Consider the following 215,993-nt stretch of genomic DNA (forward strand, 5'->3'; position numbering starts at 1 on the left):
CGTAGCTGACGATACCGGCGACCTTGTCGTTCCACTCCCGGTACACGTAGTCGAGAGCGGTGATGGTGGGGTCGTCGCATGAGGCGTTGCACCGGATCTTCCAGAAGGATCCGGGGTTGCTGACGCATGCGTTGCAGCGGGTTCTGGGGGTGCCGTTTCCGGAGACGCGGGAGTTCGCCGCGATGAACGTGGACCTGACGGAGATCGAGCCGGTCGAGCGTCGGGTGGACACGTTGCTGCGGGCGGAGACGGACGAGGGGACGTATCTCCTGGTCGTGGAGTCGCAGGGGGAGGTGGACGTCCGTAAGCGGGGGAGCTGGCCGTACTACCTGTCGTACTTGTACGAGAAGTACCGGTGTGAGCCGGTGCTGATCGTGATCACCCAGAACAGCGCGACCGCGAAGTGGGCGGCGCAGCCGATCCAGCTCGGCTTGCGGGGGTGGGAGTCGCTGACGGTGCGTCCGCTGGTGCTGGGGCCGGACAACGTGCCGGTGATCGCGGATGAGCGGGAGGCGGTGCGGGACGTACCCCTTGCGGTGCTATCGGCCATGACACACGGGCGGGGGCGGCAGGCCCCGGCCATACTGGAGTCGCTGGCAGCCGCCCTGAAGACCATCGACCGCGACAGTGCCGCGGTGTTCGTGCAGTTCGTCGACTCGTGCCTGGTCGATCCCCAGGCGAAGCAGATGTGGAGGGACCTGATGACGGCGATCCAGTACTTCTGGCGGCACCCGCTGGCGGAGCAGGTGCGCGAGGAAGGGCGCGAGGAGGGGCGCGAGGAGGGGCGTGTCCAGCAGTATGCCGAGATGGTTCTGAGGGTTCTGGAGTGGCGGGGCGTCCCGGTGAGCGACTCCGTGCGAGAGCGGGTAGACGCCTGTACGGAGCTGGATCAGCTTGAGGTCTGGGCCCAGCGCGCAGTGCACGTCACGGACGCCGCGAAGCTGTTCGCGGAGGAGTGAACGTCGGGGCCGCCCGCTTGCTGTGCAGGGTCGTGCCTCCGCGAGCCGCGTCAAGGGCGCTGCGCGTCGCCTTCGGCGATGAACCTTCGGGCCACCCTTGACCCGGCTCGCTCCGGCACGGGTGAGAGGCGATCGGGCGGCCTGGGAAGGCGGGGCCCGGCCGGGGTCGCGAGCGCCGGGCGCTGCGCGCTCGCCGGCGGACGCGGGCGTGGCCTCGTATGGGTGCGGCGCGTGGCGGGGTCGGTGATGGGCGGCGAAGGGTGGATGTGTGCCGTCGGGGGAGCGGTGGGTGGCACGGATCCTCCGATCGAAGGACCGTGGGCAGAGGGGGCGGGCGGGTGCGGTGACAGGTGTCCCCTCGTCCCGCCTGGGAAGTCGGGGGGTACAGCCTGCCGCGTACGGTCGCGGCGTGGACGGAGGGCGGCTTTGCGTGCGTACCGTCGGAGTGGAGGAAGAGCTTCTTCTCGTAGATCCGGAGTCGGGTGAGCCCAAGGCGTCGGCCCCGGCCGTGCTGGCGCGGGCCTCGCTGGTGGATCCGGGGCAGGACGTGTTCGAGAAGGAGCTCTACGGGCAGATGCTGGAGTTCGCCACCCATCCGCAGTCGGACATGGCGGAGTTGGGGGAGGAGATCATCCGGTGTCGCAAGGAGGCCGCCCGGCTCGCCGGGGAGCTGGGGTGTGCCGTCGTCGCGCTCGCCACTTCGCCGCTGCCCGTAAGCCCCTCCATCAGCGTGAACCCGCGCTACCAGTGGTTGGCCGAGCAGTACGGCATCGCCACCCGGGAGCAGCTGGTGTGCGGATGCCATGTGCACGTTGCCGTGGAGTCCGACGAGGAGGGCGTGGAGGTTCTCGACCGGGTACGGCCGTGGCTGCCGGTGCTCGTCGCGATCAGCGGGAACTCGCCCTTCTGGCAGGGCACCGACACCGGCTACTCCAGCTACCGCAGCCGGGTGTGGTCGCGCTGGCCGTCCTCCGGTCCGACCGAGCTGTTCCGCTCCGCCGAGCGCTACCACCGGCTGGTGGCGGACATGGTGGCCACCGGCGTCATCCTGGACGAGGGGATGGTCTACTTCGACGCCCGGCTGGCCCGGCGCTACCCGACCGTGGAGATCCGGGTCGCCGACGTCTGCCTGCGCGCCGGGACCGCCGTGCTCGTGGCCACCCTCGCCCGTGCGCTGGTGGAGACGGCCGCGCGGGAGTGGCGGGCCGGGCGGGAGCCCGTCGACCACGGGGTGGGGCTGCAGCGGCTGGCCACCTGGCGGGCCGCACGGTCGGGGCTCGGCGGCGAACTGCTCGATCCCGGCACCCTGCGGCCCCGGGCGGCCCCGGCCGTACTGGAGTCACTGCTCGCGCACACCCGGGACGCCCTCGTCGGCAGCGGGGACCTGGCGGCCGTGGAAGAGGCCGTCGGGCGGCTGCTGCGGCGCGGCAACGGCGCCGACGAGCAGCGGGAGCTGCTGGAGGGCGCCGGGAGCCTGCGGGGCGTCGTCACCGGGTGCGTGCTCCGTACCCAGGAGTGACGCCCCGCGTCCCCGCACCTCGCCGATGCCCCGCCCGTGCCCGCTCAGCCCGGCTTGCGGGCCAGGACGAACGCCCGGGGCATCTTCTCCGACCCCAGCGGTTCCCGGATCAGGGTCGCCGCCACCTCCAGGCCCGCCTTGGCGAGCATGTCGCCGACCGCGTACGCGGGGCGCCAGTAGTAGCGCAGGTCGATCTCGTGGCCGAAGCGTTCCGTGAGGTGGAGGCCGGGCGTCTCGCCCTTCTGGAAGGACAGCAGCACGTGGCCGCCGGGGACCAGGACGCGGTGGAAGCCGGCGAAGGTCGCCGGGAGGTGGTCGTCGGGGATGTGGATGATCGAGTACAGGGCGAGGATCCCGCCGAGGGTCTCGTCGGGCAGGTCCAGCGAGGTCATGGAGCCCCGGTGGAAGCGGACGGCGGGGTGGGCCTCGCGGGCCAGGGCGACCATGGCGGGCGAGAGGTCGATGCCGAAGGTCTGGACGCCCAGGTCGTTCAGGTGGGCCGTGATGTCGCCGGGGCCGCTGCCCAGGTCGGCCACGGGGGCGGTGCCGTTCGCCTTCACCAGCGCGGCGAAGGCGGCGATCATGGACATGTCTACAGGTAGGTCGGGTATGCCGGGGAAGGCGGCGGAGTAGTCCTTGGCGATCGTGTCGTAGGACGTACGGGTGGTCTGTATGAAGTCGGTCGTCTCCGGGTCCGTCACGGTCGCGCACGCTACCGGCCGGGCGGGGACCGTGTGGCGAAGTCGCGGTTGTGGCCCGGTCCCGTTTCGGTGGGTGGACAGGACGCGCGTGATCGTCGCCAGGCGTGGTATGCGTGGAAGAGGAAACATACGTGTTACCCAGCCACGTCCGAGGTCATGCGTCCGAGGTCAGATTTTCTTCCCCTAACGGGCTGAACTTTTGTTGATCTCGGGTCAGTTGACCCTTCGGGCGTCCTACCCTTCAGAGGGTGAACCAATTGATGTCCCTAGAGACCGAGGCCGACCTCCCCGGGGATGTGCTCCCCGGCGTGCTCAGCGAGGAACTGCACGCCGAACTCGTCGCCTTCCGCCGCGACCTGCACATGCACCCCGAGCTAGGAAACCAGGAGTTCCGCACCACGGCCGCCATCAAGGAGCGGCTGGAGAAGGCCGGCCTCCGGCCGCGCGTCCTCCCGGCGGGGACCGGACTCGTCTGTGACATCGGGCCGGTCGGGGACGGGCTTCCGGTGCTCGCCCTGCGGGCCGACATCGACGCCCTGCCCATCCCGGACATGAAGACCGAGTGCTCGTACCGGTCCACCGTGCCGGACCGGGCGCACGCGTGCGGGCACGACGTGCATACGACCGTGGTGCTGGGCGCCGGTCTGGTTCTCGCCGAGCTGCACGAGCGGGGGCAGCTGCCGCGGCCGGTACGGCTGCTCTTCCAGCCCGCCGAGGAGGTGCTGCCCGGCGGCGCCGCCGACGCCATCGAGGCCGGGGTGCTGGACGGGGTCGGGCGGATCATCGCCGTGCATTGCGACCCCCGGGTGGACGTGGGGCGGATCGGGCTCAGGACCGGCGCCATCACCAGCGCCTGCGACCGGGTCGAGGTGGCGCTGGACGGCCCCGGCGGGCACACCGCACGGCCGCATCTGACGACCGACCTGGTCACCGCCGCCGCCCGGGTGGCCGTCGACGTGCCGGCGCTCATCGGGCGGCGCGTGGACAGCCGGAGCGGGCTCGCCGTGACCTGGGGCCGGATCGAGTGCGGGCACGCACCCAACGTGATCCCCCAGCACGCAGAGCTGTCCGGGACCGTGCGCTGCCTGGACCTGGAGGCCTGGCGGCAGGCCCCGGACGTCGTGCACGCGGCGATCGACGAGGTCGCCACCATGCACCGCGCCAAGTCCGAGATCAACTACGTGCGCGGGGTGCCGCCGGTCGTCAACGACCCGGTGATCACCGAACTGCTGCGGGACGCGATGACCGCCCGGCGCGGCACCGAATCCATCGAGACCACCGAGCAGAGCCTCGGCGGCGAGGACTTCTCCTGGTACCTGGAGCGCGTGCCGGGCGCCCTGGCGCGGCTCGGGGTCCGCACGCCGGGCGAGCGGACCGTGCGCGACCTGCACCAGGGTGACTTCGACGCCGACGAGCGGGCCATCACCGTCGGGGTGGAGCTGTTCACGGCCGCCGCCCTGATCGACGCGACCATGTAGTCGTATCGGCGGCTGTCGTATCAGACGGCGGGAGAAACGGTCAGCTTCCCCGCACGTCGCGCAAGTCCCCCAGGGGGGCGAAGGGGTGCCCGGTCGGTACCCCTTCGCCCCCTTGTGTCACCCCGCCGTAACCGGCGGCCGCCGCTTGTAACCCGGAGTCGGCACGGTTCGATAACGGCCCGGAGAAACCCCGTTCCCCTCCCCTTCTACGCGCGTTACTGTGCGCCGAAATCGCCACCGAGGGTGGACGGTTGGGGAAGCGGGCCGGTGACGGTGCCGTGGGGACGAAGGGGTGCTTGCTGTGCGTACTATCTCGGGTCGGAGGACTCGGTTCTCCCAAGCTGCGGTGACCGTTGCCGTCATCGCCCTCGCGGCCGCCGGGTGCGGCAAGTCCAGCTCGGACAGTGGTGCGACCAGCGCCAACTCGTCCGGCAAGTACAACGGCAAGGGCATAGGCCTCGCCTACGACATCGGCGGCAAGGGCGACCAGTCCTTCAACGACGCCGCCTTCGCCGGCTTCGAGAAGGCCGAGAAGGAGTTCGGCATCGGCGGCCGGGACATCGAGCCGCAGGACGGCGAGTCCGACGCCGACAAGGTGCAGCGCCTCGACACGCTCGCCAAGGCCGGCTACAACCCGATCATCGGGGTCGGCTACTCCTACGCGCCCGCCGTCAAGGAGGTCGCCGCCAAGTACCCGAACATCACCTTCGGCATGATCGACGACTCGACGATCCAGGCGAAGAACGTCGTCGACATGGTGTTCGCCGCCGAGCAGTCCTCGTACCTGGCCGGTGTCGCGGCCGCCTCCGCGACCAAGAAGGACCACATCGGGTTCATCGGCGGCGTGGACATCCCGCTGATCCACACCTTCGAGGCCGGGTTCGACCAGGGTGCCAAGTCGGTCAACCCGAAGATCAAGATCGAGTCGCAGTACCTGACGCAGACCGCGGCCGAGGGCGGCTTCTCCAGCCCGGACAAGGGCAAGACCGCCGCTCAGGGCCAGATCGACGCCGGTGCGGACGTGATCTACCACGCGGCCGGCCTGTCCGGTCAGGGCGTGATCGAGGCCGCCGCCTCCGACAAGGTCTGGGCGATCGGCGTCGACTCCGACCAGTACGCGCAGGACGCCCTCGCGAAGTACAAGGACTACATCCTCGGCTCGGCGCTGAAGAACGTCGGCGGCGCCGTGTACGACCTGGTCAAGTCGGTCTACGAGGGCAAGCCGGAGAGCGGTGTCGTCAACGGCACCCTCAAGACCGGTGGCGTCGGCTTCGCGGACACCAACCCGAAGTACAAGGCCATGACCAAGGTCGTCGCCGCGGTCGACAAGGCCAAGCAGGACATCATCGACGGCAAGGTCACCGTCAACACGAAGTAATGCGACATATATAAGTCGCCGGGTGAGCGGCCGTACCGATGGGTACGGCCGCCCGCGCGTCGTTGCAGTCAGTACGCCCCTTGCCTCCTGCAAGGGGCGTATTGCTGTCCGTAGCCTTGGCCGTGACTGTGGCCACAGCTAGATAACGGACCGGACATTGGGGGTTTTCCGTCTGGTCTACGCGCGTTACGCTGCCGCGGAACCAGCGCCTGGTTTGGGCGCTTGCACGAAGGAGTCTCGTTCCATGCGCCGGGTGTCCCGAATCGCCGTTGCGGGCGTTGCAACCGCAGCTCTTGCCGTCACCGTCTCAGCGTGCGGCAGCTCGTCCAGCTCGTCCAGCTCGTCCACCGGCAAGGCCGGCGCGTCCAAGGGTGTCGGTCTCGCGTACGACGTCGGCGGCAAGGGCGACCAGTCCTTCAACGACGCCGCGTACGCCGGCTTCGAGAAGGCCAACAAGGAGTTCGGCGTCACCGGCCGGGACATCGAGCCGCAGGACGGCGAGTCGGACGCGGACAAGGTCCAGCGGCTGGAGACCCTGGCCAAGTCCGGCTACAACCCCGTGATCGGCGTCGGCTTCGCCTACGCGCCCGCGGTCAAGGAAGCCGCCGCGAAGTTCCCGAAGGTCACCTTCGGCATCATCGACGACAACCAGGACCAGGCGAGCAACGTCGCGGACATGGTCTTCCACGAGGAGCAGTCCTCGTACCTGGCCGGTGTCACCGCCGCGCTGACCACCAAGTCGAACACCGTCGGCTTCATCGGCGGCGTGGACGTCCCGCTGATCCACAAGTTCGAGGCGGGCTTCGAGCAGGGTGTCAAGGACACCAAGAAGAACATCACGGTCAAGGCCCAGTACCTGACCCAGACCGCCCAGGAGGGTGGCTTCTCCAGCCCCGACAAGGGCGAGGCCGCCGCCGAGGGCCAGATCGGCGGCGGTGCCGACGTGGTCTACGCCGCCGCCGGCCTCTCCGGCCAGGGCGTCATCAAGGCCGCCGCCGCGCACAAGGTGTGGGCGATCGGTGTCGACTCCGACCAGTACAACCAGGCCGCGCTGTCGAAGTACAAGAACTACATCCTGACCTCGGCCCTGAAGAACGTCGAGGGCGCGGTGTACGACCTCGCCAAGTCGGTCATCAAGGACAAGAAGCCGCTGTCCGGCGAGATCCGCGGCTCCCTGACCAACGGTGGCGTCGGCCTGGCCGACTCCAACCCGGTCTTCAAGAACAACGCCGCCCTGCAGGCTGCGCTCAAGAAGGCCGAGGCCGGCATCAAGGACGGTTCGATCACGGTCAAGACCTCCTGACCCAGGGGGCATGACCTTGTCGTAGGCATGGTCAAAAGAACGCTGTAATGGCAGCGTTACGGCCACGGAACGGGGTGCGGGAAGGATGTCCTTCCCGTGCCTCTGCCGTAGGTCCAGGACTCCGGGGATCCGGGCGGGAGCCCGGGCGCGGGTCCGGGTGGTCGGTCGGTGGTCCCGGGCGTGGGTCCGGGGTGCCGGCCGATGGTCCCGGGCGCGGGTCCGGGAGACCGGCCGGTGGTTCCGGGCCGTGGTGCAGGGGGATCCGGCGGGATCCCGGACGCGGGTCCGAGAGTTCGGTCAGGAATCTCGGGTGCGGGTCGGGGAGACCGGTCGGTGATCCAGGTGCGCGGGCCGGGAGATCCTCGGGAGATCCCGGGGGACCGGCGGCAGGGGCAACCCCCGTTCGCGCGGCAGAATGCTCGGAACGGATCGAGAGTCGAAAAAGCTCGGTCAGGTCCGGGCACTATTTAAAGCAGGGGCGCTACGCGCGTAGAGCGACCCCTTTTCCGAGGAGAGTGCGCCATCGACGCGTCCAGCAGCCCTCCGCTCACCGCAGAGACGACAGCCGCGGTCGAGCTGGCGGGGATCACCAAGCGATTCCCGGGTGTCGTAGCCAACCACGACATCCACCTGTCCGTCCGCAAGGGCACCGTCCATGCCCTGGTCGGCGAGAACGGGGCCGGCAAGTCGACCCTGATGAAGATCCTCTACGGCATGCAGAAGCCGGACGAGGGCACCATCGCGATCGACGGCGAGCAGGTCTCCTTCTCGTCCCCGGCCGACGCCATCGCGCGCGGCATCGGCATGGTCCACCAGCACTTCATGCTGGCGGACAACCTGACGGTCCTCGAGAACGTCGTGCTCGGCAGCGAGAAGCTGTACGGCATCGGCGGCAACGCCCGGAAGAAGATCAAGGAGATCTCCGACCGGTACGGCCTCGGCATCCGCCCGGACGCCCTGGTCGAGGACCTCGGCGTCGCCGACCGGCAGCGCGTGGAGATCCTCAAGGTCCTCTTCCGCGGCGCCACGACCCTGATCCTCGACGAGCCCACCGCGGTCCTCGTCCCGCAGGAGGTCGACGCACTCTTCGACAACCTGCGCGAGCTGAAGTCCGAGGGCCTCTCGGTCATCTTCATCTCCCACAAGCTCGGCGAGGTGCTGTCCGTCGCCGACGACATCACCGTCATCCGGCGCGGTACCACGGTCGGCACGGCGATCCCGTCCGAGACCACCCCGCGCCAGCTCGCCGAGCTGATGGTCGGCAGCGAGCTGCCCACCCCGGAGACCGCCGAGTCCACGGTCACCGACCAGGCCGTCGTCACGGTGAAGAACCTCACCGTCTACGCCAGCGGCCCCTCCCTCGGCGAGGTCGGCGCGCAGCCCGAGACCGCCACGGTGGGCTCGTCCGGCGCCACCGCCCGCGGCGACGTCCTCGACGAGGCCACCACCCCCGGCGCCGCCAAGCGCGTCCTCGACGACGTCACCTTCACCATCCACGCAGGCGAGGTCATGGGCATCGCCGGCGTCGAGGGCAACGGCCAGACCGAGCTGATCGACGCGCTCATCGGCACCCGGCACGCCGACTCCGGTGCGATCGAGTTCCTCGGCGAGGACATCACCGGCTGGCAGACCCGCAAGCGGCGCGAGTCCGGCGTCGGCTACATCCCCGAGGACCGCCACCGCCAGGGCCTGCTCCTGGAGTCCCCGCTCTGGGAGAACCGCATCCTCGGCCACGTCACCGAGAAGCCCAACGCGAAGGGCTTCTGGCTGGACATCAAGGGCGCCCAGGCCGACACCCGCCGGATCGTCGAGGAGTACGACGTCCGCACTCCCGGCATCGACGTCACCGCCGCCTCCCTCTCCGGCGGCAACCAGCAGAAGCTGATCGTCGGCCGCGAGATGAGCCACAACCCGAAGTTCCTGATCGCCGCCCACCCCACCCGCGGTGTGGACGTCGGCGCCCAGGCGCAGATCTGGGACCGCATCCGGGAGGCCCGCCGCGAGGGCCTGGCGGTGCTGCTGATCTCCGCCGACCTGGACGAGCTGATCGGCCTGTCGGACACCCTGCGGGTGATCTTCGACGGAAAGCTGGTCGCGGACGCCGACCCGGCCACCATCACCCCGGAGGAGCTGGGCTCCGCCATGACGGGTGCCGCGTCCGGCCACCTGGAACACGTAGAGACCACCGACGAAGGCGCCGACGGTCCGGAGGACGAGGCCCGATGAAGAAGTTCGACAAGGAGCGGGTGCTCCTCGCGCTGGCCGGCCCGGTCATCGCGCTCGTCCTGGCGATCGCCCTGACCTCGATCGTGCTGCTGGCCTCGAACCGCAACCCGTTCGAGCCGTACGTGCTGATGCTCCAGCAGCTGCCGTACTCGGACATCCAGGTCCTGATCATCAACCAGGCGGCGATGTACTACATCGCGGCCATCGCGGTCGCCCTCGGCTTCCGGATGAACCTGTTCAACATCGGCGTCGACGGCCAGTACCGCCTCGCCGCCGTGATGACGGCCGTGGTCGGCGCCAACGTGGGCCTGCCCGCCTTCCTCCAGATCCCGATGCTGCTCCTGGTCGCCATGCTCACCGGCGCCTTCTGGGCCGGTATCGCGGGCGTCCTCAAGGTCACCCGGGGGGTCAGCGAGGTCGTCGCCACGATCATGCTGAACGCGATCGCCACCAGCGTCATCGGCTACGTCACCCTCTCCAACGTGTGGGGTGTCCAGGTCGGCAACAACATGACGACCGGCGTGATGAAGAAGTCCGGCTGGTTCCCCGGCATCAACCTGGGCTCCGACGTCGGCGAGATCTACGGCATGGTCTTCGTCGCCATCGCCCTCGGTATCGGCTACTGGGTCGTCCTCAACCGGACCCGCTTCGGCTTCGACCTGCGCGCCACCGGCGCCTCCGAGTCCGCCGCGGCCGCCTCCGGCGTCGACGCCAAGCGCATGGTCCTCGTCTCCATGCTGATCTCCGGCGCCGTCTCCGGCCTCGCGGGCCTCCCGCTGCTGCTCGGCGACTCCCACACCTACAGCCTCGACTTCCCGGCCGGCCTCGGCTTCACCGCCATCGGCATCGCCCTGCTCGGCCGCAACAACCCGGGCGGCATCGCCTTCGCCGCGCTGCTGTGGGCCTTCCTCGACAAGGCCTCGCCCGCCCTCGACTACGCGACCCCGGTGGCGTACGAGAAGGAGATCGCCACGATCATGCAGGGCCTGATCGTCTTCTCCGTCGTCATCTCCTACGAAGCCGTACGGCAGTGGGGTCTGCGCCGCCAGCAGCGCCAGGTCGGCGCGGAGCTCGCCGCGGCCGCCGCCCAGAACACCAAGAAGGAGGTGGCGGCCTGATGTCCACCGCGACCATCGCCAAGCCGCAGGCGACCAAGCCCGGCAAGGGCGGCCGCCGAATGTCGCTCCCGGTACTCCTGCTGGTCATCGCCGGCGTACTGATCCTGACCTCGGCCGTGCGCCTGATCACCGGCGCCGACGGCATCACCTCGACCGGCCAGATGTCCACCGCGCTGCGCCTCGCCGTCCCGATCGGCCTCGCCGGCCTCGGCGGTCTGTGGGCCGAGCGCGCGGGCGTCGTCAACATCGGCCTCGAAGGCATGATGATCCTCGGCACCTGGTTCGGCGCCTGGGCCGGCTACCAGTGGGGCCCCTGGACCGGCGTCGTCTTCGGCATCCTCGGCGGCGCGCTCGGCGCCCTGCTGCACGCCGTCGCCACCGTCACCTTCAACGTCAACCACATCGTCTCCGGTGTGGCCCTGAACATCCTCGCCCTGGGCGCCACCCGCTACCTCTCGAAGTTCACCTTCGAGAACGCCGAGGGCGGCTCCTCCAAGCAGTCCCCGCCGATCGACTCGCTCGGCACGTTCAGCGTCCCGGGCCTGTCCGACTGGCTGGACACGCTCAACCAGAAGCACTGGTTCTTCATCTCCGACATCGCGGGCCTGGTCGGCGGGCTGCTGACCGACCTCTCCCCGCTGACGGTGATCGCGGTGGCCCTCGTACCGATCACGTGGTGGGTCCTGTGGCGCACCGCCTTCGGCCTGCGGCTGCGCTCCTGCGGCGAGAACCCGGTGGCGGCGGAGTCCCTGGGTGTCAACGTCTACAAGTACAAGTACATCGCGGTGATCATCAGCGGCGGCTTCGCGGGCCTCGGCGGCGCGTTCCTCTCCATCGTCGCCTCGAACGTCTACCTGGACGGCCAGACCGCCGGCCGCGGTTACATCGGTCTCGCCGCGATGATCTTCGGCAACTGGATGCCGGGCGGCCTCGCCCTCGGCGCCGGCCTGTTCGGCTACACCGACAGCCTCAACCTGCGCGGCGGCACGGTGAACGTCCACGCGCTGATCCTGCTGCTCGCGATCCTGCTGGTGTTCGGCGCCGCCTACCTGGCCTGGAAGAAGAAGTACGTCCCGGCGGCGATCACCATCGTGATCTCGGTCCTGATGTTCGTCTGGTACGCCACCACCGACGACGTCCCGCGTCAGCTCGTGACCGCGACCCCGTACATCGTCACCCTGCTGGTGCTCTCGCTCTCCGCGCAGTCCCTGCGGATGCCGAAGGCGGACGGCCTGCCGTACCGGAAGGGACAGGGCAAGTGACCGCCGAGGCCGCCGGCTTCGACTGGGAGGCCCTGCGGGCCGAGGCGCGGGAGGCCATGTCCCACGCCTACGCCCCGTACTCCGGCTACCCGGTCGGGGTCGCCGCCCTGGTGGACGACGGCCGTACGGTCTCCGGCTGCAACGTGGAGAACGCGTCGTACGGCCTCGGCCTGTGCGCCGAGTGCGGACTGGTCTCCGAGCTGCAGCGCACGGGCGGCGGCCGGCTCACGCACTTCACCTGCGTGGACGGCACGGGCGCCCTCCTCGTCCCGTGCGGCCGCTGCCGCCAGCTGCTCTACGAGTTCGGCGGCCCGGACCTCCTCCTGGACACCCCGGAGGGCGTCCTGCCCCTCTCCGAGATGCTGCCCCAGGCCTTCGGCCCGGCCCATCTCACCAAGTAACTCCCGTGCGGCCCCTCCGGGTTCGGAGGGGCCGCACGCTTCGCACTTCTTCGAAGGGAACGCCATGGCCACCATGGACGCCGTCTCCGTCATCCGCACCAAGCGCGACCGCGGTGAACTCAGCGACCAGCAGATCGACTGGGTCATCGACGCGTACACGCGCGGCGAGGTCGCCGACGAGCAGATGTCGTCGCTCGCGATGGCCATCCTCCTCAACGGCATGAACCGCCGCGAGATCGCCCGCTGGACCGCCGCGATGATCGCGTCCGGCGAGCGCATGGACTTCTCCTCCCTGTCCCGTCCGACGGCCGACAAGCACTCCACGGGCGGCGTCGGCGACAAGATCACGCTGCCGCTGGCCCCCCTCGTGGCGGCCTGCGGCGCGGCCGTCCCCCAGCTCTCCGGCCGGGGCCTCGGCCACACCGGCGGCACCCTGGACAAGCTGGAGTCGATCCCCGGCTGGCGCGCCCTGCTCTCCAACGAGGAGATGCTGTCGGTGCTGGACGGCACCGGCGCGGTGATCTGCGCGGCGGGCGACGGCCTGGCCCCCGCCGACAAGAAGCTGTACGCGCTGCGCGACGTCACCGGCACGGTCGAGGCGATCCCGCTGATCGCCTCCTCGATCATGTCGAAGAAGATCGCCGAGGGCACCGGTTCCCTGGTCCTCGACGTGAAGGTCGGCACCGGCGCCTTCATGAAGACCATCGAGGACGCCCGCGAGCTGGCCTCGACCATGGTGGGCCTCGGCACCGACCACGGCGTGAAGACGGTCGCGCTCCTCACGGACATGTCCACCCCCCTCGGTCTCACGGCCGGCAACGCCCTGGAGGTCCGCGAGTCGGTGGAGGTCCTGGCCGGCGGCGGCCCCGCCGATGTCGTCGAACTGACCCTCGCGCTCGCCCGCGAGATGCTCGACGCGGCCGGTGTCCGCGATGCCGACCCGGCGAAGGCACTGGCCGACGGCTCGGCGATGGACGTCTGGCGCCGGATGATCGCGGCCCAGGGCGGCGACCCGGACGCGGCACTCCCGGTGGCGAAGGAACAGCACGTCGTGAAGGCCACCGAGTCGGGCGTCCTGACCCGCCTGGACGCCTACGACATCGGCGTCGCCGCCTGGCGCCTGGGCGCCGGCCGTGCCCGCAAGGAGGACCCGGTGCAGGCGGGCGCGGGCGTCGAACTCCACGCCAAGCCCGGCGACACGGTCACCGCGGGCCAGCCCCTCCTGACCCTGCACACGGACACCCCGGAGCGCTTCGAGTACGCGCTCCAGGCGGTCGAGGGGTCGTACGACATCGGGGCGGCGGGTACGGCCTTCGCGGCGTCGCCCGTCGTGCTGGAACGTATCGCCTGACCAGGGGATTGCTCGATCGGGTGAACGGGATCGGTGGACCTGCGCCGGTCCCGTTCGGCATGCTGGGATCGGTGACGCAACCGAAGGAGACCGTCGTGAGCGCACTCACCGTCAGCCAGGACCCCGACCAGAACTGGGACGACCTCGTCCGGTACTGGGAGGAGATGGAGTGGCCCGAGGGCAGCAAGGTGGAGATCATCGAGGGGATCATCACCGTGTCACCTGCTCCCGCCTCCCGCCACAACGTGATCGCGGAGCGCGTCCAGCGCCGCCTCTACAGCGTGGTTCCCGACGACTTGGGGATCTACCAGACACTGGCCATCGCGGTGCCGTCGCGTCTGGGGATGCTCATCCCGGACCTGGTGGTGGCGCCGGTGCAGGGCTGTGTGGAGGCGGACTCCCACATCCCCGCTGCTCTCGCCGAACTCGTCGTCGAGGTCACCTCACGGTCCAACGCCCGGCACGACCGCGTCAGCAAGCCCGCCGCCTACGCCACCGCAGGCATCCCGCTCTACCTCCTGATCGACCGCTGGGCCCCCGGCGGACCCACCGCGACGCTCTACGGTGAGCCGAAGGGCGACGTCTACCGGGTGCTCAGCGCCGTCAAGTTCGGTGACCCCATCGCCCTGCCGGAGCCGTTCGGCGTCACGATCGACACCGGCGAGTTCCCCGTCGACTGACCGGCCCGTCAGCCCAGCAGTGCCGCGACCGCGATCAGTACCGGTACCGACAGGACCGTCGACAGCAGGATCGAGTCCCGGGCCAGTTGCTCGCCGACCCGGTAGGTGCTGGCGTACGTGTACAGGTTCTGCGCGGCCGGCAGCGCGGATGTCACCGTCACGTCCAGCAGGGGCGCGCCGTGCAGGTCGAAGACGGCCGACGCCAGGGCCCAGGCGGCCAGAGGCTGGCCCACCGCCTTCAGGGCCACCGACAGGAACACCGGATGGCGGTCGCGGCCCCGGCCGGGGAGCGTGCTGCCCCGCAGGGAGATGCCGAAGGCGAGCAGGACCGCCGGGACGGACATGTTGCCGATCAGGGTCAGCGGGTCCATGACCGGGCCGGGGACGTGGATGCCGAGACCCGAGACCGCGACGCCGGACAGGGAGCCCACGGCTATCGGGTTGCGGAGCGGGGTCAGCAGGCGGCGCCACCAGGAGCCCTTCTCGCCCGCGCCCGAGAGGTCGAGGACCGTCAGGGCGACCGGGGTGAGGAGCACCACCTGGAAGAGCAGCACCGGGGCCACCAGGGACGCGTCGCCCAGCACGTACACCGCGATCGGGATGCCGAGGTTGCCGGAGTTCACGTAGCTGGAGCACAGGGCGCCGATCGTCGTGCGGCCCACACCCCAGCCCCGTACGACACCCACCGCCACGAACGCGCCCGCCGCCGCGGCCGTGCTCAGGGCCGTCACCAGCAGGCGGCTGGAGAAGATCACCGCCAGGTCGGCCTTGGCGAGCGTGGTGAAGAGCAGGGCGGGGGAGGCCACGTGGAAGGCGAGCTTGGTGAGGACCTCGCGGCCGTTCGCCCCCAGGTGGCCGCCGCGGCCGAGGGCGTAGCCGACGGCGATGACGATCGCTATGACCGCGAAACCGCTCAGCACCCCTTGCACGGGACCCCCATGGCGTGCGCGAGGCCGTCGGGTATCCGGGAGGGTGCGGGTCTGTGGGGCATACACCTAACCCTCTGGTGTGGGTCAGGTGCAGGTCAACTTTGTGATCCTTGTGATCTGCGCGGCCGCGCGGGGACGCACCGTACCCACCGATGAGTTGTCAGGCCGTCGCCGGTCTACCGCCTCGTGGATGCCGTGACCCCCGCCGTGCTCGTGCTGTCGGGCCCCGTCGCCAGGGACGAGGTGCCGGGGCTCTGTGACGACGTGCGTGAGCTGCTCGGGGCGGGCGGGGCCGGGCCCGGCAGCCGCGTCGTCGTCTGCGATGTGGGCGGTCTCGGGCCGCCGGGTCTGGCGGCCGTCGACCTGCTGGCCCGGCTGGAGCTGACGGCCCGGCGGGCCGGAGGGCGGATCCGGCTCCGCGACCCCGACCCCGCCCTACGCTCCCTCCTCCGGTTCGTCGGACTCCGCATCCAGATGGAGGGGAAGGTCGAAGAGCGGGAACCAGCGCTTGGTGTCGAGGAAGAAATGGAACCCGGTCAGCCGGCCGTCCGAGATCTCCAGGACCTGGACGGACCAGGGGCTCCAGCCGCCGGTGTCCGGGTCGGGCTTGTACTGGGCGAACCCGGGCAGGCCGTTGACCCGGACCGGGAACAGCCGTGAGCCCTCGCAGGCGGAGCCGATGGTGGTCATGAAGCCGGTGATGTCGTCGTGGCCGGTGAGCCACAGGTCGAACGGCGGCATCGTCATGATGGCGTCCTCATGGAGGAGCGCCGTCAGTGCCGTCATGTCGTAGCCCTCGAAGGCGGCGACATAGCGCTCCAGGAGCTTCTGCTGCTCCTCGTCGAGCGGGTCGGAGACCTCGGCGGCGGCGCCCGACTGCCGCTGCTCGGCCAGGGTGGCGCGGGCCCGCTGCAACGCGCTGTTGACCGACGCGACGGTGGTGCCGAGCAGCTCGGCCACCTCGGTGGCCCGCCAGGCCAGCACCTCGCGCAGGATCAGCACCGCCCGCTGCTTGGGCGGCAGTTGCTGGAGCGCGGCCATGAAGGCCAGCCGGATCGACTCCTTGGCCACGGCCGCCTCCGCCGGGTCGTCCACGGTCGGCAGCACGCGCGCGTCCGGCACCGGCTCCAGCCAGGTGTTGTCGGGCCGGGGGGAGAGCGCCGCCTGGGCCAGCGGCGTCGACTCGCTGAGGTCCATCGGCCGGGCCCTCTTGTTGCCCGCGTTGAGCATGTCCAGGCACACGTTCGTCGCGATCCGGTACAGCCAGGACCGCAGGCTGGAGCGGCCCTCGAACTTCTCGTAGCTCCGCCAGGCCCGCACCAGGGTGTCCTGCACCGCGTCCTCGGCCTCGAACGACGAGCCGAGCATGCGGTAGCAGTACCCGGTCAGCTCGGTCCGGTGCTTCTCCAGTGCGACGTCCAGCTCCGCCGTCGCCGTGCCGTCGGTCATCTTCCGTCCACCCACCCCTGTGGCCGTTCCTGTTCGCGCGCCGTTGCGCTCCAGCACTTCGGAAGGTAGCGCAGGGGACTGACAATGGCCCCCGGAGTGGGGAAACGTGCAGGTGAGATAGGGTGCGCCCACGAACTCGGGTGATGCGGTTCGTGAGCGGGTGCGGCGCCGTCGTGGCTGGTCGCGCAGTTCCTCCCCCAGCCTTCGGCCGGGGGTACCCCCAGCGCCCCTTTCGGGGCGCTTCAGTGAGCGTTGGCCAGGACCTGGCGGCGGGCTGCCATCGAGCCCAGGACCGTGAGGGTCACGACGCCCAGGATCGCGAGCAGTCCCACGCCGACCGTCCCTGCCCACCCGCTCGCGTGGAAGGCCAGCGCGCCCACCGTGCTGCCGGCGCTGGAGCCGATGTAGTACGCGGACTGGTAGAGGGCGGAGGCCTGGGCCCTGCCGTGGGTGGCCGTCTTGCTGACCGCGGAGGAGGCGACCGCGTGGCCCGCGAAGAAGCCCGCGGTGATGAGGACCAGGCCCAGCAGGACCAGGGGGACCGAGTCGGCCAGGGAGAGGACGAGGCCGCTGGCCGTCGTGCCGCCGGCCAGGTAGAGGGCCCCGCGGCGGCCCAGGCGGCCGACCAGGCGGCCCGCCGTCGACGCGGACACCGTTCCGACCAGGTACACCAGGAAGATCGAGCCGATGATGCCCTGCGGGAGCGAGAACGGCTCCTGGGTCAGGCGGTAGCCGATCACCGTGTAGACGCCGCCGAAGACGGTCATGAAGAGCGCGCCGATCGCGTACAGGCGGCGCAGCAGCGGGTCGGCCAGATGGTCGCGGACCGTGCCGAGCAGCCGGCGCGGGTGCAGCGAGCCCGCCTTGAAGTGCCGCGGCGCGGGGAGGAGCAGCCGGAAGGCGACGGCGCAGCCGACCGCGATCACTCCGATCGTGCCCACGGCCACCCGCCAGCCCCACTCCTGCGCGACCCAGCCGGTGATGACCCGGCCGCTCATCCCGCCCACGCTGTTGCCCGCGACGAAGAGACCTATCGCCGTGACCAGCGCCTTCGGCCGGACCTCCTCGGCCAGATAGGCCTGCGCGGACGCCGGCAGACCGGCCAGCGCCGCGCCCTGGACGCCACGGAGCACGATCAGCACACCGAGGGAGGGCGCGAAGGGCACCAGCAGCCCTACGGTCACCGCGACCGCCAGCGAGGCCGTCATGACCGTACGGCGTCCGAACCGCTCGGAGAGGGCGCTCATCGGGATGACGAACAGCGCCAGACCGCCGGTCGCCGCCGCCACCGTCCAGCTCGCGTCGCTCGCGGAGACGCCGTAGCCGTCCGAGATCAGCGGGAGCAGGGCCTGCGTGGAGTAGAGGAGGGCGAAGGTCGCGACACCGGCGAGGAAGAGCGCGAAGCTCATCCGGCGGTAGCCGGGACCGCCCGGGGTCAGACGGGAGTCGGAGACGGCGGCGGGGACGGACGGGACGGCGCCCACGGTGATGGACGCCCCGGTACTGGCGGGAGACATGCTTCGAACGTACGGACCCCTCGTTGATCCGTCCAATGCACGGAATCGCCATAATCGTTCCCATGGAGCATCAACAGAGGTCAGCGAAGCGGCTGTCACCGGACAGTGACACAGAAGACATGACGATGTTGCTGGCCCCACGCCTCGCGTACTTCGCCGGCGTGGCCCGCACCGAGCACGTCACCAGGGCCGCGCAGGAACTGAACGTCCCCCAGTCCACCCTCTCCCGCGCGATGGCCCGCCTGGAACAGGACCTGGGCGTCGACCTCTTCACCCGGCACGGCCGCACCGTCTCCCTCACCCCCGCCGGCCGCACCTTCCTCACCTCGGTCGAGCGCGCCCTCGGCGAGGTCCGGCGAGCCGCCGACGAGGTACGCGCCGACGCCGACCCCACCACGGGCAAGGTCGCCTTCGGATTCCTGCACACGATGGGCGCGGAGACCGTCCCCGGCCTCCTCCACGCCTTCCGCGCCGACCACCCCCGCATCCGTTTCAGCCTCGTCCAGAACTACGGCGAGGCGATGATCGAGAAGCTGCGGGCGGGCGAGCTGGACCTGTGCCTGACGTCCCCGGTGCCGGACGCGCCCGACCTGGTGGCCCGCCGCCTGGACGAACAGAAACTGCGGCTGGTGGTACCGGTGGACCACCCCCTGGCCACCCGCAGGCGCATCCGTCTCGCCGAGGCCGCCGACGAGACGTTCGTGACCCTGGAACCGGGTTACGGCCTCCGCCGCATCACCGACGACCTGTGCAAGGAGGCGGGCTTCAGGCCGAGGATCGCCTTCGAGGGAGAGGAGGCGGAGACGCTGAGGGGCCTGGTGGCCGCCGGGTTGGGGGTGGCGTTGCTCCCGCCGCCCGCCTTTCCCCGCCCGGGGGTCGTGGAACTGACGGTCACCGCCCCGAGGGCAGCGAGAGAAATCGGCGTGGCCTGGCTGGACGGCCACCCGGACACCCCACCGGTAGCAGCCTTCAAGAAGTTCCTGCTGTCGAGAAGGGGCAACCTGCTCCCCACCTAGGGACAGCGCGCCCCATAGGGGCGCTGGGGGTACCCCCGGCCGAAGGCTGGGGGAGGAACTGCGCGACCAGCCACCACGCACCCGCACCCCGAACACCACCGGACCCTCCACCCCCTACCGTCTCAACGACTTGCCGAACCCCGCGGCCAACGGCATCCGCAACCCGATCGGCGGCGGCGCAGCAAGCGCATCCTCCACCGGCCGCGACACCGCATGCCCGTACAGCGCCCCCATCACGAAGTCCGAAGCGAGCGCGAGGACTTCGTCCCGGTGCTGGTGCAACCCGTGGCCGTCCGAGTGCACCTCGAACCGGCACACCTCCCGGTTCGCCTTCTTCGCCCGCGCCGCCAGCCGGAACGACAGCTCCGGATCGGACCGTTCGTCGTTCGTGCCGTGCACGATCAGCACTCGCCGGCCCACCAGCTGCCGAACCGGTTCCTCGGGCGCCGCCACGTCTGCCTCGGGCAGCCAAGGGGCGAGGGAGACCACGGAGTTGACGGCCTCGTGCCCGCCCGCGTGCAGCGCGGCCCGGCCGCCCATTCCCACGCCCAGCAGACACACCGGAACGTCGCCGTACCGCCGTACCACCTCGTCGGCCGCCCAGCCGGCGTCCCCGGCGAGATGCGCCTCGCTGCCGTTCCACCCGCGGTAGCGGTAGTGGACGACGTGCGCGGCCAGCCCCTCGTCCCGGCCGTCCCGGGCGAGCCGGCGGCCGAGCGCGCGGACGAAGGCCGTCGCCCATACGAGGGACGGCCGTCGCGCGGAGACCTCCTCCCCGTCGGGGAGGAGCAGGACCGCGCCGCTCACCGTCGTCGGCTCCTGGCCGACTGCCCTGCTCAGGCTGGCCGTTCGGACCGGCGTCGCTTGCTGTGCCATGACAGAACAGTGTCAGAAGAGGCGGTGTACGCGACCCGTCCGTGCGGTCACCATTGCGTATCGACGGAAGCGGAAATCTCCGAGTACCGAGCGATCTACGCGCGTAGGAGTTACAGTGCGGAAATGACGAGCCAGAGCACCGCGAACACCCCGACGCCGGAGCAGATCCGCCGGGCGCCGAAGGTTCTGCTGCACGACCACCTCGACGGCGGCCTGCGTCCGGGCACCGTCGCCGACCTCGCCCGGGAGACCGGGTACCCGGGCCTCCCCGAGACCGACCCGGACAAGCTCGGCATCTGGTTCCGCGAGGCCGCCGACTCCGGTTCGCTGGAGCGGTACCTGGAGACGTTCTCGCACACGGTCGGCGTCATGCAGACCCGGGACGCCCTGGTCCGGGTCGCCCGCGAGTGCGCGGAGGACCTCGCCGAGGACGGCGTCGTCTACGCCGAGGTGCGGTACGCCCCCGAGCAGCACCTGGAGCAGGGGCTCTCCCTCGAAGAGGTCGTCGAGGCCGTCAACGAGGGCTTCCGGCAGGGCGAGGCCCTCGCCCGGGAGAACGGCCGGCGGATCCGGGTCGGCGCCCTGCTCACCGCCATGCGGCACGCGGCCCGCTCCCTGGAGATCGCCGAGCTCGCCAACCGCTACCGGGACCTGGGCGTCGTCGGCTTCGACATCGCCGGCGCCGAGGCGGGCTACCCGCCCACCCGGCACCTCGACGCCTTCGAGTACCTCAAGCGCGAGAACAACCACTTCACCATCCACGCCGGCGAGGCTTTCGGGCTGCCGTCCATCTGGCAGGCGTTGCAGTGGTGCGGCGCCGACCGGCTCGGGCACGGGGTGCGGATCATCGACGACATCCAGATCCACGAGGACGGCACGGTCAAGCTCGGCCGGCTGGCGTCGTACGTCCGCGACAAGCGGATCCCGCTGGAGCTGTGCCCCAGCTCCAACCTCCAGACCGGCGCCGCCGACTCCTACACCGGGCACCCGATCGGGCTGCTGCGCCGGCTGCACTTCCGGGCCACCGTGAACACCGACAACCGGCTGATGTCCGGGACCAGCATGAGCCGGGAATTCGAGCATCTCGTCGAGGCGTTCGGTTACACGCTCGACGACATGCAGTGGTTCTCCGTCAATGCGATGAAATCAGCGTTCATTCCTTTCGATGAACGACTCGCCATGATCAATGACGTCGTGAAGCCCGGTTATGCGGAGTTGAAATCCGAATGGCTGTTCCGGCAGACCGCCTCCACCAGCGGTTCTGCTGATCCGGAGAGCTGATCGGGCATCCCGGTGGGGCACGGAATGCGGACGGTCCTTCACCGGTCGTCCGTATTTCGGTGTTTGCGGCGCGCGGTCCGGCATGTTTACGGTCGGGGACCGCTCAGCGTGTTATCGATCCCCGTCTCCCCATTCCAAGGACGCATTGACGATGAAGCAGTCTGCTGCCAAGACCCTCGGTGTCGCCGCCCTCGGTGCCGCCTTCGCCGCTGTCGGCGCGGGCGCGGCCAACGCGGCCCCGGCCGTCCCGGACTCCTCCCAGGCCCTGGACACCGTCACCAAGACGCTGCCGGCCGAGAACGTCTCCAAGGCGCTGCCGGGTGCCGGTGAGGCCGTGGCGCAGGGGCAGAGCGCCCTCGGTGCGGGACTGAACGCCGTCCAGCCGGCCGCCAAGCAGGTGCTCGCCGGCGGCCCGACCAAGCCCGTCGCCGGCCTCCTCGGCGGACTGCCCGTCCGGGGCCTGCCCACGCACGGCCTGCCGGTGAACGGGATTCCGCTCGGCTGACCTCTCCCCAGTCGATCGGCAACGCCGTTGGGGCGCCCCGGAAACGTCCGGAGCGCCCCAACGGCGTTTTCGTACCGCCCGGTCACCAGGCGGTGGAGGCCTTCTCCTCCGAGGGGAGGAGGATCCACAGCGCGATGTAGAGCAGGAACTGCGGGCCCGGCAGCAGGCAGGACAGCAGGAAGATCACCCGCATCGTGGTCGCTGAGGTGCCGAAGCGCCGGGCCAGCGCGGCGCACACTCCGCCGATCATGCGGCCATGGGTGGGGCGGGCGAGGCTGGACATCTGCGGCTCCTTCGTGAGCGTCCGGTGCGAGGCGGCCCCTCCGGCCCCTCGTCCACCTCCAACGCTACGGAGACGAACCGGGGCGAAGCGTCGCTCTACGGGGCGATCCCGACCCTGGGAATCGTCGGGGTACGACCCTGAGCCGCTTCCTCCTGGGGGAGGGCGGCGGGCCGCTGCCGCTCACCCCGCCGGCGGAGCCGGGCGCGGGCCGCAGGCACCACCGCGAGATGCGCGATCACCACACCCGCCGTGTTGAGCAGTATCGAGTCGACGTCCACCACCCGGCCGGGCACCCCGGTCTGCAGCAGGGCTATGCCCGTCGAGATCAGCGCGCCCGCGGCGGCCGAACTGATCAGGGAGGCGAGCGGGGAGACCCGGAGCTTCCCGTGCGTCATCGGCAGCAGCACACCCAGTGGCGCGAGCAATGCGAGCCCCTCGCCGATCCGGTGCGCCGCCTCGCGCCGGCCGAGCGCCAGGTCGGCTCGGATACCGGCGAGGGGGTGCAGGTTGGCGGGCATCACCCAGGGCACGTCCAGCGGCCGCAGCATCAGCCAGGCGACGAACACGAGGTGTGCGGCAAGGAGGACACCCCCTGCCACACGGACGCGGATCGCGGCGCTGCCGCCGATGGAGCCTTGACGCTGCACGCCCCCGTAGACGCGCCCGCGCACACGATCGGTTCCGGATACAGCGGTGAGGCCTCGGACACACGCCCGCGACGACGCGCCCCCGAAGGGGCGCGGGGAACTGCGCGAGCGACCGTCCACCACCCGCACCCGCTTCACGGCCTCAAGTGGAACCCCGTGAGGCGCTCCATCGAAAGTGCCGCGACATGCCGTCGGTCGACTCCGGCGCCGTCGTGGCTGGTCGCGCGGTTCCTCCCCCAGCCTTCGGCCGGGGGTACCCCAGCGCCCCTCACGCGGAGGCAACCTCAGTGGACGGCGGCCGGTTCCCGCTCGGCGCATTACGCACCGCGTCCGTGCACTCGTACCGCCGCAACGGCTCCCTCCCCGGCCCGCCGAGGATCACCGACCCGTCCCCCTCCGCGGCCGCCGAGTCGGACAGCGTGCACACGATCTGGGCGAGCGCGTACGACGTCAGCTGCGGCGGCGAGGTGCTCAGCCGCAGCGTGTCGTCCGGATCCCCGGCCCGCGGCCCCGAGACGCTCATCCCGCCGCGCACGTACGTCGTGTAGCCCGCCTCCTTCTCGGCGGCCGACGGCGTCTCGGCGAGCTGGTCGAGGAGCCCCTGGGCGACGATCACCCGCCGCTTGGCGTCCGCCGACCCGTCCGGCACCCGCACCTGGCGGTCGACGGTCACCAGCGACGAACCGCACAGCAGGAACACCTGCACCGGCACCCCGTGCTCGTCCTGCGCGGACAGGTCCGGCTGGGTCATCGAGCACGGCACCCGCGAGGGCGCCCCGCCGAAGTCGGTCGGCACCTCGGTGGCCCGGATCCCGCACCCGGAGAGCGCCAGCGCCAGCCCGGCGACGGCCAGCAGCGGCCCGCCGTGCCGTCGTACCGCCAGTCTTCGTACGTGCATCAGGCGTCCTTCTCCCCGGCATCCCCGGCATCCCCGGCCTTGCCGGTGTCCCCGGCGTCCTTGCTCTCCTCCGTCAGCCGTGAGGCGTCCCGGGCCAGCCGGAGCGTGAACACCGCGCCGCCCTCCGGGGAGTTCGCGGCGGTGATCGAGCCGCCGTGGATGCGGGCGTTCTCCGTCGCGATGGACAGCCCCAGGCCGCTGCCCTCGGAGCGCGGCCGGGAGGCGCTGGCCTTGTAGAAACGGTCGAAGACGTGCGGCAGGACGTCCTCGGGGATGCCCGGCCCGTGGTCCCGTACGGCGATGACCAGATCCTCGCCCTCGATCCGCACCGACACCCGCACCGGCGAACCGCCGTGCTTGAGCGCGTTGCCGATCAGGTTGGCGAGGATGACGTCGAGGCGGCGCGGGTCGAGGCGGGCGTGGATGCCGCGCTCGGCGTCCAGTTCCACCGCGTCCAGCCAGGCGCGGGCGTCGATGCAGGCGGTGATCTGGTCGGCGATGTCGACGTCGTCGAGGACGAGACGGGCCGTTCCCGCGTCGAAGCGGGTGACCTCCATCAGGTTCTCGACGAGGTCGTTGAGGCGGCGCGTCTCGCTGACGACCAGGCGGACGGCGGGCTCGATCATCGGGTCCATCGACCCGGACTCCGCCTCCAGCTCCTCCTCCAGGATCTCCGTCACGGCGGTGATCGCGGTGAGCGGGGTGCGCAGCTCATGGCTCATGTCCGCCACGAACCGCCGCGACGCGTCGTCCCGCGCGGCCATGTCGTCGACCCGCTTCTCCAGTGCCTCCGCCGCGTCGTTGAACGTCCGGGAGAGATCCGCGAGTTCGTCCGTCCCCGACACCCGCAGCCGGGTGTCCAGCTTGCCCTCGCCGAGCCGCCGGGCGGCGACCCCGAGCCGGTGCACCGGCTTGAGCACGGTCGTGGCGGCGGCCTGCGCCAGCAGCGCCGAGCCGATCAGCGCCAGCCCGGTCGCGATCCCCAGCGACCACGCCAGCGAGTTGAGGTCCTTCGCCTCCGGCTCCAGGGACTTCATCATGTAGCCGGTCGGCCCGCCGCCGATCAGCCGCGTCCCGGCGACGAGATACGGCGTGCCGTGGTCGACGACCCGCTGCCAGTACAGGTGGTACGCCGACTTGTTGCTGTCGGTCACCTTCTGCTGCTTGTCGACGGCCTTGCGCAGCGAGGCCGGCACGTCGTCCAGCGCGAACGCGCTGAGCCCGTCCGAACTGCCGTACACCGTCTTGCCGCCGGTGTCCTCGCCGACCAGCAGCACACTGAACCGCTGGCTGCTGTTGGCCATCTGCCCGGCCGTGCGCTGCAGTTCGTCCTGCGTCGGGTGCACGGGCAGCGCACCCGCCCGGTTCTGCATCTCCTGCTGGAAGTCGCGCAGCACCGCGTCCTGGGTACGGGTGAGCACGGCCTCGCGGTTGAGCCAGTACGCGATGCCGGACGCGGACACGGCGGCGGTCAGCGCGACGAGCCCGAAGACGACGACGAGCCGCAGCCGCAGACTGGTGAAGCGCAGCCGGGACATGGCTCCCTTGCGATCCGCGGCCCAGCCGCGGAAACCCCCCTGCACGTCCGTCACTGAGGGGCGTCCAGGCGGTAGCCGACACCACGCACGGTACGGATCAGGGTCGGGGACGAGGGCACGTCCTCCACCTTGGCGCGCAGCCGCTGCACACACGCGTCCACCAGCCGGGAGTCACCGAGGTAGTCGTGCTCCCAGACCAGCCGCAGCAACTGCTGCCGGGACAGCGCCTGCCCCGGCCGCCGGCTCAGTTCGAGCAGCAGCCGCAGCTCGGTCGGCGTCAGCTGCAGATCCTCGCCGTTCTTCGTCACGGTCATCGCGCTGCGGTCGATGACGACGTTGCCGAAGGTCGCCGAGTCGGTGGACTCCCGCTCCCCGCGCCGCAGCACGGCCCGGATCCGGGCGTCGAGCACCCGCCCCTGGACCGGCTTGACGACGTAGTCGTCGGCGCCGGACTCCAGCCCGACCACCACATCGATGTCATCGCTGCGCGCGGTCAGCAGAATGATCGGCAGCTGGTCCGTGCGCCGGATCCGCCGGCACACCTCGAAACCGTCGATGCCGGGCAGCATGACATCGAGGACGATCAGATCGGGCCGCTGCTCGCGCAACAGCTTCAGACCGTCCTCACCGGTCGCAGCGGTGGCCACCCGGTGCCCCTGGCGCGTCAGAGAGAGCTCCAGGGCCGTACGGATGGCGTCGTCGTCCTCGATCAGCAACAGGGAAGGCACGGGCTCATTCTGGCCCATGCGGGCCCTGTCGTACGACCTGTGCGGCGCGCAGCTCCCCGCAAACCTCCGTACCGCCACCACCTGTGCACCTTCTGTGGACGCTCTGTGCCTGACCCCTGTGACAGGTCTGTGACAGTCGGCGGATACGGCCGTGAAGGTGGCCCGGCAGTCTTTTCGGCACAGGCAAGCGAGTGAACGCGGCGAGCGGCCTGAGCAAGCCGAACTACCGGAAGTCCACGACGGGGGGCGCGAGATGAACACGCTGATCAGCCACAGCACCAGCGCAGTGATCACGCGTCTGCACGACGTGAACCGGGGTTCCGAGAAGTCCGGTGCCGTGAGCGGGCGGGGGTGCGCTCGCGGCACCGGACGTCAGCACACCGGTTACATGACGGTGGTTGACAGCTTCACGGGGGAAGCACGCGGGGGATCCGCCTACAGGGAGGACACGGGGGAGCGCCGCTCGCTGACCGAGGCGGAGTTCACCGCCTACGTCCAGGAGCGCCGCGCCTCCCTGTACGCGACCGCCTACCACCTGACCGGCGACCGCTACGAGGCCGAGGACCTGCTGCAGAGCGCGCTGTTCTCGACGTACCGGGCGTGGGACCGGATCAGCGACAAGGCGGCCGTGGGCGGTTACCTGCGCCGCACCATGACCAACCTGCACATCAGCGCCTGGCGGCGCCGCAAGCTCAACGAGTACCCGACCGAGGAACTGCCGGAGACGCCCGGCGACACGGACGCGATGAGCGGCACCGAGCTGCGCGCGGTCCTGTGGCAGGCGCTGTCCCGGCTCCCCGAACTCCAGCGCACCATGCTGGTCCTGCGCTACTACGAGGGCCGCACGGACCCGGAGATCGCGGAGATCCTCGACATCAGTGTCGGCACGGTGAAGTCCAGCATCTGGCGGTCGCTCCGCCGGCTGCGCGAGGACGAGGTCCTCAGCTTCGGCCGTGACGAGGAAGACGCCTTCGGGGAGCTTGTCGCCTGAAGGTAAGGGGATCCGGGGGGATCCTGACGGGGGAGAGAACCGGGGGTACCGGGGCCTGGGGGAGGGTCCGGGGGGACCCGCGGGGAACACGGGGGAAACCAGGTCCGGGGGGACCTGGGGAGAACGGGTCCGGGGGGACCCGGGGGGAAGCACGGGGGAGCTCCGCCACGGGGGACACGGGGGTGTTCGGCGGAGCGACGGGGGAAGCGGGACTGGAGGGCCGGGGGGTCCATCCAGTCCCGCTTTTTTCTGCCCTTACGCCGGTGTCTGTGTCCGGTCCCGGCTCTGCCGGCCCACCGCGGCCGCCGCCATCCGGCCCAGTGCCTCGTCCCGGTCGCACGGATGCGCGCCCAGCGCCACCTGGCGGGCGACGATCGTGCGCTCCGCCCGCATCAGCCGCCAGCCGCGCCGCAGCAGGAACGGCACGGACTTGCGGCCCTCCTTGAGGTCCCGCAGGAACCGGCGGCGGAACGTCTTCACCGGGCCCCGGCTCAGGCAGAGCGCGTCGGCCAGCAGGCCCAGTTCGCGGCAGCGCTCCACGATCTCGGCGGCGAAGATGCCCTCCGCGATGAAGAGCGGGGTGCGGCCGATGTCGAGCGTCTCCGCGCCGGTGCGGGCGCTCAGTGCTATGTCATATACCGGTACGGGCGCCGCCCCCGTCGCACACAGCCGGCCGATCGCCTCGACCGCGACCTCCGCGTCCCAGGACTCCGGGTGGTCCCAGTCGATGTCCGAACTCCCCGCCACCAGCGGCAGAGTGGGGTCGTCGCCCTCCTTGTAGAAGTCGTCGAGGCGCAGGACGGGAAGCCCGGAACGGGCGGCGACCAGTGACTTGCCCGAGCCGGAGGGGCCGCACAGCAGCACGACGCGGGCGGGGGACGGGGGATGAATGCTCACGGAACACCAGTTTGACGCATGGGGGGCCTCCTGCCGACCCCGCGGGTCGGCTTTGGAGCGTGAGTCACACCTCAACTACCCTGTGTGCCGACACGATTACCTTGCGTACCAGAAGGTGGCACCAGCGATGTCCCGACACGCGTCCTCTCCGACCCCGACCGCCCGGCGCGCCCTGACCGCCCTTGCCACGGCAGGTGTGGCGCTCGGCGCGGGCGCCGCGACGGCCGCCGCGGCCACCCAGCCCGCGGTGGACGTGGTCCGGACCAGCCCCACCTCGCTGGGCCACATCGACCCGCAGGCGGGCGTGCGGGCGCTGGGCGCCATGTTGCCGTACGTCACGGGGTCGGTGGCGGCCCTGAAGCCGAACCCCCTCGCGGGCACGGGTGTCGACCCGCTGGACAACGGGGTGGGGACCCGGGTCGCCGACTTCAAGCCGCTGACGTCGAAGATGGTGACGGGGCCGGTGGCACAGGCGCCGTCGATCGGGGCGGTGCCGGTGGTGGGGCAGGTTCTGGGGAGCTGAGTGCGGAGGGGAACTGCGGGCCCGGCTGTGGCTGGTCGCGCAGTTCCTCCCCCGGCCTTCGGCCGGGGGTTACCCCCAGCGCCCCTTTCGGGGCGCTTCGGTGAACGTCAGTAGGACGAGCCAGACGCGCCCAGCGCCCCCGTCGGGTGCCACACCGTCTTCGTCTCCAGGAACGCCGTGAGGCGCTCGGTTCCCGGGGTCTCGGTGTAATCCACAGGCTGTGGACGCAGGACGCGCTTGAGGTTGTCGGCCGCCGCGATCTCCAGCTCCTTCGCCAGCACCTCGTCGGCGCCCGCGAGGTCGATCGCGTTGACGTCCTGGTGCGCGGCCAGCGGCGCGGCGATCTCCGCGGTACGGCCGGAGAGGACGTTGACGACTCCGCCGGGGACGTCGGAGGTGGCGAGCACCTCGGCGAGGGAGAGGGCCGGGAGCGGCGCCTTCTCACTGGCGACGACGACCGCGGTGTTGCCGGTCGCGATCACGGGGGCGACCACCGACACCAGCCCCAGGAGCGACGACTCCTGCGGGGCCAGGACGGCCACCACGCCCGTCGGCTCGGGGGAGGAGAGGTTGAAGAACGGGCCCGCGACCGGGTTGCCGCCGCCGACCACCTGGGCGATCTTGTCAGTCCAGCCCGCGTACCAGACCCAGCGGTCGATGGTCGCGTCCACGACCGCGGCCGCCTTGGACTTGCCGAGGCCCTCCGCGTCGGCGACCTCGCGCACGAACTGGTCCCGGCGGCCCTCCAGCATCTCCGCGACGCGGTAGAGGACCTGGCCCCGGTTGTAGGCGGTGGCGCCCGCCCAGCCGCCGAACGCCTTGCGGGCGGCGACGACCGCGTCCCGGGCGTCCTTGCGGCTGGACTGCGGTGCGTTGGCCAGCCAGTTGCCCTTCGAGTCCGTCACCTCGTACACCCGGCCGCTCTCGGAACGCGGGAACTTCCCGCCGACGTACAGCTTGTAGGTCTTGAAGACAGACAGGCGATCAGACATCGAGGTATGCCTCCAGGCCGTGGCGGCCGCCCTCGCGGCCGAAGCCCGACTCCTTGTACCCGCCGAACGGCGAGGTCGGGTCGAACTTGTTGAACGTGTTGGACCAGACGACACCGGCGCGCAGCTTGTTCGCGACGGCCAGGATCCGCGACCCCTTCTCGGTCCAGATGCCGGCCGAGAGGCCGTACTGCGTGTTGTTGGCCTTGGCGACCGCCTCGTCGGGCGTCCGGAAGGTCAGGACCGACAGGACGGGGCCGAAGATCTCGTCGCGGGCGATGGTGTGCGCCTGGGTGACGTTCGTGAAGAGCGTCGGAGCGAACCAGTAGCCGGAGGAGGGGAGTTCGCAGGCCGGGGACCAGCGCTCGGCGCCCTCCGCCTCGCCCTGGTCGGCGAGGGCGGTGATGCGGGCCAGCTGCTCGGCGGAGTTGATCGCGCCGATGTCGGTGTTCTTGTCCAGCGGGTCGCCGAGGCGGAGCGTGGACAGGCGGCGCTTGAGGGAGTCGAGCAGTTCGTCGTGGATCGACTCCTGGACGAGGAGCCGGGAGCCCGCGCAGCAGACCTGGCCCTGGTTGAAGAAGATGCCGGTGACGATGCCTTCGACGGCCTGGTCGATGGGAGCGTCGTCGAAGACGATGTTGGCGCCCTTGCCGCCCAGTTCGAGGGTGAGCTTCTTGCGGGTGCCCGCGACCGTGCGCGCGATCTCCTTGCCGACGGCGGTGGAGCCGGTGAAGGCGACCTTGTTCACGTCGGGGTGGGCGACGAGCGCGGCGCCCGCGTCGCCGTAGCCGGGGAGGATGTTGACGACGCCCTTGGGCAGGCCCGCCTGGCGGCAGATGTCCGCGAAGAAGAGCGCGGAGAGCGGGGTCGTCTCGGCGGGCTTGAGGACCACCGTGTTGCCGGTGGCGAGCGCCGGGGCGATCTTCCACGCCAGCATCAGGAGCGGGAAGTTCCAGGGGATGACCTGGCCGGCCACGCCGAGCGGCTGCGGGTTCGCGCCGTAGCCCGCGTGGTCGAGCTTGTCGGCCCAGCCCGCGTAGTAGAAGAAGTGCGCGGCGACCAGGGGGAGGTCGGCGTCGCGCGTCTCCTTGATCGGCTTGCCGTTGTCCAGCGTCTCCAGGACGGCCAGCTCACGGCTGCGCTCCTGGATGATGCGGGCGATGCGGAAGAGGTACTTGGCGCGCTCGGAGCCCGGCAGTGCCGACCACTTCTCGAACGCCTTGCGGGCGGCCTTCACGGCCCGGTCCACGTCCTCGGCGCCGGCCCGCGCGACCTCGGCCAGCACCTCCTCGGTGCTGGGGCTGACGGTCTTGAAGACCTTGCCGTCGGCCGCGTCCGTGAACTCGCCGTCGATGAAGAGGCCGTAGGAGGGCGCGATGTCGACGACGGAGCGGGACTCGGGCGCCGGTGCGTACTCGAAAGTCATGAGGGATCAGTCCACCGTCACGTAGTCGGGGCCGGAGTAGCGGCCGGTGGCCAGCTTCTGACGCTGCATCAGCAGGTCGTTCAGGAGCGAGGAGGCGCCGAAGCGGAACCAGTGGTTGTCCAGCCAGTCCTCGCCCGCGGTCTCGTTCACCAGGACGAGGAACTTGATCGCGTCCTTGCTGGTGCGGATCCCCCCGGCGGGCTTGACCCCGACCTGGACGCCGGTCTGCGCCCGGAAGTCGCGCACGGCCTCCAGCATGAGGAGGGTGTTCGCCGGGGTGGCGTTGACGGCGACCTTGCCGGTGGACGTCTTGATGAAGTCGGCGCCCGCGAGCATGCCCAGCCAGGACGCCCGGCGGATGTTGTCGTACGTCGACAGCTCGCCGGTCTCGAAGATGACCTTGAGACGGGCCGTGGTTCCGCAGGCTTCGCGTACGGCGGTGATCTCGTCGTAGACCTTCAGGTAGTTCCCCGCGAGGAACGCGCCGCGGTCGATGACCATGTCGATCTCGTCGGCGCCCGCGGCCACGGCCTCCCGCACGTCGGCGAGCTTGACGTCGAGCGCGGCGCGGCCGGCCGGGAAGGCGGTGGCGACGGAGGCGACCTTGACGGACGAGCCGGCGACGGCCTCCTTCGCGGTGGCCACCATGTCGGGGTAGACGCAGACGGCGGCCGTGGCGGGGGTCGTCCGGTCCGTCGGGTCCGGGTGGACCGCCTTGGCGCCGAGCGCCCGGACCTTGCCCGGGGTGTCCGCGCCTTCCAGCGTCGTCAGGTCGACCATCGAGATGGCGAGGTCGATGGCGTACGCCTTCGCGGTGGTCTTGATCGAACGGGTGCCGAGCGAGGCGGCACGCGCCTCCAGGCCGACCGCGTCGACGCCGGGCAGCCCGTGAAGGAAGCGGCGCAGCGTGCTGTCGGACGCGGTGACGTCAGCAAGTGCGTGGGGTGCGGTGGTGGGCATGGTCACCAGCCGAGCATATCTACGCGCGTAGCGGCTGTACACCCCGAGGGACCGGTTCTTCTTGAGGCAGGGTGGCGTCCACGCCCTGAGGAGCGCGGGGAACTGCGCGAGCGACCACATGCGACCCGCACTCGCGTACGGCGATGCCGCCCCCACGGCGCCCCCGCGCACGCCTGAGGCAGAATCGGCGCTATGACCACGCCCCTCGTCAAGGACCGCATCTACCGCTCGCCCCAGGCGCTGATCGGCGGCGTACTGCTCCTCGTCATCGTCGGCTGGCTCGGCATCGACGCACTGTTCCGGGGCCACGGCCGCACCCCCTGGCTGGCCCTTGCCGCGCTCATCCTCGTCGTGCCGCTGATCGTGGCCTTCACCCTGCGCCCCGCGGTGTTCGCGGGGGAGGACCGGTTGCGGGTACGGAACCCGTTCCGGGTGGTCACGCTGCCGTGGGGAGAGATCGCCTCCCTGCGGTCCGGCTACTCGAACGAGGTGGTCGTCAAGTCCGGCGCGAAGTACCAGCTGTGGGCGATCCCGGTGTCCCTGCGGGGCCGCAAGAAGGCGGCGCGCCGGCAGGCGAAGTCGGCGGCGGACGCGCGGCGCGGGCGCACGGGGGGCGGGACTGGCTTCGGAGGTGCCGGGCGTGGGCTCGGTGGTTTCGACGGGTTCGGCGGATTCGGCGGTGCCGGGGGGCGGGCCGAGCCCGACCATGAGGCCGGGCCGATGCGGGCGGAGACCGACAAGGTCATGGACGACCTGCGCGAGATGCTGGAGAGCAGGGGGCCTGCGGAGTCGGCGCAGGGCGAGATCGCGGTGCGGTGGGCGTACGAGGTGGCTGCGCCGGCGGTGGCGGGGGCGGTGCTGCTCGGGATCCTGCTGGCGATGGGCTGAGCCGCGCCTGGCCGGCCTGGGGGGCGGCCTGTGCCCGTTGCGGTGGTCTGTGCCCGTTGCAGGGGTCTGTGCCTGCGCGGCGGCGCGTCGGCACCGGAGGCCTGTGGCGGCCGCGTCGCACCCCACCACGTCGGGCAACCGCGATCCGGACCGGCCTCGCGCAGCGCACTCAACTCTTGTCCCGGCGACTCGGCCGGTCAGGCCGACGGCACCGCACGCTCCCGTGGCGCGGCCGCCGGAGCGTTCTCCGGAGCGGCCTCGGCCGAGCGAGGGCCCGCAGGCTCTGGGGTGACGGTGACATGACGGCGGCGTCCGGCGGCCGCGCGCCCCGCCCGGGAGGCAGCGCCAGATCGCAGGGCAGCCCCCGGGGCGGCGGGCCGGCCCCCGCACGTCGCGGCTGCGCGGGCAGGCGATGGCGGCCCGGAACGCGGGCGGCCGTTCGCCGACGAGCCGCGGGAGAACGGGGAACCAAGTGCCCTCGGCATGCCGGATGTCCTCACCGCGGCCGCGGCCGCCGCCGGTCTTGACGAGCTCTGTTGCGACGGACTCCGTTCCGTGTACGGCGTCTACGGGTGCGTGCGCAGCCCGTCGAGGAGGAGCGCGAGATGATCCCGCTGTGCCTGGACGAGGGTGTCGGCACGGTCGTCTGGTCGCCGTTGGCTCGCGGCCGTCTCGCCCGCGCGTGGGACGACGCCCGCTCGACAGTGCGCTCCGAGACCGACGGAGCGTACGCGGACATGCTCTACTCGCCCGCGGAGGAAACCTCCAACCGCGCGCTCGTCGACGCGGTCGGGCGGGTGGCGGACGCCCGCGGCGTCACCCGTGCGCAGGTCGCGCTCGCCTGGCTGCGACGTCAGCCGGTCGTCACCGCACCGCTGGTCGGCGCCGGCTCGATCCGGCAGATCGACGAGGCCGTGGCTTCCCTCGACGTCGAACTCACCGACGACGAGGTGCGCGCCCTGGAGGCCCCGTACACGCCGCGGCACGACTGGCAGGGCGTCTCGGACGAGGCCGAGCTGGAGGCCATCCGCCGGCGCGTCCCCGGAATGGCTCTCGCATGAACCACGTCGCGACGCCTCTTGACGCACGAGTCGTGAGCTGAGGAGACACAGATGGCACGGGTACTGGTCACCGGAGGCACCGGATTCATCGGGGCTGGTGCGTCCTGGCACTGCTCGATGCCGGGTACGCCGTACGCACCACGGTCCGCGACCTGCGGCGCGAGCCGGACCTGCGCTCCCGGCTCCACGCGGCCACGCCGTTCGACGACGGCCGTCTCACGGTCGTACGCGCCGACCTCGAACACCCCGACGGCTGGGACGACGCCGTGGCGGACTGCGACTTCGTCCTTCATGTCGCCTCGCCGACCCTGCGCCGTACGCCGGCGAACGACGACGAGCTGGTGGTGCCGGCACGGGAGGGCGTCCTGCGGGTGCTGCGCGCCGCCCGCGACGCCCAAGGTGCGCCGGGTCGTCCTGACGAGCGCCTTCGGTGCTGTCGGGATCGGGCACCCGCCGCGCTCGACCCCGTTCACCGAGGAGGACTGGACCGACGTCGACAGCGACATCCCGTCCTACCAGCGGTCCAAGACGCTCGCCGAGCGCGCCGCCTGGCAGTTCGTCGCGGACGAGGGCGGCGGTATGGAGCTGGCAGCGGTTCACCCCGTGGGGGCCCTCGGGCCGCTGCTCGGCCCGGACGACCCGCCGTCCCTGCGAGTCGTGCGCAGAATGCTCGAGGGGCGGGTTCCCGCGTGTCCCCCCTTCGGTATGGGCTTCGTCGACGTGCGCGACGTCGCGGATCTGCACCTGCGCGCGATGACCGATCCGGCGGCCGCCGGCGAGCGTTTCCTCGCGGTCGCCGGGCACAGCCTGCGCGTCGTCGAGACCGCGCGGATTCTGCGTGACCGCCTGGGTGAGCGCGCGGCGAAGGTCCCCACCCGTGAACTCCCCGTGTGGCTCGCGCGCGCACTGGGCGTCGTGAACCCGGAACTGCGACTGCTCAGGCACCAGCTCGGCAGGGATCTCGACGCCACCAGTGCCAAGGCGGAGCGGCTGCTCGGGCGGCGGGCGCGTCCCGTCGAGGACACCGTCGCGGAGACCGCCGAGAGCCTCCTCGCCCACGGCATCGGGACCTGACCCGCTCGTGACCGGTCGCTGCGGCAGCGCTTCCGGCGGGCTGTCGTGCACGCCCGGCCGTGGCGCCGCAACGCCCTGCTGAGCATCATCGGCGGCACCGTCGTCAGCGTGGCCCTGGCGAGCACCGTCTTCGCCGGCTGACCCCTACAGTGGACCGTACAGTCCACTCTGCGGAGGTCGGCCCATGGGCAAGGAACTGACGGCCAAGGGGAAGGCCACCCGGCGCCGGATCGTCGAGGGGGCCGCCGAAGTACTGCGGGAACAGGGCGTCGGCTCCGTGACCCTCGACGACGTCATGGCACGGACCGGCACCAGCAAGAGCCAGCTCTTCCACTACTTCCCGGACGGCAAGGACGAACTGCTGCTCGCCGTCGCGCGGTTCGAGGCTGAGCAGGTGCTGGAGGACCAGCAGCCGTATCTGGGCCGCCTCGACTCCTGGGAGGACTGGCAGCGGTGGCGGGACGTGGTGATCGTCCGCTACGAGGCACAGGGTGACACCTGCCCGCTCGGGTCGCTGTTCCTCCAGGTCGGGCGCTCGACGCCGGGCGCGCGGGCGATCGTCGTCGAGCTGATGCGGCAGTGGCAGGAGAGCCTGGCGGCGGGCATCCGCGCGGTGCGGGCGAACTGCGGCCCCGAGGCCGACGTGGACGTCGACGCGCGGGCGGCCGCCCTGCTCGCCGCGATCCAGGGTGGCGTGTCCATCCTCCTGGCGACGGGACGGTCCGCCCACCTGCGGGCCGCCCTCGACCAGGGGATCGCGGACCTGCGGCGCGACCTGGACCCCGCCCCGGCGGCTACGTCGCGATGACCGCCGCGGTCGTACGGCCGCCGTCCACGTCGAGCACGATCCCGTGCACGAACGACGATTCGTCGGCCGCCAGGTACACCGCCGCGCTCGCGATCTCCGCCGGCGTGCCCATCCGGCCCGCCGGCGTCCCCTTCATCATGACCTCGGCGACACCGAGGTCCTCGGCGTCCGCCGCCAGCACCACACCCGGCGAGATCGCGTTCACCCGCACCCCCCGTGGTCCGAACTCCGCCGCCCAGGCCCTGGTCAGCGTCTCCATGGCCCCCTTCGTGGAGCTGTACAGCGCGCCGACGGGCACGCCCAGCCGTACGATCCAGGACCCCAGGTTGACGATCGCCCCGCCCCCGGCCTCCGCCATCGCGGGCGCGACGGCCGCCGTCAGGAAGAACGGGGCCTTGACGTTGACCGCGTAGACCTGGTCGAAGGTCTTCTCGTCGGTGGCGGGGGTCGCGTCGCCGGGGTAGATGCCCGCGTTGTTGACGAGCACGTCGATACGACCCCCCAGAACCCGCGTCGCCTCCTCGGCGAGCGCCCGCGAGGCAGCGGCGCTGCCGTCCAGGTCGGCCCGCACGAAGTCGGCACGTCCGCCGAGGGCGCGAATCCCGTCCACCACCTCCGCCCCCCGCCCGGCACTCCGCCCCGAGACGACGACATGCGCCCCCTCGACGGCGAACGCCTCCGCGATCGCCCGTCCGATGTTGCTGGTCGCCCCGGTCACCAGCGCGGTCTTTCCCGCCAGTCGCATCCCCATGATCAACCCTCCGTGTCAGTCGGTTCGCGGTCAGATGCGGACCACTGTGCGCCGAGGAAAATGGACCGGCAAGTCCAGAAAGTGCATGCCGGGTGCGTCGGGAGGGAATCCGGGCGCGGTAGGTGTTCTCTCGTGCTTGCCGGGCGAGGTTCTCCCAGCCCTTGGCCGAGGCGGCGTCGGCGAAACGGACCTCCCAGTGGCCGTCCGGCGCCGGTGGTGCGGCGCGGTCGCCGCGGCCCGCGGTCACGTGACGTCCCGAGGATCGTGGGCGGGGCCGTAGTCCTCGCCGTGATCCCTGGTCAGCGCCGCCAGCAGATCGGGGTCGGAGTGGATCTCGGTGGTGGCTGCCAGGCGATGAGCAACTGGGCGACGGAGGCGCTGTTGCCGACCGAGTCGGCGGCGCGCATGGTGTCGACCAGTTCGACGGCGAAGGCGTGGAGATCGGCTCGGGCAGGAAGCGGACCCGGACCTCCGTCGATCCGGCATGAAGGATCTTGTGATGCGCGGCGGTACGTTGTGCCGATGTCTGATTCCCCGCCACCCGGCGGTGCCGTTCTCGACGCTGACGAACTGACCGTCCGCTGGGCGGACCCGTGGCGGCCGGAACAGGTCGCGGCCCGCCTGGATGGGGTCGGCGTGCCCTGGTGTGTCGCGGCTGGGTGGGCTCTGGACCTTTTCCGTGGCGAGCGGTCGAGGCCGCACGGCGATCTGGAGATCGCCATTCCGGCGGCCGGGTTCGCGGAGGTGCGGGACCGCTTCCCCGAGTACGTCTTCGACGCGGTGGGCTCGGGACGGGTCTGGGCGGCGGCGGGAGGCGAGGTGCTCGCGGCAACGCACCAGACATGGGTGCGGGATCCGACGAGCGGGCGGTTCCTCTTCGACGTCTTCCGTGAGCCGCACGAGGGCGGGACCTGGATCTGCAGGCGGGACGAGAGCCTGCGGCTGCCGTACGACGCGGTCATCGAGAGGACCGCGGACGGCATCCCCTACCTGGTCCCGGAGTTGGTGCTGCTGTTCAAGGCGAAGGAGCCCCGGCCCAAGGATCAGGCGGACTTCGACGGGGTTCTGCCGCTGCTGAGTCCGGCGCGGCGGGACGTTCTGGGCGCGTGGCTGACGCGCACACATCCCGGCCACCCGTGGCTGGCGAGACTGACGGGGTAATGACGCGGAGCAGTCGCGGGGCGTGACACCGACGGGCCTGTGCGCTCCGCCTGGCGGGTCCGGTCCGGTCCGTGCCGCCGCCCGTTCCCTGACGAGCAGGCCGGATCACTCCGGAGCGGAGCTCACCCTCGATGCTCCGTCTTCGCCGGTGGCGGACAGGGGTCGCCGGTGACCCCAGGTCCTACCGGCGCGGCTCCGGCCGCAGGACGAGGTCGAGCAGCCCCGGGAAGCGGGCGTCGAACTCCGTTCGCCGCAGGCGGTTGACTCGGCGCGGACCCTCGTCGCGCTGTTCGACGAGGCCGGCCGCCCGCAGGACGGAGAAGTGGTGGCTGAGGGCGGCCTTGCCGACGGGGACGTCGAAGCTGCCGCAGGTGCGGGACCACTCGGCGCTGGCGGCCAGCTCCCTGACGAGCGTGAGACGTACGGGGTCGGCGAGGGCGGCGAGCGCGGTGAGGACGGGTACCTCGTCGGGGTGGGTGTGCTCGGGGGCGGCCCGGTGGCTCGTGCCGGTCATGCCGTCCTCCTCGTCGCCGTTTCCGCTTGCCGAGTGTTCGATGAAAACCATACACTCCCGAGTGTTCGATTCATGTTGAACACTCGCTGAGGGGTGTGTGCCATGCGCGCGGTCGAGGTGCAGGAGTACGGCGGTCCGGAGGTCCTGAAGGCGGTCGAGGCGGAGGTCCCCGAGCCGGGCCCCGGTGAGGTGAGCATCGACGTGGCGTACGTGGGCGTGAACTTCGCCGACCTCAAGGCGCGTTCGGAGGGCTACCGCGTGCCGGGGCTGCCGTTCCGTCCGGGGCTGGAGGTCTCGGGCCGGGTCAGGGCCCTCGGCGCCGGGGTCACGGACCTCGTCGTCGGCCAGGAGGTGGCCGCGCTGACGCAGGGCGGCGCCTACGCGGACGTGGTCGTGACGGAGGCGGCGACGGTCTTCGCGCTGCCGGCGGGGGCGGACCTGCGCACCGGAGCCACGCTCCCGTCCGTCCTGCCGACGGCATACGCCCTCGTCCACACCGTCGGGCGCCTCCAGCCCGGCGAGACCGTCCTCGTGCAGGGCGCGGCGGGCGGGGTCGGCACGGCGGCCGGGCAACTGGCGAAGGCGGCGGGCGCGGCCGCGGTGTACGGCGTGGTGTCGAGCGCGGCGAAGGCGGCGTACGCGCGCGACCACGGCTACGACGAGGTCTTCGTCGGCGACTTCGAGGAGCAGGTCCGGGAGGCCACCGGCGGCCGGGGCGTCGACCTCGCCCTCGACCCCGTCGGCGGCAGGACGCTGCGCGCGAGCCTGGCGTCCCTGGCCCGCTTCGGCCGCCTGGTCTCCTACGGCAACGCGAGCGGCGAACCGGCCTGGACGGCGGGCCAGCCGGAGCTGTATCCGCGGGGCCTGTCGGTCGCCGGTTTCTCCATCCTGACGCTGGCGCAGACGGCGCCCGACGTGCTGCGGGAGCTGTCCGCCCGGGCCTTCGCGAAGGCGGCGGACGGCACCGTGACCCTGCCGGTCACGGCCGAGTTCGCCCTGGAGGAGGCGGCGGAGGCGCACCGCCTGATGGGTGCCCGGACAAGTACCGGGAAGCTCCTGCTGCGGGTCGCGGGCTAGGGCGGACAAGGCGTACGACTGCAACAACCGGGCCTACCTGCGAAAGCGCCGCATCCAGGCGACCATTCCGGTCCCAGCCGACCGAGTGGCTGTGACCAGCGCGGACCTCCGTGCCCACCTGCGCCACCTCTTCCCCTACCTGCCCCGGCGGCCCGGCTACGACAAGTGGCTGCGCAAGGCCGCCGGTCCGATGCGAAGCGTCAACCGGATCCCGGCCACCACCACCTCGGTGTGGAGCGACGACGTACGGGTCGTCTAGCTGTCGATGTCGAGCGCCGTGCCGTACAGGCGGTCCACCTTCAACCGGATGACTACCCGGCGCTCGGCAACCAGCTGCTCCAGGAACGCACCTTCATCTTCTGGCTTCGCTGCTTGCGGGATCATCCCGAGGAGTTCCCGCCCGACTGCGTCGCCGGGAAAGGCGGTGCTCTCGGAGACCTCGGCCTCGCCTTCAGCGACAGCGAACGACCACACGTCGCCACCTTGCACATGAAGCGCCGCACGCGGGTTACGCCGCAGATGCCCGACCTTGACCCGGTCGGCCGTCGTCGAGAACCGCACCATGCGCGCTTCGGGATCCCAGCTGTACAGCATGGTGGTCAGGTGGGGATGGCCACCGCGCTTAACGGTGGCGAGTGTGCCGAACTGCTCCTTGCCAAGCAGGGTGGAGAGGGCGTCGTCGGACAGTCGGCGAGGTGCTGGTCCTTGAGTCATGACGTGATCAACCTCCTTGGCCGCCACGGCATTTCATGGACGTGACCCCAAGACCGCGTTCACGAAAGACCCCAGGCGCTCCGCCGGCATTGCCAGGGGGGCGTCGTTCGGCCGCGGCGCCGTCCTGGCTGGTGGCGCCCACGCAGCGGAGGCTGCACGTCCCATACGGCCCCGCGCCCCTTCGGGGGAGCTGCCGAGCGGCAGCAGACCCCACCCGACCTGCTTGGCGGGCCAACGGGTTGACGGCGTACGGCATCGCCGGCTGTCGAAGATCGGGGCCGGAACCGTGTGGCCGAGCACCCGGACCGCTGACCGGGGACGGTGGTTCGGCTGCTGGTGAACGCGGGTACGGGGGCAGGCCCCGTCCGCATATCCTCCGGCCATGGTTGATCGACGATCGGTCGACATCAACAAGGCCCGGTTGGCCTGCCGGACGTCGGGTCCTTCGGATGCTCCGCCGCTCGTCCTCTTGCACGCGCTGGGCGAGGATGCCACCGATTGGGAGGCAGTGCTGCCCGTCCTCGCCCGGAACCGGAGGGCGTATGCCCTCGATCTTCGCGGTCACGGCCGGAGCGACTGGCCGGGGAACTACTCGCTCGAACTCATGCGGGCCGACGTGCTCCGGTTCCTGGATGCCCGGGGACTTGGACCGGTGGATCTGATCGGGCACTCGATGGGCGGGGTCGTGGCCTACCTGCTCGCGGCGGACCATCCGCGGCGGGTGAGCCGGCTCGTCCTGGAGGACGTGCCGGTCCCTCGTCCCCGGAAGCCGGCCACCCCGGCCAGGCCGGACGGCGCCCTGACCTTCGACTGGGAGATGGTTCTGGCCGTCAGGCGCCAGATCGACCAGCCCGATCCCAGATGGCTGGAGGGGCTCGGCCGGATCACCGCGGAGACCCTCGTGCTCGCGGGCGGCCCACAGAGCCATGTCCCCCAGGACGGCGTCGCCGAACTCGCCCGCCGCATCCCCGGCGGCCGACTGGTCGCCATCCCGGTCGGACATCTGATCCACCGCGCAGCGCCGGAGGCGTTCACCGCAGCGGTCTCGGCGTTCCTGGAGGAACCCCTGCGTCCCCCTGCCGAGCATGAGGGCGGGCACGGGCCATGACGTGCGCGCGGGACAGGCGGGCCCTGGATCTGCGGGCAGGACGAGAGCCTTGGTGGCGGCGCCGTGAACGGGCGTTTCGGGTGACGGGGTGGCGGTGGCCGGGTGCCGGTCGGGTCGGCGGGGTGCTGGCGGCGGGGGTGCTGGTCGCGGGGGCGGGCGGCCGGGTGCCGGGCCCGGATCTGTCCCGGCGGGTGCCGGTCACCCCGTCCCGGGGGCCCACCGCCCCGGTCTCCGCCTCCGCGGCCGCGACGCCCAAGGCCGTCGCGGGTGCCGCCGGTACCACCATCCGGATCGGTACCTGGTCCGCGGGCGTGATCCGCGGCGGGCAGGACGAGGTGGACGCCTGCCGGGACGCCGTGCGGTGGGCAGGATCCGACATCGGCGCCGCGGACGGCTACGAGATGCGGACCGTCGTGATCGTCGGCCACGACTACTGCGGCTTCGACCCGTTCGCCCCCCTCCGCGTCGGCGCCCGGGTCACCATCGGCACCCCGCGCGGCACCTGGTCCTACACCGTGTACGCCACCTGCGTCACCCCGGGCCGCGGTGCCCCGGCCGCCGGGCTCTACCGGGGCGACCTCACCCTCCAGTCGTGCGTGGGGCCGGACACGGGGTTCAGCCACCTCGTACGGGACCGACCGGTCACGGTGCACTCGGCCACACCAGCAGCATGTACGCCCCGCAGTACGCCGAGCCCGCGACGGCCGCCGTCAGGGCGAGCACGCGTACGCGTGTCGAGGCGCGGGCGAGATACCCGGCCACCGGCAGCAGCAGCGGGAAGCCGGGGAGGAGGAAGCGGGCGCGCGGGAAGTAGACGCCGCCGCTGGCCACCACGATCAGCAGCAGGACCGCGGTGAAGACGAGCAGCGGGAGCGGTTGCCTGTCCCACACCGCGAGCCCGAACAGCACCACGGAGGCCAGCATCGTCAGGCTCACCACGACCAGGAACAGCTCCGGGCGCGAGACCTGCCCGAACAGGTGCCGCAGCCAGCGCAGGGTCTCCGCGCCGCCGTCCAGTTCGTTGTGCCACATCCGCTGTACGGCGAAGTAGCCGTCCCAGCGGTGGAGTCTGACGCCCACCCAGCCGACGTACGCGCACCAGCCGAGGGGGGCCACCAGGGCCGCCGTCAGGGCGCGGGGCGAGAAGCGGGTGCGGAGGGAGAGCAGGGCGGTCACGGTGACGGCGGCGGCCACGGCGATGCCGGTCGGCCGGGTCAGGCCGGCGAGGACCGAGCCGGCCGCCGCGTACAGCCAGCGCCCGGTCAGCACCGCGTACAGCGCCCATGCGGCGAACGCCGTGAAGAGGGATTCGGTGTAGCCCATCCACTGGACCAGACCCACCGGGTACGCCGCCCACAGCACGGTGAGCAGGATGCCGACCCGGCGGCCGGCCAGCCGGTCGCCCACCGCGAACACGCCCCAGGCCGCGAAGAGCGAGGCCAGCCACGAGAGGGCCAGGCCGGTGCTGGCCCGGGTGCCCGGGGTCAGGACCGCGACGGCCTTGACCAGGAGCGGGTACAACGGGAAGAACGCCAGGTTGTTGTGGTCGTACGCGGTGCCGAGCAGGTGGGTGTACCCGTGGTCCGCGATGCCCAGGTACCAGCGGGAGTCCCACTGCGTCGCCAGTATCGGCCACACGCCGTGGTGGCGCCGGTGCGCCCAGACGGCGAGGAACACCAGGCCGGTGAGGCGTACGGCGAGATACGCGGTGAGTGCGGGAGCCGCCCGGCGCAGGGCGTGGCGGGGCACGGCCGTGGTGGGGAGGTGGGGTCGTCGGGTGCCCGGGATGTGCCCGCGGGGGGCGGTGTCGGGGGCGGTCGAGGACACGGCGGCGGCTCCAGTACGACGGCTGCGGCGGGCGGTACCGGACGGGCGGTACCGGATCACCGTTCCCCGGGAGCCGGGGCGGGGCGCGGTGGGTGGGTCGGTCGCCGTGGCGAAATCACCCGTAGGGGTGCCCCTGGCCAAGAGGCACCCCTACGGCGTCAGATGCCTGCTGCTGTGGAGAGGTCCCGCTTGATCGCGGCCAGGGTCCGGGTGGCCTGCGCGCGGGCCGCGGGGAGGGCGGAGTGGTCCGCCACGGGGACCACTACCTCCAGGTAGCACTTCAGCTTCGGCTCGGTGCCGCTCGGGCGGACGACGACCCGGGCGCCGGTGAGGGTGTAGCGGAGACCGTCGGTGGGGGGCAGCCTGTCCGTGCCCCGGGTGAGGTCCTCGGCCTTGGTGACCGGGAGGCCGGCGAGTTCGGTCGGGGGGTGCTCGCGGAGTGTCCGCATGGCCTGTGCGATGACGGAGAGGTCCTCGACGCGGACCGAGAGCTGGTCGGTCGCGTGCAGGCCGTGCTCCACGGCGAGGTCGTCGAGGAGGTCGAGGAGGGTGCGGCCCTCCTCTTTGAGGACGGAGGCCAGTTCGGTGATCAGGAGGGCCGCGGTGATGCCGTCCTTGTCGCGGACGCCGTCGGGGTCGACGCAGTAGCCGAGGGCCTCCTCGTAGCCGTAGCGCAGGCCGTCGACGCGGGCGATCCACTTGAAGCCGGTGAGGGTCTCCTCGTAGGGGAGGTCCGCCTTCTCGGCGATGCGGCCGAGGAGCGAGGAGGAGACGATCGACTCGGCGAAGACGCCGGTGGCGCCGCGGCGGACCAGGTGGGCGGCGAGGAGGCAGCCGACCTCGTCGCCGCGGAGCATGCGCCACTCGCCGTCGTCCTTGACGGCCGCGGCGCAGCGGTCGGCGTCGGGGTCGTTGGCGATGATCAGGTCGGGGTCGGTCTCGCGGGCCTTCGCGAAGGCGAGGTCCATCGCGCCGGGCTCTTCCGGGTTGGGGAAGGCGACGGTCGGGAAGTCCGGGTCCGGGTCGGCCTGCTCGGGGACGAGGGTGGGGGCGGGGAAACCGGCGCGGGCGAAGGCGGCGAGGAGGGTGTCCTTGCCGACGCCGTGCATGGCCGTGTAGACCGTGCGGGCGGTGCGGGGGGTGGTGGGGGAGAGGACGGCGTCCGTACGGGCCAGGTAGGCCTCCAGGACCGTGTCGTCGAGGGTTTCCCAGCCGGTGTCGGGGCGGGGGACGTCGTGGAGGCTTGTGATGGCGTCGATTTCGGCTGCGATCTCCGCGTCGGCGGGCGGGACGATCTGGGAGCCGTCGCCGAGGTAGACCTTGTAGCCGTTGTCGCGGGGCGGGTTGTGGCTGGCGGTGACCTCCACACCGGCGACCGCGCCGAGGTGCCGTATGGCGAACGCGAGGACGGGGGTGGGGAGGGGGCGGGGGAGTACGACGGCCTTGAGGCCGGCGCCCGTCATGACCGCGGCGGTGTCGCGGGCGAAGTCGGCGGACTTGTGGCGGGCGTCGTAGCCGATGACGACGGTGCCGGTGCCCTGGCCGTGGTTCCTCAGGTACGCGGCGAGGCCGGCGGCGGCGCGGATGACGACGGCGCGGTTCATGCGCATCGGGCCGGCGCCGAGCTCGCCGCGGAGGCCTGCGGTGCCGAACTGGAGGGTGCCGCTGAAGCGGGCCGACAGTTCGGTGAGGTCACCGGAGTCGATGAGCTTGGCGAGCTCGTCGCGGGTCTCCGGGTCGGGGTCCTCGGTCTGCCAGGCTCGGGCCCGGGCGATGAGATCGTCGTGCACGGTCGTCGTCCAACCTCTCGTGGTGTGCCTGCGGCGCATCCGCGGCTTCGGTGGGGGTGCGCGTAGCGCCTACGGGTGGTGGTGGGTCGGGGCCGGGGCGGGAAGTCCCCGTCCTCGGACCGGCGGTGCTGTCTCTCGTGCCGTGCGGGTCGACCGACGCCGGCCACTGCGGGCGGGAACTCCCCGCCCCGTCCCCTCCCCGCCGTGGGCGGCTGCAACCCGCCGGGGGCCGGGGACGGCACCTGTCTGGCGGGGGTGGCAGCAGCGTCCCGTCCGCTTTTCGGCGGGGGTGGCTGCAGGGTCCCGTCCGCTTTTCGGCGGGGGTGAGTGCAGCGCCCCGTAAGGGGCGCGGCGAACTTCGAGGGGCCACGACGGGCCTGTGGACGCGGTCGGACCGTGCGTGGCAACCCGGATGGCGTCCTCAGAGCCTGCCCAGCACCTGGGCGAGCAGCTCGCCCATGCGTGCCGCCGAGTCGCGGCCCGCCTGGAGGACCTCCTCGTGGTTCAGGGGCTCGCCCGTCATGCCCGCGGCGAGGTTGGTGACGAGGGAGATGCCGAGGACCTCGGCGCCCGCCTCGCGCGCAGCGATCGCCTCCAGGACCGTCGACATGCCCACCAGGTCCGCCCCGATCACGCGGGCCATGCGGATCTCGGCCGGCGTCTCGTAGTGCGGGCCGGGGAACTGCGCGTAGACGCCCTCTTCGAGGCTGGGGTCGATCTCCTTGCACAGGGCGCGCAGGCGGGGGGAGTAGAGGTCGGTGAGGTCGACGAAGTTGGCGCCGATGATGGGGGAGGTCGCCGTCAGGTTGATGTGGTCGCTGATGAGGACCGGCTGGCCGGGGCGCATGCCCTCGCGCAGGCCGCCGCAGCCGTTGGTGAGGATGATCGTCTTGCAGCCCGCGGCCACGGCGGTGCGGACGCCGTGGGCGACGGCGGCGACGCCCCGGCCCTCGTAGTAGTGCGTGCGGCCCAGGAAGACCAGCGCGCGCTTGTCACCGGAGGAGTACGAGCGGATCTTGCCGCCGTGTCCCGCTACGGCCGGCGGCGGGAAGCCGGGCAGCTCGGTGACCTGGAACTCGGCGTCGGGAGCGCCCAGGGCGTCGACGGCCGGCGCCCAGCCGGAGCCCATCACGAGGGCGACGTCGTGGGTGTCGGCGCCCGTGAGTTCGCGCAGGCGGGCGGCGGCCGCGTCGGCGGCGGCGTGGGGGTCGCCCTGGATGTCGTCCGGAAGAAGAGATGCGTTCACGCCGACGAGAGTAGCCGGTCCGGGCCTACGCGCGTAGATGACGGAGCTCATGGGATTGCGATCGTTGTCTTGTCGTTTCCGACGAGGGGCGTGACGCAGGGCAACTTTTGTGGTTGCTGTGAGGGGTCTGTGTGGCTTTCGGCGTGCGGTCACTCGTCGGTGACGAGGACGTCCTTGTCGTTGAAGACCTCGACGATGAAGATCAGCAGGCGGCCACGGCTGACCGTGTACTCCACGAGGACGTTCTGGGTGAGACGGATGGTCCGGTCGTCCCCCGTGGAGCTTATGGGGCGGGACACGGAGAGGAAGGGGTCGCGTGCGAGGAGGGCGATGCCCTTGTCGAACGCGATGCGCTGACGGTCCTCCAGCCGGTCGCGGGCGGCCGCGGCCTGCACGGTGTAGTAGACGTCGTACGTGGTGGGGGACATCTGCTCTCCCGTTGGTGCGTCGGTCACACAAGTGTAGGGACGCGGCGTCTCAGCAGGGTCGCTTGCGCAGCTCCATCACGTAATCGTGTGGGGCGCCCGCGGATTCCGCTGCGTCGGCGATCTCGCCCAGGTAACGGGCCGAGGGCAGGCCGCCCTCGTAGCCGTCGAGGACGTAGAGCCAGGCGGTCTCCTCGCCCTCCAGGGTGTGCACGCGTGCGCGTGCGCGGCGGTAGATGCCCAGGCCGACGCCCTCCCAGCGGTCCATGGACTCCTCGTCCATCGGGGCGATGTCGTAGAGACCGACGAAGACCTGGGACATCGGGTCCTCGACGATCGTCGCCAGGGCGCCCTCCCAGCCCATCTGCTCGCCGCCGAAGGTCAGCCGCCATCCGTTCAGCCACCCGGTGGCGCGCAGGGGCGAGTGCGGGGCGCGGCGGGACATCAGCCGCGCGTCGAGATTGCCGGCGTACGCGGCGTAGAGCGACGACATGGAGAGAGGGTACGGCAGGCGTCACGGGTGTCACTCCCGTCCCGGGAGGCGCCGGGCGCGGCCCCCCGGGCAGTAGCACCTTGAAGCGTGCGGGACAATGGAGTACGTGACTCGGATCGTGATCATCGGTGGCGGACCCGGCGGCTATGAAGCGGCGCTGGTGGCCGCGCAGCTCGGCGCGGAGGTGACCGTCGTCGACTGCGACGGTCTGGGCGGAGCGTCGGTGCTGACCGACTGCGTGCCGTCGAAGACCCTTATCGCTACGGCCGAGGTCATGACGACCTTCGACTCGTCGTACGAGGAGCTGGGGATCATCGTCGCCGATGACACCCCGCCGCTGGAGCAGGCGGCGCGGGTGGTGGGCGTCGATCTGGGGAAGGTCAACCGGCGTGTGAAGCGGCTGGCGCTGGCGCAGTCGCACGACATCACGGCCTCGGTGACGCGTGCGGGTGCGCGGGTCATGCGCGGGCGTGGGCGGCTGGAGGGCATGCAGGCCCTGGACGGGTCGCGCAAGGTCGTCGTCAGCGCTGCGGACGGCAGTGAGGAGACTCTTGTCGCGGACGCGGTGCTGATCGCGACCGGCGGGCATCCGCGGGAGGTGCCCGACGCCCTGCCCGACGGCGAGCGGATTCTGAACTGGACGCAGGTGTACGACCTGACCGAGCTGCCCGAAGAGCTGATCGTGGTCGGGTCGGGTGTGACCGGTGCCGAGTTCGCCGGTGCGTACCAGGCGCTCGGGTCGCGGGTCACGCTGGTGTCCTCGCGGGACCGGGTGCTGCCGGGTGAGGACCCGGACGCGGCCGCCGTCCTGGAGGACGTGTTCCGGCGCCGTGGCATGAACGTCATGGCGCGGTCGCGGGCGGCCGCGGCCAAGCGGGTCGGGGACCGGGTCGAGGTGACGCTCGCGGACGGGCGGGTCATCAGCGGTTCGCACTGTCTGATGGCCGTCGGTGCCATTCCGAACAGTGCGGGGCTGGGCTTGGAGGAGGCCGGCGTCAAGCTGCGCGACTCCGGGCACATCTGGACCGACAAGGTGTCCCGGACGACGGCTCCGGGGGTGTACGCCGCCGGTGACGTGACGGGTGTGTTCGCGCTGGCGTCGGTGGCCGCCATGCAGGGGCGGATCGCCATGTACCACTTCCTGGGCGACGCGGTGGCCCCGCTGAACCTGAAGACCGTGTCGTCGAACGTCTTCACCGACCCGGAGATCGCGACGGTCGGGTACACGCAGGCCGATGTGGACGCCGGCAAGATCGACGCCCGGGTCGTGAAGCTGCCGTTGCTGCGCAACCCGCGCGCGAAGATGCAGGGCATCCGGGACGGCTTCGTGAAGATGTTCTGCCGGCCGGGCACCGGGATCGTGGTGGGCGGTGTGGTCGTCTCGCCGCGGGCCTCGGAGCTGATCCATCCGATCTCGATCGCCGTCGACAACAATCTGACGGTCGAACAGATCGCGAACGCGTTCACCGTGTATCCCTCCCTTTCGGGGTCGATCGCCGAGGTGGCGCGGCAGCTGCACACCCGGAAGACCGGCAGCGAACTCTGACGGCCGGAACCGACTCCCCGCTGGTCACGGGGAGTTGTCGGGCATGCGTACGGCATAGTCGGGCGGGGTAGGCCCTATACCACTCCTGACCCTGCTGTGCGAACAACTTCTGCTATTCGGCGCAAACTGCTGAAAGCAGACGGTCGTTGGGGTTACTGTCAGTTTCGTGTTCGCTGCAGAACGTCGCCAATTGATCCTCGAAATGGTGCGAGCGAACGGGGCCGTGTCGCTCCGTGAGCTCGCCCGCGTCGTCCAGACCTCCGAAGTGACCGTACGGCGGGACGTGCGCGCACTGGAGGCAGAAGGACTCCTCGACCGCCGGCACGGCGGTGCGGTACTGCCGGGCGGGTTCACGCGGGAGTCCGGCTTTCCGCAGAAATCTCATCTCGCGACCGCCGAGAAGACGGCCATCGCCGATCTCGCCGCGGGCCTCGTCGAAGAGGGCGAGGCCATCGTGGTCGGGGCGGGTACCACCACGCAGGAGCTCGCCCGCCGGCTGGCGAGAGTGCCCGGCCTGACCGTCGTCACCAACTCGCTGCTGGTGGCGCAGGCGCTGGCCCACGCCAACCGGGTCGAGGTCGTGATGACCGGCGGGACCCTGCGGGGCTCCAACTACGCGCTCGTCGGCTCCGGTGCGGAGCAGTCCCTGCAGGGGCTGCGCGTGTCGAAGGCCTTCCTGTCGGGGAGCGGCCTGACGGCCGAGCGGGGGCTGTCCACGTCCAACATGCTGTCGGCGTCCGTCGACCGGGCGCTGGTGCAGGCCGCCGCGGAGGTCGTCATCCTCGCCGACCACACCAAGCTCGGTACGGACACGATGTTCCAGACCGTGCCGACCGATGTCATCACCCGGCTGGTCACCGACGAGCCGCCGCCCCACGACGACCGTGCGGTCACCGAGCTGCAGGCCCTTGCCGACCAGGGGGTGCAGATCGCCGTGGCCGGGGCGTCGGGAAACCCGGGGGGTGATCAGGTCCCGGCGCGGCAGCAGCATCAACAGCGTCGGGACGTCGCCCTGCCGGGGCCGCGGCGGAGTCAGGGGCCGGGGGCGGGGTTGCGGTCGGCTTCGATGCTCCAGGGAGAGCCGCCGACGGGGGGCGAGCGGGGGCGGGTTGCCGATATGCGGCGGCGGTGAGGGTGCCTGGTCGCCGTAGGGGTGGGGCTCGTGGGCGGGTGCGGGGCCCATATGGCTGGTCGCGCCCACGCGGCGGAGCCGCATATCAATACAGCCCCGCGCCCCTGGGTTTCTCAGGTTTGAGTCCCTTCAGGGTCAGGGTCAGCAGTCTGTCCGCCAACTGCGGGTCTTCCGGTGACTCCTCCGCTGCCAGGGCGATGGCGTGGGTGAGTTGGAGCAGGTCGGTGATCTGTACGTCGGCCCGTACCGTGCCCGCTTTCTGAGCTCGGGTCAGCAGGGCTGCTCCCGCCTCGCGCATCGGGGTGCCGCAGCGGGACAGGGCCGAGGCCGGTGAGGCCGACATCAGGGCCCTCGACAGGCCCCGGTACGCCGCTGCGTGGACGACCACCTCGTGGAGCCAGGTCAGCAGGGCCTGGCAGGGGTCGGGAGCGGTCTGCAACTCGCGGGCTCTGGCCAGGAGTTCACTCACCGCGTCCTCGAAGACCGCGCTCATCAGGGCGCCCCGGGTCGGGAAGTGGCGGTAGAGGGTGCCGATGCCCACGCCCGCCCGGCGGGCCACGTCCTCCAGCGAGGCGTCCGTGCCGTGCTCGGCGAACACGGTGCGGGCCTCGGCCAGCAGCCGGTCGTGGTTTCGGCGGGCGTCGGCGCGCATGGGGCGTTCCACGTTCCAGAAAGTCGGGTGCCCGGCGAACGGGTGACGTTCGCCGGGCGGTGTGGTGCGGGGTGGCGTCAGTCCTTGATCTCGCAGATCACGGCGCCGGAGGTGAGGGAGGCGCCGACCTCGGCCGCGAGGCCCTTGACGGTGCCGGCCTTGTGGGCGTTGAGGGGCTGCTCCATCTTCATCGCCTCGAGTACGACGATCAGGTCGCCCTCCTTGACCTCCTGGCCCTCCTCGACCGCGACCTTGACGATCGTGCCCTGCATGGGCGAGGCGAGGGTGTCGCCGGAGGCGGCCGGGCCGGACTTCTTGGCGGCGCGGCGCTTCGGCTTGGCGCCGGCGGCGAGGCCGGTGCGGGCCAGGGTCATACCCAGGGACGCCGGGAGGGAGACCTCCAGGCGCTTGCCGCCGACCTCGACGACGACCGTCTCGCGGCCGGCCTCCTCCTCGGCCTCGGCGTCGGCCGGGGCGGTGAAGGGCTTGATCTCGTTGACGAACTCGGTCTCGATCCAGCGGGTGTGGACCGTGAAGGGGTCCTCGGAGCCGGTCAGCTCGGGGGCGAACGCCGGGTCACGGACGACGACGCGGTGGAACGGGATCGCCGTGGCCATGCCCTCGACCTGGAACTCGTCCAGCGCGCGGGCGGCCCGCTGCAGGGCCTCCGCACGGGTGCGGCCGGTGACGATCAGCTTGGCCAGGAGAGAGTCCCAGGCGGGGCCGATGACCGAGCCGGCCTCCACTCCCGCGTCCAGGCGGACACCGGGGCCGGTGGGGGCGTCGAAGCGGGTGACGGTGCCGGGGGCGGGCAGGAAGTTGCGGCCCGGGTCCTCGCCGTTGATGCGGAACTCGAAGGAGTGGCCGCGCAGCTCGGGGTCGTCGTAGCCGAGGGCCTCGCCGTCGGCGATGCGGAACATCTCGCGGACCAGGTCGATGCCGGCGACCTCCTCGGTCACCGGGTGCTCGACCTGGAGGCGGGTGTTGACCTCCAGGAAGGAGATCGTGCCGTCCTGGCCGACCAGGAACTCGCAGGTGCCCGCGCCGACGTAGCCGGCCTCCTTCAGGATGGCCTTGGAGGCGCGGTACAGCTCGGCGACCTGGGCCTCGGAGAGGAACGGCGCGGGGGCCTCCTCGACCAGCTTCTGGTGGCGGCGCTGGAGCGAGCAGTCACGGGTGGAGACGACGACCACGTTGCCGTGGGTGTCGGCCAGGCACTGGGTCTCCACGTGCCGGGGGCGGTCCAGGTAGCGCTCCACGAAGCACTCGCCGCGGCCGAAGGCGGCCACCGCCTCACGGACGGCGGAGTCGTACAGCTCCGGGACCTCTTCGAGGGTGCGGGCGACCTTCAGGCCGCGTCCGCCGCCGCCGAAGGCCGCCTTGATGGCGATCGGCAGGCCGTGCTCCTCGGCGAACGCCACGACCTCGTCGGCGCCCGAGACCGGGTCCGGGGTGCCGGCCACCAGGGGCGCGCCGGCGCGCTGGGCGATGTGCCGGGCGGCCACCTTGTCGCCGAGGTCGCGGATGGCCTGCGGCGGCGGTCCGATCCAGGTCAGGCCCGCGTCCAGGACCGCCTGCGCGAACTCCGCGTTCTCGGAGAGGAAGCCGTAGCCCGGGTGGACGGCGTCCGCGCCTGCTTCGCGGGCGGCGTTGAGCACCTTCTGGATGTCCAGGTAGCTGGTGGCGGGGGTGTCACCGCCCAGGGCGAACGCCTCATCCGCGGCGCGGACATGCAGAGCGTCCCGGTCCGGGTCCGCGTAGACGGCCACGCTCGCGATCCCGGCGTCCCGGCAGGCCCGGGCCACGCGGACAGCGATTTCGCCACGGTTGGCGATGAGCACCTTGCGCACGATTGAGGCTCCCTCCTTGAAACAAGCCGAGTTTAGGGACTGCCGACACGGCACTTCGACCCGTCCCCAATGGTGACCTTGCCCACACGGAGCGTGATGCGAAGCTCACCCGACCCGGGAAATCCCTTGTCGCACCTCGGTACGCAGGGCTCCTTCGGGAAACCCTAGCCCCGTCATGTGGTCAAGGTCTCTGTGAGAGCGTGCCGCGCCCCACAACGTTTCTTTGTTGAGTCCCTACGAATGGCCCAACGTTTCTTTGCTGCCGACCGAACCCTTGTCCCCGGGTTTACCCGTTAGTAGCGTTCGCGATGTCTTGAACGAACTTCAAGTAACACCGGCTTGGTCGAGCCGAGATCGAAAGTGGGTGGGGCCGGTGGTGCGCAGACCGGTGGCGTGGGTCGTGGCGGTCATACTCTTCGCCGAGGCAGTGGGCATCGCGGCACTCAACTGGTTCATGGGAGTGGTGGTCGACCGTCAGGACATGTCCCTGGCCGGTCTCGACCCGGACCGGATGTCGATGTCCGCGAAGGCCGGTGCCGTGGTCTTCGGCCTCTACTTCGCGCTGTGTGGCCTGGTGGCCCTGCTGGTCGCCGTCCGCAACCGGCCGCCCGCCGGCCTCGGCCGGGTGCTGCTGATCAGTGTCGCGGTCGTGCATGCCCTCCTGGGCGCCGTGTCGTGGGGGCTGATCGGGTGGCGGGCCTTCCTGTTCATGGTGGTCGTCCTCGCGCTCGTCGTGCTGCTGCTGATGACGTACGACCGGGTGGACGGGGCCGGTGGGGCCGGGGCGGAGGCCGACGGCGGGGACGAGGGCGGTGCGGGACCCGCGAGCGACCCGGAGCCGGAGCCGGGAGCAGGATCGGGAGCGGAGGCGAAGGGCGACACGCCGCCCGCGGGGCCGTTCACTCCGCCGGCGCCCACAACTCCGTGATGCCGACGCCGAGCTCCGCCAGCAGCCGGCGGACCAGGGGGAGGCTGATGCCGATCACGTTGCCGTGGTCGCCGTCGATGCCCTCGACGAACGGCGCGCTGCGGCCGTCCAGGGTGAACGCTCCCGCCACGTAGAGGGGTTCGCCGGTGGCGACGTACGCGGCGATCTCCTCGTCGGTGGGCTCGCCGAACCGCACGACCGTGGACGCGGTCGCCGACACCCAGCGCTTGCTCGCCGTGTCCCAGACGCAGTGCCCGGTCTGCAGGGTGCCGGCCCGGCCGCGCATCGACTTCCAGCGGGCGGTGGCCTCCTCGGCGTCCGCCGGCTTGCCGAGGGCCTGGCCGTCCAGGTCCAGCACCGAGTCGCAGCCGATCACGATCGCGCCCTGGACGTCGGGGCGGGCAGCGACGACGGAGGCCTTCGCCTCCGCGAGGGCGAGGGCCAGCTCGGCGGGGGTGGGGGCGGTGACGGCGTCCTCGTCGACGCCGCTGACGATCACCTCGGGGGCGAGACCCGCCTGGCGCAGGAGGTTCAGCCGGGCGGGGGACTGGGAGGCGAGGACGAGTCTGCGCATGGGGGCAGCGTATCGGTGAGGGCCGACAGAGGGTCGCTCACCTCACGCCGAGCACGATCATCAGGACGACCATCACCAGGGCCAGGAAGACGCCGAGCCGCCGGAGGGTGTTCTGCATGTCCTGCAGGTCCTTCGGCGGCTCGTCTTCGGGGTCCGACCACAGCATGTCACCAGCGTGAGGCTTGGCCGACCTCGGGCGCCTGAGTAGGGGTACTCAGATTGGGGCCCGGGGTTCCGCTTGGGTGCGCGGTTCCTCCCCCAGCCTTCGGCCGGGGGTACCCCCAGCGCCCCTGCTCTTTTGCCGTCAGCTCGGCCAGTAGGTGCGGGTCCATGCGCTCGGGCTCGGGGACGGGACCCGGTGTTGGGCGATGCGGCCCGGGTCGGACCAGGCGCTCGTTGCCGGTGGGGTGCGGGGCGGGACGGCTGCCAGGGCCGCCGCGCGGGCCCGCACCACCGCCAGGGCGGCGGCCAGTTCCTCCGGGGTCGGGTTGCCCCGTATGACCTTGATCGTCACAGCGGCTCCTTACAGGGGGATGTTGCCGTGCTTCTTCGGGGGCAGGGACTCGCGCTTGGTGCGGAGCTGGCGCAGGCCGCGTACGACGTGGCGGCGGGTGTCCGACGGCATGATGACGGCGTCGATGTAGCCGCGTTCGGCCGCCGTGTAGGGGTTGAGGAGGGTGTCCTCGTACTCCCGGATGAGCTGCGCCCGGGTGGCCTCTACGTCGTCCGCCTCCGCGATGGTGCGGCGGTGCAGGATGTTGACGGCGCCCTGGGCGCCCATGACGGCGATCTGGGCGGTGGGCCAGGCGAGGTTGAGGTCGGCGCCCAGGTGCTTGGAGCCCATGACGTCGTAGGCGCCGCCGAAGGCCTTGCGGGTGATCACGGTGATCAGGGGGACGGTGGCCTCGGCGTAGGCGTAGATCAGCTTGGCACCGCGGCGGATGATGCCGTCGTGCTCCTGGTCGACGCCGGGCAGGAAGCCGGGGACGTCGACGAAGGTGATGACCGGGACGTTGAAGGCGTCGCAGGTGCGGACGAAGCGGGAGGCCTTCTCGCTCGCCTTGATGTCCAGGCAGCCGGCGAACTGCATGGGCTGGTTGGCGACGATGCCGACCGGGTGGCCCTCCACGCGGCCGAAGCCGGTGACGATGTTCGGGGCGAACAGGGCCTGCGTCTCGAAGAACTCGCCGTCGTCGAGGACGTGTTCGATCACCGTGTGGATGTCGTACGGCTGGTTCGCGCTGTCCGGGACCAGGGTGTCCAGCTCGCGGTCCTCGTCGGTGACCGTGAGGTCGGCCTCCTCGGGGAAGACCGGGGGCTCGGAGAGGTTGTTGGACGGCAGGTACGACAGCAGCTGCTTGACGTACTCGACGGCGTCCTTCTCGTCGCCGGCCATGTGGTGGGCCACGCCGGAGACGGAGTTGTGGGTCCGGGCGCCGCCCAGCTCCTCGAAGCCGACGTCCTCGCCGGTGACCGTCTTGATGACGTCCGGTCCGGTGATGAACATGTGGGACGTCTGGTCGACCATGACCGTGAAGTCGGTGATGGCCGGGGAGTACACGGCACCGCCGGCGCAGGGGCCGACGACGAGCGAGATCTGCGGGATCACGCCGCTGGCGTGGGTGTTGCGGCGGAAGATCTCGCCGTACGCGCCGAGGGAGGCGACCCCCTCCTGGATCCTGGCCCCGCCGGAGTCGTTGATGCCGATGACCGGGCAGCCGGTCTTCAGGGCGAAGTCCATGACCTTCACGATCTTCTGGCCGTAGACCTCGCCGAGGGCGCCGCCGAAGACGGTGAAGTCCTGCGAGAAGACGGCGACGGGGCGGCCGTCGACCGTGCCGTACCCGGTGACGACGCCGTCCCCGTAGGGGCGGTTCTTCTCCAGGCCGAAGTTGGTGGAGCGGTGCCGGGCGAACTCGTCCAGCTCGATGAAGGAGCCCTCGTCGAGGAGCAGCTCGATCCGCTCACGGGCCGTCAGCTTGCCCTTGGCGTGCTGCTTTTCTACGGCGCGCTCCGAACCGGCGTGTGTCGCTTCGTGGACACGGCGCTGGAGATCCGCGAGCTTCCCCGCGGTCGTGTGAATGTCGATCTCTTCCGGCTCGGACATCGGGATGCGGCTCCCTGCCTGCTCAAAAGGGGGGACGGTTACTCATCCGTAGAGTAGTGGGGCGCATACCAAACGGCAGTGCGGCGTACAACACACCTAGGGTGGCTTGCATGACGCCGCGAGACGCAGCAGATGCGAACAACAGTCGTTGGTCCGACCTGGACCGTCCACCGCTGAACGGGGCGGGGCTGCGCAGGGCCCTGGTGCGGGACGGCGGCCACGGGGGCCTCTACTCCGACATCGAGGTCGTGGACAGCACCGGGTCCACCAATTCCGACCTCGTGGCCCGGGCCGTGTCGAAGGGCGCCGACGAGGGCGCGGTCCTCGTCGCCGAGGAGCAGACGGCGGGCCGGGGCCGGCTGGACCGGCAGTGGACGGCGCCGGCCCGCTCGGGGCTGTTCTTCTCGGTGCTGCTGAAGCCGGCCGAGGTGCCGGTGGCCCGCTGGGGCTGGCTGCCGCTGCTGACGGGGGTGGCGGTGGCGACGGGGCTGGCGCGGGGCGCGGGCGTCGACACGGCGCTCAAGTGGCCGAACGACCTCCTGGTCACCGTCGGTGAGGAGGAGCGCAAGGCCGGGGGCATTCTCGCGGAGCGGGCCGGCGAGGACGGGGTGGTGGTCGGCGTCGGCATCAACGTCACGCTCCGCGCGGCGGAGCTGCCGGTGCCGCAGGCCGGTTCGCTGGCCCTGGCCGGGGCGGTGAGCACGGACCGGGAGACGCTGCTGAGGGCCGTCCTGCGGTCCCTGGAGGACTGGTACGGGCGCTGGCGCGCGGCAGGCGGCGATCCGGCCGTGAGCGGGCTCCAGGAGGCGTACGCGGCGGGCTGCGCGACGCTGGGCCGGTCGGTGCGGGCGGAGCTGCCCGGGGACCGGTCGCTGGTCGGCGAGGCGGTGGCGATCGACGGCGACGGGAGACTGGTGATCGCCACGAAGGAAGGGGTTCAGGAGCCGGTGGGGGCGGGGGACATCGTGCACCTGCGGCCTGCGTGAGGGCGGGGGTGGGGACGCTTACCGGCGCTTGCCGGGTGCTGCCCGCGCCCACCCGTGCCGCCCTGGGGGCACCTCCCAGGCCCTTAAGGCACTGGGGGAGGCACGACTGCCCGCGGCTGGGGAGATGCGGCGGGCGAAGCGCCCCGTAAGGGGCGCTGGGGGTACCCCCGGCCGAAGGCTGGGGGAGGAACTGCGCGGCCGGCCCCCACCCACCCGCACCAGGAAATCGACCCCTCACCACCCCGATGTCGGCTTTCCTCACGAAGTGAGCTACCGCACAGCTGCCGTAGAGTTGAGGCCGGTCGGTATGCGACCGCGGTAGATCGGAAGGGCAGCAGGCGTGACCGTCGACGACACGGGCTCCGGCGAGGGCGCGGACGCCGCCGACTCCGGCGAGGACCCCCTCGCGCTGCGTCTCGAAGGCCTGATCCTCGGGGCCGAGCGCCGCTACACCCCCTTCCAGGCGGCCCGCAGCGCCGGCGTCTCCATGGAGCTGGCGTCGCGGTTCTGGCGGGCGATGGGCTTCGCGGACATCGGGCAGGCCAAGGCGCTGACGGAGGCCGACGTGCTGGCCCTGCGCCGGCTCGCCGGCCTCGTCGAGGCGGGGCTGCTCAGCGAGGCCATGGCCGTGCAGGTGGCGCGGTCCACGGGGCAGACCACCGCCCGTCTGGCGGAGTGGCAGATGGATTCCTTCCTGGAGGGCCTGACCGAGCCGCCCGAGCCGGGCATGACCCGTACCGAGGTGACGTACCCGATCGTCGAACTGCTCCTGCCCGAGCTGGAGGAGTTCCTCGTCTACGTCTGGCGCCGCCAGCTCGCCGCGTCGGCCGGCCGGGTCGTGCAGGCCACCGACGACGAGGAGATGGTCGACCGCCGCCTCGCCGTCGGCTTCGCCGACCTCGTGGGGTTCACCCGGCTGACCCGGCGCATGGAGGAGGAGGAACTCGGCGAACTGGTCGAGGCCTTCGAGACCACCGCCGCCGACCTGGTGGCGGCCCGCGGCGGCCGCCTCATCAAGACCCTCGGCGACGAGGTCCTGTACGTCGCCGACGACGCGGGTATCGCCGCCGACATCGCGCTGCGCCTGGTCGAGACCATGGCGAACGACGAGACGATGCCGGAGCTGCGGGTCGGCATGGCCTTCGGCACCGTGACCACCCGAATGGGTGATGTCTTCGGTACGACCGTGAACCTCGCCTCCCGTCTCACCTCCATAGCCCCGCGCGACGCCGTGCTCGTCGACAGCGCGTTCGCCGAGGAGCTGATCCGGGTCGGGGAGGCGCCGGCCTCGGAGGCGGCCGCCGCGGAGGAGGCGGCGACCGCCGAGAAGGAGGGCGAGGAGCCCCCGACGTACCGCTTCGCGCTGCAGCCGATGTGGCAGCGTCCGGTGCGTGGCCTGGGGGTCGTGGAACCCTGGCTGCTCACGCGCCGGGACGGGGAGCCGTAGCCGCGAGCGGGTCCACGCACAGGCCGACGACCGGCAGGCAGACCCCGCTGCCGGGCTGATGCGCGCTGGGCGTCGGCGTCGGCGTGGGCGAGGGGCTCGCGGCCGGTGGCGGCGGAGTGCCCGTCGGCCGGGTCGGGGCCGTCGGGATGGTGGTCGGCACCGTCCCGGTCCCGGTGCCGGGCAGTGCGGTGGGCGAGGCGGAGGACGGTGACGCGGCGGCCGTACGCGATGCGGTGGCCGTCGGTGCCGTGCTCTCGCCGCCCATGACGGTGGCCGCCGAGGGCGTAGCCCTGAGGACCGTACCGACGGTGGCGGCCGCGTTCGCGGAGCGGTCCGTGGCCTCGGCGGTCGGATCGAGGCGGGGCTCCGCCTCCGCCGTGCCGGGTGCGCCGACACCGCCGCCGTCCGACGTGATCCGTACGAGGCTCAGCGCACCGGCGGCCAGCGCCAGCCCTCCGGCGGCGAACAGCAGCTTGCGGGGCCGGGGCTTGCGGTGCCGTCCCCGGCGACTGGCTGCCGGCATTCCTGTCATGAGGTTCCCTCCCCGCTGCGCGCCCCCCGATGCGCCGTGGCGAGCGCACGTTATGCGCTCTCGTGGGGCGTGCGCCGGGAGTCTCCCGGGATGTCACTCGAACGAGGGTGTCCGCGACGGGTCGGTGCCCCTTTCCTCCGGCCTGCCCCGGCTGCGATGATCGGGGAGTTAACAGGCGTTAACCCGTAGCCGGGTCGAGCGGAGGGTGACTGACATGAGCGAGGAGCGGTACGGGGAGTTCGTGCTGGTACGGCGGCACGGGCACGTCGCGGAACTCGTGCTGGACCGGCCCAAGGCGATGAACGCGGTGTCGACGGCGATGGCCCGCTCGGTCATCGCCGCGTGCGCCGCGCTGGCCGCCGACCGGGACGCCCGGGTGGTCGTGCTGACCTCCTCGCACGAGCGGGCGTTCTGTGTCGGCGCCGACCTGAAGGAGCGCAACGCGATGAGCGACGCGGAGCTGCTCCGGTCGCGGCCGCTGTCCCGTGGGGCGTACACCGGCGTGCTGGAGCTGCCGATGCCGACGATCGCCGCCGTGCACGGCTACGCGCTCGGCGGGGGCTTCGAACTGGCCCTGTCCTGCGACGTGATCGTGGCCGACGCTACGGCCGTGGTGGGCCTGCCCGAGGTGTCGGTGGGCGTGATCCCGGGCGGCGGCGGTACGCAGCTGCTGCCGCGTCGGGTGGGGGCGGCGCGGGCGGCCGAGCTGGTCTTCTCGGCGCGGCGGGTGGAGGCGCCGGAGGCGCGTGCGCTGGGTCTGGTCGACGAGCTGGTGGAGGCGGGGCGGGACGGCGAGGCGGCGCTGGAGCTGGCGGCGCGGATGGCGGCGAACTCGCCGGTGGGGCTACGGGCGGCGAAGCGGGCGTTGCGGCTGGGGCACGGGCTCGATCTGCGGACGGGGCTGGAGGTCGAGGACGCGGCGTGGCGGACGGTGGCGTTCTCGGGGGACCGGGCGGAGGGCGTGGCGGCGTTCAACGAGAAGCGTCCGCCGCAGTGGCCGGGGGAGTGAGGTGCGGGTGGGCCGGGGCGGGGGGTGGGGACGCTTACCGGCGCTTGCAGGGTGCCGCTGCGCCCACCCGTGCCGCCCTGCGGCACGCCTGCCCGCAGCTATGTGGCTGACGCGACTGGAGCGCCCCGCGAGGGGCGCTGGGGGTACCCCCGGCCGAAGGCTGGGGGAGGAACTGCGCGATCAGCCCCCACCGGCCCGCGGTCCGTGACGGCGCCCCACCCGGCAGCACCTGTTCGCCTTACCAATGTCCCGAATAAGCCAAATCATCCCTAACCTGGAGTAATGGGTGAGGACAACCGGCTGGCAGCCGTCGTCGCGCTGGCTCAGGGCATGGCCGCGGCTCACACCCCACGTGAGTGCTGGCACGCCGCCGCGGCCGGCGCCTGCCGTGCGCTCGACGGCAGCTTCGCCGCGCTCTCCGTCTGGGAGCGCGAGCTCGGCCGGCTCCGGGTCCTCGTGAACGTCGGGGAGCGCGCCCCGGACGAGGAGGAGTTCCCGGAGGCCGAGGCCTATCCGGTGCACCAGTTCCCGGAGATCACCGAGTTCCTCCACGAGCGCTGGGCGGGCGGCGGCGGCCCCAACGCCTGGGTAGAGACGGCCGAGGGCCCCGCCGCCGGCCGCCCCGGTTACTCCCACCAGCGCGTCGCCGCCCTGCGCCGCCGGGGCCGAGGCTGCTGCCTGGTCGCCCCGATCGTGCTGCACGGCAGGGCCTGGGGTGAGCTGTACGTGGCCCGCGCCGTCCGCACCCCCGTCTTCGGCCGCGCCGACGCCGACTTCGCCACCGTCCTCGCCTCCGTCGTCGCCGCCGGGATCGCGCAGACCGAGCGGCTGGAGGAGGCGCGCCGGCTCGCGTACACCGACGCCCTCACCGGGCTCGCCAACCGCCGCGCCGTCGACGTACGGCTCGACGAGGCGATCGAGCAGCACCGCGCGGAAGGGGCCGTGGTCAGCCTCGTCGTCTGCGATCTCAACGGGCTGAAGAAGGTCAACGACACCTGCGGGCACGCCGTAGGCGACCGTCTCCTGGAGCGCTTCGGCTCGGTGCTGTCGCTGTGCGGGGCGATGCTTCCGGGTGCGCTGGCCGCGCGGCTCGGCGGGGACGAGTTCTGTCTGCTCGCGGTCGGCCCGCCGGCCGACGACGTGGTCAAGGCGGCCGGTGAACTCTGCAGCCGGGCGGGGGAGTTGGAGCTGGGCGAGGGGGTCGCGTGCGGGATCGCCTCGACCGCCGACCCGATCGGGCCGGTGCGCTCGGGGCGCCGGCTGTTCCGGCTCGCCGACGCGGCCCAGTACCGGGCCAAGGCGCTGCGCGCCGACCGGCCGGTGGTGGCCGGGCGGGAGGGCCCGGACGATCCCGTGGTGCGGCTGGCCGACGCGCCGCCTCCGGAGCGGGCCGAGCGGCGGAGCTTCCGCGGGCGTCGGGGGGTGTGACGTACAGGCTGTGACGCAGGGACTGTGACGTAGAAGTAAGGGGCAACCCCGTACCCCAGTAGTGACAGCTCCCGCATTCACTGCGTACGCTCCTGAATATGGATATGCACACTGTGGTGGTGGGGACGTCCGGTGTCACCGCGTCCGACGTTCTCGCCGTGGCGCGCGGCGGCGCCCGGATCGAACTCTCCGCGGAGGCGGTCGCGGCGCTCGCGGCGGCCCGCGAGATCGTGGACGCGCTGGCGGCCAAGCCGGAGCCGGTCTACGGCGTCAGCACCGGCTTCGGCGCCCTGGCGACCCGGCACATCAGTCCGGAGCTGCGGGCCCAGTTGCAGCGCAACATCGTCCGTTCGCACGCGGCCGGCATGGGGCCGCGGGTGGAGCGCGAGGTCGTACGGGCCCTGATGTTCCTGCGGCTGAAGACCGTCTGCTCCGGACACACCGGTGTGCGTCCCGAGGTCGCCCAGACCATGGCCGACGTCCTGAACGCCGGAATCACCCCGGTCGTGCACGAGTACGGCTCCCTGGGCTGCTCCGGGGACCTGGCCCCGCTCTCGCACTGCGCCCTCACGCTCATGGGCGAGGGCGACGCCGAAGGCCCCGACGGGGTCGTCCGGCCCGCCGGTGAGCTGCTCGCCGAGCACGGGATCGCCCCCGTGGAACTGCGTGAGAAGGAGGGCCTGGCCCTCCTCAACGGTACCGACGGCATGCTCGGCATGCTGGTCATGGCCCTCGCCGACCTGGACATGCTCTACAAGTCGGCCGATGTCACGGCCGCGTTGAGCCTTGAGGCGCTGCTCGGTACGGACAAGGTGCTCGCGCCCGAGCTGCACGCCATCCGGCCGCATCCGGGACAGGGCGACAGCGCCGCCAACATGCTCGCCGTGCTCCAGGGTTCCCAGCTCACCGGGCACCATCAGGACGACGCGCCGCGCGTCCAGGACGCGTACTCGGTGCGGTGCGCTCCGCAGGTCGCCGGGGCCGGGCGGGACACGCTCGCGCATGCGCGGCTGGTGGCCGAGCGGGAGCTGGCGTCGGCCGTCGACAACCCGGTCGTGCTCCCCGACGGCCGGGTGGAGTCGAACGGCAACTTCCATGGCGCGCCGGTCGCCTACGTCCTCGACTTCCTCGCCATCGCGGTGGCCGACCTCGGGTCCATCGCCGAGCGGCGGACGGACCGGTTGCTGGACAAGAACCGCAGCCACGGGCTGCCGCCGTTCCTGGCGGACGACGCGGGCGTCGACTCGGGGCTGATGATCGCCCAGTACACGCAGGCGGCGCTGGTCAGCGAGCTGAAGCGGCTGGCCGTTCCGGCGTCGGCCGACTCGATCCCGTCCTCGGCGATGCAGGAGGACCACGTGTCGATGGGGTGGTCGGCCGCGCGCAAGCTGCGGACGGCCGTGGGCAATCTGACGCGGATCATCGCCGTCGAGCTGTATGCGGCCACCCGGGCCGTCGAGTTGCGGGAGGGGCCGGCGCCGGCGCCGGCGTCCCGGGCCGTGATCGACGCGGTGCGCTCCGCGGGGGTGCAGGGGCCTGGGCCCGACCGGTTCCTCGCGCCGGATCTGGCCGCGGCGGAGGAGTTCGTGCGGGGCGGGGGCGTTGTCGCGGCGGCGGAGAAGGTGACCGGGGCGCTGCGGTAGTCGTCTGGCCGCGGGCGGGTGGGGGCTGGTCGCGCAGTTCCCCGCACCCCCAAGACTGCGCAGTTCCCCACGCCCCCAAAGGGGGCGTGGGGAACTGCGCGATCTACGTCAGCTTCGCCGACTGGGCCTTGATCACCGCCGGTGGGACCGTGTACGTCTTGCCGGTCATCATCGCGCCGATGTTCATCGTGAAGTACGTGGCGACCGTGTTGCCGTAGCGGACCACCTCCGCGTGCAGCGGCCCCTTGTCGCCGTCCATGTCGGTGGTGGCGGTGAAGGCGATCGACTCGTCGCCCGATCCGGACGCCTTGGCCGGCGTGACCTTCGTGACCTTCTGTTCGTCGCCGGAGGTGCCGCCCGTGAAGCCCGTGGTGCAGTTCTCGAGGGCGGTCGAGAGGGCCCGCAGGGCCTGCTGCGCGCCGTCGCCGTCGTACGACGACAGGTCGAGGGAGGTGATGTCGAGGTTCAGGGAGTCCTTGAGCGCGCTCTCGAACTTGCCGTCGGCCATGTCGTCGAGGGAGGTCGCGTCGTCGGTGGGGTCCTTCTTGTCCTCGCGTACCGTGCGGCCGATCTCGGACACCGGGTCGGCCGGGGCGAGGCCGGTGAGGACGTAGGCGAGCGGGCGGCACTTCTCGTCGCTGGACCTGACGGTGCTCCGGGTCGCGGCCTCGCCGATCGCGTTGACCTTGTAGCCGTCCACCTCGCCCTGCGCGAGGATCCGCTGCTTCAACTCCGCGGTGCCCAGCGCCTTGACGGTGGACGCCTTGTGCGCGGTGTCCGAGGCGTCCGTGGAACTCCCGTCGGAGCAGCCCGTGATGAGGGCGAGGGACAGCACGCCGCCTACGGCGAGGGCGCAGGTCCGCACGCCCGGTGATCTCTTCATGAGAGGACTGTGAGTCCCCGGTCAAGGAGTGGTCAAGTTGTTTAGAACTCCAGGCGTTCCCGGCGGACCGAATAGACCACGAAGCCCGCGCCGACGGCGAGGAAAAGGGTGCCGCCGATGACGTACGGGGTGGTGTCCGGGCTGCCGGTGTCGGCGAGGTGGGTGGCGTCCCCGGTCGCCTCGGACGTGGCCTCGGACAGCGCCCTCGCCTGCTGGGTGACCCGGGTCGCCGTACTCTCCGACGTGCCGGTTCTCGTCTGGGCGTCCTGCGACGCGTGGGCGGACGGAACGAACCACAGAGCGCACAGGAGCGTGCCTGCGGCGGTGGCGGTCAGCAACGGGCGGCGAGCGGATGACACGGAATATCGATCCCCTTGTGACGCTGGCGAATTGGCCGTGTGGGCAGATGTTAGTGAAAATCGCGGGTCACGGGAAAGTCACGGGAGGTTTCGGTCGTACGCTCCCGCCATGAGCACTCCAGAGACATCACGTTTTGTGCGGCTTCGGGTGGAGCTGGTCCTCGAGGTGGAGGACACCGCCGGACTCACCAAGGCCGCGCTGCGCCGGATCGCCGGGGATCCCGACCTGCCCGGTGAGGAGCGGACCCAGGCCGAGGCCGCTGTGACGGAAGACACCGCCGAGGCGCTCGCCTATCTCGTGGATCCGTTCGACCTGGTCAGCGAGGTGCCCGGGGTCGAGCTCCAGCAGGCCTCCTGGTCCAGCGAGCGGATTTCCTACGATCCTGATTCGCCGGACTGGGATCTCGACGAGGATGATGACGAGGGCGACGACGAAGAGGGCGGCATCGGCTGAGTGATCCGGGGAACCGGTGACCCCGGGCGGCAACCGCCGTCCGGGGTTTCGTCGTCCCAGGGGGCGCGCGGACCGGTCTCTCCCGCACCGGCCGCCCCTGTGGGCGTGTTGTGCCCCACAGATCCGAAGAATGTGGAACGGGACGGCGCGGCCGCAGCGTTGGGACTTCCTGACGGGGACTCTCGGTGTGTTCGCGGACTCGGCAACGATGGAGAAGCGTGTGATGACGGACAGTAAGCGGCGCAAGGGCCTGGTGGCCGCGTCCGCACTGCTCGGCGGTGTACTGGTGCTCACGGCGTGTTCCGGCAGCGACGACAAGGCGTCCGGCGGCGGCCAGAGCTCGCAGGCCCAGGCGGACGAGGCCGCGGCCAAGAAGTCGTCGAAGGCCGACATCACCATCACGCCCAAGGACGGCTCGTCCAACGCGTCGATCAACAACTCCGCGGCCGTCACCGTCAGCAAGGGCACGCTCACCGGCGTCACCATGACCACAGCCGACGGCACGGCGGTCGCCGGCGCGCTGTCCGCGGACAAGACCAGCTGGAAGCCCTCCGCCCAGCTGGAGCGGTCCACGACCTACAAGGTCGCCGCCGAGGCCAAGGACTCCGCCGGCCTGGTCGCGCACGAGAACGCGTCCTTCACCACGGTCTCCCCGGCCAACAGCTTCATAGGCACCTTCACCCCCGAGGACGGCTCGACCGTCGGCGTCGGCATGCCCGTGTCGATCAACTTCGACAAGCAGATAACGAACAAGGCCGCCGTCCAGAAGGGCGTCACGGTCACCTCCAGCAGCGGCCAGGAGGTCGCCTGCCACTGGTTCTCCACCCAGCGCATGGACTGCCGCCCCGAGGACTACTGGAAGGAGAACTCCACCGTCACGCTGAAGCTGGCCCTCGACGGTGTCGAGGGCGCCTCCGGTGTCTACGGCGTCCAGCAGAAGACGGTCACCTTCCACATCGGCCGCAACCAGGTCTCCTACGTCGACGCCCAGACCAAGGAGATGAAGGTCACCCAGGACGGCAAGACCGTCAAGACCATCCCGATCTCCGCCGGTTCGCCCGACAACAAGACGTACAACGGCATCATGGTGATGTCCGAGAAGTTCAAGGAGACGCGCATGAACGGCGCGACCGTGGGCTTCACCGACAGCGACGGCAAGGGCGAGTACGACATCAAGGACGTGCCGCACGCCATCCGGCTCACCAGCTCCGGCACCTTCCTGCACGGCAACTACTGGGGCGCCAAGTCCATCTTCGGCGCCGTGAACACCAGCCACGGCTGCGTGGGCCTGTCCGACACCAAGGGCGCCAACGACACCAGCACGCCGGCCTACTGGATGTACAGCCACTCGATCATCGGTGACGTCGTGGTCGTCTCCCACACCGGTGACAAGACCGTGTCCCCCGACAACGGCCTCAACGGCTGGAACATGAACTGGGCCGACTGGAAGGCCGGTTCGGCCGTCTGAGTCGCCCGGGAGCTGCAGGGAGGGCGGCCGTCCCGCGGGGACGGCCGCCCTCGGCGTTCGCGGGGACTACTCGGCCGGTGCGTCGAACCAGCCGCGGCGCTGGGCCTCGGCGCCCGCGGCGAAGCGGGTCTCGGCGGCGAGTTCCTCCATGAACTCGCTGATCCGGCGGCGCACGGTGCGCGGGGTGAGCCCGAGGCGCCGGGCGATCGACTCGTCCTTGAGGCCCTGCCGCATCAGCGCCGCGATCTCGTGGCGCTGTCCCTCCCGGTCCCCGTTGCCGGAGGAGCCGGAGAGCGTGAGCGGCCGGGCCTCGCGCCACAGCAGCTCGAAGTAGTGGCGCAGCGCGTCCACCGCGACCGGCGAGGTCAGGTGCAGGGCCGCGCTGGAGCCGGTCGGGGTGAGCGCGAGCAGGGCCTGGGCGCCGTCGGTGACCTTCAGCTTCATCTGCAGCCGCGGCAGCAGCCGTATCTCCTCTCCGGCCGCGGCGCAGCGCTCGATGATCCCGGCGCCCACGGGATCGCTCAGGAAGGCGGCCTCGTAGATGCTGCGGTGCCGTACGCCCCGGGCGATGGAGGCGGCCGTGGGCGGCTGCGCGGAGCCCTCCGACAGGGGCAGGTCGTAGCGGAACGTCTCCAGCGTCAGGTGCTCCGCCGTGGCCGCCGTGCCGATGGTGTTGGACAGGGCCGCGATGTCGTCGGAGTCGGTGAGCACCCGGGCGAGCCGGTGCGAGGTGGCCTCCTGGGCCTGTCGGTGCGCGAGCCGGCGGATGTGCGCGGCCTCGCGCTGGGAGCGGGCGACGATGTCGTACTGGGCGTTGAGTTCGTGCTGTTTGTGGGCCAACGCCGCTTCCAGGGCCGGTACCGGGGCCGCCGCCGCGAGGACCGGCGGGTCGTGCGGCAGGACGTGCGCGAGACCCAGGTCCAGCAGGCGGGCGGCGCTTCCCGGGCCGCCGAGCCGCCGGTCGGCGTCCGCCAATGGAACCGGACCGTCCGTTTCGGCCAGGGTCCGGTAGCTCGCGGCGATGTCCGAACCCGTGAGCGCCGTCAGGGTGCTGACGGTCTGGTCGAGGAGCTCCGAGGCCGTGGTGGAGAAGCCGTCCGATCTGTCAATGAGTCGCGCGTCTCCGGGTGGCCTGCTGTCCACATCTTCCTCCCCGTTTGCTTCATTGAATTCTGTACGTCCAGGTAGGGTCCGCACCGACCCCCCGAATCTGCCGGATCGTAGTGCGAAATGCCGGACGGGCGGTGTCCTCGCAGGTCGGTGCGGTGCGGCCGGCGGGCCGGCGGCCGCAGCCCCGGACCGGAAGCCCGGCGTCCGGGCGGTGCCCGAGCGGATGGACAGGGGCCGGCGGGCGGGGAGTTGGCCGCTTGTGTCCAATCGGCCACAACTTCCCCTGGCCTTCGAAGGCCGGCGCCCTGTGGACTCGCCACTGCGCAGAAGTCCGTGTGAACGCGTGTGAACACACGACGGGGGATGTCCGAGTATGTACAGCAGCAGCACGATCGTGGCCGAAAGTGCACCGAAGGCGGCGCCGCTGCGGTCGCCCGGCACTGGTCTCCAGTGTCTTCGGTACTGCCCACCCATGTGACGTCTTCTCCCGCGAGACCCCGGTCCTCGCGTATGCGAACTCCTCGCGAATGTGAACCGCCGCGCCTCCCTCCGCACCGGTGACCGATGCCCTGCCGTCAGGCGGCCGGCCGTCCGGGCGAGGGCCACCGGCCGTGGACCGCCGATGTTCCCGGCTGCCTCAGCGCCCGTCTTTCCGCATGTGGACGCCAACGGAGACACCGACCATGACCAGCACGTCATCGCTTCGCCCTGTCCGCACGGCGGACGAAGAGCTGTGGCCGGCCTTACGCAAGGCCGGTTCCGCAGGGATCTCGCCCGCGGGCTCACAGGGCCTGAGGGCGCTCCTCGACCGGCCCGCGGAGGCGGTCGTGGCCGTCGACTTCGACGGCACCCTCGCCCCGATCGTCACCGACCCCGCCACCGCCCGCCCACTGCCGCAGGCCCTCGCGGCCCTAGTCACCCTCGCCCGGCACGGGGTGCGCGTGGTGATCGCGACCGGCCGCCCGGCCGGTTACGTGGTGGCCGCGGCCGCCCTGCGCACCGGTACCGGCGCACCCCGGATCACGGTGCTCGGCCACTACGGCCTGCAGCGCTGGGACTCGGCGACGGGCCGGCTGCGCACCCCCGCACCGCACCCGGCGATCGACCGGCTGCGCCGGCAACTGCCCCCGCTGCTGGCCCGGCACGGCGTCGGCGCCCGTATCGAGGACAAGGCGCACAGCATCGGCGTGCACACCCGCGGCTGTCCGGACCCCGGCGCCGCCCTGCGGCTCCTGGAACCCCCGGTCCGGGCGCTGGCCGACGGCCTCGGGCTGCGGGTGGAGGCGGGCCGCCTGGTCCTGGAGGTACGGCCGCACGGCGTCGACAAGGCCACGGCCCTGACCGGCTTCCTCGCCGAACGGCCCGCGCACGCCGTGCTGTACGCCGGTGACGACCTCGCCGACCTCCCGGTCCTGCGGCTGCTGACCGGACGCCGGGCACAGGGGCTGCCCGCCGTCACCGTCTACAGCGCGCCCGCCCTTCCCGCCGAGGCCGTCCCGGAGCTGCGGGACCACTGCGACCTGCGGGTGCCCGGTCCCGCCGGGGTGGCCACGCTGCTCGCCGTCCTCGGCCGAGGGCTCGTGGACCGCCGGCCATGACCACATCCCCACCCCCCACCCGGCCGGACCCGGTGCTGTCCCAGGTGCAGAGCGTGCCGGTCGCCGCACTGGCGCCCGCCGACTCGCCCCGGTCCGAGGACGTGGACCTGGCCTACGCCAGATCCCTCATGGAGATCGGCGAACTGCCCCCGATCCTGGTGAACCGCCGCACCCTGCGGGTCGTCGACGGCATGCACCGGCTCACCGCGGCGCTGCTGGCCGGCCGCCCCGAGATCGAGGTGCGGTTCTTCGACGGCGACGAGCGGGAGACGTTCGTGGCCTCCGTGCGGGCGAACCTGCACCACGGGCGGCGACTCAACCAGCAGGAGCGTTCCGCGGCCGCCCGCCGCGTCCTGGCCGCCTACCCGGAGTGGTCGAACCGCGCGATCGCGCAGGCCACCGGGCTGTCCACGAAGACCGTCGCGACCCTGCGGACGCGTTCATCCGGGGACGGGCCCCAGTTGAACACCCGGGTGGGACGGGACGGCCGGGCCCGTCCCGTGGACCCCTCCGCGGGACGGGAACGCGCCGCCGCGTATCTGCGCGCGCATCCGGACGCGTCACTGCGCCGGATCGCCTCCGCCGCCGGGGTGTCGGTGGGCACCGCCCGGGACGTGCGGGCCCGGGTGGAGCGGGGCGAGGACCCGGTCCCGGCGCGGCGGACCGCCGCGTCCGGGGGACCCGCGCCACTGGCCGCGGTCGCTCCCGCCGACGTCCCGGCCCGCCCGGCCCTGCGCCGCGTCCGCGCCAAGGACCCGCTCGCCGCGCTCGCCCGCGATCCCTCGATCCGCTTCTCGGACCCCGGCCGGCTCCTGCTGCGGATGCTCGACAACCGTGCGCTCCTCGGCGCCGAGGGCGCCGTACTGGCGGACGCCGTGCCCGGTCACTGCCGAGCCGCGCTGATCGCCGCCGTCCACCAGCACATCGACCTGTGGCTGGCCTTCGCCGGCCTCCTCGAACAGACCGGCTGACCCTCCCCATCCCGTCAGGGCGGCCCGCGGACTCCTGCGGGCCGCCCTTCTCCGTCGCCCGGGAGGCTGCGGCGGGGGCCCGGGTGCCCGCGCCTTGCGGAGGCCGTCGCGGGCCGGCCGTTTCCGCCGCCGGAGCTGTGCCGTGGGCCGCCCGGCCCTGCCGTCGCCCCGTGCTGTGCCGCAGGGCGCCGCCACGGCTGCCTCTGATCTTCGTCGGCCCGCGCCCCTTTGCCGTTCCTTTCCCGCCCCTTGCCGTCCCCGCGTGCCGCTCTTTGCCGGGCGCGGACGGGGGCCGGAACCGCCGTTCGGCGCGTGCTCGTACCGTCCGGTTTCCCGTATTGCACACGTGTTCGCGCTGCCTACGCTCCCAGCGACTTCAAGGAGGTGGGTATGGACCACAACCACGACGGCGGGGAGTTCTTCGCCCTGCTCGACGGGAAACCCGTGTCGGCGCAGACGGCCGACTGGCTGGGCCGGGTCGACGCGATCGCCCCCGTCATCGAGAAGTGGCGCGAGGAGGGCGAGCGGCAGCGGTTCTCGCCGCTCCCGGTGTTCGAGGCGCTGCGCGACGCGGGCTTCCCCCGGATGCTGGTCTCCCGTGAACTGGGCGGCTCCCAGGTGCCGTTGGAGACCGGGTCGCAGGCGCTGCAGGCGCTGGCCCGGCTGGACCCGGCGGTCGGCTGGCAGATGGGGGTGCAGGCGGCCATCGGGCGGCTCTCGGACTACCTGCCGGAGCCGCAGGCCCGCGAACTGTTCCTGGACCAGGACGCGTTGGTGGTCGGCTCGGTCAACCCGACGGGCACGGCCGAGGCGGTCGACGGCGGGTACCGTCTCTCCGGCCGCTGGGGCTTCGCCAGCGGTTCGGCGCACGCCGCCTGGCTGGTGTGCGCGGCCCGCGTCACCGTCGGCGGCACACCCCGCACGACGGACCGGGGCGGCCCGGAGATCCGGATGCTGTTCGTCCCGAAGACCGCCGTACGGATGCTGGACAACTGGCACACGCTCGGCCTGCGCGGCACCGGCAGCGAGGACTACGAGGTCGACGACGTGTTCGTCGCCGAGCAGTACACCGTGGACCAGCGGGACATGTTCGCCGCACCGCCGGCCCGCCCCTCCCGCGGCTACGGCATCAGCTACTACGACTTCGGGCTGTTCGGCTCGTCGTCGACCGTGCTGGGCGCGGCCCGCGGTGCGCTGCGCGAGTTCCAGCGGCTCGCCCTGACCAAGCGGCCGGCCGCCGGCACGAGCACGCTGGCCGCCGGTCACACCGTCCAGGACCGGTACGCCCGCGCCGAGGCGAAGGTGCGGGCCGCGCGGCTGCTGCTCGCGGACGCCGGCTGGCACGCCGAGCGGTACGGCGAGACCGGCGGCGACGCGCTGAGCGCCACGGTCCGGCTGACCGCGGCGACCGTGGCCGAGCTCAGCTGCGCGGCGATCACCTCGCTGTTCACCGTGGCGGGCACCTCCTCGCTGTACGCGAGCAGCCTGCTCGAACGCTACTTCCGCGACGCGCACTCGGCCGCGAAGCACATCACCCTCTCGCCCACCAACGTCGAGATGGCGGGCCAGTACCTGCTGGGCGGCGGCCTCGCCATGCGCCGCTGAACCGCCCCGGTACCGGCCCCACTTCCCCAACCGCGACCTGCCCGGAAGGACAACCATGCAGACCATGAAGGCCCTCCAGCTCCTCGCCCCGCGCCAGACCGTGCTCGCCGACGTGCCGCGCCCGGCGGCGCCCGCCGACGGCCTGCTGCTGCGCACCCGCTGCGTGTCGATCTGCTCGACCGACATCTCCTTCTTCGAAGGGCACCTGTTCCCCTCCGAGTACCCGGTGATCCTGGGGCACGAATACCTCGGCGAAGTCGTCGAGAAGGGGCCGGAGTTCAGCCGCTCCGACATCGCGGTCGGCGACCGGATCGTCTACTGGGGACAGACCGACTTCGGCGGCTTCGCCGAGTACCGGACGCTGCGCCCGGTCTTCTCCGGCGAGGTCAAGGAGGACGTGTTCTGGGCCGACCGCAACTTCAACGACGACCTGCGGGCCGCCGCGGTGAAGATCCCCGACGCCCTCGACGACCTCCAGGCCTCCTTCATCGAGCCGACCACCGGCGCGCTCCGCTCCATCCTGGGCAACCCGCCGAAGATCGGCGACAAGGTGCTCATCATGGGCACCGGCCCGATCGGCATCATCGCCGGCAGCGTCATCAAGCGCCTGTTCGCCCCGAACCAGGTGGTGTCCGTCGACGCCAACCCGATGCGCAACCAGCACGCCACGGAACACTTCTCCGAGCGTGCCTACCTGCCCGAGGAGCTCATCGCGGAGGTCGCCGAGAACACCTTCGACTACGTCTTCGACGCGCTGCCCACCGTGCGCGTCGACGACGAGGAGAAGGACCCCCGCCGGGTGGCGATGCGCCGGCTGAAGCCCAAGGGCCGGTACGTGCTGTACGGGGCCTCTCAGGAGATGCAGAAGTTCGACACCTGGCTGATGCTCGCCAAGGGCATCAACATCAGCGCCTCGCCCTTCGACGTCACCGCGTTCCCGATGCACCACTCCGCGAACGTGATCCAGACGGCCATGCAGATGCTGCTGTCCGGCATCGTCGACGGCAGGCGCCTGCTCTCCACCGTGCACAGCTTCCGGGACTACGACGGCCTCGTCGAGATCTTCAAGAACTACCGCAGCACCACCGACCTCAAGACGATCGTCGACTTCCGCGCGGACGCTCCGCTTTAGGGGCCGCTATCCGTCTGCGGGTTCGTTGTGGCTGGTCGCGCAGTTCCTCCCCCAGCCTTCGGCCGGGGGTGCCCCCCGCGCCCCTTCGGGGCGCGGCTCCACCGCGCCGTCACCCCATACAGAAGGGAAAGCAGGAGTGGACACGCCCAGGACCAGCCAGCCCCTCGCATCCGTGGCGTCCGACGCGGACTTCGTCGTCGTCGCCAACCGTCTCCCGGTCCACCTGGACAGCCAGGGCCCGGACGGGCCGCGCTGGCGGCGCAGCCCGGGCGGACTCGTCAGTGCCCTGGAGCCCATCCTGCGCGCCCGCCGGGGCGCCTGGGCGGGCTGGGCCGGGACCACCGTCGGCGGCGCCCCCGCGGACCTGCCCGACCAGGACGTCCGGCTGCACGCGGTCCCGCTGGACGAGACCGAGTACCGGGAGTACTACGAGGGCTTCTCGAACACCACGCTGTGGCCGCTCTTCCACGACGTGGTGGTGCCGCCCGACTTCGACCGCGGCTGGTGGCAGAGCTACCAGCGGGTCAACCAGCGCTTCGCCCGGCACGCGGCGGCCCTCGCCGCCCCGGGGGCGACCGTCTGGGTCCAGGACTACCAGCTGATGCTCGTCCCCCAACTGCTGCGCGCCCTGCGGCCCGACGTACGCATCGGCTTCTTCCTGCACATCCCCTTCCCGCCGCCCGAACTCTTCCTCCAGCTGCCCTGGCGCGGCCAGATCGTCGACGGCCTGCTCGGCGCCGACCTGATCGGTTTCCAACTCCCGGGCGGCGCCCAGAACTTCCTGCACCTGGTGCGCCGGCTGCGGCGGGCGGAGAGCGTCGGACACGCACCCCGCTCGTCCGTTCTCGGCACCGTCCTGGTGGGCGACCGCGAGGTCCGCGTCGGCGCCTTCCCGATCTCGGTCGACGCGGCCGGCCTGGAGGAACTGGCCGCCGGCGAGACCGTAAAGGTGCGGGCCCGGCAGATCCGCCGGCAGCTGGGCGAGGACCGCAGGATCATGCTGGGTGTCGACCGCCTCGACTACACCAAGGGCATCGACCAGCGGCTGCGCGCCTTCGAGGGACTCCTCGCCGACGGCCGGGCCACCGCACGGGACACCGTCCTCGTCCAGATCGCCACCCCGAGCCGGGAACGCGTCGAGCACTACCGGCGCCAGCGCGCCCGCATCGAGGCCCGGGTCGGGCACATCAACGGCACGTTCGGGCAGGTCGGCCAGGTCCCGGTGCACTACCTGCACACCACCGTCGACCGCACCGAACTCGCCGCCCTCTACCGGGCCGCCGACGTCATGCTGGTGACACCGCTGCGCGACGGCATGAACCTGGTCGCCAAGGAGTTCGTCGCCGCCCGCCCCGACCTGGGCGGGGCGCTGGTGCTCAGCGAGTTCGCGGGCGCCGCGCAGGAGCTCACCCGGGCCCTGCTGGTCAATCCGCACCACCGGCACGAACTCCAGGACGTCATGGCCACCGCCCTCACCCTGGACCCGGCGGACGGTCGGCGCCGCATGCAGGACCTGCGGCGGCACCTGAGCGAGCGGGACGTCCACCACTGGGCCCGCTCCTTCCTCACCGCCCTGGGCGGCGCCGGACACGGCGCGCTCCTCCCGGAACCCGGCGACCCGGCACCCCGTGCGAGCGTCGCCTGACGCCCTTCGACGAGAGGACGTATCCATCATGACCCGACCGACGCCCCGCGTCCGCAAGGCCGTCGTCCCGGCCGCCGGGCTCGGCACCCGCTTCCTGCCCGCGACCAAGGCCACCCCGAAGGAGATGCTGCCCCTCGTCGACAAGCCCGCCATCCAGTACGTCGTGGAGGAGGCCGTCGCCGCCGGTCTCGACGACGTCCTCATGGTCACCGGACGCGGCAAGCGGGCCCTGGAGGACCACTTCGACCGCAACGCCGAACTCGAGGCCGTCCTGTCCGGCAAGGGCGACACGGCCCGGCTCGACCTGGTGCGCGCCGCGACCGACCTCGCCACCGTCCACTACGTACGCCAGGGCGACCCCAGGGGCCTCGGGCACGCCGTGCTCTGCGCGGCCCCGCACGTCGGCGACGAGCCCTTCGCGGTGCTCCTCGGCGACGACCTGATCGACCCCGCCGACCCCCTCCTGCCGTTCATGACCGGACTGCGGGACGAACTGGGCGGCAGTGTCATCGCCCTGCTCGATGTCGGCGCCGACCACATCCACCGCTACGGCTGCGCCGCCGTCGAGCCCGGCGACCGGCACGGCGTCGTCCGCGTCACCGACCTGGTCGAGAAGCCCGAGCCGGGCCGGGCGCCCAGCACCCTCGCCGTCATCGGCCGTTACGTCCTCGACCCGGCCGTCTTCGAGGTGCTGGCCAAGACCGGCCCCGGGCGCGGCGGCGAGATCCAGCTCACCGACGCCCTGCGCACCATGGCGCGCGATCCGCGGATCGGCGGCCCGGTGCACGCGGTGGTCTTCACCGGCCGCCGCTACGACACCGGTGACCGCGGCGAGTACCTGCGCGCCACCGTCCGGCTGGCCTGCCGCCGCGAGGACATCGGCCCGGAGTTCCGTGCCTGGCTGCGGCACTTCACGGCGGCGGAACTCGCCGGCCCGCCGACCGCACCCCCGCCGTCGCACCGTTCGTGACCACGCCCGAGGAGGCGCCGTATCCCATGTCCGTCGCTGCCGAAGAAGCCGCCGAAGAAGCCGCCGAAGAAGTCGCCGAAAACGCTGCCGAGAACGCCGCCGAAGAGCTCGGCTTCACGCGCGCCATGGCCCGGGTCCCCGGCCCGGTGGTCGTCACCACCACGGTCGACGACAGCGGACGCCGCTGGGGGTTCACCGCGAGTTCCTTCGTCTCCCTCTCCCTCGACCCGCCCCTGGTGACGGTGAGCCTGGACAAGAAGGCCAGTACGCACCCCGCGTTCGCCGTCGCCGGTCACTTCATGGTCAACGTCCTGGCGCACGACCAGTCGGAGATCGCCCGGCGGTTCGCGACCTCGGGCGTGGACCGGTTCGCCGCGGGCGACACCGAGCCCCTGGAACGCGGACTGCCCGGCATCCCCCGGGCGGTGGTCCGGCTGGCCTGCCGGATGCACGAGGTCGTGGACGGCGGCGACCACAGCATGCTGGTCGGCCGGGTCCTGGACTGCGTCACCTCCCACGAGCGGGAGGCGCTGGTCTACGTCGACCGGGGCTTCGTACGCCCCGCCGCACCGGAAGCCGCCCGTGCCCGCTGACCCCGGACCGGACCCGGGCCCCGGGGCGAGCCCGTCCCGGCCGCGGCTCGCCGTCCTGGGCACGGCCCACCCGCACCTGGCCGACCACCTCCGCGCACTCGCCGGCCGCGCGGAGGTGGTCGCCGTACACGAAGGGCGCCTGCCCTGGGGCGGGGCCGGTCCGCATCCCGGGCTGCGCGGGGTGCCCGTCGTATCCGATGCCGCGGCCGCGCTCGCCGGCGCGCAGCTCGCCCTGGTCTGCGCCACGACCGCCGAGCACCCCGAACTGCTCACGGCCGTCGCCCGGGCCGGTCTGCCGGTCCTGGTGGAGAAGCCCCTGGCCGCCGGCCTCGCCGGGACGCAGGAGCTGGCGGACCGGCTCGCGGCGGCCGGTACGGCGGTGACGACGGCGATGTTCCTGCGCTGCGCCCTCGCGCTGCGCCGGGCCCGGTCGCTGCTGGCGGAGGGGCGGCTCGGGCGGCTGGTGGCGTGCGACGCGTGGTTCACCCATCCCGGCCTGCTGGACGGGCTGTTCACCGATGCCGGGGCGGCCTGGATGCGGGACGCGCGGTGGGGTGCCCGGGGCGCCTTCGCGGATCTCGGGGTGCACCTCGTGGACCTGCTGCGCTGGCTGCGGCCCGAGGCCGGCCTCCGGGTCCGCGGCGCCGTCCTGCACCCGCCGCCGGACGGCCTGCCGGGCGACGCGGGCGGCACGGCCCTGCTGGACTGGGGCGCGGTACCGGCCGCCCTGCACGCGGGGTGGCTGTCGCGCCCCGGGGGCGTCCGGCTGCGCCTGGAGGGAACCCGGGGCACGCTCCAGGTGGCGGGCGGCGAGCTGACGCTGGCCACCGCGGACGGCACGCTCACGGAGGCCCACCGGCCACCGGCGGCCGGCGACGCCATGACCGCGTTCCTGACGGGCGCCGGGGAGTTGGCCGACGTGGCGGACGCTGTGGCCTGCGCCCGCGTCCTGGAGGAGATCGCCGGGGCGGCCGTACGCGGGTGAGTGCTCTGCCGGAAGGGCGCCCCCGAAGGGGCGCCGGGGGGACCCCGGCCGAAGGCTGGGGGGGAGGAACTGCGCGACCAGCCACGACGGCGTTGCAGTCGACCGACGGCATGTCGCGGCCTGCCGCTCAGGGCGTTGCCGCGTGCCTGGTGCGCCAGGTCTGCTTCTTGGCCTGGTTGCCGCAGGTCTCCATCGAGCACCAGCGGCGGTTCCCGGGGCGGGACGTGTCGAGGAACCAGGCGGCGCAGTGCGGTCCGGAGCAGGACCGTACCCGGTCCAGCGCGGGCGAGGTGGCCAGCGCGAGCGCGTCGCGGGCGATGTCGGCGAGGACCGCGCCCACCGGATCCGCGGCGCTCCAGGTCACCGTGCCGTCCGCGGCGAGCACCGGAACCGGGGGAGCTGCGGCGGCGGCGCGGTTGAGCAACTCCCGCTCCCCGGGCGGGCAGCCGGCCGGGCCGGCGGACGAGCGGGCCGCGGTCAGCAGCGCGTGCACCGCCTCCCGTACCGCCCGCGCCTCGTGCAGCACGTCCGGTGCCGGGGCCGGGACGGCGGCGCCGTCGGGATAGGGGCCCAGCTGGGCGACCCAGGCGGTCAGGGCCTCGGGGGTGTCCAGCTCCTCGGTGGCGCCGTCCATGCCGCGCAGCCTGAGCGTGCGCATGAAGTCCAGGCAGATCCGGCCCGCGCCGCTGCGGAAGCGGGGGGCCGTGGGCGCGGGTGTGTCGGGCATGAGAACCACCCTACTGCGGAACCGGTTTTACTGGTACCGTCGAAGAACCGGTTAAAGCGGTTCTTGGTGGAGCCTCCGAACCCTCCGGCTCCGCCCCTCTTCCTTGCTTTCTCTGTCTCTCCCTGTCTCTGTCCCCTTCCTCGCCAGAGGTGTGTCGTGTCCGCTGGGCCTCCTTCCCCCTCGTCGCCGACGCTGAGCCGGCGCCTGATCCTGCTGCTCTCCGTCGCCTGCGGCGTCGCGGTGGCCAACATCTACTTCCCGCAGGCGATCAGCCCGCTCATCGCCGACGACCTGCACGTCTCCCCGGAGTCCGCGGCCGTCGTGGTCACCTGCGCCCAGCTCGGCTACGCGGCCGGCATCTTCCTCCTGGTCCCGCTCGGTGACCGGCTGCGCCACCGCGGCCTGGTCACCACCCTGCTGCTGGTGACCTGCGCCGGGCTGGTGCTGGCGGGCACCGCCACCTCCCTGCCGGTCCTCGCCGTCGCCAGCGCGCTGGTCGGCCTGACCACCGTGGTCCCGCAGATCCTCATCCCCATGGCGGCCGGCCTGACCGCACCGGAGCGCCGCGGCGCGGTCACCGGCACCCTGCTGTCGGGCCTGATCGGCGGCATCCTGCTGGCCCGCACCTTCTCCGGCACCCTCGGTGAGTGGCTCGGCTGGCGCGCCCCCTACCTGGTCGCCGCCGGCCTGGTGCTCGTCCTCACCCTGGCCCTGGCCGCCGCGCTCCCCAGCACCACACCGAGCACCGACCAGCCCTACCCGGCCCTGCTCGCGGCCTCCCTGCACCTGCTGCGCACCGAGCCGCAGCTGCGCCGCTCGGCCCTCAACCAGGTGCTGGTGTTCGCCGCGTTCAGCGCCGCGTGGACCGCCCTCGCGCTGTACATCACCGGCCCCGCCTACCACCTCGGCACCCCGGCGGTCGGCGTGCTCGCCCTGGTGGGCGCGGCTAGCATGTTCGCCACCCCGGTCGCCGGACGCCGCACCGACCGCCAGGGCCCCGACGCCGTGAACCTCGTCTGCATGGCGGGTGCCATCGCCGCCGGCGCGCTGCTGCTGACCGGCCACCTCGGCGGTGCCGCCGGCCTGGTCGGCCTGGGCGCCGGGATGCTCCTGCTCGACGTGGCCATGCAGTCCGGCCAGGTCGCCAACCAGGCACGCATCTTCGCGCTCCGCCCCGAGGCCCGCGCCCGCCTCAACACCGCCTACATGACCTGCGCGTTCCTCGGCGGCAGCGCCGGCTCCTGGCTGGGCGTGCGGGCGTACTCCGCCTTCGGCTGGAACGGCGTCTGCGGCCTGGTCATGCTCCTGGCCGGTCTCGCCCTCCTCCGGCACGTCCTGCGCGCCCGCCCCGCCGCGGCCCCGGCGCCGGAGCAGGTCACCGCCTCCGACTCCACCTCCGCCCCGGCGGCCCGCTGACGCACCCGTCCGCCCGGTCACCCCGCAGTCACCCAGTCACCGCACACACAAGGAGCTGTCATGCCCGATAACCTCCGCCGGAAAAGCACCACCTGGGGCCTGACCACGCCCCCGGCCGGCACCGCCCGGGACCGGCAGGCGGTCGCCCGGTGAGCGAGTGGGACTACGTCATCGTCGGGGCCGGCTCCGCCGGCTGCGTGCTCGCCGACCGGCTCAGCGCGGACGGCACCGCCCGGGTGCTCCTCGTCGAGGCCGGCACCGGGACCGCCGGGGACCGCCCCGAGGTGCAGGTGCCGATCCTCTTCCCGCGGCTGTTCGGCGGCGACCTGGACTGGAACTTCAGCACGGTGCCCCAGTCCGGCCTCGCCGACCGCGCGATACCGATCCCGCGCGGGAAGGCGGTCGGCGGCTCCTCGGTGATCAACGCCCAGCTCTGGACCCGCGGCCACCGCGCGGACTACGACGGCTGGGCGCGGGCGGGACTCGACGGCTTGGGCCACGACGACCTGCAGCCCTACTTCGACCGGGCCGAGCAGCGGATCAGCCTCTCCGGGCTGCGCTATCCGCTGCCCGTGACCCCGGCGTTCGTCGACGCCTGCGCGCGCCTCGGGTACACCCCGGCCGCCGAGGTCCAGGAGGGCTACGCCCTGGCCCGCGCGACCCACCGCGACGGCCTGCGGCACAGCTCTGCCGACGCCTACCTCACGCCGGCCCGGGAGCGGGCCAACCTGACCGTCCTCGCGGACACGCTGGTGCACCGCGTGCTGTTCGAGGGCACGCGGGCCGTCGGGATCGAGGTCGAGGGGGAGTCGGGCACCGAGACCCTGCGCGCCGGACGCGAGGTCGTCCTCTCGGCCGGCGCCGTCGGCAGCCCGCACCTGCTCCTGCGGTCCGGAGTGGGCCCCGCGGCGGAACTCGCCCGCCACGGCATCCCCGTGGTGCGGGACCTGCCGGGGGTGGGCCGCGACCTGACGGACCATCTGCTGGTCCCGCTGGCCTTCGAGGCCCAGGGCTTCTGGTCGCCCGGTTCGGGCACCTCGCCGGAGCAGATCGACCAGTACCTGCGCGACCGCCACGGCTCGCTGGACTCGATCATCTCCGAGGCGCTGCTGTTCCTGCGCACCCGGGACGAACTCGACGCCCCCGACGTCGAGATCGTCCACCTGGTGGTGCCGCTGGGCGAGCACCAGCGGCCCGCGGCGCACGGCATGGCCCTGGGCGTCATCCTCATGCGCCCGCACAGCCGCGGCACCGTCACCCTGCGCAGCGCCGACCCGTACGACGCCCCGCTGATCGACCCGGGCTACCTGACCGACGAGGCGGGGGAGGACCTGGGGACCCTGGTGGCCGGCGTGCGCGCGGCCCAGCGGATCCTGCGCCAGCCGGACCTGGCGCAGTGGCTGGGCAAGCCGCTCACGGACGGCGCGCTCTCCGAGGACCTCGACGACATCACCGCGTACATCCGCGCCACCGGTGGCAGCATCCATCACCTGGTGAGCACCTGCCGGATGGGCACGGACGAACGCGCCGTCGTCGACCCGGCGTTCGCGGTCCGGGGTGTGAGCGGTCTGCGGGTGGTGGACGCGGCGGCGATGCCGAGCCTGGTGAGGGCGCACACCCACGCCCCGGTGACCGTGCTCGCCGAACGCGCCGCGGACGTACTCCTCGGCGAGCGCTGAGGAAAGAGCCGCCAGCGACCCCGGCCGGTGACTCCCCCGCCCGGCCGGGGTTTCCGCGCGCCCGCCCCGCCGGGGTGTCGGGGCCCGGCGCTGACAGCCGGGTGCGGGGTCGTTCCTGGCCTCCGTACAGCCTTCTCATGCATCTCTTATTTAGGCCTTATCGAGCCATCACGGTGCGTCCCTACCTTGCGGGTCATGTTCTTCACCTACCTGAGGCGCGAACTGCGCCGCCGCAGAAAGGCGGCTCTCGTCGTCGCCTCCGGCCTCGCGCTGGGCATCGCACTGGTCATCGTGGTCAACTCCGTGTCCAACGGCATGGGGAAGGCACAGGACAAGGTCCTCCAGTCGCTGTACGGCCTGGGTACGGACATGACGGTCACCAAGGCCGCGTCGGCGACCACGAGCGCCTCCCAGCGGCCCCGCTTCAACTTCGACGCGCAGAACAACGGTTCGTCGAGCACGCAGAGCAGTGACCGTGTCATGGTGCAGGGCTTCACCACCCTCGCCTCCACCACCGTCACCAAGGTCGGCGGCCAGAAGGGCGTCGCGACCGCGGTCGGCGGGCTGAACCTCAACGTGGTAAAGATCAGCGGCCAGTTCACGCGGGGTCAGTTCCAGCAGAACCAGGGCTCCGGCGGCAACGGCGGCAACGGCGGCGGCTTCGGCGGCGGCGGCAACGGCCAGCCGCAGGGCGAGGTCAAGGGCGGTGGCGCCAACTTCGACGTCAACTCGTACACGGTCTACGGCACCGACGTCACCCAGACCGAGGTCGGCCCGCTGACCTCGTCGAAGATCACCAGCGGCCGTACCTTCAAGACCACCGAGACGGACGCCAAGGTCCTGGTCGCCGACTCGGCGTACGCCAAGGAGAAGAAGTACAAGGTCGGTTCGACCGTCACCATCAACAAGGTCAAGTTCACCATCATCGGCATCGCGACGGCCGACAGCGGTGACGCGGCGGCCAACCTGTACATGCCGCTGAAGCAGGCGCAGACACTCGCCGACGAGAAGAACAAGGTCACCACGATCTACGTCAAGGCGACCGACTCCAAGCAGATCTCCTCGGTCAAGAAGACCATCCAGAGCAACGTCTCGGGTACGACGGTCACCACCTCCGCCGACCTCGCGGACACCGTCTCCGGATCGCTGTCCACGGCGTCCTCGCTCGCCACCAACGTCGGCAAGTGGCTGTCCATCGCGGTGCTCGTGGCCGCGTTCCTGGTCGCCGGCCTGCTCACCTCCTCGGCGGTCTCCCGCCGCGTCCGTGAGTTCGGCACGCTGAAGGCGCTGGGCTGGAAGTCCGGCCGGGTCACCCGGCAGGTCATCGGCGAGGCCATGGTCAACGGCCTGGTCGGCGGTGCGCTCGGGATCGCGCTCGGCCTGGTCGGCGCGTACGTCGTCACCTCGATCAGCCCCACCCTGGAGGCGTCCCTCGGCGGCGGCGGTGGCAACGCGGGTGGCGGCCCCGGTGGTGGCGGCGGCTTCGGCGGCGGTCCCGGCCGGCAGACCGCGAAGACCCTGGAGGTCGCCCTCACGGCACCGGTCAGCGTGACGACGATCGTCCTCGCGGTGGGCCTCGCGGTGGCCGGCGGCCTGATCGCGGGCGCGTTCGGCGGCTGGCGCGCGTCCAGGCTGCGGCCGGCGGATGCACTTCGGCGCGTCGAGTAGCCGACGCCGGCTGGGGCGGGGGGCGGGGTGGGGACGCTCACCGGCGCTTGCCCGGTGCCTCCCCCAGCCTTCGGCCGGGGGGACCCCCAGCGCCCACCCGTGCCGCCCCAGCGGCACGACTGCCCGCGGCTGGGAAGAAGCGCCGGCTGCAGCGCCCCTTCAGGGGCGCGGGGAACTGCGCGAGCGACCCCCACCGGCCCGCAGCCGACAACCGACCGCCCCACCCCGAAAACCCTCCAGGAGCCACCATGTACGAACTCAGAAACGTCACCAAGCTCTACACCCGGGGCAAGGACACCGTCCGCGCCCTCGACGGCATCGATCTCACCATCGCCGACGGCGACCGCCTGGTCATCCAGGGCCCCACCGGCGGCGGCAAGTCCACCCTCCTGCAGATGCTGGGAGGACTCGACCGCCCCTCCTCCGGCGAAGTCGTCCTCGACGGCACCGACTTGGCGAAGCTCTCCGAGACGAAGCTGACCCGGGTCCGCAGCGAGAACATCGGTTTCGTCTTCCAGTCGTTCAACCTGATCCCGACGCTCACCGCCCAGGAGAACGTCGAGACCGCCCTCGTCCCGCTCGGCGTCAAGACCAAGGAACGGCGCGAACGCGCCGCCGAGGCGCTGACGTCGGTCGGTCTCGGCGAGCGCCTCGGCCACCTGCCCTCCGAGCTGTCCGGCGGCCAGCAGCAGCGCGTCGCCATCGCCCGGGCCCTCGTCAAGCACCCCAAGGTGCTGCTCGCCGACGAGCCCACCGGCAACCTCGACGAGGGCATGCGCGACGAGATCATGGACGTACTGGAGCGCATGTGGAAGGAGCACGGTCTGACCTTCATCATGGTCACCCACGACTCCGCCATCGCGAAGAAGGCCCCGCGCCTCGCGACCATCCGCAAGGGCAAGATCACCGTCAAGGAGAACGCCGGCGCATAACACCGGCGCGCCGCGCCCAACCGCGCGGTTGTGTAACGGTGTTCACCCCGGCGCGTAACAGTTGTCCCGCACTCTTCTTACCGGTCTCTCATCTATTGAGCCCGCTGATCGCCCCCCGGCATACTCCGTATTCCGGGGGGTTGACGTATGTGCGTACGAGACTGCCCCCGGCCGGGTGAACGGGGAATTCGCCCGGTACACCGTCTCCTGGGGGAGTCTTGCGCAGACAAGTGAAAAGAGCCGCCGCGGCCACGGTGGCCACAGCGGCGGCCGTCGCGCTCGCCGCGGGCATGACCAGCCCGGCATCGGCGAAGCCGGAATCGCGCGCCGCTTCGGCAGCGGCCGCCTCTTCGCTCACCGCCAAGCACCACGTCACCCTGATCACCGGCGACCGGGTCGCCCTCGACGCCAAGGGCCGGGTCGTCGGCCTGGAGCGGGCCAAGGGGCGCCAGCACATACCCTTCCGGATCAGCAAGGTCGACGGGCACACCCTCGTCGTCCCCGGTGACGCCGTCCAGCTGGTGGCCTCCGGCAAGCTGGACCAACGGCTGTTCGACGTCACCGAGTTGAACAAGGCCGCGACCCGCAGGGCGCAGAAGAACGGCCTGAAGGTCATCGTCGGGTACCAGGGCGCGGCCACCGCGACCAAGGCCGACGTCCGGGACGCCGGCACGCTGCGGCACAGCCTGAAGACGCTGAACGCGGACGCCGTGCAGACCCCGGCCAAGGAGACGCCCGAGCTGTGGGACGCGGTCACCAACGGCGACAAGGCCGCCTCCGGCATCGCGCACGTCTGGCTCGACGGCGTCCGCAAGGCCAGCCTGGACAAGTCCGTGCCGCAGATCGGCGCGCCCACGGCATGGAAGGCCGGTTACAACGGCAAGGGCGTCAAGATCGCCGTGCTCGACACCGGTGTCGACACCACCCACCCGGACCTCAAGGACCAGGTGATCGAGTCCAAGAACTTCAGCGCGGCAGCCGACGCCTCCGACCACTTCGGCCACGGCACGCACGTCGCGTCCATCGCGGCGGGCACCGGTGCCAAGTCGCACGGCAAGTACACGGGTGTCGCGCCCGGCGCGAAGATTCTCAACGGCAAGGTCCTGGACGACACCGGCTCCGGTGACGACTCCGGCATCCTCGCCGGCATGGAGTGGGCGGCGGCCGAGGGCGCCGACGTCGTCAACCTCAGCCTGGGCGGCTTCGACACCCCGGAGATCGACCCGCTCGAAGCCGAGGTCAACAAGCTCTCCGAGCAGAAGGGGATCCTGTTCGCGATCGCCGCGGGCAACGAGGGCCCCGAGTCGATCGGTTCGCCGGGCAGCGCCGCCGACGCGCTCACCGTCGGCGCCGTCGACGGCAACGACAAGCTCGCCGACTTCTCCTCCACCGGCCCCGCCGCCGACGGCTCCATCAAGCCGGACGTCACCGCGCCCGGCGTCGACATCACCGCGGCTGCGGCCAAGGGCAGCGTCATCGACCAGGAGGTCGGCGAGAACCCGCCCGGCTACCTGACCATCTCCGGCACGTCGATGGCGACCCCGCACGTCGCGGGCGCCGCCGCGATCCTCAAGCAGGAGCACCCCGACTGGGGCTACCAGGAGCTGAAGGCGGCCCTGGCCGGCTCCGCGAAGGGCGGCACGTACACGCCGTTCCAGCAGGGTTCGGGCCGGATCGCCGTCGACAAGGCCATCAAGCAGACCGTGCTCGCCGACCCCGTGTCGGTGAACTTCGGTGTGCAGCAGTGGCCGCACACCGACGACACCCCGGTCACCAAGCAGCTGACCTACCGCAACCTGGGCACCAAGGACGTCACCCTCAGCCTCGCGGCGACCGCCACCGACCCCAAGGGCGCGGCGGCCCCGGCCGGCTTCTTCAAGCTCGGCGCGACCAAGGTGACCGTCCCGGCGGGCGGCAAGGCCTCCGTCGACGTCACCGTCGACACGAAGCTGGGCGGCACCCTCGACGGCGCCTACTCGGCGTACGTCACGGCGACCGGCGGCGGCCAGAGCATCCGCACGGCGGCCGCGGTCCAGCGCGAGGTGCAGTCGTACAACGTCACCGTCAAGCACATCGGACGCGACGGCAACCCGACCGGTGTCTACAGCACCGACCTCGTGAACTACTCGGGCCTCGGCGACGGCCGCGACTACGTCGTGCCGGCCGACAACTCCGGGACCGCCACCATCCGGGTGCCCAAGGGCACGTACCTGCTCGACGCCTGGATCGCCAAGGACTTCACCACCTTCGACGGCGGTCTCGACTGGCTGGTCAACCCGAAGCTGAGCGTCACCAAGGACCTCACGCTCACCATCGACGCCCGCACCACCAGGTCCGCCGACATCACGGTGCCGGACGCGCAGGCCACCCCGCACTCGGCGACCGTCGACTACATGTACGACCCGGCCGGCATCGGGTTCGGGGTCGGCTTCGACACCTTCGACAAGATCCGGCTCGCCCCGCTGGGTGGCGAGGTCAGCGGTCTGACCCAGACCTGGAGCGGTCAGTTCACCAGGGGCGCCGGCGAGGAGTACGACGTCGCCACCAGCGCCCAGGTCAAGAAGGTCCAGGGCGACAAGGTCCGGCACTTCAAGACCGGTGAGCTCGCCACGGTCACGAACGCCGTCGGCGCCTCCGCGCCGAACAAGACCGGCTCGGTCGCCCCGTGGGGCGTGGTCGGCGAGGACGTCGTGATGGGTGACGCGGTGGAGCAGAAGCTGCCCACCACCCGCACCTTCCACATCTCCACCGTGGACCACGCCCAGTGGGCCTTCGACGTCACGCAGTTCTCCGGCCACGACGCCCAGGGCGTGCCGATCGCCGACGCCTTCTACACGCTGGGCGACCCGAAGACCTACAGGGCCGGCCAGACCTACCGCAACACCTTCAACAGGGCCGTCTTCGGCCCGCACCTGAGCCGCGAGTACGGCCTGTTCCGTGACGGCAACCAGATCTTCGGCGTGGTCCCGCTGTTCTCCGACAGCGCCAGGCACGCCGGGTCCTCCGACTTCCTGTCGGTGAACACCACCCTGTACCGCAACGGCACCAAGGTGGGCTCCAACAAGGACCCGCTGTTCGGCGACGGCGTGTTCACGGTGCCGTCCGCGAACGCCGAGTACAGGCTGACCACCTCGGTCACCCGCTCGGCCAAGGTCGCCGCCGCCTCCACCCGGATCGACGCGAGCTGGACCTTCCACTCGAAGAAGCCGGCCGGCAACACCGCGCCGGCCCAGCTCCCGGCCTCCACCGTGCACTTCGGTGCCGCCACCGGCGCGGACAGCCGTGTCGAGGCGGGCAAGAAGGTCACCTTCCCGGTCACCGTCGAGGGCGCGGCCGCCGGCCGCAACCTGAAGTCCCTCACGGTCTACGTGTCCTACGACCACGGCCGGAACTGGCGGAAGGTGACGGTCAGCCACGGCAAGGTCACCGTCAAGAACCCGGCCAAGGGCAAGGCCGTCTCGTTCCGCGCCACGATCGTCGACAAGAAGGGCAACAAGTCGATGATCTCGATCTACGACGCGTACTACGGCAAGTGAGCCGTGACCGCTGAGTAGACACCCCAGCGAGCGGCCCGTCGGAAGCGCGGCTTCCGGCGGGCCGTTCTCCATGCCGTGGATGCCGTCGGTCAGGGGGCGGGGGCGACCCGGGTGGCGTCCGTGCCCCAGCTGGCCAGCAGGCGCAGCGCCTCGGCCGACGCCGAGCCCGGTTCCGCGTGGTACGTGACCAGGGTCTGGTCCTGGTCGCCCGCCATGCGGAACGACTCGTAGTTCAGGGACAGCTCACCCACCAGCGGATGGTTCATCCGCTTCACCCCGTACGACTTCTCCTTGACGTCGTGGGTCGCCCACAGCCGGCGGAACTCCTCGCTCTTGACCGAGAGCTCGCCGACCAGCGCGGAGAGCCGGGGGTCGTCCGGGTAGCAGCCCGCGTCCATCCGCAGCTGGCACACGATGTCGATCGCCTTCTGCTCCCACTCGACGAAGAGCTCACGGTAGTCGGGCCGCAGGAACGTCAGCCGGGCCCAGTTGCGCTCCGCCGCCGGCAGCTCCGCCCAGTCGCCGAAGAGCGCCGCCGCCATCCGGTTCCACGCCAGGATCTCCGAGCGCCGCCCCACGATGTACGCGGGCACGCCCTCCATCGACTCCAGCAGCTGCCCCAGCGACGCCCGCACCTGCTGCGGCCGCGCCGACGCCTTCTTCTTGTGCTGCTTGCCCTTGGCGAGGTGGGTGAGATGCGCGTGCTCGGCGTCGGTGAGCCGCAGCGCGCGGGCGATCGAGTCCAGCACCTCCGCCGAGACGTTCCGCCCGTTGCCCTGTTCCAGGCGCGTGTAGTACGCCACCGACACCCCGGCCAGCTGCGCCAGCTCCTCGCGCCTGAGCCCCGGCACCCTGCGGTGCCGCCCGAAGTCCGGCAGCCCCACGTCGGAGGGGCTCAGCCGGGCCCGCCGGGTGCGCAGGAACTCGCTGAGCTCGGCACGCCGGTCCAGGGACGGGGAGGCGGTGGCGGGGCCGGCTGCGGAGGGGAGGGGCTGGTCTTCCATACATCCAGTATTCACGGTCGTACGCACCCGAACCTGATCCCGCCAGTGGTAGGCACGGCAGACGTACGCAGAGGCGGGGGCTGGGTGACGGACGTAGCGTGGAGGAGCCTGGAAACGTGCCCGGGACGGAAGAAGGCGACCGGGTGCGAAGACACCTCTAGGAGAACCCCCCTCATGACCACTGTTGCTGCTTACGCCGCGCCCGCCGCCAAGGCACCGCTGGAGCGGACCACGATCGAGCGGCGCGCGGTCGGCGAGTTCGACGTCCTCATCGACATCGAGTTCGCCGGTATCTGCCACTCCGACATCCACCAGGCCCGCGAGGGCTGGGGTACGGCGATCTTCCCGATGGTGCCCGGTCACGAGATCGCGGGCGTCGTCTCCGAGGTCGGCCCGGGTGTCACCAAGTACGCGGTGGGGGACCGCGTGGGCGTCGGCTGCATGGTCGACTCCTGCCGCGAGTGCGACAACTGCAAGGCCGGTCTCCAGCAGTACTGCACCGGCGGCGGCCCCACCTTCACGTACAACGGCGTCGGCAAGGACGGGCAGCCGACCTACGGCGGCTACTCGCAGAAGGTCGTCGTCGACGAGAACTACGTCGTCCGCATCCCCGACGGCCTCCCCCTCGACGTCGCGGCCCCCCTCCTCTGCGCCGGCATCACCACTTACTCGCCCCTGAAGCACTGGAACGCCGGTCCCGGCAAGAAGGTCGCGGTCGTCGGCCTCGGCGGCCTGGGCCACATGGGCGTGAAGATCGCCGCCGCCCTGGGCGCCGAGGTCACCGTCCTCTCCCAGTCCCTGCGCAAGAAGGACGACGGCCTGAAGCTGGGCGCCACGCACTACCACGCGACCAGCGACCCGAAGACCTTCCAGGACCTCAAGGGCACCTTCGACATCATCCTCAACACGGTGTCGGCCCCGCTCGACTTCGACGCCTACCTCTCGCTGCTGAAGACCGACGGCGCCATGGTGAACGTCGGCATCCCCGAGGAGCCGGTGCACATCCTGCTCTCCTCCGTCTTCGGCAACCGCCGCAGCCTGAGCAGCTCCGGCATCGGCGGCATCCCGGAGACCCAGGAGATGCTCGACTTCTGCGCCGAGCACAACCTGGGCGCCGAGATCGAGCTGATCAGCGCCGACCAGATCAACGAGGCGTACGACCGGGTCGTGAACAGCGACGTCCGCTACCGCTTCGTGATCGACACGGCGACGATCTGAGTTACCGCCGCTGCCTCCGGCCGAGGAGCCAGAGCAGATAGGGGCCGCCGACCAGGGAGGTCAGCGCACCCACCGGGATCTCCAGCGGGGGGACCAGGGTGCGCGCCACCAGGTCGGCGGTCACCAGCACGAGCGCGCCCGTCAGCGCCGAGCAGACCAGCGGCAGCTGGGGGGTGCGGGTGAGCCGCCTCGCCAGCTGCGGCGCGGTCAGCGCGACGAACCCGATGGGCCCCGCGGCACCGGTCGCGGCGGCGGCGAGCACGACGCCGAGGGCGGTGAGGCCGAGCCGGGCCCGGTCCACGCGGAGGCCGAGGGCGGCGGCGGTGTCGGGGTCGAGCCCGAGCGGCCGCGCCGCCCGGCTCGCCCACACCAGCCCCGGCAGGGCGAGGAGGAGTACGACGGCGAGCGGCCCGGCCTGCTCCCACCCCCGCCCGTTCAGACTGCCGGTCAGCCACAGCTTGACCTGCTCGGCCGCGTCCAGCTCGCTGTCGGTGAGATACAGCTGGACGACGGCGGACAGGGCGACGCCGATACCGACGCCGGTGAGCACGAAGCGGCTGGGCTGCATGCCGTGGCGCCAGGCGAGCGCGTAGACCAGGGCGGCGGCGGTCAGCCCGCCGCCGACGGCGACGACGGGCATCGCGGCGGGCGAGGCGACGGCACCGGTGGCCAGCGCGAGCACGGTCGCGGCGGCGGCGCCGTGGCCCACCCCGATGACGTCGGGGCTGGCCAGCGGGTTCCGCGTGACGGTCTGCACGAGGGCCCCGGCGAGGCCGAGCGAGCCGCCGACGAGGGCGCCGAGCACGATGCGGGGGACGCGCAGCTCGTTGACGACGAGGCCGTAGGGGGTCTGCTCGCCGCGGAGGGTGCGCCAGACGCCGGCGGGGGAGATGTAGGTCTGACCGAGGCAGGCGGAGGCGGTCATGGCGACGGCGAGGAGGGCGAGCAGGGCGAGGGCGACGAGAATCGAACGCTTCTGAAGGACGAGGGAAAGGCGGGGGTGGGGCCGTAGCACCACGACTGCAGGCCGGTGGGGGCTGATCGCGCAGTTCCCCGCGCCCCTTGCGGGGCGCTGCACCGCCGCGTCTCTCCTGCCGCGGCACCCGCAGACAGCGTCGCAGCTGCTCAGCTGGGGCGATGGGGGTCCCCCCGCGCGAGCGAAGCCGAGCGTGGGGGAGGGTGGGCGCAGCGGCGCCCTGCCAGCGCCGGTAGGTGCAACCCCCCGCCCCCGGCCCCGATCCCGGGTGCGGCTCACGTCACGGCCCCTTTCCTCCGTACCAGGGCCACCAGCACCGGCACCCCCACCAACGCCGTCATCACCCCGGCCGGCACCTCCGCAGGAGCCCGCACCACCCGGCCCACCACATCGGCGCCCACCAGCAGCCCCGCCCCGAGCAGCGCCGACAGCGGCAGCACGCGCCCGTACCCCCCGCCCCTGACCAGCCGCCGCGCCAGATGCGGTACCACCAGCCCGACGAACGCGATCGGCCCGGCCGCGGCCACCGCCGCGGCCGTCAGCAGCGTCGCGCCCAGCGCGGCGCACCCCCGGACCACCTGCACCCGGTGCCCCAGCGCCCGCGCCGCCTCGTCGCCGAGCGCCAGCGCGTCCAGCCCCCGGGCGCAGGACAGCACCAGCACGGTGCCCACCGCCAGGAACGGCAGCATCCGTACGACCGTCCCCGCGTCCCGCCCGCTCAGCGCCCCCACCTGCCAGAACCGGAACTGGTCGAGCGTCGCCGAGCTGGAGGTGAGGACGACGGTCGTCGCGCCCGCGGTCATCGCGGACAGGGCGGTGCCGGCGAGCGCCAGCTTCACCGGGGAGGCCCCGCCCCGCCCGCGCGCCGCGACCCCGTACACCAGGCACGCGGCGGCGACGGCGCCGGTGAAGGCGTACCAGACGTAGGCCCCGAAGCCGTACCCGGAGCCGCCGAGGACGATGGCGAGCACGACCCCGGCCGCCGCCCCCTGACTCAGGCCCAGGATGCCTGGATCGGCGAGCGGGTTGCGGGTGACCGCCTGGAGCGTGGCCCCGGCGAGGCCGAGCGCGGCGCCCGCGGTGAGGCCGACCTCGGTGCGGGGCAGGCGGAGGGAGCGGACCACGAGCGCGTCGGGGGAGGACCCGCCGTGCAGCAGGGCGTCGAGGACGGTCGCCGGCGGTACGGCACGCGTGCCGACGGCGAGGCTGAGCACGGCGACGACGGCCACCGCGAGGGCGGCCGTCGGCCAGAGCAGGGCGCGGCGCACTTAACGCAGGTGCTCGGCGAGCTGCCGTACGACCAGACGCGCGGCCGTGGGGCCGGCGTTGAGGTACCAGGGGTCGTCGTCGACCTGGACGGCGTGCCCGGCCCTGACCGCCTTCATCGACTTCCACAGCGGCCCGGCGAGCACGGCCGCCGCGTCCGTCTTCGCCGCGTCGCCCTGCACGGAGTAGAAGATCCAGTCGCCGTCGGCGGTGTCGACCTTCTCCGCGCTGATGTCCAGCGAAATGGCGTTGAACTGCTGGGACCTGGGGCGGGAGAGGCCCATGTCGACGGCTATCGAGCCGGTGAAGGAGGAGACGCCGAACATCCGGGTGCGGTCGGGCGTGAAGCGGACCATGGACACGGTGGCCGAGCCGTCGAGGGCGGAACCGCTCTCCTTCGCGTTGCCGACGATGCCGTCGAGGAGTTCCTGCGCCTTCTGCCCCTCGCCGACCGCGTCCCCGACGAGCAGCAGGTCCCGCTTCCAGTTGATGCCGTTGCCGGCCGTGACGACGGTCGGGGCGATCTTCGACAGCTGGGGGTAGAGGTCGCCGAGCGAGTCGTTGACCAGGATCAGGTCGGGCCTGGCGGCGGCCAGGGACTCCAGGTTGGGGGACTGGCGGGTGCCCGCGTCGGTCATCGCGGCGAGCTTCTTCCTGTACTGCGGGAAGGCGTCGGCGAGGTAGCCGGGGACCAGTCCGGCATTCTCGGCGCGGGTGCCTGCGGTCGGGACGATGCCGAGGGTGAGCAGGTCGTCGAGCTGCCCGGTGCTGAGCACCGCGATCCGCTTCGGCTGTGCCTCGATGGTGGTGCTGCCCTCGAAGTGGGTGACCGTGCGCGGGAAGACGCCGTCGGTGTCGGTGTCGGAGCCCATCCCGTCGGCGAGGGCACTCGGCGCGGCGGAGGGGCCCGCGGAGGCGCCGGCGACCTTGTTCACGGTTCCGTCGCCGTGGGCGGCGGCAGCGGCATCGTCGTCACCGCCGGACGACGAGCAGCCGGCCAGCAGGCCGCCCACCACGGTCACGGCGGACACCGCCAGGACGGCCCTCAACCTCAACGCACGCACGACTGACTCTCCCGATCAATGACTAAGGTGAGCCTTACCTTAGCTGGTGTCGGGGGTACGTTGGACGGGAGGAGGTCCCACGATGACCGTGAACCTGAACCACACCATCGTCGCCGCGCACGACAGGCACGCCTCGGCGAAGTTCCTCGCCGACATCCTCGGTCTCGAAGTCGGCCCGGACTACGGCCCGTTCGCCCCGGTCGCGCTGCCCAACGGCGTCACCCTCGACTACATGGACACCCCCGGGGACATCCCGCCGCAGCACTACGCCTTCCTGGTCTCCGAGGACGACTTCGACCAGATCTTCACCCGGGTCCGGGAAGCCGGCCTCAGCTACTGGGCCGACCCGCACCACAGCCGTCCCGGCGAGGTCAACACCAACGACGGTGGCCGCGGCACCTACTTCGACGACCCCGACGGCCACCGCCTGGAGATCCTCACCCGCCCCTACGGCAGCGGCGGCTGACCCCGGGCGCCGGTCGTCAGGCCCGGAGCCCCTTGAGGCCGTCCTGGGCGGCCATGACCAGCTCGATGCCCCGGTTGTCGGCGGCGGGCTCGCGCATCTGGTTCGTCACGTACGCCATCGCCAGCCGCTCGTCGGGGTCGACCCAGACCAGCGCGCCGCCCCAGCCGCCCCAGCCGAGGGCGCTGCCGAAGAGGCCGTAGCCGAGGCCGTACCGGGCCGGCATGCCGAGGACGCGGTCCTCGCCCTCGAACTGGAGCTCCCGGGCCCGCTCGCACCCCTCGGGGGACAGCACCCGCACCCCGCCGACGGTTCCGCCGCAGGCGAGCAGGGACTGGACGAGGGCGACCGAGCGGGCGTTGCCGTAGCCGCTCGCCGCGGGGATCTGCGCGCGGCGCCAGGCAAGGCTGTTGCCGTCCCGGACGCGGAGAGCGGTGGCGGTGGTGGGGGCGGCGGGGGTCGCGTCGCGGCTCGCCGCACTCGCCGTGTAGTCCTCGTCCCGGCCCGGCGGCGGCACGGTCAGCGCCACCCGCGGGTCGTGCTCGGGGCCGAGGCCGAGGTGGAAGTCGGCGCCGAGCGGCCCGGCCACCTCCGCGGCGAAGAACTCGCCCACGCTCCGCCCGGTGATCCGGCGCAGCACCTCACCCACGAGGAACCCCTGGGTGAGCGAGTGGTACCCGGCCGCGGTCCCCGGCTCCCACTGCGGGGCCTGCCCGGCGAGCCGGGCCGTGGCGGTCGTCCAGTCGTACAGCTCCTCGGCCGGTCCCACCCAGTCGGGCAGCCCGGCGGTGTGCGACAGCACCTGCCGCACCAGCACGTTCTGCTTGCCGGCCGCGGCGAACTCGGGCCAGTAGCGGGCGACCGGCGCGTCCGGATCCAGCGCGCCCCGGTCGATCAGGACGAGCGCGCACAGCGCGGTCATCGTCTTGGTCACGGAGAACACGTTGACGATCGTGTCCCGCTCCCACGCCCGGGTCCGTCCGGCGTCGGCGAACCCGGCCCACACGTCCACCACCGGCTTCCCGTCCACGAAGACGGCCACGGCGCCGCCCACGTCGCCTTCGTCGACGAATCCGGCGAGTGTGGAGGGCACGGCGGTGAACAATTCGTCGTACGAGCCCTGGATGTCGGCCATGCACGCCATTGAGCCCGCAGAAGCGCGCCCCGGCAACCGAATATCGGCGCAGCGGAGCGCCCCGCAGGGGCGCTGGGGGTGCCCCCGGCCGAACGCTGGGGGAGGAACTGCGCGACCAGCCGCGATGGCGCCGCAGTCGACAGACGGCACACCGCGGCACTCCCGGCAGAGCGCTCGGCGCATCAGCCCGACGCACATGGCCGCCCCGCCCGCGTCACCCGCGCGGAGCGCCGCCCCCGGAGCCCGGACCTTCGGTCAGGTCCGGCCGGCCCTCGGCATCTGCTGCCTCGCCTGCCTCAGGAGGTGCTTGCGCAAGGCCCCGCCGGAGACGACCTTCGACGAAGACCCGGCCCCGGCCCCCGCCCCGGAAACGGCGACGGACCAGGCGCGGGACACGGAATCGCCGGGAACCCTGACGCGTTGAGGGGGATGGACATCGGAGGCCGCCGGTGTGCGAGCCGAGGAGCCCGGGTGATCGGGCCGACGAGTATTGGAGGGGTCGCGATGACTGTGCAGACGCAGAGGGCCGTGCTGGCGGGCGGATGTTTCTGGGGGATGCAGGACCTGATCCGCAAGCAGCCGGGAGTGACGGCGACCCGGGTCGGCTACACCGGAGGTGACGTGGCGAACGCGACGTACCGCAACCACGGCACGCACGCGGAGGCCATCGAGATCCTCTTCGACCCCGAGAAGACCGACTACCGCGCTCTCCTGGAGTTCTTCTTCCAGATCCACGACCCGAGCACCAGGAACCGCCAGGGCAACGACATCGGCCTCAGCTACCGCTCGGCGATCTACTACGTCGATGACGAGCAGAAGCGGATCGCCGAGGACACGATCGCGGACGTGGACGCCTCCGGGCTGTGGCCGGGCAAGGTCGTCACCGAGGTGGAGCCGGTCGGCCCCTTCTGGGAGGCCGAGCCCGAGCACCAGGACTACCTGGAGCGCTACCCGAACGGCTACACCTGCCACTTCCCGCGCCCGGGCTGGAAGCTGCCCGTCCGCGCGGAGGGCTGACGACGGGACGGCCCGGCACGCCGCGGAAGCCTTTGCCCGAGGCTTCGCGTGGCGCCGGGCCGTGTCCGACGTGCGTCCCGCGGTCCGGCGTCACGCGTCCCGGCAGGCCCTGGCTCTGAACTGCGCCAGGGAGAGGGTGACGGCGGATTCGTCGCCGTCGTCCGAGACGTCGTCGTACAGGACCTTTCCCGGGGCGAGCCGGTCCCGGTCGGCCAGGGTGAAGGAGACGCTGCTCGACGACCAGGAGTTGTCCTCGGTCCAGCCGTACAGGGCATAGGTGGTCCCGGCGGTGAGCGGAGTGAGCGCACGGGTCGTGGTCCAGCCGGCGGCAGGCGCATCGAGGGGCCAGGTGACGAGACCGGCCTCGAGGTGGCGGTCGGACGTCCATGAACCGACCGTCACCGTCTTGTCGGTGTCGTCGCTGTCCACGTAGAGGGTCGCGCCGTCGATCCGATGCCCGCAGATCATCATGACGCCGAGCAGATGCCCGTCGCCGGTCACGGAGATGCCGGCGACGGCGTCGACGGGAACCGTGCACCCGTTCGTCGCGGCCAGCGCCGCGCCCGCCACGAAGGCGCCGACGAAGCGCCGGAACACCGGCCGTGAAGTGGTCGTCCGCACCAGCCCCCCTGCCCGGAGGGCGCGCACGGGCCCCCTGCCTCCGGATGGTAGGGGCGAGCGCCGTCGGGCGGCGGCGTCGCTGCCCACCCGATGCGCGCTCGTTGTCGCCCCGTAGCCGCCCGGCCGCGCCGGCCCGGCACGGCGCCACCGGCACTTCTGGTTGACCCGGCACGTGGACCGGCGGCATCGAGCGATGAGTTCCGCTCCGAGGAGAGGTCTTCCTGCGCGGACGTGCTCGGCCGAGCACGGTGACCGATGAGGAGACTCCAGCGTGAGCGGCATCGTGGTCCAGAAGATCGTCCGGCCCGAGCGCGTGGTGTCGGGCCCGTGGCCGGAGGTGATCGCCTCGAATCTCGACTACCACCGGGCGACCTTCCTGTGGAAGTGCGAGGGCCTCTCGGACGAACAACTGCGGCTGCGTCCCGTGCGGTCGTCGGCGTTGACCCTGCTGGGGCTCATGCGCCATCTGCAGGGGGTCGAGCGTGCCTGGTTCCAGCGGACGCTGGCCGGCGCGACGCCCCGCTTCTTTCCCTACCGGACCTACGTCACCGCTGACGGCGGCGAGTGGTACGACGAGTCGGACGCCACGCCGGCCAGGGACGTCTACGCCGACTACCTCACGGCGTGCGAGGAGTCGCGGCAGGTGTTCGCGACGGTGACCGCCGATCTGGCGCGCATCGTGCCGAACCCGGAATTCGGTGACACCGACGTGCGGTTCGTCCTGGCGCACGTGATCGAAGAGTACGCCCGCCACGTCGGCCATGCGGATCTCCTCCGCGAGGCCGTCGACGGCGCCACCGGCGAGTAGCCGACGGACCTGTTCGGTTTGCGGCGAGTTGTCTTGGTTGCGCAGTGGGGCCGTTGCCAAGCCTTGGGCACACTCAACTCCAGTGAGGTCGTCGTGTACCAAGAGCCCCCTCTTCCCGGTCCCCCGCGCCGACGTGTCAGGGGATCCGTCCGCGCCGTCGCGGCCACCGCTCTCGTGACGCTCACCGCCGCGACAGGCGCCCCCGCCGCGGGCGCCAGGACCGCGCCGGACCCGGCAGCCGTGGTCCGCGAGTGGAACTCCGTCGCCACCGACACGATCAAGGCCGACCTCGGCGCGCGCCCCTCCGGGCAGGCAGCGATCTGGGAGGGGTTCGTCTCCGTCGCCGTCTACAACGCGGTGGTCGGGATCGAAGGCGGCTACGCCCTGTACACATGGCACGAGCGCGGTCCGGCCAGGGCATCCTCCGCGGCGGCCGCCGCCACCGCGGCCCACGACGTGCCGCTCACCTGCTTCCGTGCCTTCAGGCAGCGGCTCGACACCGCCTACGCGGACTCGCTCGCCGCTCTCCCGGCCGGTCGGGCCAGAGACCGGGGCGTCGACTACGGGAAGCGCGCCGCCGCCCGCATCATCGAACTCCGGGAAGGCGACGGAAGGTTCGCGGACGTTCCGTTCACCGCTTCCCCGGCACCGGGGGTCTGGCGGCCCACCCCGCCCGCGTTCCAGCCCTTCATCGACACCTGGCTCGCAAGGCTCCGCCCCCTCCCGCTCACCTCCCCGCGGCAGACCGAGACCGCCCTCTTCTTCAGCGGCAACCTGGTCGAACAGGTTCAGGCAGCCGTACGGGACCACGCCGCCCGGCACCGGCTCGGCATCGCCGAGACGGCCCGGCTGTTCGCCGCGGTCAACGCGTCGGCGACCGACGCCGTCGTCACGGCATGGGACGCCAAGTTCCACTACGGCTCCTGGCGGCCGATCACCGCCATCCGCCTCGCCGCCACCGACGGCAACCCCGCGACGACGGCGGACCCGGCCTGGGAGCCGCTGCTCCCCACCCCGCCGCACCCGGACTACATCGCCGGTCACACGACCGTCGCCGCTGCCGTGGCACGCGCCCCGACCGGCGTCCTCGGCACCCCGCGCATCGACCTCCGCGTCCCCTCCGACGTCACCGGCACCACGCGGTTCTACGGGTCCGCAGGCGACCTCGACCGGGACGTCGTCGACGCCCGGGTGTGGGGCGGCGTCCACACCCGCACCGCGGACGTGGCCGCTGAACCGCGGGGCCGCGAGGCTTGACGACCCACGTCGGGCCTCGCTCACGGACCGCCGCTCGCGGCACCGCTCTCCTGCGCTTCGAGAAGTCCCTCACCGTGCTCGACCGCCGGCGCGCAAGTGCCGTCATCGGGCCGTCGACCAGGCTCTGCCCCAACTCGGTCAGCACCTTGTCCCTGCTGCCGCGTCGGAACGGCCCGAGGCGAAGCGCCGTCAGCCGCGTGTTGCGTCGGACGCCGCACACGGACCGGAGCAGGGACCGGTCGTCAGGCGCTCAGCCGCTCCCGGTCGCCCATCACCACGACCGGGTGAAGGCGGGGATCGAGGGTGTGCAGCAGGGCCTTCATTCCGGACTCGGGAACGGTGACACAGGCGGACGTGCCGTCGCCGTGGTCCAGGTGCAGCCATATGCCGCCGCCCTTCTCCACTCCGTCGGGACGACTCCAGTCGAACGGGGGGACACCCGTGAGCCGGTTGTAGTCGATGGCGATGACGTAGTCGAAGTCGTGGACGTGCTCGTCGCCGTCCTCGATCATGGTGGCGAAGGCATTGTCGTCGTACCAGTAACGCAGGCGGCTGCCCGGATCCTTGAGCGACCCTCCCGCATCCGTCAGGGAGAACACGCCGACGGGGCTGCGCTCGTCGTCCATGCGATGGTCGGTCGTCCAGCCCAGTCTGCCGTTGTGCGCGGGCCAACTGCCGGTGCGTTTCCAGGCGGTGCCCTGTTTCTCGTAGAGCACGACGGTGCTCTCGGCGGAGTCCGTGTCGTCGCCGTAGACGACCACGGCCTGGCGGGCGTCTGCCGGTACGCGCTTGCCCATGCGGCTCCCGACGCCCGGAAGACGCGGGCCCGCTTCCGGGCCGGCGGAGCCGGGCGCGGCCGGGTTGTTGACACCAGGGGCACCGACGTGACTCCTGCGCCCGTCGGCTCCCGAGCACGCCGCAGTGCCGGCCAGCAGCACACCGCAGGCAAGGGCCGCAGGTATGGCATGACGCGCACCGCCACGCCGCGCCGGGGGAGAACAGGGCCGTATCTCGGCAGATGTCCGCATGAGCAGGATCCTGTGCCGCGCTGCCCCGGCACGCACTTCGAAGACGGCATCCGGCGTAGCGGCCGGGCGGCGGAGTGGCCGGCCGGTGTTGCCGAGGACGGTGCCGGCTGCAGTGCGGAAGTCCTTCACGGCCTGGTGGAAGGCGCGTTCTCGTGCGGTGCTCGTCCACGTCACGCAGGTCGGGAACCTCCGGCCGGAGTGGGTCCGACACCGGGTCCATGGCGATGTCCCGGTCGTGCAGGGCACCCAGGTAGTTCACGTAGGCGTCCCTGCGGTGCTGTCGGCGCCAGTGGCCGAACTGATTCTGTCCTTCGCCTACGGACCGTCAGAAGCCGAATCCGCGTCTGCACGCCGCCCGCCCAGGGCCGGCCGTGGTGCTGGAGGCCGCGGGTCATGCGGGTGGCAGGGGCTGCTCCGTCCAGACGGTCTTGCCGTCGTGGGTGTAGCGCGTGCCCCACCGTTCGGTGAGCTGTGCGACCAGGAAGAGCCCGCGTCCGCCCTCGTCCGTGCTGAGGGCCCGCCGGAGGTGGGGCGACGTGTGGCTGGTGTCGGACACCTCGCAGATCAGGCTGTGCGTGCGGATGAGGCGCAGGGTGGCGGGGCCGGTCGCGTACCGGTAGGCGTTGGTGACGAGCTCGCTGGCGACCAGCTCGGTGGTGAAGGCCAGTTCGGGCAGCCCCCATTCGGTCAGTTTCGCCGCGGTCAGCTCCCTGGCCCGGGCAGCGGCGGTCGCTTCCAGGGGCAGCTGCCATGAGGCGGCGTTCTCCGGCCGCAGCACCCGGGTGCGGGCGATGAGCAGCGCGATGTCGTCGTTGGGCCGGTGGTTTTTGGGCAGCAGCGCCTCGACCACGGTGTGGCAGGTCTGTTCCAGCGGTTCGGTGACGTAGGTGAGACACGCGTGCAGGTTCTTCAGCGCGGCGTCGACGTCGCCGTTGCGCGCCTCCAGCAGACCGTTCGTGTACAGCGTGAGCAGGCTGCCCTCCGGGAGGTGGAGATCGTACGTCTCGAACGGCAGGCCGCCCAGGCCCAGCGGCGGCCCCGCAGGCAGTTCGAGCACCGTCACCTCGCCGTCCGGGGTGGACACCAACGGCGCCGGGTGGCCGGCGCGCGCCAGGGAGCAGCGCTGGGAGACGGGGTCGTAGACCGCGTAGAGGCAGGTGGCCCCGAGCACCTGCTCGATCGCCGCGTGGTTGCCTTCGGCGTTCGCCTCCAGCTCGGCGGCGAGCAGGCTGACCAGATCGTCCAGGCGCGCCACCACCTCGTCCGGTTCCAGGTCCAGGCTGGCCAGGGTACGGGCCGAGGCCCGCAGACGGCCCATCGAGGCTGCGGCGTGGATCCCGTGGCCGACCACGTCTCCCACGACGAGCGCCACCCGGGCCCCCGACAACGGGATCACGTCGAACCAGTCGCCCCCGATCCCCGGCTCACCGCTGGCGGGGAGGTACCGGCAGGCCACTTCCACGGCCGGCAGGTCGGACGCCACGCTGGGCAGCAGACTGCGCTGAAGAGTCAGAGCGGCGCTCTGCTGCTGGGTGAAGCGGCGCGCGTTGTCGATGCACACGGCCGCACGCGAGGTCAGCTCCTGGGCCACCGCGGCATCGTCGTCCTCGAAGGGCTCCGAATGGCGCGACCGCCACAGGCTCACCACGCCGAGGACGAGGCCGCGCGCGACCAGGGGCACCGCGATCAGCGAATGGACGCCGAGACCGGAGGCGATCTCGATCCGCCGCCGGTCCATGGCGTACCACTCGGGGCGGAGGGAGAGCAGCCCTTCGAGGATCGGGCGACGCTCGGCCAGGCACCGCGCCTGCGGGGACTCCGGGAGCAGCGGGACCACTTCGCCCTCCTGGTACGGGACCCGGTGTTCCGGTGGGGCGAGGGCGGCGCGGAGCAGCGGACCTGCCACACCCGCAACGGGTTCGTCACCGAGTGTCACCGGTTCGAGGAGGTCCACCGAGCAGTGGTCGGCCAGGCCGCGGACAGCCACCCCGGCCAGTTCCCGCGCGGTCTGTATCACGTCCAGCGAGGTTCCGATCAGGTTGCTCGCCTCGTTCAGCAGGGCGAGCCTGCGTTGCGCCCGGTGGCGGTCGGTGACGTCCTGGATCGTCTCCGCCACCCCGAGAACCCGGCCCGAGGAGTCCTCCATCCGGAATGCCGAGACGGACACGATCCGTTCCCGGCCGGGATCGTGGCGTGCCCGGGCGGACTGCTCCGTGAAGATCAACGGCTCGCCGGTCTCCAGGACGTGCCGTACCCGCTCGTCGGCCGGACCCGCGTCCTCGTCGACCATGAACTCACGGGGATGACGGCCCACCGGCGCCGAGGCCGGGACGCCGCTCGCCTTCTCGATCGCACGGTTGACCCGGATCACCGCCCTGTCCGGGCCGTAGGTGACGAGACCGATGGGGGAGCGGCGGTACAGGCCGTCCAGCAGCGCACGGTCCCGCTGCCAGGCGATGACCTCCGCGGCCGGCGCACCGACCAGGAGCCACTCCGAACCGCCCCCTTCGCGGGTGATCTCACGGGCCCGGAAACCCATCTGCACACGGTGTCCGTCGCGGTGCCGGACGGGCAGGACGCCGAACCAGCCCCCCGCCTTCACGGCGTCCAGGACGACGGACCGCACGACACGCAGGTCGACGGCGTCCACCAGGACGTCCTGCCACGCCCGGCCGAGAACCTTCCCGGCCGGATAGCCCAGCAACTCCTGCGCACGTGCGCTCCAGCCGACCACGGTGCCCCGATCGTCGAGCACGGCCGAGGCCCCGCGCCCGAGGGCGAACGGGTCCTCGGGGCTCTCGCTGAAATGCGTCGAGGGCGTCCCCATGACCACCACCTTGCCTCCGTGCCTTCGATGGTCCTCCCCGAGGTCTCCGCCCGCGACTCCCTGCCCGACGCGCCGGACCCCGTACGTGGCGGCCGGGCCAGCACGGCCTCACATCCGGGACCTCAGCACGTCGACCTCACAGCCCGGCGCGAAGGGGTCGAAGCCGTGCCCGGCCAGCCAGCGGACCACCAGCAGGCTCCGCACCGACCACCATGCGCGGATCACGTCGAGGTCGATGTCGGTGCCGTAACCGGCGACGACGTCGTCAAGGTGCTCCTCGTGTCCGAGCGTGAAGGTGGCGAGGTCGTACAGGGCATCGCCCTGGCCCGCCTCGGACCAGTCGATGATGCCCGTGACCTCGTCGCCGTCGACGAAGACGTGCGCGATCTGCAGGTCGCCGTGCGTGAACGCCGGAGTCCACGGCCGGAGCGCGGCCTCGGCGACCTGGCGGTTGCGGGTGACCAGGTCGGCGGGCAGGACACCGTTCCGCACGAGCAGCTCGCACTCCTCGTCGAGTTCCGCCGCCAGCGCGACGGTGCTCCGGCCGGCCCGGCCCTGCCGGGACGGCAGCGGCGCGTCGTGCAGCTTCCGGATGGCGGCGCCCGCCGCGGCCCACGCCGCCGGCGACCCGGTCGACGGGCCGCCCAGGCGCCCGAGCGTCGTCCCCGGGAGTGCGGCCATCGCGAGCACGGGCGGCTTGCGCCACAGGACCTCCGGGGTCGGGACCGGCGCGAGGGACATCGCCTCGACCTCGACGTCGACGCGGGCCTGATCGGCGTCCACCTTCAGGAACACGTCGCCGACGCGCAGCGTCGCGCGCTCGGAGTGGGCGACGACGACCTCGACCTCATCCATGGGCGACCAGTATCCCGGGGACGTTCACGTACGTCGCCGGGTTTGTCGCGTGCGACGACGCGGCGCTGGTCGCGCGCCGTCGCGCCGTCGCACCGTCGCGCCGACCGGAGACCGGTGCTGGACGGTGCTGTGCGGCACCGCTTCGGCGGCCTTCGCGGACAGCGGTCCGTCCGCGGCGTCAGAGCCGGCTGTACGTGTCGATGTCCTCGGTGAACTCCTCGATCGCGTGCGGGGTGAGGGTCGGCCGGGTGTCACCGATGGCGGTCATGTAGTCCTCGGTGGTGGCCGCTCGCCCCTGGCGGTGCGTGACCTCGTGTTCGAACGCCGCCTGTGCACCCTTGCGGGCGGCGAATTCGATGTCGGCCGGGGTGAACAGCTCACTGGCCGCGACCAGTTGGCCGAGATCCACCGAGTCGCCCGAGGACCTGAGATAGCGGGCCCAGATCGCCGCGCGGGCGGTGGGGTCCGGCGGGCCGATGGGGATGACGTAGTCGAACCGGCCCGGCCGCAGGAACGCCGCGTCGAGGGAGCGCACCGAGTTGGTGGCGCAGGCCAGCAGCCGCGCGTCGTGCTCGCGGAAGAGGGGGATGAGCTTGAGCAGTTCGTTGGTCACTCCGTGCCCGGGGTCGACGGCCTTCCCGGAGCGCACGCCGGCGATCTCCTCGACCTCGTCGATGAAGAGCAGCACGGAGTCCAGTTCCGCCAGGTCCGCAAAGGCCTCCCGCAGCGCCACGGCCAGCCCCTCGCTCGTGTCGGCCGCGAGCCGGGAGGGGAAGAGCTCCACGAACGGCCAGCCGAGCCGCGAGGCCACCGCCTTGGCGAAACTGGTCTTTCCGGTGCCGGGCGGGCCGAACAGGATGATCGACTTGGGCGGTACGACGCCGTAGCGGTCCGCCAGCGCCGGCTCGGTCAGCGGCAGTACGACACGGCGTTCGACGATCTGCTTCTCCCGCTCCATGCCGGCCATGGCGTCCCAGAGGCCCTCGGGCAGCATGCGGCCGCCCAGCGCGGCCATGACGTCGGCGTTGGCGGTGCCGGGCGGCTCGAGCTTCTCGTAGTAGGTCAGGTCGGCGCGGGACCGGTAGCCGGAGTTCTCCAGAGCCTTCGTACCGGCGGCGCCGGGCGGCAGCAGGGCACTGACGTGGCGCACGCCCAGTGCCCGCAGGCGCCGTTCCAGCTCGGTGAGGAGCGCGCTGCCGATCCCGCGCTCCCGCCATCGGGCGGCGAGCGCCACCAGCAGGATCCATCCCCGCTTGTCGTGGGCCTGTGCCACGGCCATGCCCACCAGTTGGCCACCGACCACCGCGACCACCGCCGTCTGACCGGCCTTGGCCGCGGCCATCACCTCGGAGACCGGAAACACCCGATGTTCGTCGGCCTGGCGGCTCTGGTCCCAGATCTGAATGGCCTGGTCGAGATCGTCGTCGTGATAGTCACGCAGATGCCAAGCGGGCATGGTCACCACCTCACCCGGCGCGGAGCTCCCATTTTCCCCCATGGTGTGATTTATGGCGAGCCTCGCGCGGGGTCGGCGAGCGCGCGGTCAGAACCAGTGCAGGCAGTGCGGCGGGCGGTCGGCGCGGAAGAGGGAGTCGGCGAGGGCGGCCGCGCCCGGGTGGTGGGCTCGGATGTGTCCGGCGCGTACGAGCGTGCTCGGGGCGGTGCCGCCGAGGTAGAGGGAGCCCAGGTCGCGCACGTCCAGGGACAGGTCGGGTTTCCGGTCCGTGGGGACGCAGCCGGCCTTGCCGTCCCGGACGGTCAGCAGGTGACGGCCGTGTTCGCCGAGGAACGGGTCGTCGACGTCGAGGACGAGCTCGCCGTCGGTGAACCAGCCGCGCGCGGTCAGAGCCCGCGGGACGTCCAGCAGCCGTATCCAGAGCCAGTCGGTGTCGCCGCTCACCTCGCCGGCGCGGAAGTCCGCGAACTGCCAGCGCAGCGGGTGCTCGGGCGGGACGTGCTTGAACACGACCTGAGACACCAGGTCGTGTCCGAGTACGAACCGGGCCAGGGCCGTGAAGACGGCGTCGTCGGTGGCGATGGTCTCGTCGACCGTCAGGGTGCCGGACTCGAGCGAGTAGCTGGCGTACCCGTCCGGGACACCGTCGGCGTCCCGGTGGACGGCGAGGTAGCGCGGCGCCGGTGAGATCGGGGGCTGCCCCGCGCGCAGGGCCCACCAGCGGTGCGGCCGGGACAGCGCCCCGGGCTGGGCGCGGCGGTACCGGTCGTAGACCTCCTCCAGAATCTCGCCGCATTCGGCACGACGCAGCACCTCGACCGAGCCGTTGCCCGTGCCCGTGCCCGTGCCCGTGCCCGTGCCCGTGCCGGTCGCCGGTGCGGCGGCCACTGTGTGCGCCCGGGGAACGGCGAGGGCGGCCCGGTGACGCGGCACCGTCAGCCGCGCCGTGTACGTCGCCGGTCCGTAGCCGAACCTGCCGTAGATCGGGGCCTCGGAGGCCAGCAGCACGGAGAGGAACTCCCCGTCGGCCCGCAGACCGGCGAGCTGTCGCCGCATCATCGCGCTGAGCACGCCCCGGCGCCGGTGCGAGGGCAGGACGCCGACCGCGGTCACCCCGGCGGCCGGGACGAGGGTCCCACCGGGCAGGGTGAGCTCGAAGGAGTGCGTGGCGGCGGTACCGACCGGCCGCCCGTCCGCCGTCCGGGCGAGCAGACAGCGGTCCGTCTCCAGCGCCGACCACCAGAGCCCGCCGCCCTCGACCGGGGGTTCCGGGAAGAGCCCGAACGCGGCATGGACCGTGTCGACGAAGACGTCGAGATCCTCGTCGGTCGTGGGACGGATCTCCATCGTTGCCCCTGCCTCCTCGGGATACCGGCACCACGACTCGTGGTGTCCGGCCACAGTGCAGCGCCGACCCGTGGCCGGGGCAAGCGAATTACGGCCGGGCGGGCCGGCGAACCCGTGCCGCCGTGCGCCCCATCGGCTGCCGTTTCCCGCCTGCTGCCTGCCGGGCCGGTCCGTCACCCAGGAGGTGGGCAAGTGACCCGTCTCCAGCGGGATACGGGCGTTCCTGTGGCAGCAGTCGGGCCGCGGAGGTCAGGTCGCCACTGCTGACGAGGGCGTGGATCTCGTGGGCGAGCGGGGTCACGTCGCGGACGGCCACCGTCCACTCGTCCGCGTAGCGCCGCACGGCCTCACCGGAGAGCCCCCGTTGCAACGACCGGTACGGCAGGGGCTGGAGCCGCAGGTCCCGTTCGGGGTCCCACTGCACGCGAGCAGGCGCCCGCTTCAACTGACGCCGCCAGCCGGCTCGGTCGGGATGCACCCCGTGGACGCGGCCGGACAGACACGCGCTGCGCAGCGCCCACTCGAATCCGTCACGGCGGATCTCGACGGCCAGAACGGTCTCCTGCCCCTCCTTCGTGGCCCAGCCACAGCGGTACGTCATCCACAGGAACGACGGCTTGATCCACGTCATCCTGTCCCGCTTCCACCCGTCGGTGAAGCGGCCCTCGCGGACAGCGGGCCGTCCGATCTCCGGCGAGTACGCCTGGTAGACGGTGGTCGTGGATTCGGCGTAGTCCGCACGGATCCGGCGTAGCGGTTCTTCCATGGCGTACGGCGTGAGGTCCGCCCGATCGGGCGGCTACCGAATTTCGGCTGACGTCGGCCGCGGCGGTGGGCGCCCGCACCTCCGACCGGCCGCAGGCCTTCGTCCTGGTTGCACAGGGGCGGCGGGGACTTGGGCGGGGCCTCGATTCCGCGAGGCCCACGACTGGATCAGACGGTGAGGACGAGCTTGCCCTGGAGGTGACCGCCGTCGAGCAGCCGGTGTGCGTCGGCGACGCGCTCGAAAGGGAACGTCTCCTGCACGTGGACCCGGAGCCTGCCCTGTTCGACGAGTTCGACGAGACCTCGCAGGGCGACCGGATCGGGGTCGACCGCGATGCCGCTGAAGCGCATGCCGGCCGCCTCGTACCTCGCGATGAGCTCCGCATCCTCCTCGGCGACCGCCGTCACCAGGTGACCGCCCGGGCGAAGCACGTCGAGCGACCGCTCGACGGTGTCGCCGCCGATCGTGTCGAGCACGACGTCGATGTCGCGGACCGCCTCGGTGAAGTCGACCGTCGTGTAGTCGATGATCTCGTCGGCGCCGAACCCCTCGACGAACTCCCGCTTGTTCCCGGCGGCGGTCGTGATCACGTGCGCGCCGAGCGCCTTCGCGATCTGGATCGCGACGTGGCCGACCCCGCCACCACCGCCGTGGACCAGGACGCGGTCGCCCTCGGTCACGCCGCCGAGGTCGACGAGGCCCTGCCACGCCGTCAGCCCGACGACCGGCAGCGCCGACGCCTCGACGTGCGAGAGCGACGCCGGCTTGCGCACCAGGTGCACCGCCGGTGCCGACACGACCTCGGCGTACGCGTTCGCCGCGCGCGGGAACCGCGGCATCCCGAACACCTCGTCGCCGGGCCTGAACCGCCACGACTGCGACGCCTCCTCGACCACACCGCTGATGTCCCAGCCGAGGACGAACGGCGGCCGGCCGAGCAGCGGGAACTCGCCGGCGCGCAGGCGCGCCTCCAGCGGGTTCAGCCCGATCGCCTTGACGCGGACGAGAACCTCGGTCGGAAGGGGCCGCGGCTCGGGTGCGTCCACGACGGTGAGCACCTCGGGACCGCCGAGCGACTTCTGGGTGATGACTCGCATGACTCTCCTGGCTCTGGAAGGGGGAGAGCACCCAAGCTAGGTTTCCGACAGGAACCGGCAGGTACCTCCGGCGCGGGTACCTTTGGCGCCATGAGCGGTTTCGGTCCCGGCGATCCGTTCCTCGCCGACTGCCCTGCGCGACTGGCGGTCGAGCTCATCGCCGACAAGTGGACGGTGGTCGTGCTCTACGGCCTCAGCAAGGGCCCGGTGCGCCACGGCGAGCTGATCGACCTGATCGGCGGCATCTCCCGCAAGATGCTCACCCAGACGCTCCGACGGCTCCAGGCACACGGGCTCATCCGCCGCCACGCCTACGCCGAGGCGCCGCCCCGCGTCGAGTACGAGCTCACCCCGCTCGGGGCGACGCTGATCGATCCGATCCACATGCTGACCGAGTGGGCGAGGACGAACGGCGATGCGGTGCTCGACGCGCTCGACGCCGCCCCTGAGCCGGTCGCCCCTCGCGACTGACGCCCCGCTAGGGCACCGAGAAGCCGTGTCGACGTGGGCCGCTCTCCTGGCGAGTCATCAGCCGGGCCGGCAGCACGGAGCTTGGGCCACGCATCAAGGCCTGCGGAGGGGAGCCGCACCGACCCAGCGGTGATAGGCATCCATGTCGACGTTGCTGCCGCACACGATGGTGACTACGTGTCGGCCGACGAAACGGTCGCGGTTTTCCAGGATCGCCGCGATGCCGAGAGCGGCTGACGGTTCGACGACGAGACCGGCGTGGTCGAGCAGCATGCGCATACCGGCGGTGATTGATGCCTCCTGGACCAGGAGGGCGTCGTCAGCGACCAGGAGGAGGTCGTCCAGGACGGCCGGGATCGGATGTCGGCCGGCGACTCCGTCGGCGATGGTGTCGGTCGAGTCGGTCGTGACGATGCGCCGCCGGCGCCACGAGTGTGTCAGCGCCGGCGCGCCGAGCGGCTGGACACAGATCACCTCCACTTCGGGGGTCAGGGCCTTCAGCACGTGTCCTACGCCGGTTGCCAGCGCCCCGCCGCCGAGAGCGATCAGGACGGCGTCGAACGACGGCGCGGCGTCCACCAGTTCCAGGCCTATGGTGGCCGCGCCCTCGCAGGTCTCGATGTCCAGGCTGTCCTCGACCAGCCGGATGCCGTCGCGGCGTGCGATGGCTGCCGCTCGCTCGCGAGCCATCTCGTGGTCGCCGTCCACCAGCTCCAGCCCGGCGCCCAGCGCGCGGATGCGATCGAGCTTGGCCACCGTCGCGGAGCGGGACGCCACCACGGTGACGTCGAGCTGTCGGCCGCGACCGGACCAGGCCAGAGCCTGACCGAGGTTGCCTGCGCTGGCGCACACCACGGCTTGCGATCCTTGCTCGGCGAGCAGGGTCGCGACGACCTCGGTGCCCCGGGCCTTGAAGCTGCGGACCGGGTTCGCCGTTTCGAGCTTGATGCTCACCATGCACCCGAGGCCGGGCTCCAGCGCCTCGCAGCGGTACAGCGGAGTGTCGAGAAACAGCGGGTCGATCACCCGGCGAGCCGCCCGGATCCGAGCAGTGTCGAGGCGCGTCTCCTGCATGACACAGCAGCGTAGCGCCGTCGACGCGGCCCCCTTCGGGCGAAGGGCCGGCACCGGGAGTGCGGGACGGGCGCGGCGAGCGGGATCCGCTCGTGACCCGTCAGGGCGTCCGACGGATGACAGAGTCCGGCATGCGCCGGGGGAGCGATCCGTCGGCGTGGAAGCCGCGCACCGGTCTGCGTGTACTCCCCGGCCCGGCCGGGTGGCAGGCGGTCGTCGATGACCGAGTCGACGGCGGCAACGAGCCGACATTCATGGCGACTTTCGGTTGCCAGGCAACCTGCGTCGACTTCTTACCCTTTTCACAGATGGCACACAAGCACCTCCTTCCGTGCCTGCAAGACGTGCACGACTCGTCCCGACCAGACGCAGAAAGAGCACCCATGACCAGACACCACCCCAATGCCTTACGGCGTTCGGCGGTCATCGCCGCTGCCGCCCTCACCGTCGGCGCCGCCGCAACCCTCGCCGCGCCCGGCGCGGGAGCGGCGACACCGGCGGGCACGCCGAAGCTCGCACTGATCGCCGCTACCCCCTCGGTGACCGTCGACCGATGGGAAGGCGAGCCGGGGATCTACCTGGACCTCGGCACCTACATCACGGTCGACGGGGGACCGTTCGAGCTTCGGGTGACGCGCAAGTCCTACAACGACCCTGTCGTCGCCTCGCAGGTGATCCGCTCCGGCGGCCGGACGGTGACCAAGACCCTGCCGACGGGCCTGGTGAAGGACTTCTCGGGCCTGCCGGGCTTCCTCAAGGTCAGCATCAGCGACGAGTCGGGCGCGAAGAAGCTCGACACCACGCAGTCGTTCTGCCCGAACAACCGGGCGGGCCGGATCCGGCCGGATGCCCCGGCCACCTCGAAGTACCCCGACGGTTGCTCCGACAACCCGTTCGCGCTCGGAGGTGTGTGGGGTGTCGAGAAGGGCTGGGCGGCCGCCACGTCCCAGGGCTTCCGTGGGGACAACCCGATCGACCTGCCGGCCGGCGTCTACACCGCGAAGGTGTCGGTGGCGAAGAAGTACCGCGACCTGTTCGGAATACCGGACAAGACGCAGACCATCAAGGTGACGGTCCGCCAGCAGGATTCCGGCGGGGGCCAGGGTCTGACCGGCGCCAAGCGCGGGCGGAAGAGCGCGTCGAAGATCGCGAAGCCGGCGGCCAAACGCCCGGTCGGCAAGGCGGCCGTCGCCGCCGACATGCCCAAGCCCGACCTGCGTGCCCTTCCCGCGTACGGTATCGCGATCACCGACGGGGGCGAGGGCGGAGAGGGTGCCGTCGCCGGCAAGGACTACCTGGCCTTCAGCGCCACCGTCTGGAACGGTGGCCCCTCGCCGCTGGTCGTGGACGGGTTCCGCAAGCCCGGCGCGGAGAAGATGGACGCGTACCAGTACTTCTACGACGCCAAGGGCAAGCAGGTCGGGTACACGCCCACCGGCACCATGGAGTGGGACCCGCGGGAGGGCCACCAGCACTGGCACTTCAGCGACTTCGCCAGCTACCGGCTGCTCGGCGCGGACAAGAAGGAGATCGTCCGCAGCGGCAAGGAGGCGTTCTGCCTGGCCAACACCGACGCCATCGACTACACGGTGAAGAACGCCAACTGGCACCCGTACAACACCGACCTCGCCACCGCCTGCGGTGAGGAAACCGCCGTCTCGGTGCGCGAGGTGCTCGACGTCGGCAACGGCGACACCTACAGCCAGTACCGGCCCGGTCAGTCCTTCGACGTCTCGGACCTGCCGAACGGCACCTACTACATCCAGGTCATCGCCAACCCCGACAACCGGCTCAAGGAGCAGAGCACGGCCAACAACGTCACGTACCGCAAGGTCGTCCTCGGCGGCACGCCGGGCGCCCGCACGGTGACCGTGCCGAAGTACGGCCTCATCGACGCTCCCTGATCACCTGGCGGGCGGGGGCAGCCGCCTCCGCCCGCTCACCGGCAGGACGCCGGACGCCGGTCGTACGGCACGACGTCGCGCGTCCCGCCGGTGCCCTCAGAGACCAGCCGGGTTGCGGGGCAGCCAGGCACGGTGGGCGTCGCGTAGGCGGTCTCGTTCTTCGGGGCACGCCGCGATGACGTCAGCGCCGCCGTCGTACGGATGGTGGATGCGGGTGAGTCCGCTGTCGGTGATGATCACTCCGCTGAGTACGTCGTCTGCCACTTCGCGGAGGATGTCGTCGACCGTGCCCGGCCGCCAGGGGCGGCGGTCGGCGTAGAGGTGCGTGTAGCTGTGGAGCTCGGGGTCGGGATCGTCGTCGTACGCGAGCGTCATCCAACGGATGCCTTCGGGGTGCACCTCGTGCCGCTCCGGCGGGAGTTCCGGTCCGTCCGGTTCCCAGGACCACGCCACGGTGAGGACGTAGACGTCGGTGCCCTCGAAGAGTTCGTCCAGGACCGAGTTGTACCGGTGGAGGACGATGGCGTACTCGTCCTCGCTCCCCGGGTAGCGCCTCGAGTCCGGCAGGCTGTGGAAGCGCACCCAACGGTCGCTGTACGCAGTGCGCAGTTCGTGGGCGACGGGAGGCCCCTTGGGGAACTGGTGCTGCCACAGTGCGGACAGGCGGATCAGGCCGTCATCCCCGTAGATGGGCAAGGGATGCGTCCTCAACGGGATAGGGGTGTTCCTGGGGCAGCAGTCGGTTGGCCGAGTCCAGGTCACCGCTGCGGACGAGGGCGTGGATCTCGTGGGCGAGTGGTGTGACGTCCCTGATGGCGACCGTCCACTCGTCCGCGTAGCGTCGTGCAGCCTCACCGGAAAGGCCGAGCTGCAGAGATCGGTACGGCCGGGGTTGCAGGTGCAGATCCCGCTCGGGGTCCCACTGCACGCGAGCGGGCGCCCGCTTCAACTGACGCTGCCAGGCGGCTCGGTCGGCATGCACCCCGCGGGCGTAGCTCGACAGACACGCGTTGCGCAGCGCCCAGTCGAAACCGTCACGGCTGATCTCGACGGCCAGCACAACCTCCTGCCCCTCCTTGGCGCCCCAGCCACAGCGGTACATCATCCACAGGAACGACGGCTTGATCCACGTCATCCTGTCGCGCTTCCACAGGGCGGGAAAACGGCCCTCGCGAACGGCGGGCAGGCCGATTTCCGGCGAGTACGCCTGGTAGACGGTGACCGTGGAGTCCGTATGGGCCGCACGGATCCCGCGTTGCGGTTGTTCCATGCCGTACAGCGTGGGGTCGGCCGGCTCGGGCGGCCACTGATTTTGTCGGGCACGGCGCCTCCCCCGCCTGTATCGAACGGGACGCATAGCGAGAGGCCGGCCACCGCCGGCGTTGACGTGTCGTGACGAGAGTGGCGGCCACGAGGAGAGACGGGGACTGCCGCACAGACGGGCCATGCCAACCGTGCGGCGATCGCGGCAGCAGTGAGTTGGAGCAGCACGAGCAGGCTCGTGACGGTACGGCTACGAGTTCCGCAGCGAAGCGCGGGACGGGTGCGACGCGGTCGTCGTCCGGTCTTTCCAAGTTCGCGCCCACAAGCTCCGGAGGGCCCGATCGCAAGGCGGCGGAGGCACCGGACGTGCAACTGTTCGGGACCGTCAGGAGTCTAGCGACGAAGAAAGTTCACCTGGGAAAAACCGTCCGTTTGCCCGCGTTCCGACAGAGGGTTCTCTCCATGCCGATGCCCCCGCACAACCGTCGCGCCTCCCGTGCCGCTGTTGCCGCCCTCGGCGCTGCCGGCCTGATCGCGCTGGCCGCGGCTCCCGCCGCCTTCGCGGATGGGACCGCGCCCGAACTGGTCGTCGGAGGCATCGAGCCGATCGGCGGTGTGAAACCGGGGAGCACCTTCGATCTGCCGGTCACCGTGGCGAACAAGGGCACCGGAGCCGCCGAGAACGTGTGGGTCTACTACGCCGTCACCCGGGGACTCGACTTCGCGGAGGTTCCCTCCAACTGCCGAGCGCAGTACGTCCGGTCCTACGACGAGATGCCCGAGTTGTGGACCGTGGTGTGCGGGTTCGATCAGGCGGTGGAGCCGGGCGTCGTCTATACGCCCGACAGGCCTCTCCGTGTCAAGGCACGGGACCGCGCGCTCAACGACGAACTGTGGCTGCGGGTCGGGGAAAACGATCCGGGGGTGGACGAGAACGGCACCGCGCCGGTGGCGGGAACCGCGCCGGCGGTGAAACTGGTCGAAAGACAGGCGGGGGGGAGGGGTCCGCGCGAGTCGTCCATGTGCCCGTCACCTCCGTCAACACGGCCGACTTCCAGGTGACGGGGGCCGCTTTGAAGGGGAGCGTCGGCGAAACGGTGCCGATGAAGGTGGAGTTCACCAACGCCGGACCCGCCTGGGTCATGGGCAAGCTGGGGGTCACGCCGGTCAGCGTCATTGTCACGCCGCCCGCCGGAACGTCGGTCGTCAAGACCGCCACGTTCTGCAGGGCCAAGGGTGAGACGTACCGGTGCGGCATGCTTTCGGGGGCTCTCAACGAGGGCGGCCAACAGGCCTACACCTTCAAGCTGAGGATCGACAAGCGCGTGGCGCACGCCAAGGGCACGGTGGCGCTGAGCACCGAGGCGCGGCCTTTCGACCCCGACAAGGCCAACGACAAGGCCGACATCACGCTGGACGTCATCGGTGGAGGGCCGACCGGCTCGACGGGTGGCTCGACCAGTGGCTCGGGCGGATCGACCAGTGGCTCGGGCGGATCGGTCGGTGGGTCGGGCGGATCTGCCGGCGGGTCGTCGTCGACCGGCAACGACGGGGGCACGGCGAACGGCGGCCACCTGGCGGAGACCGGGTCCTCGGCGCTGCCGATCACGGGCGTGGCCGCCGCGGCGGTGGTCACGGGTGCGGGCATGCTCGTCATCGTGCGCCGCCGCCGGGCCCAGAGCCCGAGCTGACGACCGTCCGACGCGAGCGGTGGTACCTGCCCCGGGCCGCCGGTCCGGGACCTCCGCGCTGCACTGATCGGCGGCGCCTCAGGCGGTCCCCGGATCCGAGCCGACCGAGGAAGGCGCCCGTTCAACCCGGATCTTCTCGTTCTCACATGGACGGATGGCTGACGCCGCCGACGCCAGCCATATGGCGCTCCACCGACGTCCTCAGGCCCTCAAGTGCTTACGGAGACGTTGTCAGTGGCCCCGCGTACCGTGCGGTGCGTTGGGCCGGACGGAGATCGTGAGGGACTCGCGGCCATGGGGGGTGGGTATAGAAGGTCCCCGGCACCCAGCTCGGGACTGGAACGGGATCCGTGTCCCCACCCCCCACCTCACCCACGGCGTGGCTGTCGCTTGTGGCGCTGTTCCGTACTTGATCCTTCGAACAGCCTGTCCACCGCCCGGGGTCGATCAGGGGCAGCATGCGCGGTCTACTCCGCAGTGGCCTCCGGGACAGGGGCAATGCCCGTGGGGCACGAGGCGCCCCAGTTCGTTCCGAGTGGGTCACTTAGCTTGACCCCCGTCCCGCCCAGCCCGCAGTAGCCCGCCGGGTTCTTGTCGAGATATTGCTGGTGGTAAGCCTCGGCCGGGTAGAAGGGGCGGTCGGCGGCGGGGAGGATTTCTGTGGTGATGGTGCCGTAGCCGGAGTTGGTGAGGACCTGCTGGTAGGTCTTGCGGCTTGCTTCGGCCGCCGCGGTCTGTTCGGGGGTGTGGGGGTAGATCGCCGAGCGGTACTGGGTGCCGACGTCGTTGCCCTGGCGGAAGCCCTGCGTGGGGTTGTGGGACTCCCAGAAGGTCTTCAGGAGGCGGTCGTACGAGATCAGCTTCGGGTCGTGGACCACCCGTACGACCTCGGTGTGGCCGGTGAGGCCCGAGCAGACCTCTTCGTAGACGGGGTTCTCGGTGTGGCCGCCCTGGTAGCCGACGAGCGTCGTCCACACGCCCGCCGGGAGCTGCCAGAACTTCCGTTCGGCGCCCCAGAAGCAGCCGAGGCCGAAGTCGGCGACCTCCAGGCCCTCGGGGTAGGGGCCGAGGAGGGGGTTGCCCAGCACGGTGTGGCGGTCGGGGACGTCGAACACAGGCGCGGGCCGGCCCTTGAGCGCCTGTTCGGGGGTGGGCAGCTGGGGTGTGCGGCCGAAGAACATGGGGTCTCCCTGGCGGGCGGAGCGGGGCGGGGGCTTGTGTCGGTGACAGGGACAACGTGGTGGGTGCCGTCTGGATTCCGGGCCGCCCGCGGCCGGGTCAGGCCGGCTGTGGGGTCGGTGGCAGCAGCGCCCGCAGCGGGCCGGTGTCGGGGTGGTCGGCCAGCGCGGCGGCGACCGCGGCGTGCAGCGTGGCTTCCGTGCCCGCCTCGCCGTCGAGGTCGGACGCGGAACCGGGCAGCCGTACCACGGCCGGGCGTGACCAGGAGAACTCCCAGTGCAGCAGCGACCGCGCGCTGAACTCGGCCAGCACCATGCTCTGGAGCGCGTCGCGCAGCACCGGCCGTACGGACTCCCGGAACGCCGGGTCCTGCGCTGTCGCCACCTGCTCGGACAGCGGCAGCCGCTGTGCCAGCTGCCACAGTTGACCGTCGTCGATCAGCCGGAGCAGCGCGGGCAGCGTCGGCCGGTCCTCGGTGTGGGAGGCGAGCGCGCGGTGCAGCGGGGTGTCGAGCGAGGCCAGTCCCGCGGCCATCGACGAGCTCAGCAGCTGCTCCCACTCCCCGGCCCGCTCGAACTGCCGCACCTCGTCGGTCAGCACCGCGTCCTCCAGCGCGGCCAGGGTGCGGGCCGGGTCTGCGAGCAGGGCGAGGGCCGGGCCGCCGTCGTCCGCGCCGCGGCCGTCCGCGGGCAGTTCCTCGATCCGCCGCACCCGGTCGGCGATGGGCGGATGCGAGTCGTACGGCGATACGGGCTCCGTCGGCAGCTTCGCCCGCAGCCCCGCCAGTTCCGTCTCGCGGGCCGTCAGCATCCGGCCGAAGCCGCCGAAGAACTGCCCGCGCGGCGGCAGTTGCCGGGCCGGCAGGCCGAGCGTCGCGTACGCGTCGAGGTAGAAGCCGTGGGCGGCGGACAGGACCGGGATCTCACGGAGCGCCGACGCCGTCGCGTCCCGGCCGGCGATCCGGGCGGCGGCCAGGTCGGCGGCGTACTCCTGCGCGCGGGCCGTCGACAGTGTGGCCCGCATGTAGAGCTTCGCGTACGCCGTGTAGACCGCCGCCATCAGCCGGTACGTGAAACCGGAGCCGGCGGTGTCGATCTTCTTGGCCTGTCTGCCCTTCGCGGTGCGCCTCGCGGCGGCCTTCTCCTGCCGGGCGCGTTCGGCGGCCTCCTTGCCGTCGGCGCGCGCGTGGAAGTGCTCGACGGTCCGCGCGATCTGTACCCGGCCGCGCACGGCGAGCGCCGACAGCCGGGTGTCTCCGCCGGTGAAGTGGCCGTACTCGTGGGCGAGTACGGCTCTCAGCCGGGCCTCGGTCAGCCCGGTGAGCAGCGGCACGCCCAGGTAGAGGCGGCGGGGTCCGGGGCGCAGGCCGAGCAGCCGAGGCTCCTCGCTGACCGCCGCGTTGACGTCGCCGGTGAGCACGACGGCGTCCGGAGCGCGGGTGCCCGTGGCCGCCGCGAGCTCCCGCACCAGGGCCCACAGCCGGGGCTCGCCGGCCTCCGTGACCGGGAGGCCGGGCGGGCCCTCGCCCTTGGGGGTGCGGAGCATGAACATGCCTCGGACGACCGGGACCGCCAGCAGCAGGGAGACGATCACGATCTTCCCGGCGAAGGCGTCGGGCGCCCACTTCACCGCTGCCACGTCGACCACGGCCGCCACCGCCAGGAGGACGAGGCTCAGCAGATAGAAACCGCAGAGCAGAACAAGGGCGCGCAGCGCCCGCAGAGTTGCGCCCATCGGGCAGATCCCCCCACAGGACCCCGGGGAACGGGGCCGACTACGACCAACGGAAAACGAACGGGAGTATGCAGGCGATGCGACGGTGCCTCGCACGGGTGGTGCGGAGTGGGGGGACGCCGGAGTATGCCGTACCGCAGGTCAGGACGGCAATTCAGGCGCCCTGAGGTTCCGCGCCCCAAGGGGGCGCGGGGCCGCGTCCGACGTGCGGCTGCCGCCGCGTGGGCGCGAGCGACCCCCACCGGCCCGCGCCCGGCAGACGACCGTTTCTCTTGTCGGCGCCCTCAGCTGTGCAGCGTCGCCGGGCTGCCGCCGTTCGCCTCGTAGCCCGCCACCGCCAGTGCGCGGAAGAGTGCGAACTCGCCGGCCGGGTTCGCCGACAGCGTCCAGGGCAGGGCCCCGACATGGCCGTCGACGCGTATCAGCTCGCCCATGGCCTCCGCCCACCGCTCCGAGCGGACCAGGAAGAAGACCAGCAGGTGACGGACGTGCGCGAGCATCGGGTCGTCCTGGCGGGCCGAGTGCACCGCGTGCAGGGCGCCGTGCACGGCCTTGGTGACGACCTCGCTCTGGTAGAAGCTCGCCACCAGGTTCACCTCGGGCAGGTGCTCGAAGACCGCGAACAGCGGCATCGCGGCCAGCAGCGAGCCCTGCGGGGCGCGGGCGGCGGCGGCCTCGGCGAAGGAGTACGCCAGCTCGCGCGAGCCGTGCCACTTCTCGCACCAGTAGTGCAGCGCCGCCAGGTGCGCCCCCATGTGCGTCGGAGCGCGGTCCAGGATCTTCAGCCACAGCTGCTCGAACTCCGGCTGCGGGTAGTTCAGCCCGCGTGCCACCGACAGCTCGATGATGTACGGCACCGGGTCGCCGGGGGAGAGCAGTGCCGCCTGCCCACAGGCGTCCCTGGCCTCCTCCATGATGATCCGGAAGTCGTCGGTGCCGGGCGTCGACGTCCGCCAGGCCTGCTGCACCAGGAACTCCGCGTGGACGGCCGCGCCGCCGGCGTCCTTGGGCTGCTCGGCCCGCCAGACACGGAGCCACTGGCCGCCCGGCGTCTCGCTGACCCCGCCCGGCCGCTCCTTGAGCTCCAGCGCCGCCGCACCGGCGAAGGCCTGCACGCGCTGCCAGCGCGGCTCGCCCGCGATCTCCGTGCCCGCGAGCAGCTGCGAGGCCGCCCGGTAGTCCTGGGTGCGCTGCACGACGTCCAGGACGTCCAGCAGGTCCTGGTCGGGGCCGGGCATGCGGATGTCCAGCTCCTCCTCGCGCACGAAGCCGTAGTCCGCCGGGTCGGCGGCGTCCGGGTGGCTCGGGTGGACCTGCTCGATCATGCCGCGCCGCCGCCGCAGGACGGGGAGCAGCGCGAAGCTCAGCAGGAGCAGCGCCATCAGGGCCCAGAGAATCGCCATGCGTCAAGCGAACCAGACGGCGCCGACAATTGGCCAACCGGTGCCCTGACCTGTGGACAACCGACGGCCCGGCCTGTGGACAACGCGCGGGGTCCGTCGGAGCACTAGGCTCGTCAACCATGAGCGACAGGCACCACATCAGTCAGCACTTCGAGACGCTCGCCATCCACGCGGGCAACACGGCGGACCCCCTCACCGGTGCGGTCGTACCGCCGATCTACCAGGTCTCGACCTACAAGCAGGACGGCGTCGGCGGCCTGCGCGGCGGCTACGAGTACAGCCGTAGCGCCAACCCGACCAGGACCGCCCTGGAGGAGAACCTCGCAGCCCTGGAAGGCGGGCGGCGCGGGCTCGCGTTCGCGTCCGGGCTGGCGGCCGAGGACGCCCTGCTGCGCACGCTGCTCAGCCCCGGCGACCACGTGGTCATCCCGAACGACGCCTACGGGGGCACGTTCCGGCTGTTCGCGAAGGTCGTCTCCCGGTGGGGCGTGGAGTGGTCCGTCGCCGACACCAGCGACCCGTCCGCCGTGCGGGCCGCGATCACCCCGAAGACCAAGGCGGTCTGGGTGGAGACCCCCTCCAACCCGCTGCTCGGCATCACCGACATCGCCGCCGTCGCCCAGGTCGCCCACGACGCGGGCGCCCGGCTCGTCGTCGACAACACCTTCGCCACGCCCTACCTCCAACAGCCGCTCTCGCTCGGCGCGGACGTCGTCGTGCACTCGCTGACGAAGTACATGGGCGGTCACTCGGACGTGGTCGGCGGCGCGCTGATCGTGTCGGACCAGGCGCTCGGCGAGGAGCTGGCCTACCACCAGAACGCGATGGGCGCGGTCGCCGGGCCGTTCGACTCGTGGCTGGTGCTGCGCGGCACCAAGACGCTCGCGGTGCGCATGGACCGGCACAGCGAGAACGCCACGAAGATCGCCGACATGCTGAGCCGGCACGCGCGCGTGACGCGGGTCCTGTACCCGGGCCTGCCCGAGCACCCGGGGCACGAGACCGCCGCCAAGCAGATGAAGGCGTTCGGCGGCATGGTGTCCTTCCAGGTCACGGGCGGCGAGGAGGCGGCCGTCGAGGTCTGCAACCGCGCGAAGGTGTTCACGCTCGGCGAGTCCCTGGGCGGCGTCGAGTCCCTGATCGAGCACCCGGGACGCATGACCCACGCCTCGGCGGCCGGCTCCGCCCTTGAGGTGCCCGCCGACCTGGTGCGGCTGTCCGTGGGCATCGAGAACGTCGACGACCTGCTCGAAGACCTCCAGCAGGCCCTCGGCTGATCGTTTCACCAGTCGACGATGGGTGGAGTCGTCGTGGACGGCGGCTCCACCCACGGATGTACCGTCGCCGCCCAGACCGTGAACGCCACGGCCGCCGCGCACAGCAGCAGCCACAGCAGGCGGCGGGCCCTGCGCCGGCGCCGCAGCATCCGGCCGCCCCGGCGCAGCACCTCGCCGTAGAGGTCGGGCGGCACCGGGGGCGGTGTCCGTTCCATGGCCCGCCGGGCCGCGGCCTCGCGTTCGACACGGTTCACGACGGTGCCACCTTCGCCCCCAGCACCGCGGGCGCCGCCTTGCGCGGCGGATGCAGCAGGGTGGCCGTCGCCCGCTCGCAGAGGGCGTGCACGCGCTCCGTGGGCAGGCCGAGCAGCGCCGCCGTCTGCTCCTCGGCGACCCCCTCGTACAGCCGCAGCACCAGGATCAGGCGCTCCCGGGGCGTGAGCCCGGCCAGGGCGCTGCCGGGGTGCGGGCGGGTGCGGCTGAGCGGGCCGCCGTACTGGTGCCAGGCGGAATTCGCGAAGCGCAGGGCGAGGTACTGGCGGGCCCGGTCGTACGGGTCCTCGCCGCGCAGCCGGTCCCAGCACGCGTACGTGTGCGCGAGCGCGAAGGTCAGCAGGCGCCGCGCGCGGGGGTTGGCGTCCGGCGCCTCGGCGGTCAGCAGGGTGGCGGCATGCAGCAGCCGTCCTGCCGCGCCCGCGACGAACGCCTCGAACTCCCGGGCCCGGCGGGCGTCCTGCAGCGCCTGCCGATCACGCACCGTCCCTCCCCGACTGTGGGGGCCCGGACACGGGTACGCCGGGGCCCGGTCTCATATGAGGCCAGGGTCGGGCCCACGGTCAAGAGCCGCGCGTCACGCGCGCGTGACGGATACGGCGGATGCCTGCGGGAAGCCCAGGCGGTGTCCGTGCCCGGCCGACCGCTCGGAAGGCCGACGGTCGGAAGGCCGGCCGGCGGTCAGGAGGCCGGCGGGGTGTCCGAGCCCGGCGGCACAGCCATCCGCGCGGACAGCGCGCTGTTGAAGCGGGTGAGCAGGGCGCAGAACGTCTCGCGCTCCGCCGGCTCCCAGTCCTGCGTCAGCTCCGCCATCAACTGGCGCCGCGACGAACGCACTTCCTCCAGCCGCGACAGCCCGCGCGGGGACAGCTGGAGCACCACGGCCCGGCCGTCCTCGGGGTGCGAGGTGCGCTTGACGAGCCCGGTGTCGACCAGCGGAGCCACCTGCCGGGTGACCGTGGACGAGTCGATGCCCATGCTCGCGGCGAGCGCCTTGACCCCCATGGGGCCTTCCTTGTCGAGGCGGTTGAGCAGCAGGTACGCGGCGCGGTCCATGGAGTTGCGCACCTGACCGACGCCGCCGAGCCGGGTCTGTTCGGCACGTCGGGCGAACACCGCCACCTCGTGCTGCAGCGTGTCGAGAAGACCGCTGTCACCGACGGTCGTCATGTCCATCGACATTTCAGGTGTTGTGGGCATGGCGGGGGGCTCACTTCATGAAGAGTGCTGTGGTGGGGGACAGAGTACGCGGACAGGGGGCGAGCCGTACCGGCGCTGCGCAAACCGGTCTCGGAGGTTGGTCACACCCGCGCCTTCGGCCTGTGAACTGCGAGACTTGAGTCATGAGCTACAGCACGGCTGACTCCTTGCGCCCCGTCACCCTCGACGACGTGCGCGGCGCCCAGAAGATGCTCACGGGCGTGGCGCGGACGACCGCGATGGAGGGCAGCAGGCACCTGTCCCAGCTGGTCGGCTCGCCGGTGCACCTCAAGTGCGAGAACCTCCAGCGGACCGGTTCGTTCAAGCTGCGCGGCGCCTACGTCCGGATCGCAGGGCTGCTGCCCGAGGAGCGCGCCGCCGGGGTGGTCGCCGCGAGCGCCGGGAACCACGCGCAGGGCGTGGCGCTGGCCTCGTCGCTGCTCGGCGTGCACTCGACGGTGTTCATGCCCGACGGCGCCCCGCTGCCCAAGATCAGCGCGACCCGGGAGTACGGCGCGGAGGTGCGGCTGCACGGCCAGGTGGTCGACGAGACGCTGGCCGCCGCCCAGGAGTACGCGGCCGAGACCGGCGCGGTGTTCATCCACCCCTTCGACCACCCGGACATCATCGCCGGCCAGGGCACGGTGGGGCTGGAGATCCTGGACCAGTGCCCCGAGGTCGGCACGATCGTCGTCGGGATCGGCGGCGGCGGGCTCGCGGCCGGGATCGCGGTCGCGGTGAAGGCGGTCAGGCCGGACGTGCGGATCGTGGGCGTCCAGGCGGCGGGCGCGGCCGCGTATCCGCCCTCGCTGGCGGCCGGGCACCCGGTCACGGTGGCGAACCCGGCGACGATGGCCGACGGCATCAGGGTCGGACGGCCCGGTGACGTGCCGTTCGCGCTCGTCGAGGAGCTGGTCGACGAGGTCCGCACGGTCACCGAGGACCAGCTGTCCGCCGCGCTGCTGCTCTGCCTGGAGCGGGCCAAGATGGTCGTGGAACCGGCCGGGGCCAGCCCGGTCGCGGCGCTGCTGGGCGAGCCGGAAGCCTTCGCCGGACCGGTCGTCGCCGTGCTGTCCGGCGGCAACGTCGACCCGGTGCTGCTGCAGCGGGTACTGCGGCACGGCATGGCCGCGCAGGGCCGCTACCTGGCCGTACGGCTGCGGCTGACCGACCGGCCGGGCGCGCTCGCCACCCTGCTCGGGGTGCTGTCGGCGGTCGACGCGAACGTCCTCGACGTGAGCCACGTCCGCACCGACCCCCGCCTCGGGCTCGCGGAGGCGGAGGTCGAACTCCACCTGGAGACCAAGGGGCCGGCCCACTGCACCGAGGTCGGCCAGTCCCTGCGCGAGGCCGGTTACACGGTCATCGACTGAGGGCGTCGGCCGTTCCCAGCGGGAAAAGTCCAGGTCAGTGCCTGTTCATTCACTCGTTCGGGAAAATCCGTCGACGAACGCGATACATCGCGTTATGGTGTGTCGCGTGGCCACCGCTGCCCCCGCCCGCCGTCGCGCCGGTGGAAAACCATAGGCGGACCGAGGGCCGCATACCTAGCCTTTTGCGCACCATCCCCGACGACGTGGAGACCCACATGCCAGGCGCCATCTATGCCGAAGGTCTGGTCAAGACCTTCGGCGACGTAAGGGCTTTGGACGGCGTCGACCTCGATGTCCCCGAAGGCACGGTCCTCGGACTGCTCGGGCCGAACGGCGCGGGCAAGACGACGGCCGTCCGCTGCCTGACGACCCTGCTCCGCCCCGACAGCGGCAAGGCCGTCGTCGCGGGCATGGACGTACTCAAGCAGCCGGACGCCGTACGCCGCTCCATCGGCCTGTCCGGACAGTTCGCGGCGGTCGACGAGTACCTCACCGGCCGCGAGAACCTCCAGATGGTCGGCCAGCTGTACCAGATGCGGGCCAGGCAGGCCAAGGCCCGCGCCGTCGAGCTGCTGGAGCAGTTCCACCTCACCGAGGCCGCCGACCGCCCCACCAAGACCTACTCCGGCGGCATGCGCCGCCGCCTCGACCTCGCCGCCGCCCTCGTCGTCTCCCCGCCGGTGATGTTCATGGACGAGCCGACCACCGGCCTCGACCCGCGCAACCGCCAGCAGTTGTGGGAGGTCATCAAGCAACTGGTCTCCGGCGGCACGACCCTGCTGCTCACCACCCAGTACCTGGAAGAGGCCGACCACCTCGCCCATGACATCGCGGTCGTCGACCACGGCAAGGTCATCGCCCAGGGCACCTCCGACGAGCTCAAGGCCCGCACCGGCGGCGAGCGCGTCGAGGTCGTGGTGCACGAGCGCGAGCACATCCGGACCGCCGCGGAGGTGCTGGCGGGGTTCGGCAAGGGCGACACCACCGTCGAGGAGCACACCCGCAAGCTCACCGTCCCCGTCACCGGCGGCGCCAAACTGCTCGCCGAGGTCATCCGCGAGCTGGACTCCCGCGGCATCGAGATCGACGACATCGCCCTGCGCCGCCCCACCCTCGACGACGTCTTCCTGTCCCTGACCGGACACGTGGCCGAGGACAAGCCCGAGGGCAACGGCGAGCAGGGCACAAAGAAGAACACCCGCAAGGAGGCCGTGAAGTGAGCGCCGTGAACGACTCCATGGTCGTAGCCCGCAGGAACTTGATTCGCATGGGGCGGATTCCCGAGATGCTCATCTTCGGGCTGATCCAGCCGATCATGTTCGTGGTGCTGTTCACCTACGTGTTCGGCGGCTCGATCACGGTCGGCTCGTCCACCTCGACCCAGGCCTACCGTGAGTTCCTGATGGCCGGCATCTTCGCCCAGACCGTCACCTTCGCCACAGCGGGCGCCGGCGCGGGTATCGCCGACGACATGCACAAGGGCCTCATCGACCGCTTCCGCTCCCTGCCGATGGCCCGCGGCGCGGTCCTGACCGGACGCACCCTCGCCGACCTGGTGCAGACGGCGCTCACCCTCGTCGTCCTGGCGGTCGTCGCCCTGATAGTCGGCTGGCGCACGCACGAGAACATCGGCAAGGTGCTCGCCGGCTTCGGCCTGCTTCTGCTGCTCGGGTACGCGTTCTCGTGGATCGGCGCGCTCATCGGACTGTCCGTGCGCACGCCCGAAGCGGCAACCTCGGGCGGCCTGATCTGGTTGTTTCCGCTGACCTTCATCTCGAACGCGTTCGTGGATGCGAACCACTTGCCGACGTTCCTGCGTCACATCGCCGAGTGGAACCCGTTCAGCGCCACCGTGCAGGCGTGCCGCGAGCTGTTCGGCAACCTTCCGCCGGGCTTCAACGCGTCCGACGCCTGGCCCATGCAACACCCGGTCTGGGCCTCGCTGATCTGGTCGGTCGTGATCATCGCCGTCTTCCGCGCGCTGGCGGTCCGCAAGTACCGCCGGGCGGCCGGTTGATCTCGCCTCTTGCGGACAGGCACGACGAAGCCCCCACGGAGAGGTGGGGGCTTCGTCGCGTCCGCGCCGAGTCGGCGGTCGTCGGCGCCAGGGCGCCGCTCGATCACAGCCCCTGTGGCTGGGCGGGGCCGGCTGACGGGGCGTCTCGTCGGCGCACGAGCAGGCCTGCGGGCCGCCACAGGGCGAAGGCCAGGCCGAGGCCGAGCGGAATCTGCAGGAACCGCTGGATCACCGGAGGCCCGGGCTTGTCCCCCCGCCTGAGCGGGGCATCGCCCTGCGGATCGACGGTCACCGTGTAAGTGCCGCCCACCACCCACTTCCAGCCCATGAGCCCGTTCTCCTCGAACGGAGCCAGCGGCGGGCCGTCGATGACGGTGACCGTGTAGCGGTGGACGCCCGGATCCATGCCGTCGCCGGCGGACCACTGAATCTGCCGGACCCTGACGTGTTCGGTACGCCCGTGCTGGTGCAGTGCCTGCTGGTCCAGCTCCAGGATCTGCAGGATCAGCACCCCGAAGAGGCACACCGCACACAGCATCCACCGGAGGTCCAAGTACCAGCACGTGCTGAGGAACACGCAGCCGAGGAGGATCGCCAGCGCGCACAGCAAGTCGATCCACTCGGCGTGCGTGACGAAGGCTGTGCGCACGATCAGACGCACGATCGCCCACAGCACCCACACTGCGCCGGTGCTTGCGGCGCCCACCAGTACCCGCCGGCCCACGCCTGCCCGCCCTGTGCGTACTTCCTCCACGCTCAACCTCACCCCTGGTCTCGATGGAACCGCCGGCCGGGTGGTGCACGCACTCCAACGTATGGATTGTTCAACGATCCTTCAATAGGATTGTTCAATTCTCGGCCGTCTGCTTCGCGGACGCGGAGGGGTAACCAACCGGAGGGCTGCAGGAGATGAGCTGGCATCAGTTCGAACAGATCGACGACAACGGGCGGATCCTGTTCAGCGACGACCCCGCGCTGCGGCTCGAGGGCATCGTGACGGGTCTGGACACCGCGGAAGGCACAGTCACCCTCGATCACGCACAGACACGTCACATGCCCGTTGCCCTCTTCGAGTTCAGGCATGCCCTGGGTGTGGGCGACTTCGGGTACGTCGTGCCAAAGGGAGCCTCGCGCGACGGGATACCCGAGGAACCGCAGATCGAAGGCGCCATCCTGTTCGGCATGAGGCGCCTGGCGCCCGAGTTCTCCGACCTGCGCTCGATCCCCGGATGGGAGCTGCACGAGATACCCGATGAACAGCCAAAACTGGCGCAGCGCCTCGGATACACCTACTCCCGGCTGGAACTGCGGACGCCCGACGGTGAGATCTACTCCCGGACCTGGGTCCCGCACGACCCCGAGTGGGCGGCCGCCGCCCTGCGTCACGGCTACGTCGTGTGCCTGTGCGGCGTGGAACTGGGGATCCGCGCACCGTATGCGATGACCGAGGCGCAGCACACCGCGAGCATGCGCTACGAGGCCTTCCGCCGCGGATGCGCGGTGGGTCTGACAGTGGGCGGATTCGTCGCCTACGTCGGCCACCGCTGACGCGCAACACCGAGCCGGCGCGCTTCGCGTACGGACTGGGCCGCGACGCGGCGTTTGAGCGGGCCCCGCGGACGACGCGGTTCACCTGGTACGGGATGCCGGCGGCGGCGCCCCGCCTCGCCGGTGGTGATCGCCGCGAGCGGGATGCCGTGTGCAGCCACGGCGCACGGCGCGTAAGACCCCCGGCGTCCCGCGGACGCCGGGGGCAGGTGTCCGGCCGGTCAGCCCGAGTAGGGCTCGGCCTTCAGGATCTTCACCGAGGCCTTCTTGCCGTTCGGCAGCTCGTACTCCGCGTCCTCGCCCACCTTGTGGCCGATCACACCGGTGCCCAGGGGGGACTGCGGGGAGTAGGTCTCGACGTCGGCGCTGGCGTACTCGCGGGAGGCGAGGAGGAAGGTCATGGTGTCGTCCTCGTCGCCGTCGAAGGCGATGGTCACCACCATGCCGGGCGCGACGGCGCCGTCCGTGGACGCCGGGGCCTCGCCGACCTTGGCGTTCTCGAGAAGCTGGGTCAGCTGGCGCACACGGAGCTCCTGCTTGCCCTGCTCCTCCTTGGCCGCGTGGTACCCGCCGTTCTCGCGCAGGTCGCCCTCCTCGCGCGCGGCCGCGATCTTGGCGGCGATCTCCGTGCGCGCAGGACCAGACAGGTACTCCAGCTCGGCCCTGAGCTGGTTGTACGCCTCCTGGGTCAGCCAGGTGACGTTCTCGCTGGTCTGGGTCACAGGTGCTCCTCGTCGGTACTGGGAATACAAAGCATCGCCCTACCCGGAAGCATGTTCCTTCATGGAAGGGCGAAACCACGAGCCTAACAATTCAACGGCGGAAGGGGGAGGACATAAGCCATCAGAATTACGTCAGCGCAGGTCGGCGCCTACGTATTCCGGCTGATGTCAGTCGGCGTGGCAGCCGAGCAGCTCCGCCGTGGTGCCCCGGGCCGTCGTACGGAGCGTGACCACCCGGTCGATCTCGGTCGCGGACCCGGTGAAGTGGAAGTCCGCCCGGCCCACCTCGGAGCCGTCCGCCGCCTGGGAGCGCAGCGTGCAGTAACCGGAGGAGCCGGAGTCCTTGTGGACCTCCAGATGCACCTGGACCGCGTGGTCCGAGGCGTCGAAGGTGACGACCTGGGCGCTGATCTTGTTCTGTACGACATAGTGGTAGGCCCAGTAACCGACCAGGACCAGCAGCAGGGCGCCCAGCAGCGCACCGGCGACCCTGAGCTTGCGGTCGGCGCGCTCGTCCGAGGAAGTGCCGTACCGGCCCTCGGGCAGCCGCGTGCTCGCGGTACTCATGATCGTCCTCCGGACCCCGGAATTATTCGCCCTCCGATTCGGTCACTATAGAAGCCGCCGATTGCCCCCGAGCTACCGGGGCGCCGACTTACCAAGGATTGAGTCTTGACTGACCAGCTGCGACTGATGGCCGTCCACGCCCACCCCGACGACGAGTCGAGCAAGGGCGCGGCCACCATGGCGAAGTACGTGTCCGAGGGGGTGGACGTGCTGGTCGTGACCTGCACGGGCGGGGAGCGCGGCTCCATCCTCAATCCCAAGCTGCAGGGCGACAAGTACATCGAGGAGCACATCCACGAGGTACGAAAGAAGGAGATGGACGAGGCCCGCGAGATCCTCGGCGTCAAGCAGGAGTGGCTCGGCTTCGTCGACTCGGGTCTGCCCGAGGGCGACCCGCTGCCCCCGCTGCCCGAGGGCTGCTTCGCCCTGGAGGACGTCGACAAGGCGGCCGGCGAGCTGGTGCGCAGCATCCGCGCGTTCCGCCCGCAGGCGATCACCACCTACGACGAGAACGGCGGCTACCCGCACCCCGACCACATCATGACCCACAAGATCACGATGGTGGCCTTCGAGGGCGCGGCCGACGCCGAGAAGTACCCCGAGGCCGAGTTCGGACCGGTCTTCCAGCCGCAGAAGCTCTACTACAACCAGGGCTTCAACCGCCCGCGCACCGAGGCGCTGCACAACGCCATGCTGGAGCGCGGCCTGGAGTCGCCGTACGGGGACTGGCTGAAGCGGTGGAACGAGTTCGAGCGCACCGAGCGCACCCTGACCACGCACATCCCGTGCGCGGACTTCTTCGAGATCCGCGACAAGGCGCTGATCGCGCACGCCACGCAGATCGACCCGGACGGCGGCTGGTTCAAGGTGCCGATGGACCTCCAGAAGGAGGTCTGGCCGACCGAGGAGTACGAGCTGGCGAAGTCGCTCGTCGATACCTCCCTCCCCGAGGACGACCTCTTTGCGGGCATCCGCGACAATGCCTGACATGAGCGCAAGCCTGGCACTGACGCACCTCGTCCCCCTCGCCAAGGAGGTCGACGAGAACAAGGTCACCCCCGGAGTTCTCGGCTTCATCGTCTTCGCGGTGATGGCCCTGGCGGTCTGGGGCCTGATGAAGTCCATGAACAAGCACATGCAGAAGGTCGACTTCAAGGAGCCCGCCCAGAGCGGGGCGGACTCCAAGGCGCCGGCGGCCGACCCCAAGGGCTGACCGGCGTCACGTCCCGGCCGGCACCGGCACGCCCATCACCTCGCGGGCGTGCCGGCTGGGCACCATGCCCAGACGCCAGGCCTGCCAGCCCGACTCCAGCTGTACCCCGCGCTCCAGGAGCAGGCCGTACGCCGTCACGTACTCGGCCAGCTTCTCGTCGCGCAGCGGGTGCCCGCCGCGGGCGAGCTGGGCCAGCTCCTCCTGGGTGACGGCGGTGCCCACCTCCACCCCGCCGGGCGCGGCGTACGGAAGCAGGGTGCAGCGCAGGAAGCGGGCCCAGTCCTCACCGCGCCGGTCGCCGTACGACGTGAACAGGGCGACCGCCTCGTCGCACAGGGCGAGCGCCTGCTGGGTGCGGGTGTTGCCGGCGTCGACGACGGCCAGCTCCAGGCAGGTCCAGGCCTCGCCGTGGACCACGCCGATGCGCTGGAAGTCGGCGCGGGCGTCGACCAGGAGCTGGCGGGCGAAGCCCGAGTTGCGCAGCGAGCCGGTCTGGGCCGCACGCTGGTCGCGGGTGACCCGGGCCGAGTGGTGGCGGGCGCAGGCCAGGCCGTAGACGTCCCGCATCCGGGAGAACATCGTCCGTGAGCGCTCCAGCTCGCGGACCGCCCGGTCCAGGGCGCCGGTCTCCTCCAGGGCCAGGCCCAGGTAGTACGCCGTCCAGGCCTCGCCGCGCGCGTCCTCGTTCTCCCGGTGCCGGGCGGCCGCCGCCCGCAGTCCGTCGGCCGCCGGGGACGCGTCGCCGGCCACCAGCCGGGCCCGCGCCAGCTGGGTCAGCGCCCAGGCCTCGCCACGGGCGTCCCGGGTACGGCCGTAACGGTCCAGCGCGGCCCGGAGCTCCCGCTCCGCCCGCGGTACGTCGCCCATGCGCAGCGCCAGCTGGCCGAGCTGGAAGTGCGCCCAGGCCTCGCCGTGCACCGAGCCGCCCTCCCGGTGCAGGACCAGCGAGCGGGTGAGCAGGTCGAGGGACTCCGGCAGTCTCGCCCGGTCGCGTTGCACGGCCGCCAGCGCGTGCATCGTCCACGCCCGGTCGGTCGCCAGCTCGGGCGCCGCCTGCAGGTCGAGGGCCTCCTGGAGCTTGGCCGCCGCCTCGGCGAGGTTGCCCTGGTGGTGCAGGGTGATCCCGAGCGAGCACAGCGCGCGGGCCGCACCGGCGTCGTGATGCGCCTCCAGGTAGAGGTCGACGACGGAGGTCAGGGTGGTGCGGGCCTTGTCCAGTTCGCCCAGCTGACGGGCCGCGATACCGGTACGCCACTGCACCGACCGGACCAGCAGACCCTGGTCCACGGACTGCGCCAGCTCGCTGATCTCACCGAGCCGGTAGAGGTCGCCGCGCAGCAGGCAGTAGTCGCACAGCGCGCCCAGCAGGTTCTGCACGGCCGCCTGGTCGACGCCCTCGGAGTGCCGCAGCGCCGCCGTGATGAAGCTCGACTCGTCGTCCAGCCAGCGCAGCGCCTCGTCGAGCGAGGTGAAGCCGTGCGGGCTGAACCGGTCCGAGCGGGTCGACATGTTGCCGTCGACCAGCCGCAGCACCGAGTCGGCCAGCTCGGCGTAGTTCACGATCAGCCGCTCCTGCGCCGCCGTGCGGTCGGCCGGGGTCTCCTCGTCGAGGAGACGGGCCTGGGCGAAGGAACGGACCAGGTCGTGCAGGCGGTAGCGGCTGCCGCGGACGTGGTCGATCAGGCCGGCCCGGGTGAGCGCGACCAGGTGGCGAGTGGCCTCGGCCTCGTCGGCGCCCAGGAGGGCGGCCGCGGCCGCCGCGCCCATCGAGGCCCGGCCCGCCAGCGCCAGCCTCCTCAGCAGCCGCCGCCCGGTCTCCGACTGGTCGGTGTACCGCAGCCACAGCACCCGCTCCACCGGGCCGACCGGACCGTACGCGCCCAGGTCCGTGGCCAGTTGGAGCGGTGAACGCGAGCCAAGCGACGAACCCGCCACCCGCAGCGCCAGCGGCAGCCCGCCGCACAACTCCCGGATCCGGTCCGCGGACTGCGCGTCGTACGGCCCCGACGCGTCCTCGGCCGCCGCGTCCAGCAGCTCCTCCGCGCCGGCCGCGTCCAGCGCCGTCACCGGCAGCTGATGCACCCAGGCCGGCAGGTCGGCGGGCAGGTCGAGCTGGTCCCGGGCGGTGACCAGGACCAGGCTGTCGGAACGCTCCGGCACCAGCGTGCGCACCTGCTCCGGATCCGAGGCGTCGTCCAGCACGATCGTCACCGGGAGCCCCGTGAGGTGCTGGTGGTACAGCTCGCTCAGCCGCTTGACCTGCTGGTCGGCGGAGGAACGCTCACGGAACAGCAGCTGCTCGCGCGGTGCGCCCAGCCGGTTGAGCAGATGCAGCAGGGCGTCCCGGGTGGGCAGCGGCGGCTCCTCCCGGCTGGCGCCGCGCAGGTCCACGACGACCGCGCCCCGGAAGAGGTCCTTCAGCTCGTGGGTGGCCCGGACCGCGAGGGCGGTACGGCCGGAGCCGGGCTCCCCGTGCAGGACCACGACGGTCGGCCGGGTCTCCGTGGCCGCCCGAGCCGCCTGCGCCCACTGCCGGATCCGCGCCAGCTCCTGCTGCCGGCCGGCGAACGGGCCGTCGGCGTCGGGGAGCTGGCCGAACGACTGCTGCAGCACCGTACGCCTGCGGGCCGCCGCGCTCTTGTCCGCGCCGCGCAGCACCGGGCCCTGCTTCTTCGGTCCCGTGGAGGCGCTGAGCACCCGCTGCTGGTCGAGGAACGGCCGGATGCCCCGCACCTCCAGCGCGGTCAGCCACTGCAGCCGCAGCTGCTCGGGGCCGCCGGGCTGACCGGCCGCGCCGGCGTGGTGATGAGCGGCGGGCAGATGGGAGCCGGCGACCTTGACGACCGTGGCGGCCGCCCCGACCACCCCGACGGCCACGCCCGCGCCGAGCGCCGTGGCCGCCCCGGTGCCCAGGGAGAGGTCGGCGACGGTGGCCGCGACCGCCGCGACGGCCGCGACCAGCAGGGGGGTTCCCGAGCCCTCCTTGGCGTAGCGCCGGCCGAAGCTCGGCCGGATGGCCTCCGTCTCGTCGAGGGCGTGGGTGTACGCCGCGTACTCCTCGGCGGCCGTCCGTTCCATCTCCGCCAGCCCGCCGCGCGCCCGGGACAGCAGCACCTGCCCGTCGACGCGCCCGCCCGAACGGCGGACCTCCTCCTCCACGGCCCGCACCAGCAGCCGATCGGCTTCCGCCCGATGGGCGTCCCGCATGTCCCGTCCCCCTCCAGCGGCAACTCCTTTGTCCACAAGTGTCCTTGCGAAGAGGCGCGATGGCGAGGGGGCGACGATCAGACGGCCGGTGAGGGTTCCGTGGTGGCCCCCTGATACGGAGGTCTTCGCGTCGGCACGCGGACAGCAGCAGGGCCACAGCTCTGCCGACCGGCGACATAACCCTCATGGAGCGAGGGAATACCCGTCGCGGAAGTCGGCGGGCGCCGACCGCGGAGAACGCGGCCCGGCCGAAGCTTCGACGAGCTCCCCAACTGCCTCAAGACCGAATCCGGCAACTGGATCGAGGACGGTGACGTATGGCACAGAAGGCGCCCAGACCCGGGCGGCGGATCCAGCTCTACACGACAGACACCTTTCCGCTGGCCGGGTATCGCATCGTCGGTGCCTGGTTCATCTGGATGAGGAAGAGCGGGGTGGAGGACGCCCTGAACGCGCTTGCGCACAACGCCATGATCGAAGGCGCGGATGCGGTCATCGGGGTCCGTATCATGGTGAGCCCTGCCACGGGCTTCTCGGACGCCTGCGTCGTCTACGGCACCGCCGTGGCCGTCGAGCGGACATAGCGGCGTCCGGATCGCCGAACTACCGGGCGGCCGGCCCGGGCTGGGCGGCCAGCCGGCCCCATCCCTTGGAGAGGGCCAGGTACACGCAGGCCGCCGCCAGGCCTGCCTCCGCCACCGCGCTCGCCAGCGCCACGAGCAACTCGGTGCCCACCGCCGACGTCGTTATGTCGAACCAGGCGTCCAGCACCGCGACCGATGCCGTCGCGGATGCCGTGAGCCGGGCCCGGGCGTCGCCCCGCAGACCCAGAACCGCCGTCGCCGCGCACCCCGCCGCCATCAGGACGTCCAGCCCGATCCACGCCACCGCCCAGTTGTGCACCTCGGTCTTGGTGGGCAGCGTCAGCGCCAGCACCACCATCCACGGCACGAGCAGCACGGAGGACGATCCGAGCAGGATCAGTGCCCACCGCTTCAGCCGCCTCATCCGCTTCGCCTCTCGGGTCTGCACCACCGTCAACCGTTCCAACACCTGATCCCCCTCGCCTTGTTCCGGATGCGTGGCTGTGGAACCTGTGAATCGCTCGGGTCCTCCGGCATTGCCGGGCCATGGCTTCACGCTAGACTGCAGAGAGAATTCTGCAAAGGAAATTCGGCAGACATCGGGGAAGAGTCGGGGAGGCTCAGGGATGTCTCAGGGTTCTCAGGGTTACGGTGACCGCATGACCGACGGCACGCCCCACAGGGCCGGAGCATCCGAGCCCGCCGCCCCCGCCGAGAAGCCCGCCGCCCCCAGCGGGACGCCCGCCGAGCTGACCAGCCTGGAGCGCACCGCCCTCTACAAGTCCCTCGGCAACCCCCTGCGCCGCCGGATCCTCGACTACCTCGGCCGGCACGGCGAGGCGAACTCCACCGTGCTCGCCCGCGAACTCGGCGAGAGTTCCGGCACCACCAGCTACCACCTGCGCAAACTTGCCGACCAGAAGCTCATCGAGGAGATCCCCGAGAAGTCGGGCGGCCGGGAACGCTGGTGGCGGAGCCTGCCCTTCAGTCACACCACGCCCGACCCGGCCACCATGACGACGGAGGAGTACGCCGCGGCCGAGCACCTCGCCCTCCTGAAGATCGAGGTCGACACCAGGCTTTTCCGCCGCGCCCACGAGGAGTACCGCGGCCCGCAGGGCTGGGCCCAGGTGCAGCGCACCGGCACCTGGATGACGAAGACCGACCTCCACGACTTCGTCCGCGCCTACCAGGAACTCCTCGACCGCTACAGCCACCCCGACGACGCCGTCCCCGAGGGGGCGCGCCGGGTGAACCTGCGCTTCTACGCGGCTCCCGACCCCGTGGGAGAGTGGGAAAGTGAACCGACTGGCCCATGAGACGTCCCCCTACCTCCTGCAGCACGCCGACAACCCCGTCGACTGGTGGCCCTGGTCGGCCGAAGCCTTCGAGGCCGCGCGGGCCGTGAACAGACCCGTCCTGCTGAGCGTCGGGTACAGCTCCTGCCACTGGTGCCACGTCATGGCCCACGAGTCCTTCGAGGACCAGGCCACCGCCGACTACCTCAACGAGCACTTCGTCAGCATCAAGGTCGACCGCGAGGAGCGGCCGGACGTCGACGCCGTCTACATGGAGGCCGTGCAGGCCGCCACCGGGCAGGGCGGCTGGCCCATGACCGTCTTCCTCACCCCCGACGCCGAGCCCTTCTACTTCGGCACCTACTTCCCGCCCGCCCCCCGGCACGGCATGCCCTCCTTCCGGCAGGTGCTGGAGGGGGTCCGGGCCGCCTGGGCCGACCGGCGGGACGAGGTCGCCGAGGTGGCCGGGAAGATCGTCCGGGACCTCGCCCAGCGGGAGCTCGGGCACCAGGGCGGCCGGCCGCCCGGTGAGCAGGAACTCGCCCAGGCGCTGCTCGGGCTCACCCGTGAGTACGACCCGCAGCGCGGCGGATTCGGCGGCGCCCCCAAGTTCCCGCCGTCCATGGTGATCGAGTTCCTGCTCCGGCACCACGCCCGCACCGGTTCCGAGGGCGCGCTGCAGATGGCCGTGGACACCTGTGAGCGGATGGCCCGGGGCGGCCTCTACGACCAGCTCGGCGGCGGCTTCGCCCGTTACTCCGTCGACCGCGACTGGGTCGTGCCGCACTTCGAGAAGATGCTGTACGACAACGCCCTGCTCTGCCGGGTGTACGCCCACCTGTGGCGGACCACCGGGTCCGAGCAGGCCCGCCGGGTCGCCCTGGAGACCGCCGACTTCATGGTCCGCGAACTGCGCACCGCCGAGGGCGGGTTCGCCTCCGCGCTCGATGCCGACAGCGACGACGGGAGCGGGCGGCACGTCGAGGGCGCGTACTACGTGTGGACGCCCGCCCAGCTCCGCGAGGTCCTGGGCGAGGACGACGCGGACCTGGCCGCCCGGTACTTCGGGGTCACCGCGGAGGGCACCTTCGAGGAGGGGCAGTCCGTGCTGCAACTCCCGCAGCAGGAGGGCGTGTTCGACGCCGAGCGGATCGAGTCCGTCAAGCGGCGCCTGCTGGCCGCACGGGCCGGACGCCCGGCCCCGGGCCGGGACGACAAGGTCGTCGCCGCGTGGAACGGCCTCGCGGTCGCCGCACTCGCCGAGACCGGCGCCTACTTCGACCGCCCCGACCTGGTCGAGGCCGCCGTCGGCGCCGCCGATCTCCTCGTACGGCTCCACCTCGACGACCGCGCGCGGCTCGCCCGCACCAGCCGGGACGGCAGGGTCGGCGCCAACGCGGGCGTGCTGGAGGACTACGGCGATGTGGCCGAGGGCTTCCTCGCGCTCGCGTCCGTGACCGGAGAGGGCGTCTGGCTGGAGTTCGCGGGACTCCTCCTCGACCATGTCCTGGCCCGCTTCACCGACCAGGAGAGCCCGGAGACCGGCGCCCTCTACGACACCGCCGCCGACGCCGAACAGCTGATCCGCCGGCCGCAGGACCCGACCGACAACGCCACGCCCTCCGGCTGGACGGCAGCGGCCGGTGCCCTGCTCGGGTACGCGGCCCACACCGGTGCCGAACCTCATCGGACCGCGGCGGAAAGGGCGTTGGGGATCGTCGGGACGCTCGGACCGCGCGTGCCGCGCTTCGTCGGGTGGGGGCTCGCCGTCGCCGAGGCCCTGCTGGACGGGCCGCGCGAGGTCGCGGTCGTCGGACCGGAGGCGACGGACGACCGGACGACCGCCTTGCACCGTACGGCACTTCTGGGCACCGCACCCGGTGCCGTCGTGGCCGTGGGGACTCCGGAGAGCGACGAGTTCCCGCTGCTCGCGGGGCGGCCGCTCGTCGGTGGGGAGGCGGCCGCGTACGTGTGCCGCAACTTCACGTGTGACGCGCCGACCGGCGACCCGGAGCGGCTGCGGGCGGCACTCGGGGGCTGAGGTTCGCCGAAATCCGTGGGTGCGTTGTCGGCTGCCGGTGAGTGGGGGCTGGTCGCGCAGTTCCTCCCCCAGCCTTCGGCCGGGGGCACCCCCAGCGCCCCTACGGGGCGCCAGAGCGCGCTTTCCGGCCGTTGGGCCGAAACATGCCATTTATCAGCCGAGTTCACGCTCTTCACATCATCCTCATAGGATCCCCCCATCGCCGTGACGGGTGTGACCCGCCGTCATGGTTGGGGTGGGGTGGGTGTGAAGACTCTGTAAGTGAAGTTCGAGCTTTGTGCGATCGCTGTTCACCCACGAGCCCCTAGCATCGCTGGAGCAGTGCCCGGTTCTGTCGCATTTCGGACCGTGGCAGTCATGTCATGTGGGGGGAGAGCGCAACTTTGTCCGAGTTCTTCGACCAGGTCTGGTCGTGGATCGTCGAGGCTGTGGGGGAAACTTCATGGCGAGAGCTGATGCCGCTGGGGCTGGCCGGACTGTTCGTCTGGGCCCTGTGGTTGTACCGAGCGGTGCTCTCCCGGTTCGCCAAGCCAGTCGTCAACAACTTCCGTACCAGCGTCTCCGTGGTGGTCCCGGCCTACCGGGAGGACCCGGAGATCCTGCTGGAGTGCCTGGAGACCTGGCTCGCCCAGGATCCGGCCGAGATCATCATCGTCCCTGACGTCGAGGACCACGAGGTACTGCACCGGCTGTCGCTGGTCGAGGACCCCCGGGTCCGGGTGCTCGCCTTCGAGCACAGGGGGAAACGTTCCGCCCTGGGGGTCGGCATACGGGCCGCCACGAGTGAGGTCCTCGTCCTGGTGGACTCCGACACCCGCTGGGAGCCGGGGCTGCTGGACGCCGTGCAGATGCCGTTCGAGGACCCCACGGTCGGCGGGGTGGGCACCCAGCAGAACGTCTACCAGCGCACCACCAGCGTCTGGCGCCGTATCGCCGACTGGCTGGTCAACCTCCGTTACTACGACTACGTTCCGGCCATGGGCCGGGCCGGTGCCGTGGCCTGTCTGTCCGGCCGTACCGCCGCCTACCGCCGCGAGGCGGTCCTGCCGGTGCTGGAGAACCTGGAGAACGAGTTCTTCCTCGGCCGCCGCTGTGTGGCGGGCGACGACGGCCGGCTCACCTGGCTGGTGCTCGCCTCCGGCTACAAGACCGTGCACCAGTCCTCCGCGCGGGCGGTCTCCATGTTCCCGTCGTCCTTCCGGGCCTTCGTGAAGCAGCGCGTCCGGTGGAGCCGCAACTCCTACCGGTGCTACCTGACCGCGCTGTACAAGGGCTGGCTGTGGCGGGTCCCGCTGGTCACCAAGATCACGGTGCTGCAGATCCTGCTGACCCCGGTGACCATGGGCATGGCCCTCGGCTACCTGCTGACGAGCCGGCTGGACCTCAGTGCCCGCGGTGTCGTCCTCACGCTGATCTGGCTGCTGCTGGGCCGGGCCGTCCGCGGCTACTCGCACCTGCGCAGGCACCCGCAGGAGATCTTCCTGCTGCCGCTGACGGCGCTCGTGGTCATCATGATCTCGCTGCCGATCAAGCTGTACGCATTCGTCACCATGAACAAGCAGGGCTGGCTCACGCGCACCAGCAGCAGTATCGGAGGCGAGGGCCAGAGCGCGGCCACGCTCTCCGGAACCGCCGGCGGCGGCCAGAGCCACTCCGCCCTCCAGCCCGAGGTGATCTGACGCCATGGCCACCCCCCTCATGACGCAACCCCTGACGAAGAGAAGACCCGGCCCCGGCACCCGGCTGCGCCGGGCCGGTGCCAGGACGGCGGCCTTGCTCGGCGCCTTCGCGGTGGCGGCGACGCTGCTGCTCGGCGCCTCGGCCACGGCCCACGCCGACGGGGACGCCGACAAGAAGCAGAAACTGGCCGCCGAGGACGCCGAGACCCAGGCCGCGCTGGTCGCCGACGAGGACCACCGCCTCAATCAGGTACGGGCGTTCACCTCGGTGGCCCCCCTGCAGAGCACCAAGTGGACCGTGCCGTACCGGCTGGACACCGACAACGGGTACACCCTGGTCCTCACCGAGCGCAGCAACGCCTACACCATCGCCGACCTGCTGAAACTCGCTCCGCAGACCTTCGTGCGGCGCAAGGACGGCTCGTATCTGCTGACCGAGAACATCTACCTGAACGTCGGCGCCAAGCTGAAGCTGTCCAACCCCGGCGGCCTCACCCTGCGGATGGCCAGCAACCGCACCGGCTTCGTCTCCATCGTCTCCTTCGGCGGCGAACTGACCCTCCAGGGCACCGCCCAGGCGCCGCTGACCATCACCAGCTGGGACCCGCAGGCCAACAAGGCCGACAGCGACGTCCGGGACGGCCGCGCCTACATCCGCACCATCGGCGGCCAGTTCGAGATGACGCACGCCAAACTCGCGAACCTCGGGTTCTGGAGCGGCCGCACCGGAGGGCTCAGCCTCACCGGCACCGACCGGCCGAACACCGGCTCGCTGGAGGACACCGGCCAGGTGCACGGAAAGACCGCGCGCGAACGGGCCGACCAGCAGGGCGACCAGGACAAGCAGGACTCCACCAGCGGTGACGTCATGGCCATGCCCTCGGGTGAACTGACCACTCCCGACGCCCGGTTCTCGACCGGCGGTCTCTCCTACGTCTCCGGGTCGATCACCCACTCGACCATCACCGGCAACGCCTTCGGGATCTTCATCTCCAGCGCGACGGGGATCGAGATCAGCGACACGACCGTGGCGAACAGCCTGGAGGACGGGGTGGTCATGCACCGGTTCGTCTCCAGCTCGCTCGTGCAGCGCACCGTCGCCAAGGACAACGGCGGCGACGGCTTCATCCTCTCCCGGGCCACCCAGCAGGTGCGGGTCAGCGGCTGCACCGCCGAGGGCAACGGCGGCAACGGCTACACGCTCAGCGGCAAGCCCCTCGCCGACGGCCCCTCCGCCTCCGGGCAGGCCGTCGACAGCTACGGCTCCAATTCGGTCGCCAACAGCGTGGCCAAGGACAACGGCCGCTACGGCGTCGAGGTGCTGGGCGGTTTCGACGTCGGCGTGCAGAACAACCGCATCGAGGGCGGGGACATGGGCATCGTGGCCCGCCTGGCGGCGGACAAGGTGTCCATCACCGGCAACCGCCTGACCGGCCAGAACCGACAGGGCATCTCGGTACGCGACGGGGTCACCGGCGCCACGGTCACCGGCAACATCATCGACGGGCCGCAGACCGGCGTGTACGTCCGCGACTCGGCCGCCGAGATACGCGGCAACACCGTCCAGGACGCCACCAACCACGGGGTCAGCCTGGTCGGCGGTGTGGACGGCACGACGGTCTCCTACAACGTGATCGGCGGGGTCGGCCCCAGCGCGCTGGACTCCATCCGCTCCCACGGCGGTGCCGACATCAAGGAGAACCAGACCTTCGCCTGGTACGACACCAGCTCCTTCTGGGTCAGGGTCAAGCACTACGCGAGCCCGATGACGCTGCTGTGGACGGCCATCCTGCTCCTCATCCTGTTCTCGGCCGCCATGGGTCGGCGCAGGCGGCGCGCGAGCGGGCGCGGCGCGGGCATCGTGCACCCGTACTCCGACAAGGCACCGCTGCCCTCCCCGCCGCCGGACGAGATCGCCGTGGCGGGCCGCAGCCGGGAGCCGGTGATGAGCGAATGAGCGACGACACCACCCGACAAGCGCCCGCGCCCGGTGACGGCGGTCCGGGCGACGGCGGCACGGGCGGCAGCGGTCCGGGCGATGGCGGCGGCTCCGCGGCGGGCGAGTCCGCCGTGGAGCGGGCGCGCCGGATCTGGCTGGCCGGCGGGCCGCCGCTGTGGGTGGCCTCGGCCGCCCTGGTGATCTCGGTGGTGGCGCTGATCGTGGCGGGCGTCTCGGCAGGCGGTGACCGGCCCGTCGTGTACGGGGCCGGCCCCAGCGCCGGTCCCACCATCCCGGTCGCCGAACCCACGGACGACGGGGACGACACCGGCGACCCCGGTGCCACGGCCTCCGGTCCGGCGCCGGGCGACACGGCGGCCACCGACGGACCGGCCACCCCCACCGCGACCGGCTCGGCCGCGGCCGTGGCCTCAGGACCGGTGAAGTGCCCGGCCGCCACCGTCACCGTCAGCGACGCCAAGTCCCTGAAGGACGCGCTGGACCAGGCGCAGCCCGGTGACGTCATCAAGATGGCGGACGGGGTCTACTCGGACCGCTTCACCGCCACCACCCCCGGTACGGCGGACCGGCCGATCTTCCTGTGCGGCGGCCCCGGCGCGGTGATCGACGCCGGCGACGTCGACGGCGGCTACGCCTTCCACCTCGACGGCGCCAGCCACTGGCGGCTGATCGGCTTCACCGTGCGCAACGGCCAGAAGGGGGTCATGGCCGACAAGGTCCAGGGCAGCGTCATCCAGGGCCTGACCGTCGAGAACATCGGCGACGAGGGCATCCACCTGCGCGACTTCAGCTCCGGCAACGTGGTCGAGGACAACACCGTCCGCGCCACGGGCAAGCGCAAGGAGCAGTTCGGCGAGGGCATCTACGTCGGGTCCGCCGAGTCCAACTGGTGCAGCATCACCGACTGCAAGCCCGACAAGAGCGACGACAACGTGATCCGCGGCAACCACGTCAGCGACACCACCGCGGAGTCCGTCGACATCAAGGAGGGCACCACCGGGGGCTCCCTCATCGGCAACACCTTCGACGGCGCCGCCCTCAGCGGGGGCCACAACGACTCCTGGGTCGACGTCAAGGGCAACGACTGGCTGATCAAGGACAACGTCGGCAGCCACTCGCGTGAGGACGGCTTCCAGACCCACCGGATCCTCGACGGCTGGGGCACCGGAAACGTGTTCCAGGACAACAGCGCACAGGTGGACGGCCCCGGTTACGGCTTCCACTTCGCGCCCGTCGAGAACAACAAGGTCACCTGCGACAACAAGGTCACCGACGCGGCGAAGGGCCTCGCCAACGTCGCCTGCTCCTCCTGACGTGACGGGGCCCGGCCCGCACCCGGGCCCCGTACGGCCGCGGTTCCCTCTCCTTCACCCACTTCACCCAAGCGCGTCCTCGGCATGCGCGCTTTCGGCCCGGAAACCCCCTCGGAGGCATCATGGAAACTCTTCCCGCCGCCATCCACGGCACCGTCGGCTCCGACGCTCCCCGTCTCACGGTCATCGGCACCGGCTACCTGGGCGCCACGCACGCCGTGTGCATGGCGGCGCTCGGCTACGAGGTGCTCGGCGTCGACGTGGACCCCGGCAAGATCGAGCTGCTGAGAGCCGGGGAGGTGCCGTTCTTCGAGCCAGGACTGCCCGAACTCCTGGTCAAGGCCCAGGAATCCGGCCGGCTGCACTTCACGACCAGCCTCGCCGAGGCCGCGGAGTTCGGCGACATCCACTTCGTCTGCGTCGGCACCCCACAGCAGCCCGGCTCCTACGCCGCGGACCTGACCTACGTGGAGGGTGCGGTGACCGAGCTGGCCCGGCACCTGAACCGCCGCGCCCTGGTGGTCGGGAAGTCGACGGTGCCGGTGGGCACCGCGGCCCGCCTCGCGGAGCTGGTCCGCACCACCGCCCCGGCCGGGGACGCCGTGGAGCTGGCCTGGAACCCGGAGTTCCTGCGGGAGGGCTTCGCCGTGGAGGACACCCTGCACCCCGACCGGCTGGTGTTCGGCACCGAGTCCGCGTGGGCGGAGCAGCAGCTGCGCGCCGCGTTCGCGCCCGTCATCGCCCAGGGCACCCCGGTGGTGGTCGCCGACCTGCCGACCGCCGAACTGGTCAAGGTCGCCGCCAACTCCTTCCTGGCCACGAAGATCTCGTACATCAACGCCATGGCGGAAGTCTGCGAGGCCACCGGCGCCGACGTGCACCGGCTGGCGGAGGCGCTGGCCTACGACGACCGGATCGGCGGCCGGTTCCTGAAGCCCGGTCTCGGCTTCGGCGGCGGCTGCCTGCCCAAGGACATCAGGGCGTTCATCCACCGCGCCGAGGAACTGGACGTCGCCCAGGCGGTCGCCTTCCTGCGCGAGGTGGACGCGATCAACCAGCGCCGCCGGGCCCGCACCGTCGACCTGGTGCGCGAGCTGGTCGGCGGCGATCTCGCCGGGACGAAGGTGGCCGCGCTCGGGGCGGCCTTCAAGCCCAACTCCGACGACATCCGGGACGCCCCGGCGCTGGACGTCGCCGCCACCCTGCACCGGGCCGGCGCCCGGGTGACGGTCTACGACCCGGTGGCGATGGACAACGCCCGCCGTGTCCACCCCGAGCTGGCGTACGGGACCGACGCGCTGCAGGCCGCCACGGGCGCCGACGTCGTGGTCCTGCTCACCGAGTGGACGCAGTTCCGGGAGATCGACCCGGAGGCCATGGGTGCCGTGGTGAACCGCCGCCGGGTCGTGGACGGCCGGCACGCCCTCGACCCCGCCCAGTGGCGCGCGGCCGGCTGGGAGTACCGGGCGCTGGGCCGCAACTGACCGCGGGGCCCGGCCGGTTCAGGTACGGGCTCAGGCGAACTCGGCGAGGGCGCGTGCCACGATGGCCTCCAGCTGCTGGTGGTGCGCGCCCTTCCAGTACGCGCGGCCGCACTCCGCGCACTGCGCGAAGACGTCGTACGACTTCTGCGTCCCGCCCTTCAGCTGGTCCGCCACCTCGTCCTTCGTCGCTTCCCTGAGCAGGCCGTTGCAGGCGGTGCAGCGGGTCCAGGGGCGCAGGTCGGGGGCGAACCGGTCGAGGACGTCGTGGAGCTGGTCGTCGGGGCCGGTGCTGTAGACGTAGCCGCCCGCCCAGAGTTCGCGGCGGCGCAGCAGGCCCCGGTCGCGGCTCAGCAGCACGCGCTTCTCGGCCGCCGAGCGGGCGGCGAGGGCCGGGTCGCCGATGTCCGTCGACTCGTACGCGGTGTCCACGCCGAGGAGACGCAGGCGGCGGGCGAGGGTGCCGAGGTGGACGTCGAGGAGGAAGCGGAGCGGGGCGCCGGGGACGTGCTGGGGGCGGGTGACCGGGCGTACGGTGACCCGCTCGCCGTGCGCGGGGACGTGGGCCACGGGGACCTCGCGGCCGTCCACCACCAGGGCGCCCACCTCGGTCAGGGGGACGCCCAGGGACTCGATGACGTGGCCGAGGGTCGAGACGCCGTCGACGGTGAGGGGGTGGACGCCGACACGGCGGGCGTGCGGGACGAACAGGGCCAGCTCGGGGGCGACTTCGACGTGGATCTGGGCAGCGTTCACCTGGTCAGGATGGCACGGGGGACGGCCGTGACCTCAGTGGTTTTCCGGGGGCAGGCCGTGCTCGATGACGTTCAGGGCGCGGTCGACGAGGGCGTCGAAGTCGTCCTCGTGTCCGTTCTCCGCCCAGTACATGGAGGCCTCCATGAGCCCGCCGATGATCGACATCGCGTAGACCCGGACCTCCAGGCTCTGCGGGTCCCGGCCGGTGCGTTCGCCGATGGCCTGGCAGAGCATGCGGCCGGTCTCCGACATGCTCTCCATCATCCGGGAACGTACCGCCGGGACCTCGGTCATCAGCCTGGTGCGGAGCCGGGAGACCCGGAGGGGTTCCTTCATGCCCAGCTGGACCGCCCGGTGCATCACATAGCGGAGGGAGTCCGGCCACGGCTCGTCGGCGGGCCGGGCCCGGAGCTCCTCCTGGACCAGCGGGTCGTACTCGTCCGTGAGGACGATGTCCTCCTTGGTCGGGAAGTACCGGAAGACCGTCGACGGCGACACCTCGGCCCGCTCGGCGATCTGCTCGATCGTCGTCGCGTCGTACCCCTGCTCCTCGACCAGCGCGTACGTCGCGGACCGGATCGCCTCGCGCGTCTTGATCTTCTTGCGTTCGCGCAGGCCGAGCCGGGGGTTGTCGGCGGGGGAGAGGGGGGTACGTGCGGCCGTCATGCCGGTCATTGTCCGGCATCGGCGGTGGTGGGGGCCACGGCCGGGGACTCGTTCCCTTCGCTGCGGCGCTCGGTGGGGGTGCTGGGCAGGAACGCGGCGGCCAGCAGGGCGGTGGCGAGCGCGGCGATGCCGCACACCAGCAGGACCAGGCCCATGCCGTGGACGTACGAGGCGTTCGCGGAGGCGGCGAGGTGGGCGGAGCCCGTCTTCCCGGCGACCAGGTGGGCGGCGACCACCGACTCGCCGGCGGTGTGGCCGAGCGGGGCGGGCAGCCCGCCGACGTCGAGGCGGTCGCGGAAGGCACCGGCCAGCAGGCTGCCGAGCAGGGCGATGCCGATCGCGCCGCCGACCTGGCGCGTCGTCATCAGCAGCCCGGAGCCGCTGCCCGCCCGGTCCGCGGGCAGGGCGCCGAGGGCGCCGTCCATGGAGGGGACCACCGAGAAGCCGAAGCCGAGGCCGGCGATGGACAGCCACAGCGCGGTGAAGCCGTAGCCGTCGCTCACCGAGGTACGGCTGCCGAGCAGGGCCGCGAAGGCGAGCACGACCAGGCCCGCGGCGACCACGGCGCGGGCGCCGAAGCGGGCGACGACCGGCTGGGCGGCGCGGGCCGCGATGATCAGGCCGCCCATCATGGGCAGCAGCCGCAGGCCGGTGCCGAAGGCGTCGTGGCCGAGGACCGCCTGAAGGTACTGCGGGAGCACGAACAGCAGGCCGGACAGCACGAACATCACGAGCGTCGCGGCGAGGGTGTTGAGCAGGAAGCCGCGGTGGGTCAGGAGCCCCATGTCGAGCATCGGGCGGTGGGCCCGGCGTTCGCGCAGCACCAGGGCGGTGACGAGGACGGCGGCGACCGCGAACAGGGCCAGCACCAGCGGGTCGCCCCAGCCGCGGTCGGGGGCCTCGATGATCGCGTAGACCAGGGCGCCGAGGCCGATCGCGGTGAGCGCGGTGGAGAGGCTGTCGACCTTGGGGGAGGCGGGGTCGCTGGTCTCGGGGAGCAGGAAGACGCAGGCGGCGACGCCGATGGCGGCCATCGGCACGTTGATCAGGAAGACCGAGCCCCACCAGAAGTGGTTGAGCAGGAAGCCGCCGATGATCGGGCCGAGCGGCAGGCCGAGCGCCGAGGCGGCCGAGACGATGCCGACGGCCCGGGTGCGCTCGGCGGGCCCGAACAGCGAGGGCAGCACCGACATCGCGAGCGGCATCACCAGCGCCGCGCCGATGCCCATGGCGGCGCGGGCGGCGATCACCCAGTTCACGTCGCCGGCCAGCGAGCCCATCACCGAGCCGGCCAGGAAGATCAGCAGGCCCACGACGAGCATCCGGCGGCGGCCGAAGCGGTCGCCGAGGAGTCCGGCGGGGAGCATCAGCGACGCGAAGACGATGACGTACGCGTCCGCCATCCACTGCTGCTGGCTGGTGGTGGCGCCGAGCTCACCGGCCATCGTCGGGAGGGCAACGTTGAGGATCGTCGTGTCGAAGCCGAGCACCAGCATGCTCGCGACCAGGGCACCGAGGGCCCACCAGCGGCGGGGGTTCTGCTGCGTCTCATCGACATGAGTGACAGTGGCCATGAAATGAGAGTAGCTCTCAAAAACTGGTAGCTGTCAATGGTGAGTCGATGTCGTAATGTCGAAGAGGGCATGAAAAAAGTGGCCACGGCCCGGGAGCCGTGGCCACTCGGAGGAGCGGCGGTGGGGGCTACGCGTGCTGGTAGGCCACCAGGGAGATGCCGACGTAGTGCACGACGAACGCGGCCAGCGTGAGCGAGTGGAACACCTCGTGGAAGCCGAAGTACCGAGGTGACGGGTTCGGGCGCTTGATGCCGTAGATCACGCCGCCCGCGCTGTACAGCAGGCCGCCGACGACCACCAGGACCAGGACCGCGATACCGCCGGTGCGCATGAAGTCGGGCAGGAAGAAGACCGCCGCCCAGCCCATCGCTATGTAGCAGGGTGTGTACAGCCAGCGCGGCGCGCCGACCCAGAAGACCCGGAAGACGATGCCCGCGGCCGCCGCGCCCCAGATGCCCCACAGCAGCCACTGCCCCTTCGCTCCGGGCAGCAGCAGCATGGTCAGGGGCGTGTAGGTGCCCGCGATGATCAGGAAGATGTTGGCGTGATCGAGTCTGCGCAGGATGCCGTCCATGCGCGGGCTCCAGTCGCCCCGGTGGTAGAGCGCGCTGACGCCGAACAGCAGGCACGCCGTCAGGACGTAGATCCCGCAGGCGATCCGGCCGCGCGGCGAGTCGGCGAGAGCGGTGAGGACGAGGCCCGCGATGAGTACGGCCGGGAACATGCCCAGGTGCAGCCAGCCGCGCAGCTTGGGCTTGACCTGTTGCGACAGGGAGGAGAGCGCGGCGGAACCGCGGCCGGCGGCCGGCGGTTCCGTGGGCGCGTCGGGGACGGACGCAGTCATGAGGGGCATCGTACCTACGGAACCGTAAGTTACGGATCAGTCTCGCTCGATGGTCGCGCCGGAGTGGCCATCGTCTCACGGCGCCTCGATCGCGCCCACAGGGGTGGGCAAAAAGACCTTGAGGCGAACTCAATATGGACGCAAAGAAACGCAGGTGGGCGCAGAAACCGTGGCCTTCCTCACGTCGCTCATCTGTGACTCCCTCTGGACAGATGGGTGATCGAGTCGGAGGATCAAATGAGTGCGGTCGACACCGGATGAGCGGCTACGAAGCATCCGGGTCGCAGCCCCCACGGGGCAGCAAGGTCTGAAACAGGGCCACAAGATCAAAAATCCCTCATTTAGGAGCAATCGTGGCGCGCGACATCGCGGCTCCCACCGTCATCCCCACCAAACATCAGGAACTGGTCTCGTGGGTCAACGAGATCGCCGAACTGACGCAGCCGGACAGCGTGGTCTGGTGTGACGGATCCGAGGCCGAGTACGAGCGACTGTGCGAGGAGCTCGTGGCGAAGGGCACCTTCAAGAAGCTCGACCCGATCAAGCGCCCCCACTCCTACTACGCGGCCTCCGACCCGACCGACGTCGCCCGGGTCGAGGACCGCACGTTCATCTGCTCCGAGCGGGAGCAGGACGCCGGCCCGACCAACCACTGGAAGGCACCCGCCGAGATGCGGGAGATCTTCTCGGGCGAGAAGGGCCTGTTCCGCGGCTCGATGAAGGGCCGGACGATGTACGTCGTCCCGTTCTGCATGGGCCCCCTCGGCTCGCCGCTGTCCGCCCTCGGCGTCGAGATCACGGACTCGGCGTACGTCGCCGTCTCCATGCGCACGATGACGCGCATGGGCCAGGCCGTCCTCGACGAGCTGGGTGAAGACGGCTTCTTCGTCAAGGCCGTCCACACCCTCGGCGCCCCGCTCGCGGAGGGCGAGGCCGACGTCCCCTGGCCGTGCAACCAGACCAAGTACATCTCGCACTTCCCCGAGTCGCGCGAGATCTGGTCCTACGGTTCCGGCTACGGCGGCAACGCCCTGCTCGGCAAGAAGTGCTACGCCCTGCGCATCGCCTCCGTCATGGCGCGCGACGAGGGCTGGCTCGCCGAGCACATGCTGATCCTCAAGCTCACGCCCCCGCAGGGCGAGTCGAAGTACGTCGCCGCAGCCTTCCCGAGCGCCTGCGGCAAGACGAACCTCGCCATGCTGGAGCCCACCGTCTCCGGCTGGACCGTCGAGACGATCGGCGACGACATCGCCTGGATGCGGTTCGGCGAGGACGGCCGCCTCTACGCGATCAACCCCGAGGCCGGCTTCTTCGGCGTCGCGCCCGGCACCGGTGAGCACACCAACGCCAACGCGATGAAGACGCTGTGGGGCAACGCGGTCTTCACCAACGTCGCGCTGACGGACGACGACGACATCTGGTGGGAGGGCATGACGGAGGAACTCCCGGCCCACCTCACCGACTGGAAGGGCAACGACTGGACGCCGGGCTCCGAGACCCCGGCCGCCCACCCCAACGCCCGCTTCACCGTCCCCGCCGCCCAGTGCCCGATCATCGCGCCGGAGTGGGAGGACCCCAAGGGCGTGCCGATCTCGGCGATCCTCTTCGGCGGCCGCCGCGCCACCGCCGTACCGCTGGTGACCGAGTCCTTCGACTGGAACCACGGCGTCTTCCTCGGTGCCAACGTGGCCTCCGAGAAGACCGCCGCCGCCGAGGGCAAGGTCGGCGAGCTGCGCCGCGACCCGTTCGCGATGCTGCCGTTCTGCGGCTACAACATGGGCGACTACATGGCCCACTGGATTGATGTGGCCAAGGACAAGGACCAGTCCAAGCTGCCGAAGATCTACTACGTCAACTGGTTCCGCAAGAACGGCGAGGGCAAGTTCGTCTGGCCCGGCTTCGGCGAGAACTCCCGCGTCCTGAAGTGGATCGTGGAGCGGCTGGACGGCAAGGCGGACGGCGTGGAGACGCCGATCGGCGTGCTGCCGACCCGGGACGCCCTCGACACCAACGGGCTCGACCTCGACGACAGCGACCTCGACTTCCTGCTGACCGTCGACAAGGAGGTCTGGCGGGAGGAGGCGGCGCTCGTCCCCGACCACCTGAACACCTTCGGCGAGCACACGCCGAAGGAGCTGTGGGCCGAGTACCGGGCGCTGGTGGAGCGGCTGGGCTGAGTCCCCGAGTTGAAGACTCCGCGGCCGGTACGGGTGTGCCCTGACCAGCGATCGTCACGACCGGCCGCGGTGTGAACCGGCGAGGCCGCGCACAACGGCGTGTGCGGCTCCTGGGCCTGCCGTCGTCCGCCTCCGTCCGCCCCGACGGACGCGGGGACGGCAGGCCTTCGCCCGTGCGGGTGGGCCCCCGGTCGCCCGCCGGGGTGATTTCCTGCGGCCGGTGAGCGCAAGACGGCTCGTGGCGAGCCGACTGGTGGACCGGCGTCGGAACGCTGTCGCCCATGCTCACACCTCAGGTTCGATCGTTCACACCTGGTGTTCGATCGCTCACGGTCCGGGCCGGAACCGTGGCAGCGACCCTGCTGGCGCTGCTCCTGGCCCTGCCCGGTACCGCGGTCGCCGCCCCCGGCGACCTGGACACCGCCTTCGCCGGCGACGGCACGGTCCTCACCGACTTCGGCGGCAACGACTCCGCCGCCGACGTGGCGGTGCAGTCCGACGGCCGGATCGTCTCCGTCGGCACCACCTTCGACAGCTCCGGCTCGGAGGGCGACTTCGCGCTGACCCGCCACAACGCCGACGGTTCCCTGGACACCACCTTCGGCGGCGACGGCAGGGTGACGACCGCCGTCAACAACCTGCCGTCGAACGAGGGCCTCCAGTGGAGCGAGGCGCACGCCGTGGCCGTGCAGCCCGACGACGGCAACATCGTGGTGGCGGGCAGCAGTTGGCGAGGGCCCGAGAACTGCTGCTGGTTCACGCTGGTCCGGTACAGGGCGAGCGACGGCTCGCTGGACACGAGTTTCGGCAACGGCGACGGCCGGGTCTTCACCGACTTCGGCGTCCCCGAAGAGGCCACGGACGTGGTGGCGCTGCCCGGCGGCAAGATCGTCGCGGCGGGCTCCGTCGGCGGCGAGGCCGCGGTGGCCCGCTACAACGCCGACGGCTCCCTGGACACCACCTTCGGCGGGGACGGCATGGTGACCACCGACCTGGCGCCGTCCCTGCAGGAGGGCGGCGACCTGCGCGCCCTGGCCGTACAGCCCGACGGCAAGATCGTGGTCGCGGGCGAGGTCGGGTCCACCCGCTTCGACTTCGTGCTCGTCCGCTACAACACAGACGGCAGCCTCGACACCGGATTCGGCACCAACGGCATCCAGCGCACCGACTTCGGCGACTACGACTCCGCGGAGGCGCTCGCGGTCCAGCCCGACGGCAAGATCGTCACGGCCGGTTCGAGCGGCGGCCGGGCCGCACTGGCCCGCTACAACACCAACGGCACCCTGGACCCGGGCTTCGACGGCAACGGCCTGGTCCTCACTCCCGGCGGCGGCGCCGAGGACATGAAGCTGCAGGGCGACGGGCGGATCGTCGTCGCCGGCAGCGGGCCGGGCGGCTTCAACGTCCTGCGGTACAACACCGACGGCGGCCTGGACAGCGGCTTCGGCAACGGCGGCCGGGTGGCCACGAGCTTCGGCGGCAGCGACGCCGCCCACGGCGTGGCCCTCCAGTCCGACGGCAGGATCGTGGCCGCCGGGCAGGGCGGACCGGACGACGACTTCGCCCTGGCCCGCTACCTGGGCGGAGGCGGCAGCACGCCACCGCCCCCGCCGCCGCCCAGCGCGGACCTCTCCGTCACCAAGACCGGCCCCGCCACCGTCACCATCGGCGACCGGGCCACCTACACCGTCCGCGCGGCCAACGCGACCGCCTCCACCGCGTCCGCCACCGGCGTCACACTGACCGACTCCCTCTCCGGAGCGGGCGCGACGCTGATCTCCGCCACGCCCTCCCAGGGCAGCTGCACCACCACCGCGACCGGCGCCACCTGCGCCCTCGGCACCCTGGCCCCGGGCGCGAGCGCCACGGTCACGGTCGTCGCCGAACCCCGCGCAACCGGCACGCTCACGAACACCGCCAGGGCCGCGGCCGCCCAGACCGACCCCGCCACGGGCAACAACACCGCCACGGCGACCGGCACCGTCAACAACTCCCGGGGCTGCACGATCATCGGCACCAGCGGGGCCGACACCCTCAACGGCACGATCGGCAACGACGTGATCTGCGGCCTGGGCGGCAACGACACCCTCAACGGGAACGGCGGCACCGACACCGTCTACGGCGACTACGGCAACGACACCATCGACGGCGGCGCCGGCAACGACACACTGTACGGCGGCCCGGGCAACGACACGGTGAACGGGTCCGCCGGCAACGACCGGGTGATCACCACCGACGGTGTGTCAGGCAACGACACGGCCAACGGCGGCCTCGGCTTCGACACCTGCACCACCGACCCGGGCGACGGCCGCATCAGCTGTCCCTGAGCACCCGCTCCGGCCCCCGCGCACCGCGGGGGCCGGGATGGGTCGTCGTTCACCTGCTGCGCCGTCGTGGCTGGTCGCGCAGTTTCCCGCGCCCCTTCGGGGCGCTCAGTTGCTCCGGTCCTCCAGGTACCGGGTGTGCGTCTCCTGGCGCCTGGCCTCCGTGTCCCGCAGCCCGGCCGCCAACTGCTCGGCCTCCTCCTTGAGAAGGCCGAGCTGGCGCTCCAGATGCCGTTCCGGCGGCTCCTGCCCGGGTGTCAGACGCGTCCACCACCGTGTGCGTACGAAGCTGTCGACCGCCTCCGGGATGTCCTGCCGGACCGTTCGCGAGAGGACGTGGACGCCCTCCGGGTCCTGGGCCAGGAGTTCGGCGGCCCAGCCGGGGTCCAGCAACGCCGTCAGCAGGTCGGTCAGTTCGGCGAGACGGGTCTCCGTCGTGGCCGGCAGGCCGACCTCCGCCAGGTAGGTCTCCAGTCTGCGGAAGTCGGCCCGTACCTCCTCCAGCTGGGCGGAGGGCGTCGGGAAGTCCGGCAGCGCGGGGCGCTCCGGCGGGGCGATCAGCGCGCCCGCGCCGTACAGGCCCGCCACCACCACCGGCCAGTACGGGCCGGCCACGCCCGTGAACGTCAGGACCAGGCCGAGCAGACCGCCCGCCGAACCGGTGAGGTTCTTGCGGGACTCCAGGTAGGCGAGGGCCTTATTGGTAGCCACGGATCTCCTCGAAGGCGCCGTCCAGGGAGCCCTGTCGGGCGTCGAAGAGACGGCCGCCGGTCAGGGCGGCGATGTGCTGGAGTTCGGCATGGGAGGAGTCGCCGAAGAGGATGGGGAAGACGGGGATCTGCTGCCGGTCGGCGGAGAGCTTGTTGTAGAAGTCGTCGAAATCACCGGCCTTGGCGCCCGTGGTGTTCTCGCCGTCGGTCATCAGCACGATCGACGTGAAGGTCTCCTGGGAGGGGTTCAGCTGCGCGTACGCCTTCTCCAGGGAGGTGTAGATCGCCGTGTTGCCGTCGGCGTGCAGGGCGTCGGTGTCCTTGCGGATCGCGGCGAGGTCGGCCTTGTCGTCGACCACGTGGGTGCTGACGCTCTTCACGTCCGAGCCGAACGGCATCAGGGTGACCTCCTCGCGGTTGCGGAAGTCGCCGGTCAGGCCGGTCAGGGCCGCCTTCAGGCGGGAGAGGCGGTCGCCCTCCATCGAGCCCGAGGTGTCCAGGACGTAGACCGTGCGGGAGGGCCGGCGCAGGTCGTTCTCGTACGCCGAGATGAGTCCGTCGGCCACCGACTTGGTGCCGGGGAAGGGGAGTTCGCGGCGGCGGCCGGTGTCCAGGCCGGCGGCCGGGGCGACGGAGGCCACGACCGGGCGGCGGTGGGTGGTGTCCGTGATGAGCTTCTGTACGGCCGGGGTGCGCAGGTCCTCGGTCACCCTGCGGACGTCCTCGCGGGTGGCGGAGGAGGTCGAGGCCAGGGAGGAGAACGGGTAGTCGGCGGTGACCACGCCGTCCTTCGGGCGGATCACGGTGAGACCGGAGATGCCCTGGAGCACGGACTCGTAGTTGAGCAGGGCGTCCACGTTGCCGCGCCGCTTGTAGGCCGAGGCCAGCCAGCCGGAGGAGCCCGAGGTCAGGGTCTGGCCCTGGAAGAACCTCTTCAGCCGGGGAGTCGCCTTGGTGACGTCGTCGTCCGTGAGCGCCGACTGGGCGCCGGAGAGCGCGGAGGCCACCGAGACCAGCGTGGCGAAGCCGGAGTTGGAGCGGGCGGGATCCGTCATGCCGTACGTCAGCCTGCCGGCTTCCACGGCCTGCTCGACCTGGGACCAGGTGACGTCGGCCGGTTTCCAGCCCAGCGACCGCACGGTGGCCGTCTTCACGCCGATCGCGACCGGGCTGGACATGATCGACGTCTCGGAGACGACCTTCTTCGCCGCCTCCGGGCGCAGCCGCAGGTAGTCGTCGGAGGACAGCCAGAGCGCGTCGTACCTGCCGTCCGTCTTCCCCCCGGCCAGCAGGTCGATGGCGTCCAGGGTGCCCATGTAGGTGGGCCGGACGGTGACCCCGGTGTCCTTGCGGACGCGGTCGAAGACGGCGGTCATGTCGCTGAGTTCGGAGGAGGCGAGGACCCGCAGAGTGCCGGGCTTCGGGGCCGTGGAGTCGTCGCCGTGGTCCTCGGAGGTGCAGCCGGCCAGGACGACGGCCGCCGTCGCGAGGAGGGCGAGGAGCGGGCGTCTGCTCATGCGAGGCCGCCCTCCAGCGCGCTCTTCGACCGGCTGCGCTCCAGGTAGGCGCTCGCCTGGTGGAGTTCGTCCGTGAGGGACTGCACGGTGGTCGCCATCGCCTCGGTCGCCTGCACCTTGTAGGTGTCGATGGCGTCGAGGGTCCGGTAGATCTGCTGGAACGCGGCGCGCAGCGTCTCGGCGCCCACGGCCGGGTCGGCGGCGATGCGCTGGATCTCCCCGCTCTGGGTCGCGAGCATCTCGGCGTTGCCCCGGATCAGCTCCTCGGTCGTCCCGCGCAACGCGTTGACCTGCTCGATCACCTTCTTCTGGTTGTCGAGCGCGGAGGCCAGCATCACCGAGATCCGCAGTGCGGAGACGGTGGTGGTGGCGGCGCGCTCGACGCCCTTGATCAGCTCGTCGTTGTTGCGCCGTACGACGTCCATCGCGAGGTAGCCCTGCGCGGACACCGCGAGCTGGGTGAGCAGGTCCTGGTGCTTCTGCCGGACCGGGAAGAGCACGTCCGCCCTTACCGCGTCGGCCTCCTGGGGGTCCGGGATCCGGGCGACGTGCTGCTCGACGGCGGTGTCCAGGGCCTGGGTGAGGACCACGTACTCCTGGAGCTTGCCCATGGTCTCCCAGAGCCGCACCCGCTCCGTCTGCAACGCCGCGTTGTCCCGCCGCAGTTCGTCCTGGCCGCCGCGCAGCGACCCCACGATCTTGTTCAGCGTCCCCTGCGCGGAGGCGTACTTGGCGACGTGGTCGCGGAGCTTGTTGCCGCCGGGCAGCCTGGAGAGGAACTTGCGGCCCTTGCTCGCGGGCAGGTCGCGCGGGTCCAGGTCCTCGACGACCCGGCGGAGTTCGACCAGTGAGCCGGCCACCTTGGCCTGGGCGTCACCGCCCTTGTCGGGCAGGCTGCGGACGGCACGCTCCAGCATGCGGTTGGACTGCGAGGCGGCGGAGCGCATCTCGCCGGCGCCGAGGCCGGTGATCTCGCCGACCTTGCTCGCGAACTCCGGTGAGCGGGCGTCCAGGGCGGCGAGGTCCCGGACGTAGTCGGAGGCCTTGCGGGCCATGTCCGTACGGACGCCGTCGTCGACGGGCACCAGCCCGCCGGCCTTCTCCCGCGGCACGGGCGCGACCGCCTCGGGCGGGGTCAGCGTGAAGACGTCCTCACCGCTCAGCGTGGGCGGGTGCTCGCCGCCGCTCGGCCTCATCTTGTCGAAGTTGCTCACAGGGTCCCCCCGTCAGCCGCGCGCCCGGCGGGCCATCTCGTGCAGCACCGCGGAGGTGGGCACGGGCGCCTGCCGGACGCCGGTCAGTGTCTGGTTGAGGTAGGCGGCGCGGTCGGCGGTGTCCTTGACGAACTCGGCGGAGTCGCCCTGGGGCCGGAAGCCGTGCTTGACGGCGAGCCTGCGCAGCGTCGGGTCGGTGCTGAGGAGTTCGCCGAGCTGCCGGCCGGCGTCGTCGAGCGGCACGATGGTGTGGTCGCTGTTGACCGTGGTGTCCGGGTAGAGGACGACGAGGTCGTCGGCGCCGTGCCGCTCCGCGAGCAGCGACACCACCTGCGACTCGTACAGGCACACCAGCGGGTTGCCGGCGCCGCTGATGAAGTCCCTGAACACCGAGTCACTGCTGGGCTGTTGCGCCCCCTGCACGCTGACCAGCTTGTGCAGCAGCGGCGCGGTCCTCGCGACGTCGGCGTCGCTCGCCACCACCCTCCCCCCGTTGGCTGCATAGGAGGCGGCGGCGAGGTACAGCGCGCCGGAGTTGGAGGTCTCCGGGTCCGTACTGGTGATGTACAGCGTCCCGGTCAGCTCCCCGTGGGCCTTCGCCCCCTTGAGCTGCTGCCAGGTCCGGTCGTGCCGGGCGGCGTCCAGGTACGCGGCCATCTTCAGGGTCCCCTTGCCCTTGCCGTCGAGCACGGCGAGCCCGTTGGCGGCCAGCACCTCGGCCGCGCTGCGGTGGGCGACCACGACGAGGGGCGAGTAGAAGGGGCGGGGGAGGGGCTGGCGGGCGTGGTACTTCGCGGCCAGCGTGTCGGCGGGTGCCGAGCTGGACGGGAAGGCGAAGTCGTAGCCCTTCAGGTCCAGATCCTCCATGGCCCAGGATCCGGACGCCTCCGTCTTCACGGTGTAGCCCTTGGCGGCGAGGGCCTTCACCACATCGGGATCGGCGAAGAAGTCCGACTTCTCCGAACCGATCACACCGCGCACGGTCTTCGTTGCCGTGCCCTTGTCATCCCCATGCCGGCCTGCGACGACGGCAGCCACCACGCCACCGATCAGCAGCACCGCGAGGACGATTCCCGCGATACGTCTCACGAGGGGGAGAGTGCTCCCGGAATCCCTCAGTCCTGGGTGGAACGGGTGAACGAGGGGTGAAGGGGGCGCCCCGGAACGAAACCGGAGCGCCGAAGTCCGCCGGGCGCCGTCAGGCGGGGGCGTTCCCGGCCTTGCCGTAACGGCGGAAGGCGGAGGTCTCCACCTGCCAGGGGCCGAAGGGCACCAGGTCGCCGTAGATGTACGGGTCCATGCGCTGGTAGCGGTTCCCGCACGGCTCGGAGTGGACCTCGATCGTGCCCTTCCGGGGGTCGACGATCATGTAGTGGGCGATGCCCATGGCCGGGTATTCGCTGATCTTTTCGACGTAGTCGCTGTCCGGGTTGGACGGTGACACGATCTCGACGATTGCCAGCACGTGGGAGGCGTCCACGGCGAGCCCCTCCTCGTCGAGTACGTCCTCAGGGATGACGACGGCGTCGGGGCGGCGCATGCGGGCGAGGGCCGGGTGCTCGACCTCGGGGCCGGGGATGCAGCCGTAGCCGGGGTGAGTGGTGAGGAGCTGCTGGTCCAGTTGCTTGCAGATGCGACGGATGGTGCCCTCATGCCGTTTCGACGGACACATCATGGCCAGTATCGGGCCGGACGGTCCGATCTCGACGCTCCAGGTCCCTTCGAGCTGCTCCGCGTAGGCCCCGAGTTGCTCGGCGATCGCGCGCATCTTTGGGTAGTCCATGCCCATGACCTCAGCGTACTGAGATATGGCAACCCGGTCCGCGCGTCGCTGCGGGAGCGCGCGGACCGGGGCCGTTCGGGGGTGGGTCAGCCGGCCGTGGTGAGTTCCGTGGCCGCCGCGTGGGCGTCCATGCGTTCCGCCGCGAGGATCGCCGCCGCGGTGTCCGCGCGGGACGCCGCGACCAGCAGGGCGCGGCCGGCGACGGCATGCGCGCGCTCGTGGAGCGCGGCCGGATCCTGGGCCGCCGTCAGCGACGCGCGGACCGGCGTACGCCCGCCCCGCAGCCGGGCCACCTGCTCGGCCAGCCGGGTCGCGGCGGTGTCGAGGTCGGTGGACGGCGCGAGTGCGCGCAGCTCGTCGGTGACGGCGAGCAGCGCGGCGAGGTGTCCCGCGAGCTGGATGTCCAGCTCCTCCTCGCGCGTCCGGTGGGGGAAGTCGGAAGAGGGGCCGGCCATCGTGCTGTGGACCGACTTGGTGCGGATCGGCTCGTACATGGGAGATGGCCTCCTGTGCTCTGACAGGAAGCCATCCTAGCTTAGATTTCGTCTAAAGTTGACCCGGGTCACGGACGGTGGTCCGGCGGCTGCCTACGGCTGGCCGTACCCGTCCAGGAACCGGCCGATCCGGGTGATCGCGTCCCGCAGGTCGCCGACCGTCGGCAGGGTCACCACCCGGAAGTGGTCCGGCTCCGGCCAGTTGAAGCCGGTGCCCTGGACGACCATGATCTTCTCCTGCCGCAGCAGGTCGAGGACCATCTGCCGGTCGTCCTTGATCTTGAAGACCTGGGGGTCGAGGCGCGGGAAGAGGTACAGCGCGCCCTTGGGGCGGACGCAGCTCACGCCCGGGATCTGGGTGAGCAGGTCGTACGCGAGGTCCACCTGCTCCTTCAGCCGCCCGCCCGGCAGCACGAGGTCGTTGATCGTCTGGCGTCCGCTGAGCGCGGCCACGACTCCGTGCTGACCGGGCATGTTCGCGCACAGCCGCATGTTCGCGAGGATCGTGAGGCCCTCGATGTAGGACTCGGCATGCGCCCGGGGCCCGGAGACGGACATCCAGCCGACCCGGTAGCCGGCCACCCGGTACGCCTTGGACATGCCGTTGAAGGTGAGCGTGAGGAGATCCGGCGCGACGGCGGCGGTCGGGGTGTGCGTGGTGTCGTCGTAGAGGATCTTGTCGTAGATCTCGTCCGAGCAGACGAGCAGGTTGTGGCGCCGGGCGATGTCGGTCAGCCCGCGCAGCATCGCCTCGTCGTACACCGCGCCCGTCGGGTTGTTCGGGTTGATGATGACGATCGCCTTGGTGCGGTCGGTGACCTTGCGCTCGACGTCGGCGAGGTCGGGCATCCAGTCCGACTGCTCGTCGCAGCGGTAGTGCACGGCCGTGCCGCCGGAGAGGGAGACGGCCGCGGTCCACAGGGGGTAGTCGGGGGCGGGGACGAGGACCTCGTCCCCGTCGTCCAGGAGGCCCTGCATCGCCATCACGATCAGCTCGGAGACGCCGTTGCCGATGAAGACGTGCTCCACGTCGGTCTCGATGCCGATGGTCTGGTTGTGCATGACGACCGCCCGCCGGGCCGCCAGCAGGCCCTTCGCGTCGCCGTAGCCGTGTGCCGAGGAGACGTTCCGGAGGATGTCCTCCAGGATCTCCGGCGGGCACTCGAAGCCGAAGGCGGCCGGGTTGCCGGTGTTGAGCTTGAGGATGCGGTGTCCGGCCGCCTCGAGCCGCATCGCCTCCTCGAGGACCGGACCCCGGATCTCGTAACAGACATTGGCGAGCTTGGTCGACTGGATCACCTGCATGCCGGTGAGCTTACGGGGAGGTAACGCCCGCCGACCCGTGTTTTCCACCACTTGAGATGCAGGTGGGGGGCGTCCGGGGGCCGTCGGAGCCGGGACGGGGCCCGGCGTTTTGGCCTGTTATCGCCGGTAGCTGTCTCAAAGGCCCATCCCCTCCCTACAATCCGCGTCCATGCCGAGACCTGCCGAGGACGAGACCGGGGCGCCCAGCGTCTACCGACCCGAGGGCGAACCTGCCCCCGCCTACGAGGGGTACCGGGACCCGGCGGCCGCGCACGGCTGGCTCAACGCGTACGACGAGACGCGCGAGCTGCCGAAGATCGCGTCGGCCGCGTCGGCCGCGCCGGGTCCGGGCCGGGCGGAGCGGCGGCGGGAGGCGCGCGGGGCGGGCGGCCGGCGCGGCACGTACGTGGTGGCCGCGGTGGGAGCGGCGGGCGCCGCGTCCGTGCTCGCACTGATCGTCGGCCTCCCCTTCTCATCTTCCTCCTCGTCGCCCGCCGACGGCACACCGGGTGGGCAGAACCGTACGAAGCACACGACGGGCGACTCGTCGGCCGCGGCGGCACCCGAGCAGAGCTCGCGCACCGCGTCCGTCACCTCGCCGGCATCGGCCGCACCGGCCGCCACATCCACCACGACGTCCCCGTCGGCCGGGTCCACCGCGTCCGTGAGCGACGCCCCCGGCGCCTCCCCGAGCGCCACCGCGGCCGGCGGGACGGGCGCGACGCCGTCGCCGACAGCCACGACCGGCACCCCCACGCAGACTCCGACGGGTGGCGGGCACGGTTGGGGACACGGGAGGGGCGGCGGCAGATCCCATTAGGGGACGGCCCCCGGGGCTGGACGCTGCCTGTGCCCAAGTCGTCGCCCACATGGGTAGGTTGGCCCCTCCGGCGGAAGGGGTCGTATGGAATTCTCGCTGCTCAACGACGAACCCGTCAGCGGATCGGACGGGGATCTGCTCGGCGCCGGACGGGCTGCCCGCCAGCTGGCGAAGCTGCTGCACGACTCCCGGTCGGCCACCCCGCTGACACTCGCCGTGGACGCCGGCTGGGGCATGGGCAAGAGCAGTCTGATGCGGCTGGTCGAGGCGGAACTGCGGCAGAAGGACGTCGAGACCGTCTGGTACAACGCCTGGACCTCCACCGGCGCCGACGCCCTCGAAGGGCTCATCAAGACCGTCCTGATGGGCCTGGACAAGCGGGTGATGCGGCGCGCGGTGTCCAGGCTCACCGAGCGGAAGACGCTCCTCACAGCCCTGCGGGCGGGGCTGGCCGTGGCGGGTGCCCCGTTCGGGATGGCGGGGCTGGTCGACCGGTTCTGGCAGGAGCTGTCCGTCGACGCGAACACCCGCAACGCCATGCGGGAGGCGCTGCGCACCCTCGCCACCGAGTGGGCGGACGCGGCTCCGCACCGGCCCCGGCGCATGCTCGTCGTCTTCGTCGACGATCTCGACCGCTGCTCGGAGGAGACGGTCCTCGCGGTGTGCGAGGCGGTGAAGGTCTATCTGGACGTGCCGGGCCTCGCCTTCGTCATCGGCTGCGACCGGTCGGCGCTCGGACCGTCGGGGCTGCTGCGCGATCTCGGGCCGGCCGGTTCGGCGTTCATGGAGAAGATCTTCCAGACGAGCTACCGGCTGCCGGTGGCGGCCGGCGAGCACCTGGAGGCGTATGTCCGGCACTGTGCCGAGCGTTCGGGGCTGCGTGAGCTGCTGGACGACGGCCTGGTGCGGCTGATCGCAGCCCGCTCGGCCCGCAATCCGCGCCGGATCAAGAGGCTCATCAACGGCTTCGGCCTCGAGTGCGCGCTCAACCCGGTGTGGGCGAGGTTCGCGCCGGAGGCCGTCGTCCGGACGCTTCTGCTGCAGCACCTGTACGCGGACTTCTACCGCCTGCTCGTCTCCGGTGACGGCACGTACGCGCACGCGGCCCGGGAGTTCCTGGAGTACCGCACGGCCCGGAGGGTGCTGAGCCGGTGGGCCCCCGCGGACGAGGAGGCGTGGCACACGACGGTGGCGTCGGTGACCGGGCACGGGCTCGCGGCGCCGGAGACCGGGGCCCCGGACACCTGGGAGGCCGTGCTGGCCCGGCTGGAGGAGGAGCTGCCCACGGCGTTTCCGGAGCTGGCGCAGGACCGGGGCTTCGTGCACCTCGTCGAGGAGTGGATGCGGCTGCCGCAGGCGGACGAACTGGTGAGGCATCTGCAGGAGGGCGCCGCGGCACCGGTCGCCGGGCGCAGGGACGAGGATCCGCGGCCCGGCCCGGAGGAGGGGCCGGACGAGTACCGGGGCGTCAGCGTCCTGTGGGTGGACGACTACCCGGAACAGAACGCGACCTACGTGCGCCATCTCCGGGCGCACGGAGCGGACGTCCTGGTGGCCCGGAGCGGCCCGACAGCCGACCGGATCCTCTCCACCCACCCCGTCGACCTGGTGATATCCGATGTCACGCGCGGCACGGAACGGGGCGCGGGGTTCGCCGACCTGGCGGCCTGGCGGGGCAGGGGCCTCTTCGACGGCCCCGTCGTGTTCTTCGTCGGCCGCGTCACCCCCGCCCGCGAGCAGCGCAGCCGCGAACTCGGCGCGCGCATCACGTCCGGCTCCTCGGTTCTCTTCGAGCACATCGACGCCGCCTGCGCGGAAATCCGCCAACACCGTTCTTGAAACAGCTCCTTGCCCGCGCGGCCGCTTGCGTTGAGAATGTGCATGACAAACAGCGGGTGGCCGGAAGATCTCCGGTCACCCTCGTCGTATAGAGGGGACCCCCACATGAACAAGCCTCTCGTCGCCGCGCTCGCCTCCCTGGCCATCACCGGGATCGGCACGGCTCCGGCGGTCGCCGCGCCGCAGACGGCAAAGGCCGCGGCGGTGACCGTCAACTTCGCGGGCACCGTCTCGCTCAGCAACTGCTCCGGCTCCGTCATCCGCTTCCCGAACTCCGCGGACAGCGACCCGGCGCTGGTCCTCACCAACGGCCACTGCCTGGAGACCGGCTTCCCGGAGCCCGGCGAGGTCATCACCGGCCAGTCCTCCAGCCGCACCTTCGGCCTGCTGAACTCCTCCGGCACCAAGGTCGCCACGCTCCGCGCCAACCAGGTCGTCTACTCGACCATGACCGACACCGACATCACGATCTACCGCACCACCACGACGTACGCGGCGATCAAGAGCTCCTACGGCATCAGCCCGCTCACCGTCAACGCGAGCCACCCGGTCGCCGGCACCGCCATCAAGGTCGTCTCCGGCTACTGGAAGACGATCTACAGCTGCAACATCGACGGGTTCGTGTACCGGCTCAAGGAGGGCGACTGGACCTGGAAGGACTCGGTCCGCTACACCTCCGCGTGCAACACGATCGGGGGGACGTCGGGGTCGCCGGTGATCGACACCAGCACGGGCCAGGTCGTCGCCGTCAACAACACGGGCAACGAGGACGGGGAGCGGTGCACCGTCGACAACCCGTGCGAGGTGGACGAGAGCGGGAACGTGACGGTTCGGCAGGGGATCAACTACGCCGAGGAGACGTACATCATTCCGGCGTGCTTCACGACGGGGAACGTGCTGAACCTGAGTGCGAGTGGGTGCACCCTGCCCAAGCCGTAGCGCTCCGCTGAGGGCACCGTCTTCGGGTGCGGCGCCGTGGGGGCTGGTCGCGCAGTTCCTCCCCCAGGCTTCGGCCGGGGGTACCCCCAGCGCCCCTAGGTGAGTTGGGGTGTACGCCGGATCGAACGTCCCGCCAGTTCATCCGTCCTGCGGCCGTCCTCGATCACGAAACGGCCGTCGATCAGCACGTGCGGGATGCCCGTCGGGAGGCGGCGCGGGGCTTCGAACGTCGAGCCCGCCGCGACCGTCCGCGGGTCGAAGAGGACGAGGTCGGCACGGTAGCCCTCGCGTACGAGGCCGCGGTCCGGCAGGCGGAGCCGGGCCGCGGGGCGGGCGGTGAGGTGGGCGACGCACTCCTCCAGGGAGAGCACGCCCAGCTCCCGTACGTAGTGGCCGAGGTAGTGCGGGAACGTGCCGTAGGCGCGGGGGTGGGGTTTCGTGCCCTGGAGGATGCCGTCCGAGCCGCCGGTGTGGACCGGGTGGCGCATGATCGTGCGGACGTTCTCCTCGTGGCCGACATGCTGGAGGATCGTGGTGCCCAGGTGGTCGGTGAGGAGGAGGCGGCGGGCCGTCGTCCAGGGGGACTCCCCGCGGGCGTCCGCCGACTCCTGGACCGTCCGGCCGACGTGGTCCGCCAGCGCGGGGTCGCCCACGCCCGAGATCTCGATCGTGTCCCACTCGATGGGCACGCCGTGGCAGCCGTCGGAGCCGACGGCCTCCAGGTGGTGGCGGATGCGGCCGGCCGTCTCGTCGTCGGAGAGGCGGGCGAGGGCCGCCGCCGGGCCGCCCTCGTTGGCCCAGCTCGGCAGCATCGCCGCGAGGGTCGTGCTGCCCGGGGTGTAGGGGTAGGTGTCGAGGGTGATGTCGGCGCCGGCGGCGAGGGCCTCGTCGAGGAGGGCCAGCAGTTCGGGCGCCCGGCCCTTGTTCACGCCGAAGTTCATGGTGGCGTGGGCCAGATGGAGCGGGCAGTCCGCCGCCCGGGCGAGGGCCACCATCTCCGCGTACGCCTCCAGCGCGCCCGCGCCGTACGAGCGGTGGTGCGGGCAGTAGTAGCCGCCGTACTCCGCCACCACCCGGCACAGCTCCGTCAGTTCGCCGTCCGGCGCGTACATGCCGGGGGTGTAGGTGAGGCCGGAGGACAGGCCGACCGCGCCCTGGGCCATGCCCTCGGCCACCAGCCGGCGCATGTGGTCCAGCTCGGCCGGGGTCGCCGCGCGGTCCTCCCAGCCGACCGCGAGCGCACGGACCGTGCCCTGGGGGATGAGATAGGCCGCGTTGACGGCGATGCCGCGGTCGAGGCGGTCCAGGTACTCGCCCACCGACCGCCAGTCGACGTCGATGTCCTCGCCGGAGCCGTTCCAGCCGGCGATCGCGCTGCGGACCTCCGCCAGCGTGCGGTCGTCGACCGGGGCGTACGAAAGGCCGTCCTGGCCCAGCACTTCCAGGGTCACCCCCTGCGCGGCCTTCGCACTGTGGTCGGGGTCGCGCAGCAGGGCCAGGTCGCTGTGGGCGTGCATGTCGACGAAGCCGGGGGAGAGGACCAGGCCCTCCGCGTCCAGCTCGCGCATCGCACGCGGGCGCTGGCAGCCCGCCGCCGCTGCCTCCTTGACGATCGACACGATCCGGCCGCCGTCGATCACCACGTCGGCGCGGTAGGAGGGTTCCCCGCTCCCGTCGACGACGTCCGCGTCCCGGATGACGAGCTGCTCCACGGCCCCTCCTAGAAGAACGTACGGATGTAGTCGACGACCGTCCCGTCCGCCTCGGCCACCGGGATCAGCTGCCACTTGTCGAACGACGTGCACGGGTGGGAGAGACCGAGGCCCACCCAGTCCCCGACCTCCAGGTCCGCCTCGGGACCGGTGCTCAGCCAGGCGTGCTGGTCGGACAGGCCGGTGACCGAGACGCCGGTCGCCGGGCGCTCGGTGGCCGCCCGGCGGATCACCTGGGCGACGGGGAGGTCGAGGTCGTAGGCCGCGTCCCGCTTGCCCGCGTTGGCGAAGGCCTGCTCCGGGGAGGGGCGGGAGACGACCTGCGCCCAGAGCCGGAAGGCGGGCTCCAGGGCGCCCTCCTCGGGGACCCGGTTGAAGGGGGTGACGTCCCGGTAGCGGCCGTCGTCGTGCGAGACGTACGCACCCGAGCGCAGCAACTTCAGTACGGGCGCCGATAGTTCGGGAACGCCGGCGAAGACGTCCGCGACCGCGTCGAACCAGGCGCTGCCGCCCGCGCTCACCACGATCTCTGTCAGGCCCGCGAACCGGCCCGCCTTGTCGAACTCGACGGCGAGGGCGACCAGCCGGCACAGATAGGCGTGCACCCGGTCCGGGTCGGCCTGCGGGACCTCGCCCTCGTACCCGGCCACCCCGACCAGCCGCAGCGTCCGCGTCCCGGCCACCGCGTCCGCGACCGCCGCGCACTCCGCCTCGGTACGGACGCCGGTACGGGCGCCCTCCCCGGCCGCGAGTTCGACCACGACGTCCACGGGGCGGCCGGTCCCGCGCAGCGCAGCGTCCATCAGCTCGACCCCGCGCACGGAGTCGACGTAACAGACGAAACGGAAGTCGGCGTCGCGCTCCAGTTCGGCGGCGATCCAGCGGAGCGCCGGGGCGTCCACGAGCTCGTTCGCGAGGAAGACCCGGCGGGTGCCGAACGCCCGCGCCACCCGCACCTGGTGCGGCACGGCGAGGGTGATGCCCCACGCCCCGCGCTCGGTCTGCCGCCTGAACAGCTGCGGGGCCATGGAGGTCTTGCCGTGCGGCGCGAAGGCGAGACCGTGCCGTTCGGTGTACGACTCCATCAGCGCGAGGTTGTGCTCCAGGCGCTCGGCGGAGAGGGCCAGCACCGGGGTCGCGAACCCGTCCTCGAAGAGGTTGCGGCGCTGGGCGGCCAGTTCGCCGACGGTGAGGCCCTCGGCGTCCGGCGGGAGGCCCTTGAAACGGTGGTCGACGCGTTCCTCCGCGAGCCGGGCGAGCGCTTCGGTGCCGGTGTCGAGGGACACGGAGCCTCCATGATCAGGTGGGTTGCATCATGTGCAACGTCCATTGCGTATATCGCTTACCGCTGTCTAACATCCACGCCAACGCCGGGTCAATCAGCCCGTAGCGACCCTTCCCCGACGACGAGGAGCCACGACCATCGTGAAGGCCACCGGCGCCGTTGACGCCGTGGACGTCGTCGCGCTCGGCGAGTCCATGGTCACGTTTCTGCCCACCCGGCCGGGGCGCCTCGCGGACGTGCCCTCCTTCGACCGCGCGATCGGCGGCGCGGAGTCCAACGTGGCCTGCGCGCTGGCCGCCGCCGGGCACGCCGTGCGCTGGGTCAGCCGGGTCGGCGCGGACGGGTTCGGCGACCACCTGCTGGAGACCGTCGCCTCGTACGGCGTGGACGTCTCCTACGTGGGCCGGGATCCGGCGCGGCCGACGGGGGTCTACTTCCGCACGGCGGGGGACCGGGCGACGGACGCGCACGAGGTCGCGTACTACCGGGCGGGGTCGGCGGCGTCGGCGATGTCGGCGGCGACGGTGGACTCGGCGGCGGTGCGCGCCGGGCGGATCCTGCACCTGTCGGGGATCACGGCCGCGTTGTCGGAGGGCTGCCTGGGGCTGCTGCGCGAGCTGACGGCTCCCGCCGGGGAACGGCCGACGCTGGTGTCGTTCGACGTGAACTACCGGCCGGGGCTGTGGACCGAGTCCGCGGACGCGGGGGTGCTGCTCGACCTCGCGCGGCGCGCGGACCTGGTGTTCGTGGGCGAGGACGAGGCGGAGCAGGCGTGGGGGGTGACGGGAGGGCCGTCGGCTGTCCGGGAGTTGCTGCCCGAGCCGGAGGCGCTGGTGGTGAAGCAAGGGGCGAAGGGGGCGACGGCCTTCGTGTCGGCCGCGGCCCGGTGGGGGCTGGTCGCGCAGTTCCCCGCGCCCCTGAAGGGGCGCTGCAGCCAGCGCTCCTCTCCAGCCGCGGGCAGTCGAGCCGCTGGGGCGATGGGGGTCCCCCCGCTCGAGCGAAGCCGAGAGTGGGGGAGGGTGGGCGCGGGCGGCACCCTGCCGGCGCCGGTAAGCGTCCCCACCCCCACCCCCGGCACCTTCGAACCCGCCCCCGCCGTCGACGTCGTGGCAACCGTCGGCGCCGGTGACGCCTTCGCCGCCGGTTTCCTCTCCGGCATCCTGCGCGGCCTGCCGGTCGGGCAGACGCTCAGGCTCAGCCACCTGTTCGCCGCCGCCGCCCTCACCACCCCCGCCGACCTCGCCCCGCCCCCCGCCCGCGACACCACCGACCGGCTGACCGCCCTGGACGCCGGTGCGTGGGAGAGACTTCGACTCGGCCCCGGCTGGACCGAAGCCGACGCGGCCGAAGAGGAGGTACGCACCCCATGAGCCAGACCGTCGACCGAGCGCTCAGCATCCTGCCGCTGCTCGCCGAGGGCCCCGCCGACCTCGGCCAGGTCGCCGACCGCCTCGGTGTGCACAAGTCCACCGCACTGCGGCTGCTGCGCACCCTCCACGAACACGGGCTCGTCTACCGCCAGTCCGACCAGCGCTACCGCCTCGGCGCCCGCCTCTTCGCCCTCGCCCAGGAGGCGATGGAGAACCTCGACGTCCGCGAGATCGCCCACCCCCACCTGGCCCGCCTCAACACGGCCTGCGGACACACCGTGCACCTCGCCGTGTTCGAGGAGGGCGAGGTCCTCTACATCGACAAGGTCGAGAGCCGCTACCCGGTGCGCATGTACTCGCGGATCGGCAAGCCCGTCGCCATCACCGTCGCCGCCGTCGCCAAACTGCTCCTCGCCGACCTGCCCGAGCCCGAGCGGCGGGCCCTCGCAGACAAGCTCGACTACCCCATGTACACGGCCCGTTCGACGCCGAACGCGGAGGCGTTCCTCAGGGAACTGGCCAAGGTGCGCGAACAGGGCTGGGCCACCGACCTCGGCGGCCACGAGGAGTCCATCAACTGCGTCGCGGCCCCCGTCCGCGGCGCCGACGGGCGCGTCGTCGCCGCGATGTCGGTCTCCGCGCCCAACGTCGTCGTCACCGCCGACGAACTCCTCACCCTGCTCCCGCAGGTGCGCCGTACGGCGGACGCGATCAGCGGCGAGTACTCAGGCAGAACACCGATCACGGAAGCCGGCACCAGATGACCGAGAAGATCGCGCTCACCCCCACGACCCACACCACCCCGCCCGCGAAGTTCTCGCACGGCGTCCGCAAGGGCAACATCCTCCAGGTCGCCGGCCAGGTCGGCTTCCTGCCGGCCGAGGAGGGCAAGCCTCCGACCCCGGCCGGCCCCACGCTGCGCGAGCAGACCCTCCAGACCCTCGCCAACGTCAAGGCGATCCTGGAGGAGGGCGGCGCCTCCTGGGACGACGTCATGATGATCCGCGTCTATCTGACGGACGTGGACCACTTCGCCGAGATGAACGGCATCTACAACACCTACTTCGAGGAGCAGGGCCTCACCGCCCCGCCCGCCGCCCGCACGACCGTGTACGTCGGTCTGCCCGCCGGCCTCCTCATCGAGATCGACGCCCTCGCCGTCATCGGCTGACGGGTTCCGTCAACTCCCGCACGTCCTGCACGGCATGGCACCCGCACCGGGTGCCGTGCCGCGCTCCCCCCTGCCCGAAAGCACGATGCACCTACCCAGAGGACCCCCACATGCCCTTCCCCCTAGCGGCGTCCACCCCCACCACCCCGCCCCACACCGGAGGCCTGCTCCTCCTCCTCGACGGCACCGCCGGCCTCCTCACCGTCGCCGCCGTCGGCATCGCCCTGCTCCTCTTCCTCATCATCAAGGCGCGGCTCCAGCCCTTCGTGGCCCTCCTCGCCGTCTCCATAGCCGTCGGCCTGCTCGCCGGTCTCTCGGTCACCGAACTCTTCGGCACCGTCCAGCGCTCGGACGCCGTCTCCACCGTCGAGTCCGGCATGGGCGGCATCCTCGGCCATGTCGCGATCATCATCGGCCTCGGCACCATGCTCGGCGCGATCCTCGAAGTCAGCGGCGGTGCCGAGGTATTGGCGACGCGGCTCCTCAACCTCTTCGGGGAGCAGCGGGCCCCGCTCGCCATGGGCCTCACCGGCCTGATCTTCGGCATCCCCGTCTTCTTCGACGTCGGCATCTTCGTCCTGGCCCCCCTCGTCTACGCGGCGGCCAAGCTCCCCCAAGACTCCGACAAGCTCCGTCCCGGGGGGACCCCCATCGGCAAGTCGATCCTCCTGTACTGCCTCCCCCTCCTCGCCGGCCTCTCCATGACCCACGCCTTCCTGCCGCCGCACCCCGGCCCGGTGGCCGCCGCCGCGCTGCTGCACGTCCAGCTCGGCTGGGTCATCCTCATGGGCGTGGTCTGCGGCATCCCGGCGGTGCTGGCCGCATGGGCGTACTCGGCGTGGATCGGCAGGCGGATCTTCGTCGCCGTACCGCAGGACATGGTCGAGGCGGCCGAGGAGGCCAGGCAGGCGGTGGTGGCGGAGCAGCGGGCGGCCGGAGTGGAGCCCCGGGAGAAGCCGGTTCCGCTGGGCACGGTTCTCGCCATCATCGGTACGCCGCTCGTCCTCATCCTCGCCGCGACCTTCTCCTCCATCGCCCTGGACCCCTCCACCGGCCGCTCGGTGCTGGAGTTCTTCGGCACGCCGATGGTCGCCCTCACCATCGCCCTGGTCCTCGCCTACTACCTGCTCGGCATCCGGCGCGGCTGGTCCCGCAAGTCCCTGGAGACCGTGTCGACCGCGTCCCTCAAGCCGGTCGGCAACATCCTGCTGGTGGTCGGCGCGGGCGGGATCTTCGGCGCCGTACTGAAGGCGAGCGGCGTCGCCCAGGCCCTCTCCGACACCTTCAACGGCGTCGGCCTCCCGGTGATCGTCCTGTCGTACCTGATCTCGGTGGTCCTGCGGGTCGCCCAGGGTTCGGCGACGGTGGCGATCGTGACGACAGCCGGCATCGTCGCCCCACTCCTCACCGAGGGCCACCATTCCCAGGCCTTCGTCGCCCTCGTGATCATGGCCATCTCGGCCGGCTCCATCTTCGCCTCGCACGTCAACGACGGCGGATTCTGGATGGTCGCCAAGTATTTCGGCATCAGTGAGCGGGACACCCTGAAGACCTGGACCGTGCTGGAGACGGTGCTGTCGGTGGTGGGCTTCGCGGTGGCGGGCGTGCTCAGCGTCTTCGTGTAGGCGTCTGATAACGAAGTCCGGGGCTGGCTGTGTCCGGCACAGGTTCTTGGACCATACTGCCCGCTGTGGAGCAGCGCATAGGAGCCAACAGCCAGCCCCTGGAGGGCGCCGGATTCGACCCGGCCTTCATCCCCGGGCTCACCTCACCCGCGTCCGCCGAGCCCGCGGACGCGAAGCCCGCGGACGCGAAGGCCGAGGACGCCCGGCCGGAGGAGCCCGCGGAGGCGGAGGCGGCGGCGGAACCCGCGGCCGCGGCCGATGCCGAGGTGACGGCGGACGAGTCCGCCGCGGACGCCGACGACGCGGAGACCTCCGAGGGCCCCTCCTTCGAGGCCGCCGACCGGCGTGCCCGGATAGTGGCCGACCACCAGGGCGTGCGCCTCAGCCTCGACGAGGAGAACTGCGAGTTCCGCTGGGACGAGATCGGTGCGATCGAGACCGAGGCGCCGCGCTTCGGCAAGCGGTTCACGATCACCGTCCACACGCCGGAGCGCCGCTGGTACCCCATCGAGATCGAGGCGACGTCCCGCTCCCGCTTCAAGGAGTGGGAGGAGCAACTGGACGCGGTCCTCGACGCGTACTTCGACGACGGTACGGAAGACGAAGACGCCCCCGAGGCGGAAGCGGGGGCGGAGGCCGAGGACAAGGCCGCCGACGAGACCGTGAGCGAGACCGAGGACAAGGCCAAGGCCGAGGGCAAGGCACTCGGCCAGGAGTAGTCCCCTCCGTGCCCGATCGAACCGCTCCGGCCCCGGCGGCTGCCCCACGGCCGGAGCGGCTCCGGCCGGCTAGCTGCAGTACTGCGATTCCTTCCCGATCGACCGGTACATACAGTCCGCGTTCTCCAGCAGTTGGAACACCGCGTCCCGGTTCCGGGAGGTCTCCCGCTCGATCACCTCGTCGGGCGGGTAGAAGCCGCCCCCGGAGCTGGACGTCGGGTACATCTCGAAGGTGTAGTCGAAGATCTTCTGGGTGCCCCACAGATAGTCGTCGATCGAGCCGTCGGTGATGTACAGGTCGCTCGACTGTTCCGGCGTGTAGCCGTTGCTCGCCGCCATCTTCTGCCCGACCGCCTTGAACGCGGCCGCGTCGTCCGCGGTCATCCCGGTGGCGGTGTCGGCCGTCGTGTAGCCGAACGGCCACAGCACCAGCTCGCTGTACGTGTGGAAGTCGATCCCCGCCTTGATCTGCTGCTTGCCGCCGACCACCCGGCTGCGCACGAAGTCGGCGACCACCTTGACCTCGGGTGCCGACTCCGCGGACGCACCGCGGTACGTCTCGGACGACGTCGAGCCCGACGAACCGCCGCAGCACCCCCACTTGTAGTTCCAGTTCCGGTTCAGGTCCGTACCGACGTACGAGGAACCGGAGTTGGGCTGCCGGTTCTTGCGCCACGACCGGTACGAGCCGGTGGCGATGTCGTACTCGCCGCCGTCGGGGTTGAGGTCGGGGACGATCCAGATCTCCCGGCTGTTGACGATGTTCGTGACCCGGGAGTCCGATCCGTATCCGGCGCCCAGCTCCCGCAGCAGGTACAGCGCCATCTCCACCGTGAGGTGCTCGCGCGCGTGCTGGTGGAAGGTGAGCAGGACCTCGGGTTCGTTCTCGTCCGTCGCCACGTTGTCGCTGACCTTGATCGCGACGATGTCCCGGCCCTGGTACGACTTGCCGATCACCTGCTTGCTCATGATCGAGGGGTAGGCGGCGAGCCGCTGGTCGATCTCGGCGTTCGCCTCGGCGTAGTTGTGGTACTTCGCGTCGGCCGTCGGGAAGTCGAACAGGCGCAGCCGGTCGGCGGCCGAGGACCGGTCCGGGGCCGCGCCGAGGGGCGTGACATCGTAGCCGAGGCGCTTCAGTGCGGCGATCTGCGCGGCCCGTCCGGAGACGACCACCGTCTCCTCGTCCGCCTCGTCCACGGTGACGCCGGTCCGCTGGATCGCCGCGCGGGTCACGGGGGTGGTGCTCTGGTGGATCTCGTACTGCCGGACGCCGTCGGCCGAGGGGACGGCCGGGCGGGCGCTGTCGGCGGTCGCGTGGGTCACCGTCGCCGACACGGGGGCCGCGAGGGCGAGGGCCAGCAGGGCGCCCAGCGTGGCGGTCCGTCTGCCGCCGCGGGCACCGGAGCCGCGTATGCGAAGTCGCATGAAGTCTCCTGGGGGAGGTGGGGGTGGTTCAGTGCGACGTGCCTGTGAAACTGCTGTGCGGGTGCCGCTCATCGTCTGCGAATGGCATGAACAGGTCAAGATTGTAAAATCGGCCACGCAAATCAGCCGCGCAGTGTACGCCCGCCGCCGCCCCCGCAGGCCACCCGCGACGAAGTGCACCCTCCCGCGTGACGTCCATGTGCGTTTCCCCGGTGCCCCGGGAGAACGTGGGCGAATCAGCGCCGCGCGGGGGCGAACAGGCCGCGGGCCGCAAACTGTTGGCCAAGCCGCGCCTCGTCGCGCCCAGCGTCCCCGGCGGCGTCGGCTACGTCGGGACAGGGGGCATGCGAGCGGGCGTACGGCCGGGGCGGGCGTTCGGCCTCGCAGAGATCGTGGCCCACGCCCTTGACGAGCAACCCCAGCCAGATCGCCGCCCGGGTGACCGCCCGGCGCTGACGCACAGGAGACCTGATGAGCAGCAGTACGAACGGGCGCCCCGGCGCGGCCCAGGGGCACTTCGACCACCGGATGGCCGTGTTCGGCTCGGACGACGCGTTCCTCGCCGCCGCCCTGCCCTTCCTCGCCGAGGGCCTCGCCGCCGCCGACGAGCCCCCGCCCGTCGCCATCGCCGCCCCCGCCCGGCTGGCCGCCCTGCGGGACACGCTCGGCACCGATGCCAAGAAGGTCGGCTTCATCGACCACGCCGACTGGTACACCGGCACCGCCGCCAACGCCGTGGCCCAGGGCGCCGGTTTCCTCGCCGCCCACGCCGGACCCGGTGGCCGTATCCATCTCCTCATGGAGCCCGACTGGGCGGGCCGCGCTGGCCGTTCGGCGCGGGAGAGCACCGAGTGGATCCGCTACGAGTCCCTCGCCAACCTCCTCTTCGCCCCCTTCGGCACCACGGCGCTGTGCGCGTACGACACCCGGACGGCGGGCCCGGCAGTCGTCGACGCGGCCCGCCGCGCCCACCCGGGTACGGGGGTATATGAGCAACCACCCGTGCTCGTACGCGAGTTGGACGCTGTACCGCTGCCGCCACCCCCGCTGTCGGCCGCCCGGTTGCCGGCTCCGGAGGCTGTGCACGCCTGGTCGGCCGGGCTCGGGCTGCCCGCGGCGGACGCCGAGTTGTTCACCCGGGCGGTCGTGGAGGCCGCGACCGCCCACGGGCCGGTGGCCGAGATCCTCGCCTGGGGCGAGGCCCCGGCCTGCCTGATCGAGCTACGGCTGTGCCGGGCCGTGGACGATCCGCTCGCCGGGTTCGTGCCGCCGCCGAGCGCAGAGCCGGCGCCGGGGCAGGGGCTGTGGCTGACCCGCCAGGTGTGCGCGTACGTCGATGTCCGGGACGGGGCGCCGGGAGACGGGGCGAAGATCCGCGTCCAGTACGCGTGACCGAGGCGCCGGTTCCGGCTCGCCCCGCAGGCTCGCACGGCGTGCTGCGCTGCGAGGTCGCCGACGAGGATCACCGCCCTCCGAGGTTGCTGGACGCGGGCCTCTGGAGGGCGGCAGAGGGATGTACCTTTTGACATCCTCCACCTCTTTAAAAGAGGGGGATTCCAACCCAGGCGGGTTGAGGTTCACGGGCGCTCGAACGGCCGGTGGCCGCTGTCACCCCTCCGGCACCGGCTGATCGCCGGGGGCGGGGGATCCCGCCCTGTCCTGCCGCGACGTTGATGGCTGCGTTTTCGTCGGCGTTGCAGGTGAAGCCGCAGGACACGCAGACGAAGTCGGCTTGGCTCTTGCGCGACTTCTTCTCGATCCACCCGCATGCACTGCACCGCAGAGAGGTAAAGGGTGCCGGGACGTCCTCGACCCGGCCGGGGGCCTTGTGCTCGGTGCGTTGCCGCAGCAGGCCCCAGCCCTGGGCGAGGATGCTCCGGTTCAGCCCGGCTTTCTGGCGGACGTTCCTGCCGGGCCGCTCCGCGGTTCCCTTCGCGGAGCGGGTCATGTTCTTGATGTTCAGCTTCTCGAACCGGATCACGTCGTAGGTGCGGGCGAGCATGGTGCTGGTCTTCTCGCACCAGTCCTTGCGCCGGTTCACCTCGCGTGCCTTGAGGCTGGCGACCTTCGCGTACGCGGCGGCCTTGCGAGCGCTGCCCTTCGGGGCCCGAGCTGCGCGGCGCTCGTGCTTGCGGATCTGTGCCTGCTCCTTGGCCGTGAGCTGAGGGCAGTTCAGCTTCCGCCCGTCCGACAGGGCCGCCGTGATCCTCACGCCCCGGTCGATACCGATGACCTCACCCGTGCCTGGCGCGTCGACCGGCTCGGGGATGACCGCGAACGCGATATGCCACTGACCGCTGCGGCAGGTGACGCGAAACGTCTTCGCAGCGGGAAGCCCCGCGCCCTTGCCCTTGACGCTGAGGCGGAAGCGGACCCAGCCGCAGCCGGGGACCTTGACCTGCGTTGAGCTTTTGCACGACCACCAAGCGGCCCATGACCTGTTTACCGGTCTTCTGGTTCAGCTTCGGGCTGCCGTCCGGCTCGTACTCGGGTACGCGGTCGGTGCCGATGACGCGGAAGCCCTCGTGCTGGTACTTCCTGCGCCAGGTCGGCTCGCCAAAGCCGGACGTGAAGCGGGCGTTCCTGGCTGCGGCGAAGTCTTTCAGCGCCTGCTGCTGCACGTCCGCGTTCCCGGCGGCCAGCCACTCATTGTCACGCCGGGCCTCGGTGAGCTGGCGGCACTGCTCCGCAAAACCCGGCGCGGACCTGCGGCCCGGCTTCCAGTGCGCGTGCTGCTCGACAGCCAGGTTCCAGACGTACCGGGCATGCGCGCAGTGGCCGAGCATGACGCCCGCCTGCTCGCTTGTCGGATACATCCGAAACCGTGCCATGCCGCGAACCTAGCCCGCGCGTTCCCCACCCGCGCACACCAACGATCAACATCACCCGAGTGAGTGACCGCTCCCGGCTGCCGCCCCGGCTGGCCACCAGCCACCGGATCTCCCCCCGTCACTACCGCCTGTGCGTGGCCACCCTCAGCGCCATGGACGGCGACGCCGAATCGCCCTGACGGCGATTCGGCTTCCTCTGCCCCGCTTAGCGGGAGCGGGCATTCACCCCGGTACTGAAGCACCGGGCACCCTGCCCCAGAGCAAGGTGGATGCGCTGTCCCGGCGCTGGGGCTGCCACCAGGACGGGCCGGGCAAGACCGTGTGGTTCGAGCTCGGTACCTGCGGGTGCGACGGCTGCGGTCGGCGACAGCCGTAGCGCCCCACAGCCCGGACTCCGGCGGCCTGCCCAGCCGCCGGAGTCGACCCACCCGGTGTTACGGCAGTGCGTGCACGTGGGCGCCCACCGAGGACGACCACGCGTTCCCGGCGGCCGCGTCCCAGTTCGTCGACCAGGTCATCGCACCCCGCAGGCCGGGGTAGGCCGTCGACGGCTTGAAGGAGCCGCAGTTGGTGAGCTTGGTCAGGCAGTCGAGAGCGTTGTTGACGACGGTGGGCGACACGTAGCCGCTGCCCGCCGCGCTGGTCGACGCCGGCAGGCCGAGGCCCACCTGGGACGGCGACAGACCGCCCTGGAGCTGGATGCAGGCGAGCGCGGTCAGGAAGTCCACCGAGCCCTGGCTGTACACCTTGCCGTCGCAGCCCAGCATCGAACCGCTGTTGTAGTACTGCATGTTGACGACCGTGAGGATGTCCTTGATGTTCAGGGCCGTCTGGAAGTACCCGTTGGACGTCGACTGCATGTCGATCGTCTGCGGGGCCATCGTGATGATCAGGGAGGAGCCCGCCTTCGACGACAGCGAGCGCAGCGCCTGGCTCATGTAGGTGGCGTTGATGCCGTTCTCCAGGTCGATGTCGACGCCGTCGAAGCCGTACGTCTGCATCAGCGAATAGACGGAGTTGGCGAAGTTCGTCGCGGACGCCGAGTCGCTCACCGAGATCGTGCCGTTCTGGCCGCCGATCGAGATGATGACCTTCTTGCCGGCCGCCTGCTTGGCCTTGATGTCGGCCTTGAACTGGTCGACCGTGTACCCGCCGAGCCCGGCGGAGTCGAGGGTGAAGCTCACCGCGCCCGGTGTGCTGGTCGCGTCCGCGAAGGCGACGGCGATGATGTCGTACGAGGACGGCACGTCCGAGATCTTCTGGACGGTGGCGCCGTTGTTGAAGTTCTGCCAGTAGCCCGTCACCGCGTGCTTGGGCAGCGAGCCGCCGCCCCCCGTGCCGGTCGCGGTGGTCGTCGCCGTCACCGCCGACGACTTCGCCGACTCACCGGCCGAGTTGGTCGCGGTGACCTGGAAGGAGTACGACGTCGAGGCCGCGAGCCCGGTGATCGTCGCCGACGCGCCGGTGACCGCCGAGACCTTGGTGCCGTTCTGGTAGACGTTGTAGCCGGTCGCGCCCGACACCGCGCCCCAGGACAGCGACGCGGAGGACGACGTCGTACCGGAGACCGCGAGGCCGGCCGGGGTCGCCGGGACGGTCGGGGCCGGGTCGGAGCCGCCCCCGCCGTCGGGGCCGTAGACCGAGACGTCGTCGGCGTAGTAGGCGGGCTGGCCGTACCAGCCGTGCGTCCAGACCGTCACCGAGGTGGTCGAGGCGCCGGTGGTGAAGGTCGTCGACAGCTGCGTCCAGGACGTGTTCGGGGTCCAGGTCGACACGTCCGTGGTGCCGGTGCCGGTCACACCGAGGTAGGTGTAGGAGCCCTGCACCCAGGCGCTCAGTGTGTAGGTCGAGTTGGCCTTCACCGCCACCGTCTGGCTGCACTGGGCGTAGTCCTGCCCGGCCGGGGTCGCCTTCAGCGCGGCGGCGCCGGAGTGCACGGGGGAGGAGACCGTCGTCCCGCTGCCCGCGGAGCAGGTCCAGTTGGCGAGGCCCGACTCGAAGCCGGGGTTCTTCGCGTTGTTGACGTCGGCGGCGGAGGCCGGCGCGGAGGCCAGGCCCGCCATCGCGAGTGCCGTGGCGAGGGTGGCCACGGCCGACCAGGTGCGGATGCGTCGCTGTCCGGCATGCCGGGACACGAGCCGGGGGATGAGTCTGGGCATGACAAACAAGGTGGTCCAGACCAATTCACGTGTCAATAGGTCCAGACCAAATTCAAAGGTCCGCGGAAGCCCCGCAGGGCTGAACGAGCCCCGGTCATATGCACAACCTGTCCCGTTTTGGCGTCACTTGTGTGGTCACGGATCCCAGACAGCTGCACAAACGCTGTTCTCCGGTCACAGGCGCGTGGTTACAGTGCTGAGGAAGTCACGCAATGAAGTCGTCCCGGCTCATTGGAGTAACACCGGTGGGCCGCCGGGTGTGAAGAGCGGGGAGCTGCGCGTGCCAACTGCCATTGCCGTGACCAGTGCCGACATGGCGCTGCCCGTCCAGGACGAGCGGACCATGCCCGCGGTCGTCCTCCGGGACCTCGACCAGCGGCCCCTCGACGACACCCTCGCCGAGTTCGTGGCCCTCATCGAGCAGTACGGACACGTGGTCGTCGTCTACTCGGACGCCGTGCCGGAGGCCGTGGTCCGGCGCCTGCACACCCTCCGCTCCCTCCTGGAGAGCGACCGGATCGCGCTGTTCCGCCCCGATCTGCCGCCGCTCGGCATCGCCGTCCTGGCCCGGCAGTTGCGGCAGCTGGCCTCCTGCGACCTCAGCCCCGGCGTGCTCGCGTCGGCCGGCCGGCTGCTCACCCACTACATCCACTCCGGCGCCGTCCTCGGCTCCGTCGCCAAGCTGGACCGCGTCCCGGTCGGGCTCAGGGCGCACGCCAAGTCCTGGATGCCCGGCACCCAGTTCGGGGTCGTCGCCCACCCCGAACCGCAACTGGTCCGGATCGCCCCGGATGCCGTGCTGAACGGCCCCGAGTTCAGCACCTGGATGCTGGTCGCCAAGGGGCAGCTGCAGTCCGACTGGATCGGCGGCCTCGCCAAGGCCTGGGGCGCGCACGGCCTGCGCGAGACCCCGCTGCCCGCCGAGTCGTCCGTGTGGTGGGGCACCGGCCGGATGGTCGAGTTCACCAGCTACCTCGCCGACCTGTCGGTCCTCTACCAACTGGTCACCTCGGTACGGCAGACCAGCTGCCACTGGTGCGGCATCGACGTCATCGGCGACCGCTGTGTCTTCTGCTCCGCCACCCCGCCCGACTACGACCCGCCGGCGCCCCGCGCGCTGGAACAGCGCACGCCCGCCTGACACCGCGGGCCGGCCCGCACCACCCACCGCTCGGCTCCCTCGCTTCCCCCACTTCCCCCGCTTCCCCGATGAGGTCGCACGGTCCATGAACTCCCGTCAGCGCCGCGGCGTGATACTCCTGATCCTGTCGGTGATCTGCGCGCTCGCCGCGTTCGCCGGCGTGCTCTCGGTCATCGACAACGCGAAGTCCGAGGTCGGCCCCAAGGTCACCGCGTACGAACTCCGGTCCGACGTCACGCCGTACACCACGCTGAGCCCGAACCAGTTCAAGAAGATCTCGCTGCCCAAGCGGTGGCTGTCCGCCAACGCGGTCACCAGCCTCAGCCAGATCCAGAACAAGATCGCGGTCACCACGCTGAAGAAGGGCTCGCTGCTCCAGACCGACATGATCGTCGACCAGCCCGAGCTGAAGCCGGGCGAGCAGGAGGTCGCCATCATGATCGACGCGGCCACCGGGGTGGCCGGCAAGATCACCCCGGGCTCCCGGGTCAACGTCTACGCCACCTTCGAGGGCAAGCAGCAGAGCGACCCCGACGAGTCGAAGATCATCGTGACCGACGCCCGGGTCCTGGACGTCGGCGCCCAGCTCAGCTACGTGGACCCGGACAACAGGAACCAGCAGCCCACCGACGCCGTCCCCATCACCTTCGCGCTGTCCACGCTCGACGCCCAGCGCCTCACCTACGCGGAGTCCTTCGCCCAGCGGGTCCGGCTCGCCCTGGTCGCGCCCGGTACGACGACCACCGTGCCGGACAAGGACCGCACCTACGAACTCGCGACGGACAAGTGAGAGGCGCCCTCCATGCCCATCAGGATCCTCCCCGCCGTCGGTGACGCGGACGCCGTCCGCTCCCTGGTCTCCCTGCTCAGCCAGCTCCCGGACGCCGAACCCCTGCCCCCTGTCGTCGACTCCACCGGGCTGGTCGACGCCCTCGCCCGGTCCGCCGCGGAGTCCGTCGACGAACTTCCCGAGGTCGTCGTCGTCCACGAACGCATCGGCCCCGTCCCGGCCCTCGAACTGATCCGCGAGGTCGCCCTGCGCTTCCCCGCCGTGGGCGTCGTCCTGGTCACCACCGACACCAGCCCCGGCCTGTTCGCCGCCGCCATGGACTCCGGCGCCCGCGGCCTGGTCGGCCTCCCGCTGAGCTACGAGGAGCTGGCCGGCCGCGTCCAGGCCGTCGCCCAGTGGTCCACGGGCGTACGACGCCATCTCGGTCACGGCGCCGACGTCTTCGCCGGCGTCGGCGGCACCGTCGTCACCGTCAGCGGCGCGAAGGGCGGCACCGGCGCGACCCTCGTCGCGGTCCAGATCGCCCTCGCCGCGCAGGCCTCCGGCCACTCCACCGCCCTCGTCGACCTCGACCTCCAGACCGGCGACGTCGCCTCCTACCTGGACGTCCAGTTCCGCCGCTCGGTCGCCGACCTCGCCGCGGTCAACGACATCTCCCCGCGGGTCATGGCCGAGGCCGTCTTCCGCCACGACTCCGGGCTGGCCCTGCTGCTGGCTCCGGCCGAGGGCGAACGCGGCGAGGAGGTCACCGACCGCGCCGCCCGCCAGATCCTCAGCGCCCTGCGCTCCCGCTACGAGGTGGTGATCGTCGACTGCGGCGCGCAGCTCGGCGGGGCGGGTGCGGCGGCCGTGGAGACCGCCGACCTGGCGCTCCTGGTGACCACGCCGGACGTGGTCGCCGTCCGGGCGGCCAAGCGGACGGTACGGATGTGGGACCGGCTGCAGATCCGCAAGGCCGAGGAGACGACGGTGGTGGTCAACCGGTACACGCGCGGTACGGAGATCCAGCCGGCGCTGATCGGCCGCATCACCGGGACGGCCATGGCGGGGACGCCGATTCCCGCCAATTTCAAGGAGCTGCAGGGCGCGGTGGACGCGGGGCGGATGCACGAGCTGGACTCACGGAGCACGGTGAAGCAGGCGCTGTGGGGGCTGGCCGGGGAGCTGGGCCTGGTGCGGACGGGGGAGGGGGCGCCGCCGCCACGCCGGTCCGGGGGACGCGCGCGGGGCGGGGAGCGGGCGGCGGTGGGGTTCCGGCGCCGGAGGGAACTTCCATGAGGGGCCGTCGGTCGGGTGCGGGTGCGTGGGGGCGGGCCGCGCAGTTCCCCGCGCCCCTGAAGGGGCGCTCACGGTGGCGCCCTGCTTTGAGGGGCGCGGGGAACTGCGCGAACGACCCCCACCGGGTCGCACCCGACCGACGACCTGGCGACCACGGCCAGGTCTCCATAGAGCTCCTCGGCATGACCCCGGTCATCATCCTCACCCTGGTGCTCATGTGGCAGGCCGTCCTCGTGGGATACGCCTTCACCCTCGCGGGGAACGCTGCCGACGAGGGCGTACGGGCGGGCACGGCCGTCCCCCGGGGGGAACGCTCCGGCGTCTGCGAGCGCGCCGCGCTGGAGGACCTCTCCGACGCCTGGCGGGAGGGGGCCACGGTGGAGTGCGGCGGCACCGGCACGGTGACCGCGGACGTCTCCCTGCGCGTCCCGGTCCTCTTCCCCGGCTCGATCGACTTCCCCGTCACCGTCCACGGCCACGCCGGCACCGTGGAGGAGGTGAAGAACTGAGATGCACCCCCGTCTTCCCCGTCGCCGGCACCGCGACCGCGGCCAGGTCGCCGTCGAGTACCTCGGCTTCCTCCCGATCCTCCTGATCGTCGGCCTGGCCGGCATCCAGCTCGGCGCCGTCGCCTACGCCGCCGAGCAGGCCGGGACGGCGGCGCGGGCGGGGGCACGCGCGGCCTCGCTGCGGCAGGACGTCGGCGCCGCCTGCGCCGCCGCGGTCAGCCTCAGCGTGACCTGCGCGACCTCCGGCGGCGGAGACTCGGTCACCGTCACCGCCACGGTCCACATCCCGAAGATCGTCTGGGGCCTGGGCAACGCCACCAAGTCCGCCACGATGCCCGTCGACCACTGAACGAGGAGCACCAGAGCCATGAGCGTCTCTGATCAGCTGAATGATCCTGTGGCAGACGTAGTGTCTGGGATCGTCTCCCATCGTGGCGGGGAAGCGTGAGCGTGGAGATGGAATCCCGCGCCCAGTGCTGCTCCGCGTGGCCGGTGGCGGCTGTATGGGGGTCTCCCCGGCCAGGGCCCGCAGATGGGTGTGCTGATCGTCGTCACGTCCTGGTGCCGGCGGGCTGCGCGGGGCAGCCGCATCCGGCCCGGTGGTGCGTGTCCCTCCGGACGCTGACCCGCCGGACCCGAAGGACCGGTGGGGGAGGGGGCCCTGCGTCGCCTGGGCGCGGGGCGTGTGCTTCGACGCCGGGTGGAACCTGTCTTGGACCGGTCCGTCCGACTGGCTTGTGGCGCGGTCGGGGTAATGACCGCATGTGCTTCGAGCTTGTCCACGACTGCGCGGATGACCATCTGTCCGGTGGTCCGGTCGGCGACGGTCTTTATCTGGTGGGTCAGGCCACGTGCGGCGATGCGCCGCCACGCGCCGGTGTCGCGGTCGCCCTGCCAGCTGCAGCCGTCACGGTCGGGGCAGATGGCCCACTTCCAGCCCGGCGTGGTGGGCCGGTCGGGTGCCTTGCGGTGAAGCAGCGGAGCGAGGCACAGGGGGCAGTGCTTGGAGGTGTTTCGGGCCGGGACGGTGACCACGGCGATACCCACCTCGGCGGCGAGGTGCCGCATGTGGTCAGCGATCTGCCCGCGTACCTGCTGGGACAGGCGGGCGTTCATGGTCCGGCCCATGCCGCGAGCCTCCAAGGAGCGCAGGTCTTCGAGGTAGATGACCGTGGCATCGGCCGTGATGGCCTGATCCACGGCCCAGCGGGCGGCGGCGCGGGCCAGCGCATTGTTGAGGTTCGACCTGCGCTCGGACACTGCGCGGATCTCGCCGGTCAGGACCGTGTGCCGCGCGGCCAGGGGATGATCGGTGTCTTCGCCCATGAGTCGTTGGTAGTGGTCGGCTTTGGCGTGCAGGTGCTCCGACAGGTGGCGCAGTCGGTGCTGCTTGGCCAGCACGCCGGCGGCCCGGAACTCGGCGCCGGTGCCGAGGGCGGTGATGCGGCCGTCGTCATGGAGGCGGGCGACGCCTGCGCTGAGGAGCGTGTTCAGGCCCCAGTCCACGCCCAACGCGATCCGGTGGCCGGAGCGCTGGGCCTTCGGGACGGAGTGGGTGTAGGCGAGGTCGGCGCGAACTTCTCTCTGGTGGAAGCGCAGGGTGGGCAGGTGCAGCACCGCGTGGGCCGGGATGGTGGGCGGCAGTGCGATCGGGCAGGACACCCACGTCCAGTCCCGGTAGGAGCGCGGGTCGGGGCAGGTGGGCAGCTGCAGGCGCAGCAGTGCCCGCGCGGGGTCGTCACCGCGTTGGATGGTGGCCTGCTGTCCGTCGCAGGCGGACAGCAGCAGCATGCGCGCGGCCCGCGGCGCTGCCTCGGCCTCGAACACATCGCCAGGCAGTCGTCCGTGCTTGCGCACGAAGGTGGCGATCTGCTGGGTACGGGACTTGATGACGCTTCCCGGCAGATGCTGCCCTCCCGGCACCGCCGCGCGGACGGCGTCCCACTCCTCGGGAGTGCGCTTGCTCGGATCGGCGGGCCACGTCGCCAGCACACCGGAGGTGAGATCGGCCCGCCACTTCGCGGAGCGCAGGGTCCGCCCGGCCTGCTCCTGTGCCATGCGCACGAGTCGGTCGTTGACCTGGACGCCTTCCGGCGCGGCAGCCGCCCAGCCCAGGCGGCGCAGTGCCATCCAGGCATTGGACGGCAGCTTCCTGCCGTCCGGCTCCCGGCCGGAGGCAAGCACATTCACGTCGGTGATGTTCCAGTGCGCGGCCAGCACATCGGACACCAAGCCGTACACCAGATCGGCAGCCCAGCCAACCCGCTCAGCCAGCACAGCAGCAGACAGAAGTCCGCCGCTCTTCTCGTCCCGCCCGGTACGCAGCACACCACGGGCGCACGCGATACGGGAGGTCTCGCCCTCGGCGAGCAGAAGTCTCCGGCTCATCGCTGCCCCCTCCCACGCGTGATGCTGTCATCCGATCAACGACACCCTCCCTGAAAGGTCACGCATTCGACCCGCGCACTCACATACGACGCCGACGTCGGTGCCGGACACACGGCATGAGTCCGACGGCTGAGGCACACTACGGATCCCGAAGGAAACGCATGAGCCTGCGGGCACGCATCAACTCCCCCGAGGAGCACGGCAGCCGGGGCGAGGACGGCCACCTGGTCTCCTCCTACCGGGCCAAGCTCCTGGAGGAGATCGACCTCGCGGAGATGAGCGCGCTGGCCGCCGCCGAGCGCCGGGCCCGGCTCGAACGCGTCCTCGGCCACATCATCAGCCGCGAGGGCCCGGTCCTGTCGACCGTCGAACGCTCCCAGCTGATCCGCCGGGTCGTCGACGAGGCCCTCGGCCTCGGCATCCTGGAACCGCTCCTCGAAGACGCGTCGATCACGGAGATCATGGTGAACGGCCCCGACGCGATCTTCGTCGAACGCGGCGGCCGCGTCGAGCAGTTGCCGCTCCGCTTCGTCTCCGCCGACCAGCTGATGCAGACCATCGAACGCATCGTCTCCACGGTCAACCGCCGCGTCGACGAGTCGAACCCGATGGTCGACGCCCGCCTCCCCTCCGGCGAACGCGTCAACGTCATCATCCCGCCGCTCTCCCTGACCGGCCCCACCCTCACCATCCGCCGCTTCCCCCGCTCCTTCACCCTCCAGGAGCTGATCGGCTTCGGCTCGCTCGACGAGCACATGGTGTACCTGCTGGCGGGCCTGATACAGGCGAAGTTCAACATCATCGTCTCCGGCGCCACCGGCACCGGCAAGACCACCCTCCTGAACGCGCTCTCAGGCCTCATCCCCGCCCACGAACGCATCATCACCATCGAGGACTCCGCCGAACTCCAGCTCCAGCAGACCCACGTGGTCCGCCTGGAGTCCCGCCCGGCGAACGTCGAGGGCAAGGGCGAGGTCACCATCCGCGACCTGGTCCGCAACTCCCTGCGGATGCGCCCCGACCGGATCGTGGTCGGTGAGGTCCGCGGCGGCGAGTCCCTGGACATGCTCCAGGCGATGTCCACGGGCCACGACGGCTCGCTGGCCACCGTCCACGCCAACAGCGCGGAGGACGCGCTCACCCGGCTCCAGACCCTGGCCTCCATGTCGGACGTCGAGGTCCCCTTCGTCGCCCTGCACGACCAGATCAACAGCGCGGTCGAGGTCATCGTCCAGCTGACCCGGTTCGCGGACGGCGGCCGCCGGATCACCGAGATCGCGATGCTGGACAGCCACGGCAGCGAGCCGTACCGGCTGGCGACCGTGGCCCGTTTCGACGCCCAGCCCATGACCCACGACGGCCGGGTTTACGGCTCCTTCCAGTACTTCCCGCTGCCACGCCGCACCGCCGACCGCCTCTACATGGCGAGCCAGCCGATCCCGCAGGCCTTCGGCGTGGCCCAGCACCTCGACCAGCTCACCACCCGAGAAGCCCGGTAGGCGGCCCATGTCCCTCCACGACCTCGTCACCCTCACCACCGGCATCACCCTGCTGGCTTGTCTCCTGGCCGTGGTGGGCCTGCACACCTACGCCTCCGGCAGGGCCCAGCGCGCCGCCCTGGTGGACCGCCTCTCCTACACCGGCCAGGCCCCGCTCACCGGCCGCCGGCGCCGCTTCCGCAACCTGGACCGGCGGCTGCGCGGCACGGCGGTCGGCCGCCGCCTGGAACTCCGCCTTGCGGCAACCGGCCTGGACGTGACACCCGGCGAGTTCCTCGCCTACATGCTCGCCACCGTCGCGGCCCTCTGGCTCATCGGCCAGGCCGCCCTCGCCCCCTTCTTCGGCCCGATCGCCGGCCTGCTCGGCGTCTTCGCAGCCGTCCAGTTCCTCAACTGGCAGCGGCAGAAACGCATCGAGCGGTTCATCGCCCAACTCCCCGAACTGTCCCGCATCCTGGCCAACGCCACCCACGCCGGCCTTGCCCTGCGCACCGCGATCGGCATGGCGGCGGAGGAGCTGGAGGCCCCGGCGGGCGAGGAACTGGCCAAGGTCGCGGACCAGTTGGCGATCGGCCACGCCATGGACGACGCGCTCGGCGAGCTGGCCGACCGGCTCCCGTCCCGCGAACTGGTCGTCCTCGTCACCACGCTCGTCCTCGCCAACCGGGCCGGCGGCCAGGTCGTCTCCGCCCTGCGCAACCTCACCGAGACCCTGGAGGAGCGCAAGGAGACCCGCCGGGAGATCCGCACCCAGCTCTCCCAGGTGACGATGACGTCGTACGCCGTGCCCGTCCTTGGCGTCGGCGCCCTGTTCCTGATGAACGGGGTCAACGACGGCACCCTGGCCCGCATGACCGGTACCGGCCTCGGCCAGGCGGCGGTCATCATCGCCTTCGGGCTGTACGCCGTCGGCTTCGTGCTCATCCGCCGCCTCAGCCGCATCGACGTATAGGTAGGTGGTATGTCACATGGCACTCCTCCTGGCCCTCCTCATGGCCTTCGCCGTCTACGGCGTCTTCGCGGGCGTCCGCATGTACCGCGCCGACGCCAAGCTCCCCGCCGACCTGGCGATCGCCCTGGAGGTGGGCGCCACCCGTACCAGTGCCGCCAACTCCCTCATCGACCGCATGGGCATGCGGTACGCGCCCGCCGTGCTGCGCCTGATGGGCCCGCGCCAGGTGGCCAAGTACCGCCGCAGGATCGACCTGGCCGGCAACCCCGGCGGCCTGACCATCGACCGCTACGCGGCCCGCCGCGCCGTCTACGGCTTCCTGGGCGGCACCGGTTTCCTGGTCTTCCTGCTCCGCGGCCAGTGGCTGGTTGCCGTACTCCTCCTCGCTTTCGGCGCGTTTTGGACGGAGGTCGGCATCTGGTCCGCGATCCGCGCCCGCCGGGACGTCATCGAACGCACCCTCCCTGACTTCCTCGACGTCCTAGCGGTGGTGGTCGGCGCCGGCCTCGGCTTCCGCCAGGCCCTGGACCGGGTCGCCACGCACTACGAGGGCCCCTGGGCCGACGAACTCCGCATCACCCTCCGCCAGATGGACCTCGGCATGAGCCGTCGCCAGGCCTTCGCCGAACTCCGCCGCCGCAACGACTCCGAACAGGTGGCGATGTTCGTGACGGCGTTGCAGCAGGGCGAGGAGCTGGGCGCGCCGATTGTCGACACGCTGGTCGCCCTGGCCAAGGACATGCGCCGCACCGACGCCCAGAACGCCCGCCGCAAGGCGGCCCGGGCGGTACCGAGGGCCACCCTCATGATCACTACGTTCATGGTCCCGGCGACGCTGCTGCTGCTGGCCGCGGGCCTGCTGCTGGGCTCGGGGATCGACTTCGGGTCGGCCACGGGGAGGTAGGCGGAGGCGATGACCGTGACCATGACCGGCGAAGACGGGAAGAAGACCGCGATCCGCGCGAGCGCGAACGGCGAGGCCACGGCCCGGGCCACCGTAGTGGACGGCGAGCATGCGGAGCGGCCGGTCGAGATCCCCTCCACGGGCGCCACCGGGGTTACCGGCGCCACCGGCGTGACCGCCGAGGCCGTCGAAGCCCCCCAGGCCGCTGTGGCGGGCACAGCCCCCCCGGCCGCCGTGGCCAGCGAAGTCACCCTGGCCGCCGCCGGCGGCGAGAAGGTCGAGATCCGGGCCCTCCAGGCGATGTGCCGCCAGGTCTTCGGCTTCCGCCTGGCGATGATCGCCGTGGCGACCCCCGCCGCCCTCCTCAACGCCGTTCCCGGCCTCGGCGCCAGCCTGGTCGGCTCCGCCGTGGTCGTCACATTCATGGTCTCGTACGTCCTCTTCCGGGACTGGCAGCGCTTCGGCCCCCTCCTCCTGCGCCACCCCACCCTCCTGGCCGCCGACACCCTCTTCGGCTCCCTCCTCCTGATCTCGGCGGGCCCCGACACCACCCTCGCGTACGTCAGCGTCTGCACCCCCCTCCTCGCCGGCCTCCTCTACAGCTGGCGAGGAGCGGCGGTCTTCGCGTCCCTCCAGTCGCTGATCCTCCTCGTGGTGCAGGAGACGCTGGAGCACCACTCCGTGCCGGCCGAATCCCTTCTCCTCCCCGGCCTCTGTGTCATCACCGGCGCGATGGGCTCGACCCTGCGCAACCTCATGCTCCGCTTCGGCACCGCCACCAAGGCCCTGACCGAGACCCGGGCCCGCCTGGCCGCGAGCGAGGCGGCGAGCGCGGAACGCGCCCGGCTGGCACGGGAGATGCACGACTCGGTGACCAAGACGCTGTACGGCGTGGCGCTGGTCGCCGACGGCCTCGCGGCGTCGGCGGCCGTGTCCCCGGACCGCCTGGACCCGGCCCTGATCAGAGACCAGGCGGAACTGCTGGCGCGGGCGGCACGCCGGGCGGCGGCGGAGTCCCGCGAACTCCTGACGGACCTGCGCGAAGGACCGGAGGCCGACGTACTCTCCCAACTGGAGTCACTGACGACCGGCTTCACCGCGCGCACGGCCCTCCCTGCGAAGTACGACGGTCCCGCGTCCCCCGTTCCGCTCCCGCCCCCCACGGCCCGCCAACTGCTGGGCATCGCGGCGGAAGCCCTGGAGAACGCGTACCGCCACGCACACGCGACGAGGGTCGACGTACGGGCGGTCACCACCCCCACCCACCTGGTGGTGACGATCCACGACGACGGCCGGGGCCTGCCTTCGGACGCGTCCCTCGAAGACCTGCGCCGCACGGGCCACTTCGGCCTGCTCGGCATGACGGAACGGGCGGCGGCGGTGGGCGCCCGCATCCAACTGACCACCGACAAGGGCACGGAGGTCCGAGTGGAGGTGCCACTGCCATGACGGAGGAGACACGCGTCCCGCCCGTCCTGCGCGTCCTGGTGGTCGACGACAACCCGGTGATCCGCGCGGGCCTGACGGCTGTCCTCTCCGTGGCGGACGACCTCACGGTGGTGGCGGAGGCCGAGGACGGTCGCGCGGCCTACGAGGCGGCCCTGCACCACCGCCCCGACGTCATCCTCCTGGACGTCCGCATGCCCGGCGTGGACGGTATCGCGGTCCTGCCCCACCTGGTCCGCGTCGCCCCGGTCATGATGCTGACGTACAGCGACGGAACGGACCTAGTGCAGGAGGCGGTCCGGCTCGGCGCCGGAGGCTACCTGGTGCACGGCGAGTTCACGACACAGCAGCTGACCCAGGCGGTACGGGACGTGGGCCGGGGCCGCCCGCACTTCTCACCGACGGCGACGAACGCGTTGCTGGAGAACGTCAGAGGCAACGCGACTGCACACACAAAACCGCAACTGGGTGCTCTATCAAGGAGTTTTTTCCTCAAAGAACTTTCGCAACTGCAATCATCCATGAGACAGTCATCCCAGTCCCGGTTTAAACTGAGCAGCAGGGAGGCGGAGATCATGAACCTCATCGCGTCCGGCATGAACAACCAGCAGATAGCCGCCGTCTGCTTCATCAGCGAGAAGACGGTCAAGAACCACATCAACCGCATCTTCGCCAAACTCCACGCCGCCTCCCGCGCCCAGGCGACGGCCAAGTGGCTGGGGGTGGCCTGAGATGAACCGGGTGAATTGGGTCCGGATTTGGGTCCTGGGACCCTCCGCCGATGGGTATGTTCCTTCGTACGGTGCCAGGATCGGAACCGAACCCGGAGGGGAGCACCATGAGCGACCTGTTGCTGAGGATGCTTGTCGCAATACAGCGCCGTGCCGACGACCGGGGGCAGACTGCGGTCGAGTACCTGGGGATCATCGCGGTGGTGGTGGTGATCGTACTGGCCATCGTGGGTTTCGGTACAAACATCGCAGGGGACATTGTGGACGGGATCCGAGGCAAGATCGCCGACATCGTCGGCAGCTGACGAACCCGCGCGGAATCCGTGACGCAGGGCAGGCCTTTCCGATCTACATCACAGTGGTGGCCGCCCTGCTCTTTCTCGCGCTCGCATACTTCGCGGTCGGCCAGGCCGCGGTGAACCGGAACGGAGCTCAGACGGCAGCCGACGCGGCGGCGCTCGCCGCGGCCATGAACGAGCGTGACGAGCTCGCGGACCAGTGGGTGCAGAACGTGCTCGACCCGACCAAGTGGCAGGACATCTTCGACGGCAAGGTGGATGTCGCGCCATCCTGTTGGCGGGCGACCGACCTGGCCGCCCAGAACGACGCGACGGCACAGTGCGCATCTGAAGCGCCGCTGAGTTACGAGGTCGACGCCGAGACGAACAAGACCGTCGGCGACTCTGTCGTACCCGGCACCGAGAACATGAAGTCGACAGCACACGCCACCGCTGTGATCGAGCCGCTCTGCACGTTCACGCTGTCCGACGTCGACGGCGTTCTCCCCGAACTCACCTGCAAGGACCGGAACTGGACCCTGGACCCGGGTGACCTCACGGATCTCCCGGGCCCCGGGGACCTCTTCGACGTCCATCTGGCTGACTGACATGCGAACGACGATGGAAGAAAGAAGAGGAGCGATGAGCGTTCGGTTCACCGCGAAGACCCGCACCGGGATGATCGCCCTGACCCTTGCGGCCGGTCTGGCCCTGAGCGTGACCGGTTGTGGCGGTGGCGGTGGCGGTGGCGACGACAAGCCGCAGGCCTCGGCGTCCAGGAGCAGTGCGGCCGATCCGAGCACGCAAGAGGGTCAGTCGGCCGCCCCCCTGGCGGAGTTGCAGGGCTCGGATGGTCTCCTTCTCCAGATCACCTCCGCGCAACGTGACTCGGGCGGGTTCGTCACGGTGAACGGCGTTCTGAAGAACGACGGTGCCGGCACCGTCACCATCCCGTCCGCTCTCAGCGGCAACGAAACCGAGATCGTCAGGAACGGTTCGTCGCTAGGGGGTGCCACATTGGTCGACTCGCAGGGAAAGAAGCGGTACTACGTGCTGCGTGACACGGACGGTCGCCCATTGACCACGACCGGCTTCTCGTTCCTCAAGGCCGGCGCCAGCCTTGCCGTCTTCATGCAGTTCCCCGCCCCGCCCGCCGCCACCACCGAAGTCACCTTCCAACTCCCCACCTTCTCCAGCGGCACCATCAAGATCTCCGGGTGAGGCCGAAGTGACCACTCCACGCCTCTCCCTGACTCTGGGCGCCGCCACGCTCCTCCTCGCCGCGAACCTCTACGGCGCGACGACCGCCCGTGCCGACGGTGGCGACCCGAGCGTCCCCCCGGGCACGGAACCCTCCGCCAGCGCCCCCGTGAAGATCGACCCCACCGACCCCGACCTGAAGCTTCCCGAGGGCGCCACCCTCGCCGAGCCCAAGGTCCTGGACATCAAGTCGGTCGTGGAGGACCAGAGCGGTGACGAACGGCGTGAGGACACCAACGCGGACGTGACGTTCGCCCTCCAGGCCGAGGTGCTGTTCAGCAAGGACAGCGCGAAGCTCGGCGCGGCGGCGAAGGCGCGGATCGGGGCGATCGCCGACGAGATCAGGAAGCAGAACCCGACCCAGGTCCGCGTCTTCGGCTTCACCGACAACCTGGGTACCTCGGCCCACGGAGACGTCCTCTCCCGCCAGCGCGCCAACGCCGTACAGGCCGTCCTCGACCAGGACCTGAACGACCCGAACATCACCTTCGACGTCCGCGGCTACGGCGAGCAGTACCCGATCGCGGACAACTCGACGGAGGAGGGAAGGAAGAAGAACCGCCGGGTGGAGGTCACGTTCCCGCGGACGGAGAGCTGAGCGCGGTCAGCCGCAGCAGGGTCGGCGAGTGCTACTCCGCCTCGACCGTCACCCGCGCGCCCTTCCGCACTCCCCAGTCGGCCATGGCCCCCGCCTCCGCCTCCAGTACGTGCCGGGAACGAAGGCGAGGCCGGCCGAGGCGGCCCGGCGGCATCGTCCGCACGGCGATGACGTTCAGCCGGCGGTCCAGATAGGCGACGTCGATCGCCATCCGCATCCGGAACGTGTGGATCCCGTTGGCGGGCGAGAGCAGGATCGCGCCGTCAAGCCCGTCACGCCCCAGCAACCCTCTGGTGCGGGCGCGATACGACGTGGCGATCTCCAGCGGGACGGCGGCCACCCGCCCCCCGTCCCCGTGCACGACCAAGGTCCCCCGGCCGTCCCGCCAGCGCCCCACACCCCACCCCTTTCACGGTTGCGCCTCAGGTACTCGCACCGACCGTATCCACAACGCGGCGGCGGGTCCCTCCCCGGGGACCGGACAAGTGTCACCCGAGCGCGTGGAGATCGTTGGGAGGGTCAAGAGACGTCTAGCCCCACCTGGAGTCCCCTGGTGAACCGCCCCTCCTGGCTCCCTGGCGCACTGCTTCCGGCCGACTGCGGCCTCTCGTCGGCGAGGGACGCACATGGCTGACCGTCTGAAGGTCGACGGCACCGAACTGGACGCCTTCTTCAAGGACTTGAAGAAGGCGCAACAGTCCTTCACTGCGTTGCAGAAGGTGTTGCACGACCCGGGGGTCGACGGCCTCGGTACCGACGAGCTGGACAGGGCGTGCGACCGGTTCCAGGAGGACTGGCACTACGGTGCGAAGGAGATCGCCGAGCAGATCGGGCAGCTCACGGCCGTCACGAAGAAGGCGAAGGACGACTTCCACGAGGTGGACGTCGCCCTGGAGAAGGCGTTGGAGAAGGCACGGAGCAGGGGCGGGGGCAAGTGACCGCCGCGAACCCCTACCACCATCTCGGCTTCGACCCGGCGCCCGGCAGCACCGACCTGGTGCGGGACATCCACCGCAAGCTGTCCGACTGCGCCAAGGAGATGGAGAAGGCACACTCCAAGGTCACGAAGTTGATGAACGGCAGCTACTGGGAAGGCGACGCTGCCGTCGCCTTCCGTGCGCAACTGGAGACCGGCCCGCTGCCGCTCAACCTCAGGAACGGCGCCCACTCCGTCGACAAGGCGGCGAGGCAACTGGACCTCTGGGGCGCGGAGCTGGAGGAGTTCCAGCGGCGCGCGAAGAAGCTCGACGGCGAGGCGAGGGACGCCCGCGAGGCGTTGCAGCGCGCCCGGGGGCACGCGGACGAGGGCCACGAAAAGGTCGCGGCGGCGCAGGGGGACCTGGACGACGTGCTGAAGCGTGCCCGATCCCTCGCCGGCGAGCACGAGGAGACCGCGCGCAGGCGGGCCCGGCACATCGGCGACGCCACGCACAGACTGGTGCCGCACGAGCCGAACGCCTGGGACAGGTTCACCGACTGGCTGGGCGACAACCTTCCCGACATCCTCAGTGCGTGCGCCGCCGTGCTCGGCGTGATCGCCCTGCTGGGCCTCACGGCCGTCGCACCCTGGATGCTGTTCCTGGCGGCGGGCCTGCTCAGCGGAATGGCCTTCGGCCTGCGGATCAGCGACCCCGAAGTCCTGTCCTCACTGCAGGACGGCCTCACCAAGGGCGAACTGGACGTCGACTTCTGGGGCAACCTGCTGGGCGTCGCGGGGGACTTCCTGGGGATGCTGCCGGGGTTGGGGGCGGTGGCCAAAGGCAGCTACCTCGGGCTCCGTTCCGTAGGGGAGTCCGGTGAACTGCTTTCGCTCGTGGCAGAGGGCGACGAGGTGCTGAGTCTCGGGCAGAGACTGGCGAGGGCCGGAGCCAACGCCGGAACGTCGCTCAAGGCGGTCGGTTCCTCGATCAGGTCAGAGGCCGAAGCCGCTGGCGGGGCGGCCAGCTTCCTTGCCCATTCCCGCGTGTTCGGTGGCAGGTTGGCGCCGATTGTGGAGAAGATCGACAAACCCGCGACGATCTTGGGAGCCAGTACGGCTGTCTATGGCGTGACGAGCAGCTTTGTCGACACCCTGGACAACGATGCGGCCAAAACGGTCAGCAACCTTCTCGACGGACCCAGAACTCTGGGCATCGACGTCCCAGCGACCATGGGCGCCCTTCACTTCCTCTTGCGCGGTACAGGTGAAGCATCATGAACGGCGCTCCGTGCGTGATCGACGACTCGGCCAGGAACGTGGACGCCGACATCTGGTTCGCGTTGCCCCCGGGGTTCGTCCCACTTCCCCTCCAGGAACTGACGAACGCCGAGCGTGAACCTGCAGTGCTGCCGGCCGGACTCGATCCGGTGCTCCGGCTGGCCCAGCTGCTCCTCGAAGCAGGAACGGTGCACTGCTGCCTTGGCCTGCACGCAGATGACGAGGGAGACGGGAGTCCGCTGCTGTCGTTCTTCACGCTCACCTGGCGGGACACCGCATGGGCTCCGCGCAGCGTACTCGCGGCCCGCGCGGCAGCCGGAGCGGAGAGCGCCGAGCACATCGAGATGCTGGACCTGCCGTGCGGCTCCGCCGCGCTCGTGCAGACACGCACGACCGTGCCACCGGAACTGCACCTCGGTGCCCCGTGCGAACTGCTCCAGGCCACGGTCTACGTGCCATGTCCCGACAGCCGGCGCGTCGCGATTCTCTCGCTCGCCACGGCATCCGTCACACGAGCGAGGCACTACCGTGCCCTGCTCCAGGAAATCGCCGGCACGGTCAGCTTCGAGAACCCCCTCCCGGATGTAGCCGATGACGTACCCGACAAGGACTGACATGCCGCCCACGTATCCCACGGCCTGGGACGATCAGGCGACCCGCCGGGCCTGGACGAAGCTGTTGATCTGCGCCGCCCTCGGCCAGGTCCTGTGGCCTGCCGCCTGGGTCGCCTTGCTTGCGTGGTACGTGAGCATGTCGATCACCTGGACACTGTGGCTCTTCTTCGTCCCGATGGCCTACACGTTCTACCGGACGTTTCTCCAGTGGGCCTACTGGAGGGGAGCGTTTCGCGCCCGGCTCCTCCTGCGGCAGTACGCCTGGCAGATGTACGAAGCTCCGGAGAGCGGCATCGGCAACCTCCCCGGTGTCGGCAACGGCTACGCCTGGCTGAAGTTCCCCAACCCGGAGATGCCGGACCAGCAGGTGACGATGGTGATGTACTCACACGTGCGCTCCATCTGGTGGGGCGGACGCCTGGGCAAGCGGGCCAAAGCCGAACGGCAGGCGCAGGTACGGGAGATCTGGTTCGCCGGCGATCCCCGCTTCGCCGCCGTGCTCGCGGTACCAGGGCCCCGCCGCCTCTACGTCATCCATCAACGCCAGAGCTATAACCCTGGTCTCCCCGCCGACGCCCATGGAGCGGGTCCCGAGGCGCTGGAACTCGCCCGCCGGGCCGGGGTCCGTGTACCGGAGGTCAGCTCGATCGGCCCGTGACACCGATGCTCTGCCTGCCGGAACGCAATTCGGTTGTGACGCTCGCCTGCCCCGGGTAATACCTCCCCCATGACATCACTCGGCGCAGTCTTCCGTCCCCAGCTACCCCCCGAGCGGCTGCGGGACGTGGTTCGCGTTGCTGAGGGGGTGGGGCTGGAGGAGTTGTGGTTGTGGGAGGACTGCTTCAGGGAGGGTGGGATCTCCGCGGCGGCGGCCGCGCTCGCGTGGTCGGAGCGGGTGCGGGTCGGGGTCGGGCTGTTGCCGGTGCCGTTGCGGAACGTCGCCGTCACCGCGATGGAGGTCGCCGCGCTGCACCGGATGTTCCCGGGGCGCGCGGTCATCGGCGTCGGACACGGTGTGCAGGACTGGATGGGCCAGGTCGGCGCCCGCGCGGAGTCCCCGCTGACCCTGCTGCGCGAGCATCTCGACGCCCTGCGCGCGCTGTTGCGCGGGGAGCGGGTCACGGTGGACGGGCGGTACGTCCGGCTCGACGACGTCGCGCTCGACTGGCCGCCCGCCGGCGCCGCCGAGGTCCTCGCCGGCGCCGAAGGGCCCCGTACCCTCCGCCTGTCCGGTGCCGCCGCGGACGGGACCGTTCTCACCGCGGCCACCTCACCCGACGGCGTCCGCCGGGCCCTGCGGCTCATCGAGGAGGGGCGGCTGGCCGCGGGGCGCGGCGCGGACGAGCCGCACAGGGTCGTCGTGTACCTGCTGACCGCCACCGGGCCCGACGCCCCCGCCCGGCTCCGTGCCGAACTCGTCGCGGAGGGGCTGGAGTCCGTCCCCGACCTCGGTGTCGCCGGTGACGCGGGCACCGTCGCCAAGGCCGTGCAGCGGCTCGTGGAGGCCGGCGCCGACACCGTCATCCTCCAGCCGACGGCGGACGAAGCCGATCCCGAGGGCTTCGTACGGTTCACCGCGGAGGAGGTCCGGCCGCTGGTGCCGTAGCGCCACCGGCTGCCCGGCGTTGTCAGTGGCGGGTGCCACACTCGCCGTTATGACGACCGATGACGTTCGGCTGCGGCCCGTGCAGGACGACGACCTCGAAATCTTCCTTGCCTACGAGCACGATCCGGAGGCCGTCCGGCGGTCGAGGTTCACGCCCCGGCCCCGGGAGGCCTTCCTCCGGCACTGGCGGGAGCGGGTGCTCGGGGATCCGAGCGGCCTGGTGCGGACCGTCGTGGCGGACGGCGAGGTCGCGGGGAACATCGTCGCCTGGTGGGAGGGCGAGCGCCGGTTCACCGGGTACTGGCTCGGGCGGGCCTACTGGGGGAGAGGCGTCGGCAGCCGCGCCCTCGCGCTCTTCCTCCAGGAGGAGACCGTACGGCCCCTGTTCGCCGACACGTCCGCCGAGAACACCGCCTCCGTACGGCTGCTGGAGAAGAGCGGCTTCGTGCCGTGCGAGGACACGGAGCACCCCGTGGACGAGGGGTACCTGCTGCTCGTGCTGCGCGACCACGCCGCGGGGGCACCGTGATGCCCCCGCGGCGCGGTCGCCGCCCCCGAACCCGTCACGCCGTTCCCGTGGCGCGCGGATGGTCTCCCGTCGCCCCGTCGACCAGCTCCCGCACGATGTCCATGTGCCCGGCGTGCCGTGCCGTCTCCTCGATCATGTGGACGAGGACCCAGCGCAGCGAGACCTCGTGGTCCCGCCAGTCCGGGCGGCCCAGCGAGTCCAGCGGGCGTCCGGTGATCACCGCGTCGGACGCGGCGCGCGCACGGCCGTAGAAGTCGATGATCTGCCGGGTTGTCTCGCCGGGGCCGACGGACAGGTCGTCGTCGGTGTAGGGGTCGAACCACAGCGGCTCCACCTCGCCGCCGAAGGCCGAGACGAACCAGCCGTACTCCACCGACGCCAGGTGCTTGACCAGCCCCAGGAGGTTCGTGCCCGACGGCGTCATCGGGCGCCGCAGCTGTTCGTCGTCCAGGCCCTGCAGTTTCCACAGGACCGCGTCCCGGTGCCGGTCCAGGCTCGCGTGCAGGATTTCCTTCTCACCGGCCGTGTACGTGTCGTCGGTCGTCATGGCGGGTGAAATTAGCAGCGGGGACCGACAATCCGCTGCGATGCTGCGGCCATGGCAGAGCAGCGGACACACCGCACCTTCGAGGACCTCGTCGCCGAGGGCGCCGCCGTGCCGACCGAGGGGTGGGACTTCTCCTGGTTCGAGGGACGGGCCACCGAGGCGCGCCCCTCGTGGGGGTACGCCCGTGCGGCCGGCGGGCGTCTGGCCCGCGCCACCGCGGCGCTCGACATCCAGACCGGCGGCGGAGAGGTGTTCGACTTCGCCCTCGGCACGGCGGCCCCGGACCGGCCGCGGCTGCTCGCGGCCACCGAGGGCTGGCCGCCGAACGTCCCGAAGGCGGCCGCGCTGCTGGGCGCGCGCGGTGTGGTGGTCGTCGCCTCGCCCGAGGACGCCCCGCTGCCGTTCGCCGACGAGACCTTCGACCTGGTGCTCAGCAGGCATCCGGTGCGGGCCGATTGGGCCGAGATCGCGCGTGTGCTGCGGCCGGGCGGCACGTACTTCGCGCAGCACGTCGGGCCCGCCAGCGTCTTCGAGCTCGTCGAGTTCTTCCTCGGTCCGCAGCCGGAGGCCGTCCGTGGCGGCCGCCACCCCGACGCCGAGCGCGCCGCGGCGGAGGCGGCCGGGCTGGAGGTGTCCGGTCTGCGGGCGGAGCGGCTGCGGATGGAGTTCCACGACATCGCGGCCGTCGTGTACTTCCTGCGGAAGGTCGTGTGGATGGTCCCGGGCTTCACGGTCGAGGCGTACGAGCCGCAACTCCGCACCCTGCACCGGCGGATCGAGACGGAAGGGCCCTTCGTCGCGCACAGCTCCCGGCATCTTTTCGACGCCCGCAGACCGGCGCGCCGGCCGTGATCCACCGGCCTTGGAATGCCAGGCGGCGAAGAATGGCCAAGAACCGCCGTCCGGGTTTGCGGACACCCGCCCGGCCGAGCGGAAGGTGAAACGATCAAGGCGGGGCATCAGGGGATGCAATCGATCAATACGGTCAAGTCGCTCACTAGTTAGTGAATCTACGCATAAGTGAAGGGCGCCCCCCTCTGTTCATCTCTCATTTTCACAGCGTTCCCACATCGTTACCTCTTTTGCTTCGTATCACCCGATCGGCTCACGTAAGTTCAGACCAAGGCAATTCGCGTGAGCAAAGCTGCGCGGGCGGTACCGCGCAGAGGAGGGGGCTGCGCGGTGCCGCAACGCCCCGCTCGCTCCCGTCAAGGCACCGTTCGCACCCGGGGTAGCCCGTCGGGGGGACGCGTGAACAACTCGCCGAGGCATCCACAAGACGGCTCAAACCCTCTTGATCTCCCCGTATGCGGCTACTTTTCCTGGGATTCCGCTGTGAATCGGCCATGCCGGACTCTCGAATCCAGCGTTTCCGGCCCACCGGGGCGTCGCCGGACGACTCCGGAGAGTAGTTGATGCGCGCTGATGCGCGCAGCATCACTTACGAAGGGTTATGGTGGAAGCCCCCCCTCGGGCCGGTCCGTCTCCCCCCCACGGACCGGCCCGTTTTTCTGTCCGCGGTTCTCACCCGCTTTTCAGGCGACCCGGGCGCCACCGACCCGGGGGCGCTGGGGGTACCCCCGGCCGAAGGCTGGGGGAGGAACTGCGCGACCAGCCACGACCCGCCCGTAGTCGCGCAATTGGCCTCACCCCCCACCCCCTGGGGCGTCAACCGGCTCAACCCCCGGAGGGGTAGGCTTCGGCGGGCGGACTCCCGCATCCCCAAGCACGCGGACTCCCGCATCCGAATCACGAGGGGCGGACTTCAAGTGAACCTGCGCGACAAGCTGCGCGGCCTGCTTGTCAGGCTCTACGCGCGCCGGGTGGAAGGCCACCTGGACCACGCCCAGGTGCCCAAGCACATCGGTGTCATCGTGGACGGCAGCCGCCGTTGGGCGAAGGCCGCCGGCTCCACCCCTGTCGACGGTCACCGCGCCGGTGCCGAGAAGATCGAGGAGTTCCTCGGCTGGTGCACCGAGACGGACGTCGAGGTCGTCACCCTCTGGCTGCTGTCGACGGACAACTTCAACCGGCCGCCGGAGGAACTGGTCCCTCTCCTCGGCATCATCGAGGACGTCGTCCGCACCCTCGCCGCCGACGGCCGCTGGCGCGTCCACCACGTCGGCACCCCCGACCTGCTGCCGGCCCCGATGCAGACCGCGCTCAAGGAGGCCGAGGAGGCCACCGCGCACGTCGACGGAATACTGGTGAACGTCGCCATCGGCTACGGCGGCCGCCAGGAGATCGCCGACGCCGTCCGCTCGATGATCCTCGACGCCCACGACAAGGGCGTCGCGATGGAGGACCTCGCCGACTCCGTCGACGTCGACATGATCGGCCGTCACCTCTACACCGGTGCCCAGCCCGACCCCGACCTGGTGATCCGCACCAGCGGCGAGCAGCGGCTGTCCGGATTCATGCTCTGGCAGACCGCCCACTCCGAGTACTACTTCTGCGAGGTCTTCTGGCCCGCGTTCCGCAAGGTCGACTTCCTGCGCGCTCTGCGCGACTATGCGGCCCGGCACCGCCGCTACGGCGGGTGACGTCATCCTGACGGCGGACGTCGACACGGCATACGGCCCCCGCCACCACCGCCACGCTGGATGACCACCTCGTCACGGTGGATGACCCCACGCCACCCATGAGGCGTAAATCACCCATATTAGGGCGCGAGTAACACGGAGTTCACCTGCGCGTCGTTGCGGACCGTGGCATGGCGGCGCATGTTCGAGGGCATAAGCCAGACAGGTCGACGCCCGAACCCCGGGCATCGGATCTCAGCGGGCGGCTCGGGGCCGTCCGCCCGGGAGGCCCTTTGCACCAGCCCGACCGTGCGGTCACGGCACGGAAGAAGCAGCGGGGGGCCGGTTTTCGGCCCGTGCAGGGCGGCCGTCAACCGGTCCAGCTCGCCATCGTCGCTCCCCGACCTCATCCGAGGGGGTACGTCCTTCCGTGGTGACCAGCACAACGCGCCGCAAGTCCGACCGGCGCACCTATGTTCTCGACACCAGCGTCCTGCTGGCCGACCCGAACGCCATGGCCCGCTTCGAGGAGCACGAGGTAGTGCTCCCGATCGTCGTGGTCACGGAACTGGAGGCCAAGCGGCACCATCCCGAACTCGGTTACTTCGCCCGGCAGGCGCTGCGCCTGCTCGACGACTACCGGGTCCGGCACGGCCGCCTCGATGCCCCCATCCCGATCGGCGACCTCGGCGGCACCATCCGTGTCGAGCTCAACCACTCGGACCCCAGCGTGCTGCCGAGCGGCTACCGCCTGGGGGACAACGACTCCCGCATCCTCGCGGTGGCCCGCAACCTGCAGGCCGAGGGGTACGACGTCACCGTCGTCTCGAAGGACCTGCCGCTCAGGATCAAGGCGTCGTCGGTCGGTCTCCTCGCCGAGGAGTACCGCGCCGAACTCGCCATCACGGACGCCTCCGGCTGGACCGGGATGTCCGAACTGACCCTGCCCGGCGAACAGGTGGACATCCTCTTCGAGGAAGGGCACGTGTACGTCCCGGAGGCCTCCGACCTCCCCGTGCACACCGGCCTGACCATCCAGTCGGAGCGCGGCAAGGCGCTCGGCCGGGTGACCTCGGAGGGCAACATCCGTCTGGTGCGCGGCGACCGCGAGGCGTTCGGCATCAAGGGCCGCAGCGCCGAGCAGCGCATCGCGCTGGACCTGCTGCTCGACCCGGACGTCGGGATCGTGTCGATGGGCGGCCGGGCCGGCACCGGCAAGAGCGCGCTGGCGCTGTGCGCGGGCCTGGAGGCGGTCCTGGAGCGCCGCCAGCACCAGAAGGTGATGGTCTTCCGTCCGCTGTACGCGGTCGGCGGGCAGGAGCTGGGCTATCTGCCGGGCTCCGAGGCGGAGAAGATGAGCCCCTGGGCGCAGGCGGTCTTCGACACCCTCTCGGCGGTCACCAGCCGCGAGGTCATCGAGGAGGTCACCGCCCGCGGGATGCTGGAGGTGCTGCCGCTCACCCACATCCGCGGCCGCTCCCTGCACGACGCGTTCGTGATCGTGGACGAGGCCCAGTCGCTGGAACGGAACGTCCTGCTGACCGTTCTGTCCCGGATCGGCGCGAATTCACGGGTCGTTCTGACCCATGATGTGGCGCAAAGGGACAATCTGCGAGTCGGGCGATACGACGGTGTGGTCGCCGTCGTGGAGAAGCTGAAGGGGCATCCGCTTTTCGCGCATGTCACCCTCACCCGGTCCGAGAGGTCCCAGATCGCCGCCCTTGTGACCGAAATGCTGGAGGACGGCCACATCTGAACCATCTGACCCCTGTGTCCAACCTGGGCTGACTACCCACCCGTTGGCGCCGTCCGGCAAAGGCCCCGAGCCTAGCCGGGCGGCGCCTTCGTGTGTGGCGGTTTCCTGAAATCCCCTGGGAGAAACCGGATGTGAGCTTTCACACGCAACTCTGAATTGCCACCCGGCGTCGGGTTACGGCAGAGTCTCACTCCTGTCAGGCCCCGCATACGACACACCCGTACCCCCAGCGGTACGGAACAACAGAAGCATCACTGCTAATTCCATAGCGACGTCGTATGCCGCCCGAGCACCACGCGGCGCTCCCTTCCGGAGCTGCCCGCCGGGCCCGTGTCTCCCGTGACCCAGTAGTGAGGAGACCAGTGTCAGGGGGCAAGATTGCGTCCGCCAGGGTCACCGAAGCGGGCGATGCTGGAAGGAAACCGTGTGAGCCGGATCTCGGTCCGGGGATTCGCAGTGGCTTCGGCCACCGCGGTCACCGCCGTCGGAAGCGTCGTGGGTGTGGCCTCGGGCAGTGTTGCCCAGCCGAACAACGACGCCGAGGCTACGGCAGCCGACACCACGCTCCTCGCCGACCTGCCCGCGGGTCAGCAGGCCCAGGTGCAGACCGCGTCCCTGACGCAGCAGGCCGACGCCGTGGCGATCCAGGCGGACGCGTCCGCCAAGAAGGACGCCGAGCAGGCCGCCCGGGTGGCCGCGGCCAAGACCGCAGAGGCCAAGAAGGCCGAGGCCGAGAAGGCGGCCAAGGAGGCCAAGGAGCGCGCCGAGGCGAAGACCACGGCCAGCCGTTCCTCCTCGAGCTTCCCGGTCCAGAGCTCGTACACCGTGGCGCAGATCCAGGCGATGGCGCAGCAGATGGTGGCCAGCGGCCAGTACCAGTGCTTCAGCAACATCGTGGACCACGAGTCCAGCTGGAACTACCAGGCGGTCAACGCCTCCTCCGGCGCCTTCGGTCTCTTCCAGGCGCTGCCCGGCTCCAAGATGTCCTCCGCGGGCGCCGACTGGCAGACCAACCCGGCCACGCAGATCAAGTGGGGCCTGAACTACATGAACTCCCGGTACGGCAGCCCGTGTGAGGCGTGGTCGTTCTGGCAGGCGAACCACTGGTACTAGGCGCTCCGCCGGCGTTCGGCCGACAAACAGCAGTGCGGTCCGTGGTCGTCTGCGGGTCGTTCGTGGCCGGTCGCGCAGTTCCTCCCCCAGCCCTCGGCCGGGGGTACCCCCAGCGCCCCTAAAAGCTTGTGGTGGGCCTCTTTCTCAACCTTCAACAGCCCCTCCCCGTCCTAAGGGGAGGGGCTGTTGCCCTGTACGGTCGTTGCGGACGACTCCAGGGGGGAGTGGTGGGGAGAGGGCGGATCATGTCGCGCGTGCCTGAGTGGCTCGGCCGTATCGGGGCCGGACTGACCGAGATGGGCGAGCGGTTGGACGAGCGCCGGGCCGAGGTGGAGCGGGAGCACGCCGAGCCGGAGCCGCCCGCTCCGGCCGTGCCCGTTCCGGCACCCGCCCCGGCCCCGGACCCGCCGGCCCCCGCGCCCGTCCGGAAGCCGGTGCCGCGTCCCGACCCGGTGACGGCCATCCCGTGGGGCGTGCGGGTCGCCGCCGAGGCCGGCTGGCGGCTGCTGGTGCTGGCAGGCACGGTCTGGATCCTGATGCGGGTCATCAGCGCCGTCCAACTCGTCGTGTTCGCCTTCGTCATCGCGCTGCTGATCACCGCCCTGCTCCAGCCGACGGTCGCCCGGCTGTGCCGCTACGGCATGCCCCGCGGCCCGGCCACCGCGCTCACCGCCATCTCCGGCTTCGTGGTGATCGGCCTGATGGGCTGGTTCGTGACCTGGCAGGTCATGGAGAACATCGACACGCTCTCCGACCAGGTCCAGAACGGTATCGACGACCTGCGCAACTGGCTGCTGAAGAGCCCCTTCCACGTCACCGACAAACAGATCAACCAGATCGCCAAGAACCTCCGCGAGGCGATCGGCGCCAACACCGACCAGATCACCTCGTTCGGCCTGGAGGGCGTCCAGGTGATCGTGGAGGCCCTGACCGGCATTCTGCTGGTCTTCTTCTCGACGCTCTTCCTGCTGTACGACGGCGCGCGCATCTGGCAGTGGTTCCTGAAGCTCGTGCCCTCCGCCGCCCGCGAGGGGGTCGCCGGGGCCGGCCCGCGGGCCTGGCGCACGCTCACGGCCTACGTCCGGGGCACGGTCCTGGTCGCCCTCATCGACGCCATCTTCATCGGCATCGGCATCTACTTCCTGGACGTCCCGATGGCCGTGCCGCTGGCCGTCTTCATCTTCCTGTTCTCGTTCATCCCGCTCGTCGGCGCCGTCGCCTCCGGCGCGCTGGCGGTGATCGTGGCGCTGGTCACCCAGGGCGTCTTCACCGCGGTCATGACCCTGGCCGTCGTCCTCGCGGTCCAGCAGATCGAGGGCCACATCCTCCAGCCGTTCATCCTCGGCCGCGCGGTCCGGGTCCACCCCCTCGCGGTGGTCCTCACGGTCGCCGCCGGCGGCATGGTCGCGGGCATCGGCGGCGCGGTGGTGGCGGTACCGCTGGTGGCGGTGACGAACACAGTGGTCAGCTACCTGCACCACTACTCGCACGAACGCTACGGCTCCACCGGGCCCGACGACGGCGATCAGCCACACAATCCAGCCCGTCCGGCACTCGACGACGGCGATCAGCCACACAATCCAGCGCGTCCGGCACTCGACGACGGCGATCAGCCACACAATCCAGCGCGTCCGGCACTCGACGACGGCGATCAGCCACACACATCAGCCCGTCCGGCGTTTGAGGACGAGGCCGTTCAGGCCGAAGGGGGGTCCGGGGGCGCAGCCCCCGAAGACGCGGAAGACCCCGCCCACCGGAGGTGAGCGGGGTCCGCACAACGCCGGCGTCTACTCGAACTCGGCCAGCACAGCCTCGGCCTCCAGGGCGGAGCCAACCGCCTGGACCACCGAGGCGATCTTGAACGCCTCCTGGATCACCTCACGGCCGACCCCGGCCGTGCGCAGCACCTGCTCGTGGGAGTCCAGGCACATCCCGCAGCCGTTGACCGCGGACACCGCGAACGACCACAGCTCGAAGTCGACCTTGTCGACGCCGGGGTTGGCGATGACGTTCATCCGCAGACCCGCGCGCAGGGTGCCGTACTCGTGGTCGGAGAGCAGGTGGCGGGTGCGGTAGAAGACGTTGTTCATCGCCATCACCGCGGCCGCGGCCTTCGCCGCCGTGTACGCCTCGGGCGTGAGGTTCGCCTTCGCCTCCGGTGCCAGCTCGCGCAGCACGATCGGGGAGCGGGCGGCGATGGCGGTCGCCAGGACCGTGCCCCACAGCTGCTGCGCCGGCAGCTCCGAGTTGCCGATGACCGAACCCAGATTGAGCTTCAGGTCCTTGGCGTAGTCCGGTACGGCGGACTTGAGGGCGTCGAGGGACACGGGGTCACTCACCCGCCAGGAGCGCGACCGGGTCGAGGGTGTCGTCGCCCTTGGTCCAGTTGCACGGGCAGAGTTCGTCGGTCTGGAGCGCGTCGAGGACCCGCAGGACCTCCTTGGGGTTACGGCCCACCGAGCCCGCGGTCACCATGGAGAACTGGATCTCGTTGTTCTGGTCGACGACGAACACCGCGCGCTTGGCGAAGCCGTCCTCGCCCTCGATGCCGAGGGCGCGCATCAGCTCGTGCTTCGAGTCGGCCATCATCGGGAACGGCAGCTCGCGCAGGTCGTCGTGGTCCTTGCGCCAGGCGTGGTGGACGAACTCGGAGTCACCGGAGAAGCCGAGGACCTGTGCGTCGCGGTCGGCGAACTCCTCGTTCAGCTTGCCGAAGGCGGCGATCTCGGTGGGGCACACGAAGGTGAAGTCCTTGGGCCACGCGAAGACCACCTTCCAACCCTGGTAGGTCTTGTGGGTGATCGTCTCGAACTCCCTGCCCTTCTCCAGCGAGACGCAGGCGGTCAGTTCGAACTCGGGGAACTTGTCACCGACAGTGAGCACAAGCACTCCTTGCAGCGCGGAGCAACCCCGGATCGCGGGGTCCGCTCCGATGGGTTGGACGCCGCCGATCGTGGCACAAGGTGCATTGATTCCTGAAATAGCTACACTCGGTCGAGTTGATCGGAGGTGGCTATCAGTGGCTGTGGGTAATCCCCTGGGGAACGGTACCGGGGGCGGCGCCGGGGCCGGCGGCAAGCGGCGCCAGCCCAGTCTCGCGCAGCTGCGCGCCTTCTGCGCGGTCGCCGAGCACCTGCACTTCCGGGACGCGGCGGCCGCGACAGGCATGAGCCAGCCCGCGCTGTCGGGGGCCGTCGCGGCCCTCGAGGAGACGCTCGGCGTCACGCTGCTCGAACGGACCACCCGCAAGGTGCTGCTGTCGCCCGCCGGTGCGCGGCTCGCCGTACGGGCCAGGGCGGTGCTGGAGGAGGTGCAGGCGCTGCTGGCGGAGGCGGAGGCGGTGCGGGCGCCGTTCACCGGCGCGCTGCGGCTCGGGGTGATCCCCACCGTCGCGCCGTATCTGCTGCCCACGGTCCTCGGACTGGTCCACGACCGCTATCCGGACCTCGACCTCCAGGTCCACGAGGAGCAGACCGCCAGCCTCCTGGACGGGCTCGCCGCCGGCCGGCTGGACCTGCTGCTTCTCGCGGTCCCCCTGGCCGTCCCGGGGGTCGTTGAACTCCCGCTGTTCGACGAGGACTTCGTGCTCGTCACGCCGCTCGGACATCCGCTCGGCGGCCGCGACGGCATCGCCCGCGACGCGCTCAAGGGGCTGAACCTGCTGCTCCTGGACGAGGGGCACTGCCTGCGCGACCAGGCCCTGGACATCTGCCGGGAGGCGGGCCGCGACGACGTCGCGGTGACCACCACGGCCGCCGGGCTCGCCACCCTCGTCCAGCTGGTCGCCGGCGGGCTCGGCTGCACCCTGCTGCCGCACACCGCCGTCAAGGTCGAGACCAGCCGCAGCGACCAGCTCCTCACCGGCTCCTTCGCGGAGCCCGCGCCGAGCCGCCGGATCGCCCTCGCCACGCGCGCCGGGGCAGCCCGCGGCGCCGAGTACCGGGAGCTGGCGGCCGCGTTGCGCGAGGCGCTGCGGCCGCTGCCCGTCCGGGTCCTCGGCGCCTGTTCCTGACGGCGGCTATTCGGTGCGCAGGCCGTCCGGGCGCATCAGCCGCAGCAGGGGCGGCAGGCTGAGCAGGGTCACCGCGAGGACGACCGCCGCGCCGAAGCCGGTCATCGCCAGCACGCCCGGCCAGTCCACGCGAACCGTGGAGCCGACCATCTTCAGCAGTACCGTGCCGAGCGTCAGCCCCACCACGCCGGCCAGCAGCAGGCCGAGCCCGACCGGGATCGCCGTCTGCCACAGCACCGACAGGCTCAGCGTGCGGCGCCGGGTGCCGAAGGCGACCAGGGCCGACAGCAGCTTCTTGCGCTCGCGCAGCTGCTCCAGCTGGCCGACGAGCAGACTCGCGCCGATCAGGGCCAGTACGGCGGCCGCGCCGACGAGCAGCCCGGTGCGGATGGACTCGAACTGGCCGTTCCGCTCGACCGAGGTCAGCGTCTCCGCGTGCATCAGCGGGTCGATCCGGACCGCCGTGTTGATCACGTACTCGTGGGCGTCGCGGACCCCGGAGTCGATGGACAGATAGACCACGCCCTGCACCGCCGTGCTGGCGCCGTCGGGCAGTGCGCCCGGGGTGAGCAGGAAACCGCCGCGCTTGTAGCCGGTGGGGTCCTCGCGGGTCTCGGCCTGCTTCAGCGTGGCCGGCACCGTCCAGCGGCTCGGGGAGCCTTCGTCGTCGCCGGAGTAGGAGGGGTCGAGGTACAGCGTCCGGCCGTGCTTCTCACCGGCCGCCAGCAGCTTCGCCGTCTCGGAGTCGCTGTCGGACCCCTTCACCACGAAGGCGTCGCCGTCGTGGCAGGACGGCAGGGCCGCGACCTCCCGCAGCGAGGCGCAACTGCCCACGCTCACCTGGCCCGTCTGGTCCGGGTCCTTCTTCCGGTCGCCGACCTCCCCGTCGGCGATCGAGACCACCTTCCTTACGCCCTTGGTCCCGGTCATGGCCCGGGCCACCTCGGGCACCGGGACACCGGTCGGCACCTGGACCGACATCTGTGCGCGGTTCAGGTCGTTGGTGGTCGACTTGGTGTAGTCGGCCTCGACACCGGCGAAGACCATCTGGAGCGCGATCGCCCCGGCCACCGCCACCGCGATGCCGTTGACCATGCGGGCCGCCGTACCGCTGCTCAACTGCAGCCGCCGGACCGCCAGCTGCCAGGCCACCGCACCCCGGCCGAGCCGGCCGACGACCGTCTCCACGACCCACGGCAGCAGGGCCGTGATGCCGACCAGGAGGAGCAGGACGCCGCCGGTCACCAGGTACTGGTTGAAGTCGCCGTCGCCGCGGCCCTGCCCGATCATCGGGTAGAGCGCCGCCAGACCGGCCACCGGGAGCAGCAGCCGCCACCACAGCCGGCGGCGGGCGGGCTTCGCCGTACGCACCACGCCCAGCGGCTCGATGACCACCCCGCGCAGCGTGAACAGGGTCACCAGCACGGCCGCCGCCGGGACGGTGACCGCCACCAGCAGGGCCAGCGCGGGGGAGGGGTTGAGATAGCTCGGGAACACGCTGATGCCGAACACCTCGGCGGTGCCCGCGAGCTGGCGGCCGACCAGGAAGAAGCCGAGGCCGAGGACGAGGCCGAGCAGTGCGCCGGCCATCGCCTCGCCGGCCGCGATCCGCCGTACCATCCGGCCGTCGGAGCCGACCAGCCGCAGCGCGGCCAGCCGCCGGTCGCGGCGCTCGCCGCCGAAGCGGACGGCGGCCGCGACGAACACGGCGACGGGCATCAGCAGGATCACGAACACCACGAGGACGAGCAGCGTGAGGACCGGGTCGCTCTCGGCGTCCGGGGACCGGGGGCTGCCGAAGTGGTCGATCCGGGCCACGTCCGGCGGGTGGATGTGGGCGGCGAGGTCGGCGGAGCCCGCGTAGTAGGCGAGTTCCTGGGAGCCGGTCAGTCCGCTCTCCGCGATGGTGGCGGTGATCCGGTACGGCAGCCGGTCGCGCAGCAGCGCTCCGTCGGGGGAGTCGAGCAGCCGCTTCAGCGCGGGCGAGACGGCCATCTCGCCGGGTGCCGGGTACTCGGTGAGCCCGGGCGGCACCGGTGCCTTCGCGCCCTCCCGCTGGACCATCCGGCCGCGTATGTCGCTGCCGTGGTAAGGGGTGTCGATGTCCGCGATGACGAACGTCTTCTCGCCGGCCTTCAAGGGGTGGCCGAAGACGTAGGTGTAGTCCGCCCGCGCCACGTCGCGCTGGTGGCGTACGGCCAGCGCGTTCGGGATGGCCGTGGTGAGCAGCAGCAGCGCCACCCCCAGTCCCACGCCGACCGCCGTCATGGTGGCCCGGAACCAGCCCTCGCGGCCGCCCGCGAAGGCGAACCGGACCCCCATGGCCAGATCCCTCGACCTCCCCCACGCTCGGCTTCGCTCGCGCGGGCGGTGCCCCCTTCCGGCGTTCATACCGCCCGCTCCATGTCCCGGGACTTCCCGTCCCGTACGACGATCTCGCGGTCGGAGTAGGCGGCCACCCTTGCCTCGTGCGTGACGAGGACGACGGCCGCGTTGGTGGAGCGGGCGGCGTCCGTCAGCAGCTCCATCACCCGTTCGCCGTTGAGCGAGTCGAGCGCGCCGGTCGGCTCGTCCGCGAACAGCACCCGGGGACCGGTCACCAGCGAGCGGGCCACCGCGACCCGCTGCCCCTGGCCGCCGGAGACCTCGCCCGGACGCTTCTTCGCGAGGTTGTCGACCTCCAGCTTCTCCATCCAGCCGAGCGCGGCCCGTTCGGCCTCCTTGCGGGAGGTGCCGTTCAGCCGCAGCGGCAGGGCGACGTTCTCCACGCAGGTCAGTTCGGGCACCAGCTGCCCGAACTGGAAGACGAACCCGAACTCGCTGCGCCGCAGCGCGCTGCGCTCGGCGTCGTTCATGGTGGCCAGCTCCCGGCCGGCGTACATGATCGACCCGGAGTCGGGCGGCACGATCCCGGCGAGGCAGTGGAGCAGCGTCGACTTGCCGGAGCCGGACGGCCCCATCACGGCGACGACCTCGCCCGGATGTATGGAGAACTCGGCCCCGTCGAGGGCGACGGTCGGGCCGTACGCCTTGCGGAGCTTGTCGGCCGTGAGCAGCGAACCGGCGGGCGCGTTCACTTGGCCACCTCCGCGCGGAGCTTGTCGAGCCGGGCCGCGGTCAGTTCCAGCCAGCGCAGGTCCGCCTCCAGGTGGAACAGGGCGTGGTCGCAGACGAGCTGGTCCGCGAGGTCGCCGTGGCGCTTGCGGTCGGTGAGGATGCGCATGCTGCGCAGGTGCTCGGAGCGCTGGCTGTCGAGGATGTCGCCGGCGTTCCGGTGCGTCAGCAGCGCGAGCACGACCTTGGTGTACAGGGTCGACTGGAGGTACTCCGCCGGCTTCTCGGGTGTCGCCAGCCACTGCTCGACGTCGGTGACCCCGGCGTCGGTGATGGCGTACCGCTTCCGCTCGGGTCCGCCGCCGGCCTCGATGCCGTCGACTTCCACGAGCCCGTTCTTCAGCAGCCGGGACATCGTCGAATAGACCTGGCCGTAGTGGAGCGGCCGGTCGTGACCGAACTTCTCGTCGAAGGCCCGCTTCAGGTCGTAACCGTGGCGCGGGCCGGACTCCAGGAGCCCCAGGAGGGTGTGACCGATGGACATGGAGAGGACTCTACACACGGTGTATACGCCGCGTGTATACGCGCCGTGTGTAGATCATGGCCCGCTGTGCGGACCCGCAGGTGGGGGCCGATTGTCACGGTTCTGCGACAGGGCGGTGTCACAGCGGCGGGGGCCTGTCTCGTCTCTGATCCGGCAGCGGGTCTCCCGCGTCGGGTCGGATCGGTTCGGATCAGGAAGGTGATGGCCGTGCGGGTGTTCGTGGCAGGGGGCAGCGGGGTTCTGGGGCGGCGGCTGGTGCCGCAGCTGGTGGCGCGGGGGCATCAGGTGACGGCCACCACGACCGGCACGGCCAGGCTCGGGCTGCTGAAGGAACTGGGCGCGGAGGGGGTCGTGATGGACGGCCTGGACGCGCTGTCGGTCGGCCGGGCGGTGGCCGCGGCCCGCCCGGACGTGATCGTCCATCAGCTCACCGCGATCTCCATGGCGCACGCCGGCAAGCCCGACATCAAGCATCCCGACCGCTGGTTCGCCCTCACCAACCGGCTGCGCACCGAGGGCACGGACCACCTGCTCGCCGCCGCCCAGGCGACCGGCGTGCGGCACGTCGTCGCGCAGAGCCACGCCAGCTGGAACGGCATCCGCGAGGGCGGCTGGGTGAAGACGGAGGAGGATCCGCTGGACCTGATGGAGGGGACTCCCGCGCACGGCGGGATGCTCGCCCTGCGCCACCTGGAGGACGCGGTCCTGCGGGCCGGCGGCGCGGCCCTGCGCTACGGCGCCTTCTACGGCCCCGGCGCCATCGACGACCAGGTGGAGCTGGTCCGCAAACGCCAGTACCCCCTGGTCGGCCGCGCCGCCGGCCACAGCAGCTGGATCCACCTCGACGACGCGGCGAGCGCGACCGTCCTCGCGGTGGAGCGGGGGGCGCGGGGCGTGTTCAACATCGTCGACGACGAACCGGCGCCGGCCGCCGAGTGGCTGCCGTACCTGGCCGAGTGCGCCGGGGCGAAGCGGCCGCTGCGGGTGCCGGTGTGGCTGGCCCGCCTCCTGGCCGGCGAACAGGCGGTCGTCATCATGACCCAGGGCCGCGGCTTCTCCAACGCCAAGGCCAGGCGGGAGCTGGGCTGGGAGCCGCGGTACCGCTCCTGGCGGCAGGGGTTCAGGGAGGAGCTCGCCTGAGACCGGTCGTCGCCGCCCGCGCCTCCGCACCGAGGCGTCGGGCAGGGGCACGGGCCCCTCCGGGCGGTCCGGTCCGGCCTGCGCTTTTCCATCTCGGTGGTATCACTTGCCCCCACCGGGCAACCCTCCGTCGTCTCCGCTCGTCGGTTCCGTTGGGTAGGGGTGCTGATTGTCACGTCCGAAAAAGGACAGATCGTGCGCCCTTTGTCATAGAGAGCGGTGTTAGCTTTCTGGACTGACCTGAGCCACGTACCTGTGTGACACCCGTACACACGTGTGACAGCCGAGACGAAGCGGAGCAGACGGACTCATGGGACGAGCGGACGAGAGAAGAGCGCGACAGCGTGGCGGCCGCCGCGCCGCGCCCCGGAACCGCACGCCCCAGCAGTCCGGGCCCGAGACGCCGACGACGGCGGAGGGCGGGACCACGACGGCGGTCGAGTCGCCGGCCGCCCCGGCCGTGGAGGGCGCCACCCGCGCCGAACGCCGCAAGGCCGCCGCGGGGAAGGGGAAGGGGCGGCCGACCAAGGACGGCAAGCCCGCCAAGGGCCGCATACGCAGGTTGTTCACCTGGAAGAAGATGCTCGGCGCGTTCTTCACCGTCTGCCTGCTGGGCATCGGCTCCTTCATCGCGCTGTACATGATGGTGAGCGTCCCCGAGGGCAACGCCCTCGCGCAGACGCAGAGCAACGTCTACAAGTACAGCGACGGCTCGGTCCTGGCCCGCAAGGGCACCGTCAACCGCGAGATCGTGGACCTCTCCAAGGTCCCGAAGGAGGTCCAGCACACCTTCGTCGCGGCGGAGAACAAGTCCTTCTACAACGACAACGGCATCGACCTGAGGGGCATGGCCCGCGGCCTCTACAACACGGCGCGGGGCCGCGGCACCCAGGGCGGTTCGACGATCACCCAGCAGTACGTCAAGAACTACTACCTCGACCAGGACCAGACCGTCACGCGCAAGCTGAAGGAACTGGTCATCTCGCTGAAGGTGGACCGCGAGAAGTCCAAGGACTACATCCTCGCCGGCTACATCAACACCAGCTACTACGGCCGCGGCGCCTACGGCATCCAGGCCGCCGCCCAGGCCTACTACCGCGTCGACGCCGACAAGCTCACGGTCCAGCAGGGCGCCTACCTGGCCGCGCTGCTCCAGGCACCGAGCCAGTACGACTGGGCGGTGGCGGGCCCCGTCGGCAAGAAGCTGGTGAAGGCACGGTGGAACTACGTCCTGGACAACATGGTCGGCCAGGGCTGGCTGGACAAGACCAAGCGGGACGCCATGAAGTTCCCGATACCCAAGGAGCCGAAGGCCGCGTCCGGCCTGGAGGGCCAGAAGGGCTACCTGGTCGAACTGGCCAACACCCAGCTGGAGAACCAGCTGATGAAGTCGCAGGGCATCACCCGGTCCGAGGCCGAGGCCCAGGTCGTCGACCAGGGCTGGACGATCACCCTGAACATCGACCCGAAGAAGCAGGCCAAGCTGGAGGCGGCCGTCAAGAGCCAGCTCACCAGCAAGCTCGACGGCAAGAAGCGCAAGGTCGACAAGAACGTCCAGGCCGGCGCCGTCTCCGTCGACCCCAAGACCGGCAAGATCCTCGCCCTGTACGGAGGCGTGGACTACTACAAGCACTACACGGACAACGCCACCCGCGCCGACTACCAGCCGGCGTCCACCTTCAAGCCGATCATCCTCGCCTCCGCGCTGGACCGGGACGCCAAGACCCAGGACGGCAAGGACATCAACGCCAACACCATCTACGACGGCACCAGCGGCCGTGCGGTGAAGGGCAGCGACATCGCCTTCTCGCCGCCGAACGAGGACGACGCGGACTACGGCAACATCACCGTGCAGACGGCGATGAACAAGTCCGTCAACTCGGTGTTCGCGCAGATGGGCGTGGACGTCGGCATGAAGAACGTGCTGAAGACCGCCGACGACCTCGGTCTGGACACCGAGAACCTCCAGGCGGTCCCCGCGATGACCCTGGGCAGTATGGGCGCGAGCCCGCTGGAGATGGTCTCGGTGTACGCGACCCTCGACAACCACGGCCAGAAGGTCACCCCCACGATCCTCGCGTCGGCGGAGAAGACCGGCCGCAAGGTCGACCTGCCGGACCCGATCGGCGAACAGGTGATCAGCCGCGAGGCGGCCGACCAGGTGACCTCGGTGCTGACGGGCGTGGTCGACGACGGTACGGCCAAGGTGTCGGTGGCCCAGAACCCGCTGCGCAAGGGGCAGCAGGTGGCCGGCAAGACGGGTACCTCCGACAGCAACAAGTCGGCCTGGTTCACGGGCTACACGCCCGACCTGGTCACCTCGGTGGGCCTGTTCGGCGAGGACGCCAAGACCCACAACCAGGTCACCCTCACCGGCGCCACCGGCCTGATCCCCGGCACCGGCCGCATCAACGGTGGCGGCTACCCCGCGCAGATCTGGGCGGCGTACACCTTCGGCGTCACGAAGAAGACCAAGTTCGACCTGAACACCGAGCTGGGCGCGGCCGTCAAGCCGACGGACACGCCGAGCTTCAGCGAGACCCCGTCCGAGACGCCCTCGCAGACCCCGAGCTCGACCCCGACGAAGTCCGCGACCCCGTCGCAGACCCCGTCCCAGACCCCGAGCTCCACCCCGACGAAGTCCCCGTCGCCGACGACCAGCGCACCGTCGACCCCGTCGCAGACCCCGACGGGCGGGATCACCGACAACCCGCTGGACCCGGCCGACGGCCAGTAGCAGAGTCGCTGCCGCATCCGGTGCTTCGCCGGGTGCGGCAGCGTCGTGGTTGCTCGCGCAGTTCCCCGCGCCCCTCAAGGGGCGCTACGGCTGACGCCCCTGAAAGGGGCGCGGGGAACTGCGCGGCCGGCCACCGCCGGCCCGCAGCTCCTCGGCGGCCTCGAGCCCCCGCGGCGCTATCTGTTCAGCTCGAACCAGACGACCTTCCCGGTGCTCAACCGGGTCGCCCCCCACCGCCGCGCCAGCCGGTTCACCAGGTACAGCCCCCGGCCGCCCTCGTCCGTCGCCCGGGCCTGCCGCAGCCGCGGCAGCTGCGGGACGTCGTCGCCGACCTCGCACCGCAGCACATCCGTCCGCAGCAACCGCAACGTCACCGGTCGCGACGCGTACCGCACCGCGTTCGTCACGACCTCGCTGACCAGCAGTTCGACGGAGTCGGTGAGTTCCTCCAGGCCCCAGCGGGCCAGCGCACGGCGTGCCAGCCGCCGGGCCCGCCCCGGCGCCGCGTCCTCCGGCTCCAGGAACCAGTACGCCACATCGCTCGGCGCGATCCCGTCGAACCGGGCCGCGAGCAGCGCGATGTCGTCGTCGCGGTCACCCGGCCCGAGCATGTCGAGTACCTCGTCGCACAGGGCCTCCAGCGGCGGCGGATGGTCCGGCCCCGTCAACTGCGCGGTCGCGGCGAGCTTCTCGCGCAGCTGCTCTATACCGGTCCACACGTCCCGCAGCCGGGACTCCACCAGCCCGTCGGTGTACAGGAGCAGCGTCGCCCCGGCCGGCGCGTCCAGCTCCACCGCCTCGAAGTCGACCCCGCCGACGCCGATCGGCGCCCCGGCCGGCACCCGCAGCACCTCGGCGCGGCCGCCCAGGTGCAGCAGCACCGGCGGCGGATGACCGGCGTTGGCGATGGTGATGCGGTGCGACACCGGGTCGTAGACCGCGTACAGGCAGGTCGCCATCCGGTCGGAGCCGAGCCGCTGGGCCTGCTCGTCGAGGTGGTGCAGGACCTCCTGCGGCGGCAGGTCGAGCCCGGCGAGGGTCTGCGCGGTGGTCCGCAGCTGCCCCATGATGGCCGCCGACGTCATCGAGTGGCCCATGACGTCACCCACCACCAGCGCCACCCGGCTGCCGGGCAGCGGGATCGCGTCGTACCAGTCGCCGCCCACCCGGGCCGTCTCGGCGGCCGGCAGGTAGCGGGAGGCCAGCCGCACGCCTGTCGCGCTCGGCAGGTTCTCCGGCAGCATGGTCCGCTGCAGCTCGTCGGCGATGTAGGCCTCCCGGCCGTACAGCACCGCCTTGTCGATGCCGAGCGCGCTGTGGGTGGCCAGCTGCGCGGCGACCAGCAGGTCGTCGGCCTCGAACGCGAGCCGCTCCGGGCGGCGCAGGAACAGGGCCGCGCCGATCACCCGGCGCCGGCCGCGCAACGGGGCGAGGATCGCGTGCTGGGCACCGGGGACGAGCGACTCGTTGCCCTCGCCGAGGAGTTCGGGCAACGCGGCGCGCGCCGCGGGGGAGTCGGCGAAGACCGGCCGTACGCCCCGCAGCACCTCGTTCAGCGCACCGCCCGGCCGTACCTCGCACAGCTCCGCGGTGAGCGCGGCCAGGCCGATGTCGGCCGGATCCGGCTCCGGGACGGGCAACGGCGGAAAACCGTCGGAGTCACGTTCCTCAGGGATCCGGTCGGTGCGGCGCAGCCGCAGCACCACCGGGCCGACGGGCCGCTCGTCGCCGACCGGCAGCGGGTCGCGCAGATAGACCAGGATCGTGTCCGAGAAGGTCGGCACGGTCGCCCGGCACAGCCCCATCACGATCTCGTCCAGGTCGATGCCCCGGGCGATCCGCCGGGTCGCGGCGCCCACGAAGCGCAGCCGGTCGCCGTCCCGCCGCATCGGCATCGGCCGGCCCGGCGGCAGCCCGCGTCCGGTACGCCGCTCCTGCGCGCTCGCCACCCGCTCCGGCTCGGCGCCGGGCTGTGGCGGGATGCCCTCCGGGGCGGGGCGCGGCCGGTGCGGATCGGGCTCAGCGCTGGTGGGCTGGGCGTGCTCGGGGCCGTTGACGGAGTGCTCCTCGGACGTGCTGGTACCGGGGCCGGAGGGCGTCTCGCCCGCACGGGCCTGTGCCGGTAAGGCGGTGCCGCCGCGCGGACAGGGCTGGGGTTGTCCCTGCGTCTGCAGTTGCGGCTGCGGGGTATGCAGGAGCCCCCCGCGGGCCTCCGCGGGGTCGGCGCCCGGCTGTGGGCGCTCGTAGGAGGTGGGGTGCTCCGTCACGCGTGTCGAATCCGTCCGTCCGGGGCTGCGCGCCGGGCGCGCAGGTGGTCCCGCCGAAGTGCCGATACCCGGATTACGTGTCCCAGGAACGGAATTTCGGCGTGGCTGGAGGCTGTTCCTGTGCCACCGGCGAACGATCTGCGGCCCGCGCACCGCTCGCCGGTGTTGCCCTCGTACCCCTCGCTCACGTCCTGCCGCCCCTCGGTGACGTTCGGTCAAGCCCGGCGCATGATCCGGGAGTTGTGCTCACGTTTCCTTGCGGAGGACGATCCTACGGTTGTGGACCGGGGGCGCATCAAGGGTCTCATGAGGACACGTGCGCGGGCGTACGGTCCCAGTCCTCCGGGAGTGACGGTACCGCCCAGGACGGGTCCGGGCGCCAGTGCTGCCAGCCGGACGAGAAAGGCGCCTCCCAGGCCTCGACGTCGGCCACCGCGGCCAGGCCCGCCGTCCGCACCGCCGCGGCCGTCTCCGCGTCCATCAGCCCGTCCTGCTGGGCCTGCGCGAACTCGTCCTCGTCGAGCCACTGCCAACTGCGGTCCGGGTGCACGGAGATGTCCAGAAAGTAGTCCTCCGAGTCCACTCCGCCGCCCCAGCGGACCAGTGGCTGCTCAAGGTTGACGTACCAGTTCTTGAACTGCCAGCCCGGCTCCCAGAACAGCCACACCGACCAGGGCTGACCGGGCCGGGCCAGCTTCAGCACACCGGTACCGCGCCAGTGGCCGTGCGTGACGGACCGGGGTTTGGTGTAGCGGGACTCAAGCGGTTCTTCACCGAGCGACGAGCCGTCGGCGAGGACGGGCCTGACGCACTCGGTGCCGGGGGCCAGCCAGACGGCGAGCAACTCCTCGTCGTCCCGGACGACGGTGACGGGGCGCGCGATGTGGAAGCCGTGGCCGGCGTTCTCCCGGTACCGCCACAGGATCTGGCTCCCAGGAGTCCAGAAACCGGCCCCGTCGCCGGTCGCACCGCCCGTTTCCCCGCGCATCACGCGTCTCACCGCTCCACCGTCTGCCATGGACAGATATTAGGTGCCGTAGGCATACGACGCTGCGGCGGACGTCACGGTTCTGGCCGGGCGGCGCGAAACGTTCGCACGCGGTTACGGCCGCGTCATCCGCAGGACATCCAGCGCCTCGTCCAGCTGCTCGACCGTCAGGTCACCCCGCTCGACGTACCCGCCCTCGATGACCACCTGACGGATCGTCTTCCGCTCGGCCAGCGCCCTCTTGGCCACCTTGGCGGCCTCCTCGTACCCGATGTACTTGTTGAGCGGCGTGACCACGGACGGCGACGACTCGGCGTACTCCCGGGCCCGCTCGCGGTGCGCGGTGATCCCGTCCACGGTCCGGTCGGCGAGCAGCCGCGAGACGTTGGCGAGCAGCCGGACGGACTCCAGCACGTTCCTGCCGATGACCGGCAGCATCACGTTGAGCTCGAAGTTCCCGGCCGCGCCGGCCACGGCGATGGTCTGGTCGTTCCCGATGACCTGTGCGGCCACCATCAACACGGCCTCGGGAATGACCGGGTTGACCTTCCCCGGCATGATCGAGGACCCCGGCTGCAGATCCGGCAGCGAGATCTCGGCGAGTCCGGTCCGCGGCCCCGAGGACATCCACCGCAGGTCGTTGGCGATCTTCGTCAGCCCGACCGCGACGGTCCGCAGCTGCCCGCTGGTCTCCACGATCCCGTCCCGGGCGCCCTGCGCCTCGAAGTGGTTCCGGGCCTCGGTGAACGGCAGCCCGGTGACCCGCGCGACCTCCTCGATCACCGCGGCGGAGAACCCGGGCGGCGTATTGATCCCGGTGCCCACGGCCGTCCCGCCGAGCGGCAGCTCCGCGAGCCGGGGCAGCGAGGCCCGCAGCCGCTCGACGCCGTACCGTACCTGCGCCGCGTACCCCCCGAACTCCTGCCCCAGCGTCACCGGCGTCGCATCCATCAAATGGGTCCGCCCGGACTTCACCACGTCGGCGAACTCCTCGGACTTCCTGGCGAGTGAGTCGGCGAGATGATCGAGCGCCGGAATCAGGTCCCGGGTGACGGCGGCGGTGGCGGCGATGTGGAGGGACGACGGAAACACGTCGTTGGAGGACTGCGAGGCGTTCACGTGGTCGTTGGGATGGACGTCCCGCCCGAGCCGCTCGGTCGCCAGCGTCGCGAGGACCTCGTTGGTGTTCATGTTCGACGAGGTGCCGGACCCGGTCTGGAACACGTCCACGGGAAAGTGCTCGTCCCACTTCCCCTCGGCGACCTCCTCGGCCGCCTCCTGGATCGCCCGCGCGATGTCCTTGTCGACCACCCCCAGCTCGGCGTTCACCTTGGCCGCCGCGCCCTTGATCCGGGCCAGCGCCTCGATGTGCGCGCGCTCGATCCGCTGCCCGGAGACGGGGAAGTTCTCGACGGCCCGTTGCGTCTGGGCCCGCCACTTGGCGTGTGCGGGGACCCGGACCTCGCCCATGGAGTCGTGTTCGATGCGGTAGTCGCTCATGCCCTTGTCAGCGATCGGGACACGGCGGTTGTTCCGGCCGCCTGCTGCATTGGCACCACCGACGTCACCGGGTCGGGGGACTGCTCCTCCGCCCGCCAGGCGGGACATCACGAACAAATGTGACGATCACCCCAAGGTGACAGGGCGACTCCCCGCCGTCACCACGGCTGGCAGGAGGACCACTCGATGAACTTCACTCCCAAGGGTCTGCTCGGCGCCCTCGCGGCGGTGTCCATAGGCGCGGCGACCCTGCTGGGCGCGGCAGCCGGCACCGCCGGTGCCGCCGGCGGCGCCCACCGGGCCCACTGCGACCGAGCCGAACGACCCGTCTGGAGCGGCGACCCCAGCCGCAACATGACCAGCCACGGCTGCACCCTGCCGTCCAGCGAGCGCCCGTGGTACCGCGTCGCGATCGACAACCTGGCACAGCCCCACCACACGACGGACTACGCGAACGGCCCGGTCGACCACACCGAGAAGCTGCACGACGAAACCGTCAGGTGCATGGGCTACACCAAGGACGGCGACACGGTGAACTGGTTCGGCTGCATCCCCGACTGATACCTGCGACGAGAGCGGGTCCGCACCCCTCCAGCCCGTCCGCCGTTCGAGGACGGGCACCCCCACCAGCCCGTCCGGCGTTTGAGGACGACGGCCGGCCCGCACCCCCACCAGCCCCGCCGGCGTTTGAGGAGGAGAGCCGGTTCGCGCCTCCTCCAGTCCGTCCGGCTGAGGAGGAGAGCCGGTTCGCGCCTCCTCCAGTCCGTCCGGCTGAGGAGGAGAGCCGGTTCGCGCCTCCTCCAGTCCGTCCGGCTGAGGAGGAGAG

General features: G+C 71.4%; 195 protein-coding genes and 6 pseudogenes (1 of these 201 only partly in view). 111 read left to right on the forward strand and 90 right to left on the reverse strand.

Annotation, left to right across the window (positions count from 1 at the left end):
• A protein-coding gene (locus tag ACZ4UV_RS16730) for a hypothetical protein (protein WP_451020894.1) crosses the window boundary here: on the reverse strand, positions 1-35 show its beginning. Its footprint begins 235 nt before the window's first position; only the first 35 of its 270 coding nucleotides appear in the window; its start codon is at positions 33-35; its stop codon lies off the left edge, out of view.
• A 27-nt stretch (positions 36-62) separates the two neighbouring features.
• On the opposite strand from ACZ4UV_RS16730, the gene ACZ4UV_RS16735 reads away from it, so the two are divergent.
• Both ACZ4UV_RS16735 and ACZ4UV_RS16740 read left to right on the forward strand, forming a co-directional pair.
• Entirely contained in the window at positions 63-959 is an 897-nt protein-coding gene (locus ACZ4UV_RS16735; protein WP_467838586.1) for a hypothetical protein, read from the forward strand.
• A gap of 430 nt (positions 960-1,389) precedes the next feature.
• A complete protein-coding gene (locus ACZ4UV_RS16740; protein ID WP_451017068.1) occupies positions 1,390-2,478 on the forward strand; it encodes a glutamate--cysteine ligase 2 in 1,089 nt (362 codons plus the stop codon).
• A gap of 44 nt (positions 2,479-2,522) precedes the next feature.
• Here ACZ4UV_RS16740 and ACZ4UV_RS16745 read toward each other — a convergent pair whose 3' ends face one another.
• Positions 2,523-3,179, reverse strand: a complete 657-nt coding sequence (locus ACZ4UV_RS16745) for a class I SAM-dependent DNA methyltransferase (RefSeq protein WP_451017069.1) — start codon at positions 3,177-3,179, stop codon at positions 2,523-2,525.
• 260 nt (positions 3,180-3,439) lie between these two features.
• On the opposite strand from ACZ4UV_RS16745, the gene ACZ4UV_RS16750 reads away from it, so the two are divergent.
• From ACZ4UV_RS16750 to ACZ4UV_RS16790, 9 genes are all read left to right on the forward strand, one after another.
• Complete coding sequence (locus ACZ4UV_RS16750; RefSeq protein WP_390044312.1) at positions 3,440-4,657, forward strand: M20 family metallopeptidase; 1,218 nt, start codon at positions 3,440-3,442, stop codon at positions 4,655-4,657.
• Positions 4,658-5,003: 346 nt separating this feature from the next.
• Positions 5,004-6,035, forward strand: coding sequence for a BMP family lipoprotein (locus ACZ4UV_RS16755; protein WP_467838591.1), 1,032 nt, complete (start codon positions 5,004-5,006; stop codon positions 6,033-6,035).
• 244 nt (positions 6,036-6,279) lie between these two features.
• Positions 6,280-7,338 carry a BMP family lipoprotein gene (locus ACZ4UV_RS16760; protein WP_451021747.1) on the forward strand — a complete coding sequence of 353 codons (1,059 nt, stop codon included), beginning with the start codon at positions 6,280-6,282 and terminating at the stop codon, positions 7,336-7,338.
• A 522-nt stretch (positions 7,339-7,860) separates the two neighbouring features.
• Positions 7,861-9,564, forward strand: a complete 1,704-nt coding sequence (locus tag ACZ4UV_RS16765) for an ABC transporter ATP-binding protein (RefSeq protein WP_390044458.1) — start codon at positions 7,861-7,863, stop codon at positions 9,562-9,564.
• Complete coding sequence (locus tag ACZ4UV_RS16770) at positions 9,561-10,682, forward strand: ABC transporter permease (protein ID WP_388906478.1); 1,122 nt, start codon at positions 9,561-9,563, stop codon at positions 10,680-10,682. The genes ACZ4UV_RS16765 and ACZ4UV_RS16770 overlap by 4 nt, the downstream gene beginning before the upstream one ends.
• Positions 10,682-11,944, forward strand: coding sequence for an ABC transporter permease (locus ACZ4UV_RS16775; RefSeq protein WP_467838596.1), 1,263 nt, complete (start codon positions 10,682-10,684; stop codon positions 11,942-11,944). Before ACZ4UV_RS16770 ends, ACZ4UV_RS16775 begins: the two co-directional genes overlap by 1 nt.
• A complete protein-coding gene (locus tag ACZ4UV_RS16780; protein ID WP_351485310.1) occupies positions 11,941-12,345 on the forward strand; it encodes a cytidine deaminase in 405 nt (134 codons plus the stop codon). The genes ACZ4UV_RS16775 and ACZ4UV_RS16780 overlap by 4 nt, the downstream gene beginning before the upstream one ends.
• Before the next feature lie 73 nt (positions 12,346-12,418).
• Positions 12,419-13,696 (forward strand): thymidine phosphorylase, encoded by a 1,278-nt coding sequence (locus ACZ4UV_RS16785; protein ID WP_451021751.1) that lies wholly within the window; start codon positions 12,419-12,421, stop codon positions 13,694-13,696.
• 95 nt (positions 13,697-13,791) lie between these two features.
• On the forward strand, positions 13,792-14,376 hold the full coding sequence (locus ACZ4UV_RS16790; RefSeq protein WP_351485308.1) for a Uma2 family endonuclease: 585 nt from the start codon (positions 13,792-13,794) through the stop codon (positions 14,374-14,376).
• Positions 14,377-14,384: 8 nt separating this feature from the next.
• On the opposite strand, the gene ACZ4UV_RS16795 is transcribed toward ACZ4UV_RS16790, so the two are convergent.
• Complete coding sequence (locus ACZ4UV_RS16795; protein WP_451021749.1) at positions 14,385-15,305, reverse strand: AEC family transporter; 921 nt, start codon at positions 15,303-15,305, stop codon at positions 14,385-14,387.
• 264 nt (positions 15,306-15,569) lie between these two features.
• Here ACZ4UV_RS16795 and ACZ4UV_RS16800 point away from each other — a divergent pair.
• Positions 15,570-15,710: pseudogene (locus tag ACZ4UV_RS16800) on the forward strand (STAS domain-containing protein); the annotation flags it as partial.
• A gap of 30 nt (positions 15,711-15,740) precedes the next feature.
• Here the strand turns inward: ACZ4UV_RS16800 and ACZ4UV_RS16805 are convergent.
• Together ACZ4UV_RS16805 and ACZ4UV_RS16810 are read right to left on the reverse strand one after the other, a co-directional pair.
• On the reverse strand, positions 15,741-16,754 hold the full coding sequence (locus tag ACZ4UV_RS16805) for a sigma-70 family RNA polymerase sigma factor (RefSeq protein ID WP_390044324.1): 1,014 nt from the start codon (positions 16,752-16,754) through the stop codon (positions 15,741-15,743).
• Between the two features lie 242 nt (positions 16,755-16,996).
• Positions 16,997-18,271, reverse strand: a complete 1,275-nt coding sequence (locus ACZ4UV_RS16810; RefSeq protein WP_467838602.1) for an MFS transporter — start codon at positions 18,269-18,271, stop codon at positions 16,997-16,999.
• A 62-nt stretch (positions 18,272-18,333) separates the two neighbouring features.
• On the opposite strand from ACZ4UV_RS16810, the gene ACZ4UV_RS16815 reads away from it, so the two are divergent.
• Positions 18,334-19,287 (forward strand): LysR family transcriptional regulator, encoded by a 954-nt coding sequence (locus ACZ4UV_RS16815; RefSeq protein WP_390044328.1) that lies wholly within the window; start codon positions 18,334-18,336, stop codon positions 19,285-19,287.
• A 114-nt stretch (positions 19,288-19,401) separates the two neighbouring features.
• On the opposite strand, the gene ACZ4UV_RS16820 is transcribed toward ACZ4UV_RS16815, so the two are convergent.
• Positions 19,402-20,163, reverse strand: a complete 762-nt coding sequence (locus tag ACZ4UV_RS16820) for an alpha/beta hydrolase (protein ID WP_467838605.1) — start codon at positions 20,161-20,163, stop codon at positions 19,402-19,404.
• A 123-nt stretch (positions 20,164-20,286) separates the two neighbouring features.
• Here ACZ4UV_RS16820 and ACZ4UV_RS16825 point away from each other — a divergent pair, with 123 nt between their 5' ends.
• The gene (locus ACZ4UV_RS16825; protein ID WP_451023089.1) at positions 20,287-21,444 is read left to right on the forward strand and encodes an adenosine deaminase; all 1,158 of its coding nucleotides are present in this window, start codon (positions 20,287-20,289) and stop codon (positions 21,442-21,444) included.
• 151 nt (positions 21,445-21,595) lie between these two features.
• A complete protein-coding gene (locus ACZ4UV_RS16830) occupies positions 21,596-21,949 on the forward strand; it encodes an ATP-binding protein (RefSeq protein WP_390044334.1) in 354 nt (117 codons plus the stop codon).
• A gap of 82 nt (positions 21,950-22,031) precedes the next feature.
• Here ACZ4UV_RS16830 and ACZ4UV_RS16835 read toward each other — a convergent pair whose 3' ends face one another.
• From ACZ4UV_RS16835 to afsQ1, 5 genes are all read right to left on the reverse strand, one after another.
• Positions 22,032-22,232: a PspC domain-containing protein gene (locus ACZ4UV_RS16835; protein WP_181805292.1), complete on the reverse strand. Its 201-nt coding sequence runs from the start codon at positions 22,230-22,232 to the stop codon at positions 22,032-22,034.
• A 95-nt stretch (positions 22,233-22,327) separates the two neighbouring features.
• Positions 22,328-22,879: a VanZ family protein gene (locus tag ACZ4UV_RS16840; RefSeq protein WP_390044336.1), complete on the reverse strand. Its 552-nt coding sequence runs from the start codon at positions 22,877-22,879 to the stop codon at positions 22,328-22,330.
• Positions 22,880-23,147: 268 nt separating this feature from the next.
• Positions 23,148-23,777, reverse strand: a complete 630-nt coding sequence (locus ACZ4UV_RS16845) for a hypothetical protein (protein WP_390044338.1) — start codon at positions 23,775-23,777, stop codon at positions 23,148-23,150.
• Positions 23,777-25,369 carry an ATP-binding protein gene (locus ACZ4UV_RS16850; protein WP_467838609.1) on the reverse strand — a complete coding sequence of 531 codons (1,593 nt, stop codon included), beginning with the start codon at positions 25,367-25,369 and terminating at the stop codon, positions 23,777-23,779. Before ACZ4UV_RS16850 ends, ACZ4UV_RS16845 begins: the two co-directional genes overlap by 1 nt.
• Complete coding sequence (afsQ1, locus tag ACZ4UV_RS16855) at positions 25,366-26,043, reverse strand: two-component system response regulator AfsQ1 (protein ID WP_177232965.1); 678 nt, start codon at positions 26,041-26,043, stop codon at positions 25,366-25,368. The genes ACZ4UV_RS16850 and afsQ1 overlap by 4 nt, the downstream gene beginning before the upstream one ends.
• A gap of 253 nt (positions 26,044-26,296) precedes the next feature.
• Here afsQ1 and ACZ4UV_RS16860 point away from each other — a divergent pair, with 253 nt between their 5' ends.
• Positions 26,297-27,034, forward strand: coding sequence for a SigE family RNA polymerase sigma factor (locus tag ACZ4UV_RS16860; RefSeq protein WP_467838610.1), 738 nt, complete (start codon positions 26,297-26,299; stop codon positions 27,032-27,034).
• Positions 27,035-27,289: 255 nt separating this feature from the next.
• On the opposite strand, the gene ACZ4UV_RS16865 is transcribed toward ACZ4UV_RS16860, so the two are convergent.
• Positions 27,290-27,931 (reverse strand): uridine kinase family protein, encoded by a 642-nt coding sequence (locus ACZ4UV_RS16865; RefSeq protein ID WP_451016845.1) that lies wholly within the window; start codon positions 27,929-27,931, stop codon positions 27,290-27,292.
• 127 nt (positions 27,932-28,058) lie between these two features.
• On the opposite strand from ACZ4UV_RS16865, the gene ACZ4UV_RS16870 reads away from it, so the two are divergent.
• A complete protein-coding gene (locus ACZ4UV_RS16870) occupies positions 28,059-28,454 on the forward strand; it encodes a hypothetical protein (protein WP_390044344.1) in 396 nt (131 codons plus the stop codon).
• Positions 28,455-28,561: 107 nt separating this feature from the next.
• Here the strand turns inward: ACZ4UV_RS16870 and ACZ4UV_RS16875 are convergent, their stop codons facing one another.
• From ACZ4UV_RS16875 to deoC, 3 genes are read right to left on the reverse strand one after another with little or no spacing between them, the layout of a single operon-like run.
• On the reverse strand, positions 28,562-29,446 hold the full coding sequence (locus tag ACZ4UV_RS16875) for an aldehyde dehydrogenase family protein (RefSeq protein ID WP_467838615.1): 885 nt from the start codon (positions 29,444-29,446) through the stop codon (positions 28,562-28,564).
• Complete coding sequence (locus tag ACZ4UV_RS16880) at positions 29,439-30,869, reverse strand: aldehyde dehydrogenase family protein (protein WP_451016842.1); 1,431 nt, start codon at positions 30,867-30,869, stop codon at positions 29,439-29,441. Before ACZ4UV_RS16880 ends, ACZ4UV_RS16875 begins: the two co-directional genes overlap by 8 nt.
• Positions 30,870-30,875: 6 nt before the next feature.
• On the reverse strand, positions 30,876-31,829 hold the full coding sequence (gene deoC / locus ACZ4UV_RS16885; RefSeq protein WP_451016849.1) for a deoxyribose-phosphate aldolase: 954 nt from the start codon (positions 31,827-31,829) through the stop codon (positions 30,876-30,878).
• Between the two features lie 192 nt (positions 31,830-32,021).
• Here deoC and ACZ4UV_RS16890 point away from each other — a divergent pair, with 192 nt between their 5' ends.
• From ACZ4UV_RS16890 to ACZ4UV_RS16905, 4 genes and pseudogenes are all read left to right on the forward strand, one after another.
• Complete coding sequence (locus ACZ4UV_RS16890; protein ID WP_451016841.1) at positions 32,022-32,717, forward strand: PH domain-containing protein; 696 nt, start codon at positions 32,022-32,024, stop codon at positions 32,715-32,717.
• 533 nt (positions 32,718-33,250) lie between these two features.
• Positions 33,251-33,778, forward strand: a complete 528-nt coding sequence (locus tag ACZ4UV_RS16895) for an aldo/keto reductase (RefSeq protein WP_467839387.1) — start codon at positions 33,251-33,253, stop codon at positions 33,776-33,778.
• A 51-nt stretch (positions 33,779-33,829) separates the two neighbouring features.
• Positions 33,830-34,852, forward strand: a pseudogene (locus ACZ4UV_RS16900) (SDR family oxidoreductase).
• 184 nt (positions 34,853-35,036) lie between these two features.
• On the forward strand, positions 35,037-35,660 hold the full coding sequence (locus ACZ4UV_RS16905; protein ID WP_451016839.1) for a TetR/AcrR family transcriptional regulator: 624 nt from the start codon (positions 35,037-35,039) through the stop codon (positions 35,658-35,660).
• Here ACZ4UV_RS16905 and ACZ4UV_RS16910 read toward each other — a convergent pair.
• On the reverse strand, positions 35,647-36,411 hold the full coding sequence (locus ACZ4UV_RS16910) for an SDR family NAD(P)-dependent oxidoreductase (RefSeq protein ID WP_451016838.1): 765 nt from the start codon (positions 36,409-36,411) through the stop codon (positions 35,647-35,649). The genes ACZ4UV_RS16905 and ACZ4UV_RS16910 overlap by 14 nt on opposite strands.
• Before the next feature lie 522 nt (positions 36,412-36,933).
• On the opposite strand from ACZ4UV_RS16910, the gene ACZ4UV_RS16915 reads away from it, so the two are divergent.
• Complete coding sequence (locus tag ACZ4UV_RS16915; RefSeq protein ID WP_451016837.1) at positions 36,934-37,572, forward strand: nucleotidyltransferase domain-containing protein; 639 nt, start codon at positions 36,934-36,936, stop codon at positions 37,570-37,572.
• A 181-nt stretch (positions 37,573-37,753) separates the two neighbouring features.
• On the opposite strand, the gene ACZ4UV_RS16920 is transcribed toward ACZ4UV_RS16915, so the two are convergent.
• On the reverse strand, positions 37,754-38,086 hold the full coding sequence (locus ACZ4UV_RS16920) for an ArsR/SmtB family transcription factor (RefSeq protein WP_451016836.1): 333 nt from the start codon (positions 38,084-38,086) through the stop codon (positions 37,754-37,756).
• 102 nt (positions 38,087-38,188) lie between these two features.
• Here ACZ4UV_RS16920 and ACZ4UV_RS16925 point away from each other — a divergent pair, with 102 nt between their 5' ends.
• Entirely contained in the window at positions 38,189-39,163 is a 975-nt protein-coding gene (locus ACZ4UV_RS16925) for a quinone oxidoreductase family protein (RefSeq protein ID WP_467838621.1), read from the forward strand.
• Between the two features lie 109 nt (positions 39,164-39,272).
• Positions 39,273-39,419, forward strand: a pseudogene (locus ACZ4UV_RS16930) (IS982 family transposase); the annotation flags it as partial.
• Here ACZ4UV_RS16930 and ACZ4UV_RS16935 read toward each other — a convergent pair.
• The gene (locus ACZ4UV_RS16935) at positions 39,419-39,877 is read right to left on the reverse strand and encodes a TIGR03618 family F420-dependent PPOX class oxidoreductase (RefSeq protein WP_451016848.1); all 459 of its coding nucleotides are present in this window, start codon (positions 39,875-39,877) and stop codon (positions 39,419-39,421) included. The pseudogene ACZ4UV_RS16930 and the gene ACZ4UV_RS16935 overlap by 1 nt on opposite strands.
• A 382-nt stretch (positions 39,878-40,259) precedes the next feature.
• Here ACZ4UV_RS16935 and ACZ4UV_RS16940 point away from each other — a divergent pair, with 382 nt between their 5' ends.
• The gene (locus tag ACZ4UV_RS16940) at positions 40,260-40,985 is read left to right on the forward strand and encodes an alpha/beta fold hydrolase (RefSeq protein WP_467838624.1); all 726 of its coding nucleotides are present in this window, start codon (positions 40,260-40,262) and stop codon (positions 40,983-40,985) included.
• Between the two features lie 642 nt (positions 40,986-41,627).
• Here ACZ4UV_RS16940 and ACZ4UV_RS16945 read toward each other — a convergent pair.
• From ACZ4UV_RS16945 to ACZ4UV_RS16965, 5 genes are all read right to left on the reverse strand, one after another.
• The gene (locus tag ACZ4UV_RS16945; protein ID WP_390044375.1) at positions 41,628-42,812 is read right to left on the reverse strand and encodes a hypothetical protein; all 1,185 of its coding nucleotides are present in this window, start codon (positions 42,810-42,812) and stop codon (positions 41,628-41,630) included.
• 158 nt (positions 42,813-42,970) lie between these two features.
• Positions 42,971-44,602 (reverse strand): phospho-sugar mutase, encoded by a 1,632-nt coding sequence (locus ACZ4UV_RS16950; RefSeq protein WP_467838627.1) that lies wholly within the window; start codon positions 44,600-44,602, stop codon positions 42,971-42,973.
• A 421-nt stretch (positions 44,603-45,023) separates the two neighbouring features.
• Positions 45,024-45,848 (reverse strand): purine-nucleoside phosphorylase, encoded by an 825-nt coding sequence (locus ACZ4UV_RS16955; protein WP_351485257.1) that lies wholly within the window; start codon positions 45,846-45,848, stop codon positions 45,024-45,026.
• Between the two features lie 149 nt (positions 45,849-45,997).
• Positions 45,998-46,276 (reverse strand): hypothetical protein, encoded by a 279-nt coding sequence (locus ACZ4UV_RS16960; protein WP_351485255.1) that lies wholly within the window; start codon positions 46,274-46,276, stop codon positions 45,998-46,000.
• 49 nt (positions 46,277-46,325) lie between these two features.
• Positions 46,326-46,766: a gamma-glutamylcyclotransferase family protein gene (locus ACZ4UV_RS16965; protein ID WP_390044379.1), complete on the reverse strand. Its 441-nt coding sequence runs from the start codon at positions 46,764-46,766 to the stop codon at positions 46,326-46,328.
• Positions 46,767-46,863: 97 nt separating this feature from the next.
• On the opposite strand from ACZ4UV_RS16965, the gene ACZ4UV_RS16970 reads away from it, so the two are divergent.
• Complete coding sequence (locus tag ACZ4UV_RS16970; protein WP_351485252.1) at positions 46,864-48,312, forward strand: NAD(P)H-quinone dehydrogenase; 1,449 nt, start codon at positions 46,864-46,866, stop codon at positions 48,310-48,312.
• Between the two features lie 166 nt (positions 48,313-48,478).
• The gene (locus ACZ4UV_RS16975) at positions 48,479-49,444 is read left to right on the forward strand and encodes a DeoR/GlpR family DNA-binding transcription regulator (protein ID WP_351485251.1); all 966 of its coding nucleotides are present in this window, start codon (positions 48,479-48,481) and stop codon (positions 49,442-49,444) included.
• Between the two features lie 85 nt (positions 49,445-49,529).
• Here the strand turns inward: ACZ4UV_RS16975 and ACZ4UV_RS16980 are convergent, their stop codons facing one another.
• Together ACZ4UV_RS16980 and ACZ4UV_RS16985 are read right to left on the reverse strand one after the other, a co-directional pair.
• On the reverse strand, positions 49,530-50,096 hold the full coding sequence (locus tag ACZ4UV_RS16980) for a TetR/AcrR family transcriptional regulator (RefSeq protein ID WP_451016832.1): 567 nt from the start codon (positions 50,094-50,096) through the stop codon (positions 49,530-49,532).
• Between the two features lie 77 nt (positions 50,097-50,173).
• The gene (locus ACZ4UV_RS16985; protein ID WP_451016831.1) at positions 50,174-51,946 is read right to left on the reverse strand and encodes an acetyl/propionyl/methylcrotonyl-CoA carboxylase subunit alpha; all 1,773 of its coding nucleotides are present in this window, start codon (positions 51,944-51,946) and stop codon (positions 50,174-50,176) included.
• Positions 51,947-52,319: 373 nt separating this feature from the next.
• On the opposite strand from ACZ4UV_RS16985, the gene ACZ4UV_RS16990 reads away from it, so the two are divergent.
• Positions 52,320-52,874, forward strand: a complete 555-nt coding sequence (locus tag ACZ4UV_RS16990) for a hypothetical protein (protein WP_451016830.1) — start codon at positions 52,320-52,322, stop codon at positions 52,872-52,874.
• On the opposite strand, the gene ACZ4UV_RS16995 is transcribed toward ACZ4UV_RS16990, so the two are convergent.
• From ACZ4UV_RS16995 to ACZ4UV_RS17010, 4 genes are all read right to left on the reverse strand, one after another.
• The gene (locus ACZ4UV_RS16995; RefSeq protein WP_451016829.1) at positions 52,846-53,448 is read right to left on the reverse strand and encodes a Maf family protein; all 603 of its coding nucleotides are present in this window, start codon (positions 53,446-53,448) and stop codon (positions 52,846-52,848) included. The genes ACZ4UV_RS16990 and ACZ4UV_RS16995 overlap by 29 nt on opposite strands.
• A 37-nt stretch (positions 53,449-53,485) precedes the next feature.
• The gene (gene mmpB / locus ACZ4UV_RS17000) at positions 53,486-53,614 is read right to left on the reverse strand and encodes a morphogenic membrane protein MmpB (protein WP_093499434.1); all 129 of its coding nucleotides are present in this window, start codon (positions 53,612-53,614) and stop codon (positions 53,486-53,488) included.
• 138 nt (positions 53,615-53,752) lie between these two features.
• The gene (locus tag ACZ4UV_RS17005) at positions 53,753-53,962 is read right to left on the reverse strand and encodes an acyl-CoA carboxylase epsilon subunit (RefSeq protein ID WP_451016828.1); all 210 of its coding nucleotides are present in this window, start codon (positions 53,960-53,962) and stop codon (positions 53,753-53,755) included.
• Between the two features lie 9 nt (positions 53,963-53,971).
• Positions 53,972-55,555 (reverse strand): acyl-CoA carboxylase subunit beta, encoded by a 1,584-nt coding sequence (locus ACZ4UV_RS17010; protein WP_451016827.1) that lies wholly within the window; start codon positions 55,553-55,555, stop codon positions 53,972-53,974.
• A 110-nt stretch (positions 55,556-55,665) separates the two neighbouring features.
• Between ACZ4UV_RS17010 and ACZ4UV_RS17015 the strand changes: the two genes are divergently transcribed.
• Both ACZ4UV_RS17015 and ACZ4UV_RS17020 read left to right on the forward strand, forming a co-directional pair.
• Positions 55,666-56,541, forward strand: coding sequence for a biotin--[acetyl-CoA-carboxylase] ligase (locus tag ACZ4UV_RS17015; RefSeq protein WP_451016826.1), 876 nt, complete (start codon positions 55,666-55,668; stop codon positions 56,539-56,541).
• A gap of 340 nt (positions 56,542-56,881) precedes the next feature.
• Entirely contained in the window at positions 56,882-57,988 is a 1,107-nt protein-coding gene (locus ACZ4UV_RS17020) for an adenylate/guanylate cyclase domain-containing protein (protein ID WP_351485238.1), read from the forward strand.
• Here ACZ4UV_RS17020 and ACZ4UV_RS17025 read toward each other — a convergent pair.
• Entirely contained in the window at positions 57,963-58,520 is a 558-nt protein-coding gene (locus ACZ4UV_RS17025) for a hypothetical protein (protein WP_451022499.1), read from the reverse strand. The two genes, ACZ4UV_RS17020 and ACZ4UV_RS17025, sit on opposite strands and share 26 nt — an antisense overlap.
• A gap of 214 nt (positions 58,521-58,734) precedes the next feature.
• Here ACZ4UV_RS17025 and ACZ4UV_RS17030 point away from each other — a divergent pair, with 214 nt between their 5' ends.
• The 3 genes from ACZ4UV_RS17030 to hutH all read left to right on the forward strand — a co-directional run bounded on the left by ACZ4UV_RS17030 (position 58,735) and on the right by hutH (position 62,600).
• Complete coding sequence (locus ACZ4UV_RS17030; RefSeq protein ID WP_451022498.1) at positions 58,735-59,529, forward strand: enoyl-CoA hydratase/isomerase family protein; 795 nt, start codon at positions 58,735-58,737, stop codon at positions 59,527-59,529.
• 282 nt (positions 59,530-59,811) lie between these two features.
• Positions 59,812-60,957: a GGDEF domain-containing protein gene (locus ACZ4UV_RS17035; protein WP_390044397.1), complete on the forward strand. Its 1,146-nt coding sequence runs from the start codon at positions 59,812-59,814 to the stop codon at positions 60,955-60,957.
• A 104-nt stretch (positions 60,958-61,061) separates the two neighbouring features.
• Complete coding sequence (gene hutH / locus ACZ4UV_RS17040; protein WP_451023165.1) at positions 61,062-62,600, forward strand: histidine ammonia-lyase; 1,539 nt, start codon at positions 61,062-61,064, stop codon at positions 62,598-62,600.
• 103 nt (positions 62,601-62,703) lie between these two features.
• On the opposite strand, the gene ACZ4UV_RS17045 is transcribed toward hutH, so the two are convergent.
• The gene (locus tag ACZ4UV_RS17045) at positions 62,704-63,483 is read right to left on the reverse strand and encodes a hypothetical protein (protein ID WP_467838642.1); all 780 of its coding nucleotides are present in this window, start codon (positions 63,481-63,483) and stop codon (positions 62,704-62,706) included.
• 41 nt (positions 63,484-63,524) lie between these two features.
• Positions 63,525-63,842 carry a hypothetical protein gene (locus ACZ4UV_RS17050; RefSeq protein ID WP_390044401.1) on the reverse strand — a complete coding sequence of 106 codons (318 nt, stop codon included), beginning with the start codon at positions 63,840-63,842 and terminating at the stop codon, positions 63,525-63,527.
• Positions 63,843-63,951: 109 nt separating this feature from the next.
• Between ACZ4UV_RS17050 and ACZ4UV_RS17055 the strand changes: the two genes are divergently transcribed.
• Positions 63,952-64,296 carry a hypothetical protein gene (locus ACZ4UV_RS17055; RefSeq protein WP_467838645.1) on the forward strand — a complete coding sequence of 115 codons (345 nt, stop codon included), beginning with the start codon at positions 63,952-63,954 and terminating at the stop codon, positions 64,294-64,296.
• A gap of 223 nt (positions 64,297-64,519) precedes the next feature.
• Positions 64,520-65,764 carry a L,D-transpeptidase gene (locus ACZ4UV_RS17060; protein WP_351486182.1) on the forward strand — a complete coding sequence of 415 codons (1,245 nt, stop codon included), beginning with the start codon at positions 64,520-64,522 and terminating at the stop codon, positions 65,762-65,764.
• Positions 65,765-65,830: 66 nt separating this feature from the next.
• Here ACZ4UV_RS17060 and ACZ4UV_RS17065 read toward each other — a convergent pair whose 3' ends face one another.
• Positions 65,831-66,907: a helix-turn-helix domain-containing protein gene (locus ACZ4UV_RS17065; protein WP_390044404.1), complete on the reverse strand. Its 1,077-nt coding sequence runs from the start codon at positions 66,905-66,907 to the stop codon at positions 65,831-65,833.
• 650 nt (positions 66,908-67,557) lie between these two features.
• Between ACZ4UV_RS17065 and otsB the strand changes: the two genes are divergently transcribed.
• The 8 genes from otsB (at position 67,558) to ACZ4UV_RS17105 (ending at position 76,373) form a co-directional block, all read left to right on the forward strand.
• Entirely contained in the window at positions 67,558-68,472 is a 915-nt protein-coding gene (otsB, locus tag ACZ4UV_RS17070; RefSeq protein ID WP_467838649.1) for a trehalose-phosphatase, read from the forward strand.
• Positions 68,469-69,443, forward strand: a complete 975-nt coding sequence (locus ACZ4UV_RS17075; protein WP_390044408.1) for a ParB/RepB/Spo0J family partition protein — start codon at positions 68,469-68,471, stop codon at positions 69,441-69,443. Before otsB ends, ACZ4UV_RS17075 begins: the two co-directional genes overlap by 4 nt.
• A 390-nt stretch (positions 69,444-69,833) precedes the next feature.
• Positions 69,834-71,048: an acyl-CoA dehydrogenase family protein gene (locus ACZ4UV_RS17080; protein ID WP_390044410.1), complete on the forward strand. Its 1,215-nt coding sequence runs from the start codon at positions 69,834-69,836 to the stop codon at positions 71,046-71,048.
• 55 nt (positions 71,049-71,103) lie between these two features.
• The gene (locus tag ACZ4UV_RS17085; protein WP_390044412.1) at positions 71,104-72,180 is read left to right on the forward strand and encodes a zinc-dependent alcohol dehydrogenase; all 1,077 of its coding nucleotides are present in this window, start codon (positions 71,104-71,106) and stop codon (positions 72,178-72,180) included.
• Positions 72,181-72,316: 136 nt separating this feature from the next.
• A complete protein-coding gene (locus ACZ4UV_RS17090) occupies positions 72,317-73,825 on the forward strand; it encodes an alpha,alpha-trehalose-phosphate synthase (UDP-forming) (protein ID WP_451018778.1) in 1,509 nt (502 codons plus the stop codon).
• A 28-nt stretch (positions 73,826-73,853) separates the two neighbouring features.
• Positions 73,854-74,795 carry a UTP--glucose-1-phosphate uridylyltransferase gene (locus ACZ4UV_RS17095; protein ID WP_451018779.1) on the forward strand — a complete coding sequence of 314 codons (942 nt, stop codon included), beginning with the start codon at positions 73,854-73,856 and terminating at the stop codon, positions 74,793-74,795.
• A gap of 26 nt (positions 74,796-74,821) precedes the next feature.
• Complete coding sequence (locus ACZ4UV_RS17100) at positions 74,822-75,388, forward strand: flavin reductase family protein (RefSeq protein ID WP_467838655.1); 567 nt, start codon at positions 74,822-74,824, stop codon at positions 75,386-75,388.
• Positions 75,378-76,373 carry a Gfo/Idh/MocA family protein gene (locus ACZ4UV_RS17105; protein WP_451018781.1) on the forward strand — a complete coding sequence of 332 codons (996 nt, stop codon included), beginning with the start codon at positions 75,378-75,380 and terminating at the stop codon, positions 76,371-76,373. The genes ACZ4UV_RS17100 and ACZ4UV_RS17105 overlap by 11 nt, the downstream gene beginning before the upstream one ends.
• A 127-nt stretch (positions 76,374-76,500) precedes the next feature.
• On the opposite strand, the gene ACZ4UV_RS17110 is transcribed toward ACZ4UV_RS17105, so the two are convergent.
• Positions 76,501-77,100, reverse strand: a complete 600-nt coding sequence (locus ACZ4UV_RS17110) for a CGNR zinc finger domain-containing protein (protein ID WP_451018782.1) — start codon at positions 77,098-77,100, stop codon at positions 76,501-76,503.
• A gap of 156 nt (positions 77,101-77,256) precedes the next feature.
• On the opposite strand from ACZ4UV_RS17110, the gene ACZ4UV_RS17115 reads away from it, so the two are divergent.
• From ACZ4UV_RS17115 to ACZ4UV_RS17135, 5 genes are all read left to right on the forward strand, one after another.
• Positions 77,257-78,516 (forward strand): MFS transporter, encoded by a 1,260-nt coding sequence (locus ACZ4UV_RS17115; RefSeq protein WP_451018783.1) that lies wholly within the window; start codon positions 77,257-77,259, stop codon positions 78,514-78,516.
• Between the two features lie 149 nt (positions 78,517-78,665).
• Positions 78,666-80,195: a GMC family oxidoreductase gene (locus ACZ4UV_RS17120; RefSeq protein ID WP_451018784.1), complete on the forward strand. Its 1,530-nt coding sequence runs from the start codon at positions 78,666-78,668 to the stop codon at positions 80,193-80,195.
• Between the two features lie 195 nt (positions 80,196-80,390).
• A complete protein-coding gene (locus ACZ4UV_RS17125) occupies positions 80,391-81,863 on the forward strand; it encodes an ABC transporter permease (RefSeq protein WP_451018785.1) in 1,473 nt (490 codons plus the stop codon).
• A gap of 248 nt (positions 81,864-82,111) precedes the next feature.
• Positions 82,112-82,795, forward strand: coding sequence for an ABC transporter ATP-binding protein (locus ACZ4UV_RS17130; protein ID WP_451022023.1), 684 nt, complete (start codon positions 82,112-82,114; stop codon positions 82,793-82,795).
• Between the two features lie 230 nt (positions 82,796-83,025).
• Positions 83,026-86,331 (forward strand): S8 family peptidase, encoded by a 3,306-nt coding sequence (locus ACZ4UV_RS17135; protein ID WP_451022024.1) that lies wholly within the window; start codon positions 83,026-83,028, stop codon positions 86,329-86,331.
• Positions 86,332-86,420: 89 nt separating this feature from the next.
• Here ACZ4UV_RS17135 and ACZ4UV_RS17140 read toward each other — a convergent pair whose 3' ends face one another.
• A complete protein-coding gene (locus ACZ4UV_RS17140) occupies positions 86,421-87,335 on the reverse strand; it encodes a helix-turn-helix domain-containing protein (protein WP_451022025.1) in 915 nt (304 codons plus the stop codon).
• 174 nt (positions 87,336-87,509) lie between these two features.
• Between ACZ4UV_RS17140 and ACZ4UV_RS17145 the strand changes: the two genes are divergently transcribed.
• Positions 87,510-88,553, forward strand: coding sequence for an NAD(P)-dependent alcohol dehydrogenase (locus ACZ4UV_RS17145; RefSeq protein WP_451022026.1), 1,044 nt, complete (start codon positions 87,510-87,512; stop codon positions 88,551-88,553).
• 1 nt (position 88,554) lies between these two features.
• On the opposite strand, the gene ACZ4UV_RS17150 is transcribed toward ACZ4UV_RS17145, so the two are convergent.
• The 3 genes from ACZ4UV_RS17150 to ACZ4UV_RS17160 form a co-directional block, all read right to left on the reverse strand.
• On the reverse strand, positions 88,555-89,571 hold the full coding sequence (locus ACZ4UV_RS17150; protein WP_467838663.1) for a FecCD family ABC transporter permease: 1,017 nt from the start codon (positions 89,569-89,571) through the stop codon (positions 88,555-88,557).
• Positions 89,572-89,804: 233 nt separating this feature from the next.
• Positions 89,805-90,797, reverse strand: a complete 993-nt coding sequence (locus ACZ4UV_RS17155) for a FecCD family ABC transporter permease (protein ID WP_390044440.1) — start codon at positions 90,795-90,797, stop codon at positions 89,805-89,807.
• Positions 90,798-91,850: an ABC transporter substrate-binding protein gene (locus ACZ4UV_RS17160; protein WP_451018731.1), complete on the reverse strand. Its 1,053-nt coding sequence runs from the start codon at positions 91,848-91,850 to the stop codon at positions 90,798-90,800.
• Positions 91,851-91,941: 91 nt separating this feature from the next.
• Between ACZ4UV_RS17160 and ACZ4UV_RS17165 the strand changes: the two genes are divergently transcribed.
• A complete protein-coding gene (locus ACZ4UV_RS17165) occupies positions 91,942-92,325 on the forward strand; it encodes a VOC family protein (protein WP_390044442.1) in 384 nt (127 codons plus the stop codon).
• Between the two features lie 16 nt (positions 92,326-92,341).
• On the opposite strand, the gene ACZ4UV_RS17170 is transcribed toward ACZ4UV_RS17165, so the two are convergent.
• Positions 92,342-93,457 carry a serine hydrolase domain-containing protein gene (locus ACZ4UV_RS17170; protein WP_390044444.1) on the reverse strand — a complete coding sequence of 372 codons (1,116 nt, stop codon included), beginning with the start codon at positions 93,455-93,457 and terminating at the stop codon, positions 92,342-92,344.
• A 504-nt stretch (positions 93,458-93,961) separates the two neighbouring features.
• Between ACZ4UV_RS17170 and msrA (ACZ4UV_RS17175) the strand changes: the two genes are divergently transcribed.
• The gene (gene msrA, locus ACZ4UV_RS17175) at positions 93,962-94,474 is read left to right on the forward strand and encodes a peptide-methionine (S)-S-oxide reductase MsrA (RefSeq protein ID WP_351486150.1); all 513 of its coding nucleotides are present in this window, start codon (positions 93,962-93,964) and stop codon (positions 94,472-94,474) included.
• Between the two features lie 90 nt (positions 94,475-94,564).
• Here the strand turns inward: msrA (ACZ4UV_RS17175) and ACZ4UV_RS17180 are convergent, their stop codons facing one another.
• Entirely contained in the window at positions 94,565-95,095 is a 531-nt protein-coding gene (locus ACZ4UV_RS17180) for a hypothetical protein (RefSeq protein WP_451018716.1), read from the reverse strand.
• A 271-nt stretch (positions 95,096-95,366) separates the two neighbouring features.
• Between ACZ4UV_RS17180 and ACZ4UV_RS17185 the strand changes: the two genes are divergently transcribed.
• Both ACZ4UV_RS17185 and ACZ4UV_RS17190 read left to right on the forward strand, forming a co-directional pair.
• Positions 95,367-95,903 (forward strand): DinB family protein, encoded by a 537-nt coding sequence (locus ACZ4UV_RS17185; RefSeq protein ID WP_451018717.1) that lies wholly within the window; start codon positions 95,367-95,369, stop codon positions 95,901-95,903.
• 174 nt (positions 95,904-96,077) lie between these two features.
• Positions 96,078-97,160, forward strand: a complete 1,083-nt coding sequence (locus ACZ4UV_RS17190; RefSeq protein ID WP_451018718.1) for a vanadium-dependent haloperoxidase — start codon at positions 96,078-96,080, stop codon at positions 97,158-97,160.
• 242 nt (positions 97,161-97,402) lie between these two features.
• Here the strand turns inward: ACZ4UV_RS17190 and ACZ4UV_RS17195 are convergent, their stop codons facing one another.
• The 7 genes from ACZ4UV_RS17195 to ACZ4UV_RS17225 form a co-directional block, all read right to left on the reverse strand.
• Complete coding sequence (locus ACZ4UV_RS17195) at positions 97,403-97,957, reverse strand: hypothetical protein (protein WP_390046376.1); 555 nt, start codon at positions 97,955-97,957, stop codon at positions 97,403-97,405.
• Between the two features lie 622 nt (positions 97,958-98,579).
• The gene (locus tag ACZ4UV_RS17200) at positions 98,580-101,015 is read right to left on the reverse strand and encodes a SpoIIE family protein phosphatase (RefSeq protein ID WP_467838671.1); all 2,436 of its coding nucleotides are present in this window, start codon (positions 101,013-101,015) and stop codon (positions 98,580-98,582) included.
• Positions 101,016-101,123: 108 nt separating this feature from the next.
• Positions 101,124-101,870, reverse strand: coding sequence for a phosphotransferase family protein (locus ACZ4UV_RS17205; protein ID WP_467838674.1), 747 nt, complete (start codon positions 101,868-101,870; stop codon positions 101,124-101,126).
• 178 nt (positions 101,871-102,048) lie between these two features.
• The gene (locus ACZ4UV_RS17210) at positions 102,049-103,326 is read right to left on the reverse strand and encodes an ATP-binding protein (protein WP_451018721.1); all 1,278 of its coding nucleotides are present in this window, start codon (positions 103,324-103,326) and stop codon (positions 102,049-102,051) included.
• 87 nt (positions 103,327-103,413) lie between these two features.
• Positions 103,414-104,673 carry a GNAT family N-acetyltransferase gene (locus tag ACZ4UV_RS17215; RefSeq protein ID WP_467838678.1) on the reverse strand — a complete coding sequence of 420 codons (1,260 nt, stop codon included), beginning with the start codon at positions 104,671-104,673 and terminating at the stop codon, positions 103,414-103,416.
• An 88-nt stretch (positions 104,674-104,761) separates the two neighbouring features.
• Complete coding sequence (locus tag ACZ4UV_RS17220) at positions 104,762-105,439, reverse strand: DUF4291 domain-containing protein (protein ID WP_467838681.1); 678 nt, start codon at positions 105,437-105,439, stop codon at positions 104,762-104,764.
• Positions 105,440-105,606: 167 nt separating this feature from the next.
• Entirely contained in the window at positions 105,607-106,536 is a 930-nt protein-coding gene (locus ACZ4UV_RS17225) for an NADP-dependent oxidoreductase (RefSeq protein WP_451018723.1), read from the reverse strand.
• 90 nt (positions 106,537-106,626) lie between these two features.
• On the opposite strand from ACZ4UV_RS17225, the gene ACZ4UV_RS17230 reads away from it, so the two are divergent.
• Entirely contained in the window at positions 106,627-107,007 is a 381-nt protein-coding gene (locus tag ACZ4UV_RS17230) for a winged helix-turn-helix transcriptional regulator (protein ID WP_390046390.1), read from the forward strand.
• A gap of 93 nt (positions 107,008-107,100) precedes the next feature.
• Here ACZ4UV_RS17230 and ACZ4UV_RS17235 read toward each other — a convergent pair whose 3' ends face one another.
• Positions 107,101-108,081, reverse strand: a complete 981-nt coding sequence (locus ACZ4UV_RS17235; protein WP_451018724.1) for a threonine ammonia-lyase — start codon at positions 108,079-108,081, stop codon at positions 107,101-107,103.
• Between the two features lie 383 nt (positions 108,082-108,464).
• Between ACZ4UV_RS17235 and ACZ4UV_RS17240 the strand changes: the two genes are divergently transcribed.
• The gene (locus ACZ4UV_RS17240) at positions 108,465-109,985 is read left to right on the forward strand and encodes a lysyl oxidase family protein (RefSeq protein ID WP_467838685.1); all 1,521 of its coding nucleotides are present in this window, start codon (positions 108,465-108,467) and stop codon (positions 109,983-109,985) included.
• 96 nt (positions 109,986-110,081) lie between these two features.
• Here the strand turns inward: ACZ4UV_RS17240 and ACZ4UV_RS17245 are convergent, their stop codons facing one another.
• Together ACZ4UV_RS17245 and ACZ4UV_RS17250 are read right to left on the reverse strand one after the other, a co-directional pair.
• Positions 110,082-110,681: a DUF3885 domain-containing protein gene (locus tag ACZ4UV_RS17245; protein WP_467838688.1), complete on the reverse strand. Its 600-nt coding sequence runs from the start codon at positions 110,679-110,681 to the stop codon at positions 110,082-110,084.
• Positions 110,662-111,255 (reverse strand): DUF4291 domain-containing protein, encoded by a 594-nt coding sequence (locus tag ACZ4UV_RS17250; protein ID WP_467838691.1) that lies wholly within the window; start codon positions 111,253-111,255, stop codon positions 110,662-110,664. The genes ACZ4UV_RS17245 and ACZ4UV_RS17250 overlap by 20 nt, the downstream gene beginning before the upstream one ends.
• A 359-nt stretch (positions 111,256-111,614) precedes the next feature.
• On the opposite strand from ACZ4UV_RS17250, the gene ACZ4UV_RS17255 reads away from it, so the two are divergent.
• Together ACZ4UV_RS17255 and ACZ4UV_RS17260 are read left to right on the forward strand one after the other, a co-directional pair.
• Entirely contained in the window at positions 111,615-112,310 is a 696-nt protein-coding gene (locus ACZ4UV_RS17255) for a hypothetical protein (protein WP_467838694.1), read from the forward strand.
• A complete protein-coding gene (locus ACZ4UV_RS17260; RefSeq protein ID WP_467838696.1) occupies positions 112,271-112,939 on the forward strand; it encodes a hypothetical protein in 669 nt (222 codons plus the stop codon). Before ACZ4UV_RS17255 ends, ACZ4UV_RS17260 begins: the two co-directional genes overlap by 40 nt.
• Positions 112,940-113,406: 467 nt before the next feature.
• Here ACZ4UV_RS17260 and msrA (ACZ4UV_RS17265) read toward each other — a convergent pair whose 3' ends face one another.
• The 3 genes from msrA (ACZ4UV_RS17265) to ACZ4UV_RS17275 form a co-directional block, all read right to left on the reverse strand.
• Positions 113,407-114,120: a peptide-methionine (S)-S-oxide reductase MsrA gene (gene msrA / locus ACZ4UV_RS17265; protein WP_451018729.1), complete on the reverse strand. Its 714-nt coding sequence runs from the start codon at positions 114,118-114,120 to the stop codon at positions 113,407-113,409.
• A gap of 97 nt (positions 114,121-114,217) precedes the next feature.
• Complete coding sequence (locus tag ACZ4UV_RS17270; RefSeq protein ID WP_451018730.1) at positions 114,218-115,852, reverse strand: M48 family metalloprotease; 1,635 nt, start codon at positions 115,850-115,852, stop codon at positions 114,218-114,220.
• A 284-nt stretch (positions 115,853-116,136) separates the two neighbouring features.
• The gene (locus ACZ4UV_RS17275) at positions 116,137-117,255 is read right to left on the reverse strand and encodes a hypothetical protein (protein ID WP_451020014.1); all 1,119 of its coding nucleotides are present in this window, start codon (positions 117,253-117,255) and stop codon (positions 116,137-116,139) included.
• 119 nt (positions 117,256-117,374) lie between these two features.
• Between ACZ4UV_RS17275 and ACZ4UV_RS17280 the strand changes: the two genes are divergently transcribed.
• Positions 117,375-118,532 (forward strand): cystathionine gamma-synthase, encoded by a 1,158-nt coding sequence (locus ACZ4UV_RS17280; protein ID WP_390046406.1) that lies wholly within the window; start codon positions 117,375-117,377, stop codon positions 118,530-118,532.
• Between the two features lie 5 nt (positions 118,533-118,537).
• On the opposite strand, the gene ACZ4UV_RS17285 is transcribed toward ACZ4UV_RS17280, so the two are convergent.
• The 3 genes from ACZ4UV_RS17285 to ACZ4UV_RS17295 form a co-directional block, all read right to left on the reverse strand.
• Complete coding sequence (locus ACZ4UV_RS17285; protein WP_451020015.1) at positions 118,538-118,786, reverse strand: hypothetical protein; 249 nt, start codon at positions 118,784-118,786, stop codon at positions 118,538-118,540.
• Positions 118,783-119,289 carry a sigma factor-like helix-turn-helix DNA-binding protein gene (locus ACZ4UV_RS17290; protein WP_390046409.1) on the reverse strand — a complete coding sequence of 169 codons (507 nt, stop codon included), beginning with the start codon at positions 119,287-119,289 and terminating at the stop codon, positions 118,783-118,785. Before ACZ4UV_RS17290 ends, ACZ4UV_RS17285 begins: the two co-directional genes overlap by 4 nt.
• Positions 119,290-119,486: 197 nt before the next feature.
• Complete coding sequence (locus ACZ4UV_RS17295; RefSeq protein ID WP_293996693.1) at positions 119,487-119,987, reverse strand: MarR family winged helix-turn-helix transcriptional regulator; 501 nt, start codon at positions 119,985-119,987, stop codon at positions 119,487-119,489.
• Positions 119,988-120,148: 161 nt separating this feature from the next.
• On the opposite strand from ACZ4UV_RS17295, the gene ilvA reads away from it, so the two are divergent.
• The 3 genes from ilvA (at position 120,149) to ACZ4UV_RS17310 (ending at position 123,395) form a co-directional block, all read left to right on the forward strand.
• Complete coding sequence (gene ilvA, locus ACZ4UV_RS17300; RefSeq protein WP_451020017.1) at positions 120,149-121,378, forward strand: threonine ammonia-lyase; 1,230 nt, start codon at positions 120,149-120,151, stop codon at positions 121,376-121,378.
• Positions 121,379-121,593: 215 nt separating this feature from the next.
• The gene (locus ACZ4UV_RS17305) at positions 121,594-122,598 is read left to right on the forward strand and encodes an ATP-binding cassette domain-containing protein (RefSeq protein WP_451020018.1); all 1,005 of its coding nucleotides are present in this window, start codon (positions 121,594-121,596) and stop codon (positions 122,596-122,598) included.
• Positions 122,599-122,615: 17 nt separating this feature from the next.
• On the forward strand, positions 122,616-123,395 hold the full coding sequence (locus ACZ4UV_RS17310; protein WP_390046776.1) for an ABC transporter permease: 780 nt from the start codon (positions 122,616-122,618) through the stop codon (positions 123,393-123,395).
• 103 nt (positions 123,396-123,498) lie between these two features.
• On the opposite strand, the gene ACZ4UV_RS17315 is transcribed toward ACZ4UV_RS17310, so the two are convergent.
• Positions 123,499-124,149: a hypothetical protein gene (locus tag ACZ4UV_RS17315; RefSeq protein ID WP_451020019.1), complete on the reverse strand. Its 651-nt coding sequence runs from the start codon at positions 124,147-124,149 to the stop codon at positions 123,499-123,501.
• Between the two features lie 155 nt (positions 124,150-124,304).
• Between ACZ4UV_RS17315 and ACZ4UV_RS17320 the strand changes: the two genes are divergently transcribed.
• Complete coding sequence (locus tag ACZ4UV_RS17320; protein WP_467838704.1) at positions 124,305-124,943, forward strand: hypothetical protein; 639 nt, start codon at positions 124,305-124,307, stop codon at positions 124,941-124,943.
• 221 nt (positions 124,944-125,164) lie between these two features.
• On the opposite strand, the gene greA is transcribed toward ACZ4UV_RS17320, so the two are convergent.
• Both greA and ACZ4UV_RS17330 read right to left on the reverse strand, forming a co-directional pair.
• Positions 125,165-125,665, reverse strand: a complete 501-nt coding sequence (greA, locus tag ACZ4UV_RS17325; protein WP_351486103.1) for a transcription elongation factor GreA — start codon at positions 125,663-125,665, stop codon at positions 125,165-125,167.
• 168 nt (positions 125,666-125,833) lie between these two features.
• On the reverse strand, positions 125,834-126,232 hold the full coding sequence (locus ACZ4UV_RS17330) for a DUF4307 domain-containing protein (RefSeq protein WP_351486101.1): 399 nt from the start codon (positions 126,230-126,232) through the stop codon (positions 125,834-125,836).
• A 105-nt stretch (positions 126,233-126,337) separates the two neighbouring features.
• Between ACZ4UV_RS17330 and mca the strand changes: the two genes are divergently transcribed.
• Positions 126,338-127,219, forward strand: coding sequence for a mycothiol conjugate amidase Mca (mca, locus tag ACZ4UV_RS17335; protein WP_351486099.1), 882 nt, complete (start codon positions 126,338-126,340; stop codon positions 127,217-127,219).
• Complete coding sequence (locus ACZ4UV_RS17340) at positions 127,212-127,445, forward strand: hypothetical protein (RefSeq protein WP_351486097.1); 234 nt, start codon at positions 127,212-127,214, stop codon at positions 127,443-127,445. Before mca ends, ACZ4UV_RS17340 begins: the two co-directional genes overlap by 8 nt.
• 6 nt (positions 127,446-127,451) lie before the next feature.
• Here the strand turns inward: ACZ4UV_RS17340 and ACZ4UV_RS17345 are convergent, their stop codons facing one another.
• On the reverse strand, positions 127,452-130,652 hold the full coding sequence (locus ACZ4UV_RS17345; RefSeq protein ID WP_467838710.1) for a tetratricopeptide repeat protein: 3,201 nt from the start codon (positions 130,650-130,652) through the stop codon (positions 127,452-127,454).
• 317 nt (positions 130,653-130,969) lie between these two features.
• Here ACZ4UV_RS17345 and ACZ4UV_RS17350 point away from each other — a divergent pair, with 317 nt between their 5' ends.
• Positions 130,970-131,236: a heavy metal-binding domain-containing protein gene (locus ACZ4UV_RS17350; RefSeq protein WP_451020022.1), complete on the forward strand. Its 267-nt coding sequence runs from the start codon at positions 130,970-130,972 to the stop codon at positions 131,234-131,236.
• A gap of 19 nt (positions 131,237-131,255) precedes the next feature.
• On the opposite strand, the gene ACZ4UV_RS17355 is transcribed toward ACZ4UV_RS17350, so the two are convergent.
• On the reverse strand, positions 131,256-131,687 hold the full coding sequence (locus tag ACZ4UV_RS17355; RefSeq protein WP_390046422.1) for a hypothetical protein: 432 nt from the start codon (positions 131,685-131,687) through the stop codon (positions 131,256-131,258).
• Between the two features lie 208 nt (positions 131,688-131,895).
• Between ACZ4UV_RS17355 and ACZ4UV_RS17360 the strand changes: the two genes are divergently transcribed.
• The 6 genes from ACZ4UV_RS17360 (at position 131,896) to ACZ4UV_RS17385 (ending at position 141,011) form a co-directional block, all read left to right on the forward strand.
• Entirely contained in the window at positions 131,896-132,555 is a 660-nt protein-coding gene (locus tag ACZ4UV_RS17360; protein ID WP_451020023.1) for an ArsR/SmtB family transcription factor, read from the forward strand.
• Positions 132,536-134,575: a thioredoxin domain-containing protein gene (locus ACZ4UV_RS17365; RefSeq protein WP_467838714.1), complete on the forward strand. Its 2,040-nt coding sequence runs from the start codon at positions 132,536-132,538 to the stop codon at positions 134,573-134,575. The genes ACZ4UV_RS17360 and ACZ4UV_RS17365 overlap by 20 nt, the downstream gene beginning before the upstream one ends.
• A gap of 383 nt (positions 134,576-134,958) precedes the next feature.
• Positions 134,959-136,254: a glycosyltransferase family 2 protein gene (locus ACZ4UV_RS17370; protein ID WP_451021013.1), complete on the forward strand. Its 1,296-nt coding sequence runs from the start codon at positions 134,959-134,961 to the stop codon at positions 136,252-136,254.
• A gap of 4 nt (positions 136,255-136,258) precedes the next feature.
• Positions 136,259-138,211 (forward strand): right-handed parallel beta-helix repeat-containing protein, encoded by a 1,953-nt coding sequence (locus tag ACZ4UV_RS17375; RefSeq protein ID WP_451021014.1) that lies wholly within the window; start codon positions 136,259-136,261, stop codon positions 138,209-138,211.
• A complete protein-coding gene (locus tag ACZ4UV_RS17380) occupies positions 138,208-139,527 on the forward strand; it encodes a right-handed parallel beta-helix repeat-containing protein (protein WP_467838716.1) in 1,320 nt (439 codons plus the stop codon). Before ACZ4UV_RS17375 ends, ACZ4UV_RS17380 begins: the two co-directional genes overlap by 4 nt.
• A gap of 122 nt (positions 139,528-139,649) precedes the next feature.
• Entirely contained in the window at positions 139,650-141,011 is a 1,362-nt protein-coding gene (locus ACZ4UV_RS17385) for a UDP-glucose dehydrogenase family protein (RefSeq protein WP_451021016.1), read from the forward strand.
• A 30-nt stretch (positions 141,012-141,041) separates the two neighbouring features.
• Here the strand turns inward: ACZ4UV_RS17385 and ACZ4UV_RS17390 are convergent, their stop codons facing one another.
• From ACZ4UV_RS17390 to trhA, 4 genes are all read right to left on the reverse strand, one after another.
• Positions 141,042-141,764, reverse strand: a complete 723-nt coding sequence (locus ACZ4UV_RS17390) for a Mut7-C RNAse domain-containing protein (RefSeq protein ID WP_451021017.1) — start codon at positions 141,762-141,764, stop codon at positions 141,042-141,044.
• Positions 141,765-141,797: 33 nt separating this feature from the next.
• Entirely contained in the window at positions 141,798-142,430 is a 633-nt protein-coding gene (locus tag ACZ4UV_RS17395; RefSeq protein ID WP_451021018.1) for a TetR/AcrR family transcriptional regulator, read from the reverse strand.
• A gap of 5 nt (positions 142,431-142,435) precedes the next feature.
• Complete coding sequence (locus tag ACZ4UV_RS17400; protein ID WP_467838721.1) at positions 142,436-144,004, reverse strand: DHA2 family efflux MFS transporter permease subunit; 1,569 nt, start codon at positions 144,002-144,004, stop codon at positions 142,436-142,438.
• 127 nt (positions 144,005-144,131) lie between these two features.
• Positions 144,132-144,848 carry a PAQR family membrane homeostasis protein TrhA gene (gene trhA, locus ACZ4UV_RS17405; protein WP_390046442.1) on the reverse strand — a complete coding sequence of 239 codons (717 nt, stop codon included), beginning with the start codon at positions 144,846-144,848 and terminating at the stop codon, positions 144,132-144,134.
• Positions 144,849-145,201: 353 nt separating this feature from the next.
• On the opposite strand from trhA, the gene ACZ4UV_RS17410 reads away from it, so the two are divergent.
• On the forward strand, positions 145,202-147,025 hold the full coding sequence (locus tag ACZ4UV_RS17410) for a phosphoenolpyruvate carboxykinase (GTP) (RefSeq protein ID WP_467838725.1): 1,824 nt from the start codon (positions 145,202-145,204) through the stop codon (positions 147,023-147,025).
• Between the two features lie 347 nt (positions 147,026-147,372).
• Complete coding sequence (locus ACZ4UV_RS17415; RefSeq protein WP_467838727.1) at positions 147,373-149,352, forward strand: calcium-binding protein; 1,980 nt, start codon at positions 147,373-147,375, stop codon at positions 149,350-149,352.
• A 105-nt stretch (positions 149,353-149,457) separates the two neighbouring features.
• Here the strand turns inward: ACZ4UV_RS17415 and ACZ4UV_RS17420 are convergent, their stop codons facing one another.
• The 8 genes from ACZ4UV_RS17420 to ACZ4UV_RS17455 form a co-directional block, all read right to left on the reverse strand.
• On the reverse strand, positions 149,458-150,060 hold the full coding sequence (locus ACZ4UV_RS17420) for a hypothetical protein (protein WP_451021011.1): 603 nt from the start codon (positions 150,058-150,060) through the stop codon (positions 149,458-149,460).
• On the reverse strand, positions 150,047-151,576 hold the full coding sequence (locus ACZ4UV_RS17425) for a vWA domain-containing protein (RefSeq protein ID WP_451021010.1): 1,530 nt from the start codon (positions 151,574-151,576) through the stop codon (positions 150,047-150,049). The genes ACZ4UV_RS17420 and ACZ4UV_RS17425 overlap by 14 nt, the downstream gene beginning before the upstream one ends.
• Positions 151,573-152,772, reverse strand: a complete 1,200-nt coding sequence (locus ACZ4UV_RS17430) for a toxic anion resistance protein (protein WP_451021012.1) — start codon at positions 152,770-152,772, stop codon at positions 151,573-151,575. The genes ACZ4UV_RS17425 and ACZ4UV_RS17430 overlap by 4 nt, the downstream gene beginning before the upstream one ends.
• A 30-nt stretch (positions 152,773-152,802) precedes the next feature.
• Positions 152,803-153,879: a hypothetical protein gene (locus tag ACZ4UV_RS17435; RefSeq protein ID WP_390046452.1), complete on the reverse strand. Its 1,077-nt coding sequence runs from the start codon at positions 153,877-153,879 to the stop codon at positions 152,803-152,805.
• 109 nt (positions 153,880-153,988) lie between these two features.
• Positions 153,989-154,573 carry a Uma2 family endonuclease gene (locus ACZ4UV_RS17440; RefSeq protein WP_451021009.1) on the reverse strand — a complete coding sequence of 195 codons (585 nt, stop codon included), beginning with the start codon at positions 154,571-154,573 and terminating at the stop codon, positions 153,989-153,991.
• 86 nt (positions 154,574-154,659) lie between these two features.
• Positions 154,660-155,067 carry an SCO4983 family protein gene (locus tag ACZ4UV_RS17445; protein ID WP_451021008.1) on the reverse strand — a complete coding sequence of 136 codons (408 nt, stop codon included), beginning with the start codon at positions 155,065-155,067 and terminating at the stop codon, positions 154,660-154,662.
• Positions 155,068-155,160: 93 nt separating this feature from the next.
• A complete protein-coding gene (locus ACZ4UV_RS17450; RefSeq protein WP_351486070.1) occupies positions 155,161-156,372 on the reverse strand; it encodes a pyridoxal phosphate-dependent aminotransferase in 1,212 nt (403 codons plus the stop codon).
• A gap of 240 nt (positions 156,373-156,612) precedes the next feature.
• The gene (locus ACZ4UV_RS17455) at positions 156,613-157,113 is read right to left on the reverse strand and encodes a hypothetical protein (RefSeq protein ID WP_467838734.1); all 501 of its coding nucleotides are present in this window, start codon (positions 157,111-157,113) and stop codon (positions 156,613-156,615) included.
• Between the two features lie 163 nt (positions 157,114-157,276).
• On the opposite strand from ACZ4UV_RS17455, the gene ACZ4UV_RS17460 reads away from it, so the two are divergent.
• Together ACZ4UV_RS17460 and ACZ4UV_RS17465 are read left to right on the forward strand one after the other, a co-directional pair.
• Entirely contained in the window at positions 157,277-159,031 is a 1,755-nt protein-coding gene (locus ACZ4UV_RS17460) for a P-loop NTPase fold protein (RefSeq protein WP_467838736.1), read from the forward strand.
• Between the two features lie 105 nt (positions 159,032-159,136).
• Positions 159,137-159,970 (forward strand): trypsin-like peptidase domain-containing protein, encoded by an 834-nt coding sequence (locus tag ACZ4UV_RS17465; RefSeq protein ID WP_351486064.1) that lies wholly within the window; start codon positions 159,137-159,139, stop codon positions 159,968-159,970.
• Between the two features lie 95 nt (positions 159,971-160,065).
• Here the strand turns inward: ACZ4UV_RS17465 and ACZ4UV_RS17470 are convergent, their stop codons facing one another.
• Positions 160,066-161,682 (reverse strand): N-acyl-D-amino-acid deacylase family protein, encoded by a 1,617-nt coding sequence (locus tag ACZ4UV_RS17470; protein ID WP_467838740.1) that lies wholly within the window; start codon positions 161,680-161,682, stop codon positions 160,066-160,068.
• A gap of 8 nt (positions 161,683-161,690) precedes the next feature.
• Positions 161,691-162,968 carry an amino acid deaminase gene (locus ACZ4UV_RS17475; protein WP_467838742.1) on the reverse strand — a complete coding sequence of 426 codons (1,278 nt, stop codon included), beginning with the start codon at positions 162,966-162,968 and terminating at the stop codon, positions 161,691-161,693.
• A 193-nt stretch (positions 162,969-163,161) separates the two neighbouring features.
• Between ACZ4UV_RS17475 and ACZ4UV_RS17480 the strand changes: the two genes are divergently transcribed.
• From ACZ4UV_RS17480 to ACZ4UV_RS17500, 5 genes are all read left to right on the forward strand, one after another.
• The gene (locus ACZ4UV_RS17480) at positions 163,162-164,337 is read left to right on the forward strand and encodes a sugar kinase (protein WP_467839392.1); all 1,176 of its coding nucleotides are present in this window, start codon (positions 163,162-163,164) and stop codon (positions 164,335-164,337) included.
• Positions 164,334-165,101, forward strand: a complete 768-nt coding sequence (locus tag ACZ4UV_RS17485) for an IclR family transcriptional regulator (protein ID WP_390046464.1) — start codon at positions 164,334-164,336, stop codon at positions 165,099-165,101. Before ACZ4UV_RS17480 ends, ACZ4UV_RS17485 begins: the two co-directional genes overlap by 4 nt.
• On the forward strand, positions 165,098-165,508 hold the full coding sequence (locus tag ACZ4UV_RS17490; RefSeq protein ID WP_451017984.1) for a RidA family protein: 411 nt from the start codon (positions 165,098-165,100) through the stop codon (positions 165,506-165,508). The genes ACZ4UV_RS17485 and ACZ4UV_RS17490 overlap by 4 nt, the downstream gene beginning before the upstream one ends.
• Before the next feature lie 110 nt (positions 165,509-165,618).
• Positions 165,619-167,133, forward strand: a complete 1,515-nt coding sequence (locus ACZ4UV_RS17495) for a GntP family permease (RefSeq protein WP_467838746.1) — start codon at positions 165,619-165,621, stop codon at positions 167,131-167,133.
• A gap of 65 nt (positions 167,134-167,198) precedes the next feature.
• Complete coding sequence (locus ACZ4UV_RS17500; protein WP_451021062.1) at positions 167,199-167,852, forward strand: hypothetical protein; 654 nt, start codon at positions 167,199-167,201, stop codon at positions 167,850-167,852.
• Between the two features lie 69 nt (positions 167,853-167,921).
• On the opposite strand, the gene ACZ4UV_RS17505 is transcribed toward ACZ4UV_RS17500, so the two are convergent.
• On the reverse strand, positions 167,922-169,277 hold the full coding sequence (locus ACZ4UV_RS17505; protein WP_451021061.1) for a M14 family metallopeptidase: 1,356 nt from the start codon (positions 169,275-169,277) through the stop codon (positions 167,922-167,924).
• Between the two features lie 471 nt (positions 169,278-169,748).
• Here ACZ4UV_RS17505 and ACZ4UV_RS17510 point away from each other — a divergent pair, with 471 nt between their 5' ends.
• Positions 169,749-170,669: an anti-sigma factor RsbA family regulatory protein gene (locus tag ACZ4UV_RS17510; protein ID WP_467838750.1), complete on the forward strand. Its 921-nt coding sequence runs from the start codon at positions 169,749-169,751 to the stop codon at positions 170,667-170,669.
• 148 nt (positions 170,670-170,817) lie between these two features.
• Here the strand turns inward: ACZ4UV_RS17510 and ACZ4UV_RS17515 are convergent.
• Together ACZ4UV_RS17515 and ACZ4UV_RS17520 are read right to left on the reverse strand one after the other, a co-directional pair.
• A pseudogene (locus ACZ4UV_RS17515) lies at positions 170,818-171,621 on the reverse strand (RNA-guided endonuclease InsQ/TnpB family protein); the annotation flags it as partial.
• A complete protein-coding gene (locus ACZ4UV_RS17520) occupies positions 171,512-172,108 on the reverse strand; it encodes a helix-turn-helix domain-containing protein (protein ID WP_467838753.1) in 597 nt (198 codons plus the stop codon). The gene ACZ4UV_RS17520 and the pseudogene ACZ4UV_RS17515, both read right to left, overlap by 110 nt.
• A gap of 265 nt (positions 172,109-172,373) precedes the next feature.
• Between ACZ4UV_RS17520 and ACZ4UV_RS17525 the strand changes: the two are divergent.
• A pseudogene (locus ACZ4UV_RS17525) lies at positions 172,374-172,484 on the forward strand (ATP-binding protein); the annotation flags it as partial.
• 58 nt (positions 172,485-172,542) lie between these two features.
• Here the strand turns inward: ACZ4UV_RS17525 and ACZ4UV_RS17530 are convergent.
• The gene (locus ACZ4UV_RS17530) at positions 172,543-174,267 is read right to left on the reverse strand and encodes a chitinase (protein ID WP_467838756.1); all 1,725 of its coding nucleotides are present in this window, start codon (positions 174,265-174,267) and stop codon (positions 172,543-172,545) included.
• Positions 174,268-174,580: 313 nt separating this feature from the next.
• Between ACZ4UV_RS17530 and ACZ4UV_RS17535 the strand changes: the two genes are divergently transcribed.
• The 5 genes from ACZ4UV_RS17535 to ACZ4UV_RS17555 all read left to right on the forward strand — a co-directional run bounded on the left by ACZ4UV_RS17535 (position 174,581) and on the right by ACZ4UV_RS17555 (position 178,334).
• Positions 174,581-175,408, forward strand: a complete 828-nt coding sequence (locus ACZ4UV_RS17535; protein ID WP_451021064.1) for a hypothetical protein — start codon at positions 174,581-174,583, stop codon at positions 175,406-175,408.
• Between the two features lie 85 nt (positions 175,409-175,493).
• Positions 175,494-176,198, forward strand: coding sequence for a Flp pilus assembly protein CpaB (gene cpaB, locus ACZ4UV_RS17540; RefSeq protein ID WP_390046480.1), 705 nt, complete (start codon positions 175,494-175,496; stop codon positions 176,196-176,198).
• 12 nt (positions 176,199-176,210) lie between these two features.
• Positions 176,211-177,476 carry an AAA family ATPase gene (locus tag ACZ4UV_RS17545; RefSeq protein ID WP_467838758.1) on the forward strand — a complete coding sequence of 422 codons (1,266 nt, stop codon included), beginning with the start codon at positions 176,211-176,213 and terminating at the stop codon, positions 177,474-177,476.
• Between the two features lie 182 nt (positions 177,477-177,658).
• Positions 177,659-177,985 carry a pilus assembly protein gene (locus tag ACZ4UV_RS17550; protein ID WP_467838761.1) on the forward strand — a complete coding sequence of 109 codons (327 nt, stop codon included), beginning with the start codon at positions 177,659-177,661 and terminating at the stop codon, positions 177,983-177,985.
• Position 177,986: 1 nt separating this feature from the next.
• The gene (locus ACZ4UV_RS17555) at positions 177,987-178,334 is read left to right on the forward strand and encodes a TadE/TadG family type IV pilus assembly protein (RefSeq protein ID WP_467838762.1); all 348 of its coding nucleotides are present in this window, start codon (positions 177,987-177,989) and stop codon (positions 178,332-178,334) included.
• A 32-nt stretch (positions 178,335-178,366) separates the two neighbouring features.
• Here the strand turns inward: ACZ4UV_RS17555 and ACZ4UV_RS17560 are convergent, their stop codons facing one another.
• On the reverse strand, positions 178,367-180,373 hold the full coding sequence (locus ACZ4UV_RS17560) for a zinc ribbon domain-containing protein (RefSeq protein ID WP_351486038.1): 2,007 nt from the start codon (positions 180,371-180,373) through the stop codon (positions 178,367-178,369).
• Positions 180,374-180,534: 161 nt separating this feature from the next.
• On the opposite strand from ACZ4UV_RS17560, the gene ACZ4UV_RS17565 reads away from it, so the two are divergent.
• The 9 genes from ACZ4UV_RS17565 (at position 180,535) to ACZ4UV_RS17605 (ending at position 188,041) form a co-directional block, all read left to right on the forward strand.
• Positions 180,535-181,872, forward strand: coding sequence for a CpaF family protein (locus ACZ4UV_RS17565; RefSeq protein WP_467838766.1), 1,338 nt, complete (start codon positions 180,535-180,537; stop codon positions 181,870-181,872).
• Positions 181,873-181,879: 7 nt separating this feature from the next.
• Entirely contained in the window at positions 181,880-182,824 is a 945-nt protein-coding gene (locus ACZ4UV_RS17570; RefSeq protein WP_467838768.1) for a type II secretion system F family protein, read from the forward strand.
• A gap of 16 nt (positions 182,825-182,840) precedes the next feature.
• Positions 182,841-183,728, forward strand: a complete 888-nt coding sequence (locus ACZ4UV_RS17575) for a DUF5936 domain-containing protein (RefSeq protein WP_467838771.1) — start codon at positions 182,841-182,843, stop codon at positions 183,726-183,728.
• A gap of 9 nt (positions 183,729-183,737) precedes the next feature.
• Positions 183,738-185,177, forward strand: coding sequence for a sensor histidine kinase (locus ACZ4UV_RS17580; protein ID WP_467838774.1), 1,440 nt, complete (start codon positions 183,738-183,740; stop codon positions 185,175-185,177).
• Complete coding sequence (locus ACZ4UV_RS17585; protein ID WP_467838777.1) at positions 185,174-185,905, forward strand: response regulator; 732 nt, start codon at positions 185,174-185,176, stop codon at positions 185,903-185,905. The genes ACZ4UV_RS17580 and ACZ4UV_RS17585 overlap by 4 nt, the downstream gene beginning before the upstream one ends.
• A 107-nt stretch (positions 185,906-186,012) precedes the next feature.
• Positions 186,013-186,210, forward strand: coding sequence for a hypothetical protein (locus tag ACZ4UV_RS17590; RefSeq protein WP_467838780.1), 198 nt, complete (start codon positions 186,013-186,015; stop codon positions 186,208-186,210).
• Positions 186,207-186,791, forward strand: coding sequence for a pilus assembly protein TadG-related protein (locus tag ACZ4UV_RS17595; protein WP_467839395.1), 585 nt, complete (start codon positions 186,207-186,209; stop codon positions 186,789-186,791). Before ACZ4UV_RS17590 ends, ACZ4UV_RS17595 begins: the two co-directional genes overlap by 4 nt.
• Before the next feature lie 34 nt (positions 186,792-186,825).
• Positions 186,826-187,404, forward strand: a complete 579-nt coding sequence (locus ACZ4UV_RS17600) for a hypothetical protein (RefSeq protein ID WP_467839398.1) — start codon at positions 186,826-186,828, stop codon at positions 187,402-187,404.
• Between the two features lie 7 nt (positions 187,405-187,411).
• Positions 187,412-188,041 (forward strand): OmpA family protein, encoded by a 630-nt coding sequence (locus tag ACZ4UV_RS17605; protein WP_467838782.1) that lies wholly within the window; start codon positions 187,412-187,414, stop codon positions 188,039-188,041.
• Between the two features lie 31 nt (positions 188,042-188,072).
• Here the strand turns inward: ACZ4UV_RS17605 and ACZ4UV_RS17610 are convergent, their stop codons facing one another.
• Positions 188,073-188,438: a DUF192 domain-containing protein gene (locus tag ACZ4UV_RS17610; RefSeq protein WP_467838785.1), complete on the reverse strand. Its 366-nt coding sequence runs from the start codon at positions 188,436-188,438 to the stop codon at positions 188,073-188,075.
• Positions 188,439-188,667: 229 nt separating this feature from the next.
• Between ACZ4UV_RS17610 and ACZ4UV_RS17615 the strand changes: the two genes are divergently transcribed.
• The 6 genes from ACZ4UV_RS17615 to ACZ4UV_RS17640 all read left to right on the forward strand — a co-directional run bounded on the left by ACZ4UV_RS17615 (position 188,668) and on the right by ACZ4UV_RS17640 (position 192,987).
• Positions 188,668-188,979 carry a hypothetical protein gene (locus ACZ4UV_RS17615; protein ID WP_390046506.1) on the forward strand — a complete coding sequence of 104 codons (312 nt, stop codon included), beginning with the start codon at positions 188,668-188,670 and terminating at the stop codon, positions 188,977-188,979.
• On the forward strand, positions 188,976-190,238 hold the full coding sequence (locus tag ACZ4UV_RS17620) for a hypothetical protein (RefSeq protein WP_451021238.1): 1,263 nt from the start codon (positions 188,976-188,978) through the stop codon (positions 190,236-190,238). Before ACZ4UV_RS17615 ends, ACZ4UV_RS17620 begins: the two co-directional genes overlap by 4 nt.
• A complete protein-coding gene (locus ACZ4UV_RS17625; protein ID WP_467838790.1) occupies positions 190,235-190,852 on the forward strand; it encodes a hypothetical protein in 618 nt (205 codons plus the stop codon). Before ACZ4UV_RS17620 ends, ACZ4UV_RS17625 begins: the two co-directional genes overlap by 4 nt.
• 1 nt (position 190,853) lies before the next feature.
• A complete protein-coding gene (locus ACZ4UV_RS17630) occupies positions 190,854-191,510 on the forward strand; it encodes a hypothetical protein (RefSeq protein WP_467838793.1) in 657 nt (218 codons plus the stop codon).
• A 69-nt stretch (positions 191,511-191,579) separates the two neighbouring features.
• Positions 191,580-192,458, forward strand: a complete 879-nt coding sequence (locus tag ACZ4UV_RS17635) for an LLM class flavin-dependent oxidoreductase (protein WP_467838795.1) — start codon at positions 191,580-191,582, stop codon at positions 192,456-192,458.
• 49 nt (positions 192,459-192,507) lie between these two features.
• Positions 192,508-192,987 (forward strand): GNAT family N-acetyltransferase, encoded by a 480-nt coding sequence (locus ACZ4UV_RS17640; RefSeq protein WP_451022964.1) that lies wholly within the window; start codon positions 192,508-192,510, stop codon positions 192,985-192,987.
• A gap of 34 nt (positions 192,988-193,021) precedes the next feature.
• On the opposite strand, the gene ACZ4UV_RS17645 is transcribed toward ACZ4UV_RS17640, so the two are convergent.
• Complete coding sequence (locus ACZ4UV_RS17645) at positions 193,022-193,534, reverse strand: DinB family protein (RefSeq protein WP_451022963.1); 513 nt, start codon at positions 193,532-193,534, stop codon at positions 193,022-193,024.
• A gap of 51 nt (positions 193,535-193,585) precedes the next feature.
• Between ACZ4UV_RS17645 and ACZ4UV_RS17650 the strand changes: the two genes are divergently transcribed.
• From ACZ4UV_RS17650 to ACZ4UV_RS17670, 5 genes and pseudogenes are all read left to right on the forward strand, one after another.
• Positions 193,586-194,386 carry a class I SAM-dependent methyltransferase gene (locus ACZ4UV_RS17650; protein ID WP_451022962.1) on the forward strand — a complete coding sequence of 267 codons (801 nt, stop codon included), beginning with the start codon at positions 193,586-193,588 and terminating at the stop codon, positions 194,384-194,386.
• A gap of 917 nt (positions 194,387-195,303) precedes the next feature.
• Positions 195,304-196,077 carry an isoprenyl transferase gene (locus ACZ4UV_RS17655; protein WP_351498686.1) on the forward strand — a complete coding sequence of 258 codons (774 nt, stop codon included), beginning with the start codon at positions 195,304-195,306 and terminating at the stop codon, positions 196,075-196,077.
• Between the two features lie 409 nt (positions 196,078-196,486).
• Positions 196,487-197,812 carry a PhoH family protein gene (locus ACZ4UV_RS17660; RefSeq protein WP_390046521.1) on the forward strand — a complete coding sequence of 442 codons (1,326 nt, stop codon included), beginning with the start codon at positions 196,487-196,489 and terminating at the stop codon, positions 197,810-197,812.
• Positions 197,813-198,238: 426 nt separating this feature from the next.
• A complete protein-coding gene (locus tag ACZ4UV_RS17665; RefSeq protein WP_451023030.1) occupies positions 198,239-198,925 on the forward strand; it encodes an aggregation-promoting factor C-terminal-like domain-containing protein in 687 nt (228 codons plus the stop codon).
• A gap of 245 nt (positions 198,926-199,170) precedes the next feature.
• Positions 199,171-200,418, forward strand: a pseudogene (locus ACZ4UV_RS17670) (AI-2E family transporter); the annotation flags it as partial.
• Positions 200,419-200,712: 294 nt separating this feature from the next.
• Here ACZ4UV_RS17670 and ACZ4UV_RS17675 read toward each other — a convergent pair.
• A complete protein-coding gene (locus ACZ4UV_RS17675) occupies positions 200,713-201,252 on the reverse strand; it encodes an alkyl hydroperoxide reductase (RefSeq protein WP_467839401.1) in 540 nt (179 codons plus the stop codon).
• 4 nt (positions 201,253-201,256) lie between these two features.
• Positions 201,257-201,808: a peroxiredoxin gene (locus ACZ4UV_RS17680; protein WP_451021561.1), complete on the reverse strand. Its 552-nt coding sequence runs from the start codon at positions 201,806-201,808 to the stop codon at positions 201,257-201,259.
• Positions 201,809-201,950: 142 nt separating this feature from the next.
• Between ACZ4UV_RS17680 and ACZ4UV_RS17685 the strand changes: the two genes are divergently transcribed.
• Positions 201,951-202,937 carry a LysR substrate-binding domain-containing protein gene (locus ACZ4UV_RS17685; RefSeq protein WP_451021562.1) on the forward strand — a complete coding sequence of 329 codons (987 nt, stop codon included), beginning with the start codon at positions 201,951-201,953 and terminating at the stop codon, positions 202,935-202,937.
• A gap of 6 nt (positions 202,938-202,943) precedes the next feature.
• Here ACZ4UV_RS17685 and ACZ4UV_RS17690 read toward each other — a convergent pair whose 3' ends face one another.
• From ACZ4UV_RS17690 to ACZ4UV_RS17700, 3 genes are all read right to left on the reverse strand, one after another.
• Positions 202,944-205,259, reverse strand: a complete 2,316-nt coding sequence (locus tag ACZ4UV_RS17690) for an ABC transporter permease (protein ID WP_451021563.1) — start codon at positions 205,257-205,259, stop codon at positions 202,944-202,946.
• Positions 205,260-205,324: 65 nt separating this feature from the next.
• Entirely contained in the window at positions 205,325-206,014 is a 690-nt protein-coding gene (locus ACZ4UV_RS17695; RefSeq protein WP_451021564.1) for an ABC transporter ATP-binding protein, read from the reverse strand.
• On the reverse strand, positions 206,011-206,535 hold the full coding sequence (locus ACZ4UV_RS17700; protein WP_351498703.1) for a PadR family transcriptional regulator: 525 nt from the start codon (positions 206,533-206,535) through the stop codon (positions 206,011-206,013). The genes ACZ4UV_RS17695 and ACZ4UV_RS17700 overlap by 4 nt, the downstream gene beginning before the upstream one ends.
• A gap of 201 nt (positions 206,536-206,736) precedes the next feature.
• Between ACZ4UV_RS17700 and ACZ4UV_RS17705 the strand changes: the two genes are divergently transcribed.
• Both ACZ4UV_RS17705 and ACZ4UV_RS17710 read left to right on the forward strand, forming a co-directional pair.
• Complete coding sequence (locus tag ACZ4UV_RS17705; RefSeq protein ID WP_467838804.1) at positions 206,737-207,675, forward strand: NAD-dependent epimerase/dehydratase family protein; 939 nt, start codon at positions 206,737-206,739, stop codon at positions 207,673-207,675.
• A gap of 310 nt (positions 207,676-207,985) precedes the next feature.
• Positions 207,986-210,412 carry a transglycosylase domain-containing protein gene (locus tag ACZ4UV_RS17710; protein ID WP_467838807.1) on the forward strand — a complete coding sequence of 809 codons (2,427 nt, stop codon included), beginning with the start codon at positions 207,986-207,988 and terminating at the stop codon, positions 210,410-210,412.
• 176 nt (positions 210,413-210,588) lie between these two features.
• Here the strand turns inward: ACZ4UV_RS17710 and ACZ4UV_RS17715 are convergent, their stop codons facing one another.
• The 3 genes from ACZ4UV_RS17715 to ACZ4UV_RS17725 form a co-directional block, all read right to left on the reverse strand.
• On the reverse strand, positions 210,589-212,679 hold the full coding sequence (locus ACZ4UV_RS17715; protein ID WP_467838809.1) for a SpoIIE family protein phosphatase: 2,091 nt from the start codon (positions 212,677-212,679) through the stop codon (positions 210,589-210,591).
• 304 nt (positions 212,680-212,983) lie between these two features.
• Complete coding sequence (gene fomD, locus ACZ4UV_RS17720; RefSeq protein ID WP_390046539.1) at positions 212,984-213,697, reverse strand: cytidylyl-2-hydroxypropylphosphonate hydrolase; 714 nt, start codon at positions 213,695-213,697, stop codon at positions 212,984-212,986.
• Between the two features lie 84 nt (positions 213,698-213,781).
• Positions 213,782-215,167 carry a class II fumarate hydratase gene (locus ACZ4UV_RS17725; RefSeq protein WP_451021182.1) on the reverse strand — a complete coding sequence of 462 codons (1,386 nt, stop codon included), beginning with the start codon at positions 215,165-215,167 and terminating at the stop codon, positions 213,782-213,784.
• 186 nt (positions 215,168-215,353) lie between these two features.
• Here ACZ4UV_RS17725 and ACZ4UV_RS17730 point away from each other — a divergent pair, with 186 nt between their 5' ends.
• Entirely contained in the window at positions 215,354-215,728 is a 375-nt protein-coding gene (locus ACZ4UV_RS17730) for a hypothetical protein (RefSeq protein ID WP_451021183.1), read from the forward strand.
• The last annotated feature ends 265 nt before the right edge of the window (positions 215,729-215,993 follow it).

The sequence above is a fragment of the Streptomyces sp. NPDC028289 genome (assembly GCF_055565975.1).

Coding starts and splice junctions, on each gene's coding strand:
- ACZ4UV_RS16735 (WP_467838586.1), top strand. CDS start 63: ATGGTGGGGTCGTCGCATGAGGCGTTGCACCGGATCTTCCAGAAGGAT.
- ACZ4UV_RS16750 (WP_390044312.1), top strand. CDS start 3,440: ATGTCCCTAGAGACCGAGGCCGACCTCCCCGGGGATGTGCTCCCCGGC.
- ACZ4UV_RS16760 (WP_451021747.1), top strand. CDS start 6,280: ATGCGCCGGGTGTCCCGAATCGCCGTTGCGGGCGTTGCAACCGCAGCT.
- ACZ4UV_RS16770 (WP_388906478.1), top strand. CDS start 9,561: ATGAAGAAGTTCGACAAGGAGCGGGTGCTCCTCGCGCTGGCCGGCCCG.
- ACZ4UV_RS16775 (WP_467838596.1), top strand. CDS start 10,682: ATGTCCACCGCGACCATCGCCAAGCCGCAGGCGACCAAGCCCGGCAAG.
- ACZ4UV_RS16785 (WP_451021751.1), top strand. CDS start 12,419: ATGGACGCCGTCTCCGTCATCCGCACCAAGCGCGACCGCGGTGAACTC.
- ACZ4UV_RS16805 (WP_390044324.1), bottom strand. CDS start 16,754: ATGACCGACGGCACGGCGACGGCGGAGCTGGACGTCGCACTGGAGAAG.
- ACZ4UV_RS16810 (WP_467838602.1), bottom strand. CDS start 18,271: ATGTCTCCCGCCAGTACCGGGGCGTCCATCACCGTGGGCGCCGTCCCG.
- ACZ4UV_RS16815 (WP_390044328.1), top strand. CDS start 18,334: ATGGAGCATCAACAGAGGTCAGCGAAGCGGCTGTCACCGGACAGTGAC.
- ACZ4UV_RS16820 (WP_467838605.1), bottom strand. CDS start 20,163: ATGGCACAGCAAGCGACGCCGGTCCGAACGGCCAGCCTGAGCAGGGCA.
- ACZ4UV_RS16825 (WP_451023089.1), top strand. CDS start 20,287: ATGACGAGCCAGAGCACCGCGAACACCCCGACGCCGGAGCAGATCCGC.
- ACZ4UV_RS16830 (WP_390044334.1), top strand. CDS start 21,596: ATGAAGCAGTCTGCTGCCAAGACCCTCGGTGTCGCCGCCCTCGGTGCC.
- ACZ4UV_RS16835 (WP_181805292.1), bottom strand. CDS start 22,232: ATGTCCAGCCTCGCCCGCCCCACCCATGGCCGCATGATCGGCGGAGTG.
- ACZ4UV_RS16845 (WP_390044338.1), bottom strand. CDS start 23,777: ATGCACGTACGAAGACTGGCGGTACGACGGCACGGCGGGCCGCTGCTG.
- ACZ4UV_RS16860 (WP_467838610.1), top strand. CDS start 26,297: ATGAACACGCTGATCAGCCACAGCACCAGCGCAGTGATCACGCGTCTG.
- ACZ4UV_RS16870 (WP_390044344.1), top strand. CDS start 28,059: ATGTCCCGACACGCGTCCTCTCCGACCCCGACCGCCCGGCGCGCCCTG.
- ACZ4UV_RS16875 (WP_467838615.1), bottom strand. CDS start 29,446: ATGTCTGATCGCCTGTCTGTCTTCAAGACCTACAAGCTGTACGTCGGC.
- ACZ4UV_RS16880 (WP_451016842.1), bottom strand. CDS start 30,869: ATGACTTTCGAGTACGCACCGGCGCCCGAGTCCCGCTCCGTCGTCGAC.
- deoC (WP_451016849.1), bottom strand. CDS start 31,829: ATGCCCACCACCGCACCCCACGCACTTGCTGACGTCACCGCGTCCGAC.
- ACZ4UV_RS16890 (WP_451016841.1), top strand. CDS start 32,022: ATGACCACGCCCCTCGTCAAGGACCGCATCTACCGCTCGCCCCAGGCG.
- ACZ4UV_RS16905 (WP_451016839.1), top strand. CDS start 35,037: ATGGGCAAGGAACTGACGGCCAAGGGGAAGGCCACCCGGCGCCGGATC.
- ACZ4UV_RS16910 (WP_451016838.1), bottom strand. CDS start 36,411: ATGGGGATGCGACTGGCGGGAAAGACCGCGCTGGTGACCGGGGCGACC.
- ACZ4UV_RS16915 (WP_451016837.1), top strand. CDS start 36,934: ATGTCTGATTCCCCGCCACCCGGCGGTGCCGTTCTCGACGCTGACGAA.
- ACZ4UV_RS16920 (WP_451016836.1), bottom strand. CDS start 38,086: ATGACCGGCACGAGCCACCGGGCCGCCCCCGAGCACACCCACCCCGAC.
- ACZ4UV_RS16925 (WP_467838621.1), top strand. CDS start 38,189: ATGCGCGCGGTCGAGGTGCAGGAGTACGGCGGTCCGGAGGTCCTGAAG.
- ACZ4UV_RS16935 (WP_451016848.1), bottom strand. CDS start 39,877: ATGACTCAAGGACCAGCACCTCGCCGACTGTCCGACGACGCCCTCTCC.
- ACZ4UV_RS16940 (WP_467838624.1), top strand. CDS start 40,260: ATGGTTGATCGACGATCGGTCGACATCAACAAGGCCCGGTTGGCCTGC.
- ACZ4UV_RS16960 (WP_351485255.1), bottom strand. CDS start 46,276: ATGTCCCCCACCACGTACGACGTCTACTACACCGTGCAGGCCGCGGCC.
- ACZ4UV_RS16965 (WP_390044379.1), bottom strand. CDS start 46,766: ATGTCGTCGCTCTACGCCGCGTACGCCGGCAATCTCGACGCGCGGCTG.
- ACZ4UV_RS16970 (WP_351485252.1), top strand. CDS start 46,864: ATGGAGTACGTGACTCGGATCGTGATCATCGGTGGCGGACCCGGCGGC.
- ACZ4UV_RS16980 (WP_451016832.1), bottom strand. CDS start 50,096: ATGCGCGCCGACGCCCGCCGAAACCACGACCGGCTGCTGGCCGAGGCC.
- ACZ4UV_RS16995 (WP_451016829.1), bottom strand. CDS start 53,448: ATGCGCAGACTCGTCCTCGCCTCCCAGTCCCCCGCCCGGCTGAACCTC.
- mmpB (WP_093499434.1), bottom strand. CDS start 53,614: ATGCTGTGGTCGGACCCCGAAGACGAGCCGCCGAAGGACCTGCAGGAC.
- ACZ4UV_RS17010 (WP_451016827.1), bottom strand. CDS start 55,555: ATGTCCGAGCCGGAAGAGATCGACATTCACACGACCGCGGGGAAGCTC.
- ACZ4UV_RS17015 (WP_451016826.1), top strand. CDS start 55,666: ATGACGCCGCGAGACGCAGCAGATGCGAACAACAGTCGTTGGTCCGAC.
- ACZ4UV_RS17025 (WP_451022499.1), bottom strand. CDS start 58,520: ATGACAGGAATGCCGGCAGCCAGTCGCCGGGGACGGCACCGCAAGCCC.
- ACZ4UV_RS17030 (WP_451022498.1), top strand. CDS start 58,735: ATGAGCGAGGAGCGGTACGGGGAGTTCGTGCTGGTACGGCGGCACGGG.
- ACZ4UV_RS17035 (WP_390044397.1), top strand. CDS start 59,812: ATGGGTGAGGACAACCGGCTGGCAGCCGTCGTCGCGCTGGCTCAGGGC.
- hutH (WP_451023165.1), top strand. CDS start 61,062: ATGCACACTGTGGTGGTGGGGACGTCCGGTGTCACCGCGTCCGACGTT.
- ACZ4UV_RS17045 (WP_467838642.1), bottom strand. CDS start 63,483: ATGAAGAGATCACCGGGCGTGCGGACCTGCGCCCTCGCCGTAGGCGGC.
- ACZ4UV_RS17055 (WP_467838645.1), top strand. CDS start 63,952: ATGAGCACTCCAGAGACATCACGTTTTGTGCGGCTTCGGGTGGAGCTG.
- ACZ4UV_RS17060 (WP_351486182.1), top strand. CDS start 64,520: ATGACGGACAGTAAGCGGCGCAAGGGCCTGGTGGCCGCGTCCGCACTG.
- otsB (WP_467838649.1), top strand. CDS start 67,558: ATGACCAGCACGTCATCGCTTCGCCCTGTCCGCACGGCGGACGAAGAG.
- ACZ4UV_RS17075 (WP_390044408.1), top strand. CDS start 68,469: ATGACCACATCCCCACCCCCCACCCGGCCGGACCCGGTGCTGTCCCAG.
- ACZ4UV_RS17080 (WP_390044410.1), top strand. CDS start 69,834: ATGGACCACAACCACGACGGCGGGGAGTTCTTCGCCCTGCTCGACGGG.
- ACZ4UV_RS17085 (WP_390044412.1), top strand. CDS start 71,104: ATGCAGACCATGAAGGCCCTCCAGCTCCTCGCCCCGCGCCAGACCGTG.
- ACZ4UV_RS17095 (WP_451018779.1), top strand. CDS start 73,854: ATGACCCGACCGACGCCCCGCGTCCGCAAGGCCGTCGTCCCGGCCGCC.
- ACZ4UV_RS17100 (WP_467838655.1), top strand. CDS start 74,822: ATGTCCGTCGCTGCCGAAGAAGCCGCCGAAGAAGCCGCCGAAGAAGTC.
- ACZ4UV_RS17110 (WP_451018782.1), bottom strand. CDS start 77,100: ATGCCCGACACACCCGCGCCCACGGCCCCCCGCTTCCGCAGCGGCGCG.
- ACZ4UV_RS17125 (WP_451018785.1), top strand. CDS start 80,391: ATGTTCTTCACCTACCTGAGGCGCGAACTGCGCCGCCGCAGAAAGGCG.
- ACZ4UV_RS17130 (WP_451022023.1), top strand. CDS start 82,112: ATGTACGAACTCAGAAACGTCACCAAGCTCTACACCCGGGGCAAGGAC.
- ACZ4UV_RS17140 (WP_451022025.1), bottom strand. CDS start 87,335: ATGGAAGACCAGCCCCTCCCCTCCGCAGCCGGCCCCGCCACCGCCTCC.
- ACZ4UV_RS17145 (WP_451022026.1), top strand. CDS start 87,510: ATGACCACTGTTGCTGCTTACGCCGCGCCCGCCGCCAAGGCACCGCTG.
- ACZ4UV_RS17165 (WP_390044442.1), top strand. CDS start 91,942: ATGACCGTGAACCTGAACCACACCATCGTCGCCGCGCACGACAGGCAC.
- ACZ4UV_RS17170 (WP_390044444.1), bottom strand. CDS start 93,457: ATGGCCGACATCCAGGGCTCGTACGACGAATTGTTCACCGCCGTGCCC.
- msrA (WP_351486150.1), top strand. CDS start 93,962: ATGACTGTGCAGACGCAGAGGGCCGTGCTGGCGGGCGGATGTTTCTGG.
- ACZ4UV_RS17195 (WP_390046376.1), bottom strand. CDS start 97,957: ATGGGCAAGCGCGTACCGGCAGACGCCCGCCAGGCCGTGGTCGTCTAC.
- ACZ4UV_RS17200 (WP_467838671.1), bottom strand. CDS start 101,015: ATGGGGACGCCCTCGACGCATTTCAGCGAGAGCCCCGAGGACCCGTTC.
- ACZ4UV_RS17205 (WP_467838674.1), bottom strand. CDS start 101,870: ATGGATGAGGTCGAGGTCGTCGTCGCCCACTCCGAGCGCGCGACGCTG.
- ACZ4UV_RS17210 (WP_451018721.1), bottom strand. CDS start 103,326: ATGCCCGCTTGGCATCTGCGTGACTATCACGACGACGATCTCGACCAG.
- ACZ4UV_RS17215 (WP_467838678.1), bottom strand. CDS start 104,673: ATGGAGATCCGTCCCACGACCGACGAGGATCTCGACGTCTTCGTCGAC.
- ACZ4UV_RS17220 (WP_467838681.1), bottom strand. CDS start 105,439: ATGGAAGAACCGCTACGCCGGATCCGTGCGGACTACGCCGAATCCACG.
- ACZ4UV_RS17225 (WP_451018723.1), bottom strand. CDS start 106,536: ATGCGAGTCATCACCCAGAAGTCGCTCGGCGGTCCCGAGGTGCTCACC.
- ACZ4UV_RS17230 (WP_390046390.1), top strand. CDS start 106,627: ATGAGCGGTTTCGGTCCCGGCGATCCGTTCCTCGCCGACTGCCCTGCG.
- ACZ4UV_RS17235 (WP_451018724.1), bottom strand. CDS start 108,081: ATGCAGGAGACGCGCCTCGACACTGCTCGGATCCGGGCGGCTCGCCGG.
- ACZ4UV_RS17240 (WP_467838685.1), top strand. CDS start 108,465: ATGACCAGACACCACCCCAATGCCTTACGGCGTTCGGCGGTCATCGCC.
- ACZ4UV_RS17250 (WP_467838691.1), bottom strand. CDS start 111,255: ATGGAACAACCGCAACGCGGGATCCGTGCGGCCCATACGGACTCCACG.
- msrA (WP_451018729.1), bottom strand. CDS start 114,120: ATGTTCTTCGGCCGCACACCCCAGCTGCCCACCCCCGAACAGGCGCTC.
- ACZ4UV_RS17270 (WP_451018730.1), bottom strand. CDS start 115,852: ATGGGCGCAACTCTGCGGGCGCTGCGCGCCCTTGTTCTGCTCTGCGGT.
- ACZ4UV_RS17275 (WP_451020014.1), bottom strand. CDS start 117,255: ATGGCGATTCTCTGGGCCCTGATGGCGCTGCTCCTGCTGAGCTTCGCG.
- ACZ4UV_RS17280 (WP_390046406.1), top strand. CDS start 117,375: ATGAGCGACAGGCACCACATCAGTCAGCACTTCGAGACGCTCGCCATC.
- ACZ4UV_RS17295 (WP_293996693.1), bottom strand. CDS start 119,987: ATGTCGATGGACATGACGACCGTCGGTGACAGCGGTCTTCTCGACACG.
- ilvA (WP_451020017.1), top strand. CDS start 120,149: ATGAGCTACAGCACGGCTGACTCCTTGCGCCCCGTCACCCTCGACGAC.
- ACZ4UV_RS17305 (WP_451020018.1), top strand. CDS start 121,594: ATGCCAGGCGCCATCTATGCCGAAGGTCTGGTCAAGACCTTCGGCGAC.
- ACZ4UV_RS17310 (WP_390046776.1), top strand. CDS start 122,616: ATGGTCGTAGCCCGCAGGAACTTGATTCGCATGGGGCGGATTCCCGAG.
- ACZ4UV_RS17320 (WP_467838704.1), top strand. CDS start 124,305: ATGAGCTGGCATCAGTTCGAACAGATCGACGACAACGGGCGGATCCTG.
- ACZ4UV_RS17330 (WP_351486101.1), bottom strand. CDS start 126,232: ATGAGTACCGCGAGCACGCGGCTGCCCGAGGGCCGGTACGGCACTTCC.
- ACZ4UV_RS17340 (WP_351486097.1), top strand. CDS start 127,212: ATGCCTGACATGAGCGCAAGCCTGGCACTGACGCACCTCGTCCCCCTC.
- ACZ4UV_RS17345 (WP_467838710.1), bottom strand. CDS start 130,652: ATGCGGGACGCCCATCGGGCGGAAGCCGATCGGCTGCTGGTGCGGGCC.
- ACZ4UV_RS17350 (WP_451020022.1), top strand. CDS start 130,970: ATGGCACAGAAGGCGCCCAGACCCGGGCGGCGGATCCAGCTCTACACG.
- ACZ4UV_RS17360 (WP_451020023.1), top strand. CDS start 131,896: ATGACCGACGGCACGCCCCACAGGGCCGGAGCATCCGAGCCCGCCGCC.
- ACZ4UV_RS17375 (WP_451021014.1), top strand. CDS start 136,259: ATGGCCACCCCCCTCATGACGCAACCCCTGACGAAGAGAAGACCCGGC.
- ACZ4UV_RS17380 (WP_467838716.1), top strand. CDS start 138,208: ATGAGCGACGACACCACCCGACAAGCGCCCGCGCCCGGTGACGGCGGT.
- ACZ4UV_RS17385 (WP_451021016.1), top strand. CDS start 139,650: ATGGAAACTCTTCCCGCCGCCATCCACGGCACCGTCGGCTCCGACGCT.
- ACZ4UV_RS17395 (WP_451021018.1), bottom strand. CDS start 142,430: ATGACGGCCGCACGTACCCCCCTCTCCCCCGCCGACAACCCCCGGCTC.
- ACZ4UV_RS17400 (WP_467838721.1), bottom strand. CDS start 144,004: ATGGCCACTGTCACTCATGTCGATGAGACGCAGCAGAACCCCCGCCGC.
- trhA (WP_390046442.1), bottom strand. CDS start 144,848: ATGACTGCGTCCGTCCCCGACGCGCCCACGGAACCGCCGGCCGCCGGC.
- ACZ4UV_RS17425 (WP_451021010.1), bottom strand. CDS start 151,576: ATGAGCAGACGCCCGCTCCTCGCCCTCCTCGCGACGGCGGCCGTCGTC.
- ACZ4UV_RS17430 (WP_451021012.1), bottom strand. CDS start 152,772: ATGAGGCCGAGCGGCGGCGAGCACCCGCCCACGCTGAGCGGTGAGGAC.
- ACZ4UV_RS17440 (WP_451021009.1), bottom strand. CDS start 154,573: ATGGACTACCCAAAGATGCGCGCGATCGCCGAGCAACTCGGGGCCTAC.
- ACZ4UV_RS17445 (WP_451021008.1), bottom strand. CDS start 155,067: ATGTACGAGCCGATCCGCACCAAGTCGGTCCACAGCACGATGGCCGGC.
- ACZ4UV_RS17450 (WP_351486070.1), bottom strand. CDS start 156,372: ATGCAGGTGATCCAGTCGACCAAGCTCGCCAATGTCTGTTACGAGATC.
- ACZ4UV_RS17460 (WP_467838736.1), top strand. CDS start 157,277: ATGGAATTCTCGCTGCTCAACGACGAACCCGTCAGCGGATCGGACGGG.
- ACZ4UV_RS17465 (WP_351486064.1), top strand. CDS start 159,137: ATGAACAAGCCTCTCGTCGCCGCGCTCGCCTCCCTGGCCATCACCGGG.
- ACZ4UV_RS17480 (WP_467839392.1), top strand. CDS start 163,162: ATGGTCACGTTTCTGCCCACCCGGCCGGGGCGCCTCGCGGACGTGCCC.
- ACZ4UV_RS17485 (WP_390046464.1), top strand. CDS start 164,334: ATGAGCCAGACCGTCGACCGAGCGCTCAGCATCCTGCCGCTGCTCGCC.
- ACZ4UV_RS17490 (WP_451017984.1), top strand. CDS start 165,098: ATGACCGAGAAGATCGCGCTCACCCCCACGACCCACACCACCCCGCCC.
- ACZ4UV_RS17495 (WP_467838746.1), top strand. CDS start 165,619: ATGCCCTTCCCCCTAGCGGCGTCCACCCCCACCACCCCGCCCCACACC.
- ACZ4UV_RS17505 (WP_451021061.1), bottom strand. CDS start 169,277: ATGCGACTTCGCATACGCGGCTCCGGTGCCCGCGGCGGCAGACGGACC.
- ACZ4UV_RS17510 (WP_467838750.1), top strand. CDS start 169,749: ATGAGCAGCAGTACGAACGGGCGCCCCGGCGCGGCCCAGGGGCACTTC.
- ACZ4UV_RS17520 (WP_467838753.1), bottom strand. CDS start 172,108: ATGGCACGGTTTCGGATGTATCCGACAAGCGAGCAGGCGGGCGTCATG.
- ACZ4UV_RS17530 (WP_467838756.1), bottom strand. CDS start 174,267: ATGCCCAGACTCATCCCCCGGCTCGTGTCCCGGCATGCCGGACAGCGA.
- ACZ4UV_RS17535 (WP_451021064.1), top strand. CDS start 174,581: ATGGCGCTGCCCGTCCAGGACGAGCGGACCATGCCCGCGGTCGTCCTC.
- cpaB (WP_390046480.1), top strand. CDS start 175,494: ATGAACTCCCGTCAGCGCCGCGGCGTGATACTCCTGATCCTGTCGGTG.
- ACZ4UV_RS17545 (WP_467838758.1), top strand. CDS start 176,211: ATGCCCATCAGGATCCTCCCCGCCGTCGGTGACGCGGACGCCGTCCGC.
- ACZ4UV_RS17550 (WP_467838761.1), top strand. CDS start 177,659: ATGACCCCGGTCATCATCCTCACCCTGGTGCTCATGTGGCAGGCCGTC.
- ACZ4UV_RS17555 (WP_467838762.1), top strand. CDS start 177,987: ATGCACCCCCGTCTTCCCCGTCGCCGGCACCGCGACCGCGGCCAGGTC.
- ACZ4UV_RS17560 (WP_351486038.1), bottom strand. CDS start 180,373: ATGAGCCGGAGACTTCTGCTCGCCGAGGGCGAGACCTCCCGTATCGCG.
- ACZ4UV_RS17565 (WP_467838766.1), top strand. CDS start 180,535: ATGAGCCTGCGGGCACGCATCAACTCCCCCGAGGAGCACGGCAGCCGG.
- ACZ4UV_RS17570 (WP_467838768.1), top strand. CDS start 181,880: ATGTCCCTCCACGACCTCGTCACCCTCACCACCGGCATCACCCTGCTG.
- ACZ4UV_RS17575 (WP_467838771.1), top strand. CDS start 182,841: ATGGCACTCCTCCTGGCCCTCCTCATGGCCTTCGCCGTCTACGGCGTC.
- ACZ4UV_RS17580 (WP_467838774.1), top strand. CDS start 183,738: ATGACCGTGACCATGACCGGCGAAGACGGGAAGAAGACCGCGATCCGC.
- ACZ4UV_RS17585 (WP_467838777.1), top strand. CDS start 185,174: ATGACGGAGGAGACACGCGTCCCGCCCGTCCTGCGCGTCCTGGTGGTC.
- ACZ4UV_RS17590 (WP_467838780.1), top strand. CDS start 186,013: ATGAGCGACCTGTTGCTGAGGATGCTTGTCGCAATACAGCGCCGTGCC.
- ACZ4UV_RS17600 (WP_467839398.1), top strand. CDS start 186,826: ATGAGCGTTCGGTTCACCGCGAAGACCCGCACCGGGATGATCGCCCTG.
- ACZ4UV_RS17615 (WP_390046506.1), top strand. CDS start 188,668: ATGGCTGACCGTCTGAAGGTCGACGGCACCGAACTGGACGCCTTCTTC.
- ACZ4UV_RS17625 (WP_467838790.1), top strand. CDS start 190,235: ATGAACGGCGCTCCGTGCGTGATCGACGACTCGGCCAGGAACGTGGAC.
- ACZ4UV_RS17630 (WP_467838793.1), top strand. CDS start 190,854: ATGCCGCCCACGTATCCCACGGCCTGGGACGATCAGGCGACCCGCCGG.
- ACZ4UV_RS17635 (WP_467838795.1), top strand. CDS start 191,580: ATGACATCACTCGGCGCAGTCTTCCGTCCCCAGCTACCCCCCGAGCGG.
- ACZ4UV_RS17640 (WP_451022964.1), top strand. CDS start 192,508: ATGACGACCGATGACGTTCGGCTGCGGCCCGTGCAGGACGACGACCTC.
- ACZ4UV_RS17645 (WP_451022963.1), bottom strand. CDS start 193,534: ATGACGACCGACGACACGTACACGGCCGGTGAGAAGGAAATCCTGCAC.
- ACZ4UV_RS17650 (WP_451022962.1), top strand. CDS start 193,586: ATGGCAGAGCAGCGGACACACCGCACCTTCGAGGACCTCGTCGCCGAG.
- ACZ4UV_RS17690 (WP_451021563.1), bottom strand. CDS start 205,259: ATGGGGGTCCGGTTCGCCTTCGCGGGCGGCCGCGAGGGCTGGTTCCGG.
- ACZ4UV_RS17700 (WP_351498703.1), bottom strand. CDS start 206,535: ATGTCCATCGGTCACACCCTCCTGGGGCTCCTGGAGTCCGGCCCGCGC.
- ACZ4UV_RS17705 (WP_467838804.1), top strand. CDS start 206,737: ATGGCCGTGCGGGTGTTCGTGGCAGGGGGCAGCGGGGTTCTGGGGCGG.
- ACZ4UV_RS17710 (WP_467838807.1), top strand. CDS start 207,986: ATGGGACGAGCGGACGAGAGAAGAGCGCGACAGCGTGGCGGCCGCCGC.
- fomD (WP_390046539.1), bottom strand. CDS start 213,697: ATGGCAGACGGTGGAGCGGTGAGACGCGTGATGCGCGGGGAAACGGGC.
- ACZ4UV_RS17725 (WP_451021182.1), bottom strand. CDS start 215,167: ATGAGCGACTACCGCATCGAACACGACTCCATGGGCGAGGTCCGGGTC.
- ACZ4UV_RS17730 (WP_451021183.1), top strand. CDS start 215,354: ATGAACTTCACTCCCAAGGGTCTGCTCGGCGCCCTCGCGGCGGTGTCC.